A 218,281-nucleotide genomic window follows, 5' to 3' on the forward strand; every position below is an offset into this window, starting at 1 on the left:
CCGCCTGCCTTCAGCGTCTGCGCGAAAGGCTCAAGTCTCTGCCCAACGAAAAACGACCCGGACGTGCATGCGACCGGGTCGTCAAATCCCGCCCCAAACGGTACACCGTTCGCTATCTAAGAAAAGACCTTAACTGAACGGCATTAAGCCGCGTGGGCTGCTTTTTTTACTTCAGCTTGAGGAAATCACGACTTGCGCGGCATTCCCAGCCCGCCGAGCAACGCCGCGAGCGGCTGCTTCGGCGTGCTCTTGCGTTCGGGATCGACCGTTTCCTCGTGACGCTTCATCGCCGACGGCGACGGCTCGTACGGCTTCAGGAAAAACTCGTCGATGGGCTGCTGACGGCCGCGCGGGCGATCGTGCGTGCCCGCGGGACGGCGGCGCGCACCCGGCTCGTCGCGCGACGCATGCCGATGCTCGGCGCGCTCCGGGCGGCCGAAGCGTTCGTCACGGCGCGGCGCCGATCCGTCGCGACGGGCGGGCATCGTCACTTCGAGCGTTTCGACTTCGAGCGGACGCTTGATCAGCTTCTCGATGTCGGCGAGCTGCTTGCGCTCGTTCGGGCTGCACAGCGACAGCGCGTCGCCCGACGCGCCCGCGCGCCCGGTCCGGCCGATACGGTGCACGTAGTCTTCCGCGTTGAACGGCAGATCGAAGTTGATGACGGCCGGCAACTCGGCGATGTCGAGACCGCGCGCGGCCACGTCTGTGGCGACGAGCGCTTCGATCTCGCCGCGCTTGAACGCGTCGAGCGCCTGCATGCGCTCGCTCTGCGTGCGGTCGCCGTGAATCGCCGTCGCCACGATGCCGTCGCGCTCCAGCACGCGGGCGAGCCGGCTCGCGCCGATCTTGCTGTTGCAGAACACGATCACCTGCTTCAGCTCGCGCTCGCGAATGAGCTGCGCGACCGCGCCGGACTTGTCGCTTTCGTGCACCTCGAAGACGATCTGGCGCACGTTGGTCGCGGTCGAATTGCTGCGCGCGACTTCGATCGTCTGCGGATTGCGCAGGTAAGTGGACGCGAGCTTCTTGATTTCGGGCGAAAAGGTGGCCGAGAACAGCAGCGTCTGGCGCTCCTTCGGCAACAGATTCAGGATGCGCTGCAGGTCGGGCAGAAAACCCATGTCCAGCATGCGGTCGGCTTCGTCGAGCACGAGCATCTGCACCTGACCGAGATTGACCGTCTTCTGCTGCACGTGATCCAGCAGGCGGCCGGGCGTCGCGATCAGGATTTCGACGCCGCGGCGCAGCGCGTCCGACTGCGGATTCATGTCGACACCGCCGAACACCACCGTACTGCGCAGCGGCGTGTGCTTCGAGTAGGTCTGCACGTTGGCGGCGACCTGATCGGCGAGTTCGCGCGTCGGCGTGAGCATCAGCGCGCGCACCGGATGGCGCGCGGGCGAGGCGCTCGTGTTCGCCGACGGCAGCAGGCGCTGGATGATCGGCAGCGAGAAACTCGCGGTCTTGCCGGTGCCGGTCTGCGCGGCGCCCATGACATCGCGGCCCGCGAGGACGACCGGAATCGCCTGCGCCTGGATCGGCGTGGGCGTCGTGTAGCCGGACTCGCGCACCGCTTTCAGGATGTCGGCGGACAATCCGAACTGGTCGAACGTCGGCGCGTCGGCCCCTGCGGTGGACGTGTTCGTGGCGGCGGAATCGGACATGGTGACTATATTGGCTATCGCTAAAGTGCCGCTCGGTGCGGCGCGCGTAATAAATCGGTCGAATCGTTCGGTCGATCGTCGCGACCGGTTGCTTACGCGGATGGGTTTCGTTGGCGCACGCGGCGCATCAAACAGGCACAAGGCGCGCGCTGGACGGGGCGGCCGGCCTCGGGCCCGGCTCGCCCGGTTCGGTACGCGAGCCCGCGCTCCGAATAGGACACGGCTTCGATGACGCCTTGAAGGCAGCGGCATCGCCCGGTTTTCTGAGCGGCGGTTCGCTCGAGGCCCGTGTACCGCTCAGTTGGCATCGAACGGCGATGCCGAAAATCCGGAAATCGGACCGGCTGCGGTTTCCACAGCCGGAAAGCCGCACATTGTAGCACCGTGCGCGCGTGCGCTCTTGTGGCGCAAAAGCGCAGCCGACCGCGTTTCGGAACGCCGCGCACCTACTTCTTGCGCGCCTCGCAATCCGCGAGCAGCGGCGGCGAATCCTTCGCGGCCATTTCGTCGTACAGGTTCGCTTGCGGGCCCTTGGTCCACCACGTGTATTGATCGGCGACGTACTTCGCGCCCGATCCCGCAATGACGTTGACGAACAGCAGCTTGCGCCCGTCGACGGTCAGCGCCGCGAAGCTCTGGTGATTGCGCGTGTTCGTGTACTGGACGGACACGCTCTTGCCGTCCTTGCAGTCGTAGCGGGTCGTTTGCGTCGACGCGGTCTGGATCTGCGGCACGGTGAGCGGCATGGCGAGCGCCGACTGTGCGGCGAGCGACGCGAGCATGAGTGCGAGTGGTTTCTTCATCATCCGGTTCGCGATGGTTTCGAAGTCGATGCGAGCGCCGGCGATCACGGATCGATCACGTCGGCACATGCGTCCGTCGGCGCGGCTGCGACATGGCCGACCACCGGCACGATCTTCAGTCCCGCCGAGGCGATGCGGCACGGCGCGGCAGCAAGCCCGCAGCCCGAGAGTAAGGAAACCACGACGAGCGCGGCCACCGCTTTCCATTTCACGTTCTTGCTCCCGCCGGCGCCCGCGCGCCGGTCATTGCGCCGAAACCGGCCGCACCTTCGACGCCGCGCGTTTCGCGCGCTCGCGCGCCTCGTCGGTGTCGGCGCCCGTCGCGACCGCGACACCCATGCGGCGCTTCACGAAGCTCTCCGGCTTGCCGAAAAGCCGCAAATCTGCACCCGGCACGGCAAGCGCCTGCGCCACGCCCTCGAACGCGATGCCCGCTTCGTCCAGGCCGCCGTAGATCACGGCGGACGCGCCGGGCGCGCGCAAGGTGGTATCGACGGGCAAGCCGAGAATCGCGCGCGCATGCAGTTCGAACTCGGAGAAGCGCTGCGTCGCGAGCGTGACGAGGCCGGTGTCGTGCGGACGCGGGCTCACTTCCGAGAACCAGACCTCGTCGCCGCGCACGAAGAGTTCGACGCCGAAGAGTCCGCGTCCGCCGAGCGCCGTCGTCACCCTGGCGGCGACGTCGCGCGCTTTTTCGAGTGCGGCCGGGCTCATCGGCTGCGGCTGCCACGATTCGACGTAATCGCCCGCGACCTGCACATGGCCGATCGGATCGCAGAAGTAAGTCTGCGTTTCGCCGCTTTCGGGATCGGCCGCGCGCACGGTGAGCTGCGTGATTTCGTATTCGAAGTCGATGAAACCCTCGACGATCACGCGGCCGTGATTCACACGCCCGCCCGCCATCGCGTAGTTCCATGCCGGCTCGACGTCGGCGTCGCTTTTGAGCACCGATTGCCCCTTGCCCGACGACGACATCACCGGCTTCACGACGCACGGAAAGCCGATCTTGCCGATCGCCGCCTTCATCTCGTCGAGCGATTGCGCGAACGCATAGGGCGACGTCGGCAGGCCGAGTTCCTCGGCGGCGAGGCGCCGGATGCCTTCGCGATTCATCGTGAGTTGCGTGGCGCGCGCCGTCGGGATCACGGTTGCGAGTTTCGCGGCTTCGATCTCGGCGAGCGCGTCGGTGGCGATCGCCTCGATCTCCGGCACGATCAGATGCGGCCGCTCCTGCTCGACGAGCGCGCGCAACGCGACGGCGTCGGTCATGTCGATCACGTGCGCACGATGCGCGACCTGATGTCCCGGCGCGTTCGCATAGCGATCGACGGCGATCACTTCGACACCCAGGCGCTGCAACGCGATGATCACTTCCTTGCCGAGCTCGCCCGCGCCGAGGAGCATCACGCGCGTGGCGCTGGCGGAAAGCGGCGTGCCGATGCTCAAGGCATCGGGGCGGAACGAATCGGTCTGCATGAGTGCTCCAGGAATCGATCGGGTGACGAGGTCAACAAAGCCGAAAACAGCGAAATTGGGCGCGATGTTAACACGCAGCGCCAGGCGCAACACTTTGCCGTCCGGTCTATTGACAGCGTCGTCACGAACGGTATTGACATGCGAATGCGGATCGGAATTCCCGAGAGTTTCCAATCGATGACAACGGCAGCGAACATTTTGTTGCGTACGGGCGCTAGACAAATAGCAGGACGCGTGCGATACCCTTACGGTTTCGCCTGCTTCAGGATCATCGATGCCCACGCATTTCTTTCGCGCGTCCGCTCTTCGTTCGGCGCGCTCATCGTCAAATCTCCTGTCGCGCCGCAAAGAGGCGCTGTCGCTGGCGTTTCGCGCTTGCGCGCTCGTCGTCGCGGCGAGCGTCGTCGCGGGCTGCGCGATGCCGAAGCATCCCGATGCAAGCGCGCCGCCCACCGATCCCTACAATCCCGCCGCCACGCAATTGCTCGACGACACGCAATGGGAACTCGCGAGCTGGACCGACGCGAACGGCCAGCCGCGCGCCGTGCCGCACGCGGCCGAAAACGCGCAACCGATCACGCTCGATTTCTCGACCGCGAACGGGCATCGGCAGGCGAGCGGCTTTTCGGGCTGCAACCGCTTCGCCGGCGTGTACGACCTGAAGGACGGCAAGCTCGCTTTCGGCCCGCTCGCCGGCACGCGCATGGCGTGTCCATCCGGTGCGGGCGCGGCGCTGGAGCGGCCCTATCTCGACGCGCTCGCGCACATCGCGAAAAGCGGCGTGCAGATGAACCCGCCGCAAGCGCTGCAACTGACGCTCGACGACGGTCAGGTGCTCACTTTCTCGCCGCGCGCGAAGTGATGTGTTGCGTTCATGCGGCAGGCGCGTCGTGCGCGCGCGGCACCCGTTAAACTGCTCGATCGAATGGTCCGGCCGGCAGTCGCGGCCGGGCGGCATCTCGGGTCATCACCCGATTCGTTTCATCCAACCTTGATTCAATCTCAAGCATGCACATGGTAGTTCTCGGCTGGTTCGGTGCATCGGTCGTCTGGTTTCTTCCGCTCCTCTGGCGCATCGTCAAGCTGGCGCTGCCAGGCAGCGCAGGCGTACGCGGCCCCGGCACCATCCGCCTCTGGCTCGGTTTCGTCGGCGTGCTGCTCGCGAGCAGCGCGCTCGAAGGCGCGCTCGCCAATACGCTCGAAACGCAGTTGAACATCAACCGCTGCGGTCGCGCGCTCGCCACGGCGTTGAGCGGACCCGCGCATCTCAACGGCGCAGCCGCGATCGCGGCAATCGTACTCGCCGTCTTCCTGCCCTGGCTGATCGAATTCAGCTGGCGTTCGGTGCTGGCCTGGGCGGACGACGCGTTCGGCTTCGGCCTGCCGCAAAGCTGGCTCACGCCGCGCGAGCGCGAACGCGAAAGCGAGCCGCGTCAGCGTTCGCCGGGCCGCGACAAGACCGGCAACTGGTTCGAGCGACGCGCCCGCGCGCGCTCGGCGGCCGATTCGCAGGAGCGTTCGCATCGCGCCGAACGTTTCGATGCGTCGCCGTCGCGCACGTCGCACGACGAGCCGACGCTCGGTCTTCCGCCCGGCCCACGAAACAGCCGTTATCAGCGGCCGACAGCGTGGCGCCCGCCCGCGACGGGCAAGAGCGCCGCGAGCCGCGCTACGGCGGCCACCGCGAGTGCCATCGCCGCCGCCGAGGCTTACGCGAAGCGCCCCGCGTTCGAGGCCGCCGGCATCTCGCCTCCCGTGACGCAAATGGAGCCGGTCGCGCCTGCGGACTGGCTGAATCCGCCGGCGTCATCGGCAAATCGTGAGGCTCGCGCGCCGTTCGCGCCGCGCCGGGCATCGGCATTCGAGCCGTCGGGCTCGGGCTTGCGCGCTTCCGTCGCCGTCGACAAGCCGCGCGTGTCCACGCCGCCGCCCGCGCCTCGCACGGATCGCCCGCGCAGTACGGTGACTTCGATGCCCGCGCAAAGGTCGTCGAGTGTGGCGAGCACATCCACGCCGGTTGCGACGGGCGTGAGCGGTTCGGGCAGAACGCCTCTGCCGCAAGCGCCTCAAAGCATCCGACGCGTACCGCCCGCGCGTCCGTCCGCGCTCGCCGCGACGCGTGAGTTCGCGCCGGCGCCGCTCACCGCACCGGCGTTCTCGCGCCCGGCCACGCCGCTCGGGCCGCTCACGCCGCCGCCCGCACCCGAAGCGATTCAGGCAACGCTGCGTTCCATCGAAGAGAAAACGGCGCTTTGGACGTCGCTTGCGGGCGCGAGTCTCGCTCGCGGACATGTGGCGCGCGCCAGTCCCGGTCAGCCGGACGTCGAGGCAAACGCGTTGACGGTGACCGATGAGGCCATCGTTCATGCGGCGCCCGGAGAATTTCAGCAAACCGTGGCGCGCATCGAGCCGGTCGCGCCCGCGCCCACCACGCGCCGGGACATCGAAGCACGTATCGAACCGGTCGCGCCGCCGCCCGAAGAATTCCACCAAGCCGTGGCGCGCGTCGAACCGGTCGCGCCCGCGCCCACAACGCGCCAGGACATCGAAGCACGTATCGAGCCGGTTGCGCCGGCGCCCGCAGGATTCCAGCAAGTCGCGGCACACATCGAGCCGGTCGCGCACACAGCCACAACGCGCCAGATCATCGAAGCGCGAATCGAACCGGTAGCGCCGCCGCCAGAAGAATTTCAGCAAGTCGTGGCGCGCGTCGAGCCGGTCACGCCCGCACGCGCAAGATTCGAGGAAATCGAACCGCCGCTGATCGACGCGCACGCGATCGCGCCCGCGCTCGTCGAGCCGCCGCCGCTCTTCGACTTGCGTCTGCCGGAGCCGCCGACAGAAACCGTCGCGCCTGCCGCGTCGATCGAAGCCAGCGCGATACAAGAGCCCGCGCGCGATCTCGCGCCGACGCCGCCGTGGCTCGACGCGCCCGCGTCAGGCGAAGTCCATAACGAGCCCCCTGCCCCGCCGCGCCTGCACGTCATCGACGAGCCGGAAGAAGCGCTCGACATGCCGGAGCAAGAGCGCCAGGCGGCAGGCGACGAATTCGCGTCGCCGTCGAACATCGTGCGCTTTCCCGTCATCGCGGCCGCGCCGCCCGTCGTGACTGCGGCCCCGAGTCCCGAACCGCGCCCGCCCGTACGCGGCTCCGCGCCGACCGAGTTCGAATTCCACGCGCCGCACGCATCGAAGGTGGAATTGCCGACGCTCGATCTGCTCGAACCCGCATCCGGCGAGATCGAGCGCGTCTCCGAGGAACATCTGAACGAAACCGGCCAGTTGATCGAGCAGCGGCTCCAGGAATTCAAGGTGCCGGTGACGGTGGTCGGCGCGTCCGCCGGTCCGGTCATCACGCGCTTCGAAGTCGAGCCGGCGCTCGGCGTACGCGGCAGCCAGATCGTCGGCCTGATGAAGGATCTGTCGCGCGGGCTCGGCCTCACGTCGATCCGCGTCGTCGAAACGATTCCCGGCAAGACCTGCATGGGCCTTGAATTGCCGAACGCGAAGCGCCAGATGATCCGCCTTTCCGAGATTCTCGAGGACGACGTTTATCGGACGTCGAAATCGAATCTGACGATCGCGATGGGCAAGGACATCGTCGGCAATCCGGTCGTGACGGATCTCGCGAAGGCGCCGCACATGCTGGTCGCGGGCACCACGGGTTCGGGCAAGTCGGTCGCGATCAACGCGATGATCCTCTCGCTGCTCTACAAGGCGAAGCCCGAGGACGTGCGCCTCATCATGATCGATCCGAAAATGCTGGAATTGTCCGTCTATGAAGGCATTCCGCACCTGCTCGCGCCGGTCGTCACCGACATGAAGCTCGCGTCGAACGCGCTGAACTGGTGCGTCGGCGAAATGGAAAAGCGTTACCGGCTGATGTCGGCGGTCGGCGTGCGCAACCTGCAAGGCTTCAACCAGAAGATCCGCAACACCGAGGCCGCCGGCAAAAAGCTCACGAACCCGTTTTCGCTCACGCCCGACGCGCCCGAGCCGCTGGCCACGCTGCCGCTCATCGTCGTGGTCATCGACGAACTCGCGGACCTCATGATGGTCGCGGGCAAGCAGATCGAGCAGTTGATCGCGCGTCTCGCGCAGAAGGCGCGCGCGGCCGGCATCCATCTGATTCTCGCGACACAGCGTCCTTCGGTCGACGTGATCACCGGCCTCATCAAGGCGAACATTCCGACGCGGGTGGCGTTTCAGGTGTCGTCGAAGATCGATTCGCGCACGATTCTCGATCAGATGGGCGCGGAATCGCTGCTCGGCGCGGGCGACATGCTGTTCCTGCCGCCCGGCACCGGCTATCCGCAGCGCGTGCATGGCGCGTTCGTCGCAGACGAGGAAGTGCATCGCGTGGTCGAGTATCTGAAGCAGTTCGGCGAGCCGGAGTACGAGGAAGGCATTCTGTCCGTTCCGACGTCCGAAGGCGGCACGCCAGATCTCTTCGGCGAGACGCCCGACGCCGAAGCCGATCCGCTCTACGACGAAGCCGTGTCCTTCGTGGTGCGCACGCGGCGCGCGTCGATTTCCTCGGTGCAGCGGCAATTGCGCATCGGCTATAACCGCGCGGCGCGGCTCGTCGAACAGATGGAAGCGGCCGGGCTCGTCTCGCCGATGGGCAGCAACGGCAACCGCGAAGTGCTCGCGCCGCCCGGCCCGGCCGACTGACCTTTACCAGAGCCGCAAGCGGCGCAGCAGAAAGATCGTGATGGCGGCGCCGCCCGTCATCATGCCGACGACGATCCAGAACGACGCCGGATCCTTCGTTCCCGGCAAGCCCGCCACGTTCATGCCGAAGATGCCCGTCACGAGCGTCGCGGGCAGCAGCAACGCGGACATGATCGCGAGCCACAGCAGCTTGCGGTTGATGTCCTCCGACAGCGCCGCCGCGATTTCATCCTGCAACAGCTTCGCGCGTTCATAGAGACCTTCCAGTCCGCCGCCCAGGCCGTTGAGCACCTGAATGGCCTGCACGAGCGCTTCCATCGAGCGCGGTTCGGCCCATTCGAGCTTGCGCAGGACGAGTTGCGTCAGCGCGTTGCGCTCGGGATCGATGAAGCGGCGCACTTCCACGAGACGCCGCCGCACGTCGCCGAGCACCGAGCGGCACTTCGCGTGACCGCCTTCGAGCACGCTTTCCTCGACATCGTCGAGACAGTCGCCGATTTCATCGATGCGGTCCGCGAAGGTATCGTTCAGCGCGCGAATCAGGCCGGCGAAGAGATCGACGGTATCGCGGAACATCGTGCCTTCGAGAACCGCGTGACGCAGCCGGTCGGTCGATTCGAGCGGCCGCGCGCGCACGGTGATCATGCGATGCTTGTCCACGTAGAAGCGCAGCGCACCGGTCGCGCGGTTCGCCTCGCGTGCGCCGGGCGCGGCGGCATCCGGCGTCTTCGCGACGAGTTCGAGATCCGCAACGACGCCGTACATGAAGTTCGAGCCGATATGCACGCGCGGGCGCTTGTCCTCGCCGTTCAGGAACTCGCGCGCGACATCCGGCATCGACGTGACGCCTTCGAGCCAGCCTTCCACGGTGTCGTCGTTGGCCGACAGATGCAGCCACGTCGGGCCATCGCCCGCGATGGATTCGCGCGCTTCGTCCCAGGTCAGCCGCAACGCCTCGCCGCCGGCGAAGCTGAACGCGCTGATGAATCCCGGCGGCGCCGGTTCGTTGCGCTTGAGCGGACGCTCGCGCGCGTCGTAGGGTTGAGTCGTGTTCAATCTTGCATTCCCTGCTGTTGCCTTTCGATTTCCTCAGTACACCTTTCAGTCGGGTGCGACAAATGAGCGCCTCGGAAACGCATCGTACTAGAACTCGTAACGTCCCCAGAAAAACGCGACGTCGCCGTCGTTCAGGCCCGGAATGCGCGGAATGATCGTCGCCATGAGCGACGCGCGCCGGTAGCGGATCGAGCCGATCGGCAGCGCGAGCGGCAACGGCGCGTAATGCGCGACGTCGCTGCGCGCCGTGACGCCGACGAAGAATCCGCCGCCCGCCTGCAAGCCGCCGAGCACTGACTTCGTGTACCACTGGCGCGCGTAGCCGCCGATCGGCTCGAAGTTGTGATGCGAATCCGAAAAGGCGAACGCGAACAGAATGTCCTCGTTGCCGTTCGCATCGGTCCAGTGCTTGCCCGCCCCGCCGCCGTACGACCACGGGTTGAGTTCGCTGCGATTCTCGAAGCCATCGATGTGCCAGCCGTAGCCGGTCACGTAGAGATCCCACGTGCCGTCGTGCGCGACGCGCATCACGCGCTGACACGCCGACGACATCCAGTCGCGCTTGAAATCGCATTCTTTCTTGTCGTCCGCGCGGACGGCGAGCGGCGCGCACAACATCGAAACCATGACCGCCTTGACCAGATTTTTTTTCATTTTCGTCGGACAGCGTGCCGCTGTGTGGGGCGCGGCTCGCCGGCCGCTCTCGTCGCTCCGATCAGACCGTCACGACGGCGATACGAACTTGAAGTCGACCGGCGAGCCGATCGAAAGCTGCTTCGGGTCCGCTGCGAGCTCGCCCGTCTGCGGATCGCGGCGGAAGAAGTACGCGCTGTCGCTCTCCTGATTGCCGACGATGAGCCAGCGCCCGGTCGGATCGATCGCGAATTCGCGGGGCGTCTTGCCAAGCGTCGGATAGCGTTTGACGTACTTCAGATGGCCGTTACTCGGATCGACCGAATACTGGACGAGCTCGTTGGCGTCGCCGCGATTGGTCGCATACACGAAGCGCCCGTCAGGCGAAAGATGGATCGCGCCGCCGCCGATCTTGCCTCTGAAGCCCGGCGCGATCATCGACACGGTCTGGACCGGCGTGAGCTTGCCGTCGTGGTAATCGAACACGAGCACCGACGCGTTCAGTTCGGTCGTCAGATAGGCGTGCTTGCCGCTCGCGTCGAAGATCAGATGGCGCGGCCCGGAGCCGGGCTTGATCAGCGTGTAGCGCGCTTCGGTCGGACCGAAGAGGCCACGGCCCGATGCGGACGGATCGGGCGTGTAACGGTACGCGAACACCTTGTCGACGCCGAGATCCTGCGCGAAGAGATACTTGCCGTCGGGTGAGAACACGGTCGAGTGAACATGCGAGTTGTCCTGCCGCCCCTTCACCGGGCCGCCGCCTTCGTGATGCACGGTCAGCACCGAGTTGCCGACGTGGCCATCGGCGGAAAGCGGAAAGACCGCGAAGCTGCCGCCCGGATTGGACGCCACGGAGTAGTTGGCGGTCAGCAGATATTTGCCGTCGGGCGAGATCGCGAGGTAGCACGGATCGTTGCCATCCGACGAAACGCGATTGAGGAAGCTCAACTGGCCGCTCGCGCGATCGAAGCGAAAGGCGCTCACGCCGCCGCGCTGCGTCGCCGGGCCGTTGTCGCCGGGCAATTCGTTCACTGCGTACACGTAATTCCGGTCGCGGCTCACCACGAGATACGACGGATTGACCGTCTGCGCCGACGCGATGCGGGACAGTTCACCGTTGCCCGTGTCGAAGCGATACACGTAGATGCCTTCGCTCTTGCCGCCACCCGTGTAGGTGCCGATGAGCAGGTCGTAGACCTCGCCGCTCGCCGCGCTCCTGGCGGCCGCATCGCTCGCGGCGGCGGGCGTGGCAGCGGTTTGCGCGAAGGCCTGCGCCGCCGCCAGCGACAGCATCAGCGCGACGCCTTTCGCCCACGCGACGGGCCGCGTGCGCATCGGGCGCGCGTCTTGCAATGTCGATACGAGCGAATTCGCGCCGCAGGGATGGCTCGGGTGCATGAAACCTCCTCATCGTCTCTTGTTGCTTGTTATCGGGGGCGACGCGCGAGTTCGCCGGCATCGCAAGGCCCAGGGACGTGCGGGAGCAAATTCCGCTCCAAACGGCGCGGATCGCCATCGCGAGCGATGGAGTCCGCAGCCAAGATACACCACGCACGCCAGGCCAACCGACACGATTCGAACCAACAACAGGAGTTGCCGCGATGACTATTCACCTCAGCCTTGGCCCGCTCGTCTCACTGATCGCCGGGATCCTGATTCTCATCATGCCGCGGTTGCTGAACTTCATCGTCGCGATCTATCTGATCGTGATCGGGTTGATCGGCCTCTTCGGGATGGGATCGGCCCATCTGTGACGGGCGTGCGACTGTCGTTGTGACGCCGATTCGCGCCGGCGGTTCCGTCGATGCGAACAGATGCGCGAACGCACGCGCACGGGTTGCCCCGCGCGCGTGCGCAAAGTGTCACGAAAGAAGGACACGCGGACGGGCCGCGCGAGTGGACCCGGCTTCGTCAGCCGTTCGCGAGCTGGTCGAGACGCAGGCGTCCCTGCAACGACAACGCACCGACCGACACGCCGGCGACGCCGAAGGTGTAATGGCTGAAACAGCCGCGTTCCGTGAGGAAGGCGGCGGCGGTTTCCATCGCGTTGCGCGACAGACCGAGATGACGATGATCGAGCGCGAGCAGCGCTTCGGCGTCCGAGACGCGGCTCGCGGCGGAAAGTATGGCGATACAGTCGGCTTTCGACGGATAGAGCATGGGTACTGTTCCTCGAAGACGCTACGTTGGGAAGCGGCGGGACAGCGTACAGAACGATTGCACAGCCCTCGTGCGGCGAGGCGCCGGGATCATGCTTGAAAGACGCGCGAAAGGCGGGATCGTTTCGACGCCGGAAACAAAAAAGGAGCGGCGTGAAGACCTTTCGCGAAACTTCATTCTAAACATCAGTCGAATGTTTTTCCAACAGCGCAATCGGCGCTTCGCTAGTGTTTTTCCGCCAACGCGACGCGGCCGCCGTCGCAGCGAATCGTGCGCGCCGTGAGTGCGCGCGGCCCGGTTTTCTGCTTGTCGCGAACGATTGCGGCAGAATGCGGCCAGAAAGCATGCGTGGTGTTCGTCGCTCCATCTTTCGATGACGCCACGCTTCGCTCGGGGCGCGCCGCGTCCCGAATCTTTTGCTCAACCCGCGGCGCGTTTCGAACCGGCACGCGCCGCCAGCAGGAAGATGTTCGCTTATGCCAGCACTGATCGAAGACTACGCGATGGTCGGCGACGGCCACACCGCAGCGCTCATTTCCCGCGACGGTTCCGTCGACTGGCTCTGTTGGCCACGCTTCGACTCCGGCGCGTGCTTCGCGGCGCTGCTCGGCTCGCCCGAGCACGGCCGATGGCTCATCGCCCCCGAAGTGCCCGAAGGTGAAACGCCCGTCATCACGCGTCGCTATCGCGAGGACACGCTCGTCCTCGAAACGGATTTCGAAACGCCGCAAGGCGCGGTGACGATCGTCGACTTCATGCCTCTGCGCAACGGGCATTCGGAACTGGTGCGCATCGTGATCGGCCGGCGCGGCACGGTGCGCATGAAGATGGAACTCGTGCTGCGTTTCGATTACGGCTCGGCCGTGCCCTGGGTCAGCCGTCTGCCCGACGACAGCGGCATCCGCGCGATCGCCGGACCGGATCTCGCGGTGCTGCGCACGCCGGTCGATCTCGTCGGCGAAAACATGCATACCACCGCGTCCTTCGACGTCGGCGCGGGCGAGCGCGTGCCCTTTTCGCTGTGCTATTCGCAGTCGCATTTGCGCCTGCCGCACGCGTCCGATCCCCACACGCAACTCGCGCGCACCGAGAATCACTGGCGCGAATGGTCGGGCCAAAGCGAGCTCAAAGGCCGCTGGGCGAGCGCCATCCGCCGCTCGCTCATCACGCTGAAGGCGCTCGCCTACGAGCCGACGGGCGGCATCGTCGCCGCGCCCACGACCTCGCTGCCGGAGCAGCTCGGCGGCACGCGCAACTGGGACTATCGCTACTGCTGGCTGCGTGACGCGACCATCACCCTGCTCGCGATGATGCGCGGCGGTTACTACGACGAAGCCCGCGCGTGGCGCGCATGGCTGGGCCGCGTGATGGCGGGATCGCCGTCGCAGATTCAGATCATGTACGGCATCGCGGGCGAACGCCGCCTGCCCGAATGGGAAATCGCGTGGCTGCCGGGCTACGAGGGCGCGTCGCCGGTGCGCATCGGCAACGGTGCGGTCGATCAGTTGCAACTCGACGTCTACGGCGAAGTGATGAACGCGCTGCACCTCGCGCGCGTGGGCGGTCTGCAGAGCGACGAAACCGCCTGGTCGATCCAGTGCGCGATGCTGCAACACCTCGACACGATCTGGGAACAGCCCGACGAAGGCATCTGGGAAGTGCGCGGCGGACGCCAGCACTTCACGTTTTCGAAGGTCATGGCGTGGGTCGCCTACGATCGCGCGATCAAATCGGCGGAAAAGTTCGAGCTGCCGGGTCCGATCGACCACTGGCACGCGATGCGCGCGCGCATCCGCTCCGAAGTGCTGAAGAAAAGCTGGAACGCGGAGCTGAACTCCTTCACGCAGGCCTATGGCAGCGATGCGCTCGATGCGAGCCTGCTGCTCATCCCGTTGCTCGGATTTTTGCCGCCAAAAGATCCGCGAGTGACCGGAACCGTACATGCGATCGAGACCAAGTTGACGCACGATGGTCTGGTGAAGCGCTATCACACCGCCGAAGTCGCCGACGGGTTGCCGCCCGGAGAAGGCACGTTTCTGGCTTGTAGCTTCTGGCTGGTCGACAATCTGGCGCTCCAGGGCCGGATCGACGAAGCGCATGCGATGTTCGAGCGCCTCGTCGGCCTGGCGAACGACGTCGGTCTGCTAGCCGAGGAGTACGACACGGTGGCGAAGCGCATGGTCGGGAATTTCCCGCAGGCTTTCACGCACGTGGCGCTGGTGCATACCGGGATGAACCTGATGCGTCACGAGGAAGAGATGGCGAAGGCGACCGGCCAGCCATCGGGCTCCGAAAACCACGAGGAAGCGGAAGCGCAGGCCGAGATCGATGCCGCAACGGGAAAGTCTTAAATCTCTGTTTTGGTTGGTGAAATTTGCGTTTCCCGGTAACATTGGTGCAACGCACAAAATGTAGGATTTGCGAATGTGTTGTTTTTCGTGCCGGCAATTTCGCCCGATCGGTTGAATTGAATGCTTAATACACGGAAAATCTTGCGCGCGCTCAAGTTTCATCGTCCACGGGTCGATAGTGCGCGGAATGGCACCATATAAGGCAGGCAGGAAGCAGCGCAGGAAAGACAGTGCCCCGGCGGCATGGCGACAGCCCGCCGCGCCGCCGGGGGTCATCGAATGCCGTTGAAGCTTATCGCCGGGTGCAATTGCCGGCATCAACGGGCGTACCGGTTTCCACCGGAGTTACTGGGGCAACCATGCTCTATCAAATCCACGAATTTCAGCGAGCCATGCTGTCTCCCCTCACAGCATGGGCCGAGGCCGCATCCAAGTCGTTCGTCAATCCGGCCAGTCCGCTTGCCTACATTCCCGGTTCGAGCCGCCTCGCCGCGGGTTACGAATTGCTCTACCGGCTAGGCAAGGACTACGAGAAGCCGGAGTTCAGCATTCATCAGATCGTCAAGGACGGGCATAACATTCCGATTGTCGAGCAGACCGTGATCGAAAAGCCGTTCTGCCGTCTCCTGCGTTTCAAGCGCTTCGCCGACGACAGCGCCACCGTCACCAAGCTGAAGAACGAGCCGATCGTGCTCGTGTGCGCGCCGCTCTCGGGCCACCACTCCACGCTCCTGCGCGATACGGTGAAGACGCTGCTGCAGGACCACAAGGTGTACATCACCGACTGGATCGACGCGCGCATGGTGCCGACCGAAGCCGGCCCGTTCCATCTGGACGATTACGTCGAATATATTCAGGAGTTCATCCGTCACATCGGCGCGAAGGATCTGCACGTGATCTCGGTGTGTCAGCCGACCGTGCCGGTGCTCGCCGCCATTTCGCTGATGGCGAGCCGTGGCGAAGACACGCCGCGCACCATGACCATGATGGGCGGCCCGATCGACGCGCGCCGCAGCCCCACGTCCGTCAACTCGCTGGCGAACGAGCACTCCTATAGCTGGTTCGAGAACAACGTCATCTACACGGTGCCGGCGAATTATCCGGGCGTCGGGCGCAAGGTTTATCCGGGCTTCCTGCAGCATGCGGGTTTCGTCGCGATGAATCCGGAACGCCACCTCACGGCCCATTGGGACTTCTATCAAAATCTGCTGCGCGGCGACGATGAGGACGCCGAGCAACATCGCCGTTTCTACGACGAATACAACGCCGTGCTCGACATGGCCGCCGAGTACTACCTCGAGACGATCCGCATCGTGTTCCAGGAGTTCCGGCTCGCCGAAGGCACGTGGGAAGTGAACGACGAACTCGTGCGTCCGCAGGACATCAAGCACACGGCGCTCTTCACGATCGAAGGCGAGCTCGACGACATCTCCGGCAGCGGCCAGACGCGCGCCGCGCACGACCTCTGCACCGGCATTCCGGCGAAGGACAAGCGGCATTTCACGGCGGAAAAGGCCGGCCACTACGGCATCTTCTCCGGCCGCCGCTGGCGCACGATGGTGTATCCGCAATTGCGCGAGTTCATTCTCGAACACGACAAGACGCCGAAGACGGAAGCGGTGCCCGCGTAAGAAGAACGCGACGGGACCGATTCCATCGCATCAAATGAAAACGTCGCGCCCTGCAAAAGGCGCGACGTTTTTTCGTTATCTTCAGACGGCGCGAAGACGAAAACGCCGATCAGCGCCGCGTCAGATAAGCCAGCAGCAACTCGGTATTCATGCGGACGATCTGATCGCGCTGGCCTTGCTCGCTGAAATCGAGCCCGAAAGTCGCTTCGAGCGTAAAGCGGTTCGACACGATGTAATAGCCCAGTCCCGACAGGACGATATACAGCTTGAGCGGATCGACGTCGGTGCGAAACAATCCGGCTTTTTGACCACGATCGAGAATGGCGGTGAGCGTGGTGACGATCGGCGAAATAAGCTCGCGAATTCGATTCGATCCTTTGATGTATCTCGCCTCATGCAGATTTTCGTTATTGATGAGGCGCAGCAATTCCGGATGATCCCGGTAGTAATCCCAGACGAAATGCGCGAGACGCGTCATCGCTTCGATAGGCGCAATGCCGTCGAGTTCGAGTGTGCGTTCGGCATCGACGAGTGCGGCTAGCGCATGTTCGAGCACGGCGGTGAATAACTGCTCCTTGCTACCGAAGTAGTAATAGAGCATGCGTTCATTGGTCTCCGCCCGGCGCGCAATCTGATCGACACGGGCGCCAAACAGCCCGCCGGCAGCGAACTCTTCTGCGGCGGCAAGCAAAATACGGCGCCGTGTGCCTTCAGGATCTCTTTTGATTTTCGGCTGATTCATGGTGGCATGACTCGGGAGCCGCGTTGCCGGATTAGCGTCACGCGGCCCGCGTTGGGGTACATGACGTGAACGGGCGCTGCCCAGGGTTATTGGGAAACACCGTCCTGCGGTCAAACGGAAAAGCGCTTCGATTATGCGCACATCGAACGACATTGGCAATTGGGATTGAAAGCCATCCGGCACGGCTGTTTGCGGTTTCGGCGATAATGTCGGTCAAAGCCGAGCGCGTGCCCGAAAGAGCGGGACTCGCGCCGAACAGGCAGCGTGCGCATGCTGCGCCAGTCCCCAAGGCATCAACGCAATTCCTCGTGACCGCAACCGTTCCCAAGACGCTCGCAGAGCGCATCGAAGATCTGCTGCCGCAGACGCAATGCACCAAGTGCGGCTATCCCGCCTGCCGGCCTTACGCCGAAGCCATCGCCGCGGGCGAGGCGAACTACAACCAGTGCCCGCCGGGCGGCGCCGAAGGCATCGCGCGACTGGCCGCGTTGCTCGCCAAGCCCGATATTCCGCTCGATACGACGCACGGCGTCGAGCGCGCGCGACCCGTCGCGGTGATCGACGAGAACGTGTGCATCGGCTGCACGCTGTGCATGCAGGCGTGTCCGGTCGATGCGATCGTCGGCGCGGCGAAGCAGATGCATACGGTCATCGCCGAACTGTGCACGGGCTGCGATCTGTGCGTGCCGCCCTGCCCGGTCGATTGCATCGCGATGGTGCCCGTCACCGGCGTTCGCACCGGCTGGGATGCGTGGAGCCAGAATGAAGCCGACGCGGCCCGCGCACGGCACGACCGCCGCGTCGCGCGTCTCGAACGCGAGCGCGTCGCCGCCGAGGCGCGGGCGAGCGCGCGTCAGGCAGCGCGCGCGGCGCACGCGAAGCCGCAGCCCATCCCGCAAACGCCGCCGGCACAATCCGCGAGCGACGATCCGGAAGCGAAGAAACGCGCGATCATTCAGGCCGCACTGGAGCGCGCGCGCAAGAAGAAGGAAGAGATGGCGAAGCTCGGCGCGGGCCCGAAAAACACGGACCACGTGAGCGCGGCAGTCCAGGCGCAGATCGACACCGCCGAAGAACGGCGGCGCCGTCTCGGGCTGACCGGCGACGAAAACGCGTCGCATCCCGGCGAGGGCGAAACGGACATCGAACCATGAACGCGACGAAGCGCCGCGCCATCTACGAGACGTTGCAAAGCCTGAATCCGCATCCGGCGACGGAGCTCGAATACACCACGCCGTTCGAACTGCTGATCGCCGTGATGCTCTCCGCGCAGGCGACCGACGTCTCCGTCAACAAGGCGATGCGCAAGATGTTTCCCGTGGCCAATACGCCGGCGGCGGTGCTCGCGCTCGGCGAGGAAGGCGTGTCGGAATACATCCGCACGATCGGGCTTTATCGCACGAAGGCGAAGAACGTGATCGCGACGTGCCGCATTCTCATCGATCAATACGGCTGCGAGGTGCCCGACAATCGCGAGGCGCTCGAAGCGCTGCCGGGCGTCGGACGCAAGACGGCGAACGTCGTGCTCAACACGGCGTTCGGACAGCCGACGATCGCCGTCGATACGCATATCTTCCGCGTCGCGAATCGCACGGGGCTCGCGCCGGGCAAGGACGTGCGCGCCGTCGAGACCGCGCTCGAGAAGTTCACGCCGAAGGAATTTCTTCACGATGCGCATCACTGGCTGATTCTGCACGGGCGTTACGTGTGCAAGGCGCGCGTGCCCGAGTGCTGGCATTGCGCGATCGAGCCGCTCTGCGAATATCGCCCGAAGACGCCCGCGCCGGTCGAATGAGCGGTTTGGGCAGACCGGGCACGCGGCGGTCTACAATAGCGGATTCAGAAACCCGCAATCGAATCAATACGTTATGTTCAACCCTAGCCGCGACGAAGTCCGCCAGTTCTTCACCGAAACCTGGCGCAAGGAGCGCGCAAGCGAGATTCTGACGCCGCTCGAAAGCATGGCCGCCGACTGGATCGGCGAGCATCCCGAATATCACGACGCGCTCGTGAATCCCGAATCGCGCGAAGCCGATTACTCGCCCGATCGCGGCCAGACCAATCCGTTTCTGCATCTGTCGATGCATCTCGCGATCAGCGAGCAATTGTCGATCGATCAGCCGCCGGGCATCCGCCGCGCGCACGACAAACTCGTCGCGCGCCTCGGCTCGCCGCATGACGCGCAGCACGCCATCATGGATTGCCTCGGACAGGTGATCTGGGAAGCGCAGCGCTCGGGCACGCCGCCGGATACGGATGCGTATCTCGCGCTCATCGAGCGCCGTGCTTCGCGCGACTAAGCATCCGGAAATCGAGAAGGCGCGCAAATGAAAACACCCCGCTTGCAAAGCGGGGTGTGTCGCTTGATGGCGGAACGCCGGGCGGCGCGCGCTTACTTCTTCAGCACGAGACTGCCGTCGAGCGATTCGATATACGCCGCGAGATCCTTCAGGTCGCTCTGCGACAGGCTCTGCACCTGCGCCTTCATGATGGCGTTGTTGCGGCCGAAGTTCGGGTTGTCGCCGCCGATCTGATACTGGCGCAACGCCCAGTAGATATAGCTCGCATGCTGGCCCGCGAGCCGCGGATACTCGCCGCTCACCGGCTTGTTGAGACCGGGGCCGTGGCAGGCCGCGCAGTTGTGGCTGTCGGAGAGCGCCTTACCGTTGCTCACGTCGGCCGCGTGCGCGGCGCCGACCGTCATGCCGATAAGCGCCGCTGCCGCGCATGCTGCCTTGAAGCTGGTTTGAAGTGCCTTGGACGGCTTCATGAATTCTCCTTCCCGTTATCGCTTTGCCGTGTCACGGGCGGATCACTTGTCGGGATTGTTCTTCGATTGGGGAGTCTGCGCGGCGTAGTACGCGGCGATATCGGCGATGTCCTGATCCGACAGCGTCGTCGCGATGGCGCGCATCGTGTCGAAATGACGGTCGCCCTTCTTGTAGGCGTGCAGCGCATTGGCGATGTACTGCGCGTTCTGGCCGCCCAGCATCGGCACTTCGTAGACTTCGGGGTACGCGGTGCGATAGCCGGGGATGCCGTGGCAGCCGATGCACATCGCGACCTTGCCCTCTGCGGCCTTCGCGTTGCCGACGACGTCGGCCGACGCCTCGGTCGCGAAGCCGGCGAGACCGGACAGCGCTGCAATCACGGCACATTTGCCGACGAAATTGTTCATAGCTCTTCTAACCTGGCTTGAGGGGAAATCCGGCGCTCCAAAGGCCGCGGCCCGCGCCGAGCGCATTACAACCTTCTCGGGACTGTTTGCTGCTACAGGGTTTGTCGCCACGCAGGCCAAAAAAATCGCGCTAATTGTACCGCGCGACCTACCCTCCGTCCACACGCGAACCGCGCCGAAGCCCTGCTGGCAAGGGGAATCGGCTGAAAAGCAGGCATTTAGCCTGCGACAATTCGTCCCTGTACAAGCGATGAGCCCGCCTGCGCGCACGCTGCACACGCGGCCGGACACGCCGCGGCAACCGCCGATCGAGCGGCTCAAACGATACCCGGCGCGCCTCAATGCCGAAAGGTCTTCTGACTTATACTGGGATTTTTTTCTGACCGGATCTTCGTCATGCGTTTCGAAGGCTCATCGCAATACGTCGCAACCGACGATCTCAAGCTCGCGGTGAACGCCGCGATGACGTTGCAACGGCCGCTGCTCATCAAGGGCGAACCCGGCACCGGCAAGACCATGCTCGCGGAAGAAGTCGCGGGGGCGCTCGGCATGCCGCTCCTGCAATGGCACATCAAGTCGACCACGAAAGCGCAGCAGGGCCTGTACGAATACGACGCGGTCTCGCGCCTGCGCGATTCGCAACTCGGCGACGAGCGCGTGAAGGACATCCGCAACTACATCGTCAAGGGCGTGCTGTGGCAGGCGTTCGAGTCGGATCAGCAAAGCGTGCTGCTCATCGACGAAATCGACAAGGCGGACATCGAATTTCCGAACGACCTGTTGCGCGAACTCGACCGCATGGAGTTCTACGTGTACGAGACGCGCGAGCTCGTGAAGGCGAAGCACCGGCCGCTCGTGATCATCACGTCGAACAACGAGAAGGAACTGCCGGACGCGTTCCTGCGCCGCTGCTTCTTCCACTACATCCGGTTCCCGGACGCGGAGACGATGAAAGCGATCGTCGAAGTGCACTTCCCGAACATCAAGCAGGATCTGCTCGCCGCCGCGATGCAGAGCTTCTTCGAATTGCGCGGCGTGTCGGGGCTCAAGAAGAAGCCATCGACGTCCGAACTGCTCGACTGGCTCAAGCTGCTGCTCGCCGAAGACATTCCGCCCGAAGCGCTGCGCTCGTCCGATCAGAAGCAGATCGTGCCGCCGCTGCACGGCGCGCTCTTGAAGAACGAACAGGACGTCGCGCTGTTCGAGCGTCTGCTCTTCATGAATCGCAATAATCGCTAATAAGAAAAAATGAGCCGCTGGATTGAACCCGTCACACTGGAAGGCGAGCATGTCAGGCTCGTGCCGCTCACGCGCGAACACGAAGCGGCGCTCACGGCCGCCGCCAGCGACGGCGAATTGTGGAAGCTCTGGTACACCTTCGTGCCTTCGCCGGACAAGACGCGCGGTTATATCGACACCGCGCTCGACATGCGCGACCGGCTCGGCGCGCATCCGTTCGCGGTGATCGATGCGAAGACCGGCGATATCGTCGGTTCGACGCGCTACTTCAATGTCGATGAAGCGAACCGGCGGCTGGAAATCGGCCATACGTGGTACGCCCAACGCGTACAGAAGACCGCGCTCAACACCGAAGCCAAGTTGCTGCTGCTGACGCACGCGTTCGACAAGCTCGATGCCATCGCCGTGGAGTTCCGCACGCATTTCATGAACCACGCGTCGCGCACGGCGATCGCGCGGCTCGGCGCGAAGCAGGACGGCATTCTGCGCAATCATCAGGTCGGCCGCGATGGCGTGATGCGCGACACCGTCGTGTTTTCCGTCATCCAGTCGGAGTGGCCGGCGGTGCGCGCCAATCTCACCTGGCGGCTCGGCCGCTGAAACCCGTCGCGATGGAGAGCGCGCCATGCTGATCGACTTTTTCTATTCGCTGCGCGACGCGAAGCTGCCCGTCTCGGTGAAGGAATACCTGACCTTGCTCGAAGCGCTGAAGGCGCAGGTGATCTCGCCGTCGCTCGACGAGTTCTACTTCCTCTCGCGCATGACGCTCGTGAAGGACGAGAAATATTTCGACAAGTTCGATCGCGCGTTCGGCGCGTATTTCCACGGCGTGACCCAGCTTCCCGACGAAGCGTTCGAGATTCCGCTCGACTGGCTCAAAAAGCGCCTCGACCGCGATTTCACCGCGGAGGAAAAGAAGCGCATCGAGGCGCTCGGCGGCCTCGACAAGCTCATGGAACGTCTGAAAGAGCTGATGGACGAGCAGCAGGAGCGTCACGAAGGCGGCAACAAGTGGATCGGCACGGGCGGCACGTCGCCCTTCGGGCACGGCGGCTACAACCCGGAAGGCATCCGGATCGGCGGGGAATCGTCGGGGAATCGCACCGCCGTGAAGGTGTGGGACGAGCGCGCATACAAGGACTACGACGATCAGGTCGAAATCGGCACGCGCAACATCAAGGTCGCGCTGCGCCGCTTGCGGCGTTTCGCGCGCGAAGGCGCGGCCGAAGAACTCGATCTGCCCGACACGATCCGCAGCACCGCCGCCAACGCGGGCTGGCTCGATCTCAAGATGGTCCCCGAGCGCCACAACACCGTGAAGGTGCTGATGCTGCTCGATGTCGGCGGCTCGATGGACGACCACATCAAACGCGTCGAAGAACTCTTCTCGGCGGCGAAAGCGGAGTTCAAGCATCTCGAGTTCTATTACTTCCACAACTGCGTGTACGACTATCTGTGGAAGCACAATCGCCGGCGTCATGCGGAGCGCACGCCGACTTTCGACGTCTTGCACAAGTTCACGCCCGACTACAAATTGATCTTCGTCGGCGACGCCACGATGAGTCCCTACGAAGTGCTGCAGCCCGGCGGTTCCGTCGAATACAACAACGCCGAAGCGGGCGCGGTGTGGCTGCGCCGGCTCGCCGATCAGTTTCCGCATCACGCATGGCTCAATCCCGAACCCGAGCGGCTATGGGAATATCGGCAGTCGATTTCCGCGATCCGCAATGTTCTCGGCAATCGCATGTATCCGCTCACGATGGCCGGCCTCGAAACCGCCATGCGCGCCCTCTCGAAGTAACCGAAAACAACACGAATGAAAGCTTCCGCTTCGGCGCCCGCCGCGCCGCGCTTCTTCTTTGACACTTCGCTGTCCACCATCGTCGCCGGTTTCGTCGCGATGATGACCGGCTACACGAGTTCGCTCGTGCTGATGTTCCAGGCCGGCCAGGCCGCGCATCTCACGAACGCGCAGATCTCGTCGTGGATCTGGGCGCTCTCGATGGGCATGGCGGTCTGCACCATCGGGTTGTCGCTGCGCTATCGCGCGCCGATCGTCGTCGCGTGGTCGACGCCGGGCGCGGCGCTGCTCGTCTCGTCGCTGCCGAACGTCGCATATGCCGAGGCGATCGGCGCGTTCATCGTCTGCGCGGTGCTTTTGACCGCCGTCGGTCTCACCGGCTGGTTCGACACGCTGATGAAGCGTATTCCGTCGGGCATCGCCGCCGCGCTGCTCGCGGGCATTCTGTTCGAGATCGGCATCGAGATTTTTCGCGCCGCCGAGCATCGGACGGCGCTCGTCATCGCGATGTTCTTCACGTATCTCACGGCCAAGCGCTTCGTGCCGCGTTACGCGATTCCGGCGACGCTCGTCGTGGGCATCGCGATCGCGGGCGCGCTCGGCTTGCTCGACTTTTCGCACTTTCACGTCGCGCTCGCGCATCCGGTTTTCACGATGCCCGCGTTCTCGCTCGCCGCGGCGATCAGCATCGGCATTCCGCTGTTCGTCGTCGCGATGGCGTCGCAAAATGTGCCGGGCATCGCCGTCCTGCGCGCCGACGGCTACACGACGCCCTCCGCCCCGCTCATCTCGGCAACCGGACTCGCGTCGCTCGTGCTCGCGCCGTTCGGCTCGCACGGCGTGAATCTCGCGGCCATCACCGCCGCGATCTGCACCGGCCGCGAGGCGCACGAGAACCGCGACCGGCGCTACACGGCCGCCGTGTGGTGCGGCATCTTCTATCTGATCGCGGGCACGTTCGGCGCGACCATCGCCGCGCTGTTCGCGGCCTTTCCGAAGGAACTGGTCGTGTCGGTGGCCGCGCTCGCGCTCTTCGGCTCGATCATGAGCGGTCTCGCCAACGCGATGCAGGACGCCCGCCAGCGCGAGCCTGCGCTCGTCACGTTCATGGTGACGGCTTCGGGCCTCACGCTGCTGTCGATCGGCTCCGCGTTCTGGGGATTGATCGCGGGCGTCTTGACACATTTCGTGCTGAACGCCCGGCGATCCTGACGCGGCCTACAATGACGGAACCGGCCCTGATTTCCGGCCGGTTTTCTCGCAACAGAAATTCGCAATCCCGTCATAAGCTTGACCGACAAACCGCTGACGATCGTGCGCATGCCGCCCGACGGCGCCGGCCCGAACTCGCTTGCGCGTCCGGTCGAAATCCGGCACGCCGCGTGCGGGTGCGCACGGTATCAGCGCGCTCGCCGCGCTCGGGACTAGAATGGAAGAATGAATTCAGGGGCGCGCCGCGCGAACGAAGTCGCCGCGCGGCGTCGCAATCATGGGCAATCCGCGGGTTGGTTACCGCAATTTGACAAGGCGCAACGCGTCTGAGACTCGACATGACATCCGCTCTCGACCAGCTCAAGCAATACACGACCGTCGTCGCCGACACGGGCGACTTCCAGCAATTCATCCAGTTCAAGCCGCAGGACGCGACCACGAATCCGTCGCTGATCCTGAAGGCCGTCCAGAAGGACGACTACAAGCCGCTGCTCGAAAAGACCGTCAAGGAGCACGCGAAAAAGCCGATGCCGCAGATCATCGACAATCTGCTCGTCGCGTTCGGCACCGAGATTCTCAAGATCATTCCGGGCCGCGTGTCCACCGAAGTCGACGCGCGCCTCTCGTTCGACACGAAAGCGTCGATCGACAAGGCGCACGACATCATCAAGCTGTACGAGAACGCGGGCATCAGCCGCGATCGCGTGCTGATCAAGCTCGCATCGACATGGGAAGGCATTCGCGCGGCCGAGGTGCTGCAGAAGGAAGGTATCCACTGCAACATGACGCTGCTCTTCTCGCTCGCGCAGGCCGTCGCGTGCGCCGAAGCGGGCGCGCAACTGATCTCGCCGTTCGTCGGCCGCATCTACGACTGGTACAAGAAGTCCGCCGGCGCGGAATGGGACGAAGTGAAGAACGGCGGCGCGAACGATCCGGGCGTGCAGTCGGTGCGCCGCATCTACTCGTACTACAAGAAGTTCGGCTACAAGACCGAGGTCATGGGCGCGAGCTTCCGCACGGTGAGCCAGATCACCGAACTCGCCGGCTGCGACCTGCTGACGATCAGCCCCGACCTGCTGAAGAAACTCGCCGACAGCAACGACACGGTCGAACGCAAGCTCTCGCCGGACCTGGTGAAGAACGAAAACGTGGAGAAGATCGCGGTCGACGAGCCGACCTTCCGCTTCCTCGTCAACGACGACGCGATGGCGACCGAAAAGCTCGCGGAAGGCATCCGCGCGTTCGCCGCCGATGCGATCAAGCTGGAGAAGCTGATCACCGCGCTTCAGTAATGTTTGCTTGATACGAAACCGCCTGCCGCGCCGGGACATCGGTGCGACAGGCGGTTTTTTCTATCTTGCTGCCTCTTGACGTAATTTGACCGTTTCCGAGTTGCCGTGGAATCGCGTTGCAATAGACTTCGGTGCTTTGGCGGCGTAACCGCTTCATATTCACTAAGTCCCGGTCATGCAACTGGATACCTATATTCTCTATAACGGCGATTGCGCCGCCGCGCTCGAACTCTATCAGGCCGCATTCGGCGCCAAGATCGCCGTGCTGGTCCGCTTCCGCGACGCTCCCGACGGCGGCAACGCGCCGCCCGACTGGCAGGACAAGATCACGCATGCGGTGTTCTGCGTCGGTTCGAACGCGATCATGGTCTCCGACGGCCGCTACGGCCAGCCGCGCCAGGATTACTCCGGCTTCACGTTGTCGATCTCCGCGGACGACGCGCAATCCGGCGAACGCATTTTCAACATGCTCGCCGAAGGCGGCAACGTCCTGACGCCGTGGCAATCCACGTTCTGGACGCAGGGCTTCGGCATGCTGGTGGATCGTTTCGGCGTGCCCTGGCTCATCAACGTGGTTCACGAAGCCGAAGCACAGCCGGCCTGAGCGCTATCGCGTCACGGATTGAGCGGCCGCGCGCCTTCGATATTCCACTGCCGCTCGATCTCCGAAAGACGCAGCCTCAGCCGATCCACCTGCTCCACGAAGCGTATCGCGACCCAATGCATGCCCTGCGTCGCCGCGTTTGCATCGGCGTCCGTGCAGGGCGGCACGTTCGGAACATTCACTGCGCGGTACAGCAGGCTCACGCGCCCGAAGCGCAACGCCCGGGCCATCTGCAGAAGCTGCTGACGCACCGCGTACTCGCCCGGCGAACAGGCAATCGCGAAGCGGCCGGGCGCCGCGCCCGCGACTTCGGACATCGACATCGCCAGCATTTCCAGCGCCGCGAGAATCGAGCGATGCAGCCGCTGGATTTCTTCGAGCCGCGCCATCGGCACATTGGTTTCCTTCGCGACCGATTCCATCAGCCCGCGCGACTGCACGAGCCGCTGGCTCATCGCATAGAAGCGTCGCGTGGTTTCCTCCGCGACGAGCGGCGTGCCGTCGAGCAATGCGCCGTACAGCTTCGCGCACGCGCGCAGATTGTCCGCGAGCCGATATCGCCAGGAATACGTCGCGTATTGCGGTAACACGAACGAGAAGCCGAGCGCGATCACCACGCCGATCATCACGTTGGCCGTGCGCCACAATCCGGTGGCAAGCGGCAGGTCGCCGTGGCCGGACACGATGACCATGGTGATCGCGGTGAGCAGCGCGACATAACCCGCCTTGCCGATCGCGTAGTAGGCGCAGCCGCCCGCGATCACGCACATCAGCACGAAGAACACCATCACGGAGCCGGTGAGCATCTGCGCGAGAATGAGCACGAGCCCGAAGAACGCGCCGAGCGCCGTGCCCATCGCGCGCTCGCCTGCTTTCTTGCGGATGTTGCCGTAGTGCTGCAATCCGCCGATCACCACCAGCACCGATACCGACGCCCACACGCCGTGCGGCATGTCGATGCCCGTCGTGACCGCGATCGACACCGCCATCGCGAGCCCGACGCGCACCGCGTGAATCATCGCGGCGTGCCGGTAGCGAAAGTACGGCGACGCGATCGAATGAAAGAGGCGAGCGAAACGGCTGCGCCTGAGTGACGTCGATGTCGTGGAATCCATGATTCGCTCGCGTCGAATGAAGGCTCTCGAAAACAAAACGCCCGTAACGGCCGGATGGCTGTTACGGGCGTTTTACCAGCTTTTCGCGCACCGCGCCGGGCGCATGCGCGAGCGGCCGGAATCAGCCTTCCACGATATCCAGATAGTCTTCCGGACGCGTGCGGTCTTCCGAGCGCTTGAGGCCCAGCACGCGAACGAGCAGGCTCACGACGATCGAGACGATCAGGTTCGCGATCAGCGCCCACACGGCCGCGTAGCCCGGCACGACGTAGCCGAACAGATGCAGCGGATAGATCGAGCCCTTCAGTTGCAGCGAGACGGCCATCCACGTGCCGACGCCGATGCCCACCGCCCAGCCGATCAGCAAGCCGCGATGATCGAGCACGCGCGTATAGAGACCGAGCACGAGCGCGGGCAGCGTCTGAATGATCCAGATGCCGCCAAGCAGCTGCAACTGGATCGCATACGTGAGCGGCAGCGCGAGAATGAAGACCACCGCGCCGACCTTCACGATCAGCGACACCAGCTTGGCGACATTGGTTTCCTGCTCCGGCGTCATGTTGGTGTTGACGAACTCGCGATGCACGTTGCGCGTGTAGAGGTTCGCCGCCGCGATCGACATGATCGCCGCCGGAACCAGCGCGCCGATGCCGATCGCCGCGAACGCCACGCCCACGAACCACGACGGGAAGTAGTGCAGGAAGAGCGCCGGCACCGCGAAGTTCGCGCCGTAAGCCTTGAAGTACGACGCGTACTCGGGCATGTCCTTCACGCCCGACGCCAGCGCCATGTAGCCGAGCAGCGCGAGCAAACCGAGCACGAGCGAATACGCCGGCAGGAGCGACATATTGCGGCGGATCGTATTGCCGGAGTTCGACGAGAGAATCGCCGTCACCGAGTGCGGGTACAGGAAGAGCGCCAGCGCCGAGCCGACGGCGAGCGTCGCGTACGCGCTGTAGCCGTTCAGGCTCGCGGCATCGGGCGCCTTCAGCAGCAGCTTCTCCGGCGGCACGACGCTGAAGATATGGCCGAAGCCGCCGAGCTGCGCGGGGATCACGATCATCGCGGCGATGATCGTGATGTAGATCAGCACGTCCTTCACCACGGCGATCATCGCAGGCGCGCGCAGGCCCGACGTGTACGTGTACGCGGCGAGAATCGCGAACGCGATGATGAGCGGCAGATCGCCGACGAAGCCTTGCGTCGAGAATCCGAGCGCGCCGATCACCACTTCGATGCCGACGAGCTGCAGCGCGATGTACGGCATCGTCGCGACGATGCCCGTCAGCGCGACGGCGAGCGCGAGCATGCGGCTGTTGTAGCGCGCGTGCACGAAGTCGGCGGCGGTCACGTAGCCGTGACGCTTCGCGATGCTCCAGAGCTTCGGAAACACGACGAATGCGAACGGATAGATGAGGATGGTGTACGGCAGCGCGAAGAAGCCCGTCGCGCCCGCGCCGAACACGAGCGCCGGCACCGCGACGAACGTATAGGCGGTGTAGAGATCGCCGCCGAGCAGGAACCACGTGACGATGGTGCCGAAGCGGCGGCCGCCGAGACCCCATTCGTCGAGCTGGGCAAGATCGCCCTTACGCCAGTGCGCGGCGATGAAGCCGAGAATCGTGACGCCGACGAAGAACAGGACGAAGACGAAAGTTGCGGTGGTGTTCATCATCGCGCACCTCCGTTCTTGCGTCCCGAGGGCAGCGCCTTCGTCTTCTTATAGACGACGGCGGTGATGACCGCGCTGATCAGCACCCACAACAACTGATACCAGTAGAAATACGGAAAGCCCCACAGAACGGGCTCGATCTTGTTGTAAAACGGCACCCATACCACACCGATCCACGGAAGGATCAGAAGCCAAAGCCAATGCTTGTTGCGCGGTTGTCCGGTGCCGGTCGTAGCTTCGTGAGCCATGAACGGTCTCCTCTTTGTTTTGATCGCATCGTTATCGCGAGCCCGGCGGGATGCCGGTCGTCGGGTAGACATGCCGCTGAAAGCACCCCGAAATAACAGAGGGAGTATATGGACCCTTAAAACACGGTCAAGCAGGGGGATTCCCGACTATTCCGCTGATTTGAAAGCATCTTGTAAATAGGCCAAAACCCTCGTTCTGGCCTTGGCTGCTGTGCTGGTATCAGATCGAGAACGCACCGCTCGTCGCGACGCCCGCGCTTTGCGCGAGACCCTTCACCCACTTGCGCGCGGGCAGACCGAGTTGCGCTTCGATGAGCTTCGCGCGGGTGTCGAGCGCATCGAACGACACGTCGAGCGCGGGACCGGCGAACGCGATCGCGACGCGATTGCCGTCGTGCACTTCGGGCAGCGCGATCACGCGATGATCGAACGCCTCATTCAGATGACGCATGTTGCGCACGAAGCTCGGATGATCGCCGAACAGGTTGATCGTGACGACGCCCGCTTGCGGCGTGAGACAGGCGCGGCACGCGCGATAGAACGACACGCTGTCGAGCACGGGGCCGCGCGCGGTGGCGTCGTAGAGATCGATCTGCAACGCGCCGGTCGTGCCGTGATTCGCGCGATCGTTGACGAACTCCCACGCGTCGCGCTCGGTGACGGTGAGACGCGCGTCGTCGTAGGGCAATTCGAACATCGCGCGCGCGGCGATCACGACCGCGGGATTCAGTTCGACCGCTTCCACTTGAGCGTGCTTCAGAAAGCGGTAGCAGAACTTCGTGAGCGCGGCGGCGCCGAGCCCGAGTTGCACGATGCGCTCGGGCGTCTCGACGAAAAGAAGCCACGCCATCATCTGCTGCGCGTATTCGAGCTCGATGTGATCGGGCTTCTTCAGACGCATCGCGCCCTGCACCCATTCGGTGCCGAAGTGCAGATAGCGCACGCCGCCCTCTTCCGAGAACGTCACGGGCGCGAAGCGCGGTTTGCGGGGCGCGTCGATGCGCGGCGCGTTCGCGAGATCGTCGCGATCGTCGTCACCGCGCTTGCGCTTCGATTTGCTGTCGTCCTTTTTGCGGCCGAACGCGCGCGCTTCAGCCGATGCGCGCTTGATGAGATTCGTCATTGTGTGGTGAGGATGTCGCGCCAGATGCGCAATTTTTGATCGAACGAGAGAATAGCATTGGCCGCGCTCGACGATGGCAGGACGAGCGTGGCGTAGCCCGCGGCGCTCAGCACGGGCGCGAATTTGCCCGAGGTCTTGCCGTTGAAGCACACTTTGCGCAGCTTCGGAAAGCGCGTGTGGAACACGGCGAAATCGTTGGGCGACGCGTTGCGGATCGCCGCGTCGAGGCTGCCTTCGCGCTCGCATGCGGCGAGCACGTCCCATAAGCCTATGCCATGCGCGACGAGTCGCGCGAGACGATCGTCATAGGCAAGCGCGTGCAACTCCTCGCCGATGGCCGCGCCCACGAGCCGCCAGAACTGATTGCGCGGATGCGCATAGTACTGCGTCGCCGCGAGCGACGCGACGCCCGGAAAACTGCCGAGGATGAGCGTATGCGTTTCTTCATCGCCGATGGGCGCGAATCCGGCGAGCTTCATTTCGCCTCGCCATGCGCGACGCGCTTCGCATGCGAGCGCAGGTGATCGTACGAGCGCGCATGTTCGCGCCGATGCGGGCCGTGCATCGTGGCGAGCTTCGTCCAGAGCGCATCGAGCATGCATTCGGTGACCATCAGCGGTGCGTCGTGACGTTTGAAGACGGATCGTCGCGCGACGAGCGCATGCCGTCCGTCCATGTGCGACGACGCCAGCCGATGCAGCGGATGCCGCGCCGTGACGCGCCGGCTCGCGAGCGCCGAACGCGACACGCTGCTGTCGCTATAGAGCAGTTCGGCGAGCGGGCGCGTGCGCAGACGGCGCATCGATTGCCACACGCCCGCGCCATGCGACAACGGCACGATGCTATGCGCGACGACGAACGTCACGCCATCGACTTTCAGCGCGACTTCACGCACCCACACCGGCGTGCGGGGCGTGATTTGCAATGCGCGCGCTTCGTCTCGCCACGGAATGTCGACCGCTTCGCGCGTGACCTCGACCGTCACCGCGCCGAGCGTGCGCAGATGCGCGGTCAGCGAGCCGCCGCGTGTGAGCCAGTCCTTTTGTGCATCGGTGAGCGAGGGAAGCGGGACGACGCGCCAGTGCGCATCGATGGGATCGTTGGGCGTGAGCATGCAGCGGATTATAAATTCCGCGTCTTACGGCACACGAACACAAGAAAAAACGCGCCGCCGGTCCCCCGGCGGCGCGCTCATTCGAACCGCTCAAACAGACTTACCGCGCGAGCAACAACGCATTCGTCCGCTTCACGAAACTCGCCGGATCTTCCAGCGCGCCGCCTTCGGCCAGCAACGCCTGATCGAAAAGCAGATGGCACCAGTCGACGAAATTCGCGCTGTCCGCGTTCAACGCCTTCACCAGCGGATGCTCCGGATTCACTTCGAGAATCGGCTCCGCCTGCGGCGCGTTCTGCCCCGCCGCCTTCAGCATGCGCTGCAGATAGCCGCTCATGTCGCCTTCATCGGCGACGAGACAGCTCGGCGAATCGGTGAGACGGAACGTGAGACGCACGTCCTTCGCCTTGCCTTCGAGCGCTTCCTTCATCTTCTCGACGAGCGGCTTCATTTCCTCGCCGACCTTCTCCTGCTGCTGCTTTTCCTCGTCGTCGAGCGCGCCGAGATCGAGATCGCCACGCGCAACGCTCGCGAGCGGCTTGCCGTCGAACTCGTTGAGGAACGACAGCATCCACTCGTCGACGCGATCCGTCAGCAGCAGCACCTCGACGCCCTTCTTGCGGAACACTTCGAGATGCGGGCTGTGCTTCGCGGCCTGCCAGCTATCGGCGGTGACGTAGTAGATCTTCGTCTGCTCGGGCTTCATGCGCGCGACGTAATCGGCGAGCGACACGTTTTGCTCGGCGCTGTCGTTCTGCGTCGACGCGAACCGCACCAGCTTCGCAATGCGCTCGCGATTGCTGAAATCCTCGCCGATGCCTTCCTTCAGCACCTGACCGAACTCGTTCCAGAAGGTCGCGTACTTCTGCTTGCCGTCTTCGTCGGTCGCTTCTGCGGACGACGTCGCGATCTCTTCGAGCATCGACAATACGCGCTTGGTCACGCCTTCGCGAATCGCCTTCACGTCGCGGCTTTCCTGCAGGATTTCGCGCGACACGTTGAGCGGCAGATCCGCCGAATCGACCACGCCCTTCACGAAACGCAGATACGCGGGCAGCAGTTGCTCGGCGTCGTCCATGATGAACACGCGCTTCACGTAGAGCTTCAGCCCGCCGCGATGCTCGCGGTTCCACAGATCGAACGGCGCGTGCTTCGGCACGTACAGCAGTTGCGTGTACTCGCTGCGGCCTTCGACGCGGTTGTGCGTCCATGCGAGCGGATCGTCGTGATCGTGCGAAATGTGCTGATAGAACTGCTTGTATTGGTCGTCCGTGATGTCGTTCTTCGGACGCGTCCAGAGCGCGCTCGCCTGGTTGACGGTCTCGTCCTCGTCCTTCGTCACCATCTCGCCTTTCTCGGCGTCCCACTCTTCCTTCTGCATCAGAATGGGCAGCGCGACGTGATCCGAGTACTTCTGGATGATCGATTTCAAACGATGCGACGACAGCAGTTCGTCTTCGTCGGCACGCAGATGCAGCGTGATGGTCGTGCCGCGTTGCGCGCGCTCGATGTCCTCGACCTCGAAATCGCCCTCGCCCGCGCTCGTCCAGCGCACGCCCTGCGCTGCCGGCAGACCGGCGCGGCGCGTTTCGACGATGATCTTGTCCGCGACGATAAACCCGGAATAGAAGCCGACGCCGAACTGGCCGATCAGCGCCGCGTCCTTCTGCTGGTCGCCGGAGAGCTTCGAGAAGAATTCCTTCGTGCCCGAACGCGCGATCGTGCCGAGGTGGGAAATCGCTTCCTCGCGGCTCATGCCGATGCCGTTGTCGTCGATGGTGACGGTGCGCGCGGCTTTGTCGAACGACACGCGGATGCGCAGGTCCGGATCGCTCTCGTAGAGCGCGCTGTTCTCGATGGCTTCGAAGCGCAGCTTGTCCGCGGCATCGGATGCGTTGGAAATCAGCTCGCGCAGGAAAATTTCCTTGTTGCTGTAGAGCGAATGGATCATCAGGTGCAGAAGCTGCTTCACTTCTGCCTGAAAGCTCATGGTTTCTTGCGCCATGGTCGAGTCCTCTGTGTTGATTTCGTGAGTGCGATCGAGTCGGCCGCGCGCGTCGGTCACGCAGCCAATTTGTCCGATATGAGGGCGGCCGGACATTTTTCAAGAGCGGCGCGTCCGGATAAGATGCGTCTGCCGAACGACCGATCACTCCGTACCCGCGATGTCCTTCCTGCGCAATCACGACCGCCACGCCCGGCCGCTTTCCCGCGACGAGGCGCGCATGGCCCGGCTCGTGTTCGGCGACGCCATCGACTACGCGAAGGTCCGGGTCCACGCTCGCGCCTATCTCCCGTTCGGCCTGCAACCGCCGCGCACGGCAATGGCGCCCAACGGCAACCTGTATTTTCCGCGCGGCTGTTTTCAGGACGACTTCTCCGCCTGCGACCTCGTGAATCGCATGTGGTTCATTCACGAGATGACGCACGTGTGGCAGTTTCAGCTCGGTTATCCGGTGCGGCTGCGCGGCGCGATCCGCATCGGTCTGCGGTACGCGTACACGCTCGCCGACGGCAAGCGGCTCGCCGATTACAACATGGAAGCGCAAGGCAACCTGCTCGCGGATTATTTCGCGCTCAAATTCTGCGACGGCCAGGGCAGGCTGTACGAGCATCGATATCGGCACGTGCCCGGCGCGCTCGCGCTCTACGAAGCCGTGCTCGCGGACTTCATCCGCGCGCCCGCCGAACGTCGCAATCTGCCCGGACGCCGCCGTTAGGCGCTGCGCCGCGCGGCCTTCTCCAGATAGCTCGCCAGCAGGGCGGGCAGCGCCGGATCGCCGCAATTGGCGATATTGAAGCGCATCCAAGTGGTCGGCGACTGATGCGGCGAGAACAGGCTGCCGGGCGTCAGCAGAAAGCCCGCCTCGTGGCCCGCCGCCGCGAGACCATCGGAATCGACGCCCGCGTCCGCCCACAGGAACATGCCCGCCGCCGGCGTCGCGAAAAGCCGAAAGCCGGTCTTTTCCAACATGCGCGCGGTCTTTTCGCGCACGCCGTCGAGCCGCGCGCGCAGCCGTTCGACGTGCCGCCGGTAGTGCCCTTCCGTCAGCACCTTGTAGACCACGCGTTCGTTGATTTCCGGGCTCGTCATGCCGACGAGCATCTTCTGGTCGGCGAGCGCCTTCGCCACCTCCGGCGCCGCCGCGATATAGCCGACGCGCAGATTCGCCGCGAGCGTCTTCGAAAAACTGCCGAGGAAAATCACGCGCTTCAGTTGATCGAGCGATGCGAGGCGCGTCGCGGGAAAGCCCGCCGGGCACAGATCGCCGTAGACATCGTCCTCGACGACGATGAAGTCGTATTCCTGCGCGAGCTGCAGAATGCGGAACGCCTGCGCCGCCGTGAGCGACGTGCCGGTCGGGTTCTGCAGCACCGAATTGATGATCAGCATTTTCGGGCGCCAGGTCGCGACGAGCGTTTCCAGCGCGTCGAGATCGGGGCCGTCGGGCGTGTACGGCATGCCGACGAGCCGCGCGCCCTGCGACGCGAAGCGCCCGAACATCTGGAACCACGCCGGATCGCCGACGATCACCGCATCGCCAGGCTTCACATAAAGACGCGAGATCAGGTCGATCGCCTGCGTGATGCCCGACACGAGCACGATCTGCCGCGCCGCCGACGCGCCGATTTCCAGCTCCTCCAGCCGCGTCTGCAACTGCTGGCGCAGCGGCAGGAACCCTTGCGGCGTGCCGAATCCGAGCATCTGCGCGCCGCTCTGGCGCGACAGCGAACGCAGCGCGTTGGTGATCAGTTCGCCGTCGAGCCAGCGGCCCGGCAGATAGCCGAGACCCGGCCCTTTCTCCGGGCTCGACGTGTGCAGCATGTTGCGCAGCAGCCAGACCACGTCGATGGTGTTCTGCACCGGCTCGCGCTCCGCCGCGACGGCGGGCGCGTCGCCTTTCGCGACGAGCGTCGGCGCGATGCGCTCGCGCACGTAGAAGCCCGAACCGCGCCGCGAGTCGAGATAGCCGTGCGCGACGAGCCGTTCGTACGCCTCGACGACGGTGAAACGCGAAACGCCCTTGTCGAGCGCGAGCTTGCGGATCGACGGCATGCGCATGCCGGGACGGAACACGCGCTCGTCGATGCGGCGGCGGCCCCATTGCACCAGTTGATCGACGAGCGTGAGTTGCGCGGCGTCGTGCGGCGCGGGAATCTGGTCGAGCGGAACGGACATGCGAGCCTCCGTGGACGGCAAGCGCGGCGGTGCGCCGTGAAAGAACTGTACAGAATAGTATTGGGCCGATTGTACCGTTACTGTCACGGTGATAGCGGCTACATTTTGCTTTCGGGCCGTCGGGGGCGCGCGTGGAGGCGTTATGCTGTCGGCCCCTGTTTATCGCATTGCATTGCATCGCCACGTCATGACCGATCATCGACTCAAACTCGATCACTTCGTGATCGCCGCACGCACGCTGGACGAAGGCGCGCAGTTCATCGCCGCGAAATTCGGCGTCGGGACGGCGGCCGGCGGCGCGCATCCGCTGATGCGCACGCACAACCGGCTGCTGAATTTGTGGGGCGGCGCGTATCTGGAAGTGATCGCGACCGATCCGTCGGCGGCGGATGCCGAATCGCCCCGGCCGCGTCTTTTCGCACTGGACGACCCCGCGATGCAGCGCCGTCTCGCTGACGACGGCCCGCGACTCGTGCATTGGGTCGCGCGCGTCGATCGGCCGAAGTCGCTGGTGCGTTGGCGCGAGCAGTATCCGGAGCGCATCGCGCCGGTCGCGGCGATGTCGCGTGCCGGCAATACGTGGGGCCTGACCGTGCCCGACGACGGCGCGTTTCCGGCGTGGCAAGGCGCCGGCGACGGTGTGCTGCCGTCGCTGATCCAGTGGGACACGCCGCGCCATCCGAGCGGCGCGCTGCCGGAAACGGGCATCGCGCTGCGTGCGCTGACGGGCTTTCATCCGGACGCGGAAGCCGTATCGGCGCAACTCGCGTGGCTCGGCGCGGCGCATCTGATGCGCGTCGAGCAAACGGCGGGCGCGCCGGTGCTCGTCGCGCAGTTCGATCTGCCGAACGGATCGACACTGACGCTCGGCGAATCGGCGGAACAGGCGGCGGCGCGCGAGGAGGAAGCACGGCAGGCAGCCAAACGCCGTCGCGCGAAGAAGACGGATACGCAGGACGACACCGAAACACCCGCGCAGCCCGACTGAGCCTGCGCATCGCAAAAAAAAGGAGACGCCACACGATGAAAACCCGCGAAACCGAAGGCATGTTGCTCGGCCTGATCGGCGTCGTCATTTTCAGCCTGACGCTGCCGATGACGCGCATCGTCGTCGCGGAGATGCATCCGCTGCTGAACGGCCTCGGACGCGCGCTCGTCGCGGCGATTCCGGCCGCCGCGCTGCTCGCGTGGCGTCGCGAAAAGCGACCGACATGGCCGCAGGTCAAGAGCCTCGCCGTGGTCGCGCTCGGCGTGATCATCGCGTTTCCGGTGTTTTCCGCATGGGCGATGAAGACCGTGCCCGCCTCGCACGGCGCGGTCGTGAACGGCCTGCAGCCGCTGTGCGTCGCCATCTATGCCGCGTGGCTGTCGCACGAGCGGCCGTCGAAGGCGTTCTGGGCGAGCGCGGTGGCGGGCAGCGCGATTGTCGTCGCGTTCGCGTTGCAGGCGGGCGGCGGCGGTCTGCAAGCCGGCGATCTGCTGATGCTCGTCGCGGTCGGCATCGGCGCGCTCGGTTATGCGGAAGGCGCGCGGCTTGCGCGTCAGATGGGCGGCTGGCAGGTGATCTGCTGGGCGCTCGTGCTCTCCGCGCCGTTTCTGTTGCTGCCGGTCGGCTGGCTCGCGTGGGCGCATCATGCGGCGCACCCCGAACCGCTCGCGCTCAAGGTGTGGCTCGCGTTCGGCTATGTCACGCTGTTTTCGCAATTCATCGGGTTCTTCGCGTGGTACGCGGGACTCGCGATGGGCGGCATCGCGCGCGTCGGACAAGTGCAACTGCTGCAGATCTTCTTCACGATGGCCTTCTCCGCGCTCTTCTTCGGCGAGCACGTGAGCGCGTCGACGTGGCTGTATGCGGCCGCCGTCATCGCGACCGTCGTGCTGGGCCGCAAGGCAGCCGTGCGTGCCGCGCCGCAAGCGGCCGTCGTCGCGGCGGGCACGACGCACGCAAGATGACGCGCTCGCGCGATAATTACTGACTGCCGTACCGCGCCAGCCTCGATTCCAGAATTCGCGGCCCGCGCCAAGATAAACATCATTCCTGAGACAAACCGAGGCATTTCATGAATCAAGCCGATCTCCGCGCCACGCCGTGGCAACTCTCCGAACGCGCACGCAAGCTCACCAGTTCGGCGATTCGCGAAATCCTGAAGGTCACGGAACGGCCGGAAGTCATTTCCTTCGCGGGCGGCCTGCCCTCGCCCGCGACGTTTCCCGTCGAGCAAATGCGTCACGCGTCGGAGCGCATCCTGCGCGATCATCCCGCCGCCGCGCTCCAGTACAGCGCGACCGAAGGCTACATGCCGCTGCGCGAATGGGTTGCGGCGCGCTACTCGGTGAACGGCGCCGCTATCCGTCCGACGCAGGTGCTCATCACGACCGGCTCGCAGCAGGCGCTCGATCTGCTCGGCAAGACGCTCGTCGATCCGGGCAGCCGCGTGCTGGTCGAAACGCCGACGTATCTCGGCGCGCTTCAGTCGTTTTCGCTCTTCGAGCCGCATTACGTGCAGGTGCCGACCGACGAATCCGGCCTGATCCCCGAAGCGCTCGACGCCACGCTCACCGCCGGCGCGCGCCTGCTCTACGCGCAGCCTAACTTCCAGAACCCGACCGGCCGCCGCCTGCCGCTCGAACGCCGCCGCGCGCTCGCCGCGTTCGCGCAAAACGCGCCGTTCCCGGTGATCGAAGACGATCCCTACGGCGCGCTCGACTACGCCGGCGCTCCGCTGCCGACCATGCTCTCGATGGCGCCCGAGCATATCGTGCATCTCGGCTCGTTCTCGAAGGTGCTGGCGCCGGGCCTGCGCGTCGGCTACATCATCGCGCCCGAGGAATTGCACTTCAAACTGGTGCAGGCGAAGCAGGCGACCGACCTGCACACGCCGAGCCTCACGCAGCGCATCGTCTATGAAGTCGTCAAGGACGGCTTCCTCGATCAGCACGTGCCGACCATCCGCGCGCTCTATCGCGACCAGTGCGAGGCCATGCTCGACGCGCTGGAACGTCACATGCCCGCGGGCATCGAATGGAACCGGCCGGAAGGCGGCATGTTCGTGTGGGTGAAGCTGCCGCGCCACATCGACTCGATGAAGCTGCTCGAACAGGCGATCGCGCAGAATGTGGCCTTCGTGCCGGGCGGTCCGTTCTTCGCGAACGAGGCCGAGCACAATACGATGCGCCTTTCGTTCGTGACGGTTCCGCCCGCGACGATCGACGAAGGCGTGGCGAAGCTCGGCGCGCTGATTCGCGCGAGCATCTGATTTCAACGTTTTGAGGAGCAACCGATGGCATCGAACGTGTATGACAAGCTGAAGGAACTCGGCATCGAACTGCCCGTCGCGGGCGCGCCCGCCGCCGCTTATGTGATGAGCGCGCAGAGCGGCAACACGGTGTATCTGTCCGGACACATCGCGAAGAAGGACGGAAAGGTGCATGCCGGCAAGCTCGGCGACAACATCACGACCGAAGAAGGCAAGGCCGCGGCGCGCAGCGTCGCCATCGACCTGATCGCGACGCTGCACGCGCACGTCGGCGATCTCAACAAGGTGAAGCGCATCGTCAAGGTGATGAGCCTCGTGAACTCGACGTTCGATTTCACCGAGCAGCACATCGTCACGAACGGCGCGTCGGAGCTGATCGCGGACGTGTTCGGCGATGCGGGCAAGCATGCGCGTTCGGCGTTCGGCGTCGCGCAGATTCCGCTCGGCGCGTGCGTCGAGATCGAGTTGATCGCGGAAGTCGCCTGAACGCGTCGCCCGTCGCTCGCAAGCGAAACCCGACGCGCCTAAGGCCGTCGGGTTTTTTTGTGTTCCGATCCAACCGGTAAATTCATGTCCCCACGCACCGTCCAGTTCAAACAGGTCGACGTCTTCACGCCGGTTCCGTTCAAGGGCAATCCGCTCGCGGTGATTTTCGACGCCGAAGGTCTCTCGACGGAACGCATGCAGGAAATCGCGCGCTGGACCAATCTGTCCGAGACGGCGTTCCTCATGCCGCCGACCGATCCGCGCGCCGACTATCGCGTACGCATTTTCACGACGGCGGTCGAACTGCCTTTCGCCGGCCATCCGACGCTCGGCAGCGCGCACGCGCTCATCGACAGCGGCTACACGCCGAAGACGCCCGGCCGGCTGGTGCAGGAATGCGGCGTCGGGCTCGTCACGCTCGCCGAGCGCGGCAACGGAGAATGGGCGTTCGCCGCGCCGCGCACGCGCATCGCGCCACTGAACGCCGCGCAGAACGAGCGCCTCGCCGCCGCGCTCTCGCCCGCGGTAATCGATTTCAGCGCGCCGCCCGCCGCCGTCGATAACGGCGTGCCCTGGCTCGTCGTGCGCGTGGAAAACGCGGCGCAGTGCCTCGCGCTTTCGTTGCACGGCGAGGCGCGCGAATCGCTGAAGTCGCTCGTCGCGGAAGTGGGCACGCACGGCATCGCGGTCTATGGACCGCACGACGCCGATGGACCCGCGACCTTCGAACTGCGCGTGATCCTGCTCGGCGCGGAGAACATCGAAGATCCGGTGACGGGCAGCGCGAATGCCGCGCTCGCGACGCTCCTCACGCAACAAAGCAAGCGGCCCAGCGCTTCGTACACCGTGCGCCAGGGCACCGCGCTCGGCCGCGCGGGCCGGGTGAGCATCGACTACGACGACGCTGCAGACGATGCACCGATCTGGATCGGCGGCGCGTCGGTAACTGTGATCGACGGCACATTCCGCATCTGAAACAATGACCTGCGCGCCGCCAGCGGGCGCGCGTATACCCCCAAGCGGCGCCCCTTTCTTAATCTCCGAGGCTTCGCTAATATCTGAACAATCGGGGATCACAACGCAAACGCGGTTTCACATCGGCGGAATACAGGCGTCGCGAAGGCGAGTCGCTCGCGCCGCAACGCAAACGTATGCTCCTGACGAAACCGGACGCCCGCCGTCTCGCTCATGCCGGGCTTCGGGCGCCGCTGCAATACACCGCTCGTCGAACGGCCGTTGCACTGCCTCTTGACGTGGATCGGGACGTGGATCGGGTCTCGGAGAAACAAGCCGCCGATCATCCGCTGCGCGCCGCGCACGGTATATTCACTCGTTTCGGCCGAACGCCTCAAAACATGCATCGCTTCATCCACCTCGCGCAGTTCGCAGCACGCCACAGGCTACGCGACCGAGCGCCGGCGAACTCGCCATGAAGCGCACGCGCTCCCACGCCCTGACCCAAACCTTATTCGGCGCGCCGTCGGCGCGGCGTCGGCGCGCGCTCCTCGCAATTCCGGTGCTCGGCACCTTCGTGCTCGTGCTGTTGTGGGCGGTGATATTCGCCCGGCTGTCAGTCGAGCGCGAAGCGACGACGCACGAATCGATGGCCTCCGCCGCCATTCTCTCGTCGGCGCTCGAGCAGCACACCATCAAGGCTATTCATCAGGTCGACCAGATCACCCGTTTCGTCAAATACGAGTACGAGAAGTCGCCCGACAACTTCGATCTGATCGCCACCGTCGAGAAAGGCGTCGTGCAGAGCGACACGCTCGTGCAGGTCTCGCTGATCGACGAATACGGCACGCTCATCGGCAACACGTCGGACCCGCATCCGAAGCCGATCGATCTCTCCGATCGCGAGCACTACAAGGTTCACGCCCACTCGAACGACGACCTGCTCTACATCAGCCGCCCGGTGCGCGGCCGCGTGTCGGGCCTGTGGACGTTGCAGTTCACGCGGCGGCTCAATCATCCGGACGGCTCGTTCGCGGGCGTCGTGGTCGTGTCGGAAGACCCTGCCTATTTCACGAGCGACTTCTACAACGTCGCGTCGATCGGGCGCGAAGGCGTGATCGCCGTCGTCTCGGACAACGGCTCCGTGCTCGCGCGCAGCACGGGCGGCAGCCTCGCCGAAAACGCCGCCGGTGCCGCCACGAAAGGCAACGCGCACAGCGGCCCGGCAGACCGTTCTCACTCCGCCTTCAGCGCGAGCGGCGTCTATCCGACGACGGAGCATGCGTCCGGCATCTACGTCGATCCGATCGATCACGTGAAGCGCATCGTGTCGTACCGGCATATCGACGGCTATCCGCTCGGCGTGCTCGTCGGCCTCTCCGAGCGCGAGGAGATGATCGACTACAACCACACGCGCAACGTCTATCTTTTGATGGCGAGCTTCATCTCGCTCGCGATGCTCGGCTTCTTCGCGGTGGCGACGGGGCTCATCGGCAAGCTGCTCGGACGCGAACGCGAGATGACGCATCTCGTCGAATACGACCTGCTGACCGGCCTGCGCAACCGCTACTCGACGCTGCGCGCGCTAAGACAGGACGTGGCGCAGCCGGAGAACATCGGGCGGCTCGCGCTGCTTTTCATCGACCTCGACAACTTCAAGACGGTCAACGACACGCTCGGCCACAACGCGGGCGACATTGTCCTGCAGATGACCGCGTCGCGGCTCGCGGAGACGGTCGGGCAAAGCGGCACGCTCTCGCGCATCGGCGGCGACGAGTTCGTGGTCGTCGTGAAGGGCGACGACGTCGAACAGCGCGCCGTCACCCTCGCCGACGACATCTCCACGATGTTCGCCACGCCCTTCGACGTGCGCGGCAGCGCGTTCGTGCTGCATGCGAGCATCGGCATTGCGCTCTTTTCGGTATCGAACGAAAGCGAGATCGATCTGCTGAAGAAGGCCGATCTCGCGATGTACAGCGCGAAGGACGCGGGCCGCAACTGCTATCAGTTCTATTCGCCGCAGTTGTCGCATCGCGCGGATCATCTGATGAAGTGGGAGCAGCAACTGCGCGTCGCGCTGACGGAGCAGCAGCTCTTTCTCGTCTATCAGCCGAAGATCGATCTTACGCGCCGCTGCATCACGGGCTTCGAGGCGCTCGTGCGCTGGAATCATCCGCAGCACGGGCTCATTCCGGCAAACGAGTTCATTCCGGTGGCGGAATCGACGGGGCTCATCGTCGCCGTCGGCGATTACGTGATCTACACCGCGTGCATGCAGCTCGCGCAATGGCAGCGCGATGGTTATCACGGCCTGTCCCTCGCCGTGAACATTTCCGCCGTGCAGTTCTGGCGCGGCGACCTGCTGGAAACCGTCGCGCGCGCGATCGAGGCGAGCGGCATTCCGCCCGACAAGCTCGAACTCGAAATCACCGAGACGGTGATGGTCGAATATCCGGAACTCGTGCAGGAGAAGATCGTCGCGTTGAAGCGGCTGGGCGTGCGCATCGCGCTCGACGACTTCGGCACCGGCTACTCGTCGCTGTCGTATCTGAACCGCTTTTCAGTCGATACGCTCAAGGTGGATCGCTCGTTCGTCCAGGCGATTCCCGAAGACCGCAGCGTATGCGTGATGGTGTCGGCGATCATCAATCTGGCGCGCTCGCTCGGGCTGACGGTGGTCGTCGAAGGCACCGAGCGGGAGGAGCAGATCACGTGGCTCGCGGCGCTCGGGCCGGTGGAAGCGCAAGGCTTCCTGTTCTCGCGGCCCGTTCCGGCGGATGGCGTGCAGGCGCTGCTCGATCGCTTCGGCGTGTGCGGGTGGCCGCGCGGACAATCGCCGCGCTCGCGCAAGGGCGAAGGATCGGAGACGCCGAGCACCGCGCTCAGCGATGAGCGCGGAGGGTGAGGCGCTCGCTGATTATCGCTGCGCGCTCGCGAGACGCGCGTTTGCAGAATCAGAACCCGCGCGACAACACCGCCGTGCCGATCGTCACGACGCCGAGCACGAGATTGATCACCACAAGTCTTCTCACGGTCCCGACCGCTCGCGCGCCGTCGGGCCAGTTCTGCGCCTGCACCGCGCGGCGGATGCGCGGAAACACGGCGAAGCGGATATGACCGTAGATCAGCATCATCACGATGCCGAGGCCGGCCATCGCGTGCAAGGGCCACGCCGCGTGACCGCCGCCGAATTCGATGAGCAGGAAACCGCCGGTCAGCAGAATCACGATCACCGAGACGCCGACCCAATTGAAGAAGCGCGCGAAGACCGACTCCCAAAGCGGCAGACGCAGTTGCGGCGTGAGATCGCCGAGCGCGGGACGCAGGCAGAAATGCGCGAAGATCATGCCGCCGATCCAAACGGCTACGCCGAGCAAATGCAGAAAAAGCGCCGCTTCGATGGCTTTGTTCATTGTGTTCCCGAGCTGACTTCGTTGTCTAAAGTTTGGGCGTTCGACTGAGACAGCGCGCATCAGTTCCGACCGGCTCGCGATAAAGCAAAAAAGAAACGCCTCGCCGCATGATCGCGGCGAGGCGTTTTCTAATGATGCCCGCATGCGCTACGGTGAAGCGAAGCCTTAGCCCTCGAACACCGGCCGCAAATCCGTCACTTTCAACGACGCATCCGGCGCACGCCCCTTCCTCGCGCGCTTGCCCAGATGCAGTTGCAACTGCGAGCCGCTCAGCTTCTCGTCCTTCGCCTTGCCGCCGCGCCCGGTGCCGGTCATCATCACGCCGCGCGCATCGAACGCGAGCGCCTGGCGCAGCGTTTCCTTCGCATCGAGGCCCATCAGAATGACGCCGCGGCCGCCGCCCGACAGCGTTTTCATCTCGTCCATGCCGAAGACGAGCAGCTTGCCCGCGCTCGACAGGCACGCGACATAAGTCGCGCCGGGAACGATCGGCATCGGCGCGAGCGGAGCCGCACCTTCGTCGATCGTCATGAACGCCTTGCCCGCCTTCTGACGGCTCACCATGTCGCCGAGCTTCGCGATGAAGCCGAAGCCGTTGCTCGACGCCAGCAGCAGCGGCTGCTCCGCGTTCGCCGCGAAATAGTGCAGCAGATGCGTGCCCGATTCGAGCTCGATCAGCGACGTCACCGGCACGCCGTCACCGCGTCCGCCCGGCAACGCCGACACCGGCACCGAGTAGACGCGCCCCTTGCTGCCCCAGGCGACCAGCGAATCCGGCGTGCGCGCCAGGAATGCCGCGTAGAGGCCATCGCCCTGCTTGAAGGTGAAGCCCGCCGGATCGAGTCCGTGGCCCTTCAGCGCGCGCACCCAGCCTTTCTGCGACACGACGACCGTCACCGGCTCGTCGACGACACGCGTCTCGAACGTCGCCCGCTTTTCCTGCTGGATGAGCGTGCGGCGATCGTCGCCGTATTGCTTCGCGTCGGCTTCGATTTCCTTGATGAGCACGCGCTTCATCGCGGCGTCGCTGTTGAGCAGTTCTTCGAGCCTGGTCTTTTCGTCGCGCAAGTCGGACAGTTCCTGCTCGATCTTGATGGCTTCCATCCGCGCCAACTGACGCAGCCGGATTTCGAGAATGTCTTCCGCCTGGCGGTCGGAGAGATTGAAGCGCGCGATCAGCGCCTGCTTCGGCTCCTCCGATTCGCGGATGATGCGGATGACTTCATCGATATTCAGGAAGACGATCATTCGCCCTTCGAGAATATGGATGCGGTCGTTGACCTTGTTAAGGCGATGCTGCGTGCGCCGCGTCACCGTCACGAAGCGGAAGCCGATCCACTCGTGCAGGATCTCGACGATGCCCTTCTGACGCGGCCGGCCGTCGCCGCCGATCATCACGAGGTTGATCGTCGCGTTCGATTCGAGGCTCGTATGCGCGAGCAGCGAATGGACGAACTCGGTCTGATCGATGCGGCTCGACTTCGGCTCGAACACGAGACGCACCGGTGCGTCCTTGCCGGACTCGTCGCGCACGGCGTCGAGCAGGCCGAGCAAGGTCTGCTTGGTCTGGACCTGCTCGGGCGTGAGCGTCTTCTTGCCGAGCTTGATCTTCGGGTTGGTGAGTTCCTCGATTTCCTCGAGCACCTTCTGGCTCGACACGCCCGGCGGCAATTCCGTGATGACGACCTGCCACTGGCCGCGCGCGAGCTCTTCGATCTTCCAGCGCGCGCGCACCTTCAGACTGCCGCGGCCGGTCTCGTAAGCCGTCGAGATTTCCGCGGGCGACGAGATGATCTGCCCGCCGCCGGGGAAATCGGGTCCGGGCAGTTTCTCCATCAACCCCGCGTGGCCGATCTTCGGATCGCGGATCATCGCGACGGCGGCTTGCGCGACTTCGCGCAGATTGTGCGACGGGATTTCCGTCGCGAGTCCCACCGCGATGCCCGATGCGCCGTTCAGCAACAGAAACGGCAGGCCCGCGGGCAGCAGCTTCGGCTCTTCGAACGAGCCGTCGTAGTTCGGCATGAAATCGACCGTGCCCTGATCGATTTCATCGAGCAGCAAGCGCGCGATCGGCGTGAGGCGCGCTTCCGTGTATCGCATGGCCGCCGCGCCGTCGCCGTCGCGCGAGCCGAAGTTGCCCTGACCGTCGATGAGCGGATAGCGCATCGAAAAGTCCTGCGCGAGACGCACGAGCGCGTCGTACGCCGATTGATCGCCGTGCGGATGATACTTGCCCAGCACGTCGCCGACCACGCGCGCCGACTTCACCGGCTTCGCGCCGGACGCGAGGCCCATCTCGCTCATTGCAAAGAGGATGCGGCGCTGCACGGGCTTTTGGCCGTCGCAGACATCGGGCAGCGCGCGGCCCTTCACCACGCTCACCGCGTAGTCGAGATAGGCGCGCTCGGCGTAATCGCCGAGCGTCAGTTGTTCGCCGTCCGGTGCGGTCTGTTCGGCGAAGAGATCGTCTGTGATTCCCATCGAATATCCGTTGTGCGTTGCTTGAGTCGACTCAGATGTCCGCTTCGACTTCGTTGCCCTTTTCTTCGAGCCAGCTTCGACGCGATGCCGCTTCGCCCTTGCCCATGAGCATCGTCATGCGCGACACGGTGAGATCGAAGCCGAGATCGCCGAGGCCGACCGGCAGGAGACGGCGCGTGTCGGGGTTCATCGTCGTGTCCCAGAGCTGTTCCGCGCTCATTTCGCCAAGACCCTTGAAGCGGCTGATGGTCCATGCGGTTTCCCGCACGCCGTCCTTGCGCAGCTTGTCGAGGATGGCTTCGAGCTCGCCCTCGTCGAGCGCGTAGAGCTTCTGCGCGGGCTTCTTGCCGCGCGCGGGCGCGTCGACGCGAAAGAGCGGCGGACGCGCGACGCACACGTGGCCGCGCTCGATCAGTTGCGGGAAATGCTTGAAGAAGAGCGTGAGCAGCAGCACCTGAATGTGCGCGCCGTCGACGTCCGCGTCCGACAGGATGCAGATCTTGCCGTAGCGCAGATTCGACAGATCGATCTGATCGTCGGGCCCGTGCGGATCGACGCCGATCGCCACCGCGATGTCATGCACTTCGTTGTTCGCGAAGAGCCGGTCGCGTTCCGTTTCCCACGTGTTCAGCACTTTGCCGCGCAACGGGAGAATCGCCTGAAACTCCTTGTCGCGGCCCATCTTCGCGGAGCCGCCCGCCGAGTCGCCCTCGACGAGGAAGAGCTCGTTGCGCGCGATGTCCGTCGATTCGCAATCGGTGAGCTTGCCGGGCAGCACGGCGACGCCCGAACTCTTCTTCTTCTCGATCTTCTGGCCGGCGCGCGTGCGGGCCTGCGCCTGACGGATCACGAGTTCCGCGAGCTTCTTGCCGTATTCGACGTGCTGATTCAGCCACAACTCCAGCGCGGGACGCGAGAACGACGACACGAGCTTCACCGCGTCGCGGCTATTGAGACGTTCCTTGATCTGCCCTTGGAATTGCGGATCGAGCACCTTCGCCGACAGCACGAACGACACGCGCGCGAACACGTCTTCCGCGAGCAGCTTCACGCCCTTCGGCTGCAGATTGTGGATCTCGACGAAGTTCTTCACCGCCTGAAACAAGCCGTCGCGCAGGCCGGATTCGTGCGTGCCGCCCGCCGGCGTGGGAATGAGGTTCACATACGATTCGCGCAAGAGCGGCCCTTCCTCGCTCCACGCGACGACCCACGACGCGCCCTCGCCTTCCGCGAAGGTTTCCTCGGTGTTCTTCGAGCTTTCCGCATAGCGCTCGCCTTCGAGGAGAGGAATCAGCAGGTCGCTGCCGCCCATGCCTTCGAGCAGATAGCCGCGCAAGCCGTCTTCGTACTTCCACGTCTGACGCTCGCCCGTCTTCTCGATGACGAGCACCACTTCGACGCCCGGCAGCAGCACGGCCTTCGAGCGCAAGAGACGCTGCAATTCGCCGATCGGCAGATTCGCCGAATCGAAGTACTTCGGATTGGGCCATGCGCGCACGCGTGTGCCGGTTTTCTTGGCGCCGCGCTCGGCGGCGCGCGTTGCGAGTTCCTCGATGACGTCGCCGTTGGAAAACGCGAGTTGCGCGACCTTGTTGTCGCGCCAGACCGTGACTTCGAGGCGCGTCGCGAGCGCGTTCGTCACCGAGACGCCGACGCCGTGCAGACCGCCCGAGAACGTATAGGCGCCGCCCGCCGCTTTATCGAACTTGCCGCCCGCATGCAGCCGCGTGAACACGATCTCGACGACCGGCACGCCCTCTTCCGGATGCAGGCCGAACGGAATGCCGCGGCCATCGTCCTCGACGGACACGGAGTTGTCATTGTGCAGCGTGACCGTGATTTGCTTGCCGTAGCCGCCGAGCGCTTCGTCGGACGCGTTGTCGATCACTTCCTGAATGATGTGCAGCGGATTCTCGGTCCGCGTGTACATGCCGGGCCGCTGCTTGACCGGCTCCAGGCCCTTGAGCACCTTGATCGATGCTTCGCTGTAGCCGGCTGCCTTGGCGTTCATGACGAGGCGTTTGCCTCGTTCGGCGCCTGCCGCCATTGCGCTGGATTTTTTCGTGGACATAGTTGAACGTTGATCCGGCTCTCGAGCGTACGCGCGGGAAATGCCACAACGTGACGCCCGATCTGCCGGCAAATGCCTGATGTTGTGCCTGGCCGGATGCCTGTGCGCGAGGCGGAAAACCGCCCGCCGATCCGAGCCGCGCTAGGAGAATAGCGGTTTTCGCCCGCCGCGCCCACCTCGGAACGATAAAACGCGCTGCGCTCGCGTTCACGCGTTCGACACACGCACGGCCCGCGCGCGCCCTTACTTGCGCTTCGCTTCCAGCTCTTCCCAGCGCTCGAGCGCGACGAGCAATTCCTCTTCGATCGCCGCGTGACGCTCCGACAGACGCGCGCCTTCCTTCGCGTCCTTCGCGAAGATCGAGCCGTCTTCGAGCTGCGCGCCGATCGTCTTCTGCTCGTTCTCCAGTTCGGCGATACGTCCCGGCAGCGCTTCCAGTTCGCGCTGTTCCTTGAACGAAAGCTTCACCGTGCGCTGCGCGTTGCGGCCCGCCGCGCTTTCCTTCGGCGCGTCGTCCTTCGGCGCTTCTTTCGCGGTCTGACGCGCCGCTTCTTCCGCGATACGCTCCGAACGTTCGCGCTGAATCTGCCAGTCGGAGAAGCCGCCGACATACTCGCGCCACAACCCACCGCCCTCCGCGGCGAACACCGACGTCACGACGTTGTCGAGAAACGCGCGGTCGTGGCTCACGAGCAACACGGTGCCGTCGTAATCCGCGAGCAGTTCTTCGAGCAGTTCGAGCGTGGGAATGTCGAGGTCGTTGGTCGGCTCGTCGAGCACGAGCACGTTCGCGGGCCGTGCGAACAGCCGCGCGAGCAGCAGGCGATTGCGCTCGCCGCCCGACAGCGACCGCACCGGCGAACGCGCGCGTTCCGGCGCGAACAGGAAGTCGCCGAGATAGCTCATCACGTGCTTCTTCACGCCGTTCACTTCGACCCATTCGCTGCCGGGGCTGATGGTGTCGGCGAGCGATTTGTCGAGATCGAGTTGCGCGCGCATCTGATCGAAATACGCGACCTGAATGTTGGTGCCGATGCGCACGCGGCCTTCGTCGGGCTGCAGTTCGCCGAGCATGAGTTTCAGCAAGGTGGTCTTGCCCGCGCCGTTCGGACCGACGAGACCGATCTTGTCGCCGCGCATCACGGTGGCCGTGAAGCGGTCGACGATCGTGCGCGCGCCGTAGCGCTTCGTCACGTCGGTCAGTTCGGCGACGATCTTGCCGGACTTCTCGCCCTGCCCGACATCGAGCCTGACATTGCCTTGCACGTTGCGGCGCTCGGCGCGCTCGTTGCGCATTTCGACGAGCCGCGCGATACGTCCGACGCTGCGCGTGCGCCGCGCCTCGACGCCTTTGCGAATCCACACTTCTTCTTGCGCGAGCAGTTTGTCGAACTTCTCCTGCTCGATTTTTTCGACTTCGAGTTGCTGCGCCTTGCGCGTCTGATAGGCGCTGAAGTTGCCCGGATACGACAGCAGGCGCCCGCGATCCAGCTCGACGATGCGCGTTGCCACGCGATCGAGAAACGCGCGATCGTGCGTGATGAAAAGCAGGCCCGTGCGCAACGTGACGAGCAATTCTTCCAGCCAGCGAATGCCGTCGAAGTCGAGATGGTTGGTCGGCTCGTCGAGCAAAAGCACGTCGGGCTGAACGACGAGCGCGCGCGCCAGCGCCACGCGCTTTTTCATGCCGCCGGACAGGTCGCCCGCGCGCGCGTCGCCGTCGAGGCCGATCTGCGCGAGCGTCGTCGCGACGCGTGTGCGCCAGTTCCACGCATCGCGCATGTCGAGCGCCGATTGCAGCGCGTTCATGCGCGCGAGCAGCGTGTCGTGTTGCGCGCCTTCGGGCGTGTCGGCGAGCGCGTGCGCGACGGCGTCGTACTCGTCGAGCAATGCGCGCGCGTCGGTGAGACCCGAGGCGACGACGTCGAACACGGAGGCGTCGAGATCGAACTCGGGCTCCTGCGGCACGTAGACGGTCGTAAGCTCGCTCTGACGCGTGACGAGGCCGTCATCGGGCGCGGCGAGCCCCGCGACGATCTTGAGGAGCGACGACTTGCCCGCGCCGTTGCGGCCGATCAGCCCGACACGCTCGCCCGCTTCGAGCGAGAAGTCGGCGTGGTCGAGCAATGCGACGTGGCCGAACGCGAGCTGCGCGTCCGAAATGGAATAAAGCGACATGGGGAAAACCGGATGAATGGCGAAGAACCGGCGACGAACACGACAGCCGATGGAAGCGGCCATTGTACCGGGCGCCGCGCACGCCGACGCACGGCGCACGCGGCTTAGGCCGAAAGGATGAGGCATGCGGCCCCGAAATACGAAAAAGCCGCCCGGATTCGCTCCGCAGCGGCTTTCCTTCGTCTCGCGCCGAAAAGGGCGTTACTTCACGTGCACCTTGATCGTCTGGCTCATTTCCGGCCCGTAGGAACGGTGCGCGCCGTCGCCGAACTGCATCGTCAGCGTGTGATCGCCGGGCGGCAGCTTCACATCGGCTTCGGTCTGGCCCTTGCCGAAGTGCAGCGACGTGTCGTTCGCCGGAATCACGTCGCCTTTGGGCAGCGGCTTGCCGTCGATCAGCAGATGGTGATGGCCGGTGCCGTCGGTCATCGTGCCCGCCGGCGCGACCGACATGCCGTCTACGCCGAACCTCACGTGCACGGGGCTCGTGACGGTCGCGCCATCCTTCGGTTCGATGAAATAGACGCGCGCCTGCGCATGCGCCGCGCCGGCGTATTGCGTGAGTAGGATCGCGCCCGTCAGCATCGCACCCAAGACCTTTTTGTTCATCGCTTTCTCCAAGTTGTGAAACCGGTCGCTGGCGCGAGAGCGGCGCCGGAGACCCAAAAAGCATACACCGGGCTTTCGGATCGGCGTAATCGGGACCATTGCGGGCGGCGCGACGCGTTTTCCGGTTCACCGGGACGATCGCGCCGATTCCTGTAAGATGCCGGGTCGCCGCGCCGCGCGTCGTCTTCGAGCGCACGCGGTCCGTTTATTTCTTTCGAATCAAGAGTCTGTCGTGAGCGAAGTCATCGAATTCAAGAGCTGGGTCTGCCTGATTTGCGGCTGGATCTACAACGAGGCAGAAGGTCTGCCGGACGAAGGCGTTCCCGCCGGCACCCGTTTCGACGATATCCCCGCCGACTGGCGCTGCCCGCTGTGCGACGTGGGCAAGGCCGATTTCGTCGTCGTCGAGTTCTGAAGCGGGCTGCCGCTTCTCAGGCGGCAGCATCGTTGCATTTCACCGCGCCACCGCGATCAACTCGCGGCTCGTTTCATCCACCGGCGCGCGATTCCAGTCTCCATACCAGTCGATGCGCGCGAATCCCGCATCGGCCAGCAGGCGCGCGAGTTCGTCGAGCGTGCGAAAGCGCAACTCGCTCGCGGCGCTCGATGTCTCCTCCGGCGTCGACAGGAAGCGGTAATGCGTCGTGAATGCGGCGCGGCCTGATGTTAGCGGATCGGGTTGCGCGTGCCGCTCCTGCCACACTTCCACCGTGCATCCGTCGGGCGCGTCAATGCGTCTCGACGAGCGCTCGCGCGTCCAGTTTTCCCACGCCCGCGCCGCCGGATGACGGCTTTCGAACGCGATCGCGCCGCCCGGCCGGATTGCGCGGCGTGCGGCTTTGAGCGTCGCGAGGAACGCGGCATCGTCGAGAAACACTTGCGCGACGTGGCCTGTCATCACGAGCAGATCCGCCGCGCCGACGAACGGCAGCGCGGCCGCGTCGCCTTCGATCCACGTCACGTTCCCGCATTCGCGACGCGCTCGCGCGATACGCAGCATTTCCGCCGACGGATCGATGCCCGTCACACGATGCCCGCGCTTCGCGAGTTCGCAGGCGAAGAGGCCCGTGCCGCAGCCCAGATCGACGACATGTCCCGCCGATTCGGCCAGCGCGAGATAAAACGCGGTATCGGACGCGAACGGATTGAGGACGTCGTATAGCGCGACGAGGCGCGGATCGTCGTAGAGCATCAGCGGCTCTGGTACGCGAGCGCGTCGCGCATCGGCTGGCTGCCGATCATGATCGGGCCGGTGAACGGCGTATCGAGATCGAGGATCACGAGCACCGCCGAGGCGATCGACAGCGCGCCGAGCATGATCGTCACGAGCGAAAGCGCGTTGCGCGGCGCGATCAGCCCGAAGCACAGAAAGATGATGAGCAGCCAGCCGACCAGAATCCGGTCGAACGGATACGAAATCGATCCGTGCGCCTCCTCCACCAGCTTCCAGCGCAGCGCGATGACTTGCTCGAAGCGCGCGGCGGCTTCGGCGGCAAGCTGGCGATGATAGTCGTCGTACGGACGGAGCATCCGCACATCGCGCTGCGCCTTACTCAAGATCGCGCCGAGCGTGTTGCTCGCGAGGCTTTCGTTGTTCGTCGACGGCTCGACGTCCGGATATTTGCCGGGCGGGCGCGGCTCGTTGGGCCACGTGCTCGCGACCGCCGCCGCCGTGTACGAGCGCAGGAGTTCGCGCGCGTGATCGAGATCGGCGCCGTAATCGCGCATGGCGCGATCGAGTTCGATGATCGAGGTCGCGTAGCTGCGCATGTCGCTGTTCGTGGTGTCGAAGATCGTTTTCGCCGATGCGGTCAGAAGACCGAGCACGAGCGCCGCGAACGTGACCAGCATGCCGACGAGCAACTGGACCAGTTGCACCGTCTCCTGCGCCTTGTGCTCTTCGGGCAGGAGCGGCCGCACGATCGCGCCCAGGCCCGTGCTGGAGAGCAGAAGAATGAAGACGAGCACCGCGGACTGGATTTCCGTCATGAGCGCGCGAGCCGTGATGGCGTGACCGGAGTGGTCGCATTATCGGCGGGAAAGGGTTCGCGGTACAACGGCGACGGAGGCAGAAAGAAGAACGCCGCGAACGCGGCATGTGGGATTCTGGTCCCCCCGGCAGGAATCGAACCTGCATCTAGCGCTTAGGAGGCACTCGTTCTATCCATTGAACTACGGGGAGCGGACCGCGCGTGGCCGACAGCACAGCCAGGCGAGCGCAGAGTATAGCAAACGCTGTCGTGCGCCGCGTATCGTAAAAATCGTCGAAACCTAGGGTTTGCACCTATCAAGTTCCGCTCAATCGCGCCGCCATCGGAGTAATGGACCCATTACCCGACATCAAGCCGCAGGGCGCGTTCTCGGCGTTGCTGGCAGATCAGGACCTGACGCACCTCGAACTGGTGCTGCGTCGCTCATTGGCGTGCGATCTCGGCGGACCGTTGCTGCCGCCTTCGTACTGGCGCGAGCGGCTTGCATCCATCATGCGTCAGTCACATCTCTCTCACACGCAGATTCAGACCGTGCATCGGCTGTATCTGCATATCGACGCGTTCGAGGCGGCCGGGCGTGCCCGCGATGAAGAACTCAGACGCGAACGCGAGCAGGCGGCCGCCGCCGCAAGAGCGCAGAGCGCCTGAACGTCTTCACGCCGTCTGACGCGCGCGCTGCTGCTGTTGCGCGTGCGCCGCGAGCCGCACCGCCGCGTTGGCCGCGCCGTAGCCGTCGTAGCCGCCGCGCCGCTCGATCACTTCGAGGAAGAAGCGCTGGTCGAGCTGCTCCGTGTAGGCGTGAAAGAACTCGCCGCCGCGCTCGTCGCGGTCGTAGAGGATGTTGTGCTCGCGCATCGCGTCGATTTGCTCGTCGGGCAGGCCGAAGCGCGCGACGAGGTCGTCGTAGTAGTTGCCCGGAATACGCAGAAATTTGACGCCATCGGCTTCGAGGCGCGGAATCGCGTCGAAGATATCCGGCGTGCTGAACGCGACGTGATTCAGGCCCGAGCCGCGATACGTCGATAGCGACTCCGACACCGCCGTGTACCGGTCGACCGACGCGTTCAGCGCGATGCGCACCGAGCCGTCGCGGCTTCGCACCGCGCGGCTGCGCACGAGGCCGTACGGATCGGGCACGAGCACGGCGGGCTCGGTCTCGAAGCCGAACGCGCTGCGGAAGAAGAGCACCCACGTGTCGAGCGCGTCGGCGGGCAGCGACAGGCACACGTGATCGATGCGCGAGAGCGGCCCTACTTCGTACGGTCCGTCGATATCGGTCAGGTTGAAGTCGGACTCCCACAGCGTCGGGCCGCCGGGCGCTTCGTCGACGAAATAGTCGAGACTGCCGTCCGGCGACTGCACGCCCGGCACCACGCGCTCGTTCGGACCGACTTGCCCGGAGAACGGCGCCGAGCCATACGCGGCGGCGCGCTCGAACGCCTGCTTCGCGTCATCGACATGAAACGCCGACGCGCACAGCGACAAACCGTGCTTCTGGAAAAACGCGCTCGCGAACGAATCGGCTTCGGCGTTGAGCACGATCGACCCCGCGCCATGCCGGTACAACGCGACATCCTTCGAGCGATGCTTGCCCGCGAGCCTGAAACCGAGCCGGCCGAGCCATTGCGCGAGCTGCTCGCGCGTGGTGTCGTCGACGGCGAATTCGAGGAACTGAAAGCCGATGTGCTCCGGCGGCGCGGGCGGATTGAAAAGCTCGGGCGGCGCATCGTCGCCCATCAGTTCGCGCGTCTGCTCTTCGAGGAAACGCAGCGACCGGTGGCCATCCGCCGCCGTGATCGCGGTCGGCGCGGCGCGAAAGCCATCGTTGAAAATTTCGAGCGACAGCGGGCCCTTGTAGCCCGCTTCGAGCACGCGCGCGGTGAAACCCGCGACATCGAACGCGCCCTGCCCCGGAAAGCAGCGATAGTGACGGCTCCATTCGAGCACGTCCATGGCGAGCACGGGCGCGTCGGCGATCTGCACGAACGCGATGCGATCGCCCGGAATCGACGCGATCTCTTCCACCGAATCGCGGATCGACAGCGTGTGGAACGTATCGAGCGCGAGACCGAGATTCGGATGATTCACCGCGTCGACGAGCTTCCACGCGTGCTTGTACGAATTCACGTAGCGGCCCCACGCGAGCGCCTCGTACGCGACGATCACGCCCGCCTCCGCGGCGATCTTGGCGAGCACGCCGAGCTGATCGACGAGCAGCGCGTCGTCACGGATCGTGTCGGGCGACACGTTGCTGCACACCAGTATGCGGTCCGTGCCGAGCTCGTGCATGAGTTGGAACTTGCGCTTCGCGCGCTCGACATTCTTCGCGAGCCGCTCGGGACTCACGCCGTCGAAATCGCGGAACGGCTGGAACAGATAGATTTCGAGGCCGAGGTCCGCGCACATGCGGCGCACGTCGGCGGGCGTGCCGTCGAAATACAGCAGATCGTTCTCGAAGATCTCGACGCCGTCGAAGCCGGCCGCCTTGATGGCGCGCAGCTTCTCGGGAAGCGTGCCGCTGATGGATACCGTCGCGATGGAAGTCCGGATTGAACGCAGCATCGCTGCCTCCTCGTTGCGATTCACTGAATGCGGGATGGATCGAGCGGTGCCTTCCAGTGTAGGACGTCCGCATGACGGACGCGCGCAATCCATGTCATTCTGCGAGATAATAACAAACTAACTAGACCGTACAAATTAGTGAAAACACGAACCGACAAGGCGCGCGCGTGCGTTCACACTGCGGTCTAGTCAATTCCGCACTGCAGCATGCAGTGCTCATCCATGCCGGAGCGCTCGCATGACTCACAAGACTTCGTATCTCATCGGCCTGATCGGTTCCGGCATCGCCGGCTCGCTCACGCCCGCCATGCACGAAAAGGAAGGCGGCAATCTGGGGCTCAACTATGTGTATCGGCGCATCGATCTTCAGGCGTTGTCGCTGGAGCCGTCCGCCCTGCCCGATCTGCTCGACGCCGCCGAACGCATGGGCTACGACGGCCTGAACATCACGTATCCGTGCAAGCAAAGCGTGATCCCGTTGCTCGACGATCTCGACCCCGACGCCCGCGCGCTCGGCGCCGTGAACACGGTGGTGCTGAAGGACGGCAAGCGTATCGGTTACAACACGGACGGCTCGGGCTTCGCGCGCGCGTTCCAGCGCGGTCTGCCCGGCGCGCCGCTCGAACGCGTGGTGCAGCTCGGCGCGGGCGGCGCGGGCGCGGCCGTCGCGCATGCGGCGCTCTCGATCGGCGCGCGCGAACTCACGCTCTTCGATTCCGACGCCACGCGCGCCGCGTCGCTCGCCGCCGAACTCGCGGCGCGCTTTCCGGATCGCGTCGTGAAAAGCGGTGGCGATCTGCGCAAAACGCTGGCCAGCGCGAGCGGCCTCATCCACGCGACGCCGACCGGCATGGCGAAGCTGCCCGGCCTGCCGCTGCCGGCGGAGTATCTGCACAAGGAATTGTGGGTCGCGGAGATCGTCTATTTCCCGCTCGAAACCGAACTGCTGAAAGCGGCGAAGGCGCTCGGCTGCCGCACGGTGAGCGGCGGCGGCATGGCGGTGTGTCAGGCGGTCGATGCGCTGCGCATCTTCACCGGCCGCGAGCCGGATGCGGAACGCATGTTCGCGCATTTCCAGACTTTGCTGGAACGTTGAAACTTCGCGAGAGCGTCGCCGTTTTGCGCCGTGCGCGAAGAAACGTTTAGCTGTCGCGCCGCATGTAGCGCGACACTGCATCGACGATCATCTCGCGATGACGCGCCCGCGAGCGCGCGCCCGACGGATCGCGCCCGAAGGCCGCGCCCCACGTATGCCGGTTCGCGACACGGTGAAAGCAGAACGAGCTGATCATCAGATGCAGGTCGATCGGATCGACGTCGTCGCGAAACTTGCCCGCCTCGACACCGCGCGCGATGAGATCTTCGATGGTTTTCACGACCGTCGAATTGCGCGTCTTGAAGGTTTTCGATAGTTCGATGTACTTCGCGCCGTGAATGTTTTCGATCGTCACGAGACGCACGAAATCGCGATGCTTGTCGTGATAGTCGAACGTGAACCCGATGAATTCGCGCAGCGCTTCCTCCGGCTCCATTTCCGCGAGCTGCAATTCCTGTTCGAGCGCGCGGATATCGCTGTAGACCTGCTCCAATACCGCTTCGTACAAGCCTTCCTTGCTGCCGAAGTAGTAGTACAGCATGCGCTTCGTGGTGTTGGTGCGCTCCGCGATGGCGTCGACGCGCGCGCCTGCGAGGCCCATCGCCGAGAACTCCTGCGTGGCGATGTCGAGAATGTTCCGCTTGGTCTCCTCAGGGTCGTACTTGCGCCGCCCTTGCTCCGTGGTCGACGAGGGCGCAGCAGTAGCGGCCTTGCTTCCTTTCTTCATTTTTCTGTCTGAGAACGGCGTTGAAAATCGATTCTAGCACGCGCTTTCGGCGCATCCTCGCCATACCAGGCGTTCGATTCAGAGGGCTTCACCTATAATTTTTCCACCCCGCCGACAAATCGAAAATCACATGCGCACGAAGCGTTCGCTCTCCCTCGTTCCCTCCATTCTGGGCGTATGGTGTCTCTGCGCGACGGCGCAGACCGCGCTGCCGCCCGGCCATCCGTCGTCGCGGCAACTGATGGCCGCCGAAAGCGTGATGACGAGCGCCAACATCGCGCGCGGCGCGGCGGATGTCTGTCATATCGATGCCGCGAAGGTCGCGCGCTTCAGGGAGGTCGTGCGCACGAGCTATCCCGACGCGCCCGATTTCGACGGCGAATGGAAGCTCGGTCTCGCGCAGGCGCAACCGACCGTCGATCGCTTCGAGAAGCTGAAGACGAGCAATCCGGCGGAGTATCGGAAGGAAATCGGCGAAGCGTGCCCGGCGCTCAATCGCGGCATCGACGAAGTCACGCAGCAGTAATCAGGCGCTCTTGCCGTCGTAGTGCGCGCGCTTTTCCGCGTACATCGCGGCGTCGGCGCGTTGCAGCATCGGTTCGAGCCGCTCGCCGTCGTGCGCGGTCGCCGCGCCCATCGCGAACGAAAGCGGATTGCCCGAGTAGAACTGGTTGTTCACTTCGAGCAACTGGCGAATGCTGTCGATCACCGCTTCGCCGCCGCGTTCGTCGGTGCCGGGCAAGAGCACCATGAACTCGTCGCCGCCGATACGCGCCGCGTGGAACGGCCGCTCCACCGCCTTGCCGAGCACTTCGCCCGCGCGGCGCAACAGCGCGTCGCCGGCGGCGTGCCCGAGTTGATCGTTGACGGCCTTCAGGCCATTCACATCGACCGCGATCGCCGTCACCGGGAACGGGCCCTTGCGTTCGAGGCGATTGATTTCGTCGATATAGAACGAGCGATTCTTGAGCTTCGTGAGCACGTCGTGCTTGCCGAGGAATTCCAGATACGCCTCGGCTTTCTTGCGCGCGGTGATGTCGGTGAGCGCGACGAGCACGAGATCCCAGCGCGCCTCGTGCCCCGGGAACACCGAGAATTGCAGATGCACATGCACCTCGTTGCCATCGAGCGAATAATTGAGCACTTCGCGCTGATGGAAGAGCTTGCCGTCCCACAGATCGATCAACTGTTCCTGGAAGTGCTGCTGCATGTCGTCGCGAAAGACATCGGGCAGGCGCGCGAGCAGCGTCGCCTTGTCGGGCGCGGCGAACATCCGCAGCGTGTGCTGGTTCACGTCGAGCACGTGAATCTCCTGCATGCAGCGCTCGACGAACTCCGGATGAACATTCGTGAACGTGCGAAAGTCGACGATGCCGCGCTCGCGCACATCGTCCAGCAGCGCCTTCACGGAACTGAAGTCTTCCACCCACAGCGACACCGGCGAATGCGCGAACAGCCCGCGCGCATAGAGCTCGCTCGCGGCGGCCGTGCGGCGCATCGCTTCGAGTTCGGTGATGTCCTCGATCGTGACGAGCACGCGCGTCCATGTGTCCTCGTGGCCCGGCAGCACGACCGCCTTGAGCAGCACGTCGAGGCGCTTGCCGTCGAGCGTGTAGTTGACCGTCTGACTCACGAAGCGCGACTTGCCGGACCAAAGCTGCTCCAGTTCGTCGATGTGCGTGACGAGCATGTCGTCGCGAAACACGCGATCGAGGTTCTGCACGAGATGATCGGCGTCCTTCGCGTGGAACAGAGAGAGCGTGCGCCGATTGACCTTCACGACCCGGATGCGCGACGAGCATTCCGCGATGCGTTCGGGATTCTCCGTGAGAAACGCCCGCAGATCGGTGACGCCCGCCGCGCGCCAGCGCTCGAACTGCTCGCGCACGGCGCTGAAGTCTTCGAGCCAGAGCGAGACCGGCGCGAGGTCGAACATGTCGGCATCGTCCTCCGGCAGGCTTGCCGGCGTGAATTGACCGGCAGCGCGGCGCGGGTCGTTTGGCATGGTCATCCTTTCGGCTCGCGCCGGCTCAAAATGGGTCCGTGGTCGATGCCCGAATTCATCTCATTATTGTAGCGTGCGTCATTTTGCTCAGCCGGATCGCCCGTTTGCGCTCATGCCGCATAACGGGGGCGGATGCTACACTCGATTGGCCATGCCCTCGTTGCGGGCGCGTCCCGCATCCCACCTCGGGCACGTTTGCTGCAAGCGCAGCCATTTACATCGCTATAAGAAGGAGGCACGACTCTCATGGCTGATTTCCGCATCTGGTCCGACGAATTTCCGGCGAACGGCTTCATGACGCGCGCACAGGAATTCGACCAGCAAGCCTTCGGCGGCGCGGGCGAGAACATTTCCCCGGCGCTGCAATGGGAAGATCCGCCCGCCGATACCCGCAGTCTCGCGCTCACCGTCTACGATCCCGACGCGCCCACCGGCAGCGGCTTCTGGCACTGGATCGTCGTCAACATTCCGGCCGACGTGCGCTCGCTGCCGCGCAACGCCGGCAAGGCCGACGGCAGTCTGCTGCCGCAAGGCGCGCTGCAAATGCGCAACGACTACGGCACGGTCGGCTTCGGCGGCGCGGCGCCGCCGCGCGGCGACAAGCCGCATCGCTATCTCTTCCGCATTCACGCGCTTTCCGCCGAGAGCCTGCCGCTCGACGGCAACGTGACCAACGCGGTGGCGCGCTTCATGACCCATCTCAACGAAATCGATTCCGCGACCTACACCGGACTCTACGAATTGAAGTAAGCGCGGACGAGGCGCGGACCGTCCGGCCGCGCCTCCCACAAGCTGTTTGAAAACGGCGCGTCATACAATGCGCCGCTCGCCACTGCCCGCCCATCGATGGATTCCGAACAAGGTCTGCCGCTGCCCCAGCGATACTGGGCCATTGCCGTCGTCGCGCTGGGCATCACGCTCGCGGTGCTCGACGGCGCCATCGCCAATGTCGCGCTGCCGACCATCGCGCGCAATCTGAACGCCTCGCCCTCCGCTTCCGTCTGGGTCGTCAACGCGTATCAGCTCACCATCACCATCTCGCTCCTGCCGCTCGCCTCGCTCGGCGATCGCATCAGCTACCGGCGCGTGTACATGGCGGGACTCGCGCTCTTCACGGTGTCGTCGTTCGCGTGCGCGCTGTCCGGCTCGCTCGTCACGCTTACCCTCGCGCGCGTCGTGCAGGGCTTCGGCGCGGCGGGCATCATGAGCGTGAACACGGCGCTCGTGCGCATCATCTATCCGCAGGATCAGCTCGGGCGCGGCGTGTCCATCAACGCGACGGTCGTGGCCATTTCGTCGGTGATCGGTCCGACGATCGCCTCGGGCGTGCTCTCGGTCGCGAACTGGCCGTGGCTCTTCGCGATCAACGTGCCGATCGGCGTCGTGGCGTTCGCGATCGGCTGGAAGTCGATGCCGCGCACGCCGGGACATCGGCAGCCTTACGACTACATCAGCGCAATCATGAACGCGCTGTTCTTCGGTCTCGCGATCGTCGCGGTCGATGGCTTCGGACATGGCGAGCATCGTCCGTATCTCGTCGGTGAAATCATCGCGACGGCGGTCATCGGCTATTTCTTCGTGAAGCGGCAACTGACGCAAAGCGCGCCGCTTCTGCCCGTCGATCTGTTGCGCATTCCGGTGTTCGCGCTGTCGGTCGGCGCTTCGGTGTGTTCGTTCTGCGCGCAGATGCTCGCGTTCGTTTCGCTGCCGTTCCTGCTGCAAAACAGTTTCGGCATGAGCCAGGTCGAAACCGGCTTTCTGATGACGCCTTGGCCGCTCGTCATCGTGTTCGTCGCGCCGCTCGCGGGCGTGCTCGCGGATCGCTATTCCGCGGGACTGCTCGGCGGCATCGGGCTTGCGATCCTGTCCGTCGGGCTCGTGCTGCTCGCGAGCGTCGGCGCGCATCCCGGCGCGCTCGACATCGCGTGGCGGATGGCGGTGTGCGGGCTCGGCTTCGGGCTTTTTCAGTCGCCCAACAATCGTCAGATGCTCGCGTCCGCGCCGCGTCATCGCAGCGGCGGCGCGAGCGGCATGCTCGGCACCGCGCGCCTCACGGGGCAAACGCTGGGCGCCGCGCTCGTCGCGCTGATCTTCGGCGTCGCGCCGAAGCAAGGCGCCGTGATCGCCATCGCGGTCGCGGCGGTGTTCGCGGCGGCCGCCGCCGTCGTCAGCGCGCTGCGACTCACGGGCAAGCGCAGCGTCGAGCCCGCCTGACCCGCGCTCTGGGCATAGCCTTTGCTGAAGTCTCGGACAAGTGTTCCGCGCATGCGGGATCGTTCGAAAACAGCAACAAAGGAGTGGGTTCATGGCGATTTCCCTCAACGGTTGCAAGGTCGCGATTCTCGCCGTCGACGGCTTCGAGCAGGCCGAGCTCGTCGAGCCGCAACGCGCGCTGAAGGAAGCGGGCGCGCAAGTGGATGTCGTATCGCAGAAGCCCGGTCAGATTCAGGGTTTCAGGCACGTGGACAAGGGCGACAAGGTGAATGTCGATGTGACTTTCGACGCCGCCAACGCCGCCGATTACGACGCGCTCGTGTTGCCCGGCGGCGTCGTGAACGGCGACGCGATCCGTCTCGACGCGAAGGCGCAAAGCTTCGTGAAGGAAGCCGATCAGGCGAAGAAGCCGATCGCGGTGATCTGCCACGGCGGCTGGCTGCCGATATCGGCGGGCATCGTCGCGGGCCGCACGATGACGAGCTGGCCGAGCCTGCAGGACGACGTTCGCAACGCGGGCGGCACGTGGGTCGATCAGGAGGTGCAGATCGACGGCAATCTCATCACGAGCCGCAAGCCCGACGATCTGCCCGCCTTCAACCAGGCGCTGATCGAAGCGCTCGGCAAGGCGCGCGCCGCGTGATGATTCGCACCGGAGCCAGGCCTATGCCGAGATTGCTCATCTCCCTCACCCTTTCGTTCGCCGCCGCCTTTGCGCCGGTTGTGCAAGCGCAAACCGAAGGCGCGGCGAGCGCCACGCCAAGCGCGAGGCTCTCGCCGGGCGATCAGCAGTTCCTTCAGGACGCCGGCGAGGCGGGCGCGACCGAAATCGCGGCGAGCAAACTCGCGCTGACGCACGCAAGCGACCGGCAGGTGCGGGAATTCGCACAGCGAATGATCGTCGATCACACGAAACTCGCGCGCAATCTGGACGTGCTCGCGAAACGCCACGGCATCACCGCGCCGCCGGCGGCGGATACGTCGGTGATCGGCAGCCTGCAAAATCTCCAGGGCGCGGAGTTCGACAAGGCCTATATTGAAAAGGTAGCGGTGGACGGGCATCGGAAGGCCGTTGCGCTCTTCGAAAAAGAGAGCGAAAGCGGCAACGACACCGCCCTGAAAGCGGCGGCGGCCAAGGCGTTGCCGGTTATCAGCCATCACGACGAGATGGCGCAGCAACTCGCAAAGACGAAGGCGGCGTCATGAACATTGCGACCGTCGCCGCAAGCGCAGCCGCGCCCCGATCCGCTTGCCGTCCCGCTTATGAGGACTCGACCATGCACATCACGTTTGCAGACGAAGCCCCCGTTTTCGACGGCGACGATCTCGCCATTCACTTCGCCGCGCTCATCGACGGCGAGCCGGTCGTGTGTTCGATCACCGCCGAAGCGCTCGAGGATCATTTCGGCGCGAAATCGCCGCGCGAGGACGATCTGCTCGACGCCTACACGCGCGGCACGGCGCGCATTCGCGCGGTATGCGCCGAAGTGCTCGACGACAACGGCGGCCAGCCCGCCGTGCTGAGAAGCGGATTGTTCCGCGTCGCCGGCATGGAGCCGGACTGAATCTATAGAACGCGACGCGGCTCACATCACCCAAGCCAACAAGGAGGGAACATGTCATTGATCATTGCGGGCCGATTTCAGACCTTTCCCGCGGCCGAAACAGCAGCCCAGAAGCTCTTCGCACGCGGCTTCGTGGAAGAAGACGTGACGCTCTTCTTCGTCAATCCGAGCGGCCAGCACGCGCGCTATCCGGTCGGCGGCGATGTCGGCACCGACGCGGGCGCGCGCGCCGCGCCCAAAGGCGCCGGCAAGGGCGTGACGATCGGCGCGGTCGTCGGCGCGGTGGTGGGCGCGGCGATATTCGCGGTGTTCCATGCGCCGCTGCTCGTCTCGGTGATCGCGGCGGGTGTCGGCGCGTACGTGGGATCGCTCGCCGGGGCGATGTCGCATACGAAGAAGCCGCAGGACGCCTTGCACGCCGAGGAACCCGCGCGTCATGCGGGCGTGCTCGTCGCCGTGCACGTATCGCCGGAATCGCAGGATCAGGCCGCATCCGCGCTGCGCGAGGCGGGCGGCATGGATATCGAGCGGGCGTCCGGACGTTGGAAACAAGGCCGCTGGAGCGATTTCGATCCGCTGCAGCCGCCGCATCCGCTGGGCGAATTCGCGCATACGCGCGCCTGATTGCTCCCGTGTGCCGATGAAAACGCCCGCTTCGTGCGGGCGTTCGTCTTTCCGGACGTGTCAGACCCAGGGCGTGCGCATCCGATTTGCCGGCATGGTCGCGCGAAGCCGGCATCCGGCAGGCAGCACGCGCGCCTTGCCTGCGCTCGCGGCAGGCGCTTCACAGAGGCGCCCGAACTCCGCATGGGATGCCTGCGCGGACTGCCTCTCGGTGACGTGCTGACGGATGGGCAAAGTCAGCGCGGAAGCCGCGATCGCCACGACTATCAAAAACTCGCGATGCGCGAGCCGATTGAACAATTTCACTGCGTTCTCCTGTTGCCGTGACAGGCGCGTCTCGAATCGGATGCGCGCTGTAATGCAGCATCGACAGCAAGTCACATGCCCCGCCGCGCGCGACGCGGGCACGCCGCGTGCGCAATGAATCGGCGAGCCGCATCCCGCAGGGAGGCTGCGCAGTGGCAATCTCGAAACTAAAAGGAGGTGTTACATGAGCACGAACGTCGTATCGGTACTCAACGATCTCGTCGAAACCTCGAAGGACGGGGAAAAGGGTTTTCTCAAGGCCGCCGAGGATACGCGCGATCCGAGCCTCAAGCTGCTGTTTCAGAACCGCGCGCAAAAGTGCGCGGAAGGCGCGCGCGAGTTGCAGGACGTGGTCGCGCGGCTGGGCGGCAAGCCCGAAACCGGCGGCTCGATGGCCGGTGCGCTGCATCGCGGCTGGGTCGATGTGAAGTCGGCCGTGAGCGGCCACAGCGACCACGCGATTCTCGCCGAATGCGAGCGTGGCGAGGATGCCGCGAAGAAGAACTATCGCGAGGCGCTCGATAAGGATCTGCCCGCCGATATCCGTGCGGTCGTCGAGCGGCAGTATCAGGGCGTGCTGGAAAATCACGACCGCATCCGCGATCTGCGCGATCAATTCGCCGCCGCGAAGTCCTAAGGCGATGACGTAACCGCGCAAAACAAACGGCCGCGCGATGCGGCCGTTTGTTCGTCCAGCGAAAGCGTGACGCGCGTTACTGCGGCTGGCCCTTGTCGTTGGTGCCGAGCGCCGAAGCCGCCGCCGCTGCCGACGCGCCCTTCAGCTTGTGCGCCTTGTTCTGCTGATGCAGATTGGTGCCCTTCTGCTTCTTCGCCATCGGTTCCGTGGCGGCCGCATCGGAGGCTGCCTGCGCGAATGCCGTCGTCGAGAATGCCAGCGCGAGCGCGCCGATCAATGCCATCTTTTTCGTCTTCATGAAGAGCTCCTTTGCCGGGGCCTCTGAACGCCGGGCTACTGCGCGTTCGAGAGCCGCCTGTGTGAGTGACGTCCTGGACGGCCGTACTCGTTTTTAAGTTTCGAAGTGCTGCGAGGTGATGCGCACTGCGTGAAGCGTCATGCGTGAATGTGCGACTGAAGCATCGGGCGATGCGACGCGAAGCCCATGCCTCCATGCGAGAACCCGCGCTTCGCCCGATTCATCGCCCCATATGGCGAATCGTCGAACCCCGCGCGGGTTCCGGTGCTGCTGGCACTCAACCGCGGCCCGCCGTGGCGAAGCCGGGCATACGCACTATGCCATTACTTGGCGGCAATTTTAAGATGGTTCTTCACGGATGCAACACCCGAGACGTTCGAGACGGTCTCTTCGGCGGCGGTCTTGTCTTCCGCCGACGGCACCGTGCCCGTCAGCGACACCACGCCCGCGCGCGTCTTCACGTGGATGTGCGTGGACTTGACGTTCTTCGCGCCGAGCAGCTCGGCCTTGACCTTGGTGGTGATGGCGCTGTCGTCGACCTTCTGGCCCATCGACGTGTCGGCACCGCTCGTCGACGAGGCTGCATTGGTTTGCGCGCCGACGTTGAGCGCGAACACGACACACGCGATACCGCCGGCTGCTTTCAGGATTTGAGTCGTCTTCATGGCAATACTCCCATTTTTTCGATTTTGGTCTGGCGCCCCGTTCGCCTTTCATATGCGAGGCGGCTCTTCGATCACGTCCGCGCCGTAGCACGCGGATCGTGAGCTTCGATCCGCAACTTGCGTGCCGGACCAGACTTGCGCGCGATCCATCCGCCGCCGGGACGCGCCGAAAGCACCGTGCGGCGCGGCATTCGTGCGACTTCGAACAAATCTTCGACGATCGCGAAATCGTTCGCGGCGGTGCGCAAAGCGGCGTTCGAAATGCGCGTCGCTTTTGTCTGAGCGCGTGTAAAAACTGCGTAAAACAACACGCGCGAACGCTTCAAAACCAAGGAGCGGACTGCAAAAAACGTAGTCGCGGCATAAGCTTATCGGACGATGGCACGGTCATTGCTTAATTGACTCGCAAACCAGCCCATTACGTCAAGAACATCGAGGATTAGCAAGCAATGCCGCCTACACTCGAACTCCGCGCGAAACAAACGCTCGCGCTCACGCCGCGTCTGCAGCAGTCCGTGCGCCTTCTGCAACTCTCGTCACTGGAGTTCCAGCAAGAACTGCGAAACGCGCTCGATACGAATCCCTTCCTCGAATACGACGAGTCGCAAACCGAAGACAACGCACTCGGCGCCGACAACGGCAGCTCGATGGGCGAATCGGCTCTGTCGACCACGGCCAGCAGCACCGCCGACACCCCGCTCGCGCCCGAAACCGGCATGGAGAACGAATCGAGCGCCGATGCCGGCTCGCGCGACGACTCCATCGGCGAATTTTCATCCGATCCCTTCGGCCGCGGCACGTCACGTAACAGCGGCGACGGCGAGGGCTCCGATCCCGCCGACTGGGTGCGCATCGAGCCGTCGCTGCACGAAACGCTGCACGACGCGTTGCGGCTCTATCAACTGAACCAGCGGGATCGCGCGATCGCGCAACTCATCATCGAAGCGCTCGACGACGACGGCTATCTGCGTCAGGAGTTGAGCGAGCTCGCGGATGTCGTCGAGATCGAACCCGCGCTGCACGAGGACGAACTCACTATCGCGCTGAAGCTCGTGCAGTCGCTCGACAAGCCGGGCGTCGGCGCGCGCAATCTGTCCGAATGCCTGACGCTGCAACTCGAAGCGCTCGACGCGGATACGCCGGGCCGCGCCGTCGCGCTCGAGATCGTCGCGCATCATCTGGAGCGCCTGGCTCGCCGCGAGCAGGCCGAATTGCAGAAAAAAATCGGCTGCAGCGCGGATGAACTGCGCGTCGCGTGCGCGCTCGTGCGCCGTCTCGATCCGAAGCCGGGCGAGAACTATGGTCAGAGCGAGGACAACTACGTGGTGCCGGACGTCATCGTGCGTCAGGCGAAAAAGCAATGGGTCGTGACGATCAATCCGGCGGTGCTGCCGCGTGCGCGCATCCATCGCATGTACGCGGAGCTTTTCGCGCAGTCGGCCGGCGCGAGCCGCTCACCGCTCGCGCAGCAATTGCAGGAAGCGCGCTGGCTCATTCGCAACGCGCAGCAGCGCTTCACGACGATTCAGCGCGTCGCCGAATGCATCGTGTCGCATCAGAAGGCGTTCTTCGACTACGGCGAGATCGCGCTGAAGCCGCTCGTGCTGCGCGATGTCGCCGATGAACTCGGCCTGCACGAATCGACCATCTCGCGTGCGACGGGCAACAAGTACATGGCCACGCCGCGCGGCATCTTCGAGTTCAAGCACTTCTTCCCGCGCGAACTGAGCACGGAAAGCGGGGGCACGTGTTCGGCGGCAGCGGTGCGCGCGCTGCTCAAGGAAATGATCTCGAAGGAGAACACGCGCGATCCGCTATCCGACGTGAGTCTCGCGAAGATGCTCGCGGATCAGGGCGTGATCGTCGCGCGGCGCACGGTGGCGAAGTATCGGCATTTGATGAAGGTGCCGCCCGCGGAATTGCGCCGTCAGGCGTGACGTTTTCGACGCTCTCACGCGCTCGGCGACGACCCGGTCAAGCGAGGCGCCCGAGCGACAGGAGCGCGAGTGACAGGCCGTCCATGCGGGCGGCCTTTTTTCGTCCGCGCTTACCGCCACCCCGACGCCCGATGCGTGCGCTTTCGTGCCGCCGTCGCCGATAGCTCCGCGCCGAGCAGAAACACCGCCGCCGAGTAATAGAGCCACATGAGGATGATCGCGAGCGATCCCGCCGCGCCGAACATGTTCGCCGTGCCCGCGTGCGCGAGATAGAACGCGAAGAGCCGCTTGCCGCCTTCGAACAGCAGCGCGGCGGCGGTCGCGCCGAGCGCCGCATCGCCCCAGCGCATGCGCGTCGTCGGCAGGAATTTGAGCAGCACGGTGAACGCGGTCATCAGCACGCCGAGCGATATCGCGCGCCGCGTGAGGCCCGACAGCACGATGAACGGACTGCCGTCGCCGAGCACCCAATGGCCGAGTATCTCGACGAGCGCGTCGAGCACGAGCAGCACCGCGACGAGCAAGCCGGAACCGACCACCAGCCCGAACGACATCAGCCGCACGCGCAGCAGCGTGACGATGCTCTCGCGCGTGCTCACGGCGGGCGTCGGCCAGATGACATTGAGCGCGCTGTGCAGCGACGAGAACGTCGCCGACGCGCCGATCAGCACGCCCGCGACCGAAATAATCGCCGTGCTGCGCGCGATGTCCGCGTGCCACGCGTTCGCGACGATCGCCTCCAGCGTGCGCGCCGCGTCCACGCCCACGACGCCGCTGATCTCGTCGAAGAGCCGCCCTTGCACGGCATCGGCGCCGAAGAAGACGCTCGCGACCGCGATCACGATGACGAGCGTCGGCGCGATCGAGAACGCGGCGAAGAACGCGATCGCCGCCGAGAACATCAGGCAGTGGTCCTGCGACCATTGCGTGATCGGATCGACGACCCACGAAAGCCAGCCGACGCGCGACGTGCGCCCCGAAGCGACAGGCGTGGATTGAGTGGCGGAGACGTCCTGATCCATCGGCGGAGCGTGTGAGCGCGGCTTGAAGTGTCAACCGACGATGTTATCCCCGCGATGCGAATCGTGTGTAAAACGGCGCGCTCCGGTGAGAGCGCGCCGCTTGTGACTCCTGCTTCGCGTGCCGGTCAGGGCCGATCGGCGGCCGGGTCGGCGTCCTCGTCGGTGAGGCCGCGCGTTTCGTCCTCGATTTCGTCGGGCAGGATATCGGCGTCGGCTTCCAGATTGTTGTCGCCGTCCGCCGATGCGGTTTCACCCGTGCCGAAGCGGTCCGTGTCGCTGTTCAACTCGGCCTTGGACTGGCCGAGCGCGTGGGCGTCGAGTTCATCTTCGATGTCGCCCGGATAGCGCTTTTCGCCCTGCACGTCCGAACCGCTGTCGGACGAATCGCTCGGGCCGAGCGCTCCGGTGCCGTGTCCCTTGCCGTATTCCGCGCCATCGTCTTCGGGCGGGTTCAATGTGCTTCCGCTCATCATGACCTCCTTGGATCGTGTCCACGATGAATCCGCAAATCCCGTTCCGCGCACGACGCATGAAAAAACCCCGCGCTTCTTTCGAAGCGCGGGGTCGTGATGCAAGACAACTTTCGGCGCGAACTCAGGCCTTCGCCGCCGGACGTTTCGCTTCGCTCGCGCCCTGCTTCACCGTCTTGACCGTCTTTTCGGTGACGGAAGTGGCCGTCGCGACGCTGCGCAAATCCGACAGGAACGAGTCGCGCCACACCGAAAGATTGTTCTCGCGCAGCGGCGCCATCATGTCGGCGTGACGCGCCTGACGCTCGGCGAGCGGCATCGACAACGCGCGCTCCAGCGCTTCGGACATCTGCGACAAATCGAACGGATTGACGACGAGCGCGCCCGGCAACTGATCCGCCGCGCCCGCGAACTGCGACAGCACGAGCGCGCCCGGATCGGCCGGATCCTGCGAGGCCACGTATTCCTTCGCGACCAGATTCATGCCGTCGCGCAGCGGCGTCACGTAGCCGACCTGCGAGAGCCGGAACAGCGCCATCAGCAGATTGCGCTCGTATTTGCGGTTGAGATACTGGATCGGCGTCCAGTCGAGCTGAGCGAATCGTCCGTTGATGCGGCCCGCCTCGCCTTCCAGATTCTGGCGGATGCGCTGATACGTCTGCACGTCCGAGCGCGTCGGCGGCGCGATCTGCACGAGCGACACGCGGCCATGCCAGCCCGGCGCGTTCAGCAGGAGCCGCTCGAACGCCTGAAAGCGCTCGACAAGTCCCTTCGAATAGTCGAGGCGATCGACGCTCATGATGAGCTTGCGTCCGCGCATGCTGTCGCGCAGGCTCTTCACCTGCTTGCGGTTCGCGAACTGCTCGGCGGCCTGTGCGATGGCGTCCGGATAGATGCCGATGGGGTACGCGCCCACTTTCAGCATGCGGCCGAAGGCTTGCAGCATGCCGTCGTCTTCGTTGAAGTGGCCGCGGCTCGTGCGCTCCACGTAATCGATGAACGACTGCTTGTCGCTGTCCGTCTGAAAACCGACGACGTCGTACTGACACATCGCCGCGATCAGTTCCTCGTGCGGCGGCACGGTGCGCATCATCTCCGGCACGGGGAACGGGATATGCAGAAAGAAGCCGATCGGATTCGCGACGCCGAGCTTTCTCAATTCCTGCGCGAACGGGAGCATGTGATAGTCATGCACCCAGATGATGTCGTCGGGCTGAAGCATCGCCTTCAGCTTCGCGGCGAGGCTCGCGTTGACGCGCATGTATCCCGCAAATTCCTCGCGATCGAAGCGCGACAGGTCATTGCGGTAGTGAAACGTCGGCCACAGCGTGGCGTTCGAGAAACCTCGATAGTACTGGTCGTAATCGCGGCGCGTGAGTCCGACCGTCGCGTACGTCACCTTGCCGCCCTTCTCCAGGACAGGCGCGCCCGCCTCGCCGACGATCTCGCCGCTCCAGCCGAACCACACACCCCCGGTCTCCTTGAGCGCATCGAGAACGCCGATCGCGAGGCCGCCCGCGCTGGGCTTGCCCTCTTGGATCGGCGCGACGCGATTCGATACCACGATCAATCTGCTCATTACAGCGTCACCTCATCAGTTGTCGTTGCATGCTCGAATTGGCGATCAAGGGTATGCAAAAGCTGTGCCTTTTTATAGCCTTTAGTAAATAAAAGTTTGTATGGAGATGTTACGGACGAACAAAAATACGCGGCGAACGCACGCCGCGTAGAAATTTTTATTCTTGTACCGGGTGCTTCCGCCGGCCGGAATCACGCGTCCTGCTCGGAGCCCAGATCGCGCTGATAGTCGATGCCCTCGCGGCGCACGCCGCCCTGGTTATGCTCGCCATCGGGCGGCGCGCCAGGCGCGGGGCGGTTCTGAGCGGCGGGATCGTGGTCGGCGGGCGGCGCGGAAGCGCCTTGTGCGCCGGCTGCCTTGGCCGCTTCGGCGCGCGCTTCGCGCTTGGAAGAATGACGCGCGGAGCGTCGAAGTGCGGGATGCCTCATGATGCCTCCAGAGAAGAAGGCCGTCGCGATAGTGACGTCGGCGGCGTCGGACCGTTGCGCTCGATAAAGCGCGGCTTCAGAAAAAGCGACCGGCGACAGAACGTGTCGCCGGTCATTATTGCGCCATCCGTTGTAATGTCTACGTACCGGATGGAAACTTATTCAAACCTTGCACGAATTCTGGGCATTGTCCGACGTCTGCAATCCCGCCTTCCCTTTTCGCTGCTAGTAAACGTGCGGCGTTTCGCCCGGTCCCGGCGGCGGATCGCCGATAGGTTGCGACGGCGGTTCGGGCGGCTCACGCGTCGGGTCCGGATTCGTGTCGGGCGGCATCGGCGTGGGCGGCGGCTGATCGGGCGGCGTCACCGGCGGGTCCGGCGGCTGCGGCGTCTGTGCTTCGATACGGGCACCATCGGATACGCGACTGGGCGTGCTGAAAGACATGGCGGACTCCTTGCGGTCTTGTGATCGTAATTTCGCCATCCGACGGCGCCTGTGCGCCACGCGCGGATGTCACCTGACCGGCAGCAAGGGCCATGCCCCTCGGAAGCGTCCGTTGCGCATCTCCTGTCACATTATCGGCGTAGAAGACGCGCCTGCCAATGAAAAACGCCTGCGCTCTTTAAAAGCCGCAGGCGCTGTTTTGTCTAAAGATAAGCGAAGATCAAGTGTGTTCGCTATCAGACTCGTTCAGATCGCCGCCCTCGCCGACGGTGGCCTTGTTCGCGTCCTCGCCATATTCCACGAGCCGGTTATAGAGCGTTTTCAGGCTGATGCCGAGGATTTCGGCGGCGCGCGTCTTTACGCCGCCACACTGATCCAGCGTGGCGAGAATGAGCTGACGGTCGGCCTGCGCGAGCGACGTGCCGAACGGAATCGTCACCGCCGTGCCCGCCGATGGCTTCGACAACGAAATCTGCAGCGGCACGGTCGCCGTGCTGTCCGAATCCGACGCCGACATGATGTACGCGCGCTGCACGTAGTTCTTCAGCTCCCGCACGTTGCCCGCCCAGTTGTACGAGGCCAGCATCTCGCGCACGGCGGGCGGGAATTCCTTCTTCGTGTTGTATCGGGCGTTCAGTTCGTCGAGGAACGCCTGACCGAGCAGTTCGACGTCCTTGCCGCGCTCGCGCAACGGCGGCAGGTTGATCGGGAACACGTTCAGCCGGTGATACAGATCGAGACGCAGCTTGCCTTCGAGCACGGCCTGCTCGGGATCGCGATTGGTCGCGGCGATGAGGCGCACGTCCGTCTCGATTTCCTTGGTCGTGCCGACGCGCATGAACATGCCCGTCTCCAGCACGCGCAGCAGCTTCACCTGAAGCTCGATGGGCATTTCGGTGATTTCGTCGAGGAACAGCGTGCCGCCGTTCGCGCGCTCGAAATAACCCTTGTGCTGCCGGTCCGCGCCCGTGAACGAGCCGCGCTCGTGGCCGAACATTTCCGATTCGATCAGGTTCGGCGAGATCGCCCCGCAATTCACCGCGATGAACGAATGCTTGCGGCGCAGGCTGAGTTCGTGCAGCGTCTGCGCGGCGACTTCCTTGCCGGTGCCCGACTCGCCGATCAGCAGCACCGAGGCGGCCGTCGGCGCAACACGGCCGATCTGGTCGTACACGGTTTGCATCGCGGGCGAGTTGCCGAGCATCAGCCCGAAGCGGCCCATGCGCCGCAATTCGCCGCGCAAGGTGCCGATTTCCGCCTTCAGGTCGCCGGCGCGCGGCAGGCGCGAAAGGATGGCCTTCACGCGCTGCATGTTGATCGGTTTGACGAGATAGTCGGTGGCGCCCATCTTGAGCGCGCTGACCGCCGATTCCACCGTTGCGTGGCCGGTGATCACGATGACCTCGACGCCCGAGCGCGGATCGAGATCCTCGAAAAGATCGACGCCCGTGCCGTCGGGCAGCTTGAGATCGGTGAACACGACGTCCGGCGTCTGCCGCACGAGCTGAATGCGCGCCTCGCGCAAATCGCTGGCGGTGGCCGTCGTCAATCCGTCTTCGCCGATGATCGCGGCTAGCGCCTCGCGGGTACTGGGATCGTCATCGACAATCAATACGTGTGGCATTGCGTCTCGAATTCTTCCAAAGCGTTTTCAGGTCACACGCCATGTGGTGGCGCGGTCTTCTCCGTGCGGCAAGGGCGCCGCGCGGGCCGGTGCGATTCGCGATCAAGGCCGATTAAAGATAAATCGGCGACACGCGAAATGCGCGAAAAATAGAATAATTTCCGATGATCCGCACGCCTGGTTCAATCCAGCGTAAGTTTTTCCATTTAGACAACTTATGGCCGGAGTTTCACTGATTATAAGCGTTTATTACGGTAAAAAACGCACGCCGAACCAGCGTGCGTTTTATTGATCGCACCATTGAAGAACTATCGATGAAGCCGGCGCGCTTCAGCTCCGCGGAAAATGCCAGGCATCGGCCGTTCCGCCGACGACGCCATGGCCGTTCACCGCTTGCGCGCTCGCGCCGGTCGATGGCGTCAGCACCTTGCCGCCCTCGTCTTCCCAGCGGTTCAGGTCGCGCGCCGCGCGCCGTCCGGCGAGATCCTGCGATTGCACCCACTTCCATGCGAGAACGCTGCCGACTGCGAACAGCGCGCCGAAAATTCCGATCGAAGGCCGTGCCATTTGTGCTCTCTCCCATCGTAAAGTTAATCCGCTGCCGTCATTACGCATTCGCGTCGAATACGGGCGAATCAGCGGGAAACCAGAAGTCCCACCAGAAAGCCGACGCCCGCGGCAATGCCGAGCGACTGCCACGGATTGTCCTTCACATATTTCGCGGTGCAATCGACGCTCGCGCGATAACGGCTTTGCGCATTCGCCTGCGCATCTTCGAGCGCGTTACGCGCCGAATCCACGTGATCGCGCAAACGCGAACGCAGCGCATCGACGCCCTCGCCCGGAAGCGTCGCCGACAATCGCAGCAACTCCTCCGAATCGTTCAGCAGCACCTTGATGTCTTCGATGATCTTTTGCTTGCCCAACGCAAGCTGGACAGTCGTTTGACTCATGAAATGTAGTCCTCGCCTAATTGGGTTTGTCTGACAGCGCCGACGCCGACTCCGATGCGGAATCAGCGCGTTTCGGCGACCGGAAGGCGGGTCACGGAAAGGCGTCCGCCTGCCTCGATCCGCGCACGCAGGCTGCGCACGACGCCGCTTGCCATCAGCGCGCCGCCCATCGCGGCGAACACGAGGCTCGTCACGTTCGCGGCACGCGCAAGCGCCGGCGTGCCCGCCGCATAGCCTAGCACCGCGCACATCAATGCGGTGACGAGCGCGACGGCGGCCCAGTGATAGATGTCGATCGGCTCGCCGGCCGCGAGTTCCTGGCGATTGCCGTGTCGCGCGCGGGCGGACCGCGAAGGAGCGGCGCGCTCGTGTGCGCCCCCGTCGAAAATAAAGAAGTCTTCCATGATGCTTTTGCCTCTCTCGCCCATCCTCGTGTGCGCGCCTCGGAAACGATGCTCGTCGGCGAACTTTCGAATAAGAATCACGATGACCAGCCGTATGCAGCTTTCGTGCCAGACATTGCAAACCGGAGCGCGACGCTTGCCTGCGACCCTAAACCGCCGATGATCGGGTAACAATTACGCTGTGGCCTTGTAAATTCTCGGTGCGTAAAGGAGAACCTTTCCGGAAGCGCCGTGCGGCTTAGACAAAATATGCTGCGCGTTGGACGGCGCATTGCCGCAACGTCGTTGCGAATGGTTAAATAGCGTTTATGAGACAGGTTGCCTGCAATCGAATCGACGATGCGAACGCATCCGATGCAGACGATCCTGGACCGACGCACCACGAGGAAGAGCGGCTCACGGCTGGCGTGAGCACGACGGGCAACGCGCACGGGCGCGTCATATGCCGATGCGCGCGGTCATCCACGGTTGCGCCGCTCGTGCGCGCCGAACTGCGCCACGCCGGCTGCAACCGGACGCGCCCGCGCACGCCGCCGCCCGCCCACGACACACGCAGAACTGGAACGATCAGGACACATGGCGTCAACCGATCTGGATCCGCCGCCCACCGCGGTCGGCGATACACCCGCGCAGAGAAAGCGCAACACGGGAGAAGTGCCGGGCCTGAAGTCCTACGGACTGCTCTACGGCTCGTCACCCGTGATGCTGGAGTTGTACGCGCAAATCGAGCGCGTCGCCGCCACGGATGCGACGGCGCTCATCATCGGCGAGTCGGGCACCGGCAAGGAGCTCGTCGCCCGGACGATTCACGACCACAGCGCGCGCAAGGACGCGCCGTTCATCGCGGTGAACTGCGGCGCGATTCCCGACAATCTCATTGAAGCCGAGCTCTTCGGTCACGAGAAAGGCAGCTTCACGGGCGCGGTGCAGGGACGTATCGGCTATTTCGAGCACGCGAACGGCGGCACGCTCTTTCTCGACGAAGTCACGGAGATGTCGCCCGTGCGGCAAGTGAAGCTGCTGCGCGCGCTGGAGACCGGCACGTTCTTTCGCGTCGGCGGCAACGATCTCATCAGCTCGGACGTGCGTGTGATCGCGGCGACCAATCGCGATCCCGTCGCGGCCGTGAAGGAAAACGGCTTGCGCGAGGACCTGATGTATCGCCTCGCGGTATTTCCGCTGCGCGCGCCGCCTCTGCGCGAGCGCGATTCGGACCGCGAACTGCTTGCGCAGCATTTCCTCTCCGAGATGAACGCGCAGGAAGGCACGAACAAGGTCTTCAGCAAACGCGCGCTCGACGTGCTGCGCACCTATTCGTGGCCGGGCAACGTGCGCGAGCTGAAGAACACGGTCTATCGCGCGTTCATCCTCGCTGAGAAGACGGTGGAGATTGCGCATCCGCATCTTGCGTCGCGCGTGAAGAAGCCCGTCACGCAGGGCGACGCGATGAACGTCTGGGTCGGCACGCCCCTCGCCGATGCGCAAAAGCAGATCATCCTCGGCACGCTCAAGCATTGCGGCGGCGACAAGCGGCGTGCGGCGAAGGCGCTCGGCGTGAGCCTCAAGACCTTGTACAACCGCCTGGGCGCCTACGAAAACGAAGACACCGAAGGCGGCGAAGCAGCGTCCGGCAGCGAAAGCTGAAGGCGTCCGCCGGCTTTCACCGGCATGAATTCCGAAGCGAGCGCGCATGGCCGCGCTCGCTTCTTTTCGTCCGCACCGATGCGCGCAGCGAAACGAATCCACAGCACTTGCAATTTCTTGCAATTTTCTCAAGGCGGTAATTAGAAGCATGCTTCAAAATGCGCGAAGCCCGCGCATCGTGCCGTCCGTGCGTTGCCGGGCGGCGACTTGAAGCCGACACTTCAAGAAGATTCGAGCCCTCGAACCCCGATGGCAAGCGTCGGGAAACGGTAGACGAAGGAAAGCAACATGCAGATCAGGGTCCATCGGCGCAGCCCGCGCGCCGCCGCGCTCGCCGCAATCATCTCAGGCGTCATCGCTTGCGTGAGCCTCAGTGGATGCAACTCGCTCTATAGCGAAGGCGCGACGGCGGGCGCCGGTATCGCGGGTGCGGCGGTGGCGAACAGCGTCACCAGCAACGCCGCGGTCGCGACCGGCATCGGTCTGGGCGCGGTTGCCGCGGCGCGCGCAGGCGTGCAGTACTCGCAGCGCGTCGTCCATACCAACACGCAGGATCAGATCGCATCGGTCGCCGGGCCGCTCGCGGTCGGCGCGGTCGCGCCGTGGAAGGCGGTGCATTCGGTGCCGATCGAGGAAGACGAGAAAGGCCGCGTGACGGTGAGCCGCACGATCAGCAGCGGCGTGCTCGATTGCAAGGAAATCGTCTTCTCCGTCGATCGCGACGCCACGAAAGACCGCGCCGCCGACAGTGCGTTCTACGTGGCCTCGGTGTGCCGCGACGGCGACAAGTGGAAGTGGGCCTCGGCCGAGCCCGCCACACCGCGCTGGGGCTCGCTGCAATGACGCTGTCTCTCGACGTAACTCTGACGCTGCGTCTGGGCCTGATCGCGGCGGGCGCGGCCGCGTGCGTGTCGATGAGCGGCTGCGCGTCGATCGGCGCGGCGGCCGGCGCAACGGCCGGCATCGCGACGGGCGCGTTCACGACCAATCCGGCCATCGGGCTCGGCGTGGGCATCGCGGTGCAGGCCGCCACCGACGAAGCGGTCAAGCGCGTCACCAAGTCGCTGCATCAGGATCAGCAGGTCATGATCGCGGTGACGGCGGGCATCTCGCAGGTCGGCGAAACGCGGCCGTGGAAGGTCAAGCACACGTTGCCGGTCGAGAACGGCCACGGCGACGTGCGCGTGTTGCGCGAGTTCAGCAGCGCGCTTGCGACGTGCAAGGAATTCGCGTTCTCCGTCGTCGATGGCGACGATGCGAAAGCGCCCGCCGAGTGGTTCATCGCGACGGCTTGCCAGCAGCCGACCGGATGGAAATGGGCGTCGGCGGAGCCTGCGGTCGAGCGGTGGGGGAACTTGCAGTAAGCTCGCCGCAGTTCGGAAACGAGAAGCGCGGCGTTCCATTCGGACACCGCGCATCGCCTTTCAGCCAAACGGCCAACGCCAATAAAAAAGCGCGGTCCCGTCAACGGCAACCGCGCTTTCGAACCGACCGGAAACGACGAAGCTTAGGCTTCCACATCCTCCAGGCTCAGCATCTCGGTCTGGTCGTTATACGAGAAGATTTCCCCGTAACGTCCCCAGTCGATGACGGCATCGAGCGTCTCCTGCGCGGCCTTGTCGGAGAGAAAGTCCTCCAGTTCCTGCTCGAAGCGCACGCGCGGCGCGCGATGTCCCGGCCGCTCGTTCAGCACCTTCTTGATCCGCGCGGCCAGCGGCACGTGCCGCAGCAGATGCTCCGCGAACATCATCTTGCGCTCCTGCGTGCCGAACTCCGCGAACACGCGCGCTTGCGGCGTGAGGAAGATGTCGCCCTCGCGCACGTCGGCAAAACCCAGATGCTGCAGCACTTCCGCGATCGGAAAGAGATCGTCGACTTCGAGGTGCAGCGTGCGCGCGATTTCGGGCATGTCCGCGCGGCCGTGGTACGGCTCGGCCGCGAGCGTTTCGATGAGACCCGCCATCAGGTTGGTCGACACCGACGGCAGCCAGCTTCCCAGCTCGAGCCCCTTCTTTTTCGCTTCGTCCATCTGGCGCGCGGTCATCTTCGCGTAAATGTCGTCGACGAGACGCCGGAACGCCGGGTCCAGACGATTGCGCGGATGCTTGAACGGCACCTTGATCTCGGCCATCACGCGCCCCGGATTCGACGACAGCACCAGAATGCGGTCGCACATGAACACGGCTTCCTCGATGTTGTGCGTGACGATCAGCACCGACTTGATCGGCATGCGCCCTTGCGTCCACAGATCGAGCAGATCGGTACGCAGGTTTTCGGCGGTCAGCACGTCGAGCGCGGAGAACGGCTCGTCCATGAGCAGCAGCGTCGGATCGACGACGAGCGCCCGCGCGAAACCCACGCGCTGGCGCATGCCGCCCGACAGTTCGCGCGGATACGCGTTCTCGAAACCATCGAGACCGATCAGGTCGATCGCGGCCAGCGCGCGTTCGCGGCGCTCGCGCGCGCCCACGCCCTGCGCTTCCAGACCGGCTTCCACGTTCTGGAGCACGGTCAGCCACGGAAACAGCGCGAACGTCTGGAACACCATCGCGACGCCCTTCGCGGGGCCGCTCAACGGCTCGTTCAAATAGGTCACTTCGCCGGCCGTCGGCTCGATCAGCCCGGCGATGATGCGCAGGAGCGTCGATTTGCCCGAGCCCGAACGCCCGAGCAATCCGACGATCTCCCCTTCGCGCAGCGAGAGGTTGGCATCGTCGAGCACGAGCAGTTCGCCCTGCGTCTTGTTGAAGCCGCGGCTCACGTTCGCCACGCGCAGGATCTCCGCGCCCAGTCGCGGCGGCGTGCCTTGCGGGCGCTGAATACCTTGCGCCGCCGACGTCTGCGTATTTTTCAGGTTCTGCATCGGAACTCGTCCTCAATCCAGCCGGAGTCTAGCTTCGGCGTAGGCGTATAGCGGGCGCCACAACAGTCGGTTGAACAGCGTGACGAACAGCGACATCACGGCGATGCCGAGAATGATTTTCGGGTAGTCGCCCGCGGCGGTCGTCTGGGCGATATAGGCGCCGAGCCCGTGCGCGACGACCTCCGTCTTCCCCCACGACACCGCTTCCGCGACGATACTCGCGTTCCACGCGCCGCCCGAAGCGGTGATCGCGCCGGTGATGTAATAAGGAAAGATGCCCGGCAGCATGCAGTTCTTCCACCACTGCCAGCCGCGGATCTGGAAGTTGCTCGCCGCCTCGCGATAATCGTTCGGATAAGAGGACGCGCCCGCGACCACGTTGAAGAGGATATACCACTGCGTGCCGAGCACGATGAGCGGCGACAGCCAGATATCCGGGTTCAGATGGAAGCGCACGATCACCACGACGAACACCGGAAACAGCAGGTTCGCCGGGAACGCCGCGAGGAACTGCGCGAGCGGCTGGATCTTTTCGGCAAGCGCCGGACGCAGCCCGATCAGCACGCCGATGGGCACCCACACCACCGACGCGAGCGCGATCAGCACCACCACGCGCAAAAGCGTGATGAAGCCGAGCACGAACACGTGGCCGACTTCGCCCCAGGTGACGCCGGTCGCGACGAACGACCCGACCTTCCACACGACGAACACCGTGATCAGCACGACGACCGTGCCCCACACGATATCGCCCACGCGCGTGGACGGCACTTTCGCGCGCAGCGGCAGACCCACGTTTTCCAGCGCGCCCTGCAGCGACGGCAGCTTGATCGGCACACGCGCCGCCTTCGCGAGAATCCATCCCGCCGGCACGAGCAGACGGTGAATCAGGCGCGTGCGGCGGATCAGGTCGAGCAGCCACGACGACGGCTCGTCGCCCGAACTCGTGTTCTCCATGCGGAACTTGTCGGCCCACGCGACGAGCGGCCGGAACATCAACTGGTCGTAGGCCAGGATGACGATGGTCATCGCGAGGATCACCCAGCCGATCGCGCTCAGATTGCGCTCGCTGATGGCCGTGGCCAGATACGCGCCGACGCCCGGCAGCACGATCGTACGGTTGCCGACCGTGATCGCCTCGGACGCGACGACGAAGAACCAGCCGCCCGACATCGACATCATCATGTTCCAGATGAGGCCGGGCATCGAGAACGGCACTTCGAGCTTCCAGAAGCGCTGCCAGTTGGTGAGGTGAAAGCCGCGCGAGACTTCGTCCAGGTCGCGCGGCACCGTGCGCAGCGACTGGTAGAAGCTGAACGTCATGTTCCACGCCTGGCTCGTGAAGATCGCGAAGATCGCCGCGCATTCGGCGCCGATCACGCGCCCCGGGAACATCGCGAGGAAGAACGTCACCGTAAACGAGATGTAGCCCAGCACCGGCACCGACTGAAGGATGTCGAGAATCGGCACGAGCACGATCGACGCACGCCGGCTCTTCGCCGCGAGCGTGCCGTAGATCAGCGTGAAGATGAGCGACGCGACCATCGCCAGCAGCATGCGCAAGGTCGTGCGCAACGCGTACTCGGGGAGATTCGCGGGGTCGAGCGAGATCGCCTGGGTCTGCAGCGTGGAGATCGGCGCCAGGGTCTCGTGAAAGCCGACGGCGGCGAGCGCGATGATGCAGATGATCATCGGGAATGCGACGAAATCCCAGCGATTGGGCAGGATTCGCCAGGCCGACGCATTCGCCGTGCGATTCAGATTGAAACCAAATTCCATGCAAGGCCCTCCCCGTAAGGCTGTGTTCCGACCGCGCGAGCGCGGGTGTTGCTTGAGACGGCGAACGGGCCGTCCGGCGGGCAAGAAGCCTTTGCCCGGAACAGCCTCATGCTCAACGCACGCGGCCGTCAAAACGACGACACGATCAGCACGAATAACGGCGCCAGGCAGTCGCCGCGTCAGCGATCCCCGCGCTGAACCGAGCGACACTACACCAACCCGTGTGACCGGCACAACCTTCATGCGGTCCGGCGCGCCATTCCTGCGAAGTTTCTGTTGCTCTTCGGCACGGCACGGGCAAAATGAAGGGGCAATCCGCGTCGAATGCGTCTCCCGCGTGCTTTCGTTTCCTTTCAGTCTGGCTGCGGCACGCCTTCGCCAGACGGCCCGCGAACGGCGCTTTCACGCGGCACGCATCCGTTGTGTTGGATGCACGTCGCACGCTGTCAGATGGCACTTGATAGGCGGCCGAAAACGTCGTCCAATCTTGGCTTAACGAACAATAATTTGAGCGCCGATGCGATGCGAGACGCCCGATCCGAGCCGCGAAACCGCCCAGGCCACGCTTGCCACGCCATTGCGAGCGCAGGCTGCAAAGCGGCAGACATGATGATGCGCTGCAATCCACGCACCCGCCCTGTCCGGTTCGCGCAGACCAGACCGCCCGGGCGGCACGGCGCGTTCAGCCTGCGAACGGCGTGAACCGCCCTTGCGCCCGAGATCGATGAACAAGCTCATCCTGCACCGCGTGATCGCGACGCTCGGCGTAGCGGCGCTGGCATTCGCGTGCTGGATTGCCGCCGGCTTGCTGTCGGACCGAATGGTACAACAGGAGATGACGTCGACGGTGCGCACCGAGCGCCAGATGGCGGCGTCGATCGTCGACAACATGGCGCAGATCATCGCGAGCGATCTGGCGATGTCGCGCGCCATTCCCGCGACGCTCGCGCAGATGGACCTCACGCAGCGGGCGCTCGCGGAGTCGCGGAATTATGCCTCGAACCCGGCCGATACGGAACTCGAACGGCGCAAGGACTGGACCGCGCGCCCGGCTCTGGAAAAGGTCAATCACTTCCTCCATGACGCGCAGGGCTTTTCCGGTCTCGACTCCATCTGGCTCGTCAACGACCGGGGTTTTTGCATTGCGTCGAGCAACGCCACCGACGACGACAGCTTCATCGGCTACGACATGAGCGGGCGCGGCTACGTGGCGCGCGCGCTGCTCGGCGGCTTCGTCGAGATGTACGGCGTGGGGCGTCTGTCCGGCGAGCCGGGCATCTTCATCGCGGCGCCGGCTTACGAGGACGGCTTTCTGGTCGGCGCGGTGATCGCGAAAGTGAGCATCGACCGGCTGCGTCACTGGGTCTCGCGCGCCGGCACGTTCGTGACCGACGAGAACGGCGTCGTCGTGATGGCGCACGACGGCCGGCTCGAATACGAAGCGATGCCCAATGCGCCCATCGCGCGCATGACCGAGCGCGAGCGAATCGAGCATTATCGGCGCGAGTCGTTTCCGGAGTTGCGCCTGTCGCATATCGGCGAGCAGATGCGCGCGTCCGAGCACTGGCTCGCGCCCGCGCTGGCGCAGACCTTCTACGCGGCGAACGGCAGCAACGTGCCCTCGCTCTACGACGAACGCACGGGGCTCAACTCGGGCCTCTCGGCGCACATCGTCCATCCGCTCACGAGCTGGCCGGAGATCAGCCGCAATCACAGCCGCGACCGCTTCCTCGTGTTTCTGACGATGCTCGGCGTCGTGACGCTCGCGATCGTGATCGCCACGTCGTATTCGCGCGAGCGGCGGCTGCACCGCGCGACGCGCGATCTCGCCGAGCAGTTGCAATCGGCCAATACGCTGCTTTCGGCCGAAGCGCGCCATGACGCCCTCACCGGCGCGCTCTCGCGGCGTTATTTCCTGGACACGCTGCGTCATGAAGTCGAGCTGGCGCGCTCGGTCGGCACGCCGCTTTCGGTCGCGATCGCCGATCTCGACCACTTCAAGCAGATCAACGATCGCTTCGGGCACGCGTCGGGCGACCGCGCGCTCGAACATTTCGTCGAAGTGTGCCGCGCGCAGCTTCGTCCGAGCGATGCGATCGGCCGGCTCGGCGGCGAGGAATTCGGCATTCTGCTGCCGCAAACCTCGCTCGCCGACGCGCAAGCCGTGCTGGAGCGTCTGCGCAAGCGCTTTCATCACGAGCACTGCGCGCATCTGCCGGACGACGCGGCGCTGTCGGTGTCCATCGGCATCACGGAACTGGCGCAGGACGACGCGCTCGAGTGGATTCTCTCGCGCGCCGACCTCGCGCTCTACGAGGCGAAATCGCGCGGGCGCGACCGCAGCGAAGTGCGCCCCGCCGATCCCGGCTCGTCCACGCGGCACCCGGAAGACACGCTCGCGGGCAAATGATCGGCGAGTCACCGCACGGTCATGCGCATGTCGCGACGCGCACGCATCCCGCAGGTATCATCGATATTCGAAATCGAATGCCGCTGGCGTGAATCGGGAGGATTGCATGAAGGGAAATCTGGTCATCGTGTGCCGGGATCAGGACGCAGAAACGTTCGACCATCTGCTCGCCGAGTACGGCTCGTTTCAGACGCGGCTTTCGTCGACGGCGTGGTTCCTGAAGATCGACCTCGCGCCCGAAGTGATTCAGGACGAGATCCTCACGCGCCTCGGCAAGTACACGACGCATTACATCTTCGAGGCGTCGACGGTGACGTACAACACGGTGGACAGCGAAGCGGCGTCGGCGCTCGAAACCCTGTTCGACTGACGCCGCGCCGTTACAGCACGCGCTCCTCGTGCTGCGGGCCGGAGCGGCGCTCTTCCACCGGCTGCGTGGCGATATCGAACGGAAAGGTCATCGCGACCTGCAATCCGCCCTCGGCACGATTGCCGATCTCGCACTCACCGCCCACGCGCCGCGCAAGCCGCTCGACGATGGCGAGTCCGAGCCCGCTATGGCCGCTGCCGCCGCGCGCCGGATCGAGCCGCACGAACGGCCGGCTCGCCTTGATGAGATCGTCCGGCGCAATGCCCTTGCCGTGATCGGACACCGACAACACCCAGCCCTTGGCTTCCCGCCGCGTCTCGATGACGACCGGCGGCGCGCCGTACGCATGCGCGTTGTCGAGCAAATTGGACAGCATGCGGTCGAGCGTGGCCGCGGGCAGCGCGAAGGACGGGCCGGCCTCCAGCTTCAGGCGGATAGGCTGCGCGCCCGGCGACACCGCGCGATACGCCCGCGCGATCCGCTCGCACTGCTCGTCGACGGGAACCGGCTCGCTGCCGTCCGGCCGGTCGTGCGCGAACACGAGGAATTGATCGACGATATGCGCCATGGAATCGACGTCGCGCACGACGCCGTCGCGCATCTTCTCGTCGTCCATCATTTCGGCGCGCAGACGCAGGCGCGCGAGCGGCGTCTTCAGGTCGTGCGCGACGCCCGCGAGCATCACCGCGCGGTCGCTCTCCGTCTGCGAAACCTCGCGGACCATCTGATTGAAACCATGCGTCAACTGCCGTAGTTCGCGCGGGCCGCGCTCGGGCACCGGCGGCGTCGGCTGGCCGCGCCCGAAGCGCCCGACCGCCTGCGCGAGCGAACGCAACGGATATTGCAGTTGCCACGCGCCGAACAGCGCGGCGAGCACGGCTGTCGAGAAAATCAGCGCAAGCCACACGAGCATGCGGTCGCGCGAGCGCGGCGGGCGCAGCGGCTGCACCGGCACGACGATCCATCCCGAATCCTTTGCGCCGTGCACCCACACGCTCGGCGGGCCGCCAGGCTCGTTCAGGCGCACGTCGGTGCCGTCGGGCAGGCGGTCTTTCAGATCTTCGACGAAGCGCTGCAGCGGCGGCGGCATGTCCTCGTCGGGCTGCCGGGGCACGTCCGGACTCGCGAGCGCCACCACGCGCACGCGCGGCGGCAAGGGCTGATCGGGCGTATTGGCGATGTGCTGGCGGACCGCCTCGACGAGGAACACGGCCTCCTCCACGGCGAAGCGCGTCTGCACGTTGTCCCGCTCGAAGCGGATGATCGCGAACCACGCGACATGCGACAGCACCAGCATGCCGATGACGATGACGACCAGCCGGCCGAACAGCGTGTCAATTGCCCGGCGCATTTTGCTCGCCGTCCGGCACGAACACGTAACCGCGCCCCCGCACCGTCTGGATGAAGCGCGGCGCCGAGGGATCGGTCTCCAGGATGCGGCGCAGGCGCCAGACCTGAACGTCGATGCCGCGGTCGGTGCCGTCGTATTCCGGGCCGTGCAGCAGTTCGAGCAGGCGCTCGCGCGTGAGCGTGCGCATCGGGTTGTTCACGAAGATCTTGAGCAGCGCGAATTCGCTGCCGGAGAGCGTGAGCGGCTTCTCGTCCTGCTGCAGCGTGCGCGACTGGAAATCCAGCCGGAAGCGGCCGAACGAATACGGCTCGCGCTGCTCGGGCGCCGCCGACGGAATCGTGCGGCGGCGGCGCAGCACGGCCTGCACGCGCGCCAGCAGCTCGCGCGGATTGAACGGCTTGCCGAGGTAATCGTCCGCGCCCAGTTCCAGGCCGACGATCCGGTCCACGTCGTCCGCGCGCGCGGTCAGCATGATGACGGGGATGTCGTCGCCGGACGCGCGCAACTGTTTGAGCGCGGTCAGCCCGTCGACGCCCGGCATCATCAGATCGAGCACGATGAGATCGGGCCGCTCGCGCTCGATGCGGCGTTCGAGTCCACCGGCGTCATGCAGCACCGACACCTCGATGCCCTGCCGGACCAGATAGTCGCGCAGAAGGTCGCGCAGTTCGGCGTCGTCGTCGACGACAAGTATTTGCGTAGTCATGAGATGGAGTTTAGCGCGTGAGCCTGACCTCGATTGATGACAGCCCTGCCATAAGGGTTACGGGGTGTTACGACGAAAGCGGGGCGTAAACCGGCGTAACAAGCTCGAACCATGCCGTAACACGCGGGCCGCCGCGAACCCCTACGCTGTGTCTCACCGACAAGCACAAGACCTCGACACACCATCCGATACGTCGATCAAGGCCTCGTGGCTTCGGCATCGAAAACAATCAAGGGAGTATCAAGATGGCCAAGCAATATCGCATCCTTTCCGCCGCCGCTGCCGCAATCGCGCTGACGTTCGGCACCGCCTACGCGGCCACGACCGACGCGCCGCCGGCGCCGCCCCCCGGCGGCCCGGCCATGATGGGCGGCCACGGCGGCCACCGCATGGAAATGCGCATGCAGAAGCAACTGGACGAACTGCACGGCCAGTTGAAGCTGAACGCGGATCAGGAAAAGCTGTGGCAGACCGCGCTCACGACGATGAAGCAGAATCATCAGGCAATGCGCGAAAGCCACAAGCAGATGCACGACCAGTTCAAGTCGATGGAAAGCCAGCCGATCCTCGACCTGAACGCGATGCACGCGGCGCACCAGAAGATCGAAGCGCAGAACGCGCAACTGCGCGAGCAGACCGCGACGGCGTGGCTGAACTTCTACAACGGGCTGAACGATCAGCAGAAGACGACCGTCAGCACGGCGCTCAAGAAGCACTTCGCGAAGATGCAGGAGCACGAGCACAAGATGCACGAGCGCTGGAGCAAGCACCGCGGCGGCCCGGACGGCGCTCCGGGCGCGGCGGCGGGCGCTTCGGCGACCGCCAAGCCGTAAGCGGCGGTTGCTGTAATACAAAAGCCGCGGAGCATGACGCTCCGCGGCTTTTTTCCTTCGACGAATCAGGGCTTACGCGAGGTCGAACAACAGGACTTCGGCGTTGTCGCCCTTTTCGAGCGTGACTTTCGACACATCCTCGAGCTTCGCGGCATCGCCGGCGCGAAGCGCTTCGCCGTTCACCGTCACCGCGCCGCGCGCCACATGCACGTAGACGCGGCGGCCCGCCGGCACGTCGAAGTCCGCGCGCTCGTCGCCATTGAAGAGGCCCGCGAAAATCCGTGCGTCCGCGCCGATCCTGACCGAACCGTCCGCAGCTTCGGGCGATGCGATCACGCGCAGCCGGCCGCGCTTTTCATCGTCGGCGAAGCGCTTTTCCTCATAGCCCGGCGCGCCGCCCGGCGCATCCGGAATGATCCAGATTTGCAGGAAATGCGCGGTGTCCGTCGGCGAACCGTTGAATTCGCTGTGACGCACGCCGGTGCCGGCGCTCATGCGCTGCACGTCGCCGGGACGGATCGTCGAGCCGTTGCCCATGCTGTCGCGGTGCGCGAGCGCGCCGTCGAGCACGTAACTGATGATTTCCATGTCGCGATGACCATGCGCGCCGAAGCCCTGTCCGCCCGCGACGCGGTCTTCGTTGATCACGCGCAGCGCGCCGAAGTGCATGTGCTCCGGATCGTAGTAATCGGCAAAGGAGAAGCTGTGATGCGAGTCGAGCCAGCCGTGGTTGGCGTGACCCCGTTCGTTGCTGCGGCGAATCTCGAACATGATGTTTGCTCCCGCCCAAGGCGTTGATTTGCGATGGAGAGAATGTAAGGGCGGCGCCGCTTCGGAACAACGCGTGCGAAGGCACTACATCGTTCCACGCATGCATGTAATCGGATGCTTCCGGCTTCTCATCCGCGCGCTCGCCGGCTTCGGGTAAAATACCGCGCTTTTCGGGGCGGCGACGGACGGACCACCCCCACGAGGCGCCGAGCCGCCGCAAACGGCAGGCAGCCCGCAATTTTGACCACATAGAATACCGACCGCTGGCCGTATGGCAGCAGCGCGCCGGAGAAGAACGGCCGAGACGCGCGAAGAGCGCGCATCGCTCGTCGCACTGCATGCACGTTAGGCACCTTACCAAGGAATCACCATGTTGCAAGGCTACGGTCCGCTGATCCTCGCGGGCACCTGGCAGACCGTCAAGCTGGCGGTGCTGTCGCTCGTGTTCGCCTTTGTGATCGGTTTGATCGGCGCGGCGGCGAAGCTGTCGAAAAACCGCCTGGCGTCGGGTTTCGGCACCGTCTACACGACGCTCATCCGCGGCGTGCCCGATCTCGTGCTGATGCTCCTGCTGTTCTACAGCATCCAGATCTGGCTGAATCTGTTCACGGACGCGATGGGCTGGGATCAGATCGACATCGATCCATTCCTCGCCGGCATCCTGGTGCTCGGCTTCATCTACGGCGCGTATTTCACCGAAACCTTCCGCGGCGCGTTTCTCTCCGTGCCGCGCGGCCAGCTCGAAGCGGGCGCGGCCTACGGCATGACGCCGTGGCAGACCTTCTCGCGCATCATGTTTCCGCAGATGATGCGTTTCGCGCTGCCGGGCATCGGCAACAACTGGCAGGTCATGGTCAAGGCGACGGCGCTCGTGTCGATCATCGGTCTCGCGGATGTCGTCAAGGCTTCGCAGGACGCCGGCAAGGGCACGCTGCGTTTCTTCTTCTTCACGCTACTCGCGGGCGCGGTCTACCTCGCGATCACCACGATCTCGAACCTCGTGCTGATCTGGCTGGAGCGGCGCTATTCCATCGGCGTGCGCAAGGCCGACCTCTAAACGGCCCATTCAAGAGCGGCAGGGATCATGATCGAAATCATCCAGGAATACTGGAAGAACTACCTCTTCACCGACGGCTACCGCATCACCGGTCTCGCGATCACGATGTGGCTGCTCGTCATCTCCATCGGCCTCGGCTTCTGCCTTTCGGTGCCGCTCGCGGTCGCGCGGGTGTCGAAGAACAAGCTGCTGTCGCGCTCGGTGTGGCTCTATACCTACATCTTTCGCGGCACGCCGCTCTATGTGCAGTTGCTGCTCTGCTACACGGGCCTGTACAGCCTGCAGGTCGTGCGCGACTCCCTGCCGCTCGCCGAGTTTTTCCGCAGCGGCATGAACTGCACGCTGCTCGCGTTCACGCTGAACACCTGCGCGTACACCACGGAGATCTTCGCGGGCGCGATCAAGGCGACGCCCTACGGCGAGATCGAAGCCGCGCGCGCCTACGGCATGTCGGGCTTCACGCTGTATCGGCGGGTGATTCTGCCGTCCGCGCTGCGGCGCGCGCTGCCGTACTACAGCAACGAAGTCATTCTGATGCTGCACGCGACGACCGTCGCGTTCACGGCGACCGTGCCGGACATCCTCAAGATCGCGCGCGACGTCAATTCGGCGACGTATCAGTCGTTCGAGGCATTCGGCATCGCCGCCCTGCTCTATCTCTGCATTTCGTTCGCGCTCGTGTGGCTGTTCCGCCGCGCAGAACATCGCTGGCTCGCTTATTTGCGGCCGCAAGGCAAGTAAGACATCGAGTCAAGCAAGGACCCTTCATGAATTCCCAGATGCACAAGCTTTTCGTCGACGATATTCACAAGCAGTACGGCAGCAACGAAGTCCTGAAGGGCGTTTCGCTCAAGGCGAAGGCCGGCGACGTGATCAGCATCATCGGCTCGTCGGGCTCGGGCAAGAGCACGATGCTGCGCTGTATCAACTTTCTGGAGCAGCCGAATCAAGGGCGCATCTTCGTCGACGGCGCCGAAGTCCGCACGATGAAGGACAAGACCGGCGCGCTGAAGGCGGCGGACCAGAAGCAACTGCGGGAAGTGCGCTCGAAACTGTCGATGGTCTTCCAGCACTTCAATCTCTGGTCGCACATGAACGTGCTGGAGAACGTGATCGAGGCGCCCGTGAACGTGCTCGGGCTGTCGAAGAAGGAAGCCGAGGAACGCGCGCGCACGTACCTGGAGAAGGTCGGGCTCGCGCCGCGCGTGGAGAAGCAGTATCCGTCGCATCTATCGGGCGGGCAGCAGCAGCGCGTGGCCATCGCGCGCGCGCTCGCGATGCATCCCGACGTCATGCTCTTCGACGAACCGACTTCCGCGCTCGACCCGGAACTCGTCGGCGAAGTGCTCAAGGTCATGCAGACGCTCGCCGAGGAAGGCCGCACGATGATCGTCGTGACGCACGAGATGGCGTTCGCGCGCAACGTATCGAATCATGTCGTGTTCCTGCATCAAGGGCGCATCGAGGAGGAAGGTCATCCCGATGCGGTGTTCGGCAACACAAAGAGCGAACGCCTCAAGCAGTTCCTGTCGGGCAGCCTCAAGTAAGCGCGCGAACGCGGCCTGAGGCCGACCACCATCCTCTCCAGAAAAAGCGCCCCAGAGGCGCTTTTTTTGCGTCCGGACGCCGACGCATCGACGTCTTTCGCGCCCTTCCGCGACCTAGCGCTGCGACGCGTGCGCGTCAATAGGCGACAAACCTGACTCGGAAACTTACATGACGCTGAAGCCCTGATGGCATAAGGCTTTGCGGGCTATTTCCCATCCTGTGGGTAGTGTGTCTACCACATGGGCATTGCGTTTTTGACACAGATAGTCGGCAAACGTCGAATTTCTTTGGCGGTCATAACGTATTTTGTTAAATTGGTAACCAAAGTACCAAAACGAAGTACCGAAAAAGTAGTTTTACTTCAAAAGTCCAAAAGAAACTGAGGAACGGCACCGATCGACGGGTCGGCGTCAGATTCGCGCCCACGACGCGCGAATCGTCACTTGCACCACAGCCCGCGCGTGTCCTTCCTCTGAAAACAATTTTCGGTTGGGTGCGCTCGCATCGAACCACACGGCAGCACTTGGGTTCTATTTCTTGACAGGGTTGGAGGAGATGATGAAGAAAGCTTTGCTCGCGTCGGCAGCACTGCTGACGTTCAGCGCGGTCGCGCACGCTCAGAGCAGCGTGACGCTGTATGGCCGCCTGGACGCGGGGCTCGAATATATGAACGGTGTGCCGACCGGTCCTGCCGGCGCGCCTGCCACCGGCACTTCGCACCGCTTCAAGGCGGAAAGCGGCGACTGGGGCACGAGCTTGTGGGGTATGAAGGGCGTCGAAGATCTGGGCGGCGGCTACCGCGCCGTGTTCCAGTTGGAAGGCAGCTTCAACACCATGACGGGTCAAGGCCCGGGCGGCGGCGGTCTCTTCAATCGCTGGGCGACGGTCGGTATCGCGAACAACCAGTTCGGTACCCTGTTGCTGGGTCGTGAGCTCTTCATCGCCAACGGCGTGTGGGACTTCGATCCGTTCGGCCAGTCGAACTGGTCGTCGGCATCGCTGGTGCGTGGCCGCAACTGGCCGCAATCGAGCAACAACATTTCGTACCAGTCGCCGAAGTTCGCGGGCCTCGACTTCTACGGTCAGTACTCGCTCTCCAACGCGACGAACTGGAACGGTAACGGCACGACCCCGCAAGGCCGCGAAGCAGGCGCGTACGTCACCTACACGACGCCGCTCTTCCAGATCCGCGGTATGTACGACGAAATCCGCAACCCGGCAAACGGCACGCTGGGCGGCGTCTACAACCCGATCGACGGCGGCACGGGCGGCAACGGCGCCTACGCCTACTCGCGCGAGTACACGGCGATGTTCAACGTGTTCCTCGGCCAGTTCAAGGTTCAGGGCGCTTACCAGGCAATCCGCAGCTCGGGCATGACGGGCCAGTTGCCCGGCCAGCCGACCACGCTCGACCACGAGTGGGGCGGCGTGACGTGGCAAGCGACGCCGGCGGCAGCGCTGATCGCCGCGGTCTACCACGTGAACGGCAACAACGGCGCGGGCAACGCGACCATCTACACGGTCGGCGGTTCGTACAACCTGTCCAAGCGCACCCTGCTCGATCTGCAGGTCGCGACGGTGCAGAACAGCAAGACCGCGAACTACGGCCTGAACGCCAACAACTACGGCTCGGCTGCTTCGACCGACAACCCGTTCCCCGGCCACAGCCAGACGGGCGTGTACGCAGGTATCCAGCACTCGTTCTAATCGGCGAGTCTGACCGAGGAGTCTTTCAAGAAGGTTTTCACGCTGCTGCGAGAGGCGCGTATCGGTGCGGTGCCCGAAAGGGTATCGCACCGTTTTTTATTTGAACGCGCGATCCTTAGCATGACTAATGTCGATTCGGCGGCTTTTTCGCTGACTCATGACAGTTATCAAATCGACAACCAAAACTACAAAACCGTCCCTCACAAAACGTAGTTCTACTTCAAAATCCTCCCCCGAAAACCGAGGAACGACGCTTCGCAGCGCGGTTCGCGCGCGTCTTTCTTCGCCAGCCGTATTCGGTCCGATGCGCCCGCATCGAACCGGACGGCAATCATTGGTTCACTTTTTGACAGGGATTTGGAGGGGATGATGAAGAAGCTTTTGCTCGCGTCGGCGGCATTGTTGGCATTCAGCGCGGCGGCGCATGCGCAAAGCAGCGTGACACTGTATGGCCGCCTCGACGCGGGACTCGAGTACATGAGAAACGTGCCGACCGGCGTCGGTGCGAACGGCGCGGCCACCGGCAGTGCGCATCGCTTCAGGGCGGAGAGCGGCGACTGGGGCACGAGCCTGTGGGGCCTGAAGGGCGGCGAGGATCTGGGCGGCGGCAATCGCGCCGTGTTCCAGCTCGAAAACGGCTTCAACACGATGAACGGTCAACAGCAGGGCAACCTGTTCAATCGCTGGGCGACGGTTGGTATCGCGAACAATCGGTTTGGTACGATTTTGCTCGGCCGTGAGCTCTTCATCTCGAACGGCGTGTGGGACTTCGATCCGTTCGGCCAGTCGAACTGGTCGTCGGCATCGCTCGTGCGTGGCCGCAACTGGCAGCAGTCGAGCAACAACGTTTCGTATCAGTCGCCGAAGGTCGCGGGCTTCGATTTCTACGGCCAGTATGCGCTCTCCAACGCCACCAACTGGAACGGCAACGGCACCACCGGGCAAGGCCGCTCGGCCGGAGCGCAGGTCACGTACACGGCGCCGCTTTTCCAGGTGCGTGGCATCTATGACGAGATCCGCAATAAGGCGGACGGAACGCTCGGCGGCGACTACGCCTCGAGCAACGGCGTCTACGCGTATTCGCGCGAGTACACCGCGATGCTCAACGTGTTCCTCGGCCAGTTCAAGCTGCAAGGCGGCTATCAGGCCATTCGCACGTCCGGCATGACGGGTCAGTTGCCCGGCCAGCCGACCACGCTCGATCACGAATGGGGCGGCGTAACGTGGCAGATGACGCCGGCTGCGGCGCTGATCGGCGCGGTCTATCACGTCAACGGCAACAACGGCTCGGGCAACGCGACCCTCTACACCGTCGGCGGATCGTACAACCTGTCCAAGCGCACCCTGCTCGATCTGCAAGTCGCAAGCGTGAGTAACAGCAAGACCGCCAACTACGGCCTGAACGCCAACGATTTCGGCACTTCGGCCGCGACGGACAATCCGCATCGAGGCTGGAGGCAGAGTGGCGTTTACGCGGGCATCCAGCACTCGTTCTGATCGACGAATCTGAGCGATGCCGGCCGGTGCGATTCCCAACGTGGATCGCACCGGTTTTTTTTTGCCGCCGCCCGGATTTACGCGCCGAGGCCGCTCGTTGTTAGGCCGATGTATCATCCGACATGTCACTTGCGCCGACCGACCATGCCCGAGCTTACACACAGGATCGAGGCGAGAGAGGGAGCCACCGGGTTCCTGTTCGTCGTCGCGTATGCGGCGCTCTCGTTGGCGGCGATAGCGCTGGTCGGCCCCTACGGCTGGGACGACGGCGCCATCACGGTCGCCTACGCGCAAACGCTGGGCCGGCACGGGATATTTGCGCTGACGCCGGTTTCGGCGTCGGCCGAAGGTACGTCGAGCCTGCTCATGACGGCAATGCTCGCGATCGGCCAGTGGCTGCTGCACCCCGGCTTTCTGGAGGCGATCAGGGCGGCGCAGTTGCTCTCGTTCATCGCACTCAGCGCTACGCTGGTGCTCGTGTGGCGCGCGCTTCAACCTTCCCTGCCTAACTCCACGCACCGCCTCATCGTCGTGTGCTTGCTGGGCCTGCTGCCAGCTTGCCAGGCCGAGATCGTCAACGGCATGGAAATGACGCTCTTCGCGTTGCTGCTGTTCGCGTTCGTGCTCTTCTGGCGCGCGCAATCGACGCTCGCCTATGCACTGTTGCCGCTCCTGTTGCTGGTTCGCTTCGAGGCGGTGTTCTATCTGGGTTTCGCGCTTGGCTGGATGGTCCTGTTTTGCCGGCAGGATCGGCCGCGTGCCTTACGGATGTGCGTCTGGCTCGCGCTGTGTTTTCTGCTGCTGACGATCTGGAGATATTGGTTCTTCGGGGCGCTGTTGCCCAATACCATCCTGGCCAAGCTTCAGCCGCCCTACAGCAAGAAAGGCTGGGACGGCATTTTGGAAAAGCTGCGCGGGCTCAAGGATTTTCTCTTCGTCAATGCCGCGCTGCTGATTGGCATGTACCTGAGCCGCAAAGACGCCCAGGAACGCCGTCCGGACCCGATGCCCGTTCTGCTGATACTAGCCTTTGGCGTATTCGCGCTGATATCGGGAAGAAACTGGGGCTATACGGGACGGATGTTCGTGGCGGTGCTGCCGGTGTTCGTCCTTGCTCTCGCGGAACGGTTCGCGACTATGCGCCGGCCGCGTGTATTGCGCGGGCTCTTGCTGTGCCTCGCTGGAACTTTCCTGTTCAACATGGCCGTCCTGCGACAGAACATCGACACCATAATCCTCGGTGCGGCGATGCGCGGCGTACTGCCGGCTTCACTGAATGCCGCCGCAGACGCGGCCCGAAACCGCGCGTGGCACGAATCGCCCGGTGACTGGCGGGGCGTGACGCCGCAGAACTTCGCGATGACGGGTACGTCGGTGGATCATCTGCGCGCGTATCTCGGGCAACCGACGCTCAAGTTCATGACGCCGGACGTGGGTGGCGCCGGGCTGTGCTGCGAGCATCTGGAGATTCTGGATTCAGGGCTGCTGACGAACCCATCGCTGGCGCGCCGCGGATATGCAGCGCTTGCGGGCTATCTGAACGAGGAACGCCCGGAAGTCATCGAAACGCATGGCATATGGAGCCGTGACAGCGGCATCTATTCCCTCGCCGAGTTCGAGACGAACTATCTGCCCGCGGTTTTCGACGGCACGCTTTTCTGGTTGCGGCATGACGTCCTGCAGCGTCTGGTGGCGCGCGGCATGGCCGCCGATTCCGTTCGCCCGGAGAACCTGCGCGACGTTCGTTATCTGGGAGACAGTCACGACGTCTCGCATCTGACGCGCTTTTCCGCCGTGACGGTGCTCAGCCGGTGAACCTGTGAGTTGTTTGGCCGCCGATGTCCACATCGGCGGCCTTCGCATCGGCGCAGGAAAGCGGCTAGTCCCGCGCCATCCCCGACGCGCCGTGACTCAACCAGTCGAGCACCGCGGCGGCATCGTCGTCGCTCGATTGACGCGCCTTCGCGACCGTCTCGCTGATCTTCGCGCCGGGCTTCGGCGCGGCCCGGCGAATCGCCACGCCGACCGCGAGAATGTCGATGATCACGAGGTGCAGGATGCGCGAAATCATCGAAAGCTGCGACTCGCGAATCTCGATGTGATCCGTCTCCAGCGCCACGGTCGCGCGCTTGGCGAGCGGCGTGTTGCTCGATGTGATCGCGATGACCGTCGCGCCCTGTTGCATCGCCACTTCGAGCACGCGCAAAAGCTCGGGCGCCCTGCCCGACTTCGACACGGCCACGATCACATCGCCCTTGCCGAGCAGCGCCGCCGACGCCGCCTGCATGTACAGGTCGCCGTAGGCGATCGTCGGGATGCCGAAGCGGAAGAACTTGTAGTGCGCGTCCTGCGCGACGATGTTCGAATTCCCGAGCCCGTAGAACTCGATGCGCCGCGCGCCGTTCAAAATATCGATCGCGCGCTCGACGTTCTCGAAGTTCAGATGCTCGCGCAACTGCAGGATCGCGGAGACGGTGTTGTCCAGCACCTTCGCGCCGAAATCGGTGGCGGTGTCGCCGAGATGCACCTGGCTGTGGCTCACCGGAATCGTGCCGGTCAGGCCCGTCGCGAGCTTCAGCTTGAAGTCCGAAAGCCCCTGACAGCCGAGCGAGCGGCAAAAACGGATCACCGTCGGCTGGCTCACGTCGGCCTTGCGCGCGATGTCGATGATCGGATCGTTGATGATCGAGCGCGGATGATTCAGCGCGAGATCGGCGACGCGCCGCTCGGCGGGCGTCAACGCGTCGCGCATCTGGCGAATGCGCTCGAACACCGCCGACGAACCGCTGTTCGCGCGGTTCGACAACTGCTCGGAAAGAATCGCGGAGACGCCGAGGAACGCCGGATATTCCGCCGTGATGATGTACGTGGGAATGCCCGACAGATATTGCTGAAAGCGCCCTTTCGCCTCGAAACGCTCGCGAAACGGCGACTTGTGGAACAGCTCGCCCAATCTCAGCACGATACCGCCGCCGATATAGATGCCGCCCAGCGCGCCCAGCGTCACCGCGATGTTGCCCGCGAAGGTGCCGAGGATCGCGCAGAAGCAGTTCACCGTCTCGAGCGCGAGCGCTTCGCCTTGCAGCGCGCGATGCGTGACATCGGCGGCGGTGAAGTCGTCGGCGACCGTCACGCTGTCGCGCTCGGCGAGCGCCCGGTAGATCAGCTCCAGCCCCTGCCCCGCGCACACGCGCTCGAACGACACGTGCGGAAACTTGCGGCGCGCGTAGCGTGTCACGAGGTCTTCGCGCTCGTCGAACGGCGAGAACGTGGCGTGGCCGCCTTCGCTGCCGAGCGCGATCCAGCGGTCATCGGCGGGAATGAGGCCCGATACGCCCAGCCCCGTGCCCGGTCCGAGCAGGCCGATCACGCTGTTCTGCCGGCGCGAGCCGCCGCCGACCTGCTCGCGCTGCGCGTCGGTGAGGCCGGGCAGCGCCATCGCGAGCGCGGTGAAGTCGTTCACGACGAGCAGCGTGTCGAAGCCGAGCGCGCGGCGCGTCGCCTCGATCGAAAAGCTCCAGTCGTGATTGGTCATCTTCACGTGATCGCCGTCGACCGGATTGGCGATCGCGATCGCCGCATGATTGACGCGCCCGACTTTCGTGTCCTTCAGATACTGCTGCATGACCTCCGCGATGCCGGGGTAATCCGCCCCCGGATACACGCGGATCTGTCCGATCTCGCCAGGCGCGGTCTCCAGCGCGAAGCGCGCGTTCGTGCCGCCGATGTCGGCGAGAAGCCGCGGTCCGTCGGCGTGCTGAGCCGCTGCTTTATGCACACCAGTAGACATCGAGCTTCACTCCTTCAGCGTGGGCCAGCGTCGAGATGGCGTTCTTTTGCGGCGCGGCGAGCGCCGCGTTCAGTACGTCGAGTTTCTTCTGCCCGGCGATGAAGAGATACAACTGTCCGATCTGCTTCAGCGCCGACATCGACAGACTTACGCGCGCGTGCGGCGCCGCGCCCGGATGCACGGAGATGAAGCGCTCCGGCGTCGAGATCGCGAAGTCCCACTCGGGCGCGTCGGCGAAGATCGAGGCCGTGTGACCGTCCTCGCCCATGCCGAGCACGGCGACATCCGGCAGACGGCGGCGAGCATCGGCGTTCAGTTCGGCGATGTGCGTTTCCAGCGGCTTGCCGGTATCGACGAGCGGCAGAAAGTACGCCGACGCGCCCGCGTTCTGCAAAAGCGTGTCGCGCACGAGTTGCGCGTTGCTCGCGGAATCGCTTTCGGGCACCCAGCGGTCGTCGACGAGCGTCACGTCGATATGCGCCCAGTCGAGCGGCTCGCGCGAGAGCGTTTGCAAGAACGGCTTCGGGCTCGTGCCGCCCGATACCGCGAGCGTGGCGTGAGCGGTTTGTCCCGCGGCGTCGGCCGATACCGCGCCCCTCGACGCGAGGGACGCCTTGAGCGCGTCGCTCACGGCTTTCGCCAGCGCGTCCGAGTGGGCGCGCGGATCGTCGAAAGTGCGAAGCTCGATCATTGCTCCTCCTGCTTGTTCTGGTTTATCGATCCGCTTCCCGCACCGTCGCGACGACGAGCAAAGCGGTCTCCTGTAGTCCTCATGCGCGCCGCGCGCCTCTTTCGGGCCGCGTCGGCGTCACGCCATCAGTTTTCTTCTTCGAGCCAGCACGTGCCGGCCTGCGCGAGCATCGCGCTCGACGCCGCCGGCCCCCACGTGCCCGCCGCGTAAGGCTTCGGCTTGTTCGTGGCCGCCGCCCACGCGTTCAGGATCGGCTCGACCCAGCGCCATGCCGCTTCCTGCTCGTCGCGCCGCACGAAGAGCGCGAGGCGGCCGTGAATCACGTCCAGCAACAGGCGCTGATACGCCTCCATCTGTGCTTCCTTGAAGAACTGATCGAACGCGAGATCCAGATGCACGCTCGCGAGATTCATGCCCTCGCCGGGCTGCTTCGCGAGGCAATACAGACGGATGGTCTCGTTCGGCTGCAACCGGATCACGAGACGGTTCGCGCCCGCGCGCAACGCGTTCGCGCCGAGCGCCGAATGCGGCACCGCGCGGAAGTTCACGACGATCTCCGCGACGCGGTCCGCGAGCCGCTTGCCCGTGCGCAGGAAAAACGGCACGCCCGCCCAGCGCCAGTTCTCGATTTCGACCTTCAACGCGACGAAGGTCTCGGTCGTGCTGTCGGGACGCACGCCCGGCTCGGTCGCGTACGCCGGCACCGCCGCGCCGCGGACGACACCCGCATGATATTGCCCGCGCACCGCGACGCGGCTGATGTCGCGCTCGTCGACGGGCTTCAGCGCCCGCAGCACGCGCAGTTTCTCGTCGCGCACGGAGTCGGAGTCCATCGAATGCGGCGGCTCCATCGTCACGATGGAAAGCAGTTGCAGCAAATGGTTCTGCACCATGTCGCGCAGCGCGCCCGTATTGTCGTAGAAGTCGCCGCGCGCTTCCACGCCCAGTTCTTCCGCGATCGTGATCTGGATGCTTTCGACCCACTCGCGGCGCCACAGCGGCTCGAACAGCGCGTTGCCGAAGCGCAGCGCGAGCAGATTCTGCACCGGTTCCTTGCCGAGATAGTGATCGATCCGGTAGATCTGCTCTTCCTGGAAGATTTCGCCGACGGCGTCGTTGATTGCGTTCGACGATTTCAGGTCGTAGCCGAGCGGCTTTTCGAGCACGATGCGCGCGTTCTGGTTCAGCTCGACACCGGCGAGCGCGCGGCAGATCGGCACGAAGAGCTTCGGGCTCGTCGCCAGATAGAAGACGCGCGTGCCGTCGAATTGCGCGAGCGCGTCGCGCAGCACGACGAAATCTTCCGCGCGGCCGAGGTCGAGCGCGACGTACTGGAAGCGGTCGAGAAAGCTGCGCCACGCGGTTTCATCGACATCGTTCTTCGACACGTGCGGCTTCACGTGACCCTCGACCCACGCGCGGTATTCGCCCGGCTCCATTGCTTCGCGCGCGACCGAAACGATTCTTCCGGCCGGATTGAGCATGCCCGCGCGATGCGCCTCGAAGAGCGCGGGAAGAATCTTGCGCATGGAGAGATCGCCGGTGCCGCCGAAGAGTACGAAGATGAAGTTCGAGTCGCTTTGCATGAGTCTGAACGAGGGTTCCAGAACTGGATGTGAGTCGAATCGGGGCGCGCCGCCCAATGAGACTACGCGTGACGCCGTAGTCCGATAAAATTTTTTTTGACACTGAATTGTAGTTTAACTACAATTCAAATCAAGAGGAAATGTCATCGTCCGAAAATTAGCCGTGTCGATCAGCTTGGTATGGCGGCGGTTTTTTTCCGGCAAGACGTGTTGTGCGCATGTTAACGGAGCCTGCGGCTCGCCGCTTTCCGTGCGCCCGAGCCTCGCGCCTCGCCGTCGAGCACGCCTTTCGGGGCAAATTTGAACGGCCCGGCAAAAATCAAAAGAGGAGACAGCCGTTGCGATTCAACCCACTCATCTCTTGAGAGCCGTGCGGCCGTACATCGGTCTGCCGGCCCGGCACGCTGCGTTCGTGGTGACCCGCGCTGCCGCTTCCCCGCCGACACCGCCGATTTCCGGCCATCCAGTTTTACCGTTTTTTTGACAACCGCTTCTTACCCATGCTTCTGGCGGCATCGGGAGCCAATCGTTTTTGTTCAGGTGTCTGGAGGAGATAAACAATGAAAGTCCGTAAGCTCATGGGCGCGCTGTGCGCCGCAGGTCTTCTGTGCGGCGCGACGGCGTCGGCGGTTCAGGCTGCCGAGGCCGTTTCCGTGCTGCACTGGTGGACGTCGGGCGGCGAATCGAAAGCGGTCGGCGTGCTCAAGGACGACATGACCAAGCAGGGCTATCAGTGGAAGGACTTCGCTGTCGCGGGCGGCGCGGGCGCTGCGGCCATGACTGCGCTGAAGACGCAGGTCATCTCGGGCAATGCGCCGTCGGCGGCGCAGATCAAGGGTCCGCTGATCCAGGAATGGGCCGAGCAAGGCGTGCTCGTGCCGATCGACTCCGTCGCGGGTGACTGGAAGAAGAACCTGCCGCCGGAAATCGACAAGATCATCCACGCTGACGGCCACTACGTCGCGGCGCCCTTCTCCGTGCACCGCGTGAACTGGCTGTACATCAACAAGGCCGCGCTCGACAAGGCCGGCGGCAAGGTGCCGACGAACTGGAACGAGTTCTTCCAGGTCGCCGACAAGATGAAGGCCGCGGGCATCATGCCGATCGCAATGGGCGGCCAGCCGTGGCAGGACCTGACGCTGTGGGAAGACGTCGTTCTGTCGCAGGGCGCGGACTTCTACAAGAAGGCCATCGTCGATCTCGACCAGAAGACGCTGACCTCGGACAAGATGGTTCAGGTGTTCGACACGGTCCGCAAGATCCAGGGCTACTTCGACAGCGGCCGCACGGGCCGTGACTGGAACCTCGCGACGGCCATGGTCATCAACGGCAAGGCCGGCATGCAGTTCATGGGCGACTGGGCGAAGGGCGAATTCGCCGGCGCGAACAAGAAGGCGGGCTCGGACTACATCTGCGCGCCGGTGCCGGGCACGGAAAAGGCCTACACGTTCAACGTCGACTCGTTCGTGTTCTTCCAGCAGAAGGGCCAGAAGGCAGCGACGCCGGGTCAGCTCGCACTCGCGAAGACCATCATGACGCCGGAGTTCCAGGAGCAGTTCAGCCTGAACAAGGGCTCGATCCCGGTGCGTCTCGGCGTGCCGATGGACAAGTTCGACGACTGCGCGAAGAAGTCGTACTCTGACGAACAGACGGCGATCAAATCGGGCGGCTATGTTCCGTCGCTCGCGCACGGCATGGCTCAGGGCGACGCAGTCGCGGGCGCCATGACCGACGTCGTGACGAAGTTCATGAATTCGTCGCAGGATTCCAAGAGCGCGGTTGCCGCACTCGCGAACGCCGCCAAGACGAAGTAAGGCAGTGTCCGCCCGGCGCGTGTGCCCATGCATGCGCCGGGCGGGGCAAGACGAAGCAGGACTGCATCTGTAACGTCGCATCTTTCAGCGCCAGCAGGCATTCGCCACAGAAGCGCCCGTCAGTGCACCTAAACGCACCTCAACGCACCCAAGCGCCGGCGCATCTTCCAGGAGTCGAGTCGTGACTGCCTCCATCACCGCGGACAAGAAGCCGCAAAACCCGCCCCGTCGCGCGTCACCGACGGCGGCGCTCGCCGATCGCCTGATTCCGAAGCTGGTGCTCGCTCCCAGCGTCGTGATCGCGCTCGTTTTCGTATACGGCTTCATCGCCATTACCGGGTATCTGTCACTCTCCGAATCGCGGCTCATGCCGCGCTACGATTTCGCGGGCTTCGACCGTTATCGACAGCTCTTCGCCAACGACGTCTGGTGGACTTCCGCCGCCAACCTCGGCTGGTTCGGCATTCCGTTCATCGGAATTTGCGTGATCCTCGGCCTTTTCCTTGCGATCCTTCTCGACCAGAAGATCCGCAACGAAGGCGCATTGCGCGCAGTCTTCCTCTACCCGATGGCGCTCTCGTTCATCGTGACCGGCACCGCCTGGCAGTGGATTCTCAACCCCGGCCTCGGTCTCGAAAAAGTGTTCCACGACTGGGGCTGGACGAGCTTCTCGTTCAACTGGCTGGGCGACCCCGACAAGGCGATCTTTTGCGTCGTGATCGCGGCTGTCTGGCAATCGACAGGCTTCGTGATGGCCCTGTTCCTCGCCGGCCTGCGCGGCGTCGACAGCGAAATCTTCAAGGCCGCGCAAGTGGATGGCGCGACGTTGCCGACCATCTACCGCAAGATCGTGATTCCGAGCATGCGGCCGGTGTTCTTCTCCGTGCTGCTGATTCTCTGCCACATCACGATCAAGACCTTCGACCTCGTCGTCGCGTTGACGGCGGGCGGACCGGGCACGTCGTCGTCGCTGCCGGCGATCTTCATGTACACGTTCTCGTTCAACCGCGGGCAGCTCGGCGTGGGCGCCGCATCGTCGATGATGATGCTCGCCACGGTCGTCGCGGTGCTCGTGCCGCTCATGTATCTCGAATCGAGGAGCACTCGCAATGCAGCCTAAGATGACCCTGAGCCGCGCCGTCATCTACGCGGTGCTCATCCTTTTCGCGCTTTACTTCCTGTTCCCGATCTACGTGATGCTGTCGACATCGTTCAAGGATCTCGACCAGCTTCGCACGGGCAACCTGCTCACGCCGCCTACGCACTTCACCATCGAGCCGTGGGTCAAGGCGTGGTCGGGCGCGTGTACCGGCGTGCGTTGCGACGGCATGGAGCCGTTCTTCATGAACTCCGTGCGCATGGTGATTCCGGCCGTGCTGATCTCGTCATTCGTCGGCGCGTTCAATGGCTATGTGCTCACGCACTGGCGCTTTCGCGGCGCGGACGGCCTCTTCACGATGCTGCTCGTCGGCTGCTTCATCCCCTTCCAGGCGATTCTTCTGCCGATGGCGCGCCTGCAAGGTTTTCTCGGCCTCTCGAACACGACCACCGGCCTCGTGCTGGTCCATGTGATCTACGGCATCGCGTTCACGACGATGTTCTTCCGCAACTTCTACGTGAGCATTCCGGCCGAGCTCGTGAAGGCGGCGCGCATCGACGGCGCGGGCTTCTTCACGATCTTCACGAAGATCCTGCTGCCGGTGTCGCTGCCGATTTTCATGGTGTGCCTGATCTGGCAATTCACGCAGATCTGGAACGACTTCCTGTTCGGCATCGTGTTTTCGGGCGTGGATTCCATGCCGATCACGGTTGCGCTGAACAACCTGGTGAACACGTCGACGGGCGTGAAGGAATACAACGTCGACATGGCGGGCGCGATCATCGCCGCATTGCCGACGATTCTCGTCTACATGATCGCCGGACGTTATTTCGTGCGCGGGCTGACGGCCGGCGCGGTGAAGGGTTAATCGACATCGTTCGATAGAGATATAGAGGATTCACATGGCAAGCCTTTCCATCCGTGACGTGTACAAGACCTACCCGAACGGGGTGCCGGTTCTCAAGGGCGTCAACATCGACATCGAGGACGGTCAGTTTCTGATCCTCGTCGGCGGCTCGGGCTGCGGCAAATCGACCTTGCTGAACATGATCGCGGGTCTCGAAACCGTGACGCGCGGCGACATCATGATCGACGGCAAGACGGTCAACAACCTCTCGCCGAAGGATCGCGACATCGCGATGGTGTTCCAGTCGTACGCGCTCTACCCTTCGATGAGCGTGCGCGACAACATCTCGTTCGGCCTGAACATCCGCAAGGTGCCGAAGGACGAGCAGAAGAAGATCGTCGATCGCGTGTCGGAGACGCTGCAGATCGGTCATCTTCTCGATCGCAAGCCGGGGCAGTTGTCGGGCGGTCAGCGTCAGCGCGTCGCGATGGGCCGTGCGCTCGCGCGCGATCCGGTGATGTTCCTGTTCGACGAGCCGCTTTCGAACCTCGACGCGAAGCTGCGTATCGAGATGCGCTCCGAGATCAAGCTGCTGCATCAGCGCCTCGGCACGACGATCGTCTACGTGACGCACGACCAGATCGAGGCGATGACGCTCGGCGACCGCATCGCGGTGATGAAAGACGGCATCGTGCAGCAGTTCGGCGCGCCGCAGGAAATCTACGATTCGCCTTCGAACCTGTTCGTCGCGGGCTTCATCGGCGCGCCGCCGATGAACTTCATCACCGGCAAGCTCGTCGAATCGGGCTCGGGCGTCGGCTTGCAGCTCGATACCGGCATCGCGCAGAAGGTGTTGAATCTGCCGTTCGACGCGGGCCGTCTGCGCAGCAAGGTCGGTCAGGACGTGATTCTCGGCCTGCGGCCGGAGCGCATCACCGATTCGCGCAGCGCGCACGACGTGTCGGACACGAGCCTGCAACCGGTCGATGTGCGCGTCGATGTGATCGAGCCGACCGGCCCGGACACGCTCGTGTTCGCGCAGGTGAACGGCAAGCGCATCGTGTCGCGCGTGCACCCGGCGTCGAATCCGCAGCCGACGTCGAACATGACGCTGCTGTTCGATGTGTCGAAGGCCGTGTTGTTCGATCCGCAGACGGAAGAGCGGCTGGCTTGATTCTTCTTGTCGATCGACTTCGAGCGCCACGGTTCAGCCGTGGCGTTTTTCATGGTGCGGCCGTAACAAGGCACAATCGGCGTTTTGCATTTCGATCCGCCTGCGCCGCATGACTCTCCTCACCTCAAATCCCGAACTCGCCTGGACCACGTCGGACGGTCCCGATCCCTTCATCGGCCTCGAAGCGCTCGACGACGCCCGCGTGCAAGCCTGGGTCGATCGCCAGAACCGCCGCACCGAGGCTGCCTTCGGCAACACGCCCGAAGCGCGCGCGCTCGCCGCGCGGCTCGAAAAAGCGTACACGTCGCAGGATCGCATCGTGTCGTGTTCGCGATATGGCGACTGGGCCTACAACACCTGGCAGGACGACGCGCATCCGCTCGGCATCGTGCGCCGCACGCCGTGGAGCGCGTGGCTCGCGGGCGCGCCGGTCTGGGAAACGATCCTCGACGTCGACGCACTCGATATCAACACGCAGGAAGCCGGCGGCACCCGCTGGGCGCTCGCCGACTTCGACATGCTCTACCCCGACTACGATCGCGCGCTCGTGAGCCTCTCGCCGGGCGGCTCGGACGCGTGCATGGTGCGCGAGTTCGATATCGCGTCGAAGCGCTTCGTCGCGGACGGCTTCGTGCTGCCCGATGTCGGCAAGCACGATATTTCGTGGATCGATCGCGACACGGTCTATGTCGGCTGGGACGACAGCAAGACGAACCCGCGCCCCGCGCTGACCACTTCGGGATTTCCGCGTCAGTCACGTCGATGGAAGCGCGGCACGCCGCTCGCCGATGCGCCCGTCGTGTTCGACGGCAACCGGCGCGACGTATCGGCGGGCGTGGACTACGATCCGCTCGAAAAGCTGCATCTGGCTTCGCGCGCGGTGTCGTTTTACGACACGCTCAATTACTGGCTCGACGAGACATCGAACGAATGGCGCCAATACGAACTGCCGGCGCACGCGGAAATCGAGCACTGGAACGGCTGGCTCTTCGTGACGCCGCGCAAGTTCTGGAACGCGGGCGGCCGTCGTTACGCGCCCGGCACGCTGGCCGTCATCCGGCGCGACGCGTTTCTCGAAGGCTCGCGCCATTTCATCGCGCTCTTCACGCCGGCCGATCGTCTCGTGCTCGCGGGCATCGACTTCACGAAACAGTTCCTCATCGTCTCGCAGATGGACGACGGCACGCCGCGCGTCACCTTGCTGCGCCCGCCCGCGAGTCTCGAAGGCGAGTGGCAGACGCGCGATTTCGCGTTGCCGGAAGCGAGCCAGTCATGGGTCGATTCGATCGACAGCGAGCGCGACGACACCGTGCTCATCCACGTCGAGCACTTTTTGACGCCGCCGTCGCTGTATCACGCCGATCTCGCCGATGACGCGCCGTGGCAACTGCTCGCACGCCTTCCCGCACAGTTCGATGCAACGGGCCTCTGTGCCACGCGCCGCCACGCGATCGCGCCGGACGGCGAGCGCATTCCCTACTGGCTGATCGGACGCGACGTCGAGACGCGCACGGACGCGCGCCCTTGCCTGCTCTACGGTTATGGCGGCTTCGAAGTCGCGCTCGATCCCGGCTACGACGCGACGACCGGCATCGCGTGGCTGGAGCGCGGCGGCCTGTACGCGGTCGCGAACATTCGCGGTGGCGGGGAGTTCGGTCCGGCGTGGCATCAGGCGGCGCTGCGGGAGAATCGCCAGATTTCCTTCGACGATTTCATCGCGGTGGCCGAGGCGCTCGTCGATACGGGCGTCACCACTTCGAAACAACTGGCGATCCGCGGCGGCAGCAACGGCGGGCTGCTCACGGGCGTCTGCATGGTTCAGCGGCCCGAGCTGTTCGGCGCGGTGCTGTCGGAAGTGCCGCTGCTCGACATGGCGCGCTTTCACTTGCTGCTGCAAGGCGCATCGTGGATCGACGAATACGGCGATCCCGACGACGCCGCCGACCTGCGCCATCTGACAGCGTACTCGCCGTATCAGAACGTGACGGCGGATGCCGCGTATCCGCCGGCGCTCTTCACGTCATCGGCGAGCGACGATCGCGTGCATCCCGGCCACGCGCGCAAGATGGCCGCGAAAATGCAGGCGCTAGGCCACGCGAACGTCTGGTATCAGGAAACCGGCGAAGGCGGACACGGCGCGGGCGTCGAGCCGGAAGCGGTCGCGCAGGCGGAAGCGGCCGCGTTCACGTTCCTCGCATCGACGATCGGGCCGCTCGTCTGACAAGGTGTGCTGCGCGCGCCGATCCGCTTCGGACACGTAAAGCGACGCACGTTCCTTGCGAAGCTCAAACCTTCACGGGCACCGCATGCGAGCGCAGCACCAGCGTGCGCCCGGCGAAGGTCAGCACGCCGCATACGCCGATCACGATGCCCATGCCGTGCGGCGAGACATCGTGAAAGAGCCCGACCGCGAGACTCGCGAGCGCGCCGAGCGCGAGCTGCATCGCGCCGAACACGGCGGCGGCCGCGCCCGCGTTGTGCGGGTAGCGGTGCATCAGCTCGGTCGTGCAGTTGGCCGACAGCAAGCCGACCACGCCGACGACGAAAAACAGCGTCGCCACGATCGACCACAAGCCGCCCCAGCCCGTCAGCGACATGAGCGCGACCGCGAGCGCCGCCACGACGCTCACGAACGACGCGGCCGAGATCATTTTCATCGCGCCGACGCGGCCGACGAACTTCGTGTTGAGCAGATTCCCCGCGATGATCCCGACGATGTTCAGCCCGAACAGCAGCCCGTAGTATTGCGGCTTCACGTGGAAGTAATCGATATAGACGAACGGCGTCGCGGTGATGTACGCGAACATCGACGCGAACGCCATGCCGCCGCACATCATGTGGCCCCAGGTGACGGGATCGGTCAGCAAATGTCCGTACGCGGCGAACGACTTGCCGACCGCCGCGCTTGCGCGCTTCTCCTTCGGCCAGGTCTCGGGCACGCGCAGGAAGGCGGTCACCGCGCACGTCAGACCGAAGAGCGTGAGCGCGACGAAGACCACGCGCCAGCCGCCGAGCAGCAGCAATTGCCCGCCGATCAGCGGCGCGAGCAACGGCCCGATCGACGTGACGATGGACAGCATCGACAGCACGCGGGCGGCGTCGGTCGGTTCGTGGGCATCGCGGGCGATGGCGCGCGCGAGCACCGATGCCGCGCCCGCGCCGAGCGCCTGCAGAAAGCGCACGAGGACGAGCGCATCGATGGAAAACGCCGCCGCGCAGCCGATGCTCGCGAGCGCGTACAACGCGATGCCGCCGAGCAGCACGGGCCGGCGGCCGTAAGCGTCGGACATCGGGCCATAGAGCAGCATGCCGAACGAGAAGCCGAACATGAAGCTCGTGAGCGTGCTTTGCGCGGCCGCCGGGCTCGTGCCGAACGACGCGGCGAGCGAAGGCAGGCTCGGCAGATACATGTCGATCGACAGCGGGCCGCACGCGGCGAGCGCGCCGAGCAACAGGATCAGCCGGCCATCGGGCCGGCGCCGGGTGGTGTCGGGCATGGAGTTCGCAGGAGGGGAAGTGTCGAGGCACGCGGCCTTTGCCGCGTCGGGAGCAATTATTGTACGCGACGCTTTCACGTGATCCGGCCCTGAGCGCCGCGACGCGCCAGGCTCATTAACCGACAGCCGAGGGCGCGCCGGAAAAGCTCCGGACTCAGCGAACCGGGCGGCGCCCATCGCCGTCATAGGCGCGACACCGCCCGTTCGCAACGACTCCGGTACAATTTCAGGATCGTTTCTCCGCCTCTCGGCCACGTTTCTCGCCCCAGACGAAACGCCGCCCTTCGCGACTCCCGCATCCACTTTCAGCGCAGGCCTTCATCCATGTCCAAGAATCAAGTTCTCTTCGAACGCGCCCAGCGAACCATTCCCGGCGGCGTGAATTCGCCGGTGCGCGCGTTCCGCTCGGTCGGCGGCACGCCGCGCTTCATCGAGCGCGCGCAAGGCGCGTATTTCTGGGACGCGGACGGCAAGCGCTATATCGACTACATCGGCTCGTGGGGCCCGATGATCCTCGGCCACGTCCATCCCGAAGTGCTCGACGCCGTGCAGCGCGTGCTCGCGAACGGCTTTTCCTTCGGTGCGCCGACCGAAGCCGAAATCGAAATCGCCGAGGAAATCTGCAAGCTCGTGCCGTCGATCGAACAGGTGCGCATGGTGTCCTCCGGCACCGAAGCGACGATGAGCGCGCTGCGCCTCGCGCGCGGCTTCACGAACCGCAGCCGCATCATCAAGTTCGAAGGCTGCTATCACGGCCACGCGGACAGCTTGCTCGTCAAGGCCGGTTCGGGCTTGCTGACATTCGGCAATCCGACGTCCGCAGGCGTGCCCGCCGATATCGCGAAGCACACGACCGTGCTCGAATACAACAACGTCGAGCAGCTCGACGAAGCGTTCAAGGCGTTCGGCCCGGAAATCGCGTCGGTGATCGTCGAGCCGGTCGCGGGCAACATGAATCTCGTGCGCGCGACGCCCGAATTCCTCAACGCGCTGCGCGAGCGCTGCAGCGAGTACGGCTCCGTGCTGATCTTCGACGAAGTGATGTGCGGTTTTCGCGTCGCGCTCGGCGGCGCGCAGGAGGTTTACGGCATCGAGCCGGACCTCACGTGTCTCGGCAAGGTCATCGGCGGCGGCATGCCGGCGGCGGCGTTCGGCGGACGCCGCGACATCATGGCCCATCTCGCGCCGCTCGGCGGCGTGTATCAGGCGGGCACGCTGTCGGGCAATCCGGTCGCCGTGGCCGCGGGCCTCAAGACGCTGCAACTGATCCAGCGCCGCGGCTTCTACGACGATCTCGCGAAGCAGACGCGCAAGCTCGTCGACGGTCTTTCGCATGCCGCACGCGATGCCAAAGTGCCCTTCTCCGCCGATTCGATCGGCGGCATGTTCGGCCTGTATTTCATGGATTCGGTGCCGGGCAGCTTCGCGCAGATCCAGCACGGCGACACGAAGCGCTTCAACGCGTTCTTCCACGCGATGCTCGACGCGGGCGTGTACTTCGCGCCGTCGGCGTTCGAAGCGGGCTTCGTGTCGAGCGCGCACGACGACGCCGTGATCGACGCGACGATCGACGCCGCGCGCGGCGCGTTCGCGTCGCTCGCCGCCTGACGCTCGCGGGCCGCGCCGATGTTCTCGCAAACCGACTTCACGCACATGGAGCGCGCGCTCGCGCTCGCCTCCAAGGGCATGTATACGACCACGCCGAATCCGCGCGTCGGCTGCGTGCTCGTCAAGAACGGCGAAGTGATCGGCATGGGCTACACGCAGCCCGCCGGCCAGGATCACGCCGAAGTGCAGGCGCTCAAGGACGCCCGCTCGCGCGGCAAGGATCCGCGCGGCGCGACGGCGTATGTATCGCTCGAACCGTGCAGCCATTTCGGGCGCACGCCGCCGTGCGCGCACGCGCTCATCGATGCGCGCGTCGAAAAGGTGATCGCCGCGATGGAAGACCCGAATCCGTCGGTGTCCGGACGCGGCCTCACGATGCTGCGCGATGCGGGCATCGACGTGCGCTGCGGGCTGCTCGCGAACGAGGCGTACGAGATGAACATCGGTTTCGTGTCGCGCATGACGCGCCGCCGTCCGTGGGTGCGCATGAAAGTCGCGGCCACGCTCGACGGCCGCACCGGCCTGCCGACGGGCGAAAGCCAGTGGATCACCGGCGAGGACGCACGCGCCGACGGCCACGCGTGGCGCGCCCGCGCCTGCGCGATCCTGACGGGCATCGGCACGGTGCGCGAGGACGATCCGCAACTGACCGTGCGCGCGGTGGACACGCCGCGCCAGCCGCAACGCATCCTGATCGACAGCCGTCTCGACGTGCCGAAAGAAGCGCGCATTCTCGACGGCGCGCCGCCGTGGATCTTCCATGCCGCCGACGCCGATCCGGCGCGCATCGACGCGCTGCGCGAGAAAGGCGCGGACCTGATCGAACTGTCGAACGAGCACGGCAAGGTCGATCTGCCCGCGATGCTCACCGCGCTCGCCGATCGCGGCATCAACGAGCTGCACGTGGAAGCGGGTCACAAACTGAACGGCTCGCTGCTGCGTGAAGGCTGCGTCGACGAACTGCTGATCTATCTCGCGCCGAGCCTGCTCGGCAGCGCGCCCGGCATGTTCGACTTCGCGCCGCCCGCCACGCTCGACGCGCGGCCGCATCTGAAATTTCATCGCATCGACCGGCTCGGCGACGATCTGCGCATTCTCGCGCGCTTCGCGGAAGCCAACGTCGCGAGCTGATTACACACGATTCGAGGAACGAAGCCGATGTTTACAGGAATTGTCGCGGCGGTGGGCCGCATCGAGAAAGTCACGCCGCTCGGTTCGGAGCCGGAAGCGGGCGTTCGTCTGACGGTCGCGGCGGGCGGTCTCGATCTCGCCGATGTCGAACTCGGCGACAGCATCGCGATTCAGGGCGCGTGCATGACGGTGATTCAAAAGTCCGCCGATGCGTTCGATGTCGACGTGTCGCGCGAGAGTCTCAACAAGACGGTCGGGCTCGGCGACAAGGGCGTCGAAGTGAATCTGGAGAAGGCGTTGCGCGCGCACGACCGGCTCGGCGGGCATCTCGTGTCCGGCCACGTCGACGGACTGGGCGTCGTGGCGAAGTTCGAACCCGTCGGCGAATCGCACGAATTGCGCGTCGTCGCGCCGAAGGACATCGGCAAATATCTGGCTTACAAGGGTTCGGTGACGGTGAACGGAGTGAGTCTGACCGTGAATTCCGTGAGCGATCGCGCCGACGGCTGCGAATTCTCCATCAACCTGATTCCGCATACCGTCGAAGTCACGACGCTCAAGGCGCTCTCCAAAGGCGCGAAGGTGAATCTGGAAATCGATCTGATCGCGCGCTATGTCGAACGGATGATGAGCGCGCAGTGACGCGGGCGTTTCATGCCCGGCGCGGTTCGTCCGCCGGGCGTGGACGCACCGCCCGGCTGCCCGCCGATTTCAGCAACGGTCCATCGGCCGTGGCGTAAAATACGCGCTTTCCCCAAACCGGACCCCGTACGGGACGTCATTATGTCGCTCGCCTCCACTCCTGAGATCATCGCTGAACTGAAAGCCGGCCGGATGGTGATCCTCGTCGACGAAGAAGACCGCGAAAATGAAGGCGATCTCGTCATCGCCGCCGAATTCGTCACGCCCGAAGCCATCAACTTCATGGCGAAGCACGGCCGCGGCCTCATCTGTCTCACGCTCACGCAGGAGCGCTGCCGGCAACTGAACCTGCCGCTCATGACGCACCGCAACGGCACGCAGTACGGCACGGCGTTCACGGTCAGCATCGAAGCCGCCGAAGGCGTGACGACCGGCATTTCCGCGTCGGACCGCGCGAAAACGATCGCCACGGCGGTCGCGCACGACGCGCGCGCCGAGCACATCGTCCAGCCGGGCCACGTGTTTCCGATCATGGCGCAGCCGGGCGGCGTGCTCGTGCGCGCGGGCCACACCGAAGCCGGCTGCGACCTGACCGCGCTCGCGGGCCTCACGCCGGCGGCGGTCATCTGCGAGATCATCAAGGACGACGGCGAAATGGCGCGTCTGCCGGATCTCATCGAATTCGCGGAGCAGCACGGCATCAAGATCGGCACGATCGCCGATCTGATCCATTACCGCAGCCGCACCGAGTCGATCATCGAGAAAGTCTGCGAGCGCACGATGCAGACCGCGCACGGCCCGTTCCGCGCGGTGCTGTATCGCGACGAACCGACGCATTCGCCGCACATCGCGCTCGTACGCGGCACGCCGCATCCCGACCGCGCGACGCCGGTGCGCGTGCACGAACCGCTCTCGGTGCTCGATCTCCTCGAAATCGATTCCTCGACGCACTCGTGGACCATCGACGCCGCGATGAAGGAAATCGCCGCGCGCGATCTCGGCGCGATCGTCATGCTCAATTGCGGCGACACGAAGGAGCATCTCGTCGACGTGTTCCGCGCCTTCGACCAGAAGGACAAGGCGGCCGAACTGAAGCGCCGCCCGATCGACTTCAAGACTTACGGCATCGGCGCGCAGATTCTGCGCGATATCGGCGTCGGCAAGATGGAAGTGCTCGCGACGCCGCGCAAGCTCGGCAGCATGTCGGGCTACGGGCTCGAAGTGACGGGCTTCGTGCCGATGCCCGGCTGCCCCGCCACCGCCGCGCCCGCCGATCCGGCCATCGCGCAATTGCGCTCGGCCTGACACCTCTTTCAACCAAATAGCTAAAACCAACGGACCTCATTCATGGAAATCGGACAATACCAGCCGAACCTCGACGGCGACGGACTGCGCATCGGCATCGTGCAGTCGCGTTTCAACGAACCGGTGTGCAACGGCCTCGCCGATGCGTGCATCGAGGAACTGGAACGCCTCGGCGTGATCGGCCAGGACGTGCTGCTCGTCACCGTGCCGGGCGCGCTCGAAATTCCGCTTGCGCTGCAAAAGCTCGCGGAATCCGGCCAGTTCGACGCGCTGATCGCGCTCGGCGCCGTCGTGCGCGGCGAGACGTACCACTTCGAACTCGTGTCGAACGAGAGCGGCGCGGGCATTTCGCGCATCGCGCTCGATTTCGGCATTCCGGTCGCGAACGCCGTGCTCACGACCGAAAACGACGAGCAGGCCGTCGCCCGCATGACCGAAAAGGGCCGCGACGCCGCGCGCGTGGCGGTCGAAATGGCGAATCTGTCCGTCGCGCTCGAACAGCTCGACGGCGATGACGAAGACGAAGACGACGAAGAAGACGAGGACCGCGCATGAAGAGCGCTCGACGCCGTTCGCGCGAACTCGCGACGCAAGGGCTTTATCAGTGGTTGCTGTCGGGTGCGCCCGCCGGCGAAATCGACGCGCAACTGCGCAACGCGCAAGGCTTCGACAAGGCCGATCAGGCGCATCTCGATGCGATCCTGCACGGCGTCATCAAGGAATCCGACGCGCTGTCCGAGCAGTTGCAGCCGTGTCTCGACCGCCCGATCGAGCAGTTGTCACCGGTCGAGCGCGCGGTGCTGCTGGTGGCCGCGTTCGAGTTCAAGCATCACATCGACGTGCCGTATCGCGTCGTCATCAACGAGGCGGTCGAACTGACCAAGACCTTCGGCGGATCGGACGGCTACAAGTACGTGAACGGCGTGCTCGACAAGCTCGCCGTGGCGATGCGTCCCACCGAAGCGCAGGCGCGCGGACGCGGAGCGTAAATGAACGAGGGCGCGGAACCGCTCGTGCGGCTGGCGTCGCGTGTCGATGCGATCGAGCCGTTCTACGTGATGGAACTGATGAAAGAGGCGCAGGCGCTCGAACGCGCGGGCCGCGACGTCATCCACATGAGCATCGGCGAGCCGGACTTCACCGCGCCCGAGCCCGTTATTCACGCCGCCGCCGACGCCTTGAAGCGCGGCGTCACGCAATACACCAACGCGCTCGGCATCCACGCACTGCGCGAGGCGATCGCGCGGCATTATCGCGACACGTTCGGCCTGGTTATCGATCCGGAGCGCATCGTCGTGACGGCGGGCGCGTCGGCGGCGCTCTTGCTCGCGTGCATGGCGCTCGTCGATCACGGCGACGAAGTGCTCATGCCCGATCCGTGCTATCCGTGCAACCGTCACTTCGTGTCGGCGGCGGACGGCAAGCCGGTGCTCATCGCGAGCGGTCCGGCCGAGCGCTTCCAGTTGACGGCCGGGCACGTCGATGAAAACTGGGGACCGGCCACGCGCGGCGTGCTGCTCGCGTCGCCGTCGAATCCGACCGGTACGTCGATCGAGCCGGACGAACTCCGGCGCATCGTCGAGACGGTGCGTGCGCGCGGCGGCTTCACGATCGTCGACGAGATCTATCAGGGTTTGAGCTACGACGCGAAGCCCGTGTCCGCCCTCTCCTTCGGCGACGATGTCGTCACGGTGAACAGCTTTTCCAAGTATTTCAACATGACCGGATGGCGGCTCGGCTGGCTCGTCGTGCCGCACGCGATGGTGAGCGCGGTCGAAAAGCTGTCGCAGAATCTGTTCATCTGCGCGTCGGCGCTCGCGCAGCACGCGGCGCTCGCGTGCTTCGAGCCGCAGACGCTCGCGATCTACGAAGCGCGCCGCCTCGAATTCAAGCGGCGGCGCGATTACATCGTGCCGGCGCTGCGCTCGCTCGGCTTCGGCGTGCCGGTGGTGCCCGACGGCGCGTTCTACGTCTACGCCGATACGACGACGGTTCATCACCCCGCCGCCGGCAACAGCGACGCGCTCACGCACTCGATGCTCCACGACGCGGGCGTCGTGCTCGTGCCGGGCGTGGATTTCGGATTTCATGCGCCGCAGCGTTACATCCGTCTCTCGTACGCGACGGCTTACTCGAAGCTGGAGGAAGCGGTCGAGCGGCTGGGCACGCTATTCCGCCGATAAAACCGCATCGCAGGAACGAAAAAAGGGCACCGCGAAGGTGCCCTTTTTCTTTGTGTCCGACGAATCTTCAAGCGCCCATTTCCGCCGATGCGACGTGCTTCGCTTCTCCGTCGCCCTCGTCCTGCGAAACCGACTTCTTGGAATCGATGGTCACATGAACGCGCTTGTCTGCCGCCGTCGAAGCCAGCACCTGCTTCGGCGCGGCCTGAACCGGCGCCTGCGGCGCGTTGATCGGCACGTTGCGGCCGCGCGCGACATCGCGCAGACGCGTACGCTCGGCCAGCACCTTCGCGCCGTAACCGCCGTCGTCCTGCGTGGTCGAGCCGACGTAGTAGCGCAGACCGCCCGCCACCGAACCGCCGCGCGCGATGCAATCCTTCAGCACGAGCGCGCCGACCTTGATGTTCGCGAGCGGATCGAGCGCCGCGTGCGAGCCGCCGAAGTATTCGAACTTGTCGGAATGAACCTTCGACATGACCTGCATCAGGCCCTGCGCGCCGACGCCGCTTTCGGCGTACGGATTGAAGCCCGATTCGATCGCCATGACGGAAAGCAAGAGAAGCGGATCGAGACCGACTTCGCGGCCGGTGTCGAACGCGGCGCGCACGAGATCGGCGACCGGCTCTTCCGCCACGCGATAACGCCGCGCGATGAAGTTCGAGACGAGCTTCTGCTCGCGCGTCGAGACGAGCACGCGGTCGTCGCGCGCATCGGCGACGACGCGCTGGGCGGGAATCATGCTCGCCAGCATGGCGACGGACGGCATCGTGCGCGGATCGAGTCCGTTGGGCGACACGGCGAGACTGATGCCGCCGGTAAGCTGACGCGTGCTCGCGTCGTCGCTGGCGGCGGCGCCGAGCGACGGTCCCGCTGCGGCCGCCTTGGGATTGTCCGACGGCGCCGTGTTCGCGGCGACATTCACGGGCAGCGAGGCTTCGCCGGGCGCGGGATGGACCGCCGAGAACGGCGGCAGCGGCTGGCCCGCGAGCAGGCGCGCCGGTCCCGCCTGCACGGCGGCCGACACGAAAGGCATGATCTTTGCGGCAAAGTTCGTGCGCCACGAAGGCAGCAACCACAGTGCGAGCGCGCTGACGACGGCGGCACAACCGACCATCGCGAAGACATGGTGACTCAAACGGCGTCCGCGACGTAGCGCGATGCGCACGATCTGCGCGGCGCGGGTGTCGGAACCCCACCAAACCGAAGTGTTCATCGATACTCCCAATGTTGCATGATTTGCGCAGATGAATACGAATAAATCGCGTATTCGGAGCGCAAATCAGACACCGCTCGCTCTCGGCAAGCATCAGCGGCATCGGGGATACGGCATGCGCCGTCTGGAAAGCCGATCCGGCGAAAAAACCGCCGGGTTGCGCGGCACGAACTTCGTGCCCTCAATGCGCACGTGGCTTTCCACGCGAAAAACCGGCGCGAGAAACGCCGGCGATGACAACCAAACACCATGAATCGCCGGGCAGGAGCGGCGCAGGCGACGCATGTTGCGTCAAAACAGACCTGAGGCGAAGGTAAAAAGTTTCAAAACCTGCAAGAGATGCCAAGCGATTCTATCAGGGTTTAATTATCCGTCAATGCTAAAGACTTGTGTTTCAATTACTTACAGTTATATTGAACAGCGTTCAGCGCTCAAAAACCACGTCTCGCGGGCGATTCCAAGCGGATTTCGCTCAATGTCGCCCAACGCACGGACGCCGTCGCAGGTAAAATCGACAATCGCCTAGCGCGCAGCCGTCCCGCCCGTCGAGCCTCGTGTTCCGGCGCCTTCGAGTCCAAATTCGACCATCGATGAAATACAAAGATCTGCGCGATTTCACCGCTCGCCTCGAGGCGCTCGGCGAACTGCGCCGCATTCGGCAGCCCGTTTCCCCCATTCTCGAAATCACCGAAGTCTCGGATCGCGTGTTGCGCGCGGGCGGGCCGGCGCTGCTGTTCGAAGCGCCCACCGGCCACACGATGCCCGTGCTCGCCAACCTGTTCGGCACGACGCGGCGCGTCGCGCTCGGCATGGGTATCGAAACGGAAGCGCCGAGCGGCGGCGACGTCAGCCTCGGCAGCGATGTCGCCGCGCTCAGTTCACTGCGCGATGTCGGCAGGCTGCTTTCCGCGCTGAAAGAACCCGAGCCGCCGAAGGGCCTGAAGGACGCGGGCAAGCTGCTCTCGCTCGCGAAGGCCGTGTGGGACATGGCGCCGAAGTCGGTCAGCGCGCCGCCTTGCCAGGAAGTGGTGTGGGAAGGCAATGACGTCGATCTCAACCGGCTGCCGATCCAGACCTGCTGGCCCGGCGACGCCGGACCGCTCGTCACCTGGGGCCTCACCGTCACGCGCGGGCCGAACAAGCCGCGCCAGAATCTCGGCATCTATCGGCAGCAGCTCATCGGGCGCAACAAGCTCATCATGCGCTGGCTCGCGCATCGCGGCGGCGCGCTCGACTTCCGCGAGTTCGCACTCGCGAATCCCGGCAAGCCGTATCCGGTCGCGGTCGTGCTCGGCGCCGATCCCGCGACGATCCTCGGTGCCGTCACGCCCGTCCCCGATTCGTTGTCCGAATATCAGTTCGCGGGCCTGTTGCGCGGTTCGCGCACCGAACTGGCGAAATGCCTGACGCCGGGCGTCGATACGCTTCAGGTGCCCGCGCGCGCCGAGATCGTGCTCGAAGGCTTCATTTATCCGCAGGACGGCACGCCGCCGCCCGCGCCCGAAGGCGCGCCGCCGCGTCCGTCGGCGTCCGCCGCCGCGAAATACGAGCACGCGCTCGAAGGGCCGTACGGCGATCACACCGGCTATTACAACGAGCAGGAGTGGTTTCCGGTCTTCACGGTCGAGAAGATCACGATGCGCCGCGACGCCCTCTTCCATTCCACCTACACCGGCAAGCCGCCCGACGAGCCCGCGGTGCTCGGCGTCGCGCTGAACGAAGTGTTCGTGCCGCTGCTGCAGAAACAGTTCACCGAAATCACCGACTTCTATCTCCCGCCCGAAGGCTGCAGCTATCGCATGGCGATCGTGCAGATGAAGAAGAGCTATCCGGGCCACGCGAAGCGCGTGATGTTCGGCGTGTGGAGCTTCCTGCGGCAGTTCATGTATACGAAGTTCATCGTCGTGGTGGATGAAGACGTGAACGTGCGCGACTGGAAGGAAGTCATCTGGGCGATCACGACGCGGGTCGATCCGGCGCGCGACACCGTGATGGTCGACAACACGCCGATCGACTATCTCGACTTCGCGTCGCCGGTCGCGGGCCTCGGCTCGAAGATGGGACTCGATGCGACCAACAAATGGCCCGGCGAGACGAATCGCGAATGGGGCCGCCCGATCGTGATGGACGAAGCGGTCAAGCGTCGCGTCGATGCTTTGTGGACTGAAATCGGACTGGATAAACCATGATCGCGGCCACGCTTTATCGAGGCGATGTCATCGAGAACACGCACGCGGCGCACGTCGCCGTCGTCGATGCAAACGGACGCCTCGTGCATTCGTTTGGCGATCCGTATCGCCTGACGCTGCCGCGCTCGGCGGCGAAGCCCGCGCAGGCGCTCGCGGTCATCGAAACGGGCGCGCTCGAACGCTTTGGCTTCACCGACGAAGACCTCGCGCTGATGTGCGGATCGCATAGCAGCGAGCCGCGTCATATCGAGCGCGCGCTCGCGATGCTCGGCAAGTCGAACGCGAGCGAAAGCGATCTGCGCTGCGGCGGCCATGCGCCGATCTCGGACGCGGTGTACAAGGACTGGATCAGGCGCGACTTCACGCCGACCGCCGCGTGCAGCAACTGCTCCGGCAAGCACGCCGGCATGCTTGCGGGCGCGCGGGCGATGAACGCGCCGCTCGCCGATTACCACTTGCCCGCTCATCCGCTCCAGGCGCACGTGAAGCGCACGGTCGCGCGCGCAGTCGATCTCGCCGACGACGATGTGCAATGGGCCATCGACGGTTGCAATCTGCCGACGCCCGCCTTCCCGCTCGACCGTCTCGCGCGGCTCTATATGAAGATCGCCGCCGCGCCTGAAGGCTCGCCGCTCGCGCGCATTTATCGCGCGATGACGTCGTATCCGGAACTCGTCGCGGGCGAAGGACGCTTCTGCACGCTGCTGATGCAGGCGTTCGGCGGCGCGCTCGTCGGCAAGACGGGCGCGGATGCGAGCTATGCGATCGGCGTGCGCGGCGAACGAGGCGCGATCGGCATCGCGGTGAAGGTCGAGGACGGCAACACGTCGGTGCTCAACGCGGTCGTCGTCCATGTGCTCGATACGCTCGGCATCGGCACGCAGGCGCAGCGCGACGCGCTCGCCACATTCCGCAATCCGCCGACACGCAACACGATGAACGTGCCGACCGGCCGTCTCGACGTGCGCTTCACACTTCACAACCATCAATAACAACATGCACTCGTGGTCGTTGCTGTCGGACGGTTTTTTTCTGTCGCTGTCGCTGTGTCTGGATATCGGGATCGCCAACGTCGCGATCATTTCGCTCGCGCTGTCGCACGGCTTCAAACCGGGGCTCGTCCTCGGCCTCGGGACGTGTTTCGGCGATCTGGTCTATGCGATGCTCGCGCTCGCGGGCATGTCGGCGCTGCTGCAGTTTTCCGCGGTGCGCTGGGTCGTGTGGATCGGCGGCGCGATCGTGCTGCTCTTTCTGACGTGGAAGATGGCACGTGAAGCGCTCAATCCCGCGTCCGCGCCGCCCGTCGAAGGCGAAGCGGATCTCGGCGCGCCGCGCCCCGGCCACTTGAAAAGCTTCCTGCGCGGATGCCTGCTCGCGGTATCGTCGCCGAGCGCGATTCTGTGGTTCGCGGCGGTCGGCGGCGCGCTCATCGCGAAATCGGGCGCGTCGAGTCCCGTTTCCGCGTCGGTGTTTCTGATCGGCTTCTTCTGCGGCGGGCTCGGCTGGACGATCTTCATCTGCACGCTCGCGAGCCACGGCAGAAAGCGCGCCGGCACCCAGCTCCTGCGCGCGTGCCACGTCATGTCCGCCGTGCTGTTCGCCTACTTCGCGTACAGCGTGATCGTGAACGGCTACCGCGATCTGATCGTCAACGCGACATCATGACGATGCGAGATCACGCGACGAACTGAGCCAGCTTCGCGAGATCGACGTTGCCGCCCGACACGATCACGCCGACGCGCTTGCCTTCGACCGGCACCACTTTCTGCAGCACGGCCGCCGCCGCGAGACAGCCGGTCGGCTCGACGACCATCTTCATGCGCTGCGCGAAGAAGCGCAGCGTCTCGATCAACTGCGCGTCGCTGACGGTGACGATCTGGTCCACGTGACGCTGGATGATCGGAAAGTTGTATTCGCCGACGTGCGTGGACGCCGCGCCATCGGCGATCGTGCGCGGCACCTCGATACGCACGATCTCGCCGCGCGCGAGCGATTGCTGCGCGTCGTTGCCCGCTTCCGGCTCGACGCCGATCACCTTGCAGTCCGGCGACAGCGCGGCCGCCGCGAGCGCGCAGCCGCCGATGAGTCCGCCGCCGCCGAGACACACGAACAGGTAATCGAGCGGACCGGTTTCCTCGATCAGTTCCTTCGCCGACGTGCCCTGCCCGGCGATCACATGCGGATGATCGTACGGCGGAATCAGCGTCATGCCGCGTTCCTCGGCGAGCTTCCGGCCGATTTCCTCGCGATTCTGCGTGTAGCGGTCATAGGTGATCACTTCGCCGCCATAGCCGCGCGTCGCTTCCATCTTCGCGGCGGGCGCGTCCTCGGGCATCACGATCGTCGCGCGGATGCCGGCGAGCTTCGCCGACAGCGCGATGGCCTGCGCATGATTGCCCGACGAGTACGTGATCACGCCGGCGGCGCGTTGACGGTCGTCGAAATGAGAGAGCGCGTTGTACGCGCCGCGGAACTTGAACGCGCCCATGCGCTGGAAGTTTTCGCACTTGAAAAAGAGCGACGCGCCCGCGATGGCGTCGGCGGTGCGGGAAGTCAGGACGGGCGTGCGATGGGCAATGCCTTCGATGCGCCGGGCGGCATCGGCGACGTCATCGAAAGTCGGGGCGGGAAGAGAGGACATTGGCATGAGCGTGCGAGATGACGAGGTTCATCATTCTCCCAGTTCCGCCGGCGGAATTCAAAAGGCGTCCTCCAAACGAAGAAGGCGATGCAAACCTGCATCGCCTTCTTTCCATGCCACTCGATCCGGTCGATCAGTAGCGCCAGCCCGGACCGTGACGGTAGTACCCGTGATGCCGGTAATACGGACGGCCGTAGTAGCCGTATCCACGGTAACCGCCGTAACCGCCGTAACCGCCTACGACCACGGCAGGCGGCCCGTACACGACGGGCGGCGGCGGAGCCACGTACACAGGCTGCGGCGGAGCCACATAAACGGGCGCGGGCGGCGCGGCATAGACCGGATACGCCGGCACGCCGATACCCACGCCGACAGAAACGTGCGCCTGCGCGGCACCGACAAAGCCGACGCCAAGCGCACCGGCAACCAACAAACCACCGAGCTTTTTCACTTTCGTTCTCCTCGCCGCTTCGCGTGTTGGCCGTTCCCCACGGCTCACGAGCGACGGTATGAACTTAATTTATCGAAAAACACGGTCGGTCGCAGGGGCCATTTGTTGCAAATTGCAAGTTCCTTAACGCCGGCGCGGAATTGAAAGCCGGTCGTCGCCTGTGAGCGTGCCCGGATCGACCGATCGACGGACCTCTGCGATCCGCGCACGTCGCAATGGGTTTAGCGTTCCAAAAACCAGGTAACGTATATTTACAAATGAACGAAAAAACCCCGCCGGACAATGCATCCGGCGGGGCTCTTAATGTATTGCGCGAGATTCTTAAAAGCGTTTCAACCCACTTTCACATAAGCGAATTCACGCGTCACGTTCGGCGGAACATAGGCCGCGCCGATCACCACCCGAGGCGTCAGGCGCTTTTTCTGGTCCCACCAGCGACGCCGCTGGGCCTGGCTCAAGAATCGCAGATGCTTTCGATAAGAGAAAATACTCATGGCGACCTCCGAACGTAGCGAATGAAACCCGAAGGGAGCGCGACCGGCCGTGGGCCGCGTGCCGTCTCCCGCTGAATCCGTGTTCTGTTTAGTATTAACGCGCTTGTTCGTTCCTCGATGTTCGCAAAGAAACCAAGATATATATGTCGATGTGTGTTTAACCACATACAGCAGAAAACATGCCCTTCGGCCGGAAAATAGCTGCCGACAAGAAACAATCGGATGCCGCGCGACAATTTCCTCTTTCGCTTTCCGTATTTATATCCTGCCAGTTTTGCGTGAAATACGCCTTTTCGAGATCGTCTCAAATTGGCAACACTAGGGTTTTCAGATGCACGCGTTCGTCATCAAAGCGCCCTCGTCATGACTTTCACTTGCCTTTCATGCGTTTGTCCGGAGAATCGCTCGCGGCACGTGCGACAACGCCCCCAAGCAGCCTCAAAGCCATGTTATGGTGACGTCCGGCACCCATCAGGCAACCATCGAGGCGCCTGCTGGGCGGGGAATTCGAGACGCCGCATGCAGTGAATCGCGAAGCTTCATCGAAGGTCACGGGTGCAATCGCGCGGATCGCGCACGATGCGCCTCGCGCCGCGTTGGCTTCGGCACGATACTCAAGTCCAGAGAACGAACAATGATCAAGGTCAGCATTCACGATCCGCGCCGCGCAGGCGGCCGCCCCTCCCGGACCACCATCGGGCGCATCTTCGCCCGCTAGCGCGTCCGCCTTCTCCACCTTTTCGTCAATAAGACCCGGCGCACGTCGCGACACTGCGCACGCATCCTAGAGGACCCGAGATGTTCGGCGATATCGCCCGTTTTCTGCTCAACACCCTGTTCACCCTGTTCGGCGCGGCGCTGCTGCTGCGCGCATGGATACAGGTCGTGCGCATGCCGCCCTACAACCCGGTTTCGAACGCCGTCATGCAGGCGACCAACTGGCTCGTCCTGCCGCTGCGCAAGATCCTGCCTGGCGGCAAGATCGACTGGGCGAGCATCGTCGCGGCGTTCATCGCGTCGGCTGTGTATGTCACGCTGATGGTCGTGCTCGCCGGCGTCGATCCGACGCTCATGGTGCCCATCCTTCTGCTCGTCGCGCTGTTGACCGTCGTCAAGTGGGCGCTGAACCTCATCATCTGGGTGACGATCCTGATGGCGCTGCTGTCATGGCTCAATCCGCAATCGCCGGCAATGCCGCTGCTCTATCAGATCACCGCGCCGTTCCTTGATCCGCTGCGGCGCATTCTGCCGCGGCTCGGCGGCATCGACCTCTCGCCGATCCTGCTGTTCGTGATCGTGCAGGTGCTGTTGATGGTCGTGACGCGCGTCGCCGTATCCATGACGCTGTTCGGGATCTGAACGCCGTGCGCAATTGCGCCTCGTGACGCGTTGCGCTTACAATAGCCGGCTCATGCGGGCGTCGTATAATGGCTATTACCGTAGCTTCCCAAGCTACTGACGTGGGTTCGATTCCCATCGCCCGCTCCAGCATTCCAGCGAAAGCCGCCCCAAGTCACGTCTGGGCGGCTTTTTAGTTTCCCGCATCTGTTTTCAGCATCGCCTCATGAACCACGATCCCCAGGACGACGGCCGCGACCAGCCCGACGTCAACGAAGATGCCACGCCGCGCCATCGCCGTATCCGCAGTTTCGTCACGCGCGCGGGCCGTGTGTCGCCGGGCCAGCAGCGCGCGATCGACGATCTCGGTCCGCGCTACGTCGTGCCCTACGCGCCGCAGCCCGGCGACTGGAACGCGCTCTTCGGCCGGCAGGCGCCGCGCGTGCTGGAGATCGGCTTCGGCATGGGCGCGACCACGGCGGAGATCGCGGCCGCGCGTCCCGGCGATGATTTCATCGGCGTGGAAGTGCACGAGCCGGGCGTCGGCGCGCTTTTGAAGCTGATCGGCGAACAAGGGCTCGGCAACATCCGCATTCTTCAGCACGACGCCGTGGAAGTGCTCGAACACATGATCGCGCCCGGCAGTCTCGACGGCGTGCACATCTACTTTCCCGATCCGTGGCACAAGGCGCGTCATCACAAGCGCCGCCTGATCCAGCCGAAGTTCGTCGCGCTGCTCGTGTCGCGCATGAAGCCGGGCGGCTATATGCACCTCGCGACCGACTGGCAGAACTATGCGGAACAGATGCTCGAAGTGCTGTCCGCCGAACCGGCGCTGGAAAACACCGCGGACGGCTATGCGCCGCGCCCCGATTTCCGTCCGGTCACGAAGTTCGAGCGACGCGGCCTGCGGCTCGGACACGGCGTGTGGGACCTGATGTTCCGCCGCCGCTGAACGCCGCTGAAACGCCGCGCAGATACGACAACGCCACGGCAAGCCGTGGCGTTTTGCATCGTGCGCGGCAAAAGCGCGATCAGTCCGCCCAGCTCAGCCCGCCGCTGTATCCGACGATCAGGATCAGCAAGCCGAAGCCGATGCGATACCACGCAAACGCCGTGAAATCGTGCGATGCGACGTAGCGCAAAAGCCAGCGCACGCAGACGAAGGCGCTGACGAACGCCGCGACCAGTCCGATCGCGAAGAGCCCGAAGTCGTCGGCGGTCAGCGTGCGCCAGTACTTCGCCATTTCGTAGAGCGTCGCGCCGAAGATGATCGGAATCGCGAGGAAAAACGAAAACTCCGTGGCGACGCGCCGTTCGAGTCCGAACAGCATCCCGCCGATGATCGTCGCGCCGGAACGCGAAGTGCCGGGAATCAGCGCGAAGCATTGCGCGAGACCGACCTTGAAGGCATCGGAGTAGGAAAGATCATCGACGGAATGCACGTGCGGCGTGACGGCGCGTTCGCGCTGGCGCGACTCCGCCCACAGAATCACGATGCCGCCGACGATCAGCGCCACCGACACCGGCACCGGCGAGAACAGCACCGACTTGATGCCCTTCTCGAAAAGCAGCCCCAGAACGATGGCCGGAATGGTCGCGATGATCACGTTCAGCGTGAAACGCCGCGCGTCGGCGCGAACGGGCAGGCCCGCGACCACGGAACCGATCTTCGCGCGATATTCCCAGCAGATCGCGAGAATGGCGCCGAACTGGATGACGACGTCGAAGGTTTTCGATTGCGCGTCGGTGAAATTCAGCAAACTGCCCGCCACGATCAAGTGCCCCGTGCTCGAAACCGGCAGAAATTCCGTCAAGCCCTCCACGACGCCCAGAACGAGCGCCTTCAACATCAATATCCAGTCCATGCGTCAGCCTTTGTTCGCCGTTATCGCCGTAGCTTGTGGAGCACATTGCGCAGAGATTTCGACTTACTTCTCAACGATCTGCACACGTATGCCGTTTGTAAGGACTGTGATTGTACCGGGTTCGTAAGACACGCCCGCGAACTGGAGTTCCTCGGGCTTGAAGGTGTGAATCGGGTAGCGGTCGAGCAGTTGCGCCGCGAGTTGCGCGCCGACCGACGCAATCTGCTGGTTGTACTGCGCGGCGTCGCCACTGAACTGCGCACCGTCGACGGATGGCGAGACGAGAATGACGGAACGGCTCGCCGCGTCGTAGCCGAGTTGCGTCGAGAGCGTGAACACGCCGGTCACGGGATTGGGCATGAACGGCGTGGACAGGCGCGCATCGACGCGCACCGTCACGCGGTTGCGATCCGGCGCCATGCCGACGACCGGATTGCTCAGGACGACGTCGAATATTTGCGAAGCCGTGCGTTGCAGCGGAAACTTGCGCGCGACTGCGTCCTGAACCTGCTGCGTCGAAAATGTGTAGTGGTCCGGAATGAAGGGGAATATCGAGTTCGACGCGGATTGCGCCGTCGAAGTGAATGCGAGTGCGGACAGGGACAACAGTCCCGCCAGCACGAACCGGCGCCGCAGCGGCGCGACGGGTTCCGTCATGCGTGATCCTCCAGAACTTTTTTCAAATCTGCGCCGTGTGGCGCGGTCCGGCACTTGGACTGCCGATCATAACGGCAGTTGCGCGGGCCGCGTCTGCGCTTCCAGTCGTTCGATCCACGTCAACGCATATTCGCGCGTCTCGCCGCACATTTCCCCGGACGGCTGCAAACCGGAACAACACGCCGGCCTGCGCGGATCGCCGAAAATCCTGCAACGCAGGTCATCGCCCAGTTGAACGCAACGCTCGCCCGCGCGCTTGCCGTCCGGCATGCCCGGAATCGGACTCGAAATAGAAGGCGCGATACAACACGCACCGCACCCTTCCCGGCAAGCATGAGACGAAGAATCGATCGACATGGCGACACTGAACCGCGCAAAAAGAATCGATATTGTCCCACGCCTCATCTTTGCGCTTCGTCAAATCGATGCTGTCGGGCTGCGACCTTATCACGCAAATATCGCGTTCGCCGCGCAATTACACTCGGACGATTCCCCGAGGTCCGTCATGACTGCCGCAGCGCCCTTCTTTCGTCCCGATCTGCTCGCGCGCTACGACGCGCACGGCCCGCGATACACGTCCTATCCGACCGCCGTCCAGTTCACTGATTCGTTCGATCCCGCGCACTATCGCGAAGCCGCGAGCAAGGCGAACGCGAACGCCGATCTCTCGCTGTACTTCCACATTCCGTTCTGCGACACCGTCTGCTTCTACTGCGGCTGCAACAAGATCGCGACGAAAAATCGCGCGCACGCACGCCCGTATCTCGACCGGATGAAGCGCGAACTCGCCTTGCAGGCCGCGCTTTTCGACACCTCGCGTCCGGTCACGCAGCTTCACTGGGGCGGCGGCACGCCGACTTTCCTCTCGCACGGCGAAATGGCCGAACTGATGTCCGCGACCCGCGAGCATTTCAATCTCGTTTCCGATGAACGCGCCGAATATTCGATCGAAGTCGATCCGCGCGAGGCCTCGGCGGCGACGATCGCATTGCTGCGCGAACTCGGCTTCAATCGCCTGAGCCTAGGCGTGCAGGACTTCGACGAGCGCGTGCAGCGCGCCGTCAATCGCATCCAGCCGCGCGCCATGACCGAAACCGTGCTCGACGCCGCGCGTGCGAACGGCTTCGAGTCCGTGAGCGTCGATCTGATCTACGGGCTGCCGCATCAGAGCGTCGAGCGCTTCTCGCGCACGCTCGACGCGATCATCGATCTGAAACCCGATCGCGTGTCGGTGTTCGGCTATGCGCACATGCCGTCGCTCTTCAAGATGCAGCGGCAGATCGACGAAAGCGCGCTGCCCTCGCCCGCCGTGCGCCTCGCGATTCTCGAACGCGTGATCGAGCGCATGGGCGAGGCGGGCTATGTGTACATCGGCATGGATCATTTCGCGCTGCCCGGCGACGAACTCGCGCGCGCCTTCGAAGCCGGCACGCTTCAGCGCAACTTTCAGGGCTACAGCACGCGCGCGGATTGCGATCTGATCGGCATCGGGGCGTCGTCGATCGGCAAGATCGGCGATGTCTACGCGCAAAACGCGCGCGAGCTCGAGCACTACGCCGCCGCGATCGACGCGGGCGATCTCGCCATCACGCGCGGCGTGCGTCTTTCCGCCGACGACGCTCTCCGCCGCGACGTCATCATGCGTCTCATGTGCGGTGGCGAGCTGCGTTTCGCTGATGTTTCGGCGACGCACGGCATCGAATTCCCGGCCGTTTTCGCGAACGAACTCGCGCGCCTCGCGCCGATGGCCGGCGACGGCCTCATCGACCTCTCGCGCGACGCGATCCGCGTGCTGCCCGCCGGACGCATGCTGGTGCGCAACGTCGCGTCGGTATTCGACCGCTATCTGGGACAGTCGAGCCTGCGGCGCTTCTCGCGCACGATCTGAGCGGTGTTCGAACGGCCTCGGTGGCTTAGAATGACAGCCACCTTGGACGCCCCAATTCTGCGACACGGCGCCCATCCATTTTCCCTGCCGATGCGAAGCGCCGGGCATGCCCGGACTTCTCGCTGCCGGCCACGCCACTGCCCGACGCCATGCCGACCACTTCGCCGCAGTTCGCCCCGCTTGCCCAACTCGCCGCCGATCTGAAAAGCGGCCGCACGACGAGCCGCGCGCTCGTCGAGGCGGCGCTCGAACGCATCGCCGATCCGGCGGGCCAGGGCTCCACCGTGTTTCTCCATGTCGATGCCGAACACGCCCGCGCTGCCGCCGACGCCCACGATGCGCTGCGCCGCGCCGGCACCGTGCTCTCGCCGCTCGCGGGCATTCCGGTGTCGATCAAGGATCTCTTCGATATCGAAGGCGAAGTGACGCGCGCCGGCTCGAAAGCGCTCCACGATGCGGCGCCCGCGAAGGCCGACGCCGTCGCCGTCGCGCGCTTGCGCCGCGCGGGCGCGGTGATCGTCGGGCGCACCAACATGAGCGAGTTCGCGTTTTCCGGCCTCGGACTGAATCCGCACTACGGCACGCCGCGTTCGCCGTGGCATGCGGATGTGCCGGGCGACGCGCGCATCGCGGGCGGCTCGTCGTCGGGCGCGGCGGCGTCGGTCGCCGACGGCATGGCCGCCGTCGCGCTCGGCACCGATACCGGCGGTTCCCTGCGCATTCCCGCCGCGCTGTGCGGCCTCACCGGCTTCAAACCGACCGCGAGCCGCATTCCGAGGCAAGGCGGCGTGCCGCTCTCCAAGACGCTCGATTCGTTCGGGCCGATCGGCATGTCGGTCGCGTGCTGCGCGCTCGTCGATCGCATTCTCGCCGGACGCGATCCCGGCGTGCCCGCGACGCGTCCGCTCGACGGCGTGCGCCTCGGCGTGCTCACGCACTACGTGACCGACGGCGTCGAAGCGCCCGTCGCGAACGCGGTCGCCGCGGCGGTCAATCATCTGGCGGCGGCGGGCGCGCTGGTCGAAGACGTGCGTTTCGCGCCGCTGGATCGTCTGCCTGAAATCAATCGTTATCCGCTCGTCGCGATCGAGGCGTACGCGTGGCATCGAAAGCTGATGGCCGAGCGCGGCGACGCGTACGACCCGCGCGTGCTCGCGCGTCTGAAGCGCGCGGAAGCGGCGAGCGCGGCGGATTACATCGACTTGTGCGAGGCGCGCGCCGCGATGATCGAAGCGGCCCGCACGACGCTCTGGCAACGTTTCGACGCGATCGTCTGCCCGACGGTGCCGGTCGTGCCTCCGCGCATCGCCGATCTCGAAACCGACGACGACGCCTTCACGCGCACCAATGCGCTGATCCTACGCAACCCGACCGCCTTCAATTTCCTCGATGCGAGCGCGCTGTCGCTGCCCTGCCATCCGCGCGGCGAGGCGCCCGTCGGCCTGATGCTCGCGGGCGCGCCGAACGCCGACGACACGTTGCTGTCGATCGGACGCGCGGTCGAAGCGGTGCTGGAAACGACGCGCTGAGCGCCTGAAAAACGGTCGAATGTCGCGGCTGATTTTGCACATCGGGCGTTCGCGCTAGAATTCACCGCGATACCCATGAAACTCAGGTGGTTCCTTCTCGAATCGTTGCGGAACAATGAACAACTCTTTGAATCACTTCACGATGCATCAGGACGACCGGGTGATGCGCCGCGAGCGCCGCCTGCTCGTGCTGCTCGGCTTCGTCAGTCTCGGGCTCGTCGGCGGCGCGCTGTACCTGCAATTCTTCCATGGCGAAGATCCCTGCCCGCTGTGCATCATCCAGCGCTATTTCTTCGTGCTGATCGCGATCTTCGCGTTCCTCGGCGCGGCGTTCCGTAGCTGGCGCGGCATTGCGCTGCTGGAAACGCTCGTCGCGATTTCGGCGCTCGGCGGCGTCGCCACCGCGCTGCGCCACGTTTATGTGCAGTCGCATCCCGGCTTCAGTTGCGGTTATGACGCGCTTCAGCCAATCGTCGACGGCCTGCCGCCCGCAAGCTGGCTGCCGCAAGTGTTCAAGGTCGCGGGTCTGTGCGAAACGCCGTATCCGCCGATTCTCGGGCTGTCGCTGCCGCAATGGTCGCTGATCGCGTTTGCGTTGATTTTCGTGCTGGTCGCGGCCAGCATCCGCCTCAAGCGCAAGCTGCGCGCGACCGTCAGGTAAATTATTCCGGGCGGCCGCTCTGCGCCGCCCGCTTTTCCTCGCTTCACCGCCTTGCGCGCGTCTCCCCTTTCCCGCATCAGCGCATCCGCATAATCTTGATACGTGCGCGCCCATATTTTTGAGATATTGGGATGTTAAGGTCGTGTCTGGATGGCGATCTACGTGCGCGCAGTCCGATTTGCTCAAAGGCAGCCTGAGAGTTTTCTCGCAGCAACCCATGAAGCGAACGGAAACCGCGTAACGCGCGCCCGGTCCGCAATGTCTTCCTGAGTCATGACAACGCAAACCATCCGCTTCCTCCAACGCGGCGCCGTACGCGAAATCGGCGACGCGCCCGCCACGCGCACGGTGCTTCAGCATCTGCGCGAGGACGCGCTATGCACCGGCACGAAGGAAGGCTGCGCGGAAGGCGATTGCGGCGCATGCACCGTCGTGATCGGCGAACTCGACGCTTCCGGCGCGCTCGCGCTGAAAGCGGTCAACGCGTGCATCCAGTTTCTGCCGACGCTCGATTCCCGCGCCCTTTTCACCGTCGAAGATCTGCGCGGCGCGGATGGCGCGCTGCATCCGGTGCAGCAGGCGCTCGTCGATTGTCACGGCTCGCAATGCGGTTTCTGCACGCCGGGCTTCGCGATGTCGCTGTGGGCGCTGTATCACCACCATCCGCGCGATGCAGGCCCGCCTTCGCGCGATGAAATCGCCGCCGCGCTCTCAGGCAATCTGTGCCGCTGCACGGGTTACCGGCCGATCGTCGATGCCGCGCAGCGCATGTTCGAGTATCCGCGCGCGCCCTTCGACACCGATGCGATCGCGCAAACACTCGCGGCCCTGAAGCGCACGCAAACCTTCGAATACCAGCCGCCCGGCGCGCCGGCGTTCCACGCGCCCGTCACGCGCGCCGAATTCGCCCGCTTGCGCGCCGCGCATCCGAACGCGCGCCTGCTCGCGGGCAGCACGGATGTCGGCCTGTGGGTCACGAAGCAGTTCCGCGAGCTTGGCGACCTGCTGTACATCGGCAATGTCGACGAACTGAAGACGATCGAGCGCGACGCGCAGACGTTGACGATCGGCGCGGCGGCCTCGCTCGAAGACGCGTACGCCGCGCTCGCGGCCGATTATCCCGAGCTTGCCGAACTGTGGACGCGCTTCGCGTCGCGGCCGATCCGCAACGCGGGCACGCTCGGCGGCAATGTCGCGAACGGCTCGCCGATCGGCGATTCCATGCCGGCGCTCATCGCGCTGAATGCGGAACTCGTGCTGCAGAAAGCCGATAAAACCCGCACGATGCGCCTCGACGCGTTCTATCTCGGCTATCAGAAAACCGCGCTCGATGCCGGCGAATTCCTCACGGCGATTCGCGTGCCGCGCCCGGCCGCCGCACTGCGCTTTCGGACATACAAAGTGTCGAAGCGTTACGACCAGGACATTTCGGCGGTGTGCGCGGCGTTCGCGATCGAACTGGACGCGAACCATCGCGTCACGGATGCGCGCATCGCGTTCGGCGGCATGGCGGCGACGCCCAAACGCGCCGCGCGAGCCGAGGCCGCGCTCGTCGGCAACGCATGGAACGAAGCGGCGGCGCGCCACGCGATGACCGCGCTCGACGCCGATTTCCAGCCGCTCACCGACATGCGCGCATCGAGCGCCTATCGCGCGAAAGTGGCGCGCAACGTGCTGTGGCGCTTCTATCTGGAAACGCGCCCGGACGCCCCGCTCGCGCTCGCCGAAGTGAACGCGTTCGCGTACGGCGCACATGCGGAGGAAGCGCCATGAACCGACTGAACGAACCGCTCGCGCTCGACGCCGCCGGCGCCGCGCTGCCGCACGAATCGGCGGCGCTGCACGTGAGCGGCGAAGCGATCTACACCGACGACATTCCCGAGTTGCGCGGCACGCTGCACGCGGCGCTCGGTCTGTCGCGGCATGCGCATGCGCGCATCGTGTCGCTCGATCTGGATGCGGTGCGCGCCGCGCCCGGCGTCGTCGCGGTGCTGACGGCCGCGGACATTCCCGGCGAGAACAATTGCGGCCCCGTGCTGCACGACGATCCGATCCTCGCCGCCGATAAAGTCGAGTACCTCGGCCAGCCGGTCTTCGCCGTCATCGCGGAAAGTCACGATCTGGCGCGCCGCGCCGCCGCGCTCGCGAAAAGCGAGGATGTCGTGCGCTACGAGCCGCTCGAAGCGGTGCTCACGCCGCGCGAGGCGAAGGCGCGCAACCAGTTCGTGCTGCCGCCGCTGCACTTGCGGCGCGGCGATCCGGCGGGGCGCATCGCATCGGCGAAACATCGGCTGGCGGGCGAATTCGAGGTCGGCGGGCAGGAACAGTTCTATCTCGAAGGACAGGTCGCGTACGCGGTGCCGAAGGAGCAGGACGGCATGCTCGTTCATAGCTCGACGCAGCATCCGAGCGAAATGCAGCAGGTGGTCGCGCACATGCTCGGCTGGCCGACGCATGCCGTGCTGTGCGAATGCCGGCGCATGGGCGGCGGCTTCGGCGGCAAGGAATCTCAATCGGCGCTGTTCGCGTGCGTGGCGTCGCTCGCGGCGCATCTGCTCAAGCGCCCCGTGAAGCTGCGCGCCGATCGCGACGACGACTTCATGATCACCGGCAAGCGCCACGACGCCGTCTACGAATACGAATGCGGCTTCGACGACGACGGGCGCATCGCCGGCGCGCGCGTCGAGATCGCGTTGCGGGCAGGCTATTCGGCGGATTTGTCGGGCGCGGTCGCCACGCGCGCCGTCTGTCATTTCGACAACGCGTACTACCTGAGCGACGTCGATATCCGTGCGCTGTGCTGCAAGACCAACACGCAGTCGAACACCGCGTTTCGCGGCTTCGGCGGCCCGCAAGGCGCGCTCGTGATGGAAGTGATGCTCGACGAGATCGCGCATCGGCTGAAACGCGATCCGCTCGACGTGCGGCGCGCGAACTACTACGGCATCGCCGAGCGCAACGTGACGCCTTACGGTCAGACGGTCGAAGACAACGTGATCGCGGCGCTGACCGACGAACTCGTCGCGTCGAGCGAGTATCAGCAGCGCCGCGCCGGCATCGCCGCGTTCAACGCGAAGAACGGCGTGCTCAGGCGCGGCATCGCGTTCACGCCGGTCAAGTTCGGCATTTCGTTCAACGTGCCGTTCCTGAACCAGGCGGGCGCGCTCGTGCACGTCTACAAGGACGGCTCCGTGCTCGTCAATCACGGCGGCACGGAAATGGGCCAGGGGCTCAACACGAAAGTCGCGCAGGTCGTCGCGAGCGTGCTCGGCATCGGCTTGCAGCGCGTGCGCGTCACGGCGACGGATACATCGAAGGTCGCGAATACATCGGCGACGGCGGCCTCGACGGGCAGCGATCTGAACGGCAAGGCCGCCGAAGCCGCCGCGCTTACGATCCGCGGGCGTCTCGCCGAACTCGTCGTGAAGCAGCTCGGCGGCAATCCGGCCGATGCGCGCTTTCACGGCGGCGTCGTGGAGGTGAACGGCGGGCAGATGCCGTTCGATCAGCTCGTCGCGGCCGCGTATCTCGCGCGCGTGCAGTTGTGGTCGGACGGTTTTTATTCGACGCCGAAAGTCCACTGGGACGCCAAGACGCTGCAAGGCCATCCGTTCTATTACTTCGCCTACGGCGCGGCGGTGTCGGAAGTCGTCGTCGATACGCTCACCGGCGAGTGGAAACTGCTGCGCGCCGATCTGCTGCACGACGCGGGACGCTCAATCAATCCGGCGATCGACATCGGCCAGGTGGAAGGCGGTTTCATCCAGGGCATGGGCTGGCTCACGACCGAGGAACTGTGGTGGAACCGCGACGGCCGCCTGATGACGCACGCGCCGTCGACCTACAAGATTCCGGCCGTCAGCGATGCGCCCGCGATCTTCAACGTCGCCCTTTTCCGGAACGACAACGCCGAGCCGACCGTTTTCCGCTCGAAAGCGGTCGGCGAGCCGCCGCTGTTGCTGGCGTTTTCGGTGCTGCTCGCGATTCGCGCGGCGATCGCATCGGCGGCGCCGGATTCCGCCGATGCACCGAAATTGCGCGCACCGGCGACGCCTGAGGCAATTCTTGACGCGCTGACGGTCGAGGCCGGCGTAGCCGCCCCGGTAAACTAGCGCCTGCGACGACGCAAAACGACATTTTTGGAGCTCACTCGATGCAAGTTTGGCTGAACGACCTGCAACACCTGCTCGCGCACGGCGACGCCGCCGTGCTCGTGACGGTCGCGCGTGTCGAAGGCTCCGCGCCGCGCGAGCCGGGCACGAAGATGATCGTCACGCGCGAGGACGCGCGTTACACGATCGGCGGCGGCCATCTGGAATGGAAGGCCATCGAGACCGCGCGGCAAGTGCTGAAGGACGGCATGCGCAGCCCGCGCATGCGGCGGCTGGAGCGTTTCGCTCTGGGCCCGAGCCTCGGCCAGTGCTGCGGCGGTGCGGTCGTGCTGGCGTTCGAGCGGCTCGACGTGTCGGACCTGAACTGGGTCACGACGCTGTCGAAACGCACCGCGCAGGGTTTGTCGACCGTGCGCAGCGTCTCGTTCGCGCCGATGCCCGACGCCGTCATGCTCTCCGATCCCGAACCGGGCGCGACCGACGCCGACTGCCTCCTGTGGGACGGCGCCGGTTTCGACGAGAGCGGCGCGCTGCTCACCGAAACCATCGCGCCGCGCGACTTCCAGGTCGTGCTGTTCGGCGCGGGCCACGTCGGCGCGGCGCTCGTGCGCGTGCTCGCGACGCTGCCCTGTCACGTCACCTGGGTCGACGAGCGCGACGCTGCGTTTCCCGCGCCGCAGTTCGTGCCGGAGAACGTGACGATCGAACCGAACGACGCGCCCGACGAAGCCGTCGACCGCGCGCCGCCCAACGCGTACTACATCGTGATGACGCACAACCACACGGTGGATCTCGCGCTGGCGGAATGCATCCTGAGACGCGGCGACTTTGCGTTTTTCGGCATGATCGGCTCGTTCACGAAGAAGAAGCAGTTCGAGCATCGGCTCGCGGCGCGCGGCATCGATCCGGCGCGCATCGCGAGAATGGTGTGTCCGATCGGCATCGACGGCATCGTCGACAAGGCGCCCGAAGTGATCGCCGTTGCAGCGGCAGCCCAACTGCTGCAGGCGGTCGAAGCCAACGCATCGAGCCACGCGTCGTCGCAACAGACCGCCTGACCCACAGGCGCAACCGCAGCCCCAACACAACACAGCCCACATGAACCCCACACTCGCCGACAAGATTGCGCGCGCGCCAAAAGCCGAGCTGCATATCCATATCGAAGGGTCGCTCGAACCGGAGCTCATCTTCGAGCTCGCCAAACGCAACGGCGTGAAGCTCGCGTACGACTCGATCGACGCGCTGCGCGCCGCCTACGCATTCGCCGACCTGCAATCGTTCCTCGACATCTACTACGCCGGCGCGAGCGTGCTGCTCACCGAGCAGGATTTCTACGACATGACGATGGCCTACGTCGAGCGCGCGCTCGCGGACCACGTCGCGCATGCGGAAATCTTCTTCGATCCGCAGACGCATACGGAACGCGGCGTATCGATCGAAACGGTGGTCGCGGGCATCGATGCCGCGTTGGCAGAAGGCGAGAAGCGCGGTCTGTCGAGCAAGCTGATTCTCTGCTTCCTGCGCCATCTGTCCGAGGAAGACGCGCTTGCCACGTATGAAAGCGCGTTGCCGCTGTTCGACCAGTACGCGCATCGGCTGATCGGTGTCGGGCTGGATTCGTCGGAGCGCGGTCATCCGCCGTCGAAGTTCGAGCGCGTGTTCGCGAAGGCGCGCGAGCGCGGGCTGAAGCTCGTCGCGCACGCGGGCGAGGAAGGACCGCCGTCGTACGTGTATGAGGCGCTGGATCTGCTGAAGGTGGATCGCGTCGATCACGGCGTGCGCAGCATCGAGGACGCGGCGCTCGTCGCGCGTCTCGCGGATGCGCGCATCGCGCTGACCGTGTGCCCGCTGTCGAACATCAAGCTCTGCGTGTTCGACGACATGACGAAGCACACGCTGAAAGACCTGCTCGATCAGGGCGTCGCGGTGATGATCAACTCCGACGATCCCGCGTACTTCGGCGGCTACGTCAACGCGAATTACTTCGCGATCGTCGATGCGCTGAAGCTCACGGATCACGAGGTTTATACGCTCCTGAAGAACAGCCTGGAAGCCTCGTTCGTCACCGAAGAAGAACGCGACGCAATGGTCACGCGTCTGGATCAGCACTGGAAGCAGTAAAAAGCATGGAAACCACAGCAACAACTTCACGACAAGACGCGACCGCAATCGAACGCTTTTTCGGCATTCGCGCGGCGGGCTCGCGCACCAAGACGGAAATCGTCGCGGGCATCACGACCTTCCTCACGGCGATGTACATCATCGTCGTCAATCCGGGCATTCTCTCGCAGGCGGGCGTGCCGTTTCCGGCCGCGCTGACGGCGACCGTCATCGTCAGCTTTCTCGGCAGTTGCGCGATGGGCCTCTACGCGCGCAATCCGGTGCTCGTCGCGCCCGGCATGGGCATGAACGCGCTCTTCGCGTTCGTCATGGTTCACGGCGGCAAGATGCCGTGGCAGACCGCGCTCGGCTGCGTGTTCTGGTCCGGCGTGATCTTCGCCGTGCTCGCCGTGTTCAACGCGCGCAAGCTCGTCGTCGATGCGATTCCCGCGAATCTGCGGCATGCGGTGTCGTGCGGCATCGGCCTGTTCATCAGCCTGATCGGGCTCGTGAACGCGAAGTTCGTCGTCGGCGATCCGGTGACGATCGTGCATTCGGCGTCGCTGAATCCCGTCGTCATCACGTTTTTGATCGGGCTTGCCGTCACGACCATTCTCGTCGCGCGCAAGGTCACCGGCGCGCTGATGCTCGGCATCGTGTTCACGACGATCATCGCGATTCCGATCGGCCGCTTCTGGGGCGACGGCACCGCGTACTGGCCCGCCGCGATCGCCACGAAGACGCTCGTCAACTGGAACGGCCTGTTCTCCGCGCCGGACTTCTCGGCGGTCATGCAGCTCGATTTCATGGGCGCGCTGAAGGTCATCTACTGGCCGTTCATCTTCGTGATGCTGTTCACGTCGTTCTTCGACGCGCTCTCCACGTTCATGGCGATCTCCGAAGCCGGCAAGCTCTTCGATAAGGACGGCAATCCGCGCAACATCCGCCAGTCGATGATGGTCGATTCGTTCTCCGCGCTCATTTCCGCGCCGCTCGGCACGAGCCCGGCGAACGCGTATATCGAATCGGCGGCGGGCATTTCGGCGGGCGGGCGCACGGGCCTCGTCGCCGTCGTCGCGGGCCTGTGCTTCCTGCCCTTCCTGTTTCTTTCGCCGCTGCTCTCGCTCGTTCCGGCGATCGCGACCGCGCCCGCGCTCGTGCTCGTCGGCGTGTTCATGATGGAAGCGATCACGCAGATCGAATGGCATCGCTTCGACGAAGCCATTCCCGCGTTTCTCGCGATGATCCTGATCCCGCTGACCTACTCGATCACCGACGGCGTCGCGTACGGCTTTCTCGCGTTCGTCGTGCTGAAGTCGGCGACGGGTCGCGCGAAGGAAATCAAGCCGGCGATGTGGATCATCGCGGCCTTTTCACTCGTACTGCTTTCGCAGTTGTAGTCAAACTTTTTAGAAATCGGAGACGTTGCATCATGACTCAGACCGCCTACCGCGCCCAGTTGCTGACCTTCCGGGAAGATCCCGCGCATGCCGCTGACGGCGCGGTCTACGAGGCCGATGGCCTTCTGATCGTCGAGGACGGCAAAGTGGTCGCGGCGGGCGCGTATGCGTCGCTGCGCGACAGGCTCGCGGACGACGCGACCGTCCACACCATGCGCGACAAGCTGATCGTGCCGGGTTTCATCGACTCGCACATTCACTACCCGCAGACGGACATGATCGCGTCGCCCGCGCCGGGCCTGCTGCCGTGGCTGAACACGTACACGTTCCCGACGGAGCGCGGCTTCGAGAATCCCGCGCTCGCGCGTGAAACGGCGAGCTTTTTCATCGACGAACTGCTGGCGTGCGGCACGACGACGGCATTCGTGTACTGCACGGTGCACAAGCAATCCGCCGACGCGTTCTTCACCGAAAGCGAGGCGCGCGGCACGCGCATGGTCGCGGGCAAGGTGCTGATGGATCGCAACTGCCCCGAGTTTCTGCGCGACACGGCGCAATCCGGCTACGACGACAGCGCGGAACTCATCGCGCGCTGGCACGGCCGCGGCCGTCAGCATTACGCGCTGACACCGCGTTTCGCGCCGACATCGACGGAAGCGCAGCTCGAAGCGTGCGGCACGCTCGCGCAGAAGCATCAGGACGTGTTCATCCAGACGCACGTCGCGGAGAACACGGACGAAATCAAGTGGGTCGAGAGCCTGTTTCCGGGGCATCGCAGCTATCTCGACATTTACGATCACTACGGCCTGCTGCGCCGCCGCGCGGTGTACGGCCACTGCATCCATCTCGACGACACCGACCGCCGGCGCATGGCGGAAACCGGCGCGGTGGCGTCGCACTGCCCGACGTCGAATCTGTTCCTCGGCAGCGGCCTGTTCGACTTCGAGAAGGCGGGCGAATCGAACATGCCGGTCGCGATGGCGACGGACGTCGGCGGCGGCACGTCGTTCTCGATGCTGCAGACCATGGGCGCCGCGCACAAGATCGCGCGCCTGACCGGGCATCATCTGACGGCGACGCGCATGTTCTGGCTCGCGACGACGGGCGCCGCGCAAGTGCTCGAACTCGACGACAAGATCGGCACGCTCGCAGCCGGCAGCGAAGCGGACTTCGTCGTGCTCGATCCGAACGCGACGCCGCTGCTCGCGCGCCGCACGTCGCGCACGGAGACGCTCGAAGAACTGCTGTTCGCGTTCGCGCTGCTCGGCGACGATCGCGCGGTGTTCGAAACCTACGCGGCCGGCAAGCGCGTGCATTCGCGCGACAAGCGCAACACGGCGAAGCTGGAACTGGCGGCCTGACGCGCCTTCGACGATTCATCCGACAAGCGGCCTGCGGGCCGCTTTTTTGTTGGCCGTGCCACGCATTTCACGACGATTCGATCGACGTTTTGTGCAGGTTCGTTGCAATCTCGTTAAAGTGCAAGCTGTCCTTAACATCGCGTCAACATGAAGCACGCCGCCCGAATCCACCGGATCGCCCTGGCTGCGACGCTCGCGTCGCTCGGGGCGCTCGCGCATGCGAAGCCGATCGAAGCGCAGCTCGACTGCAAATCGACCGCGCATGATTTCGTCGCGCCGTTGCAGCAGGACGGGCTGCTGGAAACCAGGCCGATGCGCGTGGAGCCGAACTCCGTCAACGCGTTCAAGCCCGTGAAAGGCGCGACGCTGACGGCTTACGGCTTCAAGGTGTACGTGGTCGTCGCGTACCAGAAGGATGACCCGATCTTCAGGCTCGGCAAAGGCGAGCCGATCGCCGATTCGGCTTACGGCGCGGTCGTGTGGGGCGGCGACAAGGAGGTCGAGCAGCAGGTGCGCGCCACGGGCAGCGACGCGGATGTGCACCACGTCGCGCCTTTCGTCACGGCGATTTTCTGCAAGCAGTGAGCGGCTATCGACTCAGCGCAGCAATTCCACGAACGACGAAATCAGCCGATCCATGTCGTTCGCGTCGAGCGCGCCCATCGTCGAAATGCGGAACAGCTCCTTCGACAAGCCGCCCTGCCCCGCATAAATCACGAAACCCTTCGCCTTGAGCGCGTCGTGCAGCGTTTCATAGGTGACGGCCGCCGGCAACCGATACGCCCGCAACACCACCGACGATTCCTCCGGCGGCAATGCGCTATGCATGCCGAGCGCAGCCAGGCCCGCGCGCACCTGTTCCGCGAGCTTCGCGTAGCGCCGATGACGCGCGCGCCAGCCGCCCTCTTCCTCGAACTCGCGCAGCGCTTCGACGAGCGCGTAGTACGCATGCACGGACGGCGTGAACGGCGTGTTGCGCTCGTCCTGCAACTTCGCGAGACGCCCGATGCCGAGGTAGTAATTGCGGCTCGCCGCGTTCGCCAGCGCATCGCGGCGCGCGATCACGAACGCCGCGCCCGGCACGCCGTGCAGGCACTTGTTCGCGGTCGCGGCGATGGCGGCGATGCCGCCGCCGTCGAATTCGATCGCTTCGGCGCCGAAGCTGCTCACCGCGTCGAGCAGCAGGCCGATGCCGCGCTCGCCGCACGCGCGCGACAGCGCATCGATCGCGTTCAGGCGGCCCGTGGTCGTTTCGTGATGGATGATCGCGACGTTCGTGAACCGTCCGCCGTCGAGCAGCTTGACGATCGCGTCGATGTCCGGCGCCCGCATCCACTCGTATTTGGCGACTTCGTACTCGATGCCGTATTGCTTCGCGATCTGCGCGATGCGATCGCCATACACGCCGTTTTCCACGACGAGCAGGCGCCCGCCTTCGGGCACGAGACCGGCGATCATGCTTTCGACCGCTGCGGTGCCCGAGCCCGTCATCAGCACGGCGCTCCACTTCGCCGGATCGAGCTCGTAAGCAGCGACGAGACGCTTGCGCGCCTCATCCTGCAAATCGAAAAACTCCGGCTCGCGATGGCACAAGTCGGTTTGCAGCAGGCTCTTGCGCACGCGTTCGGTCAGCGTGACAGGACCCGGATTCAGCAGCAGCATCAACGGCCTCCAATGTGGTGTTGCAAACGCGCGCGCACGTCCTCGGGCGTGATCTTCGGGCGCGGCAGGTCGCCCGGCGTGCCGGTCTTGATCGACAGGCGCGCGAAGCGTGCGCCGTTCACGTCGTTCGCGCCGAAAAGACGATCGATCACGCCGAGATCGTCGCCGTCGAGCGCGAGCGCATAGCCGCACGCCGCCGCGATCGATGCGAAATCGACTTCGCGCGAGACTGTCGCCTGGCCGCCCGTCGATTCGTGCGCGCCATTGTCGAGCAGCAGGTGAATCAGGTTCGACGGTCCGTACGCGCCGAGCGTCGCGAACGCGCCCATGCGCATGAGCGCCGCGCCGTCGCCGTCGAGCGCGACGACGCGCAGATCGGGACGCGAGCGCGCGAGGCCGAGCGCCATCGGCGTGACGCAGCCCATCGAGCCGACGAGATAGAGCTGGTTCGCGCGGTCGTCGATCGCGTAGAGTTCGCGGCCGCAGAAACCGGTCGATGCAAGCACGACCGTCGAATCCTCCGGCGTGTTGGCGATGACTTTTCTCAGCGCGTCGTGGCGCGTCACGCGCTCGCCTTCGAAGCGCTCGACGGTCACGGGATGCACGTTGGCGCGCACGCCCGACAAACCCGCTTTCTTCAACTCGAAAGGCGCGACGCTGCCCTTTTGCATGACGAGCGCGTACGGACGGCCGGTGCTGTCCATATACGCCGTCGCGCGATCGAGCGCCGGGCCGATCTGCTCGGGTTCCGTCGGGAACAATTCCCAAGGAATTTCCATCGTTTCGAGCATCTGCGGCGTGATCGGGCCCATCAGCGCGTGTTGCGGTTCGTCGTGAACGCCCGGCTGGCCGCGCCACGTGACGATCAGCAATTGCGGCAGACGGAACGTCCAGGTCAGCGACGTCAGCGGACTCACCGCATTGCCGAGGCCGGAGTTCTGCATCATCGCGATGCCTCTGCGCCGACGATTCGCGCCGAGTTCCACGCCGGCGATCAGCGCGACCGCGTCGCCTTCGTTCGCCGCCGACACGTAGTGCAGCGATTCGTCCTGCAGCACGTAATTGATGAACGGCGTGAGAAACGAGCACGGCACGCCCGCATACCAGTCGAAACCACGCGCGCGCGCGGCCTCGACGAACTGTGCGGCCTCAATCACGCGCGTTCTCCGTGCCTTCCGAGCCGATCGGCGTCTGACCGTGCGCGAAATCGCCCGCGCGACGGAAATCGTCGAGGTCGTTCACGCCGCGCCAGTGGCCGTGCACGTACTGCACTTCGATTTTCTGGTCCGCCGCGATCAGCGCGTTGAGCAGCGCGGCCATGTCGAGCGTGTCGAAACCGGCGCGCTGTTGCAGCGTGGCGAGCGTGGCCAGCAAGCGGTCGCGCGCACCGGCGCGCACCTTGATGAGACCCATCCAGCGGCCTTGCGGCGCGCGTCCGTCCGTCAACGCCTGGCCCGCGCCGACCACGCTGTCGAGCCACACTTTCTGGCCGAACAGCGCGCGGTCGTCGGCGGTCGAGCAGTACGCGAAATCGGTCGCGGCGGCGCCCGCTTCCGGCGCCTGCGACGAATCGACGACCACGCAGAAATCGCTGTCCGATTCGGTCAGATCGCGCAGGATGTAGCTGCGAAACAGCAGGTCGCCGTAGGAGATCACGGTGTCGCCGTTCATGTGCCCGACCGCGCACGCGAGCGACGCAAGCTCGCCCGTGCTGTCATGCCGCTCGTTGACGACGAGACGGATGCCGCCCTTGTCGATCGCATCGGCGCGATAACCGCCGACCACGGTGATGTCGTTGATGCGTTCCTTCTTGAACGCCTCCACGAGGTGACGCAAAAGCGGCTTGCCCGCCACCGGCAGCATCACTTTCGGACGCGCTTCGGTCAGCGCTTCGAGACCCGCGCCACGGCTCGCGGCGAGCACGATCGCGCTCTGCTTCTCGTTGGCCGCGCTCAGGTAGATGTTTTCGGCGGCCGAGTACTCGTCCGCATCTTGCAGACGGAAGATCTCGTTCACCGAAGCGATGCGGTCTTCCACGTTCACGAGCGTCTCGCTGTCGTGGATTTCCTTCGCGATGGCCTGCATCGCGGAAACGGCGCCGCGAATCAGGTGATTCGCCCAGATCACGCAACTGATGCCGGCCTGACGGAACGCGTCGGTCGGCGTGCTGTAGTACTTCGTCGGCACGATGACGAGCGGACCGCGCCCGGCCCATTCGCGTGCGAACGTCAGGATCTCGTCGGGCTTCGACAGCTTGCTGTGGATCAGGATGGCATCCGCGCCCGCCTGGCGATACGCCTCGGCGCGCTTCAACGCTTCTTCCATGCCCCAGCCCGCGATCAGCGCTTCCACGCGCGCGACGATCGAAAAGTTCGGATCGCTCTGCGAATCCTTGCCCGCCTTGATCTTGCCGCAGAACTCGTCGATGTCGGCGAGCGGCTGCGCTTCGCCGTTGATGAAGCTGTTGGTCTTCGGAAACTGCTTGTCCTCGATGCACACGCCCGCGATGCCGCGCTGCTCCAGCTTTTTCACGAGGCGGCGCACGTTGTTGAAGTTGCCGTAGCCGGTGTCGCCGTCGAGCAGGATCGGCAGATCGCTCGCGTCGGCCATGAATTCGAGGTTGTCGACGACCTGCGTCCAGCTCGCTTCGTTGTTGTCGCGCACGCCGAACTGCGCGGAGATCGACAGGCCCGAGCCCCAGATGGCCTTGAAGCCCGCTTCCCGCGCGATGCGCGCCGAGATGCCGTTGTGCGCTTCCATCAGGAATTCGAGGCGATTGCTTTGCAGCATCTCGCGCAGGCGCAGGGTGCGCGAGTAGCCGACGGGAATGGTTCCGGGTGCGTTCATTGTTGGGATGCTCCTGCAAACTGACGCAGCGCATTCAACTGCGGCAGCACTTCGTCGGCGGCGCGCTTCACGTCGTTCTGAAAATCGATTTCGATCCACGGTGCGCCGGTCACGTCGGCGATATCGAACACGTGGGACTTTTCGAGCAACAGGTCACGCACCGCTTCTTCGTGCGGCATCTTCGCACGGCCCGAATCGACGTAAGCGGCGCAAATTTCCGCGAGACGCGTCGCGGTGGCGTGATCGAAGCGGAAGAAACCCACCGATTCGCCGATCGTGTCGTACTTCAGGCCCGCCGCAACCTGCTTGCGCAGCTCGACCGGCACGCCATTCTCGACGCACAGCTTCACCGGCTCGTCGCCGGCTTCGAAATCGCGATCGATCAGCAGGCGATTCACCGACCCGCCCGCGACGAGCGGCGCGAAGATGCGTTCGTCGTAGAGGACGTCGGCGTCCATCAGCAGGACATCGCCGCCGCGCGTCATCGCGTCGCGCGCCGTGTGCACGGACAGCACGCTGCCGAGCGTGTATTCGTCGTTGACGACGATCTCGGTCTTCGGCTTCCAGTCGATGGCCGCGAGCTCCGCTTCGATCTGCTCGGTCTTGAAGCCGGTCACGAAGACGACTTCATCGACATTCGCGGCCTTCAAAAAGTGCAGATGACGCTCCAGCAGCGAGGCATCGCCGAACCGCAGCAGACATTTCGGCTTTTGCTGGCCTTCGGGCTGAACGAGGCGCAAGCCCATCCCGGCCGCAAGAATAATTGCGCGCATGCTTGTATGTTCCCTTCGTCGGTGGGTCAGTCGATATCCGGCACGCGCGCGAGACGGCGGCGCTGCCAGCCTTTTTCAACGAAATGCAGATAAACGATGCCCGGCACGCCGAGCAGCAGTTCGCGCGCGCGCTTGGCGAGCGACAGCGCGAGCGCGGCCTCGGGCGGCAAGCCGACCAGACGCGCGAGCAACAGATAGCCGCCTTCCTGCACGCCGAGCGAGCCGGGAATGGCGAAGGCCGCGCCGCGAATCGCCTGGCCGAGACTTTCCAGCAGCAGCGCTTCGGCCCAGCCGACCGGATGGCCGAGCAGATGCAGCGCGAGCCATACTTCGCCGGTGCCGACGATCCAGCCGACGAGACTCAAGCCGAAGCTCGACGCCACCTTGCCGCGCTCGCGATACATTTCGTGCACGGCGGCATCGACGGCTTCGGCGCGCGTGACGAGCGACGACCAGTCGCGCTTGGCCGAGAATTTCGCGGCGATGCCCGACGCGAAGCGCATCGCGCGGCCGAAGAGACCGCGCCGCTGCGCGAGATAGAAGCCGAAGATCATGAGACCGATCACGCCGATCACCGAGAGCACCGCGATCGTCACGGTCGAAGACGAACCGCCTGCCGCATAGCCTGTGAGCAGCACGACGCCGATCAGCGCGAAGATCAGTTGCGCGACGGTCTGCATCGTCGTGCTGACGGTGATGACGGCGGCCGCGTCGCGCGCGCGCATGCCGCGCTGCGCGAGATAGCGGACCATCAGCATCGGCCCGCCGATCTGGCCCGCGGGCATCAGGCTGTTCACCGATTCGCCGGCCCAGCGCGCGAGCAACGCGTCGATGACGGAAACGTCGCGCTGCCGCTCGGGGAAGAGCACGCTGATCGCGCCGGCATCGATGACGAGCGGCACGAAGTGAAAGGCCGCCACCGCGACCAGCCCCCAGCCCGCCGCGGCCAGCGTCGATGCGACCGAACCGAAGCCTTGCCAGCCGAGCAGCGCGACGAACAGCACCACGCCGACCGACAGCAGGAATGTGCCCGCGCGGCTCATGCCTGTCCGTTCTTGCCGCCCTTGCGGCGAAAGACCTGCCTGAACCCAAAATACGCGATCGAGTCTTTCATGTTCGAGATGAAGCGCTGGAACGGACGCATGTTGGGGTTCGTCACGTACTCGAACGTGAGCGACACGCGCATCTCGTTCTCGCCGAGCGGCGTCACGCGATGGCGCAGCTTGTCGCCATCGAAAAGCACGAACGCGCCGGGCGGATATTGCACCGAGCCGGGCTGATCCGGAATGCCGGGCGTCTTGGTGTGCAGTTCGTAGTCGAGCTTGCAGGACGAATCGTCGATCACGCCGAGCAGCAGCGTGTAGCGGCGGCCGTCGTAGTACGAGGTGTCGTAATGCCAGCCGATATGGTCGCCGGGACGCGTATAGAAATACAGCGCGTAGGCGTGCGGATCGTCTTGCGGCGAGAGTTGCAGCTTGTCGCCGGTGATGGTTTCCAGCCACTTGATGAGCGCTTCCGACCGATACAAGTCCGCGATGAACGGCGCGAGCTTGTCGAGCGTATGACGGCTCACGCTGCCGCCCGCCTTGTGACCCGGCAGATAGTTGCGGTTCACGGACGGCATCACGTCATGCACGGCGGCGATCAGACGTTCCGTGTAGTCGCGCGGCAGGAAGTCTTCGATGTAGAGAAACGAGCTTTGCTCGTTGTACTCGTCGCGCAGCTTCGGCGTGTGCAGCGCGGCGAGCCGCGCGTTCAGGGTCGAATCGATGTCGCGCTTCGACGGGCGGCTCACCGCCTCGACATGCGCGGATTGCATCAGCGTGTTATCCGGAGTTGCCGTATCGCTCATCTCACCGCCTGGAAATCTTTGTCGTCTTTTGCATGGGTGGCCTGCGCGCGGCGCTTCAACTGCGCGGTCACGCGTTGATAGTCCACCGCCACGTAAATGGCGAAGAGCGGCGCGCCGATCGCCGCCGCGATCAGAAACGGCGTCATGCCGTTCAGGATGGTCACGACCGGCAGCAGATACAGCACGTCTTCCGTCTCGAATCCGGCCATCGACGCCTGTTTGGTGCCGGACTTGCCGACCATCGACTCGATCCGCATGCGCAGGAAGAAGATCAGCGCGACCGCCACGCCCGCGATGCCGCCGAGCCATTGCGCAGGCAGGATCATCGACGGGTGATGCACGGCGACGTAAAACCCGATGCCGAGAAAAAGCAGCACGGTCACGAGCGCGTCGCACGCGAGGTCGTAGAAGTGGCCGATCTTGCTCGACTGCCCGCTGATGCGCGCGAGCTCGCCGTCGGTGTGATCGACGAGGTTCGACAGCGCGATCAGAAGCGCGCCGACCGTGCACATCCAGAACTGGCCGAGCGACAAATAATACGCGCCGGCCAGACCGATGGCGAGGCGCAGCGTAGTCAGATGATTAGGCGTTACCGGCGTGCCGACGAGCGGCGTGACGAGGCGGCGTGCGAGCCGCGCGTCCCATGTGGTGGGCTCGGGAACGGTCTTAGGACGGGGCGGACACGATTTTGTCATCCCGGAAATATATCGCTAATTCGCCGAAGCTGCATATATTGCGGCCTGGCGTCGCGGCGATAATTCCCTGTTTAGTCAAAGGCCAGCGGGCGTTCTCGAGACTCGCATCCGCGCTGTGCCCGGAATCGGACGCGGCGCGCCGCAGCAATATTTTCCGACCTTCAATCCACTGTTTTAGGCGCGGGCGCCACGTTCGAACCGGCCGCCGCCGTTTCGTTGGAGATGCCGCCGTTCTTGTCGACCGGCAGCGTCACCGTGCGCACCGTGCCGTTGCCGAGCGGGAAGCCCGCGAGCGCGCTGCGCACGAGATAAGGCATCGACTGATAGAGCGAAGGGTCGCCGGTCGAATTGACGGCCGTCACCTTGTACGTTTCGCGGCCGGTCTGTCGGTCGTTCATGCGGATTTGCAGCGCGTGGATGTAGACGGGATAGCTCTGATCGACGTAACCGGTCACGCCCCACGCCCCGTACGGACCCCACGGGCTCCACGGACCGCCCCAGAACGGACCGCCCCAGCCGCCGTACATCGGCCACGGATCGGAGTAGATCGGCTGGCGCACGGTCATCATGTCGCCGCGAACCGAATACGCGAGCGCGACCTGATAGTTCGCGCTTCCCTCGGGAACCTGCCGGAAGTTGTATTTCGACAGCTCGTTCGCAACGAGCGTCTCATAAGTCGTCTGCTCGATGCTGTTCTGCTGCTCGCCCTTGCGCGCGAATGCATACGTGCGCGTGGCGTCGCTGCCGCTCCAGTCGGAGAACGCGGTGACCTGCGTCTGGACGTAGGTCGTGCAACCCGCGAGCCACATCGCCGCGAATATCAGCGCGGTCCATCTGGCGAGCGCCTTGATCGGGAAATTCATGGTCATCCTCACTTCGTTTCGCACCCTTCTCAGTTATAGACAGCACCGCCGCGTCCCGCACGGCGGCGTCCTGTTTTGTGGGTTCCACGACGCGCTGCGCCGCCCGATTCACGATCTCCGGACGGCTTGTACAATGATTCGACCAGGCGCGCACGCGTTGGTGCGCTCGCCCCGCGCACACGAGACGCGGGCGCCGTTCAATCCAAACATGAAGATCTTGCCATGTCTAACACGACCGCATCCGCTGTGATTCGCCGCCAGGACTACACGCCGCCGGCCTTTCTGATCGACTCCGTCGCGCTCGAGTTCGATCTCGTGCCGGCGCGCACGGTCGTGAAGAACACGATGAAGCTGCGCCGAAACCCCGACGCGCCGGGCGATGCGCCGCGCCTCGAATTGATGGGCGAGCAGCTCGAATTCGTGCGCGCGGCGATCGACGGCGTCGCGCACGCGGATGTCCGTGTCCATGAAAACGGACTGTCCATCGGCAATATTCCAGCGGATGCTTTCGAGCTTAGCATCGAGAACATCTGCAATCCGGCCGAGAACACGACGCTCTCCGGACTTTATGTCTCCAGCGGCAACTTCTTCACGCAGTGCGAAGCGGAAGGCTTTCGCCGCATCACCTACTTCCTCGATCGCCCCGACGTGATGGCCACCTACGTCGTCACCCTGCGCGCCGACAAGACCGCGTATCCGGTGCTGCTGTCGAACGGGAATCTGATCGAGGAAGGCGATCTGCCCGAAGGCCGCCATTTCGCCAAATGGGAAGACCCGTTCAAGAAGCCGAGCTATCTGTTCGCGCTCGTCGCGGGCAAGCTCGTGTGCATCGAGGAACGCATCGAATCCGGATCGGGCAAGGAGAAACTGTTGCAGGTCTGGGTCGAGCCGCACGATCTCGACAAGACCCGTCACGCGATGGACTCGCTCATCAATTCGATCCGCTGGGACGAGAAGCGCTTCGGGCTGGAACTGGATCTGGACCGCTTCATGATCGTCGCGGTGAGCGACTTCAACATGGGCGCGATGGAGAACAAGGGCCTCAACATCTTCAATACGAAGTATGTGCTCGCGAATCCCGAAACCGCGACCGACATGGACTTCTCGAATATCGAGGCCGTGGTCGGCCACGAGTATTTCCATAACTGGACGGGCAACCGCGTGACCTGCCGCGACTGGTTCCAGCTCAGCCTGAAGGAAGGCCTGACGGTGTTCCGCGATCAGGAATTCTCCGCCGACATGGCCGCAAGCGACGCCGAAGGCGCCGCGAGCGCCGCGGCGCGAGCGACCAAGCGCATCGAGGACGTGCGCGTGCTGCGTCAGATGCAGTTCGCCGAGGACGCCGGCCCGATGGCGCATCCGGTGCGCCCGGAAAGCTACGTCGAGATCAACAATTTCTACACGATGACCGTCTACGAAAAAGGCTCGGAAGTCGTGCGGATGTATCAGACGCTCTTCGGGCGCGACGGCTTCCGGCGCGGCATGGATCTCTACTTCCAGCGGTTCGACGGCCAGGCCGTGACCTGCGACGACTTCCGCCACGCGCTCGCCGACGCGAACCATCGCGATCTCGCGCAGTTCGAGCGCTGGTACAGCCAGGCGGGCACGCCGCGCGTGTCGGTCCGCGCGCATCATGACGCCGCGAAAGGACGCTATACGCTGACGCTCACGCAGGGTTACGGCGACGGGTCCGAAGCGGCGCGCGAAACCCAGAAAGGTCCGTTGCTGATTCCGTTCTCGGTCGGCCTGATCGGGCAGAACGGCGCGGATCTGCCGCTGCGTCTCGAAGGCGAGAAGGAGCCGAACGGAACGACGCGCGTGCTCGAATTCACGGAGCGCGAGCAGTCCTTCACGTTCGTCGACGTGAACGATACGCCGCTGCCTTCGCTGCTGCGCAATTTTTCAGCGCCGGTGATCGTCGAATACGACTATACGAACGATGAACTCGCGTTCCTGCTCGCGCACGACAGCGATCCGTTCAACCGCTGGGAAGCCGGCCAGCGTCTCGCCACGCGCGAACTGCTCGCGCTCGCCGAACGCGCGGCCAAGGGCGAAGCGCTTGCCATCGACGATCAGGTCATCGCGGCGTTCGCCCGCGTGCTCGACGACACCACGCTCACGCCCGCCTTCCGCGAACTCGCGCTGATGCTGCCATCCGAAAGCTATCTCGCCGAGCAGATGACCGTGTCCGATCCGGCCGCCGTGCACGCGGCGCGCGTCTTCATGAGCCGCCGGCTCGCGTCGCAATTGCGCGACAAGTGGCTCGCGACGTACGAAGCGAACCGCACGCCGGGCGAATATCGTCCGCTGCCGGACGATGCCGGCAAACGCGGCCTGAAGAATCTCTCGCTCGCTTATCTGAGCCAGCTCGACGATCCGCGCGAAGCCGTCAAGCTCGCGCAGGCGCAATACGATGCGGCCAACAACATGACGGATCGCTCGGCGGCGCTCTCCGCCCTGCTGCTCGCGAGCGCGACGAAGGGCGCGGACGCGGCCGTCGCGGATGCGGCGCTCGCGGACTTCTATCGCCGATTCGAGAACGAGGCGCTCGTCGTCGACAAGTGGTTCGCGCTTCAGGCGACGCAGCGCGGCGGCCCGGATCGCAAGGTGATCGAGATCGTGCGCAAGTTGATGCAGCATCAGGCGTTCAACATCAAGAATCCGAATCGCGCGCGCTCGCTGATCTTTAGCTTCTGCAGCGGCAACCCGGCGCAGTTCCACGCCGCCGACGGTTCCGGCTACGCATTCTGGGCCGAACAGGTGATCGCGCTCGACGCGCTCAATCCGCAAGTCGCGGCGCGTCTCGCGCGCGGACTCGAACTCTGGCGGCGTTTCACGCCGCGTTTGCGCGAGAAGATGCACGCGGCGCTGAGCGAAGTCGCGTCGAAGGCCAAATCGCGTGACGTGCGTGAGGTGGTCGAGAAAGCGCTCGCGGCTTAAGCATCGGATTGTCCTTGCGTCCGCCGCGCGAATTTTTCGCGCGGCGCTGTCACACGGGGCGGCCGGGTCGAGCGGTTAGAATCGTGACTATTCGTCTAACGCTCACGGAGCCCTAGCATGTCCTCCATCTCCAGCCGCACCACGCTGTCGAAATACCTCATCGAACAGCAGCGCGAACACCAGAACCTGCCGGCCGATCTGCGTCTCCTGATCGAAGTCATTGCGCGCGCGTGCAAGCAGATCAGCTATCACGTGAGCAAGGGCGCGCTCGGCGAGGCGCTCGGCTCGGCCGGCAGCGAGAACGTTCAGGGCGAAGTGCAGAAGAAGCTCGACGTGCTCTCGAACGAAATCCTGCTCGAAGCCAACGAATGGGGCGGCAATCTGGCCGCGATGGCATCGGAAGAGATGGAAAAGATCTTCCCGATTCCGAACCGCTATCCGAAGGGCAATTACCTGCTGACGTTCGATCCGCTCGACGGCTCGTCGAATATCGACGTCAACGTGTCGATCGGCACGATCTTTTCGGTGCTGCGCTGCCCGGACGGCGTCGAGCCGAGCGAGCAGGCGTTCATGCAGCCGGGATCGGAGCAGGTCGCGGCGGGCTATGCGGTGTACGGCCCGCAGACGGTGCTCGTGCTGACGACCGGCAACGGCGTGAACTGCTTCACGCTCGATCGCGAGCTCGGTTCGTGGGTGCTCACGCAGCGCGACATGACGATTCCGGCCGAAACGCGCGAATACGCGATCAACGCATCGAACACGCGTCACTGGTACGAGCCGGTGCAGCGCTACGTCGATGAACTGAACGACGGCAAGGACGGCGCGCGCAAGGAAGACTTCAACATGCGCTGGATCGCGTCGATGGTCGCGGACGTGCACCGCATCCTGAATCGCGGCGGCATTTTCATGTATCCCGCCGACAAGCGCGATCCGTCGAAGCCCGGCAAGCTGCGGCTGATGTATGAAGCAAACCCGATGGCGTTCATCGTCGAGCAGGCCGGCGGCGCGGCGACCAACGGCGAGCAACGCATCCTCGACATCGTTCCGACCAGCCTGCATCAACGCGTAGCCGTGTTCCTCGGATCGAAGAGCGAAGTCGACCGCGTGACCCGTTACCATCTCGAAAAGAAAAATTGATTCAGGGTATTGCCAAAACGAGAATGCGGTCGCTATAATCTTGTTTCTCTGATGCCGGAATAGCTCAGACGGTAGAGCAGCGCATTCGTAATGCGAAGGTCGGGGGTTCGATTCCTCTTTCCGGCACCAAGTAACTGATTCGTCACGGCTTTTCAGCCACCACGCAAACAACCTAATGAGTTGCTTTCTGTGGAGTCTGAAATGTCCGAAAACAGCAAGACGGAGCCGTCCGTGGTGCGATCCTTCCCGGTCGCACCGAACCGCAAAACACTCACCTTTCGCGAAGTCTGCGATGCGTACATGGCCGCCTACGATGGTCGTGATATTGGACGCGCAGCAACGCTCGCCGTGTGGCTTCCGCTACTCGGTGCCGACACCCTTGCCGCTGAAATCTGTTCGGATGATATTGCCGACGCACTTGAAGTGCTCGCGCAAACCCCGGTGCGCAAGTACATGGGCACGCATCCCGATGGCTCCCCGCACCTAAAACAGTTTGGTCTACCGGCACCCGCCACAGTGAACCGGAAGAAAGCCGTCCTCTCCGCCGTGCTCACATGGGCCGTTCGCCGTCGCCTGATGCCGCGTGGTTACACCAACCCGTGCCGCGAAGTCGAATCGCACAAGGTAAAGAATGCCCGCACCCGCTTCTTAACTAATGCAGAACGAGATCGACTGCTTCGAGTATGCCGCATCAGTTCGTGGGATCGCCTTTATTTGCTGATCCTGCTGGCGCTGACAACCGGGGCGCGCAAATCTGAGCTACTCACCTTACGCTACAGGCAACTTGATCTGGAACGCAGCACCGCCCACTTATTCGCGACCAAAAACGACCGTGAGCGCGTGCTGCCGCTACCCGCCAACGTTATCGACGAAATCCGTCGTTTCGGACGGCCGCCATCGCCCGACGCGCTGCTCTTCCCGTCGCGCTACCGGCCCGGCCAACCGTTCAATATCGGCACGTCATGGACTGCTGCCCTCCGCACCGCACGGATTGAAAATTTTCGCTTTCACGATTTGAGACATTGTTGCGCAAGTCTGCTCGCGCAGTCCGGTGCGTCCCTAATTCAAATAGCGGATGTGCTCGGTCATCAAAGCACTGAAATGGCAAAGCGTTACAGCCATTTGACCCTCACGCATAAGGCCGAACTTGTAAATCGCGTACTGGGCGACATTCGATGACCCGCCGCCCGAAGCCACGGAGCGACACTTTAGAAAACGAAGTGCGTCTGGTGCTTCGGGAATTGCGCGACCAAAAGTTTATTGATACATATCCAGACGGCAGCGAATTCGGACAGGATTTGCTCGGCGCAACCGAGTTCCTTTTGCCGCTGGAAAAACCCCGCGTGGTTCCACTCAACGAAATGCGCGTGATCGTGCAGGCGATAAAAAAGGATGATCGCGCCGACGATATCCTTGCGGCCACGCTAACCCGAACGACTGCACATGAAGCGCTATATCTGACGCAGAAGGCGCAACGACTCGCCCCGCTCGCACGCGGTCATATTTCTCCGCTCGAACATGCAGCAATCTTGCGCGCCAATGTCGAACTTCGTCGGACACATCCCGGCATAGGCAAAATGAAACGCGCAATGATGTTGTCCGAACGGTTCGGGCGAGAAGCCGACACGATCCGCAAATTGTTGCCCTCGCAACCGCGAGGACGACCGCCCAAAAAATAAACTCGATGTACCTTCGCAATAAATTTAATGGCACTCGTTGATGTGCCATTTTTTTTTTCGCGAATCTGAGGGTGCGCGGTCGGGAAGCCGTGGCGAATCAAACGCGGAGAACTGTCTATGTCGAATCAAGCCCTGCCCCTAACGGGCAAAGAGCCGGATACTTGGCGCAAGCTGAACAGCCACCTGTTCAAGACGGACGAAGGTTTCAAGTGGTTCTGGCAAAAGAACAAAGCAGCGCTGATTGGCTCGGGCGCGGTGATCGTGCTCGGCAATCGACTGCTCACCACTGATCCCGACAAGCTGCGCGATGTGATTTTGGGCATTGGTCGGCAAGAAGCGCAGCGACTGTGTGCATCGGCTGAACCCGTCGCGCTTGTTGCTAAGTCGCCCTCGGAAGGCTGCCGCTCGGTAAAGCGCGCCCAGTCTAACTCTGAAACCGCGTGAGCCACGCACTGTCCGTCGCTGTGGCCCAAACCAACGATGTGCATCGCGAATGGGTCACGGAAAATATCGCCGAACGCACGCGCCTTTGGATGACGCAGACCGCCGAGCGGGGCAAACTGTGAGCACCGATCCGACGACCCGCCGGCGCGGCAGGAAGGCGACGACGCCGACGCCTGAGGCCGAAGCCGTCGCGCGGTTCAACTCGCGCCACAGGATAGCGTCCGCCAATGGCCGGCGCATGGAACCGTCTGACGTCATCCGGCCGTCTGACGAGATCGAGCCGCCGGCGCACGAGCCGCCAGCCGAGAACGCCGGTAAGGCAAAACTCAGGAAGGCGAGCGCCGCCGATCTGGCCGACCTGCTGGCCGCCGATCCTGCGCTCGCGCCGGCGCTGCGTTTCAATATGTTTCGTCGCCGCGTCGCCGTGGTTGCGTCATTGCCGTGGGAGCACGATGGCGACACATTAGTCGACACTGACCTTGCGGAACTTCAGGTCTATGCCGAGACACGGCACCGGCTGATAGCCAGCATCGACGCGCTGTATGTGGCCGTCAACATGCACGCATGGCGTCATCGGTTCAACCCGCTGCGCGACTATCTGCTGAGTCTGCAATGGGACGGCGTGCGCCGACTCGACACTTGGCTGGCTGTCTACTGCGGCGCCGCGAGAAACAAATTCAATTCGGCCGCCGGCCGCAAGACGCTAGTCGGCGCTGTCGCTCGTGCGGTTCAACCTGGCGTGAAGCTCGACACCATGCTTGTGCTCGAAGGCGAGCAAGGTATTTTCAAATCGACGTTGATTCGCGAACTGGCCGGCGCCGAGTACTTCAACGACGCCATGTTGAACTTTGCCGACGCTCGCGGCGCGGCCGAACAAATGCAGGGCTGTTGGCTGTGGGAAGTGAGCGAACTGGCCGGCATGAGCCGCGCCGAAGTGACGGCGATCAAGCGGTTTTTGAGCGCATCCGAGGACAAGGTGAGACACGTTTTCAAGCGCATGGCCGAGACGGTACCGAGATCCTGCGTTTTCATCGGCACCACCAACCCCGATGCAACCGGCGAATATCTGCGCGATTCATCCGGCGCGCGACGCTTCTGGCCGGTTGCCGTGCGGCGCATCAACATCGCCGCTATCCGGCGCGATCGTGACCAACTGTGGGCCGAAGCCGTTGCCGCTTTTGTAGCTAGTGAAAAACACTGGCTAGAGGACCGTTCCGTCATCAAATCCCAAGTGAAAGAGGCCCAAAAAAGGACCGTCACAAGCCCGTGGATCGAGCGCACACAACGTTACATCGACGCTAATCCGCTGAAAAACACGCTCACCACGGCCGAGATTTTCGAGGCTGCGCGGGGTAGATCAGCTGATTCACGCTCAAGCGAGGACTTAAAGCACATCGCGGATGCACTTACGAAGGCCGGGTTTTGCAAGAAATCCACGAATAAGCGCAATGTCTGGATACGTTCTGGAACGGACGGCAAACCGACGTCGGATAAGGACGGCAGCGATTATGAGCGGGCGAGCAATGGAACCTAGACGGTCCACTAGGATCCACTTTTTGAGGGGTACGGTTCACCACAGTTCACCGCTCAACCCCTTTGTTTATATACCTCTATCCAATAAGTGGACCCTAGTGGACCGTGTATGTAGACACACGTAAGAGATTGAAAGGGAGTTAAGGGAAGCAACAAAAGGACAGGGAGACATAGAAAGTACGGTCCACCGGTCCACACGGTTCACCGAATGACCGGAAGGACATCCAGTATGCGTTTGCGGGATAGACCGTCTGTTCGGGCGGTTCATCGAACCAATGCCTGGGAGAGGTTGACATGACGAACGAAGCGAGCATGAGCGCGAAGGAACGCGACGCGCTGCGCGAAGTGGTGCGCCTGAATGGGCGCGTGGCAAAGACCGCTATCGACGAATACGCCGCGACCCTGCGCGCTCGCATGGAAGAAAACTTGTCGCAGATATTCGACGAGGACGACGAGCGATGGGCCGAACTCGTCGCGCACGCCAATCAAGTAGGCCGTGAAGCCGACGATAGGCTAAAGGCCATTGCAAAGGCGTCAGGTATCCCGCTGGAAAACGCGCCGGGCTTCGTTTGCGCGTTCATCAACCGTGGCCGATATGGTTTGAAAGATCGTCGCGCCGAAGTGCGCAAGGCCGGTAACGCAAAGATCGACGCCCGCGTGAAAAATGCCCGCGCGCAGCTAGAGCGCGCGCTGGCCGCCAAGCATACGGAACTCATCGCAGGTTCTCTGACGAGCGAGCAAGCCAAGGCCACGCTCGCGAGCATGCCGACGCCCGAGCAACTGCTACCGCCGATGAAGAAGCGCGACATTGAAGAACTTCTATCCGGCAATCCGTCCGCGCTGTTGCTTTCCGCCCAAAGTCTCAACGAAGAGGATTATTGATCATGACCCGCGAATCCCCGACGTGGAAGGCGGCCGCCATGCTATCTGGCGAACTCATGGCCGCACTTGCGCATCTCGACAAGCATCCGAAGCCGTGCGCCGACGTGCGCGCCGATATTGAACGGCTTCTCAATGACACCTGCGCCGATCCCGTGCGCTGCGCAATGGTCGGCGCTTGGCTACTGCTCACCAATGGCACGGGCCGCGCCTATCGCGCATCGGAAGACGGCGACGCCGAGCTAAAGGCATTCGGCGCGCTTGTGCGCCTGATCCGCGATCGGCTCGACGACCTGGCTGTCGATCCCGCCGACGACCCGCCGGCGACCTTGCACTGACGGAGCGCTCGAACCCATGAAACGCGACGACGCCGGCCCGATGATCCCGCGCGCATGGGCGCTTCACGCGCTCGTGGTGAGCCTGTCCTACCAAGTGCGCGACGAGCTACACGGCTTCGTGCGCGGCGACCTGTGCATCCGCGAACGGGTGACGGAAGACTTGCTCGACATTGGACACGGCACGCTGCGAAAACGCGAGCAATTGGGAAAGCTGACGCTCACCGTGCACCGCGACGCAAGCGGCCGGCGCTGGTTTTCTCTGCTCGAAATCGCGAACGAAATGATCGACGGACGCATCGCGAGAAACATGGGAAAAGACGTGAAGTAATCCGCTCGACGATCGTCCATTCTTTGATGACAACGGCCCGCACATCGTGAGCCGATCACATCATCGGGAGACGAGAGCATGGCCGTTACCGTTACCGACTTAGGGCGCGCCCTGCACGCCATCATGCGCGCCAACAGTGTCACGGACGCCTATCACACGGACGTGGTTAAAGCCTATCCGGCTGTTGCGGCGCTGCTCAAAGGCGCGATCGACACCGGCGGCTGGCTGTCGCCTTCCGCATCGCAATTTGGCGACTTGATCGCGACCGCGCCAAGCCGCTCGATACTCGCTGCAATCGACGCCGTGAGTCCGTTTAGGCGCTCGAAGCCCGGCGTCGATGTGCTCGTGAGCATGGATCGCCCGGCGGCCGCATGGCGCGTCGAAACGCAACCGATCGCCGTGACCAACTGGAATTTCACGACGGTGCGCCTTACCGGCGACAAGAGCATTGCCGGCATCGTCGTCACAAGCGTCGAAGCGTCAAAGGAGCTAGGCCCGGAATTCACGCGACAGATATCCAACGACGCCGCATCCGAAATCAACTATGCCGAATCGAGCGCGCTGCTCGACGTGAGCAACGACGGCACCGGCACCGCCCCGGCTTCAATCACATCGAGCGGCATCATCGTCGAATCGACTGGCGCTGACGCCGCCAGTCTGCGCGCCGATCTGAACACACTGCTGAGCCAGTATCGCGGCGACCTGAGTCGCGCTGTCTGGGCTGTGTCGTCAGCGACCGCCGTGCGCCTTGCGCTGGCTGGCGACTCGCTAGGCGACGCCGACGTGAACATGACCGGCGGGTTTTTCGCTGGCCTTCCGCTGTGCTCTGCGAACGGCGTGCCGGACAATCAAGTCTCGTTGATCGACGCGAGCGGCACCGTGCTTTTTGATGGTGGCGTGAGCATCGACGTGAGCAGAAACGCGCTGCTGAAGAACGGCGAAACCGAAATTCTGAACCTGTACCAAGGCAATTACCTTGGCTACAAATTCGTGCGCGTGCTCGATTGGGAAACCGGCCGCCCCGATTCCGTGGCGTCGCTGGTCGGCATCCCGTGGACCGCCACGCCCGCACCTTAAAGTCCCTGACGCCATGCCCCCCGACGACGCCCCGGCCCGATCGAGCGCCAGCACCGTCATGTGCGAGGCGGCGAACGCTCACGCACTGCGCGAACGCTGGCACCGCACGCGCCTGCTCGAACGCGCCGTGCTGGCCGCCGTGCGCCGTGGCCGCAAGCTGACACTCGACGACACCGCGGACGCCGCGGTGCGCACGATCACCAATGCCGTGCTCGATCTGCCCGAAGCCGATCGAGGACTGGCCGTCTGCTATGTGCTGATCGACTTCGATGACGTGCATGCCCGCTGGCGCGTGTTAGCGGAACTCGACGGCGGACATCGAACTCGCGCGCTTGCCCTGCCCTATCCGACGTGAAGGAGATAACCATGTGCACCGACTATTCGCCCGCTTGCACCTGCTATCGCGACGCCCGCGAGTATCAACGCGAGCAAACCCGGCAAGCGGTCGGCAGTCGCATCGAGCATGCCGTTCTCGCGCTGCTCGACAACCCGGCCGCGCTCGTGGCGTCGGCGCTGGCCGTGCGGCTGGCCGATCTGATCCGCGCGCAACTCGACGACGGCGAACGCGTGAGCGACCTGCTCGTGACGCATCACGGCGGCGCTTTCTTCTGGCTCGAAGGCGACGGCGCACAGCATCACGCCCGGTTCGACGACGCCGTGAACGCCGCGCCTATCCGGCTCGTTGCCTGATATCGAGGTTCAAAACATCATGCGCCGATCCTGGCTGCTGACGTGGCGCACGAGGCGCGGCACTCACGCGCTCGTGCTGCCGCGTCTGCTCGTGCTGCCGCTCGCGCTCGTGTTGTTCTTCGTGCTCACGCCCGTGGATCTGCTCGTGTGGATCTGGCGCGCACTCGCACATCATCATCAACATGACACCGGAGACACCGCCATGACCGGCACCGCATCGACGATCGACGCCGAGCGCGACGACGCTAACCCGCTGGTTCCGATCTGGAATCTGCTACTCGCATCGGGCCAAGGCATGTACAACGATCGCATCCCCGATCACGCGCGCACGACCGCCGAAGCCGTCTTTGCGCATCTGCTCGCTTGCGCTGCTGCGTTCGGGTTCCGGCAAGGCGACCGACTGCGCGCGCTGTGTGCGAGCGGCCGGCACGAGAGCGACGACGCGATCGCACTCGCGCATGCGGCCGTCGATCACGTGCCCGCCGAGGCATTGCGGGACGCACTCAAACGCGCCGGCTTTCCCGCTGCTGTGACCGAACTCGCGACTCGCGCGAACGCATCGCGGGGTGACACCGTGGGGGGTGACTTGTAAAAAAAAAATGCTTCACTTGGACACCGCGCGAGATCATCTATTTCTTCAGAAGTGGCTTTTTCCCCTAACCAGACGGGAGCCGTCCATGACCGCAAAGGCCCGTGAAGCCAGTCCATTCGCCAGTGCGCCGGAGCCTGTCGCACCGCGTAATTGGAACCGTCGTCAGAAAGCGTTATTCCGGCGCGTCGTGGAAAGCTTCCCGCCGAATCATTTTCGGCAGAGCGACGAAGCGGACTTGAAAACCTTCGTGCTGGCGTCACTCGAAGCCGACGACTTAGAGCGCACGCTGTTCGAAGAAGGGCTTGTGTTGACCGATGCGAAAACCGGCCGGCGCTATCCGCATCCGGCGGCGATCCTGCGTGATCGCGCATGGGTTCGACTGAGCGGAGCCGCCACGAAACTGCGCATTCACCTGTCATCGAGAGCGCGCGCCGAAGATGTTTTCGTGGCGGCGAAGCGCGCGAGCGCGGCGAGCATGCGCCCGTGGGACTACGGCGCGGAATCCGCGAAGCCGAAGCGCAACGGCAAGAGCAACGGCGACCGGGCCGCAACGTACTTTGAGCAATGAGAGGAGACGACGCCATGAACACGAAAGTCCAAGGCCCGCACGACGGTTATCTGCGCGAGCATCCGCGCAATCAGAATATGCGGCTCGAAATCAAGAGCGCCGACGAGAGCACACGGCAGATATCGGGCGTCGCATCGACCGGCGATATCGACAGAATGAATGACGTGCTCGATCCGGCCGGCGGCAAGTGGTCCACGCCGATTCCGTTATTGCATGGGCACGACTATGCGCAAGTGATCGGCAACGTGACGAGCATGAAGCGCACCGCGCGCGGCATCGAATTCGTAGCTCGAATCGCCAAACTCGACACGCCCGAAAACCTGCGGCAACGGCTCGACGAGATATGGGCGCTGGTTCGCTCGAAGTTGCTGGCGCACGTGTCGATCGGCTTCCGGCCGCTCACGTGGCGGCCGCGCGACGACGGCCGGGGCATGCTTTTCACGGAATTCGAGGTTTTGGAACTGAGCATTGTTCCGATCCCGGCGAACGGCAACGCCCGAATCGAGAGTTTCAGCGAAGCCGCGAGCTATACCCCGTCCGCGATCGACGCCGAAATCGACGCGGTGTTAGCCCGCTCGCGTATGCCATCGAACCCACGCAGTTATACCGCTCATGTGGTGCGGCTTGACGGCAAACCGGCTGCGAAGCCTGACGTTGTTGTACGGCTCACGCCCGCCGACTGGCAAGGCGTGAAGCAATAGCCGGCTAGAGAGCGACGCCCTGTGAACGACGACAATGCTGCTACTTATAGTCTGTCGCCTTATAGTCGTCATTTATGGACAATCTTAGCCTGGTAAGTTAGGGCTTGAGCATGGTCAGACAACCGAGCGACTCTCTCCGCGCCGTATTAGCCGAGAACATCAAGACGTTCCGTAAGGAAAAGAGTTTTTCCCAAGAAGAGCTAGCGGAGCGTTGTGGCTTGCACCGAACATATATCGGCTCAGTTGAGCGTCACGAAAGAAACGTAACACTCAGCACGCTTGAGGTTTTGGCCTCAACTTTGGGTGTAACAGTTGCGGAGTTGCTTACCGATCGTGAAAGCCCCATCAAATAACAAACAGATGGGAAATTTGAGTGAGCCTTTCAGAAAACGAAATTCGCGAAATAGTTGAGACGCTGCTTCGCCTTACGCCTACGCAACAGGCGTGGATCAAATCCGCAATTCATGCGTTTGGGGCTAATTGCCAATTTCACCGCGCCCCTGATTCTGATGTGATATCGGATGCTGTACTGGCCTCTTTCGGTGATCGTCTGTTGAGCCACCATGCGGGGAGCCGGCAGGCTCTGAGCAAAGATCGCTTCGAGTTTTCGTTTGAGTCCGCTCTAAACGAGTCTGGCATTACGGCCCAGCTCGTGAAAAGCCGGACGAACCGAGGTCATGACCTCACCATTCTTGGAATTCCGGTCAGCCTCAAGACAGAAGCCGCAGCCAGTATCAAGGACGACTCAATTCACGTCAGCAAGTGGATGGAGCTTGGTCGGGGCGAATGGAAGTTACCTCAGCTTCTGGCTTTGTTCCTTGAGCACATGCAGAGCTATGAACGCATCTTCACGCTGCGACGCCTGAAAGATGCCGGTGCCATGATCCGCTACGAACTTGTCGAAATCCCCAAAGCGCTGCTCCTTGAGGCGGCGAACTGCGAACTAAAGGTGTGTACCGATAGCACACAGGATCCGCAGCCGGGCTATGGCTATGTCAAAGATGCAAATGGTCAGCTTAAGTACGCGCTGTATTTCGATGGGGGCACAGAGCGCAAGCTCCAGATCAAACACTTGCGAAAAAACCTCTGCAAGGTGCATGCGACCTGGGTTTTTGGCTCAGTGCCCGCGTAACAACCGCTCGCGCGCGAGTTCTGCATATTCCGCGTTCAGTTCAATACCTACGCACTTCCTTCCCAACTCATTGCAAACAACGCCAGTCGTCCCTGACCCGAAAAACGGGTCAAGGACCTGGCCGTTCTCGCGCGACCCTGCCGCTACGCAGAGGCGGACAAGCGCGCGCGGATAAACTGCAAAATGACTGCCGGGGTAAGGCTCGGTATTGATGTTCCAGACCGTACGCCGGTTCTTCGACTTCTGTTTCTTGTCCGCCGCAGGCTCCATGATCGCTTGCCAGTCGTAGTAATACTTCTCTGACTTGGAAAACAAGAATACGTACTCGTGGGAGCGGGTAGGGCGATCCTTCACGCTCTCAGGTTGACAGTTCGGCTTGTTCCAGATGATGTCTGTACGCAGATACCAGCCGTCAGCCTGAAGTGCGAAGGCCAATCGCCAAGGTACACCGATCAAGTCCTTCGGCTTCAGGCCGGCGGGCGTCGGGGCTCGATAATCCATTGCCCGCCCCTTGTTCTTGCTGTCAGCATCCCGCCAAGTCCGCCCGCCGGACGTGTAGCTATCCCCGATGTTCAACCATAGAGTGCCTTCATCGGAGAGAGTGCGCCGAACCTCCCGGAACAGGCGAACTAGGTCCGCAATGTACTCCTCTACCGTAGTCTCTGCCCCGATCTGCCCGTCGATGCCGTAATCCCTCAACCCCCAGTAAGGCGGCGATGTTACGGCGCAATCAAAGTACCCGTTGGGCATCTCGTGCAGGATTCGGCGCGCGTCGCCCACGACAATTTTGCAGCGATTAGTCGCTTTTTCAGCCAGGTGAGTGTCCAGCGTTCTGTCGTCAGTGTCAAAAAGATCTGTTAGCAGGGTAGCTTCATCCAGATTGGACCCGCTACCCTTCGGCGTTTTGAGAGACATCGAGTTGCGCTCATAAAAATTTGCTACTTATAGTATTCATTTAACATCTTTCTGTCAAGGCTGATGGCGAGCTTCAGAACGCCGACAAGAACGCGCGACAGATCTCTCCAAGCTGGCTATAGCTGCAATGGGTAGTGCGTGATACGCAGCGTGACCGTTGGTGCCAAAGGGCGCTTCGACGTGACTTTTCGTGTATGATTGCGCCGCGTTGTGGCTGGATGGCATTCGTAATGCGAAGGTCGGGGGTTCGATTCCTCTTTCCGGCACCACAATAAATCCGTCAAAGCCTTATAGACAAAGGCTCTCCGGCTGAAAGAGGTCCTCCAAGTGTGCCAAAAGTGTGCCACTTCTGAGGTCCTCGGCCATGCTGCACGCGCTCTCCAAGGTTGTCGCCATGCGGGTTCGTTACGTCCGCGAAAGGTCCAGCACAGGGCCGCTATGGTTCCGGCGGCGCGTTCCTGAAGACCTACAAACTCTGATCGGCTCCAAGTGGATCCAGTGCAGCCTCGGCACTCGTGACCTACGCCAAGCCGCTAAGATGGTCTCTCGGCTTGTCTCCGAACAAGACCGGCAATGGGCCGAACTCCGCACCCCTTCCCGCTCCGGTCTAAAAGCTCAGGCTCAGGCGCTCCTCGCCGCTCATGGTCTAAGTCCCGACACCGGCCCTCATCCCGAGGAAGCGCTCCTGTCTTTTTACGACACTCTCGACAGCCAAGCTCCTGCGCTACAGGAACAGGACAGCGCCACCGATAGCGAACTCGCCCGACACCTTCCCGCCGCATCTCTCGAGGCTCTCAGGCTCGTACAGGGCCGCTCCGTCGTTACGGTCTCAGACTGTCAAGCTCAATACACTCAGGCAAGGCCAAAGACCGCGAAATCTGCTCAACTAGCCTTTGGGTATCTATTGGCTTTCCTCAAGGGCGATAGATCACTAGCGAAGGTGCGCCGCTCAGACGTGAATGGCTTCGTCACATGGCTCCGCGAAGGTGGCCATAGGTCCGATGGTCAGGGGATCTCGACCACATCGGTCGGTCGTCTCATCAATACCTTGGGTGCAGCTTTCGCTTTTTGCATTCGAGAAAACGAGCTATCAATCCCGCAGAATGTGTTCTCGAGAGTAGAGGTCCCCGGCTCCGGCAAGGATGCAGAGAAGAGGCTTCCCTTCACCGTCGACAACTATCGCTCATTGCAAAAGGCCATAGACGACTGGGAAAGGACAAAGGGTTTAGACCAAGGTCGCTGCGTCATCGGACTACTGGCCGAAACGGGCGCTAGGTTGTCTGAGATCTTGGGTCTCCTTCGGTCAGACGTTCACCTGACCGGCCCTACTCCGCACATTGTGATACAGGAGCACGCGCACAGGTCCCTGAAGAATGCTGCAACGGCTCGCAAGGTCCCGTTAACCCCTACGGCCCTCCAGTACGCCAAAGCCGCTCTACGGTCCTCTGAAGGCTCCGCTGACGCCGGTCGGCGTTCCGCCTCCACAACGCTATTCCCGCAATGGGCCACTGCAGAGAAGACCAACAATAATTCCGCCTCCGCTGCTCTGAACAAGTGGCTACGGACCCGCGAAGGTTTGCAAGGCACCGGCCTAACGCTCCACAGCTTGCGCCACGGCATGAAAGACCAGCTACGCGCCGCCCAATGTCCCGACAGTATCCAAGATGCGATCCTCGGTCACTCGAGCGGAACCGTGGGCAGCAAGTACGGGACGACATACCCGCTCCCTGTGTTTCTCGAATGGCTTCTGAGGGCAGCGCAGACGGTCCATGGGGGCCATTAACCCCCTGCACCGACCATTGCCCACATATCCTTCATTCGATGCAGGGCGAGGTGACCTGTTACGGCATCAGTAACGAGTTCAATCTGAGCGTCTTCCCGTTCTGTGGCTATGCGCTCCTCCACTTCCTCTAGGATGACTTCAGTTGCCTCGGTCCTCGCTTCGTTCGCTATCTTCTCTCCGATCTCCGCAACTCGTGCATCGAAGTCTTCCTGAATCGCCTCATAGTTGCCGGTCACATTTGCCAATACCGTGCTGACCTTACCTGCTTCGTCTCCATAGGCGTGCTCCAGTGCCTTCGCAAACTCCTCCCGCTTCGTCTGGGTATCCAAGGCTCCAAACAGTTCCTCGAGCTTCTCCGCCTTGATCTTCACCCTGGCACTTACCTCGCCAGTCTGTTCCTTCTCCTCGGTCCAACTACCTCCCGACCACACATCAGGAACTGGCTTCCCTTCATCTTTACATCGGCGCACATATGCGCTCATCTGGTTTGCGAGGCTTAGGGACCTATCCGCAGCAAGGGCGCATTGAAGGTTCGTCCACTGCTTCCCGTGGTCATCCATCGGTCTGTTCCGAATGTGACCGTAGAGAAGCCGCGTCTTCTGCTTCTTGTCCATCGCAAGTCGGGCTTTGTAGTTCTCCATGCCTGCCCCCATAAGCGCCTCCGAGGGCGTCCCGCCATACACAGCAACTAAGACGGTCTGCTTCCCTGCTCGCTGATAGGCGGCTCTCCGGTGCGTCCCATCGATCACCACGAATCGGTTATAGCTGATCGGCAACACCAGAATCGGGTCCAGCTTCCCTTCCTTCTGGAGTCGCTCAGTCAGCACCTTCACGTGGTTCCGATCCGTCACCCCGTCCTTGGCCTTGGTCTGGGTATCCCGAACCTGAAACACCCTCGGGCAGACCAGTACCTTCGATAGCGGCACCTCCTGAAGGCAGACGCCCGAAAATTTCGGGGGTTGGTGGAAAAATTTCAGGTCCTCCAGCGATGCATCAAAAGCCTTGAAAGCCTTACTGGGCGTGTCTTCCAGCGATTTATTAGTCGTCATTCTGCTTCCTCATGAAACTGCAAATGTAGTATTTCCCGGCTTACCATAGTGATATCCGAGGTTAGTTTTAGATCCTCGGTCATCCCCGGGAAACCCAAGCCTACAAAGGGTTCCAGCGATTTCAATGGTTCTATTTCAGTGCATTTGATAGGGTGAAACTCACCCGAAAATTTCCATATCAGGTCGTCCCAGAGGCTCCAAAGTCACTCCAAGGTCACCCCATGGACTACCTTCAGGTATTTCTCATAGGCCACCGCAAGGGTCTCCAAGCTCGCCTTCAGCGTCTCCATAGACTCCTCCAAGCTAATCCCGTACTTCGACCGTAGTCTTCGGATCACTTTCGCTTCCTTCTCAGTAGGCATGGGATCGAAGGCTCCCCCCGCGTGTCTATTGGCGGGCCTTTGGTACCTGTTCTCCTCGGGATCAAAGCTAGCTCGCTTCCGCTTATTCAAGGTTGACGGAAGGGGTCCGAGGTTAGCGAGCGTATGAAGACCAGTAGCAACATGCTGACCGTTCACCGTGGCCCTCTTTGGGACCAAGTGGTCCACTTCCTGCCTGAAGTTCTCAATCCCGACCAGACCGGCATAGACAGCCTGCAGCACTGCCCGCTCGCGTTCGTACAGGGGCAACATGCGTTTCGCTCCGGTGGCTTTCCTCCAATGCATTGCCGCCGTTGTCTCTCTAGCTGCCCCCGGGTTCGTTTGGTGCCACTCTCGCTGATACCGAACGGCTTTCTCCCGAGTCTGCGGAGTCGCGCGGTATCGCTCTTTGCGACAGGTCACGCATCCGAGGTTGCTTGCGTAATGGCGGCGCGAGGTCTCGCATTTAGCACAGAAGTAATTGAAGGTCACTCCTCGGGCGTTACGGGCCGCTGCAGCTTTACTGAGGGGTTTCCTCAGGGTTTCTCTAGGTTCTCTGGTCATATCTATCAAAGTATCAATCGTCAACGCAATATAAGGTTTTTGAAGTCTGTCCGACTCGTTACAAAGGAGCGTCCGTCACCACAGTAACAGCATATCTAATCAAACATATTCAGTTTCGTGGCATTTTCTTGCGTGCAAGCCTCAACGTCCTACGCTTCACCATCAGGTCGAGACTCGCCAGTAGTTCCTCCGACACAGCCGCTTTCATGGCCTCTGCAGCCTCGTCACGGTCCGGAAGAACAAACCTTCCTAGTCTGGGATTGAACGTCATCAGTGCCACGTACGCTTCCGCCTCGACCCTTGCCACTTCTTTACACAGTGCGGTCTCCTCTGCGGTCCACCCTGTACGGCTTCCGAAGGGTCTCCCGATATGCTTTCCGGCTGCCTTGGCAATCCGCCTAGCGTCATTAACATGAGGAAGGTTCTTCCCGGGGTTATCGGTCCTCAGGCGGCGCGGTACCTTATCGGGTCCCCTTTGGCGTTTCGCTTTCGGTATGGTCTTAGTGGTCATTGTTGCGGGTCCTCTTCTCTAAGCACGGTCTCAAGCAATCGAGTAATCGCATCAACGATCTTCGACACAGCCCATCCAAGGGCAACCACGAGGACCCCTGAGAGGGCCACAAGGGCGATAAACAGGATCAGGATTTGGTCAGGGTTCATGGTGCTCATACGGTGGTGGTGGTCCTCAGTCTCTGCGCTCTCTTGCTGTCATTTATGCATCGTCGACACTGTCCCTTTCCTGCTGTGCTGAACGTTGTTTCACCGTGGTGCGAGCATTTCCAGACGAAGGTCTTAAATCCTAGATGGATCGCATGTTCTTTCGTCTTAGCCTTCGCACCGGCTTTCGCGCGGTCCTTCGGATACTTCGAGTTCTCTTTGGGTGTGGTCATTTCTAATGCTCGGGAGAAAAATAAAGGGAATACGTCCTCAGGTGCCGCGTTGCATGCGCACCACGCGGATCTCCCGTAGGAGAACTAAGGAGAGTTATGGATAAGGGAAGACACCGCTCGGTAACTGCAGGGGCGCTAGAACGGGCTGGCAAGGATAGGCCAAGGGGTCGGTAGCCTCAGGGACCTACAGCGGCTCCTCTAATCACTTTTGCCTATTTTTTAAGCAGGCTGAATTCACAGGGGAAAACCGAGTCCGTCTATAGGGGGTACAAATGCGATGTCTTTGATTCGCAAAGGAAAACCGAGGGGCCGTGTCTACCGGACGCTTTTGTGCGTTGTCATTGATTCGCAAAGGAAAACCGAGGCCGTCTATAGCGCCGAAGAAATGCAAAGTGATTGATTCCACAGAGAAACCGAAGGAGCGTCTCTATAAGTACGTAGTCTCGTTTCCAAAGAGCGGAGGAAAGGAAAACATTTCTTCTCTCCAGTCGACCACTTCCTTCTATGCGGTCAAAGTTGTGGCAACCCTTATCCAGTAAGGCTCTAAAATAGTGCCACGATAAAACTATAATATTCTACAGTTAAGTGTATTTTGAGAATTTCACTCTACAATGTCGCGCTTAAAGAGAATCCGTCGGAAAGCGTCGTGGGGAGACCTCGGTCGGTCTCTCTCTATAAGTGTCGAAACTCGGGTCACAAAGAATCGCGGAGAGTTACTTCTGTCTTCTCAAGAGCGCTCTAAAGAGAACATCTCACATAGTGAAATTCCTCGCGTCTCATGCTTTGCAGGCACGTTTCACAGTCGCCGTAGACACTGCGAACTTCTCCGCAGTCTGAGCAATGCTGGCTCCGGTCTCCTTGCGCCACAGTGCGATCTCCTTCGAATCATGCTCAACCGGGCGACCAAGGCTTACTTTGCCCCTATGGGTCTTCCCTGTGGCTGCAATGCTGGCCTTGGCAACCTGCCTACCTGCCTCAGTCCGGGCAATGATCCGGTTTTTCTCCATCTGAGCTAACTGAGCCAACAGGGTCAGCACAAGCTCGCCTGCGTCACCAGCAATCGGACCCAAGCCATGGACGTCCACGATCACGCCCTTGGCCCTCAGGTCCCTTACGGTGGTCTGCACATCGATGGAATCACGTCCAAGGCGGTCCACTGCGTAGACGCTCAGGGTATCGCCGTCACGAAGATAGGCAGCACATTCCTTGAATCCGGGGCGCTCCATGGCCTTCACGGTCCCGCTAACACCGTTATCCGAGAACTCCCGGTCGAAGTTGCCGCCGAGGGTATGGCGCTGGGACTCGACGGATTGGTCTCGGGTCGAGACACGGAAGTAAGCGATGCGTGCCATGAGGGTCCTTAGGGGCTAAGGTGGTTCAGAAGGTATGGATGGATTATGATCCCTGGCTCATTACCCGTCAACATATCTTTTGATCCAAGCTGGAGAGCCATTGCAGGCATGGTGCATATGTGAGGAGTTGTGACCCACATGAACGTGGGGAGAATCGCTCTCGCTGCATAACTAAAGTTTTTGTCGGTTCTTCCGTAAACGCGCGATGACACCCCATAACGAGAAACGCAGGGAAGATATGAAGCGCATCACAATTGCAGCGGCAATAACGGTTCTGACGGGTTGCGTATCGGCTCCCGACCTCGATCTAAGCAAGGTCGATTCGGCTTGCTCCCAGCGCTGCTCATCGGAATATTCAAGCTGCACAACAGGGTTCAAGCTCTTCCCCTTGGTAGCCCAAGCGCACTGCAACGAATCCCTGAAGGTCTGCGCAGCCACCTGTCCTGCTTCACAGCCCGTCATCGCCACCACGCCTTCCGCTCAGAAGCTGGTCGAATTGAACAACCTGTACAAACAAGGATTGATCACCCAGAAGGAATACGAGGCGAAAAAGCAGGAAATCTTGAAGACCCTCTGACGGATGGAGTGTGCGTGGCGGGGTAGCTAATGCTTCTCGTGATCACCACGAATTGCCAATGCCTCGGAGAATCTCAGGGGAATTCAGGTAGCGCGTGGCGGCGCGGGGACAGTCCGGACAGACAGGCTAGGAGTGAGGCGAGTGGCGGCGCGAGTGCGCTGCTCAGTTTCCAAGAGTCGTTCGCAAGGTACCCCCTACGGTCATTCCTGAATGACTTTCAAAACACCGCTAAAGACTCGACCGCACCGTTGTTGTTAGACCTCATCAGTGAGAGAACTCCGCTGGAATATTTCAATGATGGAATCGAATTCCAGACCACAGGGGAGAGGTTTTGCCGAAGAGGGGGTGGGTGTTTTGAATGGTCCAAGGGCCGGGAGGGGCCGCCCCTATTTTCCCACCCAAGGGAGGTCTAGGTGTACCACAAGAAGACCACAAGGCAGTCACAGCAACCTATTTGCCTCTACCCTAACCAATTGATATCGTTGGGGTTCTGCACTGGCAGCGCACAGGTTCGACCTCTCTTTCCGGCACCATCAAGTTTCAAGCAAAAAGCCCAGCGCTAACCCGCTGGGCTTTTTGCTTTTGCCACTCGAATTCGCGATTTGCGGCCCCACAGCCCGACGTCGTGATTCGCGCTTTTGCAACGCACGTTGAGTTCGTACACGAGATTGCGATGTGAACCAAAATCAGGTTCACCGATTTCACGCGCCGCCGCTCCGCGCAGCTGATTCGCCTTATATGTGCGCTTTCGTACAACAACGAACCATTTTCCGCTGCGCACCATCAAGCGTCAACGCTGGTTTCCCGGTATCGTTATATCCATAGAGGAAAAGCTACAGTTTAAGTACGGAGTGGCCGCGCTTTGCGCAAAGCCAAGCTGGGCGTGGCTCTTTTCACTGTACTTTTTGCAGCGCCCGAATAACGGACTGGCAAGCAATTACCGATGTTCGATCGATTCGAAGACGAACGATCATGCGTTGATGAGCGAGTTGCGCCGCACGGCTCAAGCCGAAGCGGTTGCGATCCGATAATGCATTTATAGAGAGAATCGTATTTGGTATTTCGGCCGCATGCGGCAGTGCAAAAACCGCATTGGTCACGTTGGCGCAATTGTTGAAGTTATCGAGGAGAGAAATCATGGACGCGAAACCGACCAAAATCCCGACGCCCGACACGGTGCACTGTCCGGATCCGGAACCGGCTGGCGTCGAGTTTCTCGCGACCGAACTGCCCGAGCATGTGCGCGCGTTCTTCGACGAACAGCGCAACTCGGCGCAGTCCAAATAGGCGGACATACTGGATCACGCCGTCGTCGTGAGAACGACGCCCGCCGCGCGCGGCGCACTCGGACCGTCTGGTCCGGTCATGGCTCAGGCCAGGACGCGTCGCGCCTCTCGTTCATGACCGCATCCGGGCGGGTCGTGCGTCACGGCTCGCTTCTTCGAAGCTTCTTCCGTCAGGCGGTGCGCTATTCTGGCGCTTTTGCCCGGATACCGATGCGCCGCCGATCGAACTCCTCGCTTCTCGCCTCCGCCGCTCTCGCCTGCGCGCTCGCGCTCGCCGCCCCTGAACTCGCGCATGCGGACGGCGACGACACGCCGTTCACCAATCTCATCGCGCTCGTGTCGCAACGGCTCGCGCTCGCGGAACCGGTCGCGCGCTGGAAGTGGGCCCATCACGAGCCGATCACCGACGCGCCGCGCGAAGAGGCGTTGCTCAAGCACGTCGAAGGAAAGGCGTCGGCTGCGCAGGTCGACCCGGAATTTGCGCGGCAGTTCTTCCGCGATCAGATCGACGCCAGCAAGGATGTGCAGAATGCGCTCTTCGCCAACTGGCGCGCGGTGAAGGCCGCGCCGGAGGCATCGCCGCCCGATCTCGCCAGGGACACGCGGCCGAAACTCGACCGGCTCACGCAATCGCTCGTGTCGGCGCTCGCGCACGTCGAGCCGATTCGTCACGCGGAGGATTGTCCGGTGCGGCTCGCCGAAAGCGTCGCGCGATGGAAGCATCTGACGCGCTACGACTCGTCGATGAACGCGCCGCTCATGCGCGCGCTCTCGCATGTGTGTGCTTCGGGTGGCGTAGGCGCGGTCGGCTGATCGCGCGTCAGGCGGTCGGCGCGAGTGTTCCGCAGGCAAGCGGCGTCACGACGAGCCCGCGCGCGAGGCGCTCGCTCAGGATGCGATAGGTCGACAGCTCGAACGCGGGTGAAGCGGCGCCGGCGTGCAGCGCGCCAGCCTGATCGAGCGCGCCGGCGGTGCCGAGATAGCACCAGTTGTCGATGACATGCCATGCGCGCTGCCCCGATGCCTCGTCGCGCTCTTCGATCGCGATGGCGCCCGCGTAAGGCCACGGCGCGCCGCGAGCGTCGCCCGAACGCGATTTCGGCGCGCGATTGTGCGCCGGTCGCGCGTTTGCGATCCACTGCGCCTCGGCCAGCAGCGCGCCGATCTCGCCGCCCGTCGCCCGCCATTCGAGGCGACGCACGAGCGCGGCCAGACGCAGATCCTTCGCCGACCGCCGCGGGCCGACGAGATGCGAGCGCACGCGCTGCCGCAGCCGCACGCTTCGGCCTGCGTAGAGCGGCGTGTCGTCGTCGCCATAGAACAGATAGACGCCGCAGCCCGCGACGATCTGCTCGATCGTGTCCTCGTCGATATGCGCCGCGAGCTGGAACCGGCGCGTCACGCGTTCGAGGTGCGTGCGCATGACATCGGCCGTGTTCGCGCGATGCAGGTGTTGCCAGAATTGCCAGAGCAGATCGGCGTCGGCCAGCGCGCGGTGCCGCGCCGAAGGCACGAGCGCGTGGCGTACGACGAGCGCATCGAGACCGTGACGGCTTTCCGCCGGATAGACGGCGCGGGAGAGTTGCACCGTGCAGAGCACGTCCGGCGCGAAGCGAAGACCCATGCGCCGGAATTCGCCCTTGAGGAAACCGTGGTCGAAGTGCGCGTTATGCGCGACGAAAAGCCGGCCGTTCAGGCGCTCGAGCAGGCCGGACGCAAGTTGTTCGAACGTCGGGGCATCGCGCACCATCGCGTCGGTGATGCCGGTCAGTTGCTGGACGAACGCGGGAATCGGCTTTTGCGGGTTCACGAGCGATGACCACTGCGACACGCCCGACGGCCCGACTTCCACGATGCCGATCTCGGTGATACGGTCCACGCCGAACGTGGCGCCGGTCGTTTCGAGATCGACGAATACGATGGGCTCGGATGGGAAGGCAAGGCTTGCGGCTGGATCGGGAAGCATCGTGAACGGCGGAGGCGGCGCGGCGAGCGCCGAAGTGGAACGTGGCGGGATTGCCCATTCTAACGCAGCGTGCGGATGCCGGCTTTGCCGGCGCTTTAAATGATTTGCGGCGATCGGTGCGACGCGGTCATGCCGAGTTTTTCTCGTTCTTTCTATTAGGCGCTCGCCGATTTTTTCCAGCGCAATAGCGGATAACCCGTAATAGCATTCCCCGATTAACTAGAATTATTTTTTAAGATTATCGCGTTTTGAGAAGTGAACGTCGGCCATTGCGACGGTGTACAGCGAACGATCGCCGCAGCGCTTGCACCGTGGCAGCCGGGCGCGGCGCGCGGCGGCGCGTGTGCGCCAAATCCAGGGCCACGCACGCCGCAAAATAAGATCCTGCCTGTTGAAACTCCGCTGCGAAAAAATTTAATTAACCGCAAATAACTTATGCCAAATAATATTCCCGATATATCATGACAATATATCGACATAAAAACAAAACATCCCATCAAACCGCAACAAGATTATTCAAAGCGTAAGCGTTTACTCGCCTTGCCCGATTCTCCGACATTAAGCAACATGGAAACTAAGTCACGACTTAAATGTAATGGAGGGCGGCAACGATGATCCAGATCAGTCGATTCGCGCAATGGTTGATATCGCTCGCAGCGCCATCGATTACGCCGGCGGCAGAGCGTGCTTCATCGCTCGATTTCGATCCGGCGTGGCATGGCGATCACTGGCAGAACCTGCTCTCATCGCCCATGGACGCAAGGCACTACGTGATGGAGGACTGGGCGACGCCGCTCGACGGCGACCTCGTCACGGGCGAAGCGCCTCAAGAGCGCTAGCGCGGCGGCGCAAAAAAAAGCGCGACCGGGAAGTCGCGCTGACAAAGTTTGGAGATCTTTTTCCGTCAACGAAAAAGTCTGCTTCGGAAAGCAGAGATCACAGTATACCGATGCGGCCCGCATTAATTACCTTCAAAAGCCGCAAACTTCTGTTTCAAATCTCTCAACAATCGATTTTCGGAAATTTCCCGTCATTTTCCTCGCGATTCATGTCGTACATGCGCAACGTCGATTGGTTGACACTTCCGCCCTTACGACTTTATTCGCCGGTAAATCATTGTATATAAAGAAAAATATGCGCAATTTCGATCATTGCCGCATCAACAATGGTTTATTGTGGAATTTGGAAGGCCTTCCGCTGTAACACCGTCTTTACACTTCGTCTGGTCCGGAAACAAATGTGTCGTCGATGCATTGCTCCTCCGCCCGCGCCTCTCGCAGCGCGCCGGAGCGAGGTTTCCTCAAAGCCTGGGTCCCCGGCCCAATCTGCTCTCGGAGTTACAAAGATGAAAAAGACTCTCATGGTCGCCGCCCTGTCGGGCGTTTTTGCTACCGCCGCCCATGCGCAAAGCAGCGTCACGCTGTACGGCCTGATCGATGCGGGCATCACCTACACGAACAACCAGCAAGGCCACAGCAACTGGAAGGCGACGAGCGGTTCGGTCAACGGCAGCCGTTGGGGCCTGCGTGGTTCGGAAGACCTCGGCGGCGGCCTGAAGGCGATCTTCACGTTGGAGAACGGCTTCAACATCATGAACGGCACGAATGGCCAGGGTGGTCGCGAGTTCGGCCGTCAGGCATTCGTCGGTCTGTCGAGCAACCAGTTCGGCGCCGTGACCCTCGGCCGTCAATATGACTCCGTGGTCGACTTCCTCGGGCCTCTGGCTCTGACGGGCACGCAATACGGCGGCACGCAGTTCGCCCACCCGTTCGACAACGACAACCTCGACAACACGTTCCGCGTCAACAACTCGGTCAAGTACACGAGCGCGAACTACGCCGGCTTCAAGCTGGGCGCGATGTACGGCTTCTCGAACGAAGCAGGCGGCTTTGCGGATAACCGCGCTTACAGCGTCGGCGCGTCGTACAACTACGGCCCGTTGAACGTTGCGGCCGCGTACATGCAGCTGAACAACGTCGGCTCGCCGACCAACAACGTCAACGGCGCGATCACGACGGACAACACGCCGTTCGTCGCCGGCCGTCAGCGCATCTTCGGCGGTGGCCTGAACTACGCGTTCGGCCCGGCAACGGTCGGCTTCGTGTTCACGCAGACGATGCTGGACAACGCTTCGTCGATCACCAACGTCGGCTCGCAAGGCGCCGGCTCGATCAACCTGACCGACGGTCACGTTCGCTTCACCAACTACGAAGTCAACGGCCGTTACAACCTGACGCCGGCTCTGTCGCTCGCGGGTGCTTACACCTACACCGACAGCCGTATCGACGGCGAAAAGCCGAAGTTCCACCAGTTCAGCCTGCAAACGGCGTACGCGCTGTCGAAGCGTACCGACGTGTACCTGCAAGGCGAATACCAGCACATGACCGACCAGGACGGCCTGCCGATCGGTGCGGTGATCAACGGTGTTGGCATGTCGTCGAACGGCAATCAAGTGTCCGCGACGGTTGGCATGCGTCACCGCTTCTAAGCTTCACAGGCAGTCTCGCTGTAGAAAAGCCGCTCTTCGGAGCGGCTTTTTTTCGTCTGCACGGCGGCCTTCGATCAATCCGGATATCGCACGTCCAGAATGTCGATCTGCTGCACGCCCGCCGGCGTATGCAGCGCGACCGTGTCGCCGGTCTTCGCCTTCAGCAGCGCCCGCGCGACCGGCGAGATCCAGCTCACGTAGCCGAGCTCCAGATTCACCTCATCGACGCCGACGATCGTCACCGTCTTCGTGTCGCCGTCGTCGCCCGCGTAGTCCACCGTCGCGCCGAAGAACACCTGATCGACGTTCTCCTGCCTGCTGCTGTCCACCACTTCCGCGAGATCCAGGCGCTTCGTCAGAAAGCGGATGCGGCGGTCGATCTCGCGCAGCCGCCGCTTGCCGTAGATATAGTCGCCGTTCTCCGAGCGATCCCCGTTCGACGCGGCCCAGGAGACGAGTTTGACCACCTCGGGACGGTCCGTGTCCAGAAGCTGCAGAAGCTCGTCACGCAGCCGCTTGTGGCCCGCCGGCGTGATGTAGTTCTTCGTGCCCGCCGGGACGTCCGGATGGCCGGGTTCGAGGTCGTCGTCGGTGTCTTCCGACTCTTTGACAAATGCCTTGTTCATGATGCTGCTCGATGCCGAATGAGGTCGAATTCCGTGAGGTACTTGCTTTCCAGACATCAACTTACCACGCCGAAAGCCCCTTTCGTCGAGCGGATGCTGACAGAAAATTCGATAGTTTGGCTCAAACCCCTTCCTTTTCGGAACAGGCTTGGCTATAATTCCGCTTCTGCGTGCGGCTGTAGCTCAGTTGGATAGAGTACTTGGCTACGAACCAAGGGGTCGTGGGTTCGAATCCTGCCAGCCGCGCCACTTATTCTGGTGTTCTCGCTCTGACGAGGTCATCGAGCGCTTAACCATGAGCGCGTTGAAGTAACATAGTGTTGTACCGTTTTGCGTGCGGCTGTAGCTCAGTTGGATAGAGTACTTGGCTACGAACCAAGGGGTCGTGGGTTCGAATCCTGCCAGCCGCGCCATCTTTCGAAGGGCCTTCCATACGGAAGGCCCTTTTTGTTTGCTCTCGTCAAAGAGCGCCGGCTATTGGCGCGGCACCGAGCCGATATCGCCGATGTTCAATTCCGGCCTCGGCACATCCTCCACCGACACCACCGCACTCGACTCCCCGATCGCCTCCGCCCGCGTCCCGAGCAAGGTCTGCGAGCGGTGCAAGAAATCATCGTCGACGTCATCGCCGAACGTGTGGCGCACGAAGGCGCGCAGCAAGGCGATCCGCAACGACGCGCCGCGTCCTTCCACCGGCTTGCCGTCCTTGCCGAAGCTCACGGTGCAGATCACCTCGCCGCGCCCGTGATCGTGCATCTCGAGCTTGCACGCGCGCTCCAGCACGACGGCCGCCGCCTCCCAGGAAGTCGACGGCAGGAAGCGCCCGTCCCAAGGCTTGCCGCGATCGTTGCCGCGGATGGAGAGCGTCTCTCCGCTATCGGTGAAATGAATCTCTCGGATGAATTCGTGCAGTCCGCGCGCGACCCAGTAGTCGAGCGTGGCGCCTTCGAGATCGGAAGTGTTCATGCGGCGCGTTCTCCTGTTCGTCATCGATAACAGGCATGCACGCCGCATTCCCGCGCCGCGTCAGTAGTCGGCGCGCTCGCGGTCGATGCGCATGCCGCCGTCCTGATTGCGGTGATGCGGTTCGTCGCTCGGACGCTCGCGCGCGATGCGCATCACGTCCGGATTGGTGCGCACACGGCGCATGACGTTCGCCAGGTGCACGCGGTCGCTCACCTGGATCACGAAGCGCAAGAGCTTCGCTTCCTGCGACACGTCTTCGTCCATCGCGATATGCACGATGTTCGCGTCGGCCGACGTGATATCCGCCGCGACGCGCGCGAAGACGCCCTTCGTGTTCTTCACGAGCACCTTGACGGCGACATCGAACAGACGTCCCGGCTGCGGCGCCCACGCGACATCGATCCAGCGGCCCGGATCGCGCCGATGAATACGCTGCGCGACGCGGCATTCGGTCGTGTGGATCGCCATGCCGAGCCCGATGCCGATGTAGCCCATGATGTCGTCGCCGGGAATCGGGCGGCAGCACGGCGACAATTGCACCGACATGCCTTCCGTGCCCGTGATGACGACCGGCGGCGCGGTATTGGTGTTGTGATGCTCGCGATGCGGATGCTCGTCGTCGTCGGCGATGCCGTTCATCAACACTTCGATGCGCTTGGCCATCACCGCCGCCACGCGCCGGCCGAGACCGATGTCCGCGAAAATTTCCTGCCGCGTCTTGTTGCCGGTCCACTGCACGAGCTTTTCCCACACTTCCGGCGTGACGTCCGACAGCGCGAGGCCATAGCCCTTGAGACTCTGATCGACGAGCCGCTCGCCCAACTGGACGGACTCGTTCAGGCGCATCGTCTTCAGGTAATGACGGATCGCCGAGCGCGCCTTGCCGGTGCGCACAAAGCCGAGCCACGCGGGATTCGGTTTCGAATACGGCGCGGTGATCACTTCGACGATATCGCCGCTTTTCAGCTCCGTGCGCAGCGGCAGGAGCTCGTTGTTGATCTTCACCGCGACGCACTGGTTGCCGAGGTCGCTGTGAATCGAATACGCGAAGTCGAGCGCGGTCGCGCCGCGCGGCAGCGGCATGATCTTCGACTTCGGCGTGAAGACGTAGACCGCGTCCGGGAACAGGTCGATCTTGACGTGTTCGAGAAATTCGCTCGAATCGCCCGCTTCGCTTTGAATGTCGAGCAGCGACTTGAGCCATTGATGCGCGCGCTTCTGCACGTCGTTCAGGTCCGCGCCGCCGTTCTTGTAGAGCCAGTGCGCCGCGACGCCCGCCTCGGCGATCTCGTGCATCTTGCGCGTGCGGATCTGAAACTCGATCGGCGCGCCGAACGGACCGACGAGCGTGGTATGCAGGGACTGATAGCCGTTCACCTTCGGAATGGCGATGTAGTCCTTGAACTTTCCCGGCACGGGCTTGTAGAGCGCGTGCAGCGCGCCGATGCACGTATAGCATTCCAGCGCGCTCTCGACCACCACGCGAAAACCGTAGACGTCGAGCACCTGCGAAAACGACAACTGCTTGTCGCGCATCTTCTTGTAGATGCTGAAGATCGTTTTCTCGCGGCCGGTGACTTCCGCGTTGATCTTGGCATCGGCGATGGTGCGCTGCACCGCTTCGAGAATCTTGCCGACCACTTCGCGCCGATTGCCGCGCGCGGCCTTCACCGCTTTTTCGAGCGTAGCGTAGCGGTTCGGATTGAAGTTCGCGAAAGACAGATCCTGCAGTTCGCGATACGTGTTGTTCAGGCCGAGCCGGTGCGCGATCGGCGCGTAGATATCCAGCGTTTCGCGCGCCACGCGCCGGCGCTTCTCCGGCGGCACCGCGCCGAGCGTGCGCATGTTGTGCAGCCGGTCGGCGAGCTTGACGAGAATGACGCGCACGTCGCGCGCCATCGCGAGCAGCATCTTGCGGAAGTTTTCCGCCTGCGCTTCCTCGCGATTGCGGAATTCCATCTTGTCCAGTTTGGACAAACCGTCGACCAGTTCCGCGACCTTCGCGCCGAAACGCTCCGCGATCTCGGTCTTGGTCACGCCCTGATCTTCGATCACGTCATGCAGCAGCGCGGCCATGATCGACTGCGCATCGAGCTTCCAGCCCGCGCAGATTTCCGCGACCGCGACCGGATGCGTGATGTACGGCTCGCCGCTCTGGCGATACTGCCCGAGATGCGCTTCGTCGCTGAAGTGGAACGCCGCCTTGACTTCCTTGATCTCTTCCGGGGTGATGTAGCCCGCGAGCGCATTCGTCAGTTTCGCGATGGAAACGACGTCGTGCTTGCGCGGCTGCTCCGGCGTGGCGGTCGGGCCGAACAGATGGCGGAAGGACTGTTCGAGGACCGCGTCGATGTACTTGCGCGCCGCATGCGGCTTGTCGGCGTCGAGCACGGAATCCTGATCGATTTCGAGCTCGTGGTCCACGGCGGCGGAGATGGGCAACGGTGTCTGACTCATCTTCCCCTCCGTGGTGACGTGACGCGCTGGGTCGTCGGTTGCAAAAAATGAAACCGTGCGGAACGGCAGCCCTTAGACGGGCACCTTCTTCAACATTTCGATACCAACCTGGCCCGCGGCGATCTCGCGCAGCGCGACGACGGTCGGCTTGTCGCGGCTTTCGATTTTCGGCGTGTGGCCCTGCGCGAGCTGGCGCGCGCGATACGTTGCCGCGAGCGCGAGCTCGAAGCGATTCGGGATTTGTTTCAGGCAGTCTTCGACGGTGATGCGGGCCATGTTTGTTTCCTTCGGAATATGGGTTTTATTCTACCTTATGTGACCGATCGACCCGGCCACTGCAGTGCGTCATGCCTGCGGCGTGGAGTGGATGCCGAGGTCCACGAAAAGCTGCGTATTGCGCGCGTATTGCGACGTGAAGCGCAGGCGCGTCGCGGCGACGAGACAGCGCAGTTCGGTGAGCGCGCGATCGAAGTTCTCGTTGATGACGACATACTCCGCTTCGGACGCATGCGCCATCTCGCTGCCGGCCGCGAGCAGGCGTCGCACGATCACTTTTTCGGAATCCTGGCCGCGTTTCTTGAGGCGATCTTCGAGCGCGTCGAGCGACGGCGGCAGAATGAAAATTTCCACCGCGTTGCGAAACTGCTTCTTCACCTGCTGCGCGCCCTGCCAGTCGATTTCGAGCAGCACGTCGTGGCCCTGCTTCATCTGCTCGGCGATCCACAGCTTCGACGTCGCATAGTAGTTGCCGTGCACCTCGGCGGACTCCAGAAACTCGCCCTTGTCGCGCCGCTCCATGAACTCGTCGACGGACACGAAGTGATACTGCACGCCGTTGGTTTCCTTCGAACGCGCTTCGCGCGTCGTGTACGAAACCGACAACAGGATGTCCGCATCCTCGGCGAGCAGCGCGTTCACGAGCGTGGACTTGCCCGCGCCCGACGGCGCGACGACCATGAACAGATTGCCGGGATAGATGCCCGTGTAATGGCTATGCGAGCGGTGTGTGGTATTCGGCATGATGTTGCGTTACTCCAGATTCTGTACTTGCTCGCGCATCTGCTCGATGAGCAGCTTGAGCGTCATCGATGCGTCCGCGAGTTCCTTCGCGGCCGCCTTCGAGCCGAGCGTGTTCGCTTCGCGGTTCAGCTCCTGCATCATGAAGTCGAGCCGCTTGCCGACCTTGCCGCCCTTTTGCAGCACGTGGCGCGTTTCGTTCAGATGCGCGGTGAGACGCTGCAATTCTTCCGCGATGTCGATGCGGATGCCGTACATCGTCACTTCCTGACGGATGCGCTCGGCGATTTCTTCGCGCGGCACGCTCGTCGTGATGGCCGCGCCGCCTTCGGTGGTCGCGATGCCGAGCGCGTCCTGCAGACGCTCGACGATCTTCTGCTGATGCTTCGCGATGAGTTCCGGCACGAGCGGCGTGATGCGCGCGACGATGGCTTCCATTTCCGTCACGTTCTCGATGAGCACGCGGCCGAGCGCCGCGCCTTCACGCGCGCGCACTTCGATGAGATCGGCGATCGCCTGCTTGCCGCACGCGAGCACCGCTTCGCGCAGCGTTTCCTGCGACACCGCGCTTTCCGCGAGCACGCCGGGCCAGCGCAGGATTTCGCCGGTGCGCATGCGTTCGGAATCGGGGAAGACGTCGAGCACGGCGCGTTCGAGCGTGGCGAGCTGCGTGAGCGCCTCGCGATTGAGCGCGCCCGCGTTCGCCGTCTGCTCGACGCGATTCAGGTTGATGCGGATATCGACCTTGCCGCGCGAGAGCTTCGTCATGAGCATTTCGCGCAATTGCGGCTCGGTCGCGCGCACGTCTTCGGGCATGCGGAAATTCAGATCGAGAAAGCGCGAATTCACCGTGCGCAATTCCACCGATACACCGACGCCCGAACCGCCCGCGCCATTGGGACCCGCGCCATCCGCGACGACTTCGCGCGTCGCGCTGGCATAGCCTGTCATGCTGTAGATCATGGTACGTCTCGCGATATGCGCCTTCATTGCGAAGGCCGATTCACCGAAACGCCCGGCGCTCTTTGAAGTGCTTTGGGATGGGCACGCGTTTGGCCGCCGGGCGAGGAATCCGCATTATCCCATTTTTGTCGCGAAGCCCGCCCGGACGGCGCGTGCGCGAGCGACGCCGCATTGTGATTGACGATAAAATCGTCGGGTTCCGCCGGGTTTTCCCGCTCAATTCTCTCGAACACACTCCATGACCGACTCTCCCCTGCTGAAGCCTTCTCCTCCGCGCCCGAGCGGCCGCCGCGCGAACCAGTTGCGCGACGTGCGCATCACGCGCAATTACACGAAGCACGCGGAAGGCTCGGTGCTTGTCGAATTCGGCGATACCAAGGTGATCTGCACGGCGAGCGTCGCCGAGCGCGTGCCCGAGTTTCTGCGCGGACGCGAGCAAGGCTGGCTCACCGCCGAATACGGCATGCTGCCGCGCGCGACGCACACGCGCAGCGACCGCGAAGCCGCGCGCGGCAAGCAGACGGGCCGCACGCAGGAAATCCAGCGGCTGATCGGCCGCGCGCTGCGCTCGGTGTTCGACCTGAACGTGCTCGGCGCGCGCACGCTGCATATCGATTGCGACGTGATCCAGGCCGACGGCGGCACGCGCACGGCGAGCATCACGGGCGCGTTCGTCGCCGCGCACGACGCGATCGGCAAGCTGCTCGCGGCCGGCAAGATCGCGAAGACGCCGGTCAAGGACTTCGTCGCGGCGATCTCGGTCGGCATTTTCGAAGGCGCGCCCGTGCTCGATCTCGACTACGACGAAGACTCGCAGTGCGACACCGACATGAACGTCGTGATGACGGGCGCGGGCGGGTTCGTCGAAGTTCAGGGCACGGCGGAAGGCGCGCCCTTCACGCGCGACGAGATGAACGAGCTGATCGCGCTCGCCGACAGCGGCATCAAGGCGCTGATCCTGAAGCAGAAGGAAGCACTGGGGATTCATGGTGTCTGACGCACAGGGTCTGGGCCGCGTGGTGCTCGCGTCGAACAACGCGGGCAAGCTGCGCGAATTCGCATCGCTGCTGGACGCGGCGGGCATCGAACTGATCGCGCAAGGCGAGCTCGGCGTGCCCGAAGCGCCGGAGCCGCACGTGACGTTCGTCGAGAACGCGCTGGCGAAGGCGCGGCATGCGGCGACGCTCACCGGACTGCCCGCGCTCGCCGACGATTCCGGCCTGTGCGTGCGCGCACTGAACGGCGCGCCGGGCGTGTATTCGGCGCGCTATGCGTCGATGAACGGCGGCGCGAAGAGCGATGCGGCGAACAACGCCCGGCTCGTCGCCGATCTCGCCGGTCAAGCGGATCGCCGCGCGTACTACTTCTGCGTGCTCGTGCTCGTGCGTCACGCTGACGATCCCGAGCCGCTCGTCGCGGAAGGCCGCTGGCATGGCGAAGTGATCGACGTCCCGCGCGGCGCGAACGGCTTCGGCTACGATCCGCACTTTTTCCTGCCGGCGCTCAACGCGAGCGCCGCCGAGCTCGATCCGGCGCGCAAGAACGCGCTGAGCCATCGCGCGCTCGCGCTGCGCGAACTGCTGCAACGACTGAAGGAACTTGCGTGAGCGCCGGACCGAAGACGATCAACGTGGTGAAGGCTTTCACGTCGCCGGGAAGCATCCGGCTGACGTCGTTGCCGCCGCTCTCGCTGTATGTGCATTTTCCGTGGTGCGTGCGCAAGTGCCCGTATTGCGACTTCAACTCGCATGAGTGGAAGGACGACACGTTCCCCGAGGAACGCTATCTCGACGCCTTGCGCGCCGATCTCGAAAGCGCGTTGCCGCTCGTGTGGGGACGGCAGGTGCATACGATCTTCATCGGCGGCGGCACGCCATCGCTGCTGTCGGCCAAAGGTCTGGACCGGCTGCTCTCCGATGCGCGCGCGTTGCTGCCCATCGACGCCGACGCCGAGATCACGCTCGAAGCCAATCCCGGCACGTTCGAAGCCGCGAAATTCGCGTCGTTCCGCGCGAGCGGCGTGAACCGTCTGTCGATCGGAATTCAGAGCTTCAACGAGGCGCATCTGAAGGCGCTCGGCCGCATCCACGACGCGACGCAGGCGAAGAAAGCCGTCGAAATCGCCGCGAAGCATTTCGACAACTTCAATCTCGATCTGATGTTCGCGCTGCCGCAGCAATCGCTCGACGAATGCAGGCACGACATCGACACGGCCATTTCCTTCGCGCCGCCGCATCTGTCGCTGTATCACCTGACGATGGAGCCGAACACGCTTTTCGCCAAGTACCCGCCCGCCCTGCCCGACGACGACGCCTCCGCCGACATGCAGGACTGGATTCACGAACGCACGCGTGACGCCGGTTACGCGCGATACGAAGTGTCGGCGTATGCGAAGCCGCATCGGCAGAGCCGCCACAATCTGAACTACTGGCGTTTCGGTGACTATCTCGGCATCGGCGCGGGCGCGCATACGAAGCTGTCGTTTCCGTCGAAGATTCTGCGTCAGGCGCGCTTCAAGCATCCGGCGACGTACATGGATCACGCGCTCTCGCCCGCCGAAACCGCAATCCAGGAAGAACGCGAGGTCGGCCCGCGCGATCTGCCGTTCGAATTCATGCTGAACACGCTGCGTCTCGTCGAAGGCTTTCCGGTGCATGCGTTCGTCGAGCGCACGGGTTTGTCGCTGTCGGCAATCGAACCCGCGCTCGTCGACGCGGAGAAGCGCGGGCTCATCACGCGCGATGTCGAGCGCATTGCGCCGACCGAACTCGGCCAGCGCTTTCTCAACGATCTGCAGGAGCTGTTCTTGAAGGATCCGCACAATTGAGCGCACCGACGATGGCGCCGGACCCGGTGATGCGGCATCGCCCGTTCGCGCTTTTCTGGACCGCGCGGGTGATGTCGTCGGTGGCGTTTCAGATGATGTCGGTCGCGATCGGATGGCAGGTCTATTCGATCACGCATAGCGCGTATGCGCTCGGTCTCGTCGGCCTGGCGCAGTTTCTGCCGATGTTCGTGCTGACGCTCGTGGTCGGGCACGTCGCGGATCGTTACGACAGGCGCACGATCGCGTACGTGTGCCAGTCGATCGAGGGCGTGGCCGCGTTCGTGCTGTGTCTCGGCGCATGGCACGGCTGGCACGACGTGGCGCCGATCTACGCGATCGCCGCGATCACCGGCGCGGCGCGCGCGTTCGAATCGCCTTCGATGGCCGCGCTCCTGCCGAATCTCGTCGCGCGCAATCAGTTGCAGCATGCGAGCGCATGGTCGACGTCCGCGAACCAGACCGCGCAAATCCTCGGGCCGGCGATGGGCGGCGTACTCTACGGGCTCGGCGCGCTGACTGTGTACGGCGCGGTGACCGTGGCGTTCTTCGTCGCTGCGTGCGCGGTGGCCGCGATCAAGATCGACGAAGCGGTGCGCATGCGTGCGCCGCTGTCGCTGGAGGCGCTCTTTTCCGGCATCGGCTTCATTCGCAGCAAGCCGGTGATTCTCGGCGCGCTGTCGCTCGATCTCTTCGCGGTGCTGCTCGGCGGCGCGACCGCGCTTCTGCCGGTGTACGCGCACGACATCCTGCACACCGGGCCGTGGGGACTCGGAATTCTGCGCGCGGCGCCTGCGGTCGGCGCGCTCGCCGGATCGATCTGGCTCGCGCATTTTCCGTTGCGGCAGCGCGCGGGCAATGCGCTGTTCGGCGGCGTGATCGCGTTTGGCATCGCGACCATCGTGTTCGGGCTGTCGCGCAATATCTATGTGTCGCTCGTCGCGCTTGCGGCGCTGGGGGCGTCGGATGTGATCAGCGTCGTCGTGCGCATGTCGCTCGTGCAGTTGCAGACGCCCGATGAAATGCGCGGGCGCGTCGGCGCGATCAATTCGCTGTTCATCGGGACGTCGAACCAGCTCGGCGAGTTCGAATCGGGGATGACGGCGGGACTGTTCGGTGCGGTGCCGGCGGTGCTGATCGGCGGGATCGGGACGATTGTCGTCGCGATGTTGTGGATGCGGCTTTTTCCCGCGCTCAAGGCGACGAAATCGCTCGAAGGTTGAACGTTTCTGAACCGCGATGAGTTGCGCTACAATACGCGCCTTGCTGGAGGTGTGGCCGAGCGGTTTAAGGCACCGGTCTTGAAAACCGGCGAAGGAGTGATCCTTCCGTGAGTTCGAATCTCACCGCCTCCGCCAGAACGCCTATCCCCGCTTGTCCCCTTCCGTCTGAAACAATCCCGAAACGCTCGCCAGATAATGCTTTCAGCCCGAAAGTCGCCTCGCTAGTTCTCCGACTTCATCGCCCGTAATCCGGTTCAGTCGTGATTTTTATAGGGGCGTGTACCAAAGAGGTCGAGGGCATCGGCACGCAATTCTGACGGCGGCGCGATCGGGCGAGATCGACAAGAAGCGCGCTATCTGGTCGATACCGGCCGAGCAGGCCGCGTTCGCGCTCGTTGAAGCGCTTGAATCCCAGGCTGCGACCTGATTTTTCCAAGCCCGCGCGCAGGCGGCATGATGTTGCCCGATCTGATGCGGCGCCGCACGGCTTCCGCTCGAAGTTCGCGACTGACAGACGACGAATCACTCACGCGAGGGAAGCCGCCATGCCCGGTCGACCTTCCGCACTTCATGAGCGGGCATGAGCGCGCGATGCCATCCGCCGATCAATGGCACGTAGTAGGAATATCCCCATTCGGGAAACGACATGTCACCTCCGTTCACTCGCGGAGCGACATGAATATCATGGAATCCTAATCTGCTTAATACCGTTACACAGAAAAGCACATCGGCTTCGGGCGGTTCTCCGTGTCCGGGAGCCCTTGGCCATCGTCCCCTTCGCCAAAAAAATCGAAGTGAACACAATGCCCCGAACACCATCTAACCGCCTCATCCATAACAACGCGGAGAACCGCCATGAAGCCAGGCCGCATCATGCCCATCCTCTTCGGCTGCCTCGCCGCCGTAAGCCTGCCGGCACAAGCCCAGCCTCAAGCCAACGCGCAATGGCGCGCGACCGAAGCAACGCTCTTCGACCTGATACAGAACGGTTATGGAATCGTCGCGGTGACGAGCGTAGCCGCACGCAGCACCGGTCTTCCGGAAGACACGTACGTGCTTCAGAAAACCAACAGCCTCTATCGTTGCGTGGAGACGCGCGCGGCTGAAACAGGCACGGTTCGATCCGCCGCGCCGATACGCTGCGCGGAACTGGTCAAGCCGTACACCGACTGAAAAGCGGCAAGCGCCGCCTTTCGATCAATTGTCGTCGGACCGGACGGGCGGACGAACGTGCGGAACCGGCTCCGCCTTGTCCGCATCCGGCTTTGGCGCGGCGCGCCTGGATTCGCTTTTCGCATGCGGCGCGGCAACCGGTTGCGTTTCCCGTGCGGGCGCACCCGCCGGCGCCGGATGGTTCTTGCGTGACATGGCATTCTCCCGAAAACCGGGGACATCCCCTGTCTACATTAGCACCGTTCAGCCAACCGGCGCCTCGCCCTCGCCCGACTGCTTGCCGGGCCTGTCGTTCGGACCCTGCTTGCGGTTCTCATCGTCGCGCTCCGGCAGCTTGCTTTTCTCGTTGTCGCTGTGTTCCGTGGTCTGGCCGTCTTCCGGACGATTCGTTTCGCTGTTCATGGCGCCCTCCTGAAATGCTTTCGAATGAAAACATAATCAGCAAATCCCGCGCCCGAACGCGCGCCAGCGCACGCATTCGTTCCGCCGCCGAACCGTGGAGCGCCTACTATTAAGGTAACGCCAGTTTCGCCATTGCCTGCGATGTCCGCGTCACGTTCCTGCATCACCCTTGCGCTTGTCGGTGTATTCGCGATGAGCGCCTGCACCATCACCCCGCCGCCCAGCGTCGTGGCCGCGCGCGCCGCCGCGCCGGCCGTGTCTGCGCCGACGCTCGACGAATACAAGGCACGCATCGCCCAGCGCATCTTCGAGCGCAATCCCTCGCTCGTGCTGAAAGGCACGCCGCAAGCCATGCTGCGCTCGTTCGTGCTCGTGTCCTTCACGGTCGATCGCGGCGGACGGCTCGTCGATTCGTCGGTGTATCGCACAAACGGCGACGACGACGCCGAAGCCACCGCGCTCGCCTCGCTGCGACGCGCATCGCCGCTGCCCGCGCCGCCCGCGCGTCTCCTGAACGGCAAAGGTCAACTCGAACTGTTCGAAGGATGGATGTTCAACGACAACGGCCAGTTCCAGTTGCAAACCTCACACTCGCCGCAGGCGACGACCATCGATTGATTGGCGCCCGCCCAGCACGCTCGTTATAATTTTTTGCACCCCTGCCGGACCCGCTTCCGGCGCGGCCTTCGTCTCGCGCCCACCCCGCGCGTCGCGCGAAGCGCCTGAGCGCAGCCCGGCTGCGCCGCGACATCACGCGCTACTCGCGCCGTCAAAGCTGGCTTTCCCGCCATCGCATCGCAATTCCTACATAAAACTTACGCACGTCAAGCGACGGCATCGTCCGGCAACACGACAACGCAACAACGGAGACATCATGTCCTCACCCTCGCTTTCCGCCGCCAATCCCGGCGACGGATCCCAAAGCGCTTCTCGCGTCATTTTCGCGAGCTTCATCGGCACCGCGATCGAGTTTTACGACTTTTATGTCTACGCAACCGCCGCCGCGCTCGTCATCGGACCGGTGTTTTTTCCGCACGACTCGCCCGCCGCGCAAGCGCTCTCCGCCTTCGTCACGTTCGGCATCGCGTTCTTTGCGCGGCCCATCGGCTCGTTCATCTTCGGTCACTTCGGCGACCGCATCGGCCGCAAATCCACGCTCGTCGCCTCGTTGCTCGTGATGGGCGTCTCGACGACGCTCATCGGCTTCGTGCCCGGCTACGATTCGATCGGCAGCCTCGCGCCGATCCTCCTGTGCGTGCTGCGCTTCGGGCAAGGCATCGGGCTCGGCGGCGAATGGGGCGGCGCCGCGCTGCTCGCGACCGAATACGCGCCGAAAGGCAAGCGCGGTCTTTTCGGGATGTTTCCGCAGCTCGGGCCTTCGATCGGCTTTCTCGCGTCGAACGGCCTCTTCTTCGGTCTCGCGCTGTCGCTCTCCGACGAACAGTTCCGAAGCTGGGGCTGGCGCGTGCCGTTCATCGTCAGCGCCGTGCTGGTCGCGCTCGGCCTCTACGTGCGCCTGAAAATCGCGGAGACGCCGGCGTTTCGCGCGGCCGTGGAACGCAAGGAGCGCGTGAAGGTGCCGGTCGCGACACTGCTGTCCAGCCATCTCGTGCCGACACTGCTCGGCGCGTTCGCGATGGTCGTCTGCTACACGCTCTTCTACATCTCGACGGTGTTCTCGCTGTCCTACGGCGTCGCCAAGCTGCATTTCGCGCGCGAAACGTTTCTCGGACTGCTGTGCTTCGCCGTGCTCTTCATGGCGATCGCCACGCCGATTTCCGCGATCGCGAGCGACCGCTTCGGACGCAGGCCCGTGCTGATCGTCGGCTGCCTGCTCGCGATTCTGTCCGGCTTCGCGATGGCTCCGCTTCTCGGCAGCGGCGACACCATCCAAGTCGCGCTCTTCCTCACGATCGAGCTGTTCCTGATGGGCGTGACCTTCGCGCCGATGGGCGCCCTGCTGCCCGAGCTCTTCCCGACCAACGTGCGCTACACGGGCGCGGGCGTCGCGTACAACCTCGGCGGGATTCTGGGTGCGTCGGTCGCGCCTTACATCGCGCAACTGCTCGCCAATCGCGGCGGGCTGACGTGGGTGGGCGGCTATGTGTCGGCGGCGGCGGCGGTGAGCCTGATCGCCGTGCTGTGCATGCGCGAGACGCGCAACATCGCACTGGAATGAGCGCGGAAAACTGCGCGCCTAGCGCTCGCGCGGGTTCGTGACGTGGGCAGGCACCGGCCTGCCCTCGATGACCGGAAGGCGCGGCGCCGGCCGCTCGACGGCCTTCGTGCGCGCCGCCTTCGCCGCCTTGCGATCCGCCCAGAAGCGCGCGAGCAGCAACAGACTGGCGATGGCGATACCGTCGGCGATCAATCCCAGAATCCAGTGCGACGGATAGCGGCCGAGCCCGAGCACGCCCATCGCGCGCAATGTCGAATCCAGCACGAGCGACACGCACGTTCCCGCGATGAAGCACACGAGCCCTTGCTGGCCGATCGTCACGATGCCGGGCAGCTTGCGCGCCAGCCTGCCGACCCATCCCGCATAGACACCGCGCGCGACGATCCACGCGATCGCCGCGAAACTCACGATGCGCAGCGTCGCGAGGTTCTGCTTCATGTATCCCGGCGGCGCCTGGGTTTCGAGGAAGAGCTTGAAGAACGCGAAGGTCAGCGCAATGGCGATCGCGCCCGCGGTCAGCCAGCGCGCGGTCTTGCTCGCGTGAAAGTCGTCGCTGATCGGCTGGACGCGCGAAAGAATGCCGGTCATGAACATCAGTTGCCACGCGAACGGGTTGAACGACCACGCTTCGCCGTAGGTGCCGGGCAGAAAGCGCAACAGCGGCATGGCCGCGAGCCACACGAGCAGGCTGCCGAACATCGCGATGACGGGCTTTTTCTGCGCGAGCGGAACGATCACCGGCACGGCGAGCGCGAACACCGAGTACATCGGCAGCACCGCGGAAAGATACGGCTGCTGACGCAGCAACGCGATATCGAAGGTCAGGCCGAACGGTCTCGCCAGAAAGTTCGGCCATTCGGTGTACTGGACCATCGGCGTGTCGACCTTGAGCGCCATCAGGAGCGCGCCGCCGATCAGCATCAGGAACGCCGTGAGCAGGTACGCGCGATAAATCTCCCAACTGCGTTTGAAAAAGCGTCGGCGTGCGACTGAATCGCTACGGCGAGTCGCAAGCGCCGTATAAGCCGCCGCCGACGCATAACCGCCAAGAAACACGAATACTTCTGCTGAATCGCAAAAAGCATATTGATGCAGCGTAAAGCGCGAAAGCACGCTTCCCGTTATGTGGTCCACCGCGATAATGAGCAGCACGATTCCGCGAAAGAAATCGACTTCGAGAGAACGTGTTGCCGGGGAAGTCATCTGGCGAATGCTCCACGAACTTGCGGTTTCGCACGCCGCCGGGAATGGCTTCGCGCACATACGGGGTTTGTACTGAGCCCGAAAAGAAAATTCCCTGAATCGACGAGTATTTAAATTAACACTCGATGGCAGTCGGCAAGCTGGCGGCAAAATGACTTTTTTGTCCGCTTTCCAGTAAATAGGCCGCTGCCTATACTCGAAACAAGTTCGACAAAAATGATGCGCGGAACGAATGCCGCGATTTCGAAGAGGAGGCCGTCATGCGCATTCATCTGCAAAGCGCCCATCTCGTCGCGATGATCGCCATCGCCCTGTTGAGCGCGCTGCTGCTTGCAGTGAAATTCCGTCCCGCGACATGGCGAGGCGTGCTTTTCGAAGCGGTCATCGCAAATCTGGGGGCGTTGCTGGCGGTGCTTGCTTTCGAAGTGCTTACCGCCTGACAGGCTGCGCCGGCTTTACAAGCCGGACCGGCAAAATAATTTCAAATCGATTGAACTTTCGCGCGCGTGTTCGCTCCTAGCAGGTAATGCTGTACGCGCGGCCGCGCTTTGCGGGCTGAACTGCAGCTCTCTTCTCCTCTCCGCTCCTGCTTATGGCGGGAGCGTTTCTTGGGCGCCAGGCGAAAGCCTCGCGCCTGTTCTTTTTTTCAGACCTCGTATTCACCGCTTCGTGATCCGCGTGATGTCGAGCCACGCCGACACGCAAACGATAGCGCGCAAAAACAAAAGCCAGGATCATCCGATCCTGGCTTTGTATTTTTCCGGAGCGCTCGCGCGGCCGGGCCGACGCGATGCCGCGCGCGCATGCGCTAAACGTTACGCCTGCGGAATCTCGATCTTCACTTCCAGCACTTCGAGGTCGTCCTGACGTTCGAGGCTCACTCGAATGTCGTCATCGGAAATTTTCACGTACTTCGAAATCACGGCAACGAGTTCCCGTTGCAACGCCGGCAGATAATCGGCGGCGGCTTTGCCACCCGCGCGCTCGTGCGCAATGATCAACTGCAAGCGTTCCTTCGCGACCGAAGCGGACTTCTTTTTCTCGCCCAGCAAAAACGAAAGAATCGACATTGCGTCCCCTTACTTGGTGCCGAAGATGCGTTGCAGCAGACCAGGCTTGTGATAGTCGGTGAAGCGCAGCGCCGTCTCTTCCCCGAGAAAGCGCGACACTACGTCCTTGTACGATTCAGCGACGTCCGTGCCATCCAGATGCACGGCCGGCAAGCCCTGGTTCGATGCATGCAGCACCGCTTCCGATTCCGGAATCACGCCGATCAGTTCGATGCGCAGGATTTCCTGGATATCGGAAAGCGACAGCATCTCGCCCTCGCTCACGCGCTTCGGGTTGTAACGCGTGATGAGCAGATGTTCCTTGACCGGATCCTTGCCTTCGACCGCGCGCTTGGTCTTCGACGACAGAATGCCGAGAATGCGGTCCGAGTCGCGCACCGAAGACACTTCCGGATTCGTCACGATGAGCGCTTCATCGGCGAAGTGCATCGCCATCAGCGCGCCGGATTCGATGCCCGCCGGCGAATCGCAGACGATGTACTCGAAATCCATCTTGATCAACTCGTTGATCACCTTCTCGACGCCTTCGAGCGTGAGCGCGTCTTTATCGCGCGTCTGCGAAGCCGGCAGGATATAGAGGTTCTCGCACTTCTTGTCCTTAATGAGCGCCTGGTGAAGATTCGCTTCGCCCTGAATGACGTTGATCAGGTCGTACACCACGCGGCGTTCGCAGCCCATGATGAGGTCGAGATTGCGCAGACCGACGTCGAAGTCGATCACGGCCGTCTTGTGGCCGCGCAATGCGAGCGCCGATGCGAAGCTCGCGCTGGTGGTCGTCTTGCCGACGCCGCCCTTCCCCGAAGTCACCACAATGATTTTTGCCATACAAGTACCTTGTGTTCGTCAATAGGTCCGCTCGCGTTGCGTTCGGGCGCGCGCCGGGGCATCGGGCGCGCCGGCCGATCCGACCCGTCAGGTCAGCCGCAGCGGTTCGATCATGAGTTTTTCTTCGTTCAGCCAGATCTGCACCGGCTTGCTGAGCACGTCGGCCGGCAGCGGGTTCTCGGTCGTCCGGTAGATGCCCGCGATGGAGATGAGTTCCGGCTCGAGACAGGTGCAGAAGATGCGCGCGTCGAGATTGCCGTGCACGCCCGCGAGCGCACGGCCCCGCAACGGCGCATAGATATGGATATTGCCTTCCGCGATCACTTCGGCCCCGTACGACACGAGCCCGAGCACGATCAGATCGCCCTTCGCGTAGACCTGCTGACCCGAGCGCAGCGGCCGGTCGACGATGGTCACGGGCGCAGGCGGCGACATGGGCGCCGGCTCCTTCGCGACAGCCGCCTCGATCACGGCGGCGGCTTCGGTGTTCGGCTTCGCCTCGTCGGTCGAAGGCTTCGGCGCGCCGCGCCGGTCGCGCGCTTCGAGAATCGGCAGGCCGCCTTCGTTCGCCCACTGGATCGCCCACGTCTGCGCGGGAAGCGCGACGATACCGATCGGACGCATGCGCACGCTCTTCAACAAATTCTCGAGTTCGGCGAGCGGCACGCGTTCGCCCTCGCCGGCCTTCGAATCGGCGAGACGGCGCACGTCGATCGCGACGACATCGCCTGCGAAGAATTCGGGAGTCGCTTCGAAGCGCCGCGTAAGTTCGGTGCGCAGCGCGCCGAGGTCGGGAGTCTTGACGACGAAGAGAAGCGTATCGACGGAGCCGCTGCGCAGTTCAAAGAAGGGCGTTTTGTTGAGCGACATAGGAACGGCCAAAAATTTTGCGTATTTTACAGGCGTTGCCGCACACGGCCATAATTTTCGAGACCGATTTTCCGCTATCGAAAACGAGAAATGTGTGCCACGCATGCGTGCGAGACGCGGCGGCGAAGCTCCGACCAACGCGCGTCAGACGTGCATGTGGCGCACGAAAAGCGACTCGGCTTCTTCTTCGTGCGACAACATCGCGCGGCGGTCGCCGGTCGGACCGAAACCGAGGCGCTCGTAGAAGCGCACCGCGGTGCGGTTCTCCTCGGAGATCCACGCATGCACTTCGGCGACGCCCTGCTGGACGAGCCATTGCGACGCGACGTTCACGAGCAGTTCGCCGCCGCGCAGATGCCGCACGGCCGGCGCGACCCACAGCGCGCTCACGAACGCGCGCGCGCTCGGCGCCTCTTCGATGTACGCATGCACGAGACCGCAGGGATGACCTTCCGTGTAGAGCAGAAATGTCGCGAGCCGAGGCGCTTTCGCGTGCAGCGCCGCGGTGTCGTCGAACAGCGAGGGATCGACGAGCAGCGCATCTTCAAGCGTTTCGCCGAATGCATACGGCGCTTCGCGCAGCGATGCCGTGCGAAGCTCGCGCAGAACCGATCCTTGGTGCGCGGCAATGCGGCTGACGGTCAATGAGGGACTCATGCGGGCTATTTCTCTCTGGCTCTCAGGCTCAAGCGCGTGCGGCTCTGTCGGCGGCTCCGGCGCTCGGGCCATCGACATAGCTTCAACCGAACGGGCGAACCCGTCAATTCCTAAATCCGGGAAAGTGCTTTACAGCGCACACGAGAAGGACCGCGTGCTCACGGCGCCGCATAGCTTCCCGTACCGTCCGGCCACGGTGTGAGCACTTCGAAGCCGTCGTCGGTGACGGCGACCATGTGCTCCCATTGCGCGGACAGCGAGCGATCCTTCGTGGTCACGGTCCAGCCGTCGCGCGACTGCTGCGTGGCGGCGCGTCCCGCGTTGATCATCGGCTCGATGGTGAAGACGAGACCGGGCTTCAGGCGCAGCCCCGCGCCGCGCTGGCCGTAGTGCAGCACTTGCGGATCTTCGTGATACACCCGGCCGATTCCGTGACCGCAATACTCGCGCACCACCGAAAAGCCCTCGCGATGCGCGACGCCCTGGATCGCGAAGCCGATGTCGCCGAGCGTCGCGCCCGGGCGCACTTCGCGCATGCCGGCGACCATCGCTTCGTAGGTCGTTTCGGTGAGGCGGCGCGCTTCGGCGCTCGGCGTGCCGGCGTAATACATGCGGCTCGTGTCGCCGTAGTAGCCGTCCTTGATGATCGCGACATCGATGTTGATGATGTCGCCGTCCTTCAGTTCTTTCGGCCCGGGAATGCCGTGACATACGACGTGATTCACCGAGGTGCAGACCGTCTTCGGAAAGCCCATGTAGCCGACGTTGGCGGGAATGGCCTTCAGTTCGTCGACGATGAAGCGATTGCAGATGGCGTCGAGTTCGTCGGTGGTGACGCCCGGACGGACGTGCTCGGCGATCATCGCGAGGACTTCGGCGGCCATGCGGCCGGAGATGCGCAACTTTTCGATGTCGGCGGGTGTCTTGAGCGTGATGGCCATTGAAGCAGTGCGAATGGGTTCGTGCCGCCTCGCGCGCGCGTTTTCGCCGAGGTTCGAGACGGGTGGCGCGTGAGGACAATGGGGCCGATGATAGCACTCCCGCGCAAACCCTCCGCTTGGAAAGCCGCACGGGCACTGCATTTCGAGGCTTGCCGCGCGTGCCTTCCGATGCGCCGCGAGCGCCGTTCGCCCTTGTGACGAAAGCGCGTTTGTGTTTTAGTGGCCCGATTTCGAACTTGCCGGAGCGTTATGAATTTGCATCGATTTGTCCTGCTTTCCGTCATGCTGTCGGGCATGGCGACGCTTGCCGCCTGCAGTTCGACGAGCGAGCCCGAGTTGCGCGCATCGAAGCCCGTGATTCACGTTTCGTCGGCGCGGGTCGCGTCGGATATATCGAGTTGTCTGCAGCGCATGATTCCTTCCGCGCAAACGCGGCGCGATCAAGGGACGACCGAGTTGCTCGTCGGGTCGAATGCGTGGCTCGTGACGTTGACGCCGTCGGCTTATGGATCGATCGTGAAGGTGCAGCAGTCGTCGAGTGACGATGGCGGCGTGCCGGAGCCCGAACTGCGATTCGATATTGCGCGGTGTACGACCTGAGAAATCGCTCCGCGCTACGTACGCGAAGCCCAAAATGCAAAACCCCGCAAGTCTCACGACTTGCGGGGTTTTAGTGTCTTGGCGGAGAGGGTGGGATTCGAACCCACGGTACGGGAAAACCGTACGCCTGATTTCGAGTCAGGTACATTCGACCACTCTGCCACCTCTCCGTCTACCCTTTCGGGTCTTCGTGAACTGGTCGTTGCTCAACGAAGAACGAGAGTATATCGAACTCTTTCGCGCTTTCCAATAGCCTTTTCGAAAATAAACGTCACACTGCTGCCGAAACTTCGATTCTTTCCGCGCCGCGCATGTACGGACGCAGCACCGCCGGAATCGTCACCGAGCCGTCCGCGTTCTGGAAGTTCTCCAGCACCGCAACGAGCGTGCGACCGACAGCCAGCCCCGATCCGTTCAGCGTATGCACGAATTCCGGCTTGCCCTGCGCATTGCGGAAACGCGCCTGCATTCGGCGCGCCTGGAACGCCTCGGTATTCGAGCAGCTCGAAATCTCGCGATACGTGTTCTGTGCAGGCAGCCAGACTTCGAGATCGAAGGTTTTCGCGGCGGAAAAACCCATATCGCCCGTGCAGAGCGCGATCACGCGATACGGCAGTTCCAGCTTCTGGAGAATCGTTTCCGCCTGCCCGACCATCTCGTCGAGCGCGGCATAGGAATGTTCCGGCGACACGATCTGCACCATCTCGACCTTGTCGAACTGATGCTGGCGGATCAGGCCGCGCGTATCGCGCCCGTACGAGCCCGCTTCCGAACGGAAGCACGGCGAATGCGCGGTGAGCTTCACCGGCAACGCGCTGGCTTCGAGGATGCTGTCGCGCACCGTGTTCGTCAGCGAGATTTCCGACGTCGAAATGAGGTACTGCGTGACCGTGTTTTCATCGCCGCCCTTCTCGACGCGGAACATGTCGTCGGCGAACTTGGGCAACTGGCCCGTGCCGTAGAGAATCTCCGGATTCACGATATACGGCGTGTACGCCTCCGTATAGCCGTGCTGCTCCGTGTGCGTGTCGATCATGAACTGCGCGAGCGCGCGATGCAGCCTTGCGATCGGCCCGCGCAGCAGCGTGAAGCGCGCGCCCGAGAGCTTCGCGCCCGTTTCGAAATCGAGCCCGAGCGGCGCACCGACATCGACGTGATCTCTGATCTCGAAATCGAACGAACGCGGCGCGCCCCAGCGCCGCACTTCGACGTTCTGCGTTTCGTCGTTGCCCACCGGCACGCTCTCGTGCGGCAGGTTCGGCACGGTCAGCATCAAATCCGACAGACGCTTCTGGATCTCTTCGAGCTTCGCCGCCGATTCCTTCATCGTGTCGCCGATGCCGCCCACTTCCGCCATCACCGCGGACGTGTCCTCGCCGCGGCCCTTCATCGCGCCGATTTGCTTCGACAGGCTGTTGCGGCGCGCCTGGAGTTCTTCCGTACGGGTCTGGATATCGCGGCGCTCGGCTTCGAGCGCGGCGAAGGCGGCAACGTCGAGCGTGAAGCCTCGATCGGCGAGACGCTTCGCGACGCCGTCCAGGTCTTTGCGGAGGGTTTGGATGTCGAGCATGGCGGGGGCAGCTTTGTTAGGTAATCGGAAATGCCGATTTTAGCGCACGGTCATTGCGCGCCGGTTGCGTTTCGGCGATCCGCGCGCCGAAACGCGGCCTGCCCGCGCGCGAAACGCACGCCGTGGACTTCAGCGCTTCTTGTCGTCGCGATGTTCGCGCCGCCAGGCTTCGTCGAGTTCCGCGAGCCGCGCGAGCTTTTCGCCGATCTTGCCTTCGAGCCCGCGCGGCGTCGGCTGATACCAGTGCGGATCGCGCATGCCGTCCGGCAGATAGGTTTCGCCGGCCGCATAGGCGTCGGGCTCGTCGTGCGCGTAGCGATATTCGTGACCGTAGCCAAGCTCCTTCATCAGCTTGGTCGGCGCGTTGCGCAGATGCACCGGCACGCCGCGCGACTGGTCCTTGCCGACGAAACGCCGCGCCTCGTTGTACGCGTTGTAGCCCGCGTTCGATTTCGGCGCGACCGCCAGATAGACGAGCGCCTGCCCGAGCGCCAGCTCGCCTTCCGGCGTGCCGAGGCGTTCGTAGGTTTCGGCCGCGTCGAGCGCGATGCGCGCGGCGCGCGGATCGGCCAGCCCGATATCCTCCCACGCCATGCGCACGATGCGCCGGGCCATGTAACGCGGGTCCGCGCCGCCGTCGAGCATGCGGCAGAACCAGTAGAGCGCCGCGTCCGGATTGCTTCCGCGCACGGATTTGTGCAGCGCGCTGATCTGGTCGTAAAACGCGTCGCCGCCTTTGTCGAAGCGGCGCAGATTTTCCGCGAGCGCGCTGCCGAGCAACGCGGTGTCGACGTCGGTCTGCTTTTGCTGCGCCGCCGCGCGCGCGACGATCTCCAGATTGTTCAGCAGCTTGCGGCCGTCGCCGTCGGCGGAGCCGATCAGCGCGTCGCGGGCTTCGTCGGTGAACGTCAGTCCGCCGAGTTCCTTTGTCGCGCGTTCGAGCAACTCCTTGAGTTCGTCGGCGTCGAGGCTTTTGAGCACGTAGACCGCCGCCCGCGACAAGAGCGCGCTGTTCACCTCGAACGACGGATTTTCCGTCGTCGCGCCGACGAACACGAACAGGCCCGACTCCACGTGCGGCAAGAACGCATCCTGCTGACTCTTGTTGAAGCGATGCACTTCGTCGACGAACACGAGCGTCTGATGCCCGTTCGCGCGATGGATCTGCGCCGTTTCCACCGCCTCGCGAATGTCCTTCACGCCCGAGAGCACCGCCGACAGCGAGATGAACTGCGCGTGGAACGCGTCGGCCATGAGGCGCGCGAGCGTGGTCTTGCCGACGCCGGGCGGGCCCCAGAGAATCATCGAATGCGCTTCGCCGGATTCGAACGCGACGCGCAGCGGCTTGGCCGGACCGAGCAGATGCTTCTGGCCGATCACGTCGTCGATGGTGCGAGGGCGCAGGCGCTCCGCGAGCGGAACGTTGCCACGGTTTTCTTCGAACATGTGCTGTGCGATGCAGATTGACGCAGTTGAGTGGATCGCGGCGATAATCTCGCCCTTCAGGAAGGCGCGGCGCGACCGCGAAGTCGGGTCATTATGACAGCCCGGCAGCGGCGGGCTCGCATGAAGCGGGCCACGCGCCCGGAATCCAAGCTTCGACAATATGAGGACGCAATCCGATGGGGCAAGAGCACACCACGAACGCCGCGGCGCACGGCGAAACTTCGACCTACGCGCCCCTCACGCCCGTGCCGCCCGAGCGGCGCGCGTTCGGCACGAGCGATGCCTTCGCGCTGTGGTTCTCGCTCGGCATCGGGCTTCTGGTCGCGCAGGCGGGCGCGCTGCTCGTGCCGGGACTGTCGTTGCCGCACGCGCTGACGGCGATCGTCATCGGCACGGTGATCGGCGTCGTGCTGCTCGCGCTGGCGGGTGTCGTCGGCACGGATACGGGGCTCGCGGCGATGTCCTCGCTGCGGCCGACGCTCGGCGTGCGCGGCGCGTCCGTGCCGGCGGTGCTCAACGCGATCCAGCTCGTCGGCTGGGGCTCGTTCGAGATCATCGTCATGCGCGATTCCGCCGACGCGCTCGCGAAGCAATCCTTCCATTTCTCGATGCCGCTCGTCTGGACGCTCGTCTTCGGCGTGCTCGCGACGCTGCTCGCGGTGAGCGGCCCGCTTTCCTTCGTGCGGCGCTTCCTGCGGACCTGGGGCATCTGGCTGCTGCTCGGCGGCGCGGGCTGGCTCACGTGGAATCTGCTGTCGAAGCACGATCTCGCCGCGCTGCTGTCGCGCCCCGGCACGGGCGAGATGGCATTCGGCGCGGGCATCGACCTCGTGGTCGCGATGCCGCTGTCGTGGCTGCCGCTGATCGCCGACTACACGCGCTTCGGCAAGAGCGCGGGCGGCGCGTTTCGCGGCACGCTGTTCGGCTATGGCATCGCGAATCTGTGGTTCTATGCGCTCGGCGCGATCTACGGCCTCGCGGCGGGCGGCGGCGACGCGCTCCTCACGACCGCGTTCGCGCAAGCCGGCGGCGGCATTGCGCTGTTCCTCATTCTGATCGATGAGACCGACAACGCCTTCGCCGACATCCACTCCGCGGCCGTATCGACGGGCACGTTCTGGGCGCGCGCGAGCGTGCCGCTGCTCTCGTGCGCGTTCGGCGCGCTGTGCACGCTCGTCGCGCTCGTCGTCGAGATGGGCAAGTACCAGAACTTCCTGCTGCTGATCGGCTCGGTGTTCGCGCCGCTCTTTGGCGTCGTGCTGGCCGATCACTTCATCGTGCGCAAGCGCCGGATCGACATTGGCGCGCTCGGGTCCGTCGGCGGACGCTACGGCTTTTCCGGCGGCTGGCATGTGAGCGCGTTCATCGCGTGGGGCGTCGGGATCGCGGCGTATCACGCGATCAATCAATGGCTGCCGAACCTCGGCGCGACGCTGCCCGCGCTCGCGCTCGGCGCGGTGTGCTATCTGCTGCTCGTGTCGGGACGGCGCCGCGCCTACGCCTGATGCCTTAGCGAAAAAGCCGCCATTTCCGGCGGCTTTTCACATCGATCGACTCGCGGAACTCAACCGCTGCGGCACCGAAGCGCACGTCGATGCGAGTCTTACCTGGCCGCGCGATACTCGACGCCCGGCAGCACGCACAGCAGCTCGAACGCGAGATTCGCGCCCAGAAGCGCGGTGGTGCCGAACGGGTCATAAGGCGGCGCAACTTCCACCAGATCCACGCCGACGATATTCAGCCCGCGCGCGCCGCGCACGATTTCGAGCGCCTGCGGCACGGTTAGTCCGGCGATTTCCGGTGTGCCGGTGCCGGGCGCGAACGCGGGATCGATGCCGTCGATATCGAACGTGATGTAGACGGGTCCGTCGCCCATTTGCGCGCGCACTTCGTCCATCAGCGGCGCGAGCGACTTGTTCCAGCACTCCTCCGTCTGCACGACGCGAAAGCCCTGCTCGCGGCACCAGTCGAAATCGCCGGCTTCGTAGCCCGTGCCGCGCAAGCCGATCTGCACGACGCGCGAGCAATCGAGCAAGCCCTCTTCCACCGCGCGCCGGAACGGCGTGCCGTGCGCGATCTTCTCGCCGAACATGGTGTCGTTGACGTCGGCGTGGGCATCGACATGAATCAGCCCGACCTTGCCGTGCTTCGCGTGGATCGCGCGTAGGATCGGCAGCGCGATGGTGTGATCGCCGCCCAGCGTGAGCGGCTTGCAGTCGTGCTTCAGGATTTCGCGATACGCGCGCTCGATGCGGTCGATCGAATCGAGCAGGTTGTACGGATTGATCGCGACATCGCCGATGTCCGCGACGCGCAGCGAATCGAACGGCGCGGCGCGCGTCGCCATGTTGTACGGACGCAGCAGCACCGATTCGCTGCGCACCTGACGCGGACCGAAGCGCGCGCCGGTGCGGTTCGAGGTGCCGAGATCGAACGGCACGCCGACGAAACACGCATCGAGCCCTTCGGCCGATTGCACGTGCGGCAGGCGCATCATCGTCGTGATGCCGCCGCAGCGCGGCATCTGGTTGCCCGACAGCGGCTGCGGGCGCTCGGCGCGCTGCTCGACGAAGTGCGAATCGAAGTGCTCGGCGGGCGCGAAAAGTGAGGATGTATTCATGGCGTCAGATGGGTTCGCGTTGACAACTGACAATTAATAGCCGCTTTTCAGCGAAGATAAAATGGCGACGAAATTAACTTAACATCGATATTTATCGATGTATCGGCGGCGCCCATGTTCACCACCCTTTCCGATCTCGATCTGCGCCTCATTCGCGTGTTCCTCGCCATCGCCGATGCGGGCGGCGTGTCGTCCGCGCAGGCGACGCTCAACGTCGGGCAATCGACCATCAGCACGCAGCTCGCGACGCTCGAAACGCGGCTCGGTTACCGGCTCTGCGAACGCGGGCGCGGCGGTTTCGCGCTGACTTCGCGCGGCGAGCAGTTCGTCGAGGCGTGCCGGACGCTGCTCGCCGCCGTCGACACGTTCGATTCGACCGCGCGCAATGTCGGCAGGAAGCTCGTCGGCACGCTCACGCTCGGGATGATCGGCAATACGCCCGTCAGCGCGAACGCGCGCGTCAGTCAGGCAATCGCGCGTTTCCGCCAGCGCGACGAATCCGTGCGCTTCGCGGTGCTGGTGCGCTCGCCGGGCGAACTGGAGGAAATGTTGCTGGCGGGGCGCATCCAGATGGCGATCGGGTATTTCTGGCATCGCGTGCCATCGCTCGATTACACCGAAATCTTCGCGGAAGATCAGCTCGCGTACTGCGGGCGCGCGCATCCGCTATTCGCGCGCGCGGGCGGCGTCGGCATCGCGCAGGCGTTCGAGCACGACTGGGCGTGGCGCAGCTATCCGCTGCCCGAGGCCGGCGAACTCACGCCGCGCCATATCGGCGCGCTCGCGGACAACATGGAGGCCGTCGCGATGCTCGTGCTCTCGGGCCGGCATCTCGGCTATCTGCCCGAGCACTTCGCCGCGCCGTATGTGAAGGACGGCGTGCTCGCGCCGCTGAATCCGCAGGCGATGCGCTATCGCGTCGCGTTCCAGATGGTCACGCGCGCGGAACGCCTGAGCGGCGCGCGCGGCGCGAAACGCGAAATCGTGGAGGCGTTTCTGGAGGACATGGCCGCGGCGCACGCGGCCATCGAATGAAAAAGGGCGCTTTCGCCGCGCCCTTTTCTGGTCAGCCGTTGATCACGTCCGCGCCCTTCGGCACGGTGAATTTGAAGGTATCGCTCTTGATCGGCGGGTTCTTCTGGATGTTCGAGAACGTGAGCAGCGTGACGTTGCCGAACACGTCGTGCAGTTCCATCGCCTGCAGATTGCCGTCCTTGAAGCCGATGCCGACCGTCTCGAACTGCGTGTCCTTCGCCTTCGGCGTGAGTTCCAGCCAGTCGATGCCGCCCTTCTCGCCCGCATCGCGCAGATTGAAGTTCTTTTCCAGATCGTTGCTGCCGAAGAGAATCGCCGCCGGACTCGCACCGAGCGCGCCGCCGAGCGTGCGCACGGTGACCTGGTTCAGGTCTTTGTCGTAGACGTAGAGCTTGTCGCCGTCGGCCTGCAGGATCTGCGCATACGGCTTCTGATACGACCAGATGAACTTGCCCGGCCGCGCGAACATGAAGGTGCCGCTGGACGTCTGGCCCTTCGTCGGCACCGCGTTCGACGTCGCGCCGTTGTTGGTCTTGCCGGGCGCCTTGATTTCCTGCTGCGTGAAGTCGCCGCGCGCCGCGTGGACTTGCGACACGAACGCCTTCAGTTGCTCCGTGCCGCTCGCGAATGCGTGCGATGCGAAGAGCGTCGACGCCGAAAAGATCGCCGCACCGAATGCCCTGGCGAGCGGATTCCCCGTAAATTGCTTCATCGTTATGTTCTCCATTTGGACGCGCGCGTCACTCCGCGTCGCGCGCCGGCGTCAGGATTTCGCGGTTGCCGTTCGACGACATCGCCGACACGAGCCCCGAGTTCTCCATCTGTTCAAGCAGACGCGCCGCGCGGTTGTAGCCGATACGCAAATGCCGCTGCACGAGCGAAATCGACGCGCGCTTGTTCTTGATGACGACCTCGACCGCCTGATCGTACAAAGGATCGGACTCGGCATCGCCCGAGCCGGTTCCGCCCGCGCCCGCCGAGCCTTCATCGCCGTCGCCGGCGAGGCCGCCTTCGAGAATGCCCTCGATATAGTTCGGCTCGCCGTGCTCTTTGAGCTTGTCGACCACGCGATGCACTTCCTCGTCCGACACGAACGCACCGTGCACCCGCACGGGCATGCCGGAGCCGGGCGGCAGATAAAGCATGTCGCCCATGCCGAGCAGCGATTCCGCGCCTTGCTGGTCGAGAATCGTGCGCGAATCGATCTTCGACGACACCTGGAACGCCATGCGCGTCGGCACGTTCGCCTTGATGAGGCCGGTGATCACGTCGACCGAAGGACGCTGCGTCGCGAGAATCAGGTGGATGCCCGCCGCACGCGCCTTCTGCGCGATCCGCGCGATCAGCTCTTCGACCTTCTTGCCGACGACCATCATCAGGTCCGCCAGTTCGTCGATCACGACGACGATGTTCGGCAGGCGCGTGAGCGGCTCGGGATCGTCGGGCGTGAGGCTGAACGGATTCGGAATCTTTTCGTCGCGCTTCTTCGCTTCGTCGATCTTCGTGTTGAAGCTCGCGAGATTGCGCACGCCCATCTTGCTCATGAGCTTGTAGCGGCGCTCCATTTCCGCGACCGCCCAGTTGAGCGCGTGGCCCGCCTGCCGCATGTCCGTGACGACCGGACACAGCAGATGCGGAATGCCTTCGTAGACGCTCATTTCGAGCATCTTCGGGTCGATGAGAATCAGGCGCACCTGATCCGCGCTCGCCTTGTAGAGCAGCGAGAGGATCATCGCGTTGATGCCGACCGACTTGCCCGAGCCCGTCGTGCCGGCGACCAGCAAGTGCGGCATCTTCGCGAGATCGGCGCAGACCGGATTGCCGCCGATGTCCTTGCCGAGACCCATGGTCAGCGGCGACGCGCCGTTCGCGTAGACCTCGGAGCCGAGAATCTCGGAGAGCTTGACCGTCTGGCGGCGCTGGTTCGGCAATTCGAGCGCCATGTAGTTCTTGCCCGGAATCGTCTCGACGACGCGAATCGACACGAGCGACAGCGAACGCGCGAGATCCTTCGCGAGACCGACGATCTGGCTGCCCTTCACGCCCGTCGCCGGCTCGATTTCGTAGCGCGTGACGACCGGCCCCGGATACGCGGCGATCACGCTCACCTCGACGCCGAAATCCTTCAGCTTCTTTTCGATGAGCCGCGAAGTGTATTCGAGCGTATCGGCGGCGATGGTTTCCTGGACCTTCGGCGGCGGATCGAGCAACGCGAGCGGCGGCAGCGTGGAATCGCCCGGCAGGTCCTTGAAGAGCGGCACCTGCTTCTCCTTCTCGGCGCGTTCGGAACGCGCGGGTGCCGGCGCGGCGGGCACGATCATGACCGGTTCGTGCTCCTCGCTCTTTTCGCGCGAGCGCACGACCTTGCCTTCGCGCTTGACCGCGGCCGCTTCGCCGAGCTTGCGGTCGCGGCCCGCTTCGCGGCGCAGTTGCGCGCCGGTGATCGCGTTGAGAATGCCGTCGCCGAGCTTTTCGCACACGGACAGCCACGAGAAGCGGAAATAGAGCGAGAGGCCGATCGCGAGCGCGATCAAAAGAAACAGCGTCGCGCCCGTGAAGCCGAGCGCATGCGACACATGCCGCGCGATGACATCACCGACGACGCCGCCCGGCGCACGCGGCAACTGCACCTTGAGCGACCACATGCGCAGCGCTTCGATGCCGTCGCTCGCGAGGAGCACGAGCACGAACGCGAACGCTTCGGCGAGCCAGGTGCGGTCGCGCGGCGCGTCTTCATCGACGACGGGCGGCTGCGTGGCGTGCTGAATGAGACGCCGGTAGTTCGCGACGATGCGCCGCCCGAGCAGCACGATGAGCCAGTAGGACGACAGCCCGAAGACGAGCAGCAGGATATCGGACGTATATGCGCCGACGCGCCCCGCCCAGTTCCCGATGCGATCGACGCTCACCGCGTGCGTCCAGCTCGGATCCTTGCGGCTGTACGAGAGGAGCGCCATCACGAGGAACAAGCCGAGCGCGACCTGGAGGATCCAGCGAATCTCGGTGAAGAGCCGCGACATGCGGTGCGGCAACGCCTGCGGGCTCGCGGAATAAGTAGCTTTGGCCATTGATTCGGTGTCGCTGTGTGTCGCTTTTTGCGGCTCGCGTCTTGCGCGAGGGCCGCATGGAACGGTGGCCTATTGTAAACGCTGCATTGCGGGGAAAGGCGCAAAACGGGCGCCTTCTTGCAACCTGTAACACTCGTCACGCGCGCGTCATGTGAATGTTTTTGCTCGCCGCAGCTATCAAACCGATTGAAAGGTTCACTCGGGAAGGCTTTTGCAGCGCCCTTTATAATCCTCTTTTTGCACCTAAATTCGGATCAACGGGATATCGCGCCGCATGCTTTGCACGACGAGCATCGTGGCTTGCGCCCGAATCGATCATCAATAACGGACCATCATCATGTCTTCGCCCAAACACGCCAAAGTGCTGATCCTCGGTTCCGGCCCCGCCGGCTACTCCGCCGCCGTCTATGCCGCGCGCGCGAACCTGTCGCCGCTGCTCGTCACGGGCCTCGCGCAGGGCGGCCAGCTGATGACCACCACGGACGTCGAGAACTGGCCGGCGGACCCGTCGGGCGTGCAGGGACCGGAACTGATGCAGCGTTTCGAAGAGCACGCGCGCCGCTTCAACACCGAGATCGTGTTCGATCACATCCACACCGCGAAGCTCAACGAGCGCCCCTTCCGCCTCATCGGCGATTCGGGCGAATACACCTGCGATTCGCTCATCATCGCGACGGGCGCATCGGCGCAATATCTCGGCGTGCCGTCGGAAGAAGCGTTCATGGGCAAGGGCGTGTCGGCCTGCGCGACCTGCGACGGCTTCTTCTATCGCAACGGTGAAGTCGCGGTGATCGGCGGCGGCAACACGGCCGTGGAGGAAGCGATCTATCTCGCGGGCATCGCGAAGAAGGTGACGGTCGTGCATCGCCGCGACAAGTTCCGCGCCGAGCCTATCCTCATCGACCGGCTGCTCGCGAAGGAAAAGGAAGGCATCGTCGATATCAAATGGAATCACGTGCTCGACGAAGTCACCGGCGATCAGTCCGGCGTCACCGGCCTGCGCATCAAGGATACGCAAAGCGGCAACACCACGGATATCGCGCTGCAGGGCGTGTTCGTCGCGATCGGCCACAAGCCGAACACCGATCTCTTCGTCAACCAGCTCGAGATGAAGAACGGCTACATCATCACGAAGGGCGGCACCACCGGCGACGCCACCGCGACGAGCATCCCCGGCGTGTTCGCGGCGGGCGACGTGCAGGATCACGTCTATCGCCAGGCGATCACGAGCGCCGGCACGGGCTGCATGGCCGCGCTCGACGCGCAGCGTTATCTCGAAACCATCGACGAAACCCCGACCGCGCATTCGATGAGCCACGAAGCGGATCGCTGATCGGGCGTCCAGCCGGGCGCGGCGAGCCGTTAGAATGGGGGCGCCCGCTTCCGGCGCGTCCAGAAACGCCGACTCGCACTGAAACGGGCCACGGTTCACGCCGCCGGCCCGTTTTCGATTTGAGCGCGCCATGCGTCGAGCCTGATTCCCGTCGATTTCCGTCGATTTCCGCTGGCCGAACGATGCCGAAGAATCTCCCCCACCCGAACGAACCGAAGGTCCGGCGCAAGCAAGCGCCGCGTCCCGCCACGTCCGCCGAAATCAAGCCGGTCGATGCGCGCGGCGTCGCCGCCGCCGTGAAGCGCGAAGGGCTGTCGGGTCTGTCGTCGCTCAAGCGCGCCTTGAAAGCCGATGCCGAAAAGCGCGAAGTGCAACGCGTCGCGGCGGTGCGCGCCGAACGCGAAGCCGTCGCGGATGCCGACGAGTTCCGTCGCGCGATCGGCGAAGTCGAACCGCTCAAGACGCCGCCGCGCACGACCGTCACGCGCGTGCCGCCGCCGCCCGTGCCGGTGCAGAGCCGTCGCGACGAGGAAGCCGTGCTGCAGGAAGCGCTCTCCGACGAATACGATCCCGAAAGCCTGCTCGACATCGACGAAACGCTGTCCTTCTACCGGCCCGGCATCAGTCAGGAAGTCGTGAGAAAGCTGCGGCGCGGCGCGTGGATCGTGCAGGCGCAGCTCGATCTGCACGGCATGCGCCGCGAAGAAGCGCGTGAAGCGCTCGCGGAATTCATCCGCGAATCGGTGAAGCGCGGGCTGCGGTGTCTGCGCGTGATTCACGGCAAAGGGCTCGGCTCTATCGGCAAGGAACCCGTGCTGAAGGGCAAGGTGCGCGCGTGGCTCGTGCAGAAGTCGGAAGTGATCGCGTTCTGTCAGGCGCGGCCGCACGACGGCGGCGCGGGCGCGGTGCTCGTGCTGCTGCAGCCGGGCGGCGCACCGCGTCATCACAACCATCCGCAGGACAAGAGCCTCGGCAGGAATCAGAATTCGGGGCCGGACAGTGCATCCTAGACTGAGCCTCGCCATCACCCTCATGGAGGCGCTCGCGATTTTCGCGTACGCCTTTTCCGGGCTCCTCGAAGCGCGCAAGCGCCGGCTCGACGCGGTCGGCGCGTTTCTCGTCGCGCTCGTCACCGCGTTCGGCGGCGGCACGGTGCGCGACGTGCTGCTTTCGCGCCGCCCGTTCTACTGGGTCGAGCATCAAGACTACGTGCTCCTCATCTTCGCGATGGCGATTTTCGCGCCCCTCTTCCTGAGCGTCACGTCGCGGCTCTTCGACCAGCGCGCGCTGCTCGTCACCGATGCGATCGGCCTCGGCCTTTTCAGCGTGTCGGGCACCTCGATCGCCCTCGATGCGCAAATGCCTGCCTTCACCGCGACGATGATGGGCGTCATCACCGGCGTATTCGGCGGCGTCCTGCGCGACGTCCTCTGCAACGAGATTCCGCTGATCCTGCGCGACTCGCGGCCCTACGCGGTGTGCGCGTTCGCCGGCTGCTGGATCTATCTCGGGCTGGAGCGCCTCGATGTCGATACCATCTACAACGTGCTCATTTCGACGGCGTTCATCCTGATCTCGCGGCTCATCACCTTCAAGTTCGATATCCGCCTGCCGCACTAGCCGCATCGGCGGCACGTGCGCGAAACAGGCGGGAAAACCCTTCCATTTGCTACAATCGCATCGTTTTCAGCCCCGCATCCGGCCGCGATGCAGCCCGCTCCGGTCGCCATCACGCACACAGAACATGAACATCGAGCAAGCGCGTTTCAACATGATCGAGCAACAGATCCGTCCGTGGGAAGTGCTGGACCAGGACGTGCTGAACTTGCTGTCAATCGTCAAACGCGAGAACTTCGTTCCCGCCGCGTACCGCAACATCGCCTTCGCGGACCTCGAAATACCGCTGCCCGGCGGCGAGCGCATGCTTTCGCCCAAGGTCGAAGCGCGCGTCCTGCAAGAGCTTGCGGTTCACAAGGGCGAGTCCGTGCTGGAAATCGGCAGCGGCTCGGGCTACATGGCGGCGCTGCTCGCGCATCGCGGCCGCAGCGTGACGACGGTCGAAATCTCGCCCGAACTCGCCGATTTCGCGAAGCAGAATCTCGCCGCCAATGGCGTGACGAACGCGGAAGTGATCACCGGCGACGGCGCGCTCGGCTGGGGTCAGGGCGCGCCTTACGACGTGATCTGCGTGTCCGGCGGCCTGCCGGTCATGCCGCAGGAATTTCTCGAGCAACTGAAGATCGGCGGGCGCATCGCGGCGTTCGTCGGCGCGGCGCCGGTCATGAAGGCGCAGATCATCACGCGCGTGGACGAAAAGCAGTTCCGCGTATCGGATGTTTTCGAAACGCTCGTCGCGCCGCTGAAGAACGCGGTGCATCCGTCGCAGTTCAAGTTCTAAGCCGAAAGCGCGCTGCCGGCCGTGTCCGGCAACGCGCGTCTTGCCAGGATTTCCATGCAAAACCTCACCGCACCCGAACTCGCCGCGTGGCTCGCGGATGCTTCGCGCCCCGCTCCCGTTCTGCTCGACGTGCGCGAGCCCTGGGAAATCCAGACGGCGAAGATGGACAACATCGTGGCGATTCCGATGCGCGACATCCCCGCGCGCAGCGAAGAACTCGACGACGAATCGCAGATCGTCTGCATCTGCCATCACGGCGCGCGCAGCGCGCAGGTCGCGATGTTCCTGGAATCGCGCGGCTTCACGCAGACGTTCAACCTGTACGGCGGCATCGACGCGTGGTCGCGTCAGGTCGACCCGTCGGTGCCCACTTACTGATTTCTCACCCCCCGCTCGACCACAACGGCGCGCCGCTCGCCGAATAGACGACGAGATATCCGCTCGGAAGGACGCTCGCATAAGCGCCCGGATTGCCCGAGGTGTGGGTCTGCCAGACCATCGCGCCGTTGTTGTCGTACATCGCCAGATTGCCGTCCTCCTGCATCCGGATTTCGACGCCCGGCGCGCCGCTCACGCGCGATGACCACATCGCCGCCCCGTTGTTCATCGCGACGAGATAACCGTCGCCCTGCAAGTTCAATTGCGCGCCGCCGCTGCACGCCGCGAGCGATCCGCCCGCGCCGAGGCCCTCGCCCATCGCGATACGTCCACACACCGCCGGCGCGTTGATCGGCGGCAGCGCGGCGAACCACGTCAGATCGACGGCATTGGCGATCGCCTGCATGCCGGCATCGTCCGGATGCAGATCGTCGCCGCTGTTGTAGGCGCGCGCGTAGGCGGTGGACTCGTACGCGCCCGCCGGATTGCCCAGCACCGCGGCCTGATCGAGCACGGCGTCGCAGCCGCTGTTCCGGGTGCGCAGGTACGCATTCACGGTCTGACGCGTGTTCTCGATCTCGGGCGTCCATGCGTCCAGGCCCTGGAAGGGCGTGAGCGTCGAGCAGATCAGGCCCACTCTCGCGACCATCGTCTGCTGGACAAGCTGCTGATAGGCGTCGATGAGTTGCTGCGCGCTCGGCGGATTGCCGCCGATGAGATTGTTCACCGCATCGTCGGAAACGATCACCCACTTCACGTTGGACTGCGCGAGCACGTCGCGGGCAAAGCGCGTGAGCCCGGCCTGACCCGAGCCGTTCGTGAAGAAATCGTTGCCGCTGATGCCCTGGTTCAGCACGCCGACGGTCATGCCCGCGCGGTTCAGCCGCTCCGCGAGCCGGTTCGGCCAGCGCCGGTTCGTGTTGGGCGTCGACGCGAACCCGTCCGTGATCGACGCGCCGAACGTGACCACCGCGCCCGTCGCGGCGGCGTTCATCACATCGACATTGGTGAGGAAATAGTACGACTGCTCGCCCGCCGCGTTCACGACGCCGCCCGCGAACGTCGGGTCCGCGCTGACGTCGCCGGGCGCGATCCAGTTGTCCTGCATGCCCTCGACATGGCCGGTCGCACCCGCTTGCGTCTGCGACGGAATGTGGAAGCTCACGACGATATCGGCGAGCGCCGGCACCTGAAACGGGATGGCGTCGGTCTGCACCGTGCCGCCCGCGGGAATCGTCACGTAGGGCTGGCCGTTGAAGGTCGCGGCCTTGTCGGAGCCGGCGATCGTCCCCGGCCCGCTCGAACGCCGCGCGACATGCACGTCGCCGAGCCTGACCGGCTGCGCGCCGAACAGATTGGAAAACGTCAGGCGCGCCGCCGTGCCGCCGATGCTCGTATGCACGACGTGGCGGATCGTCTGGTTGTTGAAACCGGGATCGGCCGTGATGTCGGGCGCGGCTGCCCAGGTTCCGGTCCACGGTGCGCTCGTGATGACCCCCTGCGCGAAATAATGAGACGTATCCGGCCAGGACAGGAAAACGACGAGCGCCAGGCCGACGAGCTTGTGCAAACCTCGCTTCACGTTCGCCTCCCTGACCGGTCTTCTGATTGATGGAAGGAAACTAGACCACGTCGGCCGCGCCGTCGTCGTGCGCTAACGTACAGACAACGCCAAACGCCTCGACATCGACCAAAAAACAGAAAGCCGCATGAAAGTTTCTCTCATGCGGCTTTGGTCGAACGTCAGACGGAACGCGGATCAGACGACGTTCATCGCCAGCGCGCTCGCGCGATAGTGCTCCGCCGCCTTTTCGGTGTCGCCCAGTTGCTCGTGCAGCCGGGCAAGCGCGCGATGCGTGCGGATCTTGAGGGGTTCGTTGTCGGCGAGCTTCAGCGCCGACTCGAGAAACGCCTGCGCCTTGCCCCACAACTGCTGATGCAGACACAGCCGCCCGAGCGTGAAGAGCAGGTCGGCGTCTTCGGTGCGTTCCTTCTGCCACGCTTCGGCGCGCTGAATGAGCGGGAACGCGTCGCCACCGACGATGCAATCCGGATAGCGCCGCAAGAGCCGCGCGTCCCAGTTGTGCGCGAGCGCATCCTCGACGATCTTCTTCGCTTCCGCGCGACGATCGAGCGCGATCAGCAATTCGGCGGCGAGATCGGCGAGACGCGGCGACTGACGCTCGGTCGCCGAAAGCGATTGCCACAGTTCGAGCAGCGCGTCGGGATTGTGCCGCCGGTCGCGCAGCAGGTTTTCCGCCGCCACCTGACGCAGCCGCACCGCGACCGCCGGATGCAGCGCCTCGCGCTTCTCCAGCATGCGCGCGAGCTTCAGCACTTCGCCCCAGTTCTTCAACTGCTGCTGCGCGCGCAGCGCGATCTGCTGCGCGTGAATGCGCCGGCCGCCCTGCGCCTGCATTTCGGTGAGCGCGACGAGCGCGCCGTCGGCATCGCGGCCATCGGCGCGCATGTCGGCGGTCGCCATCAGACGCGCGTCCTGCCAGTCCGCGCCGGACACCTGCGCGAGCCATTCGTCGCGGCGCGCATATTCGTGCAGACGGTGCGCCGCGTTTGCACCGATGAGCCCTGCCGCGCCCTTGTTGTCGTCGACGGACAGCGCGTCGCGGGCGGCTTTCTCGGCCTTCGAGAAGCGCCCGGCGTACAGATGCCCGACCGCATCGCGCAGCGACGCATTCGCCTTCGCGAGCTTGCTGCGCGCGCGATACGCGGCGACGCGCGACGGCATTTTCCACACGCCGCGCGCCGCGCGAATGAGCGCGTAGAGCACGATGAACAGCACGACGAGCGCCACGGCGAACAGATTGAGCGACATGTCGACCCGATACGGCGGGATCACGAGCAGGATCTGCCCGCCGTTGAAGCCCCCGACCGTCGCGACGATCACCGCGACGGCGAACAGCAGCGCGAGCCAGATGAGTCCACGAATCGTCATCATCCGCCTCGCTTGAACTGATGGACGGCGGCGAGGCTGGCGTTCAGGTTCGGCACGGCGACGGCGAGCGACGCCTGATCGACCTGCTTCACGAGATCGCGCACGGCCTGCACTTTTTTGGACGATGCGTCGAAGTAGCGCGCGAGCGCGGCATCGGCGACGCGCAGATCCGACTTGAGCGTCGGCTCGCTGCGCGACAGCAGCGACAGACGCGCGGACAGAAGACGCAGCTTCACGTTCTCGCGCACGAAATAGCCTTGGTCGGGCGACGTGAGCATTGCGTCGGCGTTATCGATGCGCCGCACCGACACGAGGCTCGACAACTGCTGGCCGATGCCGCTCGTGATCTGATGCCACAGCACCTTCCAGCGCGGCTCGCCGGTCGCCGCGGCGATCGACGCGCTGTTGCCCGGCTCGGCCGTCTGCGCGCGGGCGCGTGCGATCGGCGCTTCGCCCGACAGCGGCAACTGGTCGATCTGGTCGATGGCCGTGTCGAGCTTGATCGCGAGGCCGGTGAGATCGGTGGTGGGCGTGGCCTTCAGCTTGTCCATGTCCAGCGCGATCGCCTTGCGGATCGCGACGACCTGCGGACCGGTGGTCGCGGCGAGGCGCGTGTCGGCGCTTTGCAGCGCGAAGAGCGCGAGTTGCACGTTGCCGGTCAATTGCAGTTGCTGGCTCGCGCTCGACAGAATCTGCTCGACTTCGGCGACGGTCCAGTCGTCGCGATTGCTCGCGAGATCCTGATATTGCTGCTGCAACGCCTGGCTGTGCGCTTCGGCGTCGTTGAGCTTGCCTTGCAACTGGATGATCTGCGTGTTGAGCGCGGTGGTCGCGCTCGCGGCCTGATCGGCTTTCGCGCGCAGATCGGCGTTCTGGCCGTCGGACTGGGCGAGGCGCTGCGTCAGTTGCGCGTCGGCGCGGTCGAACTTGCGGTTCAGGACGAACGCGCCCGCGCCCGCCGCCACCGCCAGAATGACGACGACGAACCACAACAACACGATGCCCGCGCCGCCGCGACGCTTCTGCTGCTCGAAAGGCGTGAAAGGCGTGTTCGGCGGCAAGGGCGGTGTCACGTTCGGCTGAGGTGAAGCTTTTTTGGAATCGTTCGAATCAGTCATGCGTGATTGAGCCGTTTGGTGGGCCGGCGCGGTGGCCGGATGGGCGTCCGTCGGCGCGGATGAGGATTGCTTCGAGCTCGATGCGCTCGCCGCAGCGCTCGCAAATGCGTAGGCCTCCGGATCGCGTGATGTCGATGCCCGCGCGGACGCGGCGCCGGTTTCTGACGGGAACAGCGCTTCCAGCGAGTGTGCGATGCGTTCGTCGCCCGCGCCGGACACCGTAATCCTATCAAAACCCGCTCCCCGCGCGGCTTCGGCGATGCGCGGGTGCGGGCAGACGACCGGCGTGCGCTTGAGCAGCACGATTTCGCCGGCGGTGAGATGTTCGTGCGCGAGCTCGTCGAGATTGCGCACGCCTTCGGAACTCGTCAGCAGCCACGCGTGCGCCTTGCCCGAAAGCAGTTCGTGGATGCGCTCCCACTTCTGCATCGACGGCTCGGGCAGCACGCGGCGGTACGCGGCGGCTTTCTCGACGCGCGCGCCCGCCTCGGCCAGCCGTTCGGCGAGCCATTCGCGGCCGCCGTCGCCGCGCACGATCAGCACGCGCCGGCCTTCGAGACCGTTCGTGCCGAAATGCGCTTCGATCGCGGTGTAGAGCGCTTCCGAGTCGAAGCGCGGATCGGCTTCTTCCGCCGGCGGACTGATCACGCGATGCGCGGGCGCGTGCACGCCCTGCCGCGCCAGCGCCGCGACCGATCCCGGACCGACGACCGCGACGGGCAGATCCACGGGCCACGGCGCGGCGAGCCGCGCGAAAGCATGATCGATCGCATTCGGCGACACGAACACGACGAGTGCGTAACGCGCGGGCATGTCCGGCAAGTCCGGCGGCAGAAAAAGCTCGTCGAGCGCGGCGCGCAGCGGGGCATCGTCGGCGACGGGCGCGATATCGATGAGCGGAAATTCCAGCGTGTCGAAGCCGGCGCTCGCGAGGTGCGCGAGCAACGCGGACGACTGTCCGCCCGGACGCGTGACGACGACGGTGGCGCGGCGCTCGCTCGCCATCAGGACTTCGGCGCCGAGGGCGCGGCGTTGGGGGCATCGGCGCGGCTCATCGTCGTGAGCGCGTTGACGATGTCCATTGCGCCTTGCGCTTCGAGATCCGCCGATACGCGCTTGCCGAGCGCGAGCGCGCCGGCGAGATCGGGCGAACGCACGGTTTCTTCGGCGCGCAATACGCGTTTGCCGTCGGGCATCGACACCGCGCCGCGCAAGTGCAGCGCGCCTTCGCGCCACACGGCATGCGCCGCGAGCGGCACTTCGCAACTGCCGCCGAGCGCACGCGACACCGCGCGTTCCGCTTCGACCGCGAGCGCGGTGGCTTCGTCGTGCAAGGGTTCGAGCCACGCGGCGAGATCGGCGCGATCCGCGCGAATCTCGATGCCGAGCGCGCCCTGCCCCGCCGCCGGCAAACTCTCCGAAGGATCGAGCAGCGCCCGGATGCGCGCTTCGAGCCCGAGCCGCTTCAAACCGGCGGCCGCGAGAATGATCGCCGCATATTCGCCGCGATCGAGCTTGCCGAGACGCGTGTCGAGATTGCCGCGCAACGGACGCACTTCGAGCGCGGGAAAGCGCGCGCGGATCATCGCTTCGCGGCGCAGACTCGACGTGCCGACGATGCTTCCCGCCGGCAACGCCTCCAGCGATTCATAGTGCGGCGAGACGAACGCATCGCGCGGATCTTCGCGCTCCAGAATGGCGCCGAGCGCGAAGCCTTCGGGCAGTTCCATCGGCACGTCTTTGAGCGAATGCACGGCGAGATCGGCGCGGCCATCGGCGAGCGCGGCTTCGAGTTCTTTCACGAAGAGACCCTTGCCGCCGACCTTCGACAACGTGCGATCCAGAATCTGATCGCCGCGCGTCGTCATTCCGAGGATTTTTATGTCACAAGATGGATATAATTTGTGCAGCGCACACCGCACATGCTCGGCTTGCCACATCGCAAGCCGGCTTTCCCGCGAAGCGATGGTGATGCTCGCGGGCGGTGTCGTTGAATGCGTCTCGGAATTCATTGATGCTCGATCGAATGACGGGATGGATGATAGACATTAGCGAACAATGGTAGCACGCACGCCAGGGTCCACCGACACACGGGCACCGCGCGAGAGCCTTGTCCGATGCGCCTTTCGGGGCGTCCGTGGCACGTTTATACGCGGGTGAACGGCGGCGCATGCCGCTTCTCGCGCGACGAACGTTCCGGAGCCCGCTAAACGCCGCGGCATGCTGTCGCCGGTTTGACGCACGGCCGTTCGCGCGGCCTGCGGTTTCCTGTGCCGTGTCGCGTCGATGTGCCCCTGGCTTCGCAGCTTCTGAGAGGAACCCAACGTGACGTCTTCTGGATCGGCTCGCCCGGCGCGCCGCAACGCCGCATTGCCCAAGTCTCCCTCCTCCGACGCGCCCCGCGCGACGTCGTCGTCCATCGTCACGGCGAAGGCCGCCACGGCCGCGAAGGCGTCGAAAACGGCCATCGCGCCGAAACCGAGACCCGGCATCAAGGCTGCGGCCAAGCGCGTTGCGACCAAAACGAAAGCGCCGCGCGCCAACGGCGCGGCCGCGCCGAAATCGACGACCCGCACGCGCGACGACAAAGACCGCCCGCTCTTCGAAGACATCCGCTTTCTCGGGCGCCTGCTCGGTGAAGTGCTGCGCGAGCAGGAAGGCGACGCCGTGTTCGACGTGGTCGAAGCCATTCGTCAGACGGCCGTGAAGTTCCGTCGCGAAGACGACAGCGAAGCCGCGCAGACGCTGGAGAAGAAGCTGCGCGCGCTGTCGCCGGAACAGACGGTGTCGGTGGTGCGCGCATTCAGCTATTTCTCGCATCTGGCGAACATCGCGGAAGACCGCCATCACAATCGCCGCCGCCGCATCCACGCGCTCGCGGGCTCCGTCTCGCAACCGGGCACGATCGCCTATGCCATCGAGCGCATGCGCGAGCACAAGAACATCAGCGCGACGCGCAAGCTGCTGGAGAAGTTTTTCGGCGACGCGCTCATCGTGCCGGTTCTCACCGCGCATCCGACCGAAGTCTCGCGCAAGAGCATTCTCGACGCGCAGCACGACATCGCGCGCCTGCTCGCCGAACGCGATCAGGAACTGACCGCCCGCGAGCGCGCGCAGAACGAAGCCGTGCTGCGTGCGCGGGTGACGTCGCTGTGGCAGACGCGCATGCTGCGCGAAACGCGGCTCTCCGTCACCGATGAAATCGACAACGCGCTGTCCTACTATCGCGCGACGTTCCTCGCGGAGATTCCCGCGCTTTACGCCGATATCGAAGGCGCGCTCGCCGAGCACGGCCTGCCCGTGCGCCTGCCGCCCTTCTTCCAGATGGGAAGCTGGATCGGCGGCGACCGCGACGGCAATCCGTTCGTCACCGGCGAAACGCTCGAAACCGCGATCACCCGTCAGGCGATCGTCATCTTCGAACACTATCTCGAAGAGACGCACAAGCTCGGCGCGGAATTGTCGGTGTCGAATCTGCTGGCCGGTTCGAGCGATGCGCTGAAGGCGCTCGCCGATGCCTCGCCGGATCAGTCGCCGCATCGCACGGACGAGCCGTACCGGCGCGCGCTGATCGGCATGTATACGCGGCTCGCGGCGAGCGCGCGCGTGCGGCTCGGCGAAGGCGTCGTCGCGGTGCGCAGCGCGGGCGCCGGCCAGCCGCAGATTCGCGCGACGCCCTACGCCGACGCCTCCGAATTCGTGCGCGACCTGCACGTGCTGATCGACTCGCTCACGGAGCATCACGGCGCGTCGATGTCTACCCTGCGTTTGTCGCCGCTCGCGCGCGCCGCCGAAGTGTTCGGCTTCCATCTCGCGAGCATCGACTTGCGGCAAAGCTCGGATATCCACGAAGCGGTGGTCGCCGAACTGCTTTCGCGCGCGGGTGTGGCCGCGGATTACGCGTCGCTGACCGAAGAGCAGAAGCGCGACGTGCTGCTGAAGGAACTGGCGCAGCCGCGTCCGCTGCGCCTGCCTTACGCGGAGTATTCGGATCTCGCGAAGAGCGAGCTCGGCGTGCTCGAAGCCGCGCGCGAGACGCGCCGGAAGTTCGGCACGCGCGCGGTGCGCAACTACATCATCTCGCATACGGAAACCGTCAGCGATCTGCTCGAAGTGATGCTGCTGCAGAAGGAAACCGGCGTGCTGCAAGGCTGCGTCGGCAGCAAGGACGATCCCGCGCGCGACGGCCTGATGGTGATTCCGCTCTTCGAGACCATCGCCGACTTGCGCAACGCGCCGGTCATCATGGGCGAATTCTTCGCGCTGCCGGGCATCGACAAGCTGATCGAAAATCAGGGCAACGAGCAGGAAGTGATGCTCGGCTATTCGGACAGCAACAAGGACGGCGGTTTCCTCACGTCGAACTGGGAGCTGTATCGCGCGGAAGTGGCGCTGGTTGCGCTTTTCAAGGAACGCGGCACGACGCTGCGGCTGTTCCACGGGCGCGGCGGCACGGTCGGACGCGGCGGCGGCCCGACCTATCAGGCGATTCTGTCGCAGCCGCCCGGCACCGTCGACGGGCAAATCCGCCTGACCGAGCAAGGCGAAGTGATCGCGAGCAAGTTCGCGAACGCGGAGATCGGGCGGCGCAATCTGGAGACGGTCGTCGCCGCGACGCTCGAAGCATCGCTGCTGCCGCACGAGAACGCGCCCGCGCAATTGCCGCAATTCGAAGCGACGATGCAGACGCTCTCCGATTCCGCGATGGCCGCGTACCGCGCGCTCGTCTACGAGACGCCCGGCTTCACCGACTACTTCTTCCTGTCCACGCCGATTTCGGAGATCGCGGAGCTGAACATCGGCAGCCGGCCGGCGTCGCGCAAGCTGCAGGATCCGAAGCAGCGCAAGATCGAGGATCTTCGCGCGATTCCGTGGGGCTTCTCGTGGGGTCAGTGCCGTTTGCTGTTGACGGGCTGGTACGGCTTCGGCAGCGCGGTATCGGCGTATCTCGACCGCGCCGGCTCCGACGACGAACGCGCGAAACGTCTCGCGACGCTGCGCAAGATGCACAAGACGTGGCCGTTCTTCAAGAACCTGCTGTCGAACATGGACATGGTGCTCGCGAAGACCGATCTCGCGGTTGCGTCGCGCTATGCGCAACTCGTCACCGACAGGAAGCTGCGCAAGACGGTGTTCGACAAGATCGTCGCGGAGCATGAGCGCACGTCGAACGTGCTCGCCGAGATCACCGGCAAGGGCGAGCGTCTCGCGGACAACCCGCTGCTCGCGCGCTCGATCAAGAACCGCTTCCCGTATCTCGATCCGCTCAACCACTTGCAGGTGGAACTGCTCAAGCGCCACCGCGCGGGCGATCAGAACGTGCGCCTGCGGCGCGGGATTCATTTGACGATCAACGGGATTGCGGCGGGGCTGCGTAATACGGGGTGATGTTACGGCGCGGGCCGGGGTTTTCGCCGGATCGCGTATTCGTGGTGGAGGTCACTTTCTTTGCTGTTGCAAAGAAAGTGACCAAAGAAAGCAGCTTTTATCGCGCTCGGTGCGGGGGCTTTCTGAGGCTTCGAGGGTTTGAGTGAAACTTGCCTTCGCGTCGGTCTATTAGCGTTGCCCCTGTGCGGGGCGGCAGTCACTTTCTTTGCTGCTGCAAAGAAAGTAACCAAAGAAAGCAGCTTT

General features: G+C 63.9%; 211 protein-coding genes, 7 tRNA genes and 2 pseudogenes. 118 read left to right on the forward strand and 102 right to left on the reverse strand.

Going from position 1 to position 218,281, the window contains the following annotated elements:
• Nucleotides 1–137 (forward strand): annotated as a pseudogene (locus NOV72_RS32780) (IS4 family transposase); the annotation flags it as partial.
• 48 nt (nt 138–185) lie between these two features.
• On the opposite strand, the gene NOV72_RS15830 reads toward NOV72_RS32780, so the two are convergent.
• From NOV72_RS15830 to purT, 4 genes are all read right to left on the reverse strand, one after another.
• Nucleotides 186–1,667 carry a DEAD/DEAH box helicase gene (locus tag NOV72_RS15830; protein ID WP_106855550.1) on the reverse strand — a complete coding sequence of 494 codons (1,482 nt, stop codon included), beginning with the start codon at nt 1,665–1,667 and terminating at the stop codon, nt 186–188.
• 446 nt (nt 1,668–2,113) lie between these two features.
• Nucleotides 2,114–2,470, reverse strand: coding sequence for an MliC family protein (locus NOV72_RS15835; protein WP_106855731.1), 357 nt, complete (start codon nt 2,468–2,470; stop codon nt 2,114–2,116).
• A gap of 44 nt (nt 2,471–2,514) precedes the next feature.
• Entirely contained in the window at nt 2,515–2,682 is a 168-nt protein-coding gene (locus NOV72_RS32315) for a DUF6726 family protein (protein WP_181291067.1), read from the reverse strand.
• 31 nt (nt 2,683–2,713) lie between these two features.
• A complete protein-coding gene (purT, locus tag NOV72_RS15840; protein ID WP_106855551.1) occupies nt 2,714–3,946 on the reverse strand; it encodes a formate-dependent phosphoribosylglycinamide formyltransferase in 1,233 nt (410 codons plus the stop codon).
• A 274-nt stretch (nt 3,947–4,220) separates the two neighbouring features.
• On the opposite strand from purT, the gene NOV72_RS15845 reads away from it, so the two are divergent.
• Together NOV72_RS15845 and NOV72_RS15850 are read left to right on the forward strand one after the other, a co-directional pair.
• Complete coding sequence (locus NOV72_RS15845; RefSeq protein ID WP_106855552.1) at nt 4,221–4,808, forward strand: META domain-containing protein; 588 nt, start codon at nt 4,221–4,223, stop codon at nt 4,806–4,808.
• A gap of 146 nt (nt 4,809–4,954) precedes the next feature.
• Nucleotides 4,955–8,620, forward strand: coding sequence for a DNA translocase FtsK (locus tag NOV72_RS15850; RefSeq protein WP_106855553.1), 3,666 nt, complete (start codon nt 4,955–4,957; stop codon nt 8,618–8,620).
• A gap of 3 nt (nt 8,621–8,623) precedes the next feature.
• On the opposite strand, the gene NOV72_RS15855 is transcribed toward NOV72_RS15850, so the two are convergent.
• The 3 genes from NOV72_RS15855 to NOV72_RS15865 form a co-directional block, all read right to left on the reverse strand.
• Nucleotides 8,624–9,676, reverse strand: a complete 1,053-nt coding sequence (locus NOV72_RS15855) for a CorA family divalent cation transporter (protein ID WP_106855554.1) — start codon at nt 9,674–9,676, stop codon at nt 8,624–8,626.
• 87 nt (nt 9,677–9,763) lie between these two features.
• A complete protein-coding gene (locus tag NOV72_RS15860; RefSeq protein WP_106855555.1) occupies nt 9,764–10,330 on the reverse strand; it encodes an antimicrobial peptide resistance and lipid A acylation PagP in 567 nt (188 codons plus the stop codon).
• A 69-nt stretch (nt 10,331–10,399) separates the two neighbouring features.
• Nucleotides 10,400–11,707, reverse strand: coding sequence for a lactonase family protein (locus tag NOV72_RS15865; RefSeq protein ID WP_106855556.1), 1,308 nt, complete (start codon nt 11,705–11,707; stop codon nt 10,400–10,402).
• Nucleotides 11,708–11,910: 203 nt separating this feature from the next.
• Between NOV72_RS15865 and NOV72_RS15870 the strand changes: the two genes are divergently transcribed.
• On the forward strand, nt 11,911–12,063 hold the full coding sequence (locus NOV72_RS15870; protein ID WP_106855557.1) for a DUF3096 domain-containing protein: 153 nt from the start codon (nt 11,911–11,913) through the stop codon (nt 12,061–12,063).
• A gap of 157 nt (nt 12,064–12,220) precedes the next feature.
• Here NOV72_RS15870 and NOV72_RS15875 read toward each other — a convergent pair whose 3' ends face one another.
• Complete coding sequence (locus NOV72_RS15875) at nt 12,221–12,469, reverse strand: hypothetical protein (RefSeq protein ID WP_106855558.1); 249 nt, start codon at nt 12,467–12,469, stop codon at nt 12,221–12,223.
• 476 nt (nt 12,470–12,945) lie between these two features.
• On the opposite strand from NOV72_RS15875, the gene NOV72_RS15880 reads away from it, so the two are divergent.
• Entirely contained in the window at nt 12,946–14,820 is a 1,875-nt protein-coding gene (locus NOV72_RS15880) for a glycoside hydrolase family 15 protein (RefSeq protein ID WP_106855559.1), read from the forward strand.
• A 359-nt stretch (nt 14,821–15,179) separates the two neighbouring features.
• Entirely contained in the window at nt 15,180–16,451 is a 1,272-nt protein-coding gene (locus NOV72_RS15885; protein ID WP_106855560.1) for a polyhydroxyalkanoate depolymerase, read from the forward strand.
• A 109-nt stretch (nt 16,452–16,560) separates the two neighbouring features.
• Here NOV72_RS15885 and NOV72_RS15890 read toward each other — a convergent pair whose 3' ends face one another.
• Nucleotides 16,561–17,193 carry a TetR/AcrR family transcriptional regulator gene (locus tag NOV72_RS15890; protein WP_106855561.1) on the reverse strand — a complete coding sequence of 211 codons (633 nt, stop codon included), beginning with the start codon at nt 17,191–17,193 and terminating at the stop codon, nt 16,561–16,563.
• A 308-nt stretch (nt 17,194–17,501) separates the two neighbouring features.
• Here NOV72_RS15890 and rsxB point away from each other — a divergent pair, with 308 nt between their 5' ends.
• From rsxB to NOV72_RS15905, 3 genes are all read left to right on the forward strand, one after another.
• Nucleotides 17,502–18,347 (forward strand): electron transport complex subunit RsxB, encoded by an 846-nt coding sequence (gene rsxB, locus NOV72_RS15895; RefSeq protein ID WP_245933064.1) that lies wholly within the window; start codon nt 17,502–17,504, stop codon nt 18,345–18,347.
• Nucleotides 18,344–18,988 (forward strand): endonuclease III, encoded by a 645-nt coding sequence (gene nth, locus NOV72_RS15900; protein WP_106855563.1) that lies wholly within the window; start codon nt 18,344–18,346, stop codon nt 18,986–18,988. The genes rsxB and nth overlap by 4 nt, the downstream gene beginning before the upstream one ends.
• 73 nt (nt 18,989–19,061) lie before the next feature.
• On the forward strand, nt 19,062–19,493 hold the full coding sequence (locus NOV72_RS15905; RefSeq protein ID WP_106855564.1) for a DUF1841 family protein: 432 nt from the start codon (nt 19,062–19,064) through the stop codon (nt 19,491–19,493).
• A 92-nt stretch (nt 19,494–19,585) separates the two neighbouring features.
• On the opposite strand, the gene NOV72_RS15910 is transcribed toward NOV72_RS15905, so the two are convergent.
• Both NOV72_RS15910 and NOV72_RS15915 read right to left on the reverse strand, forming a co-directional pair.
• Nucleotides 19,586–19,963 carry a c-type cytochrome gene (locus NOV72_RS15910; RefSeq protein WP_106855565.1) on the reverse strand — a complete coding sequence of 126 codons (378 nt, stop codon included), beginning with the start codon at nt 19,961–19,963 and terminating at the stop codon, nt 19,586–19,588.
• A 42-nt stretch (nt 19,964–20,005) separates the two neighbouring features.
• On the reverse strand, nt 20,006–20,371 hold the full coding sequence (locus tag NOV72_RS15915) for a c-type cytochrome (protein ID WP_014190874.1): 366 nt from the start codon (nt 20,369–20,371) through the stop codon (nt 20,006–20,008).
• Between the two features lie 396 nt (nt 20,372–20,767).
• On the opposite strand from NOV72_RS15915, the gene NOV72_RS15920 reads away from it, so the two are divergent.
• The 6 genes from NOV72_RS15920 to NOV72_RS15945 all read left to right on the forward strand — a co-directional run bounded on the left by NOV72_RS15920 (nt 20,768) and on the right by NOV72_RS15945 (nt 26,519).
• Complete coding sequence (locus NOV72_RS15920) at nt 20,768–21,610, forward strand: AAA family ATPase (protein ID WP_106855566.1); 843 nt, start codon at nt 20,768–20,770, stop codon at nt 21,608–21,610.
• Nucleotides 21,611–21,619: 9 nt separating this feature from the next.
• The gene (locus NOV72_RS15925; RefSeq protein ID WP_106855567.1) at nt 21,620–22,210 is read left to right on the forward strand and encodes a GNAT family N-acetyltransferase; all 591 of its coding nucleotides are present in this window, start codon (nt 21,620–21,622) and stop codon (nt 22,208–22,210) included.
• A 25-nt stretch (nt 22,211–22,235) separates the two neighbouring features.
• Nucleotides 22,236–23,411, forward strand: coding sequence for a vWA domain-containing protein (locus NOV72_RS15930; protein ID WP_106855568.1), 1,176 nt, complete (start codon nt 22,236–22,238; stop codon nt 23,409–23,411).
• A 15-nt stretch (nt 23,412–23,426) separates the two neighbouring features.
• Entirely contained in the window at nt 23,427–24,623 is a 1,197-nt protein-coding gene (locus NOV72_RS15935; protein WP_106855569.1) for a benzoate/H(+) symporter BenE family transporter, read from the forward strand.
• A 338-nt stretch (nt 24,624–24,961) separates the two neighbouring features.
• Entirely contained in the window at nt 24,962–25,915 is a 954-nt protein-coding gene (gene tal / locus NOV72_RS15940) for a transaldolase (RefSeq protein ID WP_106855570.1), read from the forward strand.
• 175 nt (nt 25,916–26,090) lie between these two features.
• Nucleotides 26,091–26,519 carry a VOC family protein gene (locus NOV72_RS15945; protein ID WP_106855571.1) on the forward strand — a complete coding sequence of 143 codons (429 nt, stop codon included), beginning with the start codon at nt 26,091–26,093 and terminating at the stop codon, nt 26,517–26,519.
• 11 nt (nt 26,520–26,530) lie between these two features.
• Here the strand turns inward: NOV72_RS15945 and NOV72_RS15950 are convergent, their stop codons facing one another.
• The 7 genes from NOV72_RS15950 to htpG form a co-directional block, all read right to left on the reverse strand.
• Entirely contained in the window at nt 26,531–27,634 is a 1,104-nt protein-coding gene (locus NOV72_RS15950; protein ID WP_106855572.1) for an FUSC family protein, read from the reverse strand.
• Between the two features lie 121 nt (nt 27,635–27,755).
• The gene (gene mctP, locus NOV72_RS15955) at nt 27,756–29,306 is read right to left on the reverse strand and encodes a monocarboxylate uptake permease MctP (RefSeq protein ID WP_106855732.1); all 1,551 of its coding nucleotides are present in this window, start codon (nt 29,304–29,306) and stop codon (nt 27,756–27,758) included.
• Nucleotides 29,306–29,554, reverse strand: a complete 249-nt coding sequence (locus NOV72_RS15960) for a DUF3311 domain-containing protein (protein ID WP_008350708.1) — start codon at nt 29,552–29,554, stop codon at nt 29,306–29,308. Before NOV72_RS15960 ends, mctP begins: the two co-directional genes overlap by 1 nt.
• A gap of 220 nt (nt 29,555–29,774) precedes the next feature.
• A complete protein-coding gene (locus tag NOV72_RS15965) occupies nt 29,775–30,677 on the reverse strand; it encodes a class I SAM-dependent methyltransferase (RefSeq protein ID WP_106855573.1) in 903 nt (300 codons plus the stop codon).
• Nucleotides 30,674–31,156: a DNA-deoxyinosine glycosylase gene (locus NOV72_RS15970; RefSeq protein WP_106855574.1), complete on the reverse strand. Its 483-nt coding sequence runs from the start codon at nt 31,154–31,156 to the stop codon at nt 30,674–30,676. The genes NOV72_RS15965 and NOV72_RS15970 overlap by 4 nt, the downstream gene beginning before the upstream one ends.
• On the reverse strand, nt 31,153–31,791 hold the full coding sequence (locus NOV72_RS15975) for a chorismate--pyruvate lyase family protein (RefSeq protein WP_106855575.1): 639 nt from the start codon (nt 31,789–31,791) through the stop codon (nt 31,153–31,155). Before NOV72_RS15975 ends, NOV72_RS15970 begins: the two co-directional genes overlap by 4 nt.
• A gap of 100 nt (nt 31,792–31,891) precedes the next feature.
• The gene (htpG, locus tag NOV72_RS15980; protein ID WP_106855576.1) at nt 31,892–33,796 is read right to left on the reverse strand and encodes a molecular chaperone HtpG; all 1,905 of its coding nucleotides are present in this window, start codon (nt 33,794–33,796) and stop codon (nt 31,892–31,894) included.
• A gap of 160 nt (nt 33,797–33,956) precedes the next feature.
• Here htpG and NOV72_RS15985 point away from each other — a divergent pair, with 160 nt between their 5' ends.
• Nucleotides 33,957–34,511, forward strand: a complete 555-nt coding sequence (locus tag NOV72_RS15985) for a Rhs element Vgr protein (RefSeq protein ID WP_106855577.1) — start codon at nt 33,957–33,959, stop codon at nt 34,509–34,511.
• On the opposite strand, the gene NOV72_RS15990 is transcribed toward NOV72_RS15985, so the two are convergent.
• Nucleotides 34,508–35,971, reverse strand: a complete 1,464-nt coding sequence (locus NOV72_RS15990; protein WP_106855578.1) for an aminotransferase-like domain-containing protein — start codon at nt 35,969–35,971, stop codon at nt 34,508–34,510. The two genes, NOV72_RS15985 and NOV72_RS15990, sit on opposite strands and share 4 nt — an antisense overlap.
• A gap of 187 nt (nt 35,972–36,158) precedes the next feature.
• On the opposite strand from NOV72_RS15990, the gene NOV72_RS15995 reads away from it, so the two are divergent.
• The 5 genes from NOV72_RS15995 (at nt 36,159) to NOV72_RS16015 (ending at nt 40,689) form a co-directional block, all read left to right on the forward strand.
• On the forward strand, nt 36,159–36,959 hold the full coding sequence (locus NOV72_RS15995) for a VOC family protein (protein WP_106855579.1): 801 nt from the start codon (nt 36,159–36,161) through the stop codon (nt 36,957–36,959).
• A 35-nt stretch (nt 36,960–36,994) separates the two neighbouring features.
• Nucleotides 36,995–37,924, forward strand: a complete 930-nt coding sequence (locus tag NOV72_RS16000; protein ID WP_106855580.1) for a DMT family transporter — start codon at nt 36,995–36,997, stop codon at nt 37,922–37,924.
• Nucleotides 37,925–38,031: 107 nt separating this feature from the next.
• Nucleotides 38,032–39,228 (forward strand): aminotransferase-like domain-containing protein, encoded by a 1,197-nt coding sequence (locus NOV72_RS16005; RefSeq protein WP_106855581.1) that lies wholly within the window; start codon nt 38,032–38,034, stop codon nt 39,226–39,228.
• Between the two features lie 24 nt (nt 39,229–39,252).
• The gene (locus NOV72_RS16010; RefSeq protein WP_106855582.1) at nt 39,253–39,714 is read left to right on the forward strand and encodes a RidA family protein; all 462 of its coding nucleotides are present in this window, start codon (nt 39,253–39,255) and stop codon (nt 39,712–39,714) included.
• A gap of 84 nt (nt 39,715–39,798) precedes the next feature.
• Nucleotides 39,799–40,689: a PhzF family phenazine biosynthesis protein gene (locus NOV72_RS16015; RefSeq protein WP_106855583.1), complete on the forward strand. Its 891-nt coding sequence runs from the start codon at nt 39,799–39,801 to the stop codon at nt 40,687–40,689.
• A gap of 98 nt (nt 40,690–40,787) precedes the next feature.
• On the opposite strand, the gene NOV72_RS16020 is transcribed toward NOV72_RS16015, so the two are convergent.
• On the reverse strand, nt 40,788–41,111 hold the full coding sequence (locus tag NOV72_RS16020) for a hypothetical protein (RefSeq protein WP_106855584.1): 324 nt from the start codon (nt 41,109–41,111) through the stop codon (nt 40,788–40,790).
• Nucleotides 41,112–41,143: 32 nt separating this feature from the next.
• On the opposite strand from NOV72_RS16020, the gene NOV72_RS16025 reads away from it, so the two are divergent.
• Nucleotides 41,144–43,573 carry a putative bifunctional diguanylate cyclase/phosphodiesterase gene (locus NOV72_RS16025; RefSeq protein ID WP_106855585.1) on the forward strand — a complete coding sequence of 810 codons (2,430 nt, stop codon included), beginning with the start codon at nt 41,144–41,146 and terminating at the stop codon, nt 43,571–43,573.
• Nucleotides 43,574–43,622: 49 nt separating this feature from the next.
• On the opposite strand, the gene NOV72_RS16030 is transcribed toward NOV72_RS16025, so the two are convergent.
• The 5 genes from NOV72_RS16030 to NOV72_RS16050 form a co-directional block, all read right to left on the reverse strand.
• On the reverse strand, nt 43,623–44,081 hold the full coding sequence (locus tag NOV72_RS16030) for a CopD family protein (protein WP_106855586.1): 459 nt from the start codon (nt 44,079–44,081) through the stop codon (nt 43,623–43,625).
• 165 nt (nt 44,082–44,246) lie between these two features.
• The gene (gene parC / locus NOV72_RS16035) at nt 44,247–46,565 is read right to left on the reverse strand and encodes a DNA topoisomerase IV subunit A (RefSeq protein ID WP_106855587.1); all 2,319 of its coding nucleotides are present in this window, start codon (nt 46,563–46,565) and stop codon (nt 44,247–44,249) included.
• Nucleotides 46,566–46,596: 31 nt separating this feature from the next.
• Nucleotides 46,597–48,576 carry a DNA topoisomerase IV subunit B gene (locus tag NOV72_RS16040; protein ID WP_106855733.1) on the reverse strand — a complete coding sequence of 660 codons (1,980 nt, stop codon included), beginning with the start codon at nt 48,574–48,576 and terminating at the stop codon, nt 46,597–46,599.
• 303 nt (nt 48,577–48,879) lie between these two features.
• Nucleotides 48,880–50,814, reverse strand: coding sequence for an ATP-binding cassette domain-containing protein (locus tag NOV72_RS16045; RefSeq protein WP_106855588.1), 1,935 nt, complete (start codon nt 50,812–50,814; stop codon nt 48,880–48,882).
• A 201-nt stretch (nt 50,815–51,015) separates the two neighbouring features.
• A complete protein-coding gene (locus NOV72_RS16050) occupies nt 51,016–51,423 on the reverse strand; it encodes a DUF4399 domain-containing protein (RefSeq protein ID WP_106855589.1) in 408 nt (135 codons plus the stop codon).
• Nucleotides 51,424–51,655: 232 nt separating this feature from the next.
• Here NOV72_RS16050 and NOV72_RS16055 point away from each other — a divergent pair, with 232 nt between their 5' ends.
• A complete protein-coding gene (locus tag NOV72_RS16055; RefSeq protein WP_106855590.1) occupies nt 51,656–51,838 on the forward strand; it encodes a rubredoxin in 183 nt (60 codons plus the stop codon).
• 39 nt (nt 51,839–51,877) lie between these two features.
• On the opposite strand, the gene NOV72_RS16060 is transcribed toward NOV72_RS16055, so the two are convergent.
• The 3 genes from NOV72_RS16060 to NOV72_RS16070 all read right to left on the reverse strand — a co-directional run bounded on the left by NOV72_RS16060 (nt 51,878) and on the right by NOV72_RS16070 (nt 53,605).
• Nucleotides 51,878–52,615: a class I SAM-dependent methyltransferase gene (locus NOV72_RS16060; protein WP_106855591.1), complete on the reverse strand. Its 738-nt coding sequence runs from the start codon at nt 52,613–52,615 to the stop codon at nt 51,878–51,880.
• The gene (locus NOV72_RS16065; protein WP_106855592.1) at nt 52,615–53,412 is read right to left on the reverse strand and encodes a bestrophin-like domain; all 798 of its coding nucleotides are present in this window, start codon (nt 53,410–53,412) and stop codon (nt 52,615–52,617) included. The genes NOV72_RS16060 and NOV72_RS16065 overlap by 1 nt, the downstream gene beginning before the upstream one ends.
• A 118-nt stretch (nt 53,413–53,530) precedes the next feature.
• A tRNA-Arg gene (locus NOV72_RS16070) sits at nt 53,531–53,605 on the reverse strand.
• A 139-nt stretch (nt 53,606–53,744) separates the two neighbouring features.
• On the opposite strand from NOV72_RS16070, the gene NOV72_RS16075 reads away from it, so the two are divergent.
• Nucleotides 53,745–54,062 (forward strand): hypothetical protein, encoded by a 318-nt coding sequence (locus tag NOV72_RS16075; protein ID WP_106855593.1) that lies wholly within the window; start codon nt 53,745–53,747, stop codon nt 54,060–54,062.
• Between the two features lie 6 nt (nt 54,063–54,068).
• On the opposite strand, the gene NOV72_RS16080 is transcribed toward NOV72_RS16075, so the two are convergent.
• The gene (locus NOV72_RS16080) at nt 54,069–55,964 is read right to left on the reverse strand and encodes a bifunctional sugar phosphate isomerase/epimerase/4-hydroxyphenylpyruvate dioxygenase family protein (protein WP_106855734.1); all 1,896 of its coding nucleotides are present in this window, start codon (nt 55,962–55,964) and stop codon (nt 54,069–54,071) included.
• 250 nt (nt 55,965–56,214) lie between these two features.
• On the opposite strand from NOV72_RS16080, the gene NOV72_RS16085 reads away from it, so the two are divergent.
• Nucleotides 56,215–57,072 carry a shikimate dehydrogenase gene (locus NOV72_RS16085; protein ID WP_106855594.1) on the forward strand — a complete coding sequence of 286 codons (858 nt, stop codon included), beginning with the start codon at nt 56,215–56,217 and terminating at the stop codon, nt 57,070–57,072.
• A gap of 46 nt (nt 57,073–57,118) precedes the next feature.
• On the opposite strand, the gene NOV72_RS16090 is transcribed toward NOV72_RS16085, so the two are convergent.
• Nucleotides 57,119–57,799: a TetR/AcrR family transcriptional regulator gene (locus NOV72_RS16090; protein WP_106855595.1), complete on the reverse strand. Its 681-nt coding sequence runs from the start codon at nt 57,797–57,799 to the stop codon at nt 57,119–57,121.
• Nucleotides 57,800–57,929: 130 nt separating this feature from the next.
• On the opposite strand from NOV72_RS16090, the gene NOV72_RS16095 reads away from it, so the two are divergent.
• Entirely contained in the window at nt 57,930–58,325 is a 396-nt protein-coding gene (locus NOV72_RS16095; protein ID WP_245933065.1) for a hypothetical protein, read from the forward strand.
• On the opposite strand, the gene NOV72_RS16100 is transcribed toward NOV72_RS16095, so the two are convergent.
• Entirely contained in the window at nt 58,326–59,804 is a 1,479-nt protein-coding gene (locus NOV72_RS16100; RefSeq protein ID WP_106855736.1) for a sensor domain-containing diguanylate cyclase, read from the reverse strand. It lies immediately after the preceding gene.
• 246 nt (nt 59,805–60,050) lie between these two features.
• Between NOV72_RS16100 and NOV72_RS16105 the strand changes: the two genes are divergently transcribed.
• From NOV72_RS16105 to NOV72_RS16130, 6 genes are all read left to right on the forward strand, one after another.
• Entirely contained in the window at nt 60,051–60,554 is a 504-nt protein-coding gene (locus NOV72_RS16105; RefSeq protein WP_106855596.1) for a YbhB/YbcL family Raf kinase inhibitor-like protein, read from the forward strand.
• A gap of 96 nt (nt 60,555–60,650) precedes the next feature.
• Nucleotides 60,651–62,018 carry an MFS transporter gene (locus tag NOV72_RS16110; RefSeq protein WP_106855597.1) on the forward strand — a complete coding sequence of 456 codons (1,368 nt, stop codon included), beginning with the start codon at nt 60,651–60,653 and terminating at the stop codon, nt 62,016–62,018.
• Nucleotides 62,019–62,109: 91 nt separating this feature from the next.
• Nucleotides 62,110–62,661, forward strand: a complete 552-nt coding sequence (locus NOV72_RS16115) for a type 1 glutamine amidotransferase domain-containing protein (RefSeq protein ID WP_106855598.1) — start codon at nt 62,110–62,112, stop codon at nt 62,659–62,661.
• Nucleotides 62,662–62,684: 23 nt separating this feature from the next.
• Nucleotides 62,685–63,224 carry a DUF4142 domain-containing protein gene (locus tag NOV72_RS16120; RefSeq protein WP_245933066.1) on the forward strand — a complete coding sequence of 180 codons (540 nt, stop codon included), beginning with the start codon at nt 62,685–62,687 and terminating at the stop codon, nt 63,222–63,224.
• The gene (locus NOV72_RS16125) at nt 63,221–63,583 is read left to right on the forward strand and encodes a DUF1488 family protein (RefSeq protein ID WP_342753404.1); all 363 of its coding nucleotides are present in this window, start codon (nt 63,221–63,223) and stop codon (nt 63,581–63,583) included. Before NOV72_RS16120 ends, NOV72_RS16125 begins: the two co-directional genes overlap by 4 nt.
• 51 nt (nt 63,584–63,634) lie before the next feature.
• Nucleotides 63,635–64,207 (forward strand): glycine zipper domain-containing protein, encoded by a 573-nt coding sequence (locus NOV72_RS16130; protein ID WP_106855601.1) that lies wholly within the window; start codon nt 63,635–63,637, stop codon nt 64,205–64,207.
• 60 nt (nt 64,208–64,267) lie between these two features.
• On the opposite strand, the gene NOV72_RS16135 is transcribed toward NOV72_RS16130, so the two are convergent.
• Complete coding sequence (locus tag NOV72_RS16135) at nt 64,268–64,513, reverse strand: hypothetical protein (RefSeq protein ID WP_106855602.1); 246 nt, start codon at nt 64,511–64,513, stop codon at nt 64,268–64,270.
• A gap of 184 nt (nt 64,514–64,697) precedes the next feature.
• Between NOV72_RS16135 and NOV72_RS16140 the strand changes: the two genes are divergently transcribed.
• On the forward strand, nt 64,698–65,150 hold the full coding sequence (locus NOV72_RS16140; protein WP_106855603.1) for a PA2169 family four-helix-bundle protein: 453 nt from the start codon (nt 64,698–64,700) through the stop codon (nt 65,148–65,150).
• 76 nt (nt 65,151–65,226) lie between these two features.
• Here the strand turns inward: NOV72_RS16140 and NOV72_RS16145 are convergent, their stop codons facing one another.
• Together NOV72_RS16145 and NOV72_RS16150 are read right to left on the reverse strand one after the other, a co-directional pair.
• On the reverse strand, nt 65,227–65,448 hold the full coding sequence (locus NOV72_RS16145) for a hypothetical protein (RefSeq protein WP_106855604.1): 222 nt from the start codon (nt 65,446–65,448) through the stop codon (nt 65,227–65,229).
• Nucleotides 65,449–65,771: 323 nt separating this feature from the next.
• Nucleotides 65,772–66,113, reverse strand: coding sequence for a BON domain-containing protein (locus tag NOV72_RS16150; RefSeq protein WP_106855605.1), 342 nt, complete (start codon nt 66,111–66,113; stop codon nt 65,772–65,774).
• A gap of 449 nt (nt 66,114–66,562) precedes the next feature.
• Here NOV72_RS16150 and NOV72_RS16155 point away from each other — a divergent pair, with 449 nt between their 5' ends.
• Nucleotides 66,563–68,050 (forward strand): RNA polymerase factor sigma-54, encoded by a 1,488-nt coding sequence (locus tag NOV72_RS16155; RefSeq protein WP_106855606.1) that lies wholly within the window; start codon nt 66,563–66,565, stop codon nt 68,048–68,050.
• A 110-nt stretch (nt 68,051–68,160) separates the two neighbouring features.
• On the opposite strand, the gene NOV72_RS16160 is transcribed toward NOV72_RS16155, so the two are convergent.
• The 9 genes from NOV72_RS16160 to NOV72_RS16200 form a co-directional block, all read right to left on the reverse strand.
• Nucleotides 68,161–69,072, reverse strand: a complete 912-nt coding sequence (locus NOV72_RS16160) for a YihY/virulence factor BrkB family protein (RefSeq protein ID WP_106855607.1) — start codon at nt 69,070–69,072, stop codon at nt 68,161–68,163.
• 125 nt (nt 69,073–69,197) lie between these two features.
• Nucleotides 69,198–69,545: a chemotaxis protein gene (locus NOV72_RS16165; RefSeq protein ID WP_106855608.1), complete on the reverse strand. Its 348-nt coding sequence runs from the start codon at nt 69,543–69,545 to the stop codon at nt 69,198–69,200.
• 121 nt (nt 69,546–69,666) lie between these two features.
• Entirely contained in the window at nt 69,667–71,121 is a 1,455-nt protein-coding gene (gene otsA, locus NOV72_RS16170; RefSeq protein ID WP_106855609.1) for an alpha,alpha-trehalose-phosphate synthase (UDP-forming), read from the reverse strand.
• Between the two features lie 191 nt (nt 71,122–71,312).
• A complete protein-coding gene (locus tag NOV72_RS16175; RefSeq protein ID WP_106855610.1) occupies nt 71,313–71,549 on the reverse strand; it encodes a hypothetical protein in 237 nt (78 codons plus the stop codon).
• Between the two features lie 225 nt (nt 71,550–71,774).
• The gene (locus tag NOV72_RS16180; protein ID WP_106855611.1) at nt 71,775–71,993 is read right to left on the reverse strand and encodes a hypothetical protein; all 219 of its coding nucleotides are present in this window, start codon (nt 71,991–71,993) and stop codon (nt 71,775–71,777) included.
• A 220-nt stretch (nt 71,994–72,213) separates the two neighbouring features.
• Nucleotides 72,214–73,617, reverse strand: a complete 1,404-nt coding sequence (locus NOV72_RS16185) for a sigma-54-dependent transcriptional regulator (RefSeq protein ID WP_106855612.1) — start codon at nt 73,615–73,617, stop codon at nt 72,214–72,216.
• A 330-nt stretch (nt 73,618–73,947) separates the two neighbouring features.
• Nucleotides 73,948–74,184: a hypothetical protein gene (locus NOV72_RS16190; protein WP_106855613.1), complete on the reverse strand. Its 237-nt coding sequence runs from the start codon at nt 74,182–74,184 to the stop codon at nt 73,948–73,950.
• A 68-nt stretch (nt 74,185–74,252) separates the two neighbouring features.
• On the reverse strand, nt 74,253–74,570 hold the full coding sequence (locus tag NOV72_RS16195; RefSeq protein WP_106855614.1) for an ElaB/YgaM/YqjD family protein: 318 nt from the start codon (nt 74,568–74,570) through the stop codon (nt 74,253–74,255).
• A gap of 62 nt (nt 74,571–74,632) precedes the next feature.
• Nucleotides 74,633–74,974, reverse strand: coding sequence for a hypothetical protein (locus tag NOV72_RS16200; RefSeq protein WP_106855737.1), 342 nt, complete (start codon nt 74,972–74,974; stop codon nt 74,633–74,635).
• A gap of 576 nt (nt 74,975–75,550) precedes the next feature.
• Between NOV72_RS16200 and NOV72_RS16205 the strand changes: the two genes are divergently transcribed.
• The 3 genes from NOV72_RS16205 (at nt 75,551) to NOV72_RS16215 (ending at nt 77,982) form a co-directional block, all read left to right on the forward strand.
• Entirely contained in the window at nt 75,551–76,618 is a 1,068-nt protein-coding gene (locus tag NOV72_RS16205; protein ID WP_106855615.1) for a sigma-54 interaction domain-containing protein, read from the forward strand.
• 288 nt (nt 76,619–76,906) lie between these two features.
• A complete protein-coding gene (locus NOV72_RS16210; protein ID WP_106855616.1) occupies nt 76,907–77,461 on the forward strand; it encodes a hypothetical protein in 555 nt (184 codons plus the stop codon).
• The gene (locus NOV72_RS16215) at nt 77,458–77,982 is read left to right on the forward strand and encodes a hypothetical protein (RefSeq protein WP_106855617.1); all 525 of its coding nucleotides are present in this window, start codon (nt 77,458–77,460) and stop codon (nt 77,980–77,982) included. Before NOV72_RS16210 ends, NOV72_RS16215 begins: the two co-directional genes overlap by 4 nt.
• 143 nt (nt 77,983–78,125) lie before the next feature.
• On the opposite strand, the gene NOV72_RS16220 is transcribed toward NOV72_RS16215, so the two are convergent.
• The 3 genes from NOV72_RS16220 to NOV72_RS31990 form a co-directional block, all read right to left on the reverse strand.
• Nucleotides 78,126–79,481: an ABC transporter ATP-binding protein gene (locus NOV72_RS16220; protein ID WP_245933067.1), complete on the reverse strand. Its 1,356-nt coding sequence runs from the start codon at nt 79,479–79,481 to the stop codon at nt 78,126–78,128.
• 12 nt (nt 79,482–79,493) lie between these two features.
• Entirely contained in the window at nt 79,494–81,257 is a 1,764-nt protein-coding gene (locus tag NOV72_RS16225; RefSeq protein WP_106855618.1) for an ABC transporter permease, read from the reverse strand.
• A 492-nt stretch (nt 81,258–81,749) separates the two neighbouring features.
• A complete protein-coding gene (locus tag NOV72_RS31990) occupies nt 81,750–81,995 on the reverse strand; it encodes a hypothetical protein (RefSeq protein ID WP_146150010.1) in 246 nt (81 codons plus the stop codon).
• Here NOV72_RS31990 and NOV72_RS16230 point away from each other — a divergent pair.
• Together NOV72_RS16230 and NOV72_RS16235 are read left to right on the forward strand one after the other, a co-directional pair.
• The gene (locus NOV72_RS16230; RefSeq protein ID WP_106855619.1) at nt 81,982–83,667 is read left to right on the forward strand and encodes a sensor domain-containing diguanylate cyclase; all 1,686 of its coding nucleotides are present in this window, start codon (nt 81,982–81,984) and stop codon (nt 83,665–83,667) included. The two genes, NOV72_RS31990 and NOV72_RS16230, sit on opposite strands and share 14 nt — an antisense overlap.
• Nucleotides 83,668–83,773: 106 nt before the next feature.
• Complete coding sequence (locus NOV72_RS16235) at nt 83,774–84,037, forward strand: hypothetical protein (RefSeq protein WP_106855620.1); 264 nt, start codon at nt 83,774–83,776, stop codon at nt 84,035–84,037.
• 10 nt (nt 84,038–84,047) lie between these two features.
• Here NOV72_RS16235 and NOV72_RS16240 read toward each other — a convergent pair whose 3' ends face one another.
• A complete protein-coding gene (locus tag NOV72_RS16240) occupies nt 84,048–85,388 on the reverse strand; it encodes an ATP-binding protein (protein WP_106855621.1) in 1,341 nt (446 codons plus the stop codon).
• A complete protein-coding gene (locus tag NOV72_RS16245) occupies nt 85,372–86,094 on the reverse strand; it encodes a response regulator (protein WP_106855622.1) in 723 nt (240 codons plus the stop codon). Before NOV72_RS16245 ends, NOV72_RS16240 begins: the two co-directional genes overlap by 17 nt.
• Nucleotides 86,095–86,339: 245 nt before the next feature.
• On the opposite strand from NOV72_RS16245, the gene NOV72_RS16250 reads away from it, so the two are divergent.
• A complete protein-coding gene (locus tag NOV72_RS16250; protein WP_106855623.1) occupies nt 86,340–86,927 on the forward strand; it encodes a Spy/CpxP family protein refolding chaperone in 588 nt (195 codons plus the stop codon).
• Nucleotides 86,928–86,999: 72 nt separating this feature from the next.
• Here the strand turns inward: NOV72_RS16250 and NOV72_RS16255 are convergent, their stop codons facing one another.
• Nucleotides 87,000–87,698, reverse strand: a complete 699-nt coding sequence (locus NOV72_RS16255; protein ID WP_106855624.1) for a pirin family protein — start codon at nt 87,696–87,698, stop codon at nt 87,000–87,002.
• 370 nt (nt 87,699–88,068) lie between these two features.
• On the opposite strand from NOV72_RS16255, the gene NOV72_RS16260 reads away from it, so the two are divergent.
• From NOV72_RS16260 to NOV72_RS16285, 6 genes are all read left to right on the forward strand, one after another.
• Complete coding sequence (locus NOV72_RS16260; RefSeq protein ID WP_106855625.1) at nt 88,069–88,755, forward strand: ABC transporter permease; 687 nt, start codon at nt 88,069–88,071, stop codon at nt 88,753–88,755.
• Nucleotides 88,756–88,782: 27 nt separating this feature from the next.
• Nucleotides 88,783–89,496 carry an ABC transporter permease gene (locus NOV72_RS16265; protein ID WP_106855626.1) on the forward strand — a complete coding sequence of 238 codons (714 nt, stop codon included), beginning with the start codon at nt 88,783–88,785 and terminating at the stop codon, nt 89,494–89,496.
• A gap of 26 nt (nt 89,497–89,522) precedes the next feature.
• A complete protein-coding gene (locus tag NOV72_RS16270; protein ID WP_106855627.1) occupies nt 89,523–90,302 on the forward strand; it encodes an ABC transporter ATP-binding protein in 780 nt (259 codons plus the stop codon).
• A gap of 559 nt (nt 90,303–90,861) precedes the next feature.
• Nucleotides 90,862–92,010 (forward strand): porin, encoded by a 1,149-nt coding sequence (locus tag NOV72_RS16275; RefSeq protein WP_106855739.1) that lies wholly within the window; start codon nt 90,862–90,864, stop codon nt 92,008–92,010.
• 369 nt (nt 92,011–92,379) lie between these two features.
• Nucleotides 92,380–93,507, forward strand: a complete 1,128-nt coding sequence (locus NOV72_RS16280) for a porin (protein ID WP_106855740.1) — start codon at nt 92,380–92,382, stop codon at nt 93,505–93,507.
• A 144-nt stretch (nt 93,508–93,651) separates the two neighbouring features.
• Nucleotides 93,652–95,322: a hypothetical protein gene (locus NOV72_RS16285; RefSeq protein WP_106855628.1), complete on the forward strand. Its 1,671-nt coding sequence runs from the start codon at nt 93,652–93,654 to the stop codon at nt 95,320–95,322.
• A gap of 64 nt (nt 95,323–95,386) precedes the next feature.
• Here NOV72_RS16285 and NOV72_RS16290 read toward each other — a convergent pair whose 3' ends face one another.
• The 3 genes from NOV72_RS16290 to zwf form a co-directional block, all read right to left on the reverse strand.
• Nucleotides 95,387–97,297 carry a bifunctional transcriptional regulator/glucokinase gene (locus tag NOV72_RS16290; RefSeq protein WP_106855629.1) on the reverse strand — a complete coding sequence of 637 codons (1,911 nt, stop codon included), beginning with the start codon at nt 97,295–97,297 and terminating at the stop codon, nt 95,387–95,389.
• Nucleotides 97,278–97,988 carry a 6-phosphogluconolactonase gene (pgl, locus tag NOV72_RS16295; protein WP_106855630.1) on the reverse strand — a complete coding sequence of 237 codons (711 nt, stop codon included), beginning with the start codon at nt 97,986–97,988 and terminating at the stop codon, nt 97,278–97,280. Before pgl ends, NOV72_RS16290 begins: the two co-directional genes overlap by 20 nt.
• A 125-nt stretch (nt 97,989–98,113) precedes the next feature.
• Nucleotides 98,114–99,574 carry a glucose-6-phosphate dehydrogenase gene (zwf, locus tag NOV72_RS16300; protein ID WP_106855631.1) on the reverse strand — a complete coding sequence of 487 codons (1,461 nt, stop codon included), beginning with the start codon at nt 99,572–99,574 and terminating at the stop codon, nt 98,114–98,116.
• 560 nt (nt 99,575–100,134) lie between these two features.
• Here zwf and NOV72_RS16305 point away from each other — a divergent pair.
• The 5 genes from NOV72_RS16305 (at nt 100,135) to NOV72_RS16325 (ending at nt 106,729) form a co-directional block, all read left to right on the forward strand.
• Nucleotides 100,135–101,388, forward strand: coding sequence for an ABC transporter substrate-binding protein (locus NOV72_RS16305; protein WP_106855632.1), 1,254 nt, complete (start codon nt 100,135–100,137; stop codon nt 101,386–101,388).
• A gap of 181 nt (nt 101,389–101,569) precedes the next feature.
• A complete protein-coding gene (locus NOV72_RS16310) occupies nt 101,570–102,508 on the forward strand; it encodes a carbohydrate ABC transporter permease (RefSeq protein ID WP_106855633.1) in 939 nt (312 codons plus the stop codon).
• Nucleotides 102,498–103,355, forward strand: a complete 858-nt coding sequence (locus NOV72_RS16315; RefSeq protein WP_106855634.1) for a carbohydrate ABC transporter permease — start codon at nt 102,498–102,500, stop codon at nt 103,353–103,355. Before NOV72_RS16310 ends, NOV72_RS16315 begins: the two co-directional genes overlap by 11 nt.
• Nucleotides 103,356–103,389: 34 nt before the next feature.
• A complete protein-coding gene (locus tag NOV72_RS16320; protein WP_106855635.1) occupies nt 103,390–104,508 on the forward strand; it encodes an ABC transporter ATP-binding protein in 1,119 nt (372 codons plus the stop codon).
• A gap of 109 nt (nt 104,509–104,617) precedes the next feature.
• Nucleotides 104,618–106,729, forward strand: a complete 2,112-nt coding sequence (locus tag NOV72_RS16325; protein WP_106855636.1) for a prolyl oligopeptidase family serine peptidase — start codon at nt 104,618–104,620, stop codon at nt 106,727–106,729.
• A gap of 64 nt (nt 106,730–106,793) precedes the next feature.
• Here the strand turns inward: NOV72_RS16325 and NOV72_RS16330 are convergent, their stop codons facing one another.
• Nucleotides 106,794–108,005, reverse strand: a complete 1,212-nt coding sequence (locus NOV72_RS16330) for a Bcr/CflA family multidrug efflux MFS transporter (protein ID WP_106855637.1) — start codon at nt 108,003–108,005, stop codon at nt 106,794–106,796.
• A gap of 324 nt (nt 108,006–108,329) precedes the next feature.
• On the opposite strand from NOV72_RS16330, the gene hemL reads away from it, so the two are divergent.
• From hemL to NOV72_RS16365, 7 genes are all read left to right on the forward strand, one after another.
• On the forward strand, nt 108,330–109,613 hold the full coding sequence (gene hemL / locus NOV72_RS16335; RefSeq protein ID WP_106855638.1) for a glutamate-1-semialdehyde 2,1-aminomutase: 1,284 nt from the start codon (nt 108,330–108,332) through the stop codon (nt 109,611–109,613).
• An 18-nt stretch (nt 109,614–109,631) separates the two neighbouring features.
• A complete protein-coding gene (ribD, locus tag NOV72_RS16340; RefSeq protein WP_106855639.1) occupies nt 109,632–110,744 on the forward strand; it encodes a bifunctional diaminohydroxyphosphoribosylaminopyrimidine deaminase/5-amino-6-(5-phosphoribosylamino)uracil reductase RibD in 1,113 nt (370 codons plus the stop codon).
• A gap of 27 nt (nt 110,745–110,771) precedes the next feature.
• Entirely contained in the window at nt 110,772–111,386 is a 615-nt protein-coding gene (locus NOV72_RS16345) for a riboflavin synthase (RefSeq protein WP_106855640.1), read from the forward strand.
• 141 nt (nt 111,387–111,527) lie between these two features.
• The gene (gene ribBA, locus NOV72_RS16350; RefSeq protein WP_106855641.1) at nt 111,528–112,691 is read left to right on the forward strand and encodes a bifunctional 3,4-dihydroxy-2-butanone-4-phosphate synthase/GTP cyclohydrolase II; all 1,164 of its coding nucleotides are present in this window, start codon (nt 111,528–111,530) and stop codon (nt 112,689–112,691) included.
• A 42-nt stretch (nt 112,692–112,733) separates the two neighbouring features.
• On the forward strand, nt 112,734–113,246 hold the full coding sequence (ribH, locus tag NOV72_RS16355) for a 6,7-dimethyl-8-ribityllumazine synthase (protein WP_106855642.1): 513 nt from the start codon (nt 112,734–112,736) through the stop codon (nt 113,244–113,246).
• Nucleotides 113,243–113,680 carry a transcription antitermination factor NusB gene (nusB, locus tag NOV72_RS16360; RefSeq protein ID WP_106855643.1) on the forward strand — a complete coding sequence of 146 codons (438 nt, stop codon included), beginning with the start codon at nt 113,243–113,245 and terminating at the stop codon, nt 113,678–113,680. The genes ribH and nusB overlap by 4 nt, the downstream gene beginning before the upstream one ends.
• The gene (locus tag NOV72_RS16365; RefSeq protein ID WP_106855644.1) at nt 113,681–114,874 is read left to right on the forward strand and encodes a pyridoxal phosphate-dependent aminotransferase; all 1,194 of its coding nucleotides are present in this window, start codon (nt 113,681–113,683) and stop codon (nt 114,872–114,874) included.
• A gap of 67 nt (nt 114,875–114,941) precedes the next feature.
• Here the strand turns inward: NOV72_RS16365 and NOV72_RS16370 are convergent, their stop codons facing one another.
• Nucleotides 114,942–116,087: a lytic transglycosylase domain-containing protein gene (locus NOV72_RS16370; protein WP_106855645.1), complete on the reverse strand. Its 1,146-nt coding sequence runs from the start codon at nt 116,085–116,087 to the stop codon at nt 114,942–114,944.
• A gap of 590 nt (nt 116,088–116,677) precedes the next feature.
• Between NOV72_RS16370 and NOV72_RS16375 the strand changes: the two genes are divergently transcribed.
• The 3 genes from NOV72_RS16375 to NOV72_RS16385 are packed head-to-tail and all read left to right on the forward strand — an operon-like array spanning nt 116,678 to nt 119,941.
• Nucleotides 116,678–118,276: a UbiD family decarboxylase gene (locus NOV72_RS16375; RefSeq protein WP_106855646.1), complete on the forward strand. Its 1,599-nt coding sequence runs from the start codon at nt 116,678–116,680 to the stop codon at nt 118,274–118,276.
• On the forward strand, nt 118,273–119,268 hold the full coding sequence (locus tag NOV72_RS16380) for an asparaginase (protein WP_106855647.1): 996 nt from the start codon (nt 118,273–118,275) through the stop codon (nt 119,266–119,268). Before NOV72_RS16375 ends, NOV72_RS16380 begins: the two co-directional genes overlap by 4 nt.
• Before the next feature lie 4 nt (nt 119,269–119,272).
• Nucleotides 119,273–119,941 (forward strand): LysE family translocator, encoded by a 669-nt coding sequence (locus tag NOV72_RS16385; protein ID WP_106855648.1) that lies wholly within the window; start codon nt 119,273–119,275, stop codon nt 119,939–119,941.
• A 10-nt stretch (nt 119,942–119,951) separates the two neighbouring features.
• Here the strand turns inward: NOV72_RS16385 and NOV72_RS16390 are convergent, their stop codons facing one another.
• The 3 genes from NOV72_RS16390 to NOV72_RS32320 all read right to left on the reverse strand — a co-directional run bounded on the left by NOV72_RS16390 (nt 119,952) and on the right by NOV72_RS32320 (nt 121,862).
• A complete protein-coding gene (locus tag NOV72_RS16390; protein WP_106855649.1) occupies nt 119,952–120,917 on the reverse strand; it encodes a threo-3-hydroxy-L-aspartate ammonia-lyase in 966 nt (321 codons plus the stop codon).
• Nucleotides 120,918–121,050: 133 nt separating this feature from the next.
• A complete protein-coding gene (locus tag NOV72_RS16395; RefSeq protein ID WP_106855650.1) occupies nt 121,051–121,368 on the reverse strand; it encodes a hypothetical protein in 318 nt (105 codons plus the stop codon).
• Nucleotides 121,369–121,700: 332 nt separating this feature from the next.
• Complete coding sequence (locus NOV72_RS32320; protein ID WP_167354150.1) at nt 121,701–121,862, reverse strand: hypothetical protein; 162 nt, start codon at nt 121,860–121,862, stop codon at nt 121,701–121,703.
• 798 nt (nt 121,863–122,660) lie between these two features.
• Here NOV72_RS32320 and NOV72_RS16400 point away from each other — a divergent pair.
• From NOV72_RS16400 to trmB, 3 genes are all read left to right on the forward strand, one after another.
• A complete protein-coding gene (locus NOV72_RS16400) occupies nt 122,661–123,221 on the forward strand; it encodes a YggT family protein (RefSeq protein ID WP_061135634.1) in 561 nt (186 codons plus the stop codon).
• A gap of 54 nt (nt 123,222–123,275) precedes the next feature.
• Nucleotides 123,276–123,350: transfer RNA gene (locus tag NOV72_RS16405), tRNA-Gly, on the forward strand.
• A 76-nt stretch (nt 123,351–123,426) separates the two neighbouring features.
• On the forward strand, nt 123,427–124,155 hold the full coding sequence (gene trmB / locus NOV72_RS16410) for a tRNA (guanosine(46)-N7)-methyltransferase TrmB (RefSeq protein ID WP_106855651.1): 729 nt from the start codon (nt 123,427–123,429) through the stop codon (nt 124,153–124,155).
• Nucleotides 124,156–124,234: 79 nt separating this feature from the next.
• Here the strand turns inward: trmB and NOV72_RS16415 are convergent, their stop codons facing one another.
• The 3 genes from NOV72_RS16415 to NOV72_RS16425 form a co-directional block, all read right to left on the reverse strand.
• Nucleotides 124,235–125,068, reverse strand: a complete 834-nt coding sequence (locus NOV72_RS16415) for an undecaprenyl-diphosphate phosphatase (RefSeq protein ID WP_106855652.1) — start codon at nt 125,066–125,068, stop codon at nt 124,235–124,237.
• A gap of 63 nt (nt 125,069–125,131) precedes the next feature.
• Entirely contained in the window at nt 125,132–125,725 is a 594-nt protein-coding gene (locus NOV72_RS16420) for a DUF1439 domain-containing protein (protein ID WP_106855653.1), read from the reverse strand.
• 66 nt (nt 125,726–125,791) lie between these two features.
• Nucleotides 125,792–126,082 carry a YkgJ family cysteine cluster protein gene (locus NOV72_RS16425; protein ID WP_106855654.1) on the reverse strand — a complete coding sequence of 97 codons (291 nt, stop codon included), beginning with the start codon at nt 126,080–126,082 and terminating at the stop codon, nt 125,792–125,794.
• 148 nt (nt 126,083–126,230) lie between these two features.
• Here NOV72_RS16425 and hemN point away from each other — a divergent pair, with 148 nt between their 5' ends.
• The 10 genes from hemN to NOV72_RS16475 all read left to right on the forward strand — a co-directional run bounded on the left by hemN (nt 126,231) and on the right by NOV72_RS16475 (nt 139,361).
• The gene (gene hemN / locus NOV72_RS16430) at nt 126,231–127,613 is read left to right on the forward strand and encodes an oxygen-independent coproporphyrinogen III oxidase (protein ID WP_106855655.1); all 1,383 of its coding nucleotides are present in this window, start codon (nt 126,231–126,233) and stop codon (nt 127,611–127,613) included.
• A 149-nt stretch (nt 127,614–127,762) separates the two neighbouring features.
• Nucleotides 127,763–129,142, forward strand: coding sequence for an amidase (locus NOV72_RS16435; RefSeq protein WP_106855656.1), 1,380 nt, complete (start codon nt 127,763–127,765; stop codon nt 129,140–129,142).
• A gap of 142 nt (nt 129,143–129,284) precedes the next feature.
• Nucleotides 129,285–129,803 (forward strand): disulfide bond formation protein B, encoded by a 519-nt coding sequence (locus tag NOV72_RS16440; protein WP_106855741.1) that lies wholly within the window; start codon nt 129,285–129,287, stop codon nt 129,801–129,803.
• A gap of 273 nt (nt 129,804–130,076) precedes the next feature.
• Nucleotides 130,077–131,576, forward strand: coding sequence for a xanthine dehydrogenase small subunit (gene xdhA, locus NOV72_RS16445; RefSeq protein WP_106855657.1), 1,500 nt, complete (start codon nt 130,077–130,079; stop codon nt 131,574–131,576).
• Complete coding sequence (gene xdhB / locus NOV72_RS16450) at nt 131,573–133,915, forward strand: xanthine dehydrogenase molybdopterin binding subunit (protein ID WP_106855658.1); 2,343 nt, start codon at nt 131,573–131,575, stop codon at nt 133,913–133,915. The genes xdhA and xdhB overlap by 4 nt, the downstream gene beginning before the upstream one ends.
• Nucleotides 133,916–133,956: 41 nt before the next feature.
• A complete protein-coding gene (gene xdhC / locus NOV72_RS16455) occupies nt 133,957–134,973 on the forward strand; it encodes a xanthine dehydrogenase accessory protein XdhC (RefSeq protein ID WP_106855659.1) in 1,017 nt (338 codons plus the stop codon).
• Nucleotides 134,974–135,013: 40 nt separating this feature from the next.
• Complete coding sequence (locus tag NOV72_RS16460) at nt 135,014–136,036, forward strand: adenosine deaminase (RefSeq protein ID WP_106855660.1); 1,023 nt, start codon at nt 135,014–135,016, stop codon at nt 136,034–136,036.
• Nucleotides 136,037–136,041: 5 nt separating this feature from the next.
• Nucleotides 136,042–137,415 carry an NCS2 family permease gene (locus NOV72_RS16465; RefSeq protein WP_106855661.1) on the forward strand — a complete coding sequence of 458 codons (1,374 nt, stop codon included), beginning with the start codon at nt 136,042–136,044 and terminating at the stop codon, nt 137,413–137,415.
• Nucleotides 137,416–137,447: 32 nt separating this feature from the next.
• Complete coding sequence (gene guaD / locus NOV72_RS16470) at nt 137,448–138,776, forward strand: guanine deaminase (protein ID WP_106855662.1); 1,329 nt, start codon at nt 137,448–137,450, stop codon at nt 138,774–138,776.
• A gap of 147 nt (nt 138,777–138,923) precedes the next feature.
• Nucleotides 138,924–139,361, forward strand: a complete 438-nt coding sequence (locus NOV72_RS16475; RefSeq protein WP_181291069.1) for a hypothetical protein — start codon at nt 138,924–138,926, stop codon at nt 139,359–139,361.
• Between the two features lie 12 nt (nt 139,362–139,373).
• Here the strand turns inward: NOV72_RS16475 and NOV72_RS16480 are convergent, their stop codons facing one another.
• The 8 genes from NOV72_RS16480 to NOV72_RS16515 form a co-directional block, all read right to left on the reverse strand.
• Nucleotides 139,374–140,438 carry a 2-aminoethylphosphonate aminotransferase gene (locus NOV72_RS16480; RefSeq protein ID WP_106855663.1) on the reverse strand — a complete coding sequence of 355 codons (1,065 nt, stop codon included), beginning with the start codon at nt 140,436–140,438 and terminating at the stop codon, nt 139,374–139,376.
• Nucleotides 140,438–141,595, reverse strand: coding sequence for a phosphonopyruvate decarboxylase (gene aepY, locus NOV72_RS16485; protein WP_106855664.1), 1,158 nt, complete (start codon nt 141,593–141,595; stop codon nt 140,438–140,440). Before aepY ends, NOV72_RS16480 begins: the two co-directional genes overlap by 1 nt.
• Nucleotides 141,588–143,285, reverse strand: a complete 1,698-nt coding sequence (gene aepX, locus NOV72_RS16490) for a phosphoenolpyruvate mutase (RefSeq protein WP_106855665.1) — start codon at nt 143,283–143,285, stop codon at nt 141,588–141,590. The genes aepY and aepX overlap by 8 nt, the downstream gene beginning before the upstream one ends.
• Nucleotides 143,282–144,058 (reverse strand): phosphocholine cytidylyltransferase family protein, encoded by a 777-nt coding sequence (locus NOV72_RS16495; protein WP_106855666.1) that lies wholly within the window; start codon nt 144,056–144,058, stop codon nt 143,282–143,284. The genes aepX and NOV72_RS16495 overlap by 4 nt, the downstream gene beginning before the upstream one ends.
• A gap of 26 nt (nt 144,059–144,084) precedes the next feature.
• Entirely contained in the window at nt 144,085–145,101 is a 1,017-nt protein-coding gene (locus NOV72_RS16500; RefSeq protein WP_106855667.1) for a flippase-like domain-containing protein, read from the reverse strand.
• Entirely contained in the window at nt 145,098–145,910 is an 813-nt protein-coding gene (locus tag NOV72_RS16505) for a HalD/BesD family halogenase (RefSeq protein ID WP_106855668.1), read from the reverse strand. The genes NOV72_RS16500 and NOV72_RS16505 overlap by 4 nt, the downstream gene beginning before the upstream one ends.
• Nucleotides 145,907–146,605, reverse strand: a complete 699-nt coding sequence (locus NOV72_RS16510) for a CDP-alcohol phosphatidyltransferase family protein (RefSeq protein WP_106855669.1) — start codon at nt 146,603–146,605, stop codon at nt 145,907–145,909. Before NOV72_RS16510 ends, NOV72_RS16505 begins: the two co-directional genes overlap by 4 nt.
• A gap of 161 nt (nt 146,606–146,766) precedes the next feature.
• Nucleotides 146,767–147,468 (reverse strand): DUF4136 domain-containing protein, encoded by a 702-nt coding sequence (locus NOV72_RS16515; protein ID WP_106855670.1) that lies wholly within the window; start codon nt 147,466–147,468, stop codon nt 146,767–146,769.
• Nucleotides 147,469–147,690: 222 nt separating this feature from the next.
• Here NOV72_RS16515 and pepN point away from each other — a divergent pair, with 222 nt between their 5' ends.
• The 10 genes from pepN (at nt 147,691) to NOV72_RS16565 (ending at nt 156,746) form a co-directional block, all read left to right on the forward strand.
• Nucleotides 147,691–150,408 (forward strand): aminopeptidase N, encoded by a 2,718-nt coding sequence (gene pepN, locus NOV72_RS16520; RefSeq protein WP_106855671.1) that lies wholly within the window; start codon nt 147,691–147,693, stop codon nt 150,406–150,408.
• A gap of 117 nt (nt 150,409–150,525) precedes the next feature.
• On the forward strand, nt 150,526–151,545 hold the full coding sequence (locus NOV72_RS16525) for a class 1 fructose-bisphosphatase (RefSeq protein ID WP_106855672.1): 1,020 nt from the start codon (nt 150,526–150,528) through the stop codon (nt 151,543–151,545).
• A gap of 53 nt (nt 151,546–151,598) precedes the next feature.
• Nucleotides 151,599–151,674: transfer RNA gene (locus NOV72_RS16530), tRNA-Thr, on the forward strand.
• A gap of 72 nt (nt 151,675–151,746) precedes the next feature.
• The gene (locus tag NOV72_RS16535) at nt 151,747–152,724 is read left to right on the forward strand and encodes a tyrosine-type recombinase/integrase (protein WP_106855673.1); all 978 of its coding nucleotides are present in this window, start codon (nt 151,747–151,749) and stop codon (nt 152,722–152,724) included.
• A complete protein-coding gene (locus tag NOV72_RS16540) occupies nt 152,721–153,224 on the forward strand; it encodes a hypothetical protein (protein ID WP_106855674.1) in 504 nt (167 codons plus the stop codon). Before NOV72_RS16535 ends, NOV72_RS16540 begins: the two co-directional genes overlap by 4 nt.
• 117 nt (nt 153,225–153,341) lie before the next feature.
• Complete coding sequence (locus NOV72_RS16545) at nt 153,342–153,668, forward strand: hypothetical protein (protein ID WP_106855675.1); 327 nt, start codon at nt 153,342–153,344, stop codon at nt 153,666–153,668.
• Between the two features lie 118 nt (nt 153,669–153,786).
• Entirely contained in the window at nt 153,787–155,202 is a 1,416-nt protein-coding gene (locus NOV72_RS16550) for a virulence-associated E family protein (RefSeq protein WP_181291071.1), read from the forward strand.
• 293 nt (nt 155,203–155,495) lie between these two features.
• On the forward strand, nt 155,496–156,083 hold the full coding sequence (locus NOV72_RS16555; RefSeq protein WP_106855677.1) for a hypothetical protein: 588 nt from the start codon (nt 155,496–155,498) through the stop codon (nt 156,081–156,083).
• 2 nt (nt 156,084–156,085) lie between these two features.
• The gene (locus tag NOV72_RS16560) at nt 156,086–156,418 is read left to right on the forward strand and encodes a hypothetical protein (RefSeq protein ID WP_106855678.1); all 333 of its coding nucleotides are present in this window, start codon (nt 156,086–156,088) and stop codon (nt 156,416–156,418) included.
• 16 nt (nt 156,419–156,434) lie between these two features.
• Nucleotides 156,435–156,746 carry a hypothetical protein gene (locus NOV72_RS16565; protein ID WP_106855679.1) on the forward strand — a complete coding sequence of 104 codons (312 nt, stop codon included), beginning with the start codon at nt 156,435–156,437 and terminating at the stop codon, nt 156,744–156,746.
• 173 nt (nt 156,747–156,919) lie between these two features.
• On the opposite strand, the gene NOV72_RS32325 is transcribed toward NOV72_RS16565, so the two are convergent.
• Nucleotides 156,920–157,099, reverse strand: coding sequence for a hypothetical protein (locus tag NOV72_RS32325; RefSeq protein WP_181291082.1), 180 nt, complete (start codon nt 157,097–157,099; stop codon nt 156,920–156,922).
• Here NOV72_RS32325 and NOV72_RS16570 point away from each other — a divergent pair.
• The 8 genes from NOV72_RS16570 to NOV72_RS16605 all read left to right on the forward strand — a co-directional run bounded on the left by NOV72_RS16570 (nt 157,092) and on the right by NOV72_RS16605 (nt 161,506).
• Nucleotides 157,092–157,823, forward strand: coding sequence for a hypothetical protein (locus NOV72_RS16570; RefSeq protein ID WP_483862440.1), 732 nt, complete (start codon nt 157,092–157,094; stop codon nt 157,821–157,823). The genes NOV72_RS32325 and NOV72_RS16570 overlap by 8 nt on opposite strands.
• A 13-nt stretch (nt 157,824–157,836) precedes the next feature.
• Nucleotides 157,837–158,178: a hypothetical protein gene (locus NOV72_RS16575; protein WP_146150011.1), complete on the forward strand. Its 342-nt coding sequence runs from the start codon at nt 157,837–157,839 to the stop codon at nt 158,176–158,178.
• Between the two features lie 11 nt (nt 158,179–158,189).
• Nucleotides 158,190–158,513, forward strand: a complete 324-nt coding sequence (locus NOV72_RS16580) for a hypothetical protein (protein WP_146150012.1) — start codon at nt 158,190–158,192, stop codon at nt 158,511–158,513.
• Nucleotides 158,514–158,532: 19 nt separating this feature from the next.
• The gene (locus NOV72_RS16585) at nt 158,533–159,105 is read left to right on the forward strand and encodes a hypothetical protein (RefSeq protein WP_106855683.1); all 573 of its coding nucleotides are present in this window, start codon (nt 158,533–158,535) and stop codon (nt 159,103–159,105) included.
• A gap of 7 nt (nt 159,106–159,112) precedes the next feature.
• Nucleotides 159,113–159,673 (forward strand): hypothetical protein, encoded by a 561-nt coding sequence (locus tag NOV72_RS16590; RefSeq protein WP_181291073.1) that lies wholly within the window; start codon nt 159,113–159,115, stop codon nt 159,671–159,673.
• Nucleotides 159,674–159,687: 14 nt separating this feature from the next.
• Entirely contained in the window at nt 159,688–160,374 is a 687-nt protein-coding gene (locus tag NOV72_RS16595) for an HK97 family phage prohead protease (RefSeq protein ID WP_181291074.1), read from the forward strand.
• A 110-nt stretch (nt 160,375–160,484) separates the two neighbouring features.
• A complete protein-coding gene (locus NOV72_RS16600; protein WP_106855686.1) occupies nt 160,485–160,727 on the forward strand; it encodes a helix-turn-helix domain-containing protein in 243 nt (80 codons plus the stop codon).
• Nucleotides 160,728–160,747: 20 nt separating this feature from the next.
• The gene (locus NOV72_RS16605; RefSeq protein WP_146150014.1) at nt 160,748–161,506 is read left to right on the forward strand and encodes a restriction endonuclease; all 759 of its coding nucleotides are present in this window, start codon (nt 160,748–160,750) and stop codon (nt 161,504–161,506) included.
• On the opposite strand, the gene NOV72_RS16610 is transcribed toward NOV72_RS16605, so the two are convergent.
• Nucleotides 161,492–162,421: a DNA-methyltransferase gene (locus NOV72_RS16610; protein ID WP_106855688.1), complete on the reverse strand. Its 930-nt coding sequence runs from the start codon at nt 162,419–162,421 to the stop codon at nt 161,492–161,494. The genes NOV72_RS16605 and NOV72_RS16610 overlap by 15 nt on opposite strands.
• A 394-nt stretch (nt 162,422–162,815) precedes the next feature.
• Between NOV72_RS16610 and NOV72_RS33135 the strand changes: the two genes are divergently transcribed.
• The gene (locus tag NOV72_RS33135; protein ID WP_425428731.1) at nt 162,816–164,204 is read left to right on the forward strand and encodes a DUF6538 domain-containing protein; all 1,389 of its coding nucleotides are present in this window, start codon (nt 162,816–162,818) and stop codon (nt 164,202–164,204) included.
• Here the strand turns inward: NOV72_RS33135 and NOV72_RS16620 are convergent.
• The 5 genes from NOV72_RS16620 to NOV72_RS16635 all read right to left on the reverse strand — a co-directional run bounded on the left by NOV72_RS16620 (nt 164,201) and on the right by NOV72_RS16635 (nt 168,418).
• Nucleotides 164,201–165,253 (reverse strand): ParB/RepB/Spo0J family partition protein, encoded by a 1,053-nt coding sequence (locus NOV72_RS16620; RefSeq protein ID WP_106855690.1) that lies wholly within the window; start codon nt 165,251–165,253, stop codon nt 164,201–164,203. The two genes, NOV72_RS33135 and NOV72_RS16620, sit on opposite strands and share 4 nt — an antisense overlap.
• A 203-nt stretch (nt 165,254–165,456) precedes the next feature.
• A complete protein-coding gene (locus tag NOV72_RS16625) occupies nt 165,457–165,885 on the reverse strand; it encodes a hypothetical protein (protein ID WP_106855691.1) in 429 nt (142 codons plus the stop codon).
• Nucleotides 165,886–166,285: 400 nt separating this feature from the next.
• On the reverse strand, nt 166,286–166,687 hold the full coding sequence (locus tag NOV72_RS16630; protein ID WP_106855692.1) for a hypothetical protein: 402 nt from the start codon (nt 166,685–166,687) through the stop codon (nt 166,286–166,288).
• A complete protein-coding gene (locus tag NOV72_RS32330) occupies nt 166,684–166,845 on the reverse strand; it encodes a hypothetical protein (RefSeq protein ID WP_181291075.1) in 162 nt (53 codons plus the stop codon). Before NOV72_RS32330 ends, NOV72_RS16630 begins: the two co-directional genes overlap by 4 nt.
• Before the next feature lie 997 nt (nt 166,846–167,842).
• Nucleotides 167,843–168,418: a recombinase family protein gene (locus NOV72_RS16635; RefSeq protein WP_106855693.1), complete on the reverse strand. Its 576-nt coding sequence runs from the start codon at nt 168,416–168,418 to the stop codon at nt 167,843–167,845.
• 238 nt (nt 168,419–168,656) lie between these two features.
• Between NOV72_RS16635 and NOV72_RS16640 the strand changes: the two genes are divergently transcribed.
• Nucleotides 168,657–168,995, forward strand: coding sequence for an SHOCT domain-containing protein (locus NOV72_RS16640; protein ID WP_181291076.1), 339 nt, complete (start codon nt 168,657–168,659; stop codon nt 168,993–168,995).
• Nucleotides 168,996–169,888: 893 nt separating this feature from the next.
• Here the strand turns inward: NOV72_RS16640 and NOV72_RS31995 are convergent.
• Nucleotides 169,889–170,134 carry a hypothetical protein gene (locus tag NOV72_RS31995; protein ID WP_146150015.1) on the reverse strand — a complete coding sequence of 82 codons (246 nt, stop codon included), beginning with the start codon at nt 170,132–170,134 and terminating at the stop codon, nt 169,889–169,891.
• Here NOV72_RS31995 and NOV72_RS32335 point away from each other — a divergent pair.
• Entirely contained in the window at nt 170,133–170,282 is a 150-nt protein-coding gene (locus NOV72_RS32335; protein WP_181291077.1) for a hypothetical protein, read from the forward strand. The two genes, NOV72_RS31995 and NOV72_RS32335, sit on opposite strands and share 2 nt — an antisense overlap.
• Nucleotides 170,283–170,491: 209 nt before the next feature.
• On the forward strand, nt 170,492–171,094 hold the full coding sequence (locus NOV72_RS16650) for a chorismate mutase (protein WP_106855696.1): 603 nt from the start codon (nt 170,492–170,494) through the stop codon (nt 171,092–171,094).
• A 7-nt stretch (nt 171,095–171,101) separates the two neighbouring features.
• Here NOV72_RS16650 and NOV72_RS16655 read toward each other — a convergent pair whose 3' ends face one another.
• Nucleotides 171,102–172,247 (reverse strand): exonuclease domain-containing protein, encoded by a 1,146-nt coding sequence (locus NOV72_RS16655; protein ID WP_106855697.1) that lies wholly within the window; start codon nt 172,245–172,247, stop codon nt 171,102–171,104.
• 611 nt (nt 172,248–172,858) lie between these two features.
• Here NOV72_RS16655 and NOV72_RS16660 point away from each other — a divergent pair.
• Nucleotides 172,859–173,086, forward strand: a complete 228-nt coding sequence (locus NOV72_RS16660; protein WP_106855698.1) for a hypothetical protein — start codon at nt 172,859–172,861, stop codon at nt 173,084–173,086.
• Nucleotides 173,087–173,592: 506 nt separating this feature from the next.
• Complete coding sequence (locus NOV72_RS16665) at nt 173,593–174,735, forward strand: porin (RefSeq protein ID WP_106855699.1); 1,143 nt, start codon at nt 173,593–173,595, stop codon at nt 174,733–174,735.
• A gap of 74 nt (nt 174,736–174,809) precedes the next feature.
• Here NOV72_RS16665 and greB read toward each other — a convergent pair whose 3' ends face one another.
• Nucleotides 174,810–175,361 carry a transcription elongation factor GreB gene (gene greB, locus NOV72_RS16670; RefSeq protein ID WP_106855700.1) on the reverse strand — a complete coding sequence of 184 codons (552 nt, stop codon included), beginning with the start codon at nt 175,359–175,361 and terminating at the stop codon, nt 174,810–174,812.
• Between the two features lie 172 nt (nt 175,362–175,533).
• On the opposite strand from greB, the gene NOV72_RS16675 reads away from it, so the two are divergent.
• Both NOV72_RS16675 and NOV72_RS16680 read left to right on the forward strand, forming a co-directional pair.
• Nucleotides 175,534–175,610 (forward strand) — tRNA-Arg (locus tag NOV72_RS16675).
• Between the two features lie 87 nt (nt 175,611–175,697).
• Nucleotides 175,698–175,774, forward strand: a tRNA-Arg gene (locus NOV72_RS16680).
• Between the two features lie 61 nt (nt 175,775–175,835).
• Here NOV72_RS16680 and NOV72_RS16685 read toward each other — a convergent pair.
• The 5 genes from NOV72_RS16685 to NOV72_RS16705 all read right to left on the reverse strand — a co-directional run bounded on the left by NOV72_RS16685 (nt 175,836) and on the right by NOV72_RS16705 (nt 180,764).
• Nucleotides 175,836–176,327 carry a phage protein NinX family protein gene (locus tag NOV72_RS16685; protein ID WP_106855701.1) on the reverse strand — a complete coding sequence of 164 codons (492 nt, stop codon included), beginning with the start codon at nt 176,325–176,327 and terminating at the stop codon, nt 175,836–175,838.
• Between the two features lie 60 nt (nt 176,328–176,387).
• Nucleotides 176,388–178,784: a RelA/SpoT family protein gene (locus tag NOV72_RS16690; RefSeq protein ID WP_106855702.1), complete on the reverse strand. Its 2,397-nt coding sequence runs from the start codon at nt 178,782–178,784 to the stop codon at nt 176,388–176,390.
• Nucleotides 178,785–178,856: 72 nt separating this feature from the next.
• Nucleotides 178,857–179,060 carry a DNA-directed RNA polymerase subunit omega gene (gene rpoZ / locus NOV72_RS16695; protein ID WP_006999799.1) on the reverse strand — a complete coding sequence of 68 codons (204 nt, stop codon included), beginning with the start codon at nt 179,058–179,060 and terminating at the stop codon, nt 178,857–178,859.
• Between the two features lie 69 nt (nt 179,061–179,129).
• Nucleotides 179,130–179,804: a guanylate kinase gene (gene gmk, locus NOV72_RS16700; RefSeq protein ID WP_106855703.1), complete on the reverse strand. Its 675-nt coding sequence runs from the start codon at nt 179,802–179,804 to the stop codon at nt 179,130–179,132.
• Nucleotides 179,805–179,813: 9 nt separating this feature from the next.
• Nucleotides 179,814–180,764, reverse strand: coding sequence for a YicC/YloC family endoribonuclease (locus NOV72_RS16705; protein ID WP_106855743.1), 951 nt, complete (start codon nt 180,762–180,764; stop codon nt 179,814–179,816).
• A gap of 238 nt (nt 180,765–181,002) precedes the next feature.
• Between NOV72_RS16705 and rph the strand changes: the two genes are divergently transcribed.
• From rph to NOV72_RS16735, 6 genes are all read left to right on the forward strand, one after another.
• Entirely contained in the window at nt 181,003–181,761 is a 759-nt protein-coding gene (rph, locus tag NOV72_RS16710) for a ribonuclease PH (protein ID WP_106855704.1), read from the forward strand.
• Nucleotides 181,751–182,371, forward strand: a complete 621-nt coding sequence (gene rdgB, locus NOV72_RS16715) for an RdgB/HAM1 family non-canonical purine NTP pyrophosphatase (RefSeq protein ID WP_106855705.1) — start codon at nt 181,751–181,753, stop codon at nt 182,369–182,371. Before rph ends, rdgB begins: the two co-directional genes overlap by 11 nt.
• Nucleotides 182,368–183,591 carry a radical SAM family heme chaperone HemW gene (gene hemW / locus NOV72_RS16720; protein ID WP_106855706.1) on the forward strand — a complete coding sequence of 408 codons (1,224 nt, stop codon included), beginning with the start codon at nt 182,368–182,370 and terminating at the stop codon, nt 183,589–183,591. The genes rdgB and hemW overlap by 4 nt, the downstream gene beginning before the upstream one ends.
• A gap of 11 nt (nt 183,592–183,602) precedes the next feature.
• Nucleotides 183,603–184,811 (forward strand): MFS transporter, encoded by a 1,209-nt coding sequence (locus NOV72_RS16725; RefSeq protein WP_245933072.1) that lies wholly within the window; start codon nt 183,603–183,605, stop codon nt 184,809–184,811.
• Nucleotides 184,812–184,856: 45 nt separating this feature from the next.
• A tRNA-Ser gene (locus tag NOV72_RS16730) sits at nt 184,857–184,946 on the forward strand.
• 720 nt (nt 184,947–185,666) lie between these two features.
• A complete protein-coding gene (locus NOV72_RS16735) occupies nt 185,667–185,984 on the forward strand; it encodes a hypothetical protein (RefSeq protein ID WP_106855708.1) in 318 nt (105 codons plus the stop codon).
• Nucleotides 185,985–186,008: 24 nt separating this feature from the next.
• Here the strand turns inward: NOV72_RS16735 and NOV72_RS32340 are convergent, their stop codons facing one another.
• Both NOV72_RS32340 and NOV72_RS32345 read right to left on the reverse strand, forming a co-directional pair.
• The gene (locus tag NOV72_RS32340) at nt 186,009–186,179 is read right to left on the reverse strand and encodes a hypothetical protein (protein ID WP_181291078.1); all 171 of its coding nucleotides are present in this window, start codon (nt 186,177–186,179) and stop codon (nt 186,009–186,011) included.
• Nucleotides 186,180–186,227: 48 nt separating this feature from the next.
• Entirely contained in the window at nt 186,228–186,386 is a 159-nt protein-coding gene (locus NOV72_RS32345; protein WP_181291079.1) for a hypothetical protein, read from the reverse strand.
• A gap of 141 nt (nt 186,387–186,527) precedes the next feature.
• On the opposite strand from NOV72_RS32345, the gene NOV72_RS16740 reads away from it, so the two are divergent.
• Both NOV72_RS16740 and NOV72_RS16745 read left to right on the forward strand, forming a co-directional pair.
• Entirely contained in the window at nt 186,528–187,004 is a 477-nt protein-coding gene (locus NOV72_RS16740; protein WP_106855709.1) for a TonB family protein, read from the forward strand.
• Nucleotides 187,005–187,260: 256 nt separating this feature from the next.
• Nucleotides 187,261–188,565 carry an MFS transporter gene (locus tag NOV72_RS16745; protein ID WP_106855710.1) on the forward strand — a complete coding sequence of 435 codons (1,305 nt, stop codon included), beginning with the start codon at nt 187,261–187,263 and terminating at the stop codon, nt 188,563–188,565.
• An 18-nt stretch (nt 188,566–188,583) separates the two neighbouring features.
• Here NOV72_RS16745 and NOV72_RS16750 read toward each other — a convergent pair whose 3' ends face one another.
• Complete coding sequence (locus NOV72_RS16750; RefSeq protein WP_106855744.1) at nt 188,584–189,768, reverse strand: OpgC domain-containing protein; 1,185 nt, start codon at nt 189,766–189,768, stop codon at nt 188,584–188,586.
• Nucleotides 189,769–190,028: 260 nt separating this feature from the next.
• Here NOV72_RS16750 and NOV72_RS16755 point away from each other — a divergent pair, with 260 nt between their 5' ends.
• Complete coding sequence (locus tag NOV72_RS16755) at nt 190,029–190,208, forward strand: hypothetical protein (RefSeq protein WP_106855711.1); 180 nt, start codon at nt 190,029–190,031, stop codon at nt 190,206–190,208.
• A gap of 375 nt (nt 190,209–190,583) precedes the next feature.
• Here NOV72_RS16755 and minE read toward each other — a convergent pair whose 3' ends face one another.
• The 5 genes from minE to map form a co-directional block, all read right to left on the reverse strand.
• Nucleotides 190,584–190,838, reverse strand: coding sequence for a cell division topological specificity factor MinE (gene minE / locus NOV72_RS16760; RefSeq protein ID WP_106855712.1), 255 nt, complete (start codon nt 190,836–190,838; stop codon nt 190,584–190,586).
• Between the two features lie 9 nt (nt 190,839–190,847).
• Nucleotides 190,848–191,663, reverse strand: coding sequence for a septum site-determining protein MinD (gene minD / locus NOV72_RS16765; protein ID WP_106855713.1), 816 nt, complete (start codon nt 191,661–191,663; stop codon nt 190,848–190,850).
• 87 nt (nt 191,664–191,750) lie between these two features.
• Nucleotides 191,751–192,533, reverse strand: coding sequence for a septum site-determining protein MinC (gene minC / locus NOV72_RS16770; protein ID WP_106855714.1), 783 nt, complete (start codon nt 192,531–192,533; stop codon nt 191,751–191,753).
• Nucleotides 192,534–192,677: 144 nt separating this feature from the next.
• The gene (locus NOV72_RS16775) at nt 192,678–193,190 is read right to left on the reverse strand and encodes a GNAT family N-acetyltransferase (protein WP_106855715.1); all 513 of its coding nucleotides are present in this window, start codon (nt 193,188–193,190) and stop codon (nt 192,678–192,680) included.
• Nucleotides 193,191–193,348: 158 nt separating this feature from the next.
• Nucleotides 193,349–194,131 carry a type I methionyl aminopeptidase gene (gene map, locus NOV72_RS16780; RefSeq protein WP_106855716.1) on the reverse strand — a complete coding sequence of 261 codons (783 nt, stop codon included), beginning with the start codon at nt 194,129–194,131 and terminating at the stop codon, nt 193,349–193,351.
• A gap of 249 nt (nt 194,132–194,380) precedes the next feature.
• Here map and NOV72_RS16785 point away from each other — a divergent pair, with 249 nt between their 5' ends.
• Nucleotides 194,381–194,731 (forward strand): hypothetical protein, encoded by a 351-nt coding sequence (locus NOV72_RS16785; RefSeq protein ID WP_106855717.1) that lies wholly within the window; start codon nt 194,381–194,383, stop codon nt 194,729–194,731.
• Between the two features lie 79 nt (nt 194,732–194,810).
• Here the strand turns inward: NOV72_RS16785 and NOV72_RS16790 are convergent.
• From NOV72_RS16790 to NOV72_RS16800, 3 genes are all read right to left on the reverse strand, one after another.
• Nucleotides 194,811–194,901, reverse strand: a tRNA-Ser gene (locus NOV72_RS16790).
• Nucleotides 194,902–195,002: 101 nt separating this feature from the next.
• Nucleotides 195,003–196,301, reverse strand: a complete 1,299-nt coding sequence (serS, locus tag NOV72_RS16795) for a serine--tRNA ligase (protein WP_106855718.1) — start codon at nt 196,299–196,301, stop codon at nt 195,003–195,005.
• 129 nt (nt 196,302–196,430) lie between these two features.
• On the reverse strand, nt 196,431–197,747 hold the full coding sequence (locus tag NOV72_RS16800; protein ID WP_106855719.1) for a replication-associated recombination protein A: 1,317 nt from the start codon (nt 197,745–197,747) through the stop codon (nt 196,431–196,433).
• Between the two features lie 176 nt (nt 197,748–197,923).
• On the opposite strand from NOV72_RS16800, the gene cytX reads away from it, so the two are divergent.
• Entirely contained in the window at nt 197,924–199,252 is a 1,329-nt protein-coding gene (cytX, locus tag NOV72_RS16805) for a putative hydroxymethylpyrimidine transporter CytX (RefSeq protein ID WP_106855720.1), read from the forward strand.
• A 98-nt stretch (nt 199,253–199,350) separates the two neighbouring features.
• Here the strand turns inward: cytX and speB are convergent, their stop codons facing one another.
• Complete coding sequence (gene speB / locus NOV72_RS16810; protein ID WP_245933068.1) at nt 199,351–200,367, reverse strand: agmatinase; 1,017 nt, start codon at nt 200,365–200,367, stop codon at nt 199,351–199,353.
• Nucleotides 200,368–200,481: 114 nt separating this feature from the next.
• On the opposite strand from speB, the gene NOV72_RS16815 reads away from it, so the two are divergent.
• Nucleotides 200,482–201,402: a LysR family transcriptional regulator gene (locus tag NOV72_RS16815; protein WP_106855721.1), complete on the forward strand. Its 921-nt coding sequence runs from the start codon at nt 200,482–200,484 to the stop codon at nt 201,400–201,402.
• 31 nt (nt 201,403–201,433) lie between these two features.
• Here the strand turns inward: NOV72_RS16815 and lolA are convergent, their stop codons facing one another.
• Entirely contained in the window at nt 201,434–202,114 is a 681-nt protein-coding gene (gene lolA, locus NOV72_RS16820) for an outer membrane lipoprotein chaperone LolA (protein ID WP_106855746.1), read from the reverse strand.
• 28 nt (nt 202,115–202,142) lie between these two features.
• Nucleotides 202,143–204,470 carry a DNA translocase FtsK gene (locus NOV72_RS16825; protein WP_106855722.1) on the reverse strand — a complete coding sequence of 776 codons (2,328 nt, stop codon included), beginning with the start codon at nt 204,468–204,470 and terminating at the stop codon, nt 202,143–202,145.
• Between the two features lie 337 nt (nt 204,471–204,807).
• Between NOV72_RS16825 and trxB the strand changes: the two genes are divergently transcribed.
• From trxB to NOV72_RS16850, 5 genes are all read left to right on the forward strand, one after another.
• The gene (trxB, locus tag NOV72_RS16830) at nt 204,808–205,803 is read left to right on the forward strand and encodes a thioredoxin-disulfide reductase (protein WP_106855723.1); all 996 of its coding nucleotides are present in this window, start codon (nt 204,808–204,810) and stop codon (nt 205,801–205,803) included.
• 182 nt (nt 205,804–205,985) lie between these two features.
• On the forward strand, nt 205,986–206,813 hold the full coding sequence (locus NOV72_RS16835) for a Smr/MutS family protein (RefSeq protein ID WP_106855724.1): 828 nt from the start codon (nt 205,986–205,988) through the stop codon (nt 206,811–206,813).
• Nucleotides 206,814–206,835: 22 nt separating this feature from the next.
• A complete protein-coding gene (locus NOV72_RS16840; RefSeq protein ID WP_181291081.1) occupies nt 206,836–207,423 on the forward strand; it encodes a trimeric intracellular cation channel family protein in 588 nt (195 codons plus the stop codon).
• 124 nt (nt 207,424–207,547) lie between these two features.
• Complete coding sequence (locus NOV72_RS16845; RefSeq protein WP_106855726.1) at nt 207,548–208,201, forward strand: protein-L-isoaspartate O-methyltransferase family protein; 654 nt, start codon at nt 207,548–207,550, stop codon at nt 208,199–208,201.
• Between the two features lie 54 nt (nt 208,202–208,255).
• Nucleotides 208,256–208,579, forward strand: coding sequence for a rhodanese-like domain-containing protein (locus NOV72_RS16850; protein WP_106855747.1), 324 nt, complete (start codon nt 208,256–208,258; stop codon nt 208,577–208,579).
• A gap of 4 nt (nt 208,580–208,583) precedes the next feature.
• Here the strand turns inward: NOV72_RS16850 and NOV72_RS16855 are convergent, their stop codons facing one another.
• From NOV72_RS16855 to hemC, 4 genes are all read right to left on the reverse strand, one after another.
• Entirely contained in the window at nt 208,584–210,161 is a 1,578-nt protein-coding gene (locus tag NOV72_RS16855; RefSeq protein WP_106855727.1) for a GDSL-type esterase/lipase family protein, read from the reverse strand.
• 177 nt (nt 210,162–210,338) lie between these two features.
• Nucleotides 210,339–211,532 carry a heme biosynthesis protein HemY gene (locus NOV72_RS16860; protein ID WP_106855748.1) on the reverse strand — a complete coding sequence of 398 codons (1,194 nt, stop codon included), beginning with the start codon at nt 211,530–211,532 and terminating at the stop codon, nt 210,339–210,341.
• Entirely contained in the window at nt 211,532–213,655 is a 2,124-nt protein-coding gene (hemDX, locus tag NOV72_RS16865) for a fused uroporphyrinogen-III synthase HemD/membrane protein HemX (RefSeq protein ID WP_106855728.1), read from the reverse strand. Before hemDX ends, NOV72_RS16860 begins: the two co-directional genes overlap by 1 nt.
• Nucleotides 213,655–214,662, reverse strand: coding sequence for a hydroxymethylbilane synthase (gene hemC, locus NOV72_RS16870; RefSeq protein ID WP_106855729.1), 1,008 nt, complete (start codon nt 214,660–214,662; stop codon nt 213,655–213,657). The genes hemDX and hemC overlap by 1 nt, the downstream gene beginning before the upstream one ends.
• Nucleotides 214,663–214,975: 313 nt before the next feature.
• On the opposite strand from hemC, the gene ppc reads away from it, so the two are divergent.
• On the forward strand, nt 214,976–218,038 hold the full coding sequence (gene ppc, locus NOV72_RS16875; protein ID WP_106855730.1) for a phosphoenolpyruvate carboxylase: 3,063 nt from the start codon (nt 214,976–214,978) through the stop codon (nt 218,036–218,038).
• Nucleotides 218,039–218,040: 2 nt separating this feature from the next.
• Here the strand turns inward: ppc and NOV72_RS32555 are convergent.
• A pseudogene (locus NOV72_RS32555) lies at nt 218,041–218,281 on the reverse strand (hypothetical protein); the annotation flags it as partial.

The organism is Caballeronia novacaledonica, from assembly GCF_900258035.1.
In the GTDB taxonomy this organism is placed as follows: Bacteria; Pseudomonadota; Gammaproteobacteria; order Burkholderiales; family Burkholderiaceae; genus Caballeronia; species Caballeronia novacaledonica.

What these genes read in the sequence shown, in the direction of transcription:
- NOV72_RS15830 (WP_106855550.1), bottom strand. Translation starts at nt 1,667, where the DNA reads ATGTCCGATTCCGCCGCCACGAACACGTCCACCGCAGGGGCCGACGCG.
- NOV72_RS15835 (WP_106855731.1), bottom strand. Translation starts at nt 2,470, where the DNA reads ATGAAGAAACCACTCGCACTCATGCTCGCGTCGCTCGCCGCACAGTCG.
- purT (WP_106855551.1), bottom strand. Translation starts at nt 3,946, where the DNA reads ATGCAGACCGATTCGTTCCGCCCCGATGCCTTGAGCATCGGCACGCCG.
- NOV72_RS15845 (WP_106855552.1), top strand. Translation starts at nt 4,221, where the DNA reads ATGCCCACGCATTTCTTTCGCGCGTCCGCTCTTCGTTCGGCGCGCTCA.
- NOV72_RS15850 (WP_106855553.1), top strand. Translation starts at nt 4,955, where the DNA reads ATGCACATGGTAGTTCTCGGCTGGTTCGGTGCATCGGTCGTCTGGTTT.
- NOV72_RS15860 (WP_106855555.1), bottom strand. Translation starts at nt 10,330, where the DNA reads ATGAAAAAAAATCTGGTCAAGGCGGTCATGGTTTCGATGTTGTGCGCG.
- NOV72_RS15865 (WP_106855556.1), bottom strand. Translation starts at nt 11,707, where the DNA reads ATGCACCCGAGCCATCCCTGCGGCGCGAATTCGCTCGTATCGACATTG.
- NOV72_RS15870 (WP_106855557.1), top strand. Translation starts at nt 11,911, where the DNA reads ATGACTATTCACCTCAGCCTTGGCCCGCTCGTCTCACTGATCGCCGGG.
- NOV72_RS15875 (WP_106855558.1), bottom strand. Translation starts at nt 12,469, where the DNA reads ATGCTCTATCCGTCGAAAGCCGACTGTATCGCCATACTTTCCGCCGCG.
- NOV72_RS15880 (WP_106855559.1), top strand. Translation starts at nt 12,946, where the DNA reads ATGCCAGCACTGATCGAAGACTACGCGATGGTCGGCGACGGCCACACC.
- NOV72_RS15885 (WP_106855560.1), top strand. Translation starts at nt 15,180, where the DNA reads ATGCTCTATCAAATCCACGAATTTCAGCGAGCCATGCTGTCTCCCCTC.
- NOV72_RS15890 (WP_106855561.1), bottom strand. Translation starts at nt 17,193, where the DNA reads ATGAATCAGCCGAAAATCAAAAGAGATCCTGAAGGCACACGGCGCCGT.
- nth (WP_106855563.1), top strand. Translation starts at nt 18,344, where the DNA reads ATGAACGCGACGAAGCGCCGCGCCATCTACGAGACGTTGCAAAGCCTG.
- NOV72_RS15905 (WP_106855564.1), top strand. Translation starts at nt 19,062, where the DNA reads ATGTTCAACCCTAGCCGCGACGAAGTCCGCCAGTTCTTCACCGAAACC.
- NOV72_RS15910 (WP_106855565.1), bottom strand. Translation starts at nt 19,963, where the DNA reads ATGAAGCCGTCCAAGGCACTTCAAACCAGCTTCAAGGCAGCATGCGCG.
- NOV72_RS15915 (WP_014190874.1), bottom strand. Translation starts at nt 20,371, where the DNA reads ATGAACAATTTCGTCGGCAAATGTGCCGTGATTGCAGCGCTGTCCGGT.
- NOV72_RS15920 (WP_106855566.1), top strand. Translation starts at nt 20,768, where the DNA reads ATGCGTTTCGAAGGCTCATCGCAATACGTCGCAACCGACGATCTCAAG.
- NOV72_RS15925 (WP_106855567.1), top strand. Translation starts at nt 21,620, where the DNA reads ATGAGCCGCTGGATTGAACCCGTCACACTGGAAGGCGAGCATGTCAGG.
- NOV72_RS15930 (WP_106855568.1), top strand. Translation starts at nt 22,236, where the DNA reads ATGCTGATCGACTTTTTCTATTCGCTGCGCGACGCGAAGCTGCCCGTC.
- NOV72_RS15935 (WP_106855569.1), top strand. Translation starts at nt 23,427, where the DNA reads ATGAAAGCTTCCGCTTCGGCGCCCGCCGCGCCGCGCTTCTTCTTTGAC.
- tal (WP_106855570.1), top strand. Translation starts at nt 24,962, where the DNA reads ATGACATCCGCTCTCGACCAGCTCAAGCAATACACGACCGTCGTCGCC.
- NOV72_RS15945 (WP_106855571.1), top strand. Translation starts at nt 26,091, where the DNA reads ATGCAACTGGATACCTATATTCTCTATAACGGCGATTGCGCCGCCGCG.
- NOV72_RS15950 (WP_106855572.1), bottom strand. Translation starts at nt 27,634, where the DNA reads ATGGATTCCACGACATCGACGTCACTCAGGCGCAGCCGTTTCGCTCGC.
- mctP (WP_106855732.1), bottom strand. Translation starts at nt 29,306, where the DNA reads ATGAACACCACCGCAACTTTCGTCTTCGTCCTGTTCTTCGTCGGCGTC.
- NOV72_RS15960 (WP_008350708.1), bottom strand. Translation starts at nt 29,554, where the DNA reads ATGGCTCACGAAGCTACGACCGGCACCGGACAACCGCGCAACAAGCAT.
- NOV72_RS15965 (WP_106855573.1), bottom strand. Translation starts at nt 30,677, where the DNA reads ATGACGAATCTCATCAAGCGCGCATCGGCTGAAGCGCGCGCGTTCGGC.
- NOV72_RS15970 (WP_106855574.1), bottom strand. Translation starts at nt 31,156, where the DNA reads ATGAAGCTCGCCGGATTCGCGCCCATCGGCGATGAAGAAACGCATACG.
- NOV72_RS15975 (WP_106855575.1), bottom strand. Translation starts at nt 31,791, where the DNA reads ATGCTCACGCCCAACGATCCCATCGATGCGCACTGGCGCGTCGTCCCG.
- htpG (WP_106855576.1), bottom strand. Translation starts at nt 33,796, where the DNA reads ATGGCGCAAGAAACCATGAGCTTTCAGGCAGAAGTGAAGCAGCTTCTG.
- NOV72_RS15985 (WP_106855577.1), top strand. Translation starts at nt 33,957, where the DNA reads ATGTCCTTCCTGCGCAATCACGACCGCCACGCCCGGCCGCTTTCCCGC.
- NOV72_RS15990 (WP_106855578.1), bottom strand. Translation starts at nt 35,971, where the DNA reads ATGTCCGTTCCGCTCGACCAGATTCCCGCGCCGCACGACGCCGCGCAA.
- NOV72_RS15995 (WP_106855579.1), top strand. Translation starts at nt 36,159, where the DNA reads ATGACCGATCATCGACTCAAACTCGATCACTTCGTGATCGCCGCACGC.
- NOV72_RS16000 (WP_106855580.1), top strand. Translation starts at nt 36,995, where the DNA reads ATGAAAACCCGCGAAACCGAAGGCATGTTGCTCGGCCTGATCGGCGTC.
- NOV72_RS16005 (WP_106855581.1), top strand. Translation starts at nt 38,032, where the DNA reads ATGAATCAAGCCGATCTCCGCGCCACGCCGTGGCAACTCTCCGAACGC.
- NOV72_RS16010 (WP_106855582.1), top strand. Translation starts at nt 39,253, where the DNA reads ATGGCATCGAACGTGTATGACAAGCTGAAGGAACTCGGCATCGAACTG.
- NOV72_RS16015 (WP_106855583.1), top strand. Translation starts at nt 39,799, where the DNA reads ATGTCCCCACGCACCGTCCAGTTCAAACAGGTCGACGTCTTCACGCCG.
- NOV72_RS16025 (WP_106855585.1), top strand. Translation starts at nt 41,144, where the DNA reads ATGAAGCGCACGCGCTCCCACGCCCTGACCCAAACCTTATTCGGCGCG.
- NOV72_RS16030 (WP_106855586.1), bottom strand. Translation starts at nt 44,081, where the DNA reads ATGAACAAAGCCATCGAAGCGGCGCTTTTTCTGCATTTGCTCGGCGTA.
- parC (WP_106855587.1), bottom strand. Translation starts at nt 46,565, where the DNA reads ATGGGAATCACAGACGATCTCTTCGCCGAACAGACCGCACCGGACGGC.
- NOV72_RS16040 (WP_106855733.1), bottom strand. Translation starts at nt 48,576, where the DNA reads ATGAACGCCAAGGCAGCCGGCTACAGCGAAGCATCGATCAAGGTGCTC.
- NOV72_RS16045 (WP_106855588.1), bottom strand. Translation starts at nt 50,814, where the DNA reads ATGTCGCTTTATTCCATTTCGGACGCGCAGCTCGCGTTCGGCCACGTC.
- NOV72_RS16050 (WP_106855589.1), bottom strand. Translation starts at nt 51,423, where the DNA reads ATGAACAAAAAGGTCTTGGGTGCGATGCTGACGGGCGCGATCCTACTC.
- NOV72_RS16060 (WP_106855591.1), bottom strand. Translation starts at nt 52,615, where the DNA reads ATGCTCTACGACGATCCGCGCCTCGTCGCGCTATACGACGTCCTCAAT.
- NOV72_RS16065 (WP_106855592.1), bottom strand. Translation starts at nt 53,412, where the DNA reads ATGACGGAAATCCAGTCCGCGGTGCTCGTCTTCATTCTTCTGCTCTCC.
- NOV72_RS16075 (WP_106855593.1), top strand. Translation starts at nt 53,745, where the DNA reads ATGGACCCATTACCCGACATCAAGCCGCAGGGCGCGTTCTCGGCGTTG.
- NOV72_RS16085 (WP_106855594.1), top strand. Translation starts at nt 56,215, where the DNA reads ATGACTCACAAGACTTCGTATCTCATCGGCCTGATCGGTTCCGGCATC.
- NOV72_RS16090 (WP_106855595.1), bottom strand. Translation starts at nt 57,799, where the DNA reads ATGAAGAAAGGAAGCAAGGCCGCTACTGCTGCGCCCTCGTCGACCACG.
- NOV72_RS16095 (WP_245933065.1), top strand. Translation starts at nt 57,930, where the DNA reads ATGCGCACGAAGCGTTCGCTCTCCCTCGTTCCCTCCATTCTGGGCGTA.
- NOV72_RS16100 (WP_106855736.1), bottom strand. Translation starts at nt 59,804, where the DNA reads ATGCCAAACGACCCGCGCCGCGCTGCCGGTCAATTCACGCCGGCAAGC.
- NOV72_RS16105 (WP_106855596.1), top strand. Translation starts at nt 60,051, where the DNA reads ATGGCTGATTTCCGCATCTGGTCCGACGAATTTCCGGCGAACGGCTTC.
- NOV72_RS16110 (WP_106855597.1), top strand. Translation starts at nt 60,651, where the DNA reads ATGGATTCCGAACAAGGTCTGCCGCTGCCCCAGCGATACTGGGCCATT.
- NOV72_RS16115 (WP_106855598.1), top strand. Translation starts at nt 62,110, where the DNA reads ATGGCGATTTCCCTCAACGGTTGCAAGGTCGCGATTCTCGCCGTCGAC.
- NOV72_RS16120 (WP_245933066.1), top strand. Translation starts at nt 62,685, where the DNA reads ATGCCGAGATTGCTCATCTCCCTCACCCTTTCGTTCGCCGCCGCCTTT.
- NOV72_RS16125 (WP_342753404.1), top strand. Translation starts at nt 63,221, where the DNA reads ATGAACATTGCGACCGTCGCCGCAAGCGCAGCCGCGCCCCGATCCGCT.
- NOV72_RS16130 (WP_106855601.1), top strand. Translation starts at nt 63,635, where the DNA reads ATGTCATTGATCATTGCGGGCCGATTTCAGACCTTTCCCGCGGCCGAA.
- NOV72_RS16140 (WP_106855603.1), top strand. Translation starts at nt 64,698, where the DNA reads ATGAGCACGAACGTCGTATCGGTACTCAACGATCTCGTCGAAACCTCG.
- NOV72_RS16145 (WP_106855604.1), bottom strand. Translation starts at nt 65,448, where the DNA reads ATGAAGACGAAAAAGATGGCATTGATCGGCGCGCTCGCGCTGGCATTC.
- NOV72_RS16150 (WP_106855605.1), bottom strand. Translation starts at nt 66,113, where the DNA reads ATGAAGACGACTCAAATCCTGAAAGCAGCCGGCGGTATCGCGTGTGTC.
- NOV72_RS16155 (WP_106855606.1), top strand. Translation starts at nt 66,563, where the DNA reads ATGCCGCCTACACTCGAACTCCGCGCGAAACAAACGCTCGCGCTCACG.
- NOV72_RS16160 (WP_106855607.1), bottom strand. Translation starts at nt 69,072, where the DNA reads ATGGATCAGGACGTCTCCGCCACTCAATCCACGCCTGTCGCTTCGGGG.
- NOV72_RS16165 (WP_106855608.1), bottom strand. Translation starts at nt 69,545, where the DNA reads ATGATGAGCGGAAGCACATTGAACCCGCCCGAAGACGATGGCGCGGAA.
- otsA (WP_106855609.1), bottom strand. Translation starts at nt 71,121, where the DNA reads ATGAGCAGATTGATCGTGGTATCGAATCGCGTCGCGCCGATCCAAGAG.
- NOV72_RS16175 (WP_106855610.1), bottom strand. Translation starts at nt 71,549, where the DNA reads ATGAGGCATCCCGCACTTCGACGCTCCGCGCGTCATTCTTCCAAGCGC.
- NOV72_RS16180 (WP_106855611.1), bottom strand. Translation starts at nt 71,993, where the DNA reads ATGTCTTTCAGCACGCCCAGTCGCGTATCCGATGGTGCCCGTATCGAA.
- NOV72_RS16185 (WP_106855612.1), bottom strand. Translation starts at nt 73,617, where the DNA reads ATGCCACACGTATTGATTGTCGATGACGATCCCAGTACCCGCGAGGCG.
- NOV72_RS16190 (WP_106855613.1), bottom strand. Translation starts at nt 74,184, where the DNA reads ATGGCACGGCCTTCGATCGGAATTTTCGGCGCGCTGTTCGCAGTCGGC.
- NOV72_RS16195 (WP_106855614.1), bottom strand. Translation starts at nt 74,570, where the DNA reads ATGAGTCAAACGACTGTCCAGCTTGCGTTGGGCAAGCAAAAGATCATC.
- NOV72_RS16200 (WP_106855737.1), bottom strand. Translation starts at nt 74,974, where the DNA reads ATGGAAGACTTCTTTATTTTCGACGGGGGCGCACACGAGCGCGCCGCT.
- NOV72_RS16205 (WP_106855615.1), top strand. Translation starts at nt 75,551, where the DNA reads ATGGCGTCAACCGATCTGGATCCGCCGCCCACCGCGGTCGGCGATACA.
- NOV72_RS16210 (WP_106855616.1), top strand. Translation starts at nt 76,907, where the DNA reads ATGCAGATCAGGGTCCATCGGCGCAGCCCGCGCGCCGCCGCGCTCGCC.
- NOV72_RS16215 (WP_106855617.1), top strand. Translation starts at nt 77,458, where the DNA reads ATGACGCTGTCTCTCGACGTAACTCTGACGCTGCGTCTGGGCCTGATC.
- NOV72_RS16220 (WP_245933067.1), bottom strand. Translation starts at nt 79,481, where the DNA reads ATGCAGAACCTGAAAAATACGCAGACGTCGGCGGCGCAAGGTATTCAG.
- NOV72_RS16225 (WP_106855618.1), bottom strand. Translation starts at nt 81,257, where the DNA reads ATGGAATTTGGTTTCAATCTGAATCGCACGGCGAATGCGTCGGCCTGG.
- NOV72_RS16230 (WP_106855619.1), top strand. Translation starts at nt 81,982, where the DNA reads ATGAACAAGCTCATCCTGCACCGCGTGATCGCGACGCTCGGCGTAGCG.
- NOV72_RS31990 (WP_146150010.1), bottom strand. Translation starts at nt 81,995, where the DNA reads ATGAGCTTGTTCATCGATCTCGGGCGCAAGGGCGGTTCACGCCGTTCG.
- NOV72_RS16235 (WP_106855620.1), top strand. Translation starts at nt 83,774, where the DNA reads ATGAAGGGAAATCTGGTCATCGTGTGCCGGGATCAGGACGCAGAAACG.
- NOV72_RS16240 (WP_106855621.1), bottom strand. Translation starts at nt 85,388, where the DNA reads ATGCGCCGGGCAATTGACACGCTGTTCGGCCGGCTGGTCGTCATCGTC.
- NOV72_RS16245 (WP_106855622.1), bottom strand. Translation starts at nt 86,094, where the DNA reads ATGACTACGCAAATACTTGTCGTCGACGACGACGCCGAACTGCGCGAC.
- NOV72_RS16250 (WP_106855623.1), top strand. Translation starts at nt 86,340, where the DNA reads ATGGCCAAGCAATATCGCATCCTTTCCGCCGCCGCTGCCGCAATCGCG.
- NOV72_RS16255 (WP_106855624.1), bottom strand. Translation starts at nt 87,698, where the DNA reads ATGTTCGAGATTCGCCGCAGCAACGAACGGGGTCACGCCAACCACGGC.
- NOV72_RS16260 (WP_106855625.1), top strand. Translation starts at nt 88,069, where the DNA reads ATGTTGCAAGGCTACGGTCCGCTGATCCTCGCGGGCACCTGGCAGACC.
- NOV72_RS16265 (WP_106855626.1), top strand. Translation starts at nt 88,783, where the DNA reads ATGATCGAAATCATCCAGGAATACTGGAAGAACTACCTCTTCACCGAC.
- NOV72_RS16270 (WP_106855627.1), top strand. Translation starts at nt 89,523, where the DNA reads ATGAATTCCCAGATGCACAAGCTTTTCGTCGACGATATTCACAAGCAG.
- NOV72_RS16275 (WP_106855739.1), top strand. Translation starts at nt 90,862, where the DNA reads ATGAAGAAAGCTTTGCTCGCGTCGGCAGCACTGCTGACGTTCAGCGCG.
- NOV72_RS16280 (WP_106855740.1), top strand. Translation starts at nt 92,380, where the DNA reads ATGAAGAAGCTTTTGCTCGCGTCGGCGGCATTGTTGGCATTCAGCGCG.
- NOV72_RS16285 (WP_106855628.1), top strand. Translation starts at nt 93,652, where the DNA reads ATGCCCGAGCTTACACACAGGATCGAGGCGAGAGAGGGAGCCACCGGG.
- NOV72_RS16290 (WP_106855629.1), bottom strand. Translation starts at nt 97,297, where the DNA reads ATGTCTACTGGTGTGCATAAAGCAGCGGCTCAGCACGCCGACGGACCG.
- pgl (WP_106855630.1), bottom strand. Translation starts at nt 97,988, where the DNA reads ATGATCGAGCTTCGCACTTTCGACGATCCGCGCGCCCACTCGGACGCG.
- zwf (WP_106855631.1), bottom strand. Translation starts at nt 99,574, where the DNA reads ATGCAAAGCGACTCGAACTTCATCTTCGTACTCTTCGGCGGCACCGGC.
- NOV72_RS16305 (WP_106855632.1), top strand. Translation starts at nt 100,135, where the DNA reads ATGAAAGTCCGTAAGCTCATGGGCGCGCTGTGCGCCGCAGGTCTTCTG.
- NOV72_RS16315 (WP_106855634.1), top strand. Translation starts at nt 102,498, where the DNA reads ATGCAGCCTAAGATGACCCTGAGCCGCGCCGTCATCTACGCGGTGCTC.
- NOV72_RS16320 (WP_106855635.1), top strand. Translation starts at nt 103,390, where the DNA reads ATGGCAAGCCTTTCCATCCGTGACGTGTACAAGACCTACCCGAACGGG.
- NOV72_RS16325 (WP_106855636.1), top strand. Translation starts at nt 104,618, where the DNA reads ATGACTCTCCTCACCTCAAATCCCGAACTCGCCTGGACCACGTCGGAC.
- NOV72_RS16330 (WP_106855637.1), bottom strand. Translation starts at nt 108,005, where the DNA reads ATGCCCGACACCACCCGGCGCCGGCCCGATGGCCGGCTGATCCTGTTG.
- hemL (WP_106855638.1), top strand. Translation starts at nt 108,330, where the DNA reads ATGTCCAAGAATCAAGTTCTCTTCGAACGCGCCCAGCGAACCATTCCC.
- ribD (WP_106855639.1), top strand. Translation starts at nt 109,632, where the DNA reads ATGTTCTCGCAAACCGACTTCACGCACATGGAGCGCGCGCTCGCGCTC.
- NOV72_RS16345 (WP_106855640.1), top strand. Translation starts at nt 110,772, where the DNA reads ATGTTTACAGGAATTGTCGCGGCGGTGGGCCGCATCGAGAAAGTCACG.
- ribBA (WP_106855641.1), top strand. Translation starts at nt 111,528, where the DNA reads ATGTCGCTCGCCTCCACTCCTGAGATCATCGCTGAACTGAAAGCCGGC.
- ribH (WP_106855642.1), top strand. Translation starts at nt 112,734, where the DNA reads ATGGAAATCGGACAATACCAGCCGAACCTCGACGGCGACGGACTGCGC.
- nusB (WP_106855643.1), top strand. Translation starts at nt 113,243, where the DNA reads ATGAAGAGCGCTCGACGCCGTTCGCGCGAACTCGCGACGCAAGGGCTT.
- NOV72_RS16365 (WP_106855644.1), top strand. Translation starts at nt 113,681, where the DNA reads ATGAACGAGGGCGCGGAACCGCTCGTGCGGCTGGCGTCGCGTGTCGAT.
- NOV72_RS16370 (WP_106855645.1), bottom strand. Translation starts at nt 116,087, where the DNA reads ATGAACACTTCGGTTTGGTGGGGTTCCGACACCCGCGCCGCGCAGATC.
- NOV72_RS16375 (WP_106855646.1), top strand. Translation starts at nt 116,678, where the DNA reads ATGAAATACAAAGATCTGCGCGATTTCACCGCTCGCCTCGAGGCGCTC.
- NOV72_RS16380 (WP_106855647.1), top strand. Translation starts at nt 118,273, where the DNA reads ATGATCGCGGCCACGCTTTATCGAGGCGATGTCATCGAGAACACGCAC.
- NOV72_RS16385 (WP_106855648.1), top strand. Translation starts at nt 119,273, where the DNA reads ATGCACTCGTGGTCGTTGCTGTCGGACGGTTTTTTTCTGTCGCTGTCG.
- NOV72_RS16390 (WP_106855649.1), bottom strand. Translation starts at nt 120,917, where the DNA reads ATGTCCTCTCTTCCCGCCCCGACTTTCGATGACGTCGCCGATGCCGCC.
- NOV72_RS32320 (WP_167354150.1), bottom strand. Translation starts at nt 121,862, where the DNA reads ATGAGTATTTTCTCTTATCGAAAGCATCTGCGATTCTTGAGCCAGGCC.
- NOV72_RS16400 (WP_061135634.1), top strand. Translation starts at nt 122,661, where the DNA reads ATGTTCGGCGATATCGCCCGTTTTCTGCTCAACACCCTGTTCACCCTG.
- trmB (WP_106855651.1), top strand. Translation starts at nt 123,427, where the DNA reads ATGAACCACGATCCCCAGGACGACGGCCGCGACCAGCCCGACGTCAAC.
- NOV72_RS16415 (WP_106855652.1), bottom strand. Translation starts at nt 125,068, where the DNA reads ATGGACTGGATATTGATGTTGAAGGCGCTCGTTCTGGGCGTCGTGGAG.
- NOV72_RS16420 (WP_106855653.1), bottom strand. Translation starts at nt 125,725, where the DNA reads ATGACGGAACCCGTCGCGCCGCTGCGGCGCCGGTTCGTGCTGGCGGGA.
- NOV72_RS16425 (WP_106855654.1), bottom strand. Translation starts at nt 126,082, where the DNA reads ATGTCGATCGATTCTTCGTCTCATGCTTGCCGGGAAGGGTGCGGTGCG.
- hemN (WP_106855655.1), top strand. Translation starts at nt 126,231, where the DNA reads ATGACTGCCGCAGCGCCCTTCTTTCGTCCCGATCTGCTCGCGCGCTAC.
- NOV72_RS16435 (WP_106855656.1), top strand. Translation starts at nt 127,763, where the DNA reads ATGCCGACCACTTCGCCGCAGTTCGCCCCGCTTGCCCAACTCGCCGCC.
- NOV72_RS16440 (WP_106855741.1), top strand. Translation starts at nt 129,285, where the DNA reads ATGCATCAGGACGACCGGGTGATGCGCCGCGAGCGCCGCCTGCTCGTG.
- xdhA (WP_106855657.1), top strand. Translation starts at nt 130,077, where the DNA reads ATGACAACGCAAACCATCCGCTTCCTCCAACGCGGCGCCGTACGCGAA.
- xdhB (WP_106855658.1), top strand. Translation starts at nt 131,573, where the DNA reads ATGAACCGACTGAACGAACCGCTCGCGCTCGACGCCGCCGGCGCCGCG.
- xdhC (WP_106855659.1), top strand. Translation starts at nt 133,957, where the DNA reads ATGCAAGTTTGGCTGAACGACCTGCAACACCTGCTCGCGCACGGCGAC.
- NOV72_RS16460 (WP_106855660.1), top strand. Translation starts at nt 135,014, where the DNA reads ATGAACCCCACACTCGCCGACAAGATTGCGCGCGCGCCAAAAGCCGAG.
- NOV72_RS16465 (WP_106855661.1), top strand. Translation starts at nt 136,042, where the DNA reads ATGGAAACCACAGCAACAACTTCACGACAAGACGCGACCGCAATCGAA.
- guaD (WP_106855662.1), top strand. Translation starts at nt 137,448, where the DNA reads ATGACTCAGACCGCCTACCGCGCCCAGTTGCTGACCTTCCGGGAAGAT.
- NOV72_RS16475 (WP_181291069.1), top strand. Translation starts at nt 138,924, where the DNA reads ATGAAGCACGCCGCCCGAATCCACCGGATCGCCCTGGCTGCGACGCTC.
- NOV72_RS16480 (WP_106855663.1), bottom strand. Translation starts at nt 140,438, where the DNA reads ATGCTGCTGCTGAATCCGGGTCCTGTCACGCTGACCGAACGCGTGCGC.
- aepX (WP_106855665.1), bottom strand. Translation starts at nt 143,285, where the DNA reads ATGAACGCACCCGGAACCATTCCCGTCGGCTACTCGCGCACCCTGCGC.
- NOV72_RS16495 (WP_106855666.1), bottom strand. Translation starts at nt 144,058, where the DNA reads ATGCGCGCAATTATTCTTGCGGCCGGGATGGGCTTGCGCCTCGTTCAG.
- NOV72_RS16500 (WP_106855667.1), bottom strand. Translation starts at nt 145,101, where the DNA reads ATGAGCCGCGCGGGCACATTCCTGCTGTCGGTCGGCGTGGTGCTGTTC.
- NOV72_RS16505 (WP_106855668.1), bottom strand. Translation starts at nt 145,910, where the DNA reads ATGAGCGATACGGCAACTCCGGATAACACGCTGATGCAATCCGCGCAT.
- NOV72_RS16510 (WP_106855669.1), bottom strand. Translation starts at nt 146,605, where the DNA reads ATGACAAAATCGTGTCCGCCCCGTCCTAAGACCGTTCCCGAGCCCACC.
- NOV72_RS16515 (WP_106855670.1), bottom strand. Translation starts at nt 147,468, where the DNA reads ATGAATTTCCCGATCAAGGCGCTCGCCAGATGGACCGCGCTGATATTC.
- pepN (WP_106855671.1), top strand. Translation starts at nt 147,691, where the DNA reads ATGTCTAACACGACCGCATCCGCTGTGATTCGCCGCCAGGACTACACG.
- NOV72_RS16525 (WP_106855672.1), top strand. Translation starts at nt 150,526, where the DNA reads ATGTCCTCCATCTCCAGCCGCACCACGCTGTCGAAATACCTCATCGAA.
- NOV72_RS16535 (WP_106855673.1), top strand. Translation starts at nt 151,747, where the DNA reads ATGTCCGAAAACAGCAAGACGGAGCCGTCCGTGGTGCGATCCTTCCCG.
- NOV72_RS16540 (WP_106855674.1), top strand. Translation starts at nt 152,721, where the DNA reads ATGACCCGCCGCCCGAAGCCACGGAGCGACACTTTAGAAAACGAAGTG.
- NOV72_RS16545 (WP_106855675.1), top strand. Translation starts at nt 153,342, where the DNA reads ATGTCGAATCAAGCCCTGCCCCTAACGGGCAAAGAGCCGGATACTTGG.
- NOV72_RS16555 (WP_106855677.1), top strand. Translation starts at nt 155,496, where the DNA reads ATGACGAACGAAGCGAGCATGAGCGCGAAGGAACGCGACGCGCTGCGC.
- NOV72_RS16560 (WP_106855678.1), top strand. Translation starts at nt 156,086, where the DNA reads ATGACCCGCGAATCCCCGACGTGGAAGGCGGCCGCCATGCTATCTGGC.
- NOV72_RS16565 (WP_106855679.1), top strand. Translation starts at nt 156,435, where the DNA reads ATGAAACGCGACGACGCCGGCCCGATGATCCCGCGCGCATGGGCGCTT.
- NOV72_RS32325 (WP_181291082.1), bottom strand. Translation starts at nt 157,099, where the DNA reads ATGCTCACGAGCACATCGACGCCGGGCTTCGAGCGCCTAAACGGACTC.
- NOV72_RS16575 (WP_146150011.1), top strand. Translation starts at nt 157,837, where the DNA reads ATGCCCCCCGACGACGCCCCGGCCCGATCGAGCGCCAGCACCGTCATG.
- NOV72_RS16580 (WP_146150012.1), top strand. Translation starts at nt 158,190, where the DNA reads ATGTGCACCGACTATTCGCCCGCTTGCACCTGCTATCGCGACGCCCGC.
- NOV72_RS16585 (WP_106855683.1), top strand. Translation starts at nt 158,533, where the DNA reads ATGCGCCGATCCTGGCTGCTGACGTGGCGCACGAGGCGCGGCACTCAC.
- NOV72_RS16590 (WP_181291073.1), top strand. Translation starts at nt 159,113, where the DNA reads ATGCTTCACTTGGACACCGCGCGAGATCATCTATTTCTTCAGAAGTGG.
- NOV72_RS16595 (WP_181291074.1), top strand. Translation starts at nt 159,688, where the DNA reads ATGAACACGAAAGTCCAAGGCCCGCACGACGGTTATCTGCGCGAGCAT.
- NOV72_RS16600 (WP_106855686.1), top strand. Translation starts at nt 160,485, where the DNA reads ATGGTCAGACAACCGAGCGACTCTCTCCGCGCCGTATTAGCCGAGAAC.
- NOV72_RS16610 (WP_106855688.1), bottom strand. Translation starts at nt 162,421, where the DNA reads ATGTCTCTCAAAACGCCGAAGGGTAGCGGGTCCAATCTGGATGAAGCT.
- NOV72_RS33135 (WP_425428731.1), top strand. Translation starts at nt 162,816, where the DNA reads ATGCGGGTTCGTTACGTCCGCGAAAGGTCCAGCACAGGGCCGCTATGG.
- NOV72_RS16620 (WP_106855690.1), bottom strand. Translation starts at nt 165,253, where the DNA reads ATGACGACTAATAAATCGCTGGAAGACACGCCCAGTAAGGCTTTCAAG.
- NOV72_RS16625 (WP_106855691.1), bottom strand. Translation starts at nt 165,885, where the DNA reads ATGTTGCCCCTGTACGAACGCGAGCGGGCAGTGCTGCAGGCTGTCTAT.
- NOV72_RS16630 (WP_106855692.1), bottom strand. Translation starts at nt 166,687, where the DNA reads ATGACCACTAAGACCATACCGAAAGCGAAACGCCAAAGGGGACCCGAT.
- NOV72_RS32330 (WP_181291075.1), bottom strand. Translation starts at nt 166,845, where the DNA reads ATGAGCACCATGAACCCTGACCAAATCCTGATCCTGTTTATCGCCCTT.
- NOV72_RS16635 (WP_106855693.1), bottom strand. Translation starts at nt 168,418, where the DNA reads ATGGCACGCATCGCTTACTTCCGTGTCTCGACCCGAGACCAATCCGTC.
- NOV72_RS16640 (WP_181291076.1), top strand. Translation starts at nt 168,657, where the DNA reads ATGAAGCGCATCACAATTGCAGCGGCAATAACGGTTCTGACGGGTTGC.
- NOV72_RS32335 (WP_181291077.1), top strand. Translation starts at nt 170,133, where the DNA reads ATGGACGCGAAACCGACCAAAATCCCGACGCCCGACACGGTGCACTGT.
- NOV72_RS31995 (WP_146150015.1), bottom strand. Translation starts at nt 170,134, where the DNA reads ATGATTTCTCTCCTCGATAACTTCAACAATTGCGCCAACGTGACCAAT.
- NOV72_RS16650 (WP_106855696.1), top strand. Translation starts at nt 170,492, where the DNA reads ATGCGCCGCCGATCGAACTCCTCGCTTCTCGCCTCCGCCGCTCTCGCC.
- NOV72_RS16655 (WP_106855697.1), bottom strand. Translation starts at nt 172,247, where the DNA reads ATGCTTCCCGATCCAGCCGCAAGCCTTGCCTTCCCATCCGAGCCCATC.
- NOV72_RS16660 (WP_106855698.1), top strand. Translation starts at nt 172,859, where the DNA reads ATGATCCAGATCAGTCGATTCGCGCAATGGTTGATATCGCTCGCAGCG.
- NOV72_RS16665 (WP_106855699.1), top strand. Translation starts at nt 173,593, where the DNA reads ATGAAAAAGACTCTCATGGTCGCCGCCCTGTCGGGCGTTTTTGCTACC.
- greB (WP_106855700.1), bottom strand. Translation starts at nt 175,361, where the DNA reads ATGAACAAGGCATTTGTCAAAGAGTCGGAAGACACCGACGACGACCTC.
- NOV72_RS16685 (WP_106855701.1), bottom strand. Translation starts at nt 176,327, where the DNA reads ATGAACACTTCCGATCTCGAAGGCGCCACGCTCGACTACTGGGTCGCG.
- NOV72_RS16690 (WP_106855702.1), bottom strand. Translation starts at nt 178,784, where the DNA reads ATGAGTCAGACACCGTTGCCCATCTCCGCCGCCGTGGACCACGAGCTC.
- rpoZ (WP_006999799.1), bottom strand. Translation starts at nt 179,060, where the DNA reads ATGGCCCGCATCACCGTCGAAGACTGCCTGAAACAAATCCCGAATCGC.
- gmk (WP_106855703.1), bottom strand. Translation starts at nt 179,804, where the DNA reads ATGCCGAATACCACACACCGCTCGCATAGCCATTACACGGGCATCTAT.
- NOV72_RS16705 (WP_106855743.1), bottom strand. Translation starts at nt 180,764, where the DNA reads ATGATCTACAGCATGACAGGCTATGCCAGCGCGACGCGCGAAGTCGTC.
- rph (WP_106855704.1), top strand. Translation starts at nt 181,003, where the DNA reads ATGACCGACTCTCCCCTGCTGAAGCCTTCTCCTCCGCGCCCGAGCGGC.
- rdgB (WP_106855705.1), top strand. Translation starts at nt 181,751, where the DNA reads ATGGTGTCTGACGCACAGGGTCTGGGCCGCGTGGTGCTCGCGTCGAAC.
- NOV72_RS16725 (WP_245933072.1), top strand. Translation starts at nt 183,603, where the DNA reads ATGGCGCCGGACCCGGTGATGCGGCATCGCCCGTTCGCGCTTTTCTGG.
- NOV72_RS16735 (WP_106855708.1), top strand. Translation starts at nt 185,667, where the DNA reads ATGAAGCCAGGCCGCATCATGCCCATCCTCTTCGGCTGCCTCGCCGCC.
- NOV72_RS32340 (WP_181291078.1), bottom strand. Translation starts at nt 186,179, where the DNA reads ATGTCACGCAAGAACCATCCGGCGCCGGCGGGTGCGCCCGCACGGGAA.
- NOV72_RS32345 (WP_181291079.1), bottom strand. Translation starts at nt 186,386, where the DNA reads ATGAACAGCGAAACGAATCGTCCGGAAGACGGCCAGACCACGGAACAC.
- NOV72_RS16740 (WP_106855709.1), top strand. Translation starts at nt 186,528, where the DNA reads ATGTCCGCGTCACGTTCCTGCATCACCCTTGCGCTTGTCGGTGTATTC.
- NOV72_RS16745 (WP_106855710.1), top strand. Translation starts at nt 187,261, where the DNA reads ATGTCCTCACCCTCGCTTTCCGCCGCCAATCCCGGCGACGGATCCCAA.
- NOV72_RS16750 (WP_106855744.1), bottom strand. Translation starts at nt 189,768, where the DNA reads ATGACTTCCCCGGCAACACGTTCTCTCGAAGTCGATTTCTTTCGCGGA.
- NOV72_RS16755 (WP_106855711.1), top strand. Translation starts at nt 190,029, where the DNA reads ATGCGCATTCATCTGCAAAGCGCCCATCTCGTCGCGATGATCGCCATC.
- minE (WP_106855712.1), bottom strand. Translation starts at nt 190,838, where the DNA reads ATGTCGATTCTTTCGTTTTTGCTGGGCGAGAAAAAGAAGTCCGCTTCG.
- minD (WP_106855713.1), bottom strand. Translation starts at nt 191,663, where the DNA reads ATGGCAAAAATCATTGTGGTGACTTCGGGGAAGGGCGGCGTCGGCAAG.
- minC (WP_106855714.1), bottom strand. Translation starts at nt 192,533, where the DNA reads ATGTCGCTCAACAAAACGCCCTTCTTTGAACTGCGCAGCGGCTCCGTC.
- NOV72_RS16775 (WP_106855715.1), bottom strand. Translation starts at nt 193,190, where the DNA reads ATGAGTCCCTCATTGACCGTCAGCCGCATTGCCGCGCACCAAGGATCG.
- map (WP_106855716.1), bottom strand. Translation starts at nt 194,131, where the DNA reads ATGGCCATCACGCTCAAGACACCCGCCGACATCGAAAAGTTGCGCATC.
- NOV72_RS16785 (WP_106855717.1), top strand. Translation starts at nt 194,381, where the DNA reads ATGAATTTGCATCGATTTGTCCTGCTTTCCGTCATGCTGTCGGGCATG.
- serS (WP_106855718.1), bottom strand. Translation starts at nt 196,301, where the DNA reads ATGCTCGACATCCAAACCCTCCGCAAAGACCTGGACGGCGTCGCGAAG.
- NOV72_RS16800 (WP_106855719.1), bottom strand. Translation starts at nt 197,747, where the DNA reads ATGTTCGAAGAAAACCGTGGCAACGTTCCGCTCGCGGAGCGCCTGCGC.
- cytX (WP_106855720.1), top strand. Translation starts at nt 197,924, where the DNA reads ATGGGGCAAGAGCACACCACGAACGCCGCGGCGCACGGCGAAACTTCG.
- speB (WP_245933068.1), bottom strand. Translation starts at nt 200,367, where the DNA reads ATGAATACATCCTCACTTTTCGCGCCCGCCGAGCACTTCGATTCGCAC.
- NOV72_RS16815 (WP_106855721.1), top strand. Translation starts at nt 200,482, where the DNA reads ATGTTCACCACCCTTTCCGATCTCGATCTGCGCCTCATTCGCGTGTTC.
- lolA (WP_106855746.1), bottom strand. Translation starts at nt 202,114, where the DNA reads ATGAAGCAATTTACGGGGAATCCGCTCGCCAGGGCATTCGGTGCGGCG.
- NOV72_RS16825 (WP_106855722.1), bottom strand. Translation starts at nt 204,470, where the DNA reads ATGGCCAAAGCTACTTATTCCGCGAGCCCGCAGGCGTTGCCGCACCGC.
- trxB (WP_106855723.1), top strand. Translation starts at nt 204,808, where the DNA reads ATGTCTTCGCCCAAACACGCCAAAGTGCTGATCCTCGGTTCCGGCCCC.
- NOV72_RS16835 (WP_106855724.1), top strand. Translation starts at nt 205,986, where the DNA reads ATGCCGAAGAATCTCCCCCACCCGAACGAACCGAAGGTCCGGCGCAAG.
- NOV72_RS16840 (WP_181291081.1), top strand. Translation starts at nt 206,836, where the DNA reads ATGGAGGCGCTCGCGATTTTCGCGTACGCCTTTTCCGGGCTCCTCGAA.
- NOV72_RS16845 (WP_106855726.1), top strand. Translation starts at nt 207,548, where the DNA reads ATGAACATCGAGCAAGCGCGTTTCAACATGATCGAGCAACAGATCCGT.
- NOV72_RS16850 (WP_106855747.1), top strand. Translation starts at nt 208,256, where the DNA reads ATGCAAAACCTCACCGCACCCGAACTCGCCGCGTGGCTCGCGGATGCT.
- NOV72_RS16860 (WP_106855748.1), bottom strand. Translation starts at nt 211,532, where the DNA reads ATGACGATTCGTGGACTCATCTGGCTCGCGCTGCTGTTCGCCGTCGCG.
- hemDX (WP_106855728.1), bottom strand. Translation starts at nt 213,655, where the DNA reads ATGGCGAGCGAGCGCCGCGCCACCGTCGTCGTCACGCGTCCGGGCGGA.
- hemC (WP_106855729.1), bottom strand. Translation starts at nt 214,662, where the DNA reads ATGAATTCCGAGACGCATTCAACGACACCGCCCGCGAGCATCACCATC.